The organism is Alkalihalobacillus sp. R86527 (assembly GCF_042466185.1).
GTDB lineage: Bacteria > Bacillota > Bacilli > Bacillales > Guptibacillaceae > Guptibacillus.
Map to the genome: position 1 here is coordinate 2,244,745 of NZ_JAXHBW010000001.1, position 230,110 is coordinate 2,474,854.

General features: G+C 40.6%; 248 protein-coding genes, 1 tRNA gene, 4 pseudogenes, 1 riboswitch and 2 other annotated features (2 of these 256 running past the window's edge). Of the genes and pseudogenes, 73 read left to right on the forward strand and 180 right to left on the reverse strand.

Annotated features, from left to right (window positions below; translation table 11 throughout):
- Positions 1-171, forward strand: the 3' portion of a protein-coding gene (locus SJY16_RS11445) for an Rqc2 family fibronectin-binding protein (protein ID WP_377889297.1). 1,530 nt of this gene lie to the left of the window's left edge; only the last 171 of its 1,701 coding nucleotides appear in the window; the start codon falls outside the window, past its left edge; it ends in the stop codon at positions 169-171.
- 462 nt (positions 172-633) lie between these two features.
- Here SJY16_RS11445 and SJY16_RS11450 read toward each other — a convergent pair whose 3' ends face one another.
- The 47 genes and pseudogenes from SJY16_RS11450 to SJY16_RS11680 all read right to left on the reverse strand — a co-directional run bounded on the left by SJY16_RS11450 (position 634) and on the right by SJY16_RS11680 (position 52,425).
- A complete protein-coding gene (locus tag SJY16_RS11450) occupies positions 634-1,290 on the reverse strand; it encodes a class I SAM-dependent methyltransferase (protein WP_377889298.1) in 657 nt (218 codons plus the stop codon).
- A gap of 12 nt (positions 1,291-1,302) precedes the next feature.
- A complete protein-coding gene (pyrE, locus tag SJY16_RS11455; RefSeq protein WP_377889299.1) occupies positions 1,303-1,953 on the reverse strand; it encodes an orotate phosphoribosyltransferase in 651 nt (216 codons plus the stop codon).
- On the reverse strand, positions 1,937-2,662 hold the full coding sequence (pyrF, locus tag SJY16_RS11460; protein WP_377889301.1) for an orotidine-5'-phosphate decarboxylase: 726 nt from the start codon (positions 2,660-2,662) through the stop codon (positions 1,937-1,939). Before pyrF ends, pyrE begins: the two co-directional genes overlap by 17 nt.
- Positions 2,635-3,576 carry a dihydroorotate dehydrogenase gene (locus tag SJY16_RS11465; protein WP_377889303.1) on the reverse strand — a complete coding sequence of 314 codons (942 nt, stop codon included), beginning with the start codon at positions 3,574-3,576 and terminating at the stop codon, positions 2,635-2,637. Before SJY16_RS11465 ends, pyrF begins: the two co-directional genes overlap by 28 nt.
- On the reverse strand, positions 3,573-4,340 hold the full coding sequence (locus SJY16_RS11470; RefSeq protein ID WP_377889305.1) for a dihydroorotate dehydrogenase electron transfer subunit: 768 nt from the start codon (positions 4,338-4,340) through the stop codon (positions 3,573-3,575). Before SJY16_RS11470 ends, SJY16_RS11465 begins: the two co-directional genes overlap by 4 nt.
- Entirely contained in the window at positions 4,337-7,546 is a 3,210-nt protein-coding gene (gene carB / locus SJY16_RS11475; RefSeq protein ID WP_377889307.1) for a carbamoyl-phosphate synthase large subunit, read from the reverse strand. The genes SJY16_RS11470 and carB overlap by 4 nt, the downstream gene beginning before the upstream one ends.
- Entirely contained in the window at positions 7,539-8,627 is a 1,089-nt protein-coding gene (locus SJY16_RS11480; RefSeq protein WP_377889309.1) for a carbamoyl phosphate synthase small subunit, read from the reverse strand. Before SJY16_RS11480 ends, carB begins: the two co-directional genes overlap by 8 nt.
- Positions 8,624-9,907 (reverse strand): dihydroorotase, encoded by a 1,284-nt coding sequence (locus SJY16_RS11485; RefSeq protein WP_377889311.1) that lies wholly within the window; start codon positions 9,905-9,907, stop codon positions 8,624-8,626. Before SJY16_RS11485 ends, SJY16_RS11480 begins: the two co-directional genes overlap by 4 nt.
- Positions 9,907-10,806, reverse strand: a complete 900-nt coding sequence (locus SJY16_RS11490) for an aspartate carbamoyltransferase catalytic subunit (RefSeq protein WP_377889312.1) — start codon at positions 10,804-10,806, stop codon at positions 9,907-9,909. Before SJY16_RS11490 ends, SJY16_RS11485 begins: the two co-directional genes overlap by 1 nt.
- A 148-nt stretch (positions 10,807-10,954) precedes the next feature.
- Complete coding sequence (locus SJY16_RS11495; RefSeq protein ID WP_377889314.1) at positions 10,955-12,268, reverse strand: solute carrier family 23 protein; 1,314 nt, start codon at positions 12,266-12,268, stop codon at positions 10,955-10,957.
- A 159-nt stretch (positions 12,269-12,427) separates the two neighbouring features.
- On the reverse strand, positions 12,428-12,970 hold the full coding sequence (pyrR, locus tag SJY16_RS11500; RefSeq protein ID WP_377889316.1) for a bifunctional pyr operon transcriptional regulator/uracil phosphoribosyltransferase PyrR: 543 nt from the start codon (positions 12,968-12,970) through the stop codon (positions 12,428-12,430).
- A 223-nt stretch (positions 12,971-13,193) separates the two neighbouring features.
- Positions 13,194-14,109: pseudogene (locus tag SJY16_RS11505) on the reverse strand (RluA family pseudouridine synthase).
- Positions 14,106-14,567 (reverse strand): signal peptidase II, encoded by a 462-nt coding sequence (gene lspA, locus SJY16_RS11510; protein ID WP_377889317.1) that lies wholly within the window; start codon positions 14,565-14,567, stop codon positions 14,106-14,108. The pseudogene SJY16_RS11505 and the gene lspA overlap by 4 nt, the downstream one beginning before the upstream one ends.
- Before the next feature lie 118 nt (positions 14,568-14,685).
- Entirely contained in the window at positions 14,686-17,442 is a 2,757-nt protein-coding gene (gene ileS, locus SJY16_RS11515; protein WP_377889319.1) for an isoleucine--tRNA ligase, read from the reverse strand.
- A gap of 71 nt (positions 17,443-17,513) precedes the next feature.
- Positions 17,514-17,728 (reverse strand) — a binding site (T-box leader).
- 170 nt (positions 17,729-17,898) lie between these two features.
- Positions 17,899-18,399 carry a DivIVA domain-containing protein gene (locus SJY16_RS11520; RefSeq protein ID WP_377889321.1) on the reverse strand — a complete coding sequence of 167 codons (501 nt, stop codon included), beginning with the start codon at positions 18,397-18,399 and terminating at the stop codon, positions 17,899-17,901.
- A gap of 84 nt (positions 18,400-18,483) precedes the next feature.
- A complete protein-coding gene (locus tag SJY16_RS11525; protein ID WP_377889322.1) occupies positions 18,484-19,257 on the reverse strand; it encodes a YlmH family RNA-binding protein in 774 nt (257 codons plus the stop codon).
- A 4-nt stretch (positions 19,258-19,261) separates the two neighbouring features.
- On the reverse strand, positions 19,262-19,525 hold the full coding sequence (locus SJY16_RS11530) for a YggT family protein (RefSeq protein WP_377889324.1): 264 nt from the start codon (positions 19,523-19,525) through the stop codon (positions 19,262-19,264).
- A 21-nt stretch (positions 19,526-19,546) separates the two neighbouring features.
- A complete protein-coding gene (locus SJY16_RS11535) occupies positions 19,547-19,999 on the reverse strand; it encodes a cell division protein SepF (RefSeq protein WP_377889326.1) in 453 nt (150 codons plus the stop codon).
- A gap of 29 nt (positions 20,000-20,028) precedes the next feature.
- Entirely contained in the window at positions 20,029-20,697 is a 669-nt protein-coding gene (locus tag SJY16_RS11540; protein ID WP_377889328.1) for a YggS family pyridoxal phosphate-dependent enzyme, read from the reverse strand.
- A gap of 7 nt (positions 20,698-20,704) precedes the next feature.
- Complete coding sequence (gene pgeF, locus SJY16_RS11545; RefSeq protein ID WP_377889329.1) at positions 20,705-21,532, reverse strand: peptidoglycan editing factor PgeF; 828 nt, start codon at positions 21,530-21,532, stop codon at positions 20,705-20,707.
- 91 nt (positions 21,533-21,623) lie between these two features.
- Complete coding sequence (locus SJY16_RS11550) at positions 21,624-21,893, reverse strand: YlmC/YmxH family sporulation protein (protein WP_377889331.1); 270 nt, start codon at positions 21,891-21,893, stop codon at positions 21,624-21,626.
- Positions 21,894-21,964: 71 nt separating this feature from the next.
- Positions 21,965-22,744 carry an RNA polymerase sporulation sigma factor SigG gene (sigG, locus tag SJY16_RS11555; protein ID WP_377889333.1) on the reverse strand — a complete coding sequence of 260 codons (780 nt, stop codon included), beginning with the start codon at positions 22,742-22,744 and terminating at the stop codon, positions 21,965-21,967.
- 83 nt (positions 22,745-22,827) lie between these two features.
- The gene (gene sigE / locus SJY16_RS11560; protein ID WP_224881924.1) at positions 22,828-23,547 is read right to left on the reverse strand and encodes an RNA polymerase sporulation sigma factor SigE; all 720 of its coding nucleotides are present in this window, start codon (positions 23,545-23,547) and stop codon (positions 22,828-22,830) included.
- A 36-nt stretch (positions 23,548-23,583) separates the two neighbouring features.
- Positions 23,584-24,498 (reverse strand): sigma-E processing peptidase SpoIIGA, encoded by a 915-nt coding sequence (spoIIGA, locus tag SJY16_RS11565; RefSeq protein WP_377889335.1) that lies wholly within the window; start codon positions 24,496-24,498, stop codon positions 23,584-23,586.
- Positions 24,499-24,673: 175 nt separating this feature from the next.
- On the reverse strand, positions 24,674-25,579 hold the full coding sequence (thrB, locus tag SJY16_RS11570) for a homoserine kinase (protein WP_377889336.1): 906 nt from the start codon (positions 25,577-25,579) through the stop codon (positions 24,674-24,676).
- A complete protein-coding gene (thrC, locus tag SJY16_RS11575) occupies positions 25,576-26,634 on the reverse strand; it encodes a threonine synthase (RefSeq protein WP_377889338.1) in 1,059 nt (352 codons plus the stop codon). The genes thrB and thrC overlap by 4 nt, the downstream gene beginning before the upstream one ends.
- Positions 26,634-27,926, reverse strand: a complete 1,293-nt coding sequence (locus SJY16_RS11580) for a homoserine dehydrogenase (protein WP_377889340.1) — start codon at positions 27,924-27,926, stop codon at positions 26,634-26,636. The genes thrC and SJY16_RS11580 overlap by 1 nt, the downstream gene beginning before the upstream one ends.
- 730 nt (positions 27,927-28,656) lie before the next feature.
- The gene (gene ftsZ, locus SJY16_RS11585) at positions 28,657-29,799 is read right to left on the reverse strand and encodes a cell division protein FtsZ (protein ID WP_377889341.1); all 1,143 of its coding nucleotides are present in this window, start codon (positions 29,797-29,799) and stop codon (positions 28,657-28,659) included.
- 29 nt (positions 29,800-29,828) lie between these two features.
- Positions 29,829-31,106: a cell division protein FtsA gene (gene ftsA / locus SJY16_RS11590; RefSeq protein WP_270181791.1), complete on the reverse strand. Its 1,278-nt coding sequence runs from the start codon at positions 31,104-31,106 to the stop codon at positions 29,829-29,831.
- 464 nt (positions 31,107-31,570) lie between these two features.
- Positions 31,571-32,344, reverse strand: a complete 774-nt coding sequence (locus SJY16_RS11595) for a cell division protein FtsQ/DivIB (protein ID WP_377889342.1) — start codon at positions 32,342-32,344, stop codon at positions 31,571-31,573.
- Positions 32,345-32,574: 230 nt separating this feature from the next.
- The gene (gene murB / locus SJY16_RS11600) at positions 32,575-33,486 is read right to left on the reverse strand and encodes a UDP-N-acetylmuramate dehydrogenase (protein WP_377889344.1); all 912 of its coding nucleotides are present in this window, start codon (positions 33,484-33,486) and stop codon (positions 32,575-32,577) included.
- A 79-nt stretch (positions 33,487-33,565) separates the two neighbouring features.
- Positions 33,566-34,666, reverse strand: a complete 1,101-nt coding sequence (spoVE, locus tag SJY16_RS11605; RefSeq protein ID WP_377889346.1) for a stage V sporulation protein E — start codon at positions 34,664-34,666, stop codon at positions 33,566-33,568.
- A 66-nt stretch (positions 34,667-34,732) separates the two neighbouring features.
- The gene (gene murD, locus SJY16_RS11610) at positions 34,733-36,076 is read right to left on the reverse strand and encodes a UDP-N-acetylmuramoyl-L-alanine--D-glutamate ligase (protein ID WP_377889347.1); all 1,344 of its coding nucleotides are present in this window, start codon (positions 36,074-36,076) and stop codon (positions 34,733-34,735) included.
- Positions 36,076-37,050: a phospho-N-acetylmuramoyl-pentapeptide-transferase gene (gene mraY, locus SJY16_RS11615; RefSeq protein ID WP_377889348.1), complete on the reverse strand. Its 975-nt coding sequence runs from the start codon at positions 37,048-37,050 to the stop codon at positions 36,076-36,078. The genes murD and mraY overlap by 1 nt, the downstream gene beginning before the upstream one ends.
- A 19-nt stretch (positions 37,051-37,069) precedes the next feature.
- Positions 37,070-38,422 (reverse strand): UDP-N-acetylmuramoyl-tripeptide--D-alanyl-D-alanine ligase, encoded by a 1,353-nt coding sequence (locus SJY16_RS11620; RefSeq protein WP_377889350.1) that lies wholly within the window; start codon positions 38,420-38,422, stop codon positions 37,070-37,072.
- Positions 38,419-39,882 (reverse strand): UDP-N-acetylmuramoyl-L-alanyl-D-glutamate--2,6-diaminopimelate ligase, encoded by a 1,464-nt coding sequence (locus SJY16_RS11625; protein WP_377889352.1) that lies wholly within the window; start codon positions 39,880-39,882, stop codon positions 38,419-38,421. The genes SJY16_RS11620 and SJY16_RS11625 overlap by 4 nt, the downstream gene beginning before the upstream one ends.
- A gap of 95 nt (positions 39,883-39,977) precedes the next feature.
- Positions 39,978-41,897, reverse strand: coding sequence for a stage V sporulation protein D (locus SJY16_RS11630; protein WP_377889353.1), 1,920 nt, complete (start codon positions 41,895-41,897; stop codon positions 39,978-39,980).
- 62 nt (positions 41,898-41,959) lie between these two features.
- Complete coding sequence (locus SJY16_RS11635; protein ID WP_377889355.1) at positions 41,960-44,170, reverse strand: penicillin-binding protein; 2,211 nt, start codon at positions 44,168-44,170, stop codon at positions 41,960-41,962.
- A 20-nt stretch (positions 44,171-44,190) separates the two neighbouring features.
- Positions 44,191-44,559, reverse strand: coding sequence for a cell division protein FtsL (gene ftsL / locus SJY16_RS11640; protein ID WP_377889357.1), 369 nt, complete (start codon positions 44,557-44,559; stop codon positions 44,191-44,193).
- Between the two features lie 57 nt (positions 44,560-44,616).
- Positions 44,617-45,546: a 16S rRNA (cytosine(1402)-N(4))-methyltransferase RsmH gene (rsmH, locus tag SJY16_RS11645; protein WP_377889358.1), complete on the reverse strand. Its 930-nt coding sequence runs from the start codon at positions 45,544-45,546 to the stop codon at positions 44,617-44,619.
- Positions 45,547-45,580: 34 nt separating this feature from the next.
- Positions 45,581-46,012 carry a division/cell wall cluster transcriptional repressor MraZ gene (gene mraZ / locus SJY16_RS11650; RefSeq protein ID WP_377889360.1) on the reverse strand — a complete coding sequence of 144 codons (432 nt, stop codon included), beginning with the start codon at positions 46,010-46,012 and terminating at the stop codon, positions 45,581-45,583.
- Positions 46,013-46,150: 138 nt separating this feature from the next.
- Entirely contained in the window at positions 46,151-47,770 is a 1,620-nt protein-coding gene (bshC, locus tag SJY16_RS11655) for a bacillithiol biosynthesis cysteine-adding enzyme BshC (protein WP_377889362.1), read from the reverse strand.
- A 102-nt stretch (positions 47,771-47,872) separates the two neighbouring features.
- Complete coding sequence (locus tag SJY16_RS11660) at positions 47,873-48,256, reverse strand: DUF3397 domain-containing protein (protein WP_377889364.1); 384 nt, start codon at positions 48,254-48,256, stop codon at positions 47,873-47,875.
- The gene (locus SJY16_RS11665) at positions 48,256-49,143 is read right to left on the reverse strand and encodes a 2-dehydropantoate 2-reductase (RefSeq protein ID WP_377889366.1); all 888 of its coding nucleotides are present in this window, start codon (positions 49,141-49,143) and stop codon (positions 48,256-48,258) included. The genes SJY16_RS11660 and SJY16_RS11665 overlap by 1 nt, the downstream gene beginning before the upstream one ends.
- A gap of 123 nt (positions 49,144-49,266) precedes the next feature.
- A complete protein-coding gene (locus tag SJY16_RS11670) occupies positions 49,267-50,799 on the reverse strand; it encodes an acyl-CoA carboxylase subunit beta (RefSeq protein WP_377889368.1) in 1,533 nt (510 codons plus the stop codon).
- Between the two features lie 50 nt (positions 50,800-50,849).
- On the reverse strand, positions 50,850-51,062 hold the full coding sequence (locus SJY16_RS11675) for a biotin/lipoyl-binding carrier protein (protein WP_377889369.1): 213 nt from the start codon (positions 51,060-51,062) through the stop codon (positions 50,850-50,852).
- Positions 51,063-51,084: 22 nt separating this feature from the next.
- Positions 51,085-52,425 (reverse strand): acetyl-CoA carboxylase biotin carboxylase subunit, encoded by a 1,341-nt coding sequence (locus SJY16_RS11680; protein ID WP_377889371.1) that lies wholly within the window; start codon positions 52,423-52,425, stop codon positions 51,085-51,087.
- A 219-nt stretch (positions 52,426-52,644) separates the two neighbouring features.
- On the opposite strand from SJY16_RS11680, the gene SJY16_RS11685 reads away from it, so the two are divergent.
- Positions 52,645-53,121, forward strand: a complete 477-nt coding sequence (locus SJY16_RS11685) for an N-acetyltransferase (RefSeq protein WP_377892200.1) — start codon at positions 52,645-52,647, stop codon at positions 53,119-53,121.
- A gap of 29 nt (positions 53,122-53,150) precedes the next feature.
- Here SJY16_RS11685 and SJY16_RS11690 read toward each other — a convergent pair whose 3' ends face one another.
- The 4 genes from SJY16_RS11690 to SJY16_RS11705 all read right to left on the reverse strand — a co-directional run bounded on the left by SJY16_RS11690 (position 53,151) and on the right by SJY16_RS11705 (position 55,421).
- On the reverse strand, positions 53,151-53,726 hold the full coding sequence (locus SJY16_RS11690) for an RsfA family transcriptional regulator (RefSeq protein ID WP_377889373.1): 576 nt from the start codon (positions 53,724-53,726) through the stop codon (positions 53,151-53,153).
- A gap of 106 nt (positions 53,727-53,832) precedes the next feature.
- On the reverse strand, positions 53,833-54,591 hold the full coding sequence (locus SJY16_RS11695; RefSeq protein ID WP_377889374.1) for an enoyl-CoA hydratase/isomerase family protein: 759 nt from the start codon (positions 54,589-54,591) through the stop codon (positions 53,833-53,835).
- A 73-nt stretch (positions 54,592-54,664) separates the two neighbouring features.
- Entirely contained in the window at positions 54,665-54,838 is a 174-nt protein-coding gene (rpmF, locus tag SJY16_RS11700; protein WP_048309912.1) for a 50S ribosomal protein L32, read from the reverse strand.
- Between the two features lie 49 nt (positions 54,839-54,887).
- Positions 54,888-55,421 (reverse strand): YceD family protein, encoded by a 534-nt coding sequence (locus SJY16_RS11705; protein WP_377889376.1) that lies wholly within the window; start codon positions 55,419-55,421, stop codon positions 54,888-54,890.
- Positions 55,422-55,607: 186 nt separating this feature from the next.
- On the opposite strand from SJY16_RS11705, the gene SJY16_RS11710 reads away from it, so the two are divergent.
- A complete protein-coding gene (locus SJY16_RS11710) occupies positions 55,608-56,819 on the forward strand; it encodes a nucleotidyltransferase (protein WP_377889378.1) in 1,212 nt (403 codons plus the stop codon).
- 110 nt (positions 56,820-56,929) lie between these two features.
- Here SJY16_RS11710 and SJY16_RS11715 read toward each other — a convergent pair whose 3' ends face one another.
- Both SJY16_RS11715 and SJY16_RS11720 read right to left on the reverse strand, forming a co-directional pair.
- A complete protein-coding gene (locus tag SJY16_RS11715) occupies positions 56,930-57,958 on the reverse strand; it encodes a SepM family pheromone-processing serine protease (protein WP_377889380.1) in 1,029 nt (342 codons plus the stop codon).
- On the reverse strand, positions 57,955-58,743 hold the full coding sequence (locus tag SJY16_RS11720; protein ID WP_377892202.1) for a patatin-like phospholipase family protein: 789 nt from the start codon (positions 58,741-58,743) through the stop codon (positions 57,955-57,957). Before SJY16_RS11720 ends, SJY16_RS11715 begins: the two co-directional genes overlap by 4 nt.
- Positions 58,744-58,887: 144 nt before the next feature.
- Here SJY16_RS11720 and ylbJ point away from each other — a divergent pair, with 144 nt between their 5' ends.
- Positions 58,888-60,105, forward strand: a complete 1,218-nt coding sequence (ylbJ, locus tag SJY16_RS11725; protein WP_377889381.1) for a sporulation integral membrane protein YlbJ — start codon at positions 58,888-58,890, stop codon at positions 60,103-60,105.
- 12 nt (positions 60,106-60,117) lie between these two features.
- Here ylbJ and coaD read toward each other — a convergent pair whose 3' ends face one another.
- The 3 genes from coaD to SJY16_RS11740 form a co-directional block, all read right to left on the reverse strand.
- On the reverse strand, positions 60,118-60,612 hold the full coding sequence (gene coaD, locus SJY16_RS11730) for a pantetheine-phosphate adenylyltransferase (protein ID WP_377889383.1): 495 nt from the start codon (positions 60,610-60,612) through the stop codon (positions 60,118-60,120).
- A gap of 2 nt (positions 60,613-60,614) precedes the next feature.
- Complete coding sequence (gene rsmD / locus SJY16_RS11735) at positions 60,615-61,193, reverse strand: 16S rRNA (guanine(966)-N(2))-methyltransferase RsmD (protein WP_377889385.1); 579 nt, start codon at positions 61,191-61,193, stop codon at positions 60,615-60,617.
- 259 nt (positions 61,194-61,452) lie between these two features.
- The gene (locus SJY16_RS11740; RefSeq protein ID WP_377889387.1) at positions 61,453-61,773 is read right to left on the reverse strand and encodes a hypothetical protein; all 321 of its coding nucleotides are present in this window, start codon (positions 61,771-61,773) and stop codon (positions 61,453-61,455) included.
- Between the two features lie 111 nt (positions 61,774-61,884).
- On the opposite strand from SJY16_RS11740, the gene SJY16_RS11745 reads away from it, so the two are divergent.
- A complete protein-coding gene (locus SJY16_RS11745) occupies positions 61,885-62,271 on the forward strand; it encodes a DUF7147 family protein (RefSeq protein ID WP_377889388.1) in 387 nt (128 codons plus the stop codon).
- 481 nt (positions 62,272-62,752) lie between these two features.
- Here SJY16_RS11745 and SJY16_RS11750 read toward each other — a convergent pair whose 3' ends face one another.
- The gene (locus SJY16_RS11750) at positions 62,753-64,057 is read right to left on the reverse strand and encodes an MFS transporter (RefSeq protein WP_377889389.1); all 1,305 of its coding nucleotides are present in this window, start codon (positions 64,055-64,057) and stop codon (positions 62,753-62,755) included.
- A 30-nt stretch (positions 64,058-64,087) separates the two neighbouring features.
- Positions 64,088-64,363 (reverse strand): YlbG family protein, encoded by a 276-nt coding sequence (locus SJY16_RS11755; RefSeq protein WP_224881816.1) that lies wholly within the window; start codon positions 64,361-64,363, stop codon positions 64,088-64,090.
- 122 nt (positions 64,364-64,485) lie between these two features.
- Here SJY16_RS11755 and SJY16_RS11760 point away from each other — a divergent pair, with 122 nt between their 5' ends.
- The gene (locus tag SJY16_RS11760) at positions 64,486-64,806 is read left to right on the forward strand and encodes a hypothetical protein (protein ID WP_377889390.1); all 321 of its coding nucleotides are present in this window, start codon (positions 64,486-64,488) and stop codon (positions 64,804-64,806) included.
- A gap of 22 nt (positions 64,807-64,828) precedes the next feature.
- On the opposite strand, the gene SJY16_RS11765 is transcribed toward SJY16_RS11760, so the two are convergent.
- Positions 64,829-65,269, reverse strand: a complete 441-nt coding sequence (locus tag SJY16_RS11765; RefSeq protein WP_377889391.1) for a YlbF/YmcA family competence regulator — start codon at positions 65,267-65,269, stop codon at positions 64,829-64,831.
- A 167-nt stretch (positions 65,270-65,436) separates the two neighbouring features.
- On the opposite strand from SJY16_RS11765, the gene SJY16_RS11770 reads away from it, so the two are divergent.
- Positions 65,437-66,240, forward strand: a complete 804-nt coding sequence (locus SJY16_RS11770) for an ATP-grasp domain-containing protein (protein WP_377889392.1) — start codon at positions 65,437-65,439, stop codon at positions 66,238-66,240.
- A gap of 122 nt (positions 66,241-66,362) precedes the next feature.
- Here the strand turns inward: SJY16_RS11770 and SJY16_RS11775 are convergent, their stop codons facing one another.
- The 3 genes from SJY16_RS11775 to ylbD form a co-directional block, all read right to left on the reverse strand.
- The gene (locus tag SJY16_RS11775; RefSeq protein ID WP_377889393.1) at positions 66,363-66,758 is read right to left on the reverse strand and encodes a hypothetical protein; all 396 of its coding nucleotides are present in this window, start codon (positions 66,756-66,758) and stop codon (positions 66,363-66,365) included.
- A 64-nt stretch (positions 66,759-66,822) separates the two neighbouring features.
- Positions 66,823-67,056, reverse strand: coding sequence for a YlbE-like family protein (locus tag SJY16_RS11780; RefSeq protein ID WP_377889395.1), 234 nt, complete (start codon positions 67,054-67,056; stop codon positions 66,823-66,825).
- Between the two features lie 11 nt (positions 67,057-67,067).
- Complete coding sequence (gene ylbD, locus SJY16_RS11785) at positions 67,068-67,481, reverse strand: spore coat protein YlbD (protein ID WP_377889397.1); 414 nt, start codon at positions 67,479-67,481, stop codon at positions 67,068-67,070.
- A 142-nt stretch (positions 67,482-67,623) separates the two neighbouring features.
- Between ylbD and SJY16_RS11790 the strand changes: the two genes are divergently transcribed.
- A complete protein-coding gene (locus SJY16_RS11790) occupies positions 67,624-68,121 on the forward strand; it encodes a PaaI family thioesterase (protein WP_377889398.1) in 498 nt (165 codons plus the stop codon).
- Here SJY16_RS11790 and SJY16_RS11795 read toward each other — a convergent pair.
- The 3 genes and pseudogenes from SJY16_RS11795 to SJY16_RS11805 form a co-directional block, all read right to left on the reverse strand.
- Complete coding sequence (locus SJY16_RS11795; protein WP_377889400.1) at positions 68,108-69,172, reverse strand: CAP domain-containing protein; 1,065 nt, start codon at positions 69,170-69,172, stop codon at positions 68,108-68,110. The genes SJY16_RS11790 and SJY16_RS11795 overlap by 14 nt on opposite strands.
- Before the next feature lie 134 nt (positions 69,173-69,306).
- The gene (locus tag SJY16_RS11800; RefSeq protein ID WP_377892205.1) at positions 69,307-69,678 is read right to left on the reverse strand and encodes a CBS domain-containing protein; all 372 of its coding nucleotides are present in this window, start codon (positions 69,676-69,678) and stop codon (positions 69,307-69,309) included.
- Positions 69,679-69,699: 21 nt separating this feature from the next.
- Positions 69,700-70,041: pseudogene (locus tag SJY16_RS11805) on the reverse strand (YugN family protein); the annotation flags it as partial.
- Between the two features lie 227 nt (positions 70,042-70,268).
- Here SJY16_RS11805 and safA point away from each other — a divergent pair.
- Positions 70,269-70,904 carry a SafA/ExsA family spore coat assembly protein gene (safA, locus tag SJY16_RS11810; protein ID WP_377889402.1) on the forward strand — a complete coding sequence of 212 codons (636 nt, stop codon included), beginning with the start codon at positions 70,269-70,271 and terminating at the stop codon, positions 70,902-70,904.
- Positions 70,905-70,965: 61 nt separating this feature from the next.
- Here safA and SJY16_RS11815 read toward each other — a convergent pair whose 3' ends face one another.
- On the reverse strand, positions 70,966-71,328 hold the full coding sequence (locus tag SJY16_RS11815; protein WP_377889403.1) for an Asp23/Gls24 family envelope stress response protein: 363 nt from the start codon (positions 71,326-71,328) through the stop codon (positions 70,966-70,968).
- Positions 71,329-71,482: 154 nt separating this feature from the next.
- On the opposite strand from SJY16_RS11815, the gene ytvI reads away from it, so the two are divergent.
- Positions 71,483-72,541: a sporulation integral membrane protein YtvI gene (ytvI, locus tag SJY16_RS11820; RefSeq protein ID WP_377889405.1), complete on the forward strand. Its 1,059-nt coding sequence runs from the start codon at positions 71,483-71,485 to the stop codon at positions 72,539-72,541.
- A 583-nt stretch (positions 72,542-73,124) separates the two neighbouring features.
- Here the strand turns inward: ytvI and SJY16_RS11825 are convergent.
- The 5 genes and pseudogenes from SJY16_RS11825 to cyoE form a co-directional block, all read right to left on the reverse strand.
- Positions 73,125-73,469 (reverse strand): cytochrome C oxidase subunit IV family protein, encoded by a 345-nt coding sequence (locus SJY16_RS11825; RefSeq protein WP_377889407.1) that lies wholly within the window; start codon positions 73,467-73,469, stop codon positions 73,125-73,127.
- 4 nt (positions 73,470-73,473) lie between these two features.
- Positions 73,474-74,091 (reverse strand): cytochrome (ubi)quinol oxidase subunit III, encoded by a 618-nt coding sequence (locus SJY16_RS11830; protein ID WP_377889408.1) that lies wholly within the window; start codon positions 74,089-74,091, stop codon positions 73,474-73,476.
- Positions 74,088-75,920 carry a cytochrome c oxidase subunit I gene (gene ctaD, locus SJY16_RS11835; protein WP_377889410.1) on the reverse strand — a complete coding sequence of 611 codons (1,833 nt, stop codon included), beginning with the start codon at positions 75,918-75,920 and terminating at the stop codon, positions 74,088-74,090. Before ctaD ends, SJY16_RS11830 begins: the two co-directional genes overlap by 4 nt.
- A gap of 26 nt (positions 75,921-75,946) precedes the next feature.
- A pseudogene (coxB, locus tag SJY16_RS11840) lies at positions 75,947-76,972 on the reverse strand (cytochrome c oxidase subunit II).
- Between the two features lie 110 nt (positions 76,973-77,082).
- Positions 77,083-78,024: a heme o synthase gene (cyoE, locus tag SJY16_RS11845; RefSeq protein ID WP_377889411.1), complete on the reverse strand. Its 942-nt coding sequence runs from the start codon at positions 78,022-78,024 to the stop codon at positions 77,083-77,085.
- Between the two features lie 385 nt (positions 78,025-78,409).
- Here cyoE and SJY16_RS11850 point away from each other — a divergent pair, with 385 nt between their 5' ends.
- Positions 78,410-79,303: a COX15/CtaA family protein gene (locus SJY16_RS11850; RefSeq protein ID WP_377889412.1), complete on the forward strand. Its 894-nt coding sequence runs from the start codon at positions 78,410-78,412 to the stop codon at positions 79,301-79,303.
- Positions 79,304-79,337: 34 nt separating this feature from the next.
- Here the strand turns inward: SJY16_RS11850 and pyc are convergent, their stop codons facing one another.
- From pyc to glsA, 5 genes are all read right to left on the reverse strand, one after another.
- Positions 79,338-82,829 (reverse strand): pyruvate carboxylase, encoded by a 3,492-nt coding sequence (gene pyc / locus SJY16_RS11855; RefSeq protein WP_377889413.1) that lies wholly within the window; start codon positions 82,827-82,829, stop codon positions 79,338-79,340.
- Positions 82,807-83,961, reverse strand: a complete 1,155-nt coding sequence (ftsW, locus tag SJY16_RS11860; protein ID WP_377889415.1) for a putative lipid II flippase FtsW — start codon at positions 83,959-83,961, stop codon at positions 82,807-82,809. The genes pyc and ftsW overlap by 23 nt, the downstream gene beginning before the upstream one ends.
- A 140-nt stretch (positions 83,962-84,101) precedes the next feature.
- Positions 84,102-84,536 carry a site-2 protease family protein gene (locus tag SJY16_RS11865; protein ID WP_377889416.1) on the reverse strand — a complete coding sequence of 145 codons (435 nt, stop codon included), beginning with the start codon at positions 84,534-84,536 and terminating at the stop codon, positions 84,102-84,104.
- A gap of 118 nt (positions 84,537-84,654) precedes the next feature.
- Positions 84,655-84,963: an Fpa/YlaN family protein gene (locus SJY16_RS11870; RefSeq protein ID WP_377889418.1), complete on the reverse strand. Its 309-nt coding sequence runs from the start codon at positions 84,961-84,963 to the stop codon at positions 84,655-84,657.
- A gap of 60 nt (positions 84,964-85,023) precedes the next feature.
- Positions 85,024-85,953, reverse strand: a complete 930-nt coding sequence (gene glsA / locus SJY16_RS11875) for a glutaminase A (RefSeq protein ID WP_377889420.1) — start codon at positions 85,951-85,953, stop codon at positions 85,024-85,026.
- 120 nt (positions 85,954-86,073) lie between these two features.
- Between glsA and SJY16_RS11880 the strand changes: the two genes are divergently transcribed.
- Entirely contained in the window at positions 86,074-86,568 is a 495-nt protein-coding gene (locus SJY16_RS11880) for a peptidyl-prolyl cis-trans isomerase (RefSeq protein ID WP_377889422.1), read from the forward strand.
- Here the strand turns inward: SJY16_RS11880 and SJY16_RS11885 are convergent.
- Positions 86,565-87,893: a PhoH family protein gene (locus tag SJY16_RS11885; protein WP_377889423.1), complete on the reverse strand. Its 1,329-nt coding sequence runs from the start codon at positions 87,891-87,893 to the stop codon at positions 86,565-86,567. The genes SJY16_RS11880 and SJY16_RS11885 overlap by 4 nt on opposite strands.
- A 171-nt stretch (positions 87,894-88,064) precedes the next feature.
- Between SJY16_RS11885 and SJY16_RS11890 the strand changes: the two genes are divergently transcribed.
- Positions 88,065-88,646, forward strand: a complete 582-nt coding sequence (locus tag SJY16_RS11890; RefSeq protein WP_377889425.1) for a YhcN/YlaJ family sporulation lipoprotein — start codon at positions 88,065-88,067, stop codon at positions 88,644-88,646.
- An 18-nt stretch (positions 88,647-88,664) separates the two neighbouring features.
- Here SJY16_RS11890 and SJY16_RS11895 read toward each other — a convergent pair whose 3' ends face one another.
- Positions 88,665-89,132 (reverse strand): pyridoxamine 5'-phosphate oxidase family protein, encoded by a 468-nt coding sequence (locus tag SJY16_RS11895; RefSeq protein ID WP_377889427.1) that lies wholly within the window; start codon positions 89,130-89,132, stop codon positions 88,665-88,667.
- A gap of 100 nt (positions 89,133-89,232) precedes the next feature.
- On the opposite strand from SJY16_RS11895, the gene SJY16_RS11900 reads away from it, so the two are divergent.
- Together SJY16_RS11900 and SJY16_RS11905 are read left to right on the forward strand one after the other, a co-directional pair.
- The gene (locus SJY16_RS11900) at positions 89,233-89,433 is read left to right on the forward strand and encodes a YlaI family protein (protein WP_377889429.1); all 201 of its coding nucleotides are present in this window, start codon (positions 89,233-89,235) and stop codon (positions 89,431-89,433) included.
- A complete protein-coding gene (locus tag SJY16_RS11905) occupies positions 89,345-89,860 on the forward strand; it encodes a hypothetical protein (protein ID WP_377889430.1) in 516 nt (171 codons plus the stop codon). Before SJY16_RS11900 ends, SJY16_RS11905 begins: the two co-directional genes overlap by 89 nt.
- 40 nt (positions 89,861-89,900) lie before the next feature.
- Here the strand turns inward: SJY16_RS11905 and SJY16_RS11910 are convergent, their stop codons facing one another.
- The 3 genes from SJY16_RS11910 to typA form a co-directional block, all read right to left on the reverse strand.
- Positions 89,901-90,173: a hypothetical protein gene (locus SJY16_RS11910; protein WP_377889431.1), complete on the reverse strand. Its 273-nt coding sequence runs from the start codon at positions 90,171-90,173 to the stop codon at positions 89,901-89,903.
- Between the two features lie 24 nt (positions 90,174-90,197).
- Positions 90,198-90,524, reverse strand: a complete 327-nt coding sequence (locus SJY16_RS11915; RefSeq protein ID WP_377889433.1) for a YlaH-like family protein — start codon at positions 90,522-90,524, stop codon at positions 90,198-90,200.
- Between the two features lie 72 nt (positions 90,525-90,596).
- Positions 90,597-92,429: a translational GTPase TypA gene (typA, locus tag SJY16_RS11920; protein ID WP_377889435.1), complete on the reverse strand. Its 1,833-nt coding sequence runs from the start codon at positions 92,427-92,429 to the stop codon at positions 90,597-90,599.
- Between the two features lie 149 nt (positions 92,430-92,578).
- Between typA and SJY16_RS11925 the strand changes: the two genes are divergently transcribed.
- Complete coding sequence (locus SJY16_RS11925; RefSeq protein WP_377889436.1) at positions 92,579-92,752, forward strand: DUF5325 family protein; 174 nt, start codon at positions 92,579-92,581, stop codon at positions 92,750-92,752.
- Between the two features lie 220 nt (positions 92,753-92,972).
- On the opposite strand, the gene SJY16_RS11930 is transcribed toward SJY16_RS11925, so the two are convergent.
- From SJY16_RS11930 to SJY16_RS11940, 3 genes are all read right to left on the reverse strand, one after another.
- Complete coding sequence (locus SJY16_RS11930; RefSeq protein ID WP_377889438.1) at positions 92,973-93,425, reverse strand: GNAT family N-acetyltransferase; 453 nt, start codon at positions 93,423-93,425, stop codon at positions 92,973-92,975.
- Entirely contained in the window at positions 93,425-94,264 is an 840-nt protein-coding gene (locus SJY16_RS11935) for an inositol monophosphatase family protein (RefSeq protein ID WP_377889440.1), read from the reverse strand. Before SJY16_RS11935 ends, SJY16_RS11930 begins: the two co-directional genes overlap by 1 nt.
- Positions 94,265-94,348: 84 nt before the next feature.
- A complete protein-coding gene (locus SJY16_RS11940) occupies positions 94,349-94,537 on the reverse strand; it encodes a hypothetical protein (RefSeq protein WP_377889442.1) in 189 nt (62 codons plus the stop codon).
- A gap of 264 nt (positions 94,538-94,801) precedes the next feature.
- Between SJY16_RS11940 and SJY16_RS11945 the strand changes: the two genes are divergently transcribed.
- Positions 94,802-95,443, forward strand: coding sequence for a DUF1054 domain-containing protein (locus SJY16_RS11945; RefSeq protein WP_377889444.1), 642 nt, complete (start codon positions 94,802-94,804; stop codon positions 95,441-95,443).
- 11 nt (positions 95,444-95,454) lie between these two features.
- On the opposite strand, the gene SJY16_RS11950 is transcribed toward SJY16_RS11945, so the two are convergent.
- Both SJY16_RS11950 and SJY16_RS11955 read right to left on the reverse strand, forming a co-directional pair.
- Positions 95,455-95,727, reverse strand: a complete 273-nt coding sequence (locus SJY16_RS11950) for a UPF0223 family protein (protein WP_377889446.1) — start codon at positions 95,725-95,727, stop codon at positions 95,455-95,457.
- On the reverse strand, positions 95,724-96,701 hold the full coding sequence (locus tag SJY16_RS11955) for an NAD(P)H-dependent flavin oxidoreductase (protein WP_377889448.1): 978 nt from the start codon (positions 96,699-96,701) through the stop codon (positions 95,724-95,726). Before SJY16_RS11955 ends, SJY16_RS11950 begins: the two co-directional genes overlap by 4 nt.
- Positions 96,702-96,922: 221 nt before the next feature.
- Here SJY16_RS11955 and SJY16_RS11960 point away from each other — a divergent pair, with 221 nt between their 5' ends.
- Positions 96,923-98,398: an aminotransferase class I/II-fold pyridoxal phosphate-dependent enzyme gene (locus SJY16_RS11960; protein ID WP_377889450.1), complete on the forward strand. Its 1,476-nt coding sequence runs from the start codon at positions 96,923-96,925 to the stop codon at positions 98,396-98,398.
- A gap of 43 nt (positions 98,399-98,441) precedes the next feature.
- Here SJY16_RS11960 and SJY16_RS11965 read toward each other — a convergent pair whose 3' ends face one another.
- Entirely contained in the window at positions 98,442-98,555 is a 114-nt protein-coding gene (locus SJY16_RS11965; protein WP_224881701.1) for a GapA-binding peptide SR1P, read from the reverse strand.
- Positions 98,556-98,798: 243 nt separating this feature from the next.
- On the opposite strand from SJY16_RS11965, the gene SJY16_RS11970 reads away from it, so the two are divergent.
- Positions 98,799-99,185: a DUF1885 family protein gene (locus tag SJY16_RS11970; protein WP_377889452.1), complete on the forward strand. Its 387-nt coding sequence runs from the start codon at positions 98,799-98,801 to the stop codon at positions 99,183-99,185.
- A 190-nt stretch (positions 99,186-99,375) separates the two neighbouring features.
- Here SJY16_RS11970 and SJY16_RS11975 read toward each other — a convergent pair whose 3' ends face one another.
- Complete coding sequence (locus tag SJY16_RS11975) at positions 99,376-100,239, reverse strand: polysaccharide deacetylase family protein (RefSeq protein ID WP_377889454.1); 864 nt, start codon at positions 100,237-100,239, stop codon at positions 99,376-99,378.
- A gap of 364 nt (positions 100,240-100,603) precedes the next feature.
- Here SJY16_RS11975 and SJY16_RS11980 point away from each other — a divergent pair, with 364 nt between their 5' ends.
- Entirely contained in the window at positions 100,604-102,109 is a 1,506-nt protein-coding gene (locus SJY16_RS11980) for a glycine betaine uptake BCCT transporter (protein WP_377889456.1), read from the forward strand.
- 435 nt (positions 102,110-102,544) lie between these two features.
- On the opposite strand, the gene SJY16_RS11985 is transcribed toward SJY16_RS11980, so the two are convergent.
- From SJY16_RS11985 to SJY16_RS12010, 6 genes are all read right to left on the reverse strand, one after another.
- Complete coding sequence (locus SJY16_RS11985; protein WP_377889458.1) at positions 102,545-102,784, reverse strand: hypothetical protein; 240 nt, start codon at positions 102,782-102,784, stop codon at positions 102,545-102,547.
- Between the two features lie 105 nt (positions 102,785-102,889).
- A complete protein-coding gene (lpdA, locus tag SJY16_RS11990; protein WP_377889459.1) occupies positions 102,890-104,299 on the reverse strand; it encodes a dihydrolipoyl dehydrogenase in 1,410 nt (469 codons plus the stop codon).
- 4 nt (positions 104,300-104,303) lie between these two features.
- Complete coding sequence (locus SJY16_RS11995; protein ID WP_377889461.1) at positions 104,304-105,614, reverse strand: dihydrolipoamide acetyltransferase family protein; 1,311 nt, start codon at positions 105,612-105,614, stop codon at positions 104,304-104,306.
- A gap of 102 nt (positions 105,615-105,716) precedes the next feature.
- Positions 105,717-106,694 (reverse strand): alpha-ketoacid dehydrogenase subunit beta, encoded by a 978-nt coding sequence (locus SJY16_RS12000; RefSeq protein ID WP_224881688.1) that lies wholly within the window; start codon positions 106,692-106,694, stop codon positions 105,717-105,719.
- A gap of 3 nt (positions 106,695-106,697) precedes the next feature.
- The gene (gene pdhA, locus SJY16_RS12005) at positions 106,698-107,780 is read right to left on the reverse strand and encodes a pyruvate dehydrogenase (acetyl-transferring) E1 component subunit alpha (RefSeq protein WP_377889463.1); all 1,083 of its coding nucleotides are present in this window, start codon (positions 107,778-107,780) and stop codon (positions 106,698-106,700) included.
- Positions 107,781-108,517: 737 nt separating this feature from the next.
- Complete coding sequence (locus SJY16_RS12010; protein WP_377889465.1) at positions 108,518-109,183, reverse strand: YkyA family protein; 666 nt, start codon at positions 109,181-109,183, stop codon at positions 108,518-108,520.
- Positions 109,184-109,478: 295 nt separating this feature from the next.
- Here SJY16_RS12010 and def point away from each other — a divergent pair, with 295 nt between their 5' ends.
- Complete coding sequence (def, locus tag SJY16_RS12015; protein WP_377892208.1) at positions 109,479-110,021, forward strand: peptide deformylase; 543 nt, start codon at positions 109,479-109,481, stop codon at positions 110,019-110,021.
- A gap of 39 nt (positions 110,022-110,060) precedes the next feature.
- Here def and SJY16_RS12020 read toward each other — a convergent pair whose 3' ends face one another.
- The gene (locus SJY16_RS12020) at positions 110,061-110,834 is read right to left on the reverse strand and encodes a Cof-type HAD-IIB family hydrolase (RefSeq protein WP_377892210.1); all 774 of its coding nucleotides are present in this window, start codon (positions 110,832-110,834) and stop codon (positions 110,061-110,063) included.
- Positions 110,835-110,859: 25 nt separating this feature from the next.
- Positions 110,860-111,762, reverse strand: a complete 903-nt coding sequence (locus tag SJY16_RS12025) for a DMT family transporter (protein ID WP_377889467.1) — start codon at positions 111,760-111,762, stop codon at positions 110,860-110,862.
- A 366-nt stretch (positions 111,763-112,128) separates the two neighbouring features.
- Between SJY16_RS12025 and SJY16_RS12030 the strand changes: the two genes are divergently transcribed.
- Both SJY16_RS12030 and rnjA read left to right on the forward strand, forming a co-directional pair.
- Complete coding sequence (locus SJY16_RS12030) at positions 112,129-112,338, forward strand: DNA-dependent RNA polymerase subunit epsilon (protein ID WP_224881676.1); 210 nt, start codon at positions 112,129-112,131, stop codon at positions 112,336-112,338.
- 3 nt (positions 112,339-112,341) lie between these two features.
- Positions 112,342-114,009 carry a ribonuclease J1 gene (gene rnjA, locus SJY16_RS12035; protein WP_377889469.1) on the forward strand — a complete coding sequence of 556 codons (1,668 nt, stop codon included), beginning with the start codon at positions 112,342-112,344 and terminating at the stop codon, positions 114,007-114,009.
- Between the two features lie 330 nt (positions 114,010-114,339).
- Here the strand turns inward: rnjA and SJY16_RS12040 are convergent, their stop codons facing one another.
- The 6 genes from SJY16_RS12040 to SJY16_RS12065 all read right to left on the reverse strand — a co-directional run bounded on the left by SJY16_RS12040 (position 114,340) and on the right by SJY16_RS12065 (position 122,254).
- Positions 114,340-115,005: a potassium channel family protein gene (locus SJY16_RS12040; RefSeq protein ID WP_224881665.1), complete on the reverse strand. Its 666-nt coding sequence runs from the start codon at positions 115,003-115,005 to the stop codon at positions 114,340-114,342.
- 100 nt (positions 115,006-115,105) lie between these two features.
- The gene (locus SJY16_RS12045) at positions 115,106-116,122 is read right to left on the reverse strand and encodes a cytochrome d ubiquinol oxidase subunit II (protein WP_377889470.1); all 1,017 of its coding nucleotides are present in this window, start codon (positions 116,120-116,122) and stop codon (positions 115,106-115,108) included.
- Between the two features lie 25 nt (positions 116,123-116,147).
- Positions 116,148-117,485, reverse strand: coding sequence for a cytochrome ubiquinol oxidase subunit I (locus tag SJY16_RS12050; RefSeq protein ID WP_377889471.1), 1,338 nt, complete (start codon positions 117,483-117,485; stop codon positions 116,148-116,150).
- A gap of 171 nt (positions 117,486-117,656) precedes the next feature.
- Positions 117,657-119,459 (reverse strand): ABC transporter ATP-binding protein, encoded by a 1,803-nt coding sequence (locus tag SJY16_RS12055; protein ID WP_377889472.1) that lies wholly within the window; start codon positions 119,457-119,459, stop codon positions 117,657-117,659.
- A 19-nt stretch (positions 119,460-119,478) separates the two neighbouring features.
- Positions 119,479-121,233: an ABC transporter ATP-binding protein gene (locus SJY16_RS12060; protein ID WP_377889473.1), complete on the reverse strand. Its 1,755-nt coding sequence runs from the start codon at positions 121,231-121,233 to the stop codon at positions 119,479-119,481.
- Between the two features lie 472 nt (positions 121,234-121,705).
- Entirely contained in the window at positions 121,706-122,254 is a 549-nt protein-coding gene (locus tag SJY16_RS12065) for a peroxiredoxin (RefSeq protein WP_377889474.1), read from the reverse strand.
- Positions 122,255-122,536: 282 nt separating this feature from the next.
- Here SJY16_RS12065 and SJY16_RS12070 point away from each other — a divergent pair, with 282 nt between their 5' ends.
- The gene (locus SJY16_RS12070; RefSeq protein WP_377889476.1) at positions 122,537-123,373 is read left to right on the forward strand and encodes a mechanosensitive ion channel family protein; all 837 of its coding nucleotides are present in this window, start codon (positions 122,537-122,539) and stop codon (positions 123,371-123,373) included.
- 61 nt (positions 123,374-123,434) lie between these two features.
- Positions 123,435-123,638: a ChaB family protein gene (locus SJY16_RS12075; protein ID WP_377889478.1), complete on the forward strand. Its 204-nt coding sequence runs from the start codon at positions 123,435-123,437 to the stop codon at positions 123,636-123,638.
- Between the two features lie 55 nt (positions 123,639-123,693).
- Here the strand turns inward: SJY16_RS12075 and SJY16_RS12080 are convergent, their stop codons facing one another.
- From SJY16_RS12080 to SJY16_RS12095, 4 genes are all read right to left on the reverse strand, one after another.
- Positions 123,694-123,948 carry a YkuS family protein gene (locus SJY16_RS12080; RefSeq protein ID WP_377889480.1) on the reverse strand — a complete coding sequence of 85 codons (255 nt, stop codon included), beginning with the start codon at positions 123,946-123,948 and terminating at the stop codon, positions 123,694-123,696.
- 111 nt (positions 123,949-124,059) lie between these two features.
- The gene (locus SJY16_RS12085) at positions 124,060-125,175 is read right to left on the reverse strand and encodes an N-acetyldiaminopimelate deacetylase (RefSeq protein WP_377889482.1); all 1,116 of its coding nucleotides are present in this window, start codon (positions 125,173-125,175) and stop codon (positions 124,060-124,062) included.
- A 7-nt stretch (positions 125,176-125,182) separates the two neighbouring features.
- Positions 125,183-125,902, reverse strand: coding sequence for a 2,3,4,5-tetrahydropyridine-2,6-dicarboxylate N-acetyltransferase (gene dapD, locus SJY16_RS12090; protein WP_377889484.1), 720 nt, complete (start codon positions 125,900-125,902; stop codon positions 125,183-125,185).
- 101 nt (positions 125,903-126,003) lie between these two features.
- Positions 126,004-126,861: a transcriptional regulator CcpC gene (locus tag SJY16_RS12095; RefSeq protein ID WP_377889486.1), complete on the reverse strand. Its 858-nt coding sequence runs from the start codon at positions 126,859-126,861 to the stop codon at positions 126,004-126,006.
- 174 nt (positions 126,862-127,035) lie between these two features.
- Between SJY16_RS12095 and SJY16_RS12100 the strand changes: the two genes are divergently transcribed.
- Positions 127,036-127,776 carry a sulfite exporter TauE/SafE family protein gene (locus tag SJY16_RS12100; RefSeq protein WP_377889488.1) on the forward strand — a complete coding sequence of 247 codons (741 nt, stop codon included), beginning with the start codon at positions 127,036-127,038 and terminating at the stop codon, positions 127,774-127,776.
- 12 nt (positions 127,777-127,788) lie between these two features.
- On the forward strand, positions 127,789-128,163 hold the full coding sequence (locus tag SJY16_RS12105) for a VOC family protein (RefSeq protein ID WP_377889489.1): 375 nt from the start codon (positions 127,789-127,791) through the stop codon (positions 128,161-128,163).
- On the opposite strand, the gene SJY16_RS12110 is transcribed toward SJY16_RS12105, so the two are convergent.
- From SJY16_RS12110 to SJY16_RS12130, 5 genes are all read right to left on the reverse strand, one after another.
- A complete protein-coding gene (locus SJY16_RS12110; RefSeq protein ID WP_377889491.1) occupies positions 128,158-129,678 on the reverse strand; it encodes an MDR family MFS transporter in 1,521 nt (506 codons plus the stop codon). The genes SJY16_RS12105 and SJY16_RS12110 overlap by 6 nt on opposite strands.
- Positions 129,679-129,788: 110 nt before the next feature.
- Positions 129,789-130,244: a cyclic-di-AMP-binding protein CbpB gene (gene cbpB, locus SJY16_RS12115; RefSeq protein ID WP_377889492.1), complete on the reverse strand. Its 456-nt coding sequence runs from the start codon at positions 130,242-130,244 to the stop codon at positions 129,789-129,791.
- 100 nt (positions 130,245-130,344) lie between these two features.
- Positions 130,345-131,076: an SDR family oxidoreductase gene (locus SJY16_RS12120; protein WP_377889493.1), complete on the reverse strand. Its 732-nt coding sequence runs from the start codon at positions 131,074-131,076 to the stop codon at positions 130,345-130,347.
- 12 nt (positions 131,077-131,088) lie between these two features.
- A complete protein-coding gene (gene corA, locus SJY16_RS12125) occupies positions 131,089-132,174 on the reverse strand; it encodes a magnesium/cobalt transporter CorA (RefSeq protein WP_377889494.1) in 1,086 nt (361 codons plus the stop codon).
- 176 nt (positions 132,175-132,350) lie between these two features.
- Positions 132,351-132,509 carry a hypothetical protein gene (locus tag SJY16_RS12130; RefSeq protein ID WP_377889495.1) on the reverse strand — a complete coding sequence of 53 codons (159 nt, stop codon included), beginning with the start codon at positions 132,507-132,509 and terminating at the stop codon, positions 132,351-132,353.
- 137 nt (positions 132,510-132,646) lie between these two features.
- Here SJY16_RS12130 and SJY16_RS12135 point away from each other — a divergent pair, with 137 nt between their 5' ends.
- Positions 132,647-132,793, forward strand: a complete 147-nt coding sequence (locus SJY16_RS12135; protein ID WP_377889497.1) for a hypothetical protein — start codon at positions 132,647-132,649, stop codon at positions 132,791-132,793.
- Positions 132,794-132,861: 68 nt separating this feature from the next.
- Here SJY16_RS12135 and SJY16_RS12140 read toward each other — a convergent pair whose 3' ends face one another.
- Positions 132,862-133,242: a VOC family protein gene (locus tag SJY16_RS12140; protein WP_377889499.1), complete on the reverse strand. Its 381-nt coding sequence runs from the start codon at positions 133,240-133,242 to the stop codon at positions 132,862-132,864.
- The gene (locus tag SJY16_RS12145) at positions 133,239-135,119 is read right to left on the reverse strand and encodes a PAS domain S-box protein (protein ID WP_377889500.1); all 1,881 of its coding nucleotides are present in this window, start codon (positions 135,117-135,119) and stop codon (positions 133,239-133,241) included. The genes SJY16_RS12140 and SJY16_RS12145 overlap by 4 nt, the downstream gene beginning before the upstream one ends.
- 130 nt (positions 135,120-135,249) lie before the next feature.
- On the opposite strand from SJY16_RS12145, the gene SJY16_RS12150 reads away from it, so the two are divergent.
- Both SJY16_RS12150 and SJY16_RS12155 read left to right on the forward strand, forming a co-directional pair.
- Positions 135,250-136,068, forward strand: a complete 819-nt coding sequence (locus SJY16_RS12150; protein WP_377889502.1) for a hypothetical protein — start codon at positions 135,250-135,252, stop codon at positions 136,066-136,068.
- A gap of 16 nt (positions 136,069-136,084) precedes the next feature.
- Complete coding sequence (locus SJY16_RS12155; RefSeq protein ID WP_377889503.1) at positions 136,085-136,369, forward strand: DUF3892 domain-containing protein; 285 nt, start codon at positions 136,085-136,087, stop codon at positions 136,367-136,369.
- Positions 136,370-136,416: 47 nt separating this feature from the next.
- Here SJY16_RS12155 and SJY16_RS12160 read toward each other — a convergent pair.
- Positions 136,417-136,491, reverse strand: a tRNA-Val gene (locus tag SJY16_RS12160).
- Positions 136,492-136,597: 106 nt separating this feature from the next.
- On the reverse strand, positions 136,598-137,152 hold the full coding sequence (locus tag SJY16_RS12165; RefSeq protein ID WP_377889504.1) for a phosphatidylglycerophosphatase A family protein: 555 nt from the start codon (positions 137,150-137,152) through the stop codon (positions 136,598-136,600).
- 114 nt (positions 137,153-137,266) lie between these two features.
- On the opposite strand from SJY16_RS12165, the gene SJY16_RS12170 reads away from it, so the two are divergent.
- The 4 genes from SJY16_RS12170 to SJY16_RS12185 all read left to right on the forward strand — a co-directional run bounded on the left by SJY16_RS12170 (position 137,267) and on the right by SJY16_RS12185 (position 139,845).
- Positions 137,267-137,989, forward strand: coding sequence for an alpha/beta hydrolase (locus SJY16_RS12170; RefSeq protein ID WP_377889506.1), 723 nt, complete (start codon positions 137,267-137,269; stop codon positions 137,987-137,989).
- Positions 137,990-138,098: 109 nt separating this feature from the next.
- Positions 138,099-138,614, forward strand: coding sequence for a YjcG family protein (locus SJY16_RS12175; RefSeq protein ID WP_377889508.1), 516 nt, complete (start codon positions 138,099-138,101; stop codon positions 138,612-138,614).
- The gene (locus SJY16_RS12180; protein WP_377889510.1) at positions 138,614-139,036 is read left to right on the forward strand and encodes a GNAT family N-acetyltransferase; all 423 of its coding nucleotides are present in this window, start codon (positions 138,614-138,616) and stop codon (positions 139,034-139,036) included. The genes SJY16_RS12175 and SJY16_RS12180 overlap by 1 nt, the downstream gene beginning before the upstream one ends.
- Positions 139,037-139,143: 107 nt before the next feature.
- Complete coding sequence (locus SJY16_RS12185; protein WP_377889512.1) at positions 139,144-139,845, forward strand: DUF421 domain-containing protein; 702 nt, start codon at positions 139,144-139,146, stop codon at positions 139,843-139,845.
- Positions 139,846-139,880: 35 nt separating this feature from the next.
- Here SJY16_RS12185 and SJY16_RS12190 read toward each other — a convergent pair whose 3' ends face one another.
- The 3 genes from SJY16_RS12190 to SJY16_RS12200 all read right to left on the reverse strand — a co-directional run bounded on the left by SJY16_RS12190 (position 139,881) and on the right by SJY16_RS12200 (position 142,499).
- The gene (locus SJY16_RS12190) at positions 139,881-140,135 is read right to left on the reverse strand and encodes a hypothetical protein (protein ID WP_377889514.1); all 255 of its coding nucleotides are present in this window, start codon (positions 140,133-140,135) and stop codon (positions 139,881-139,883) included.
- 88 nt (positions 140,136-140,223) lie between these two features.
- Entirely contained in the window at positions 140,224-141,225 is a 1,002-nt protein-coding gene (locus tag SJY16_RS12195; protein ID WP_377889516.1) for a hypothetical protein, read from the reverse strand.
- Positions 141,226-141,320: 95 nt separating this feature from the next.
- Positions 141,321-142,499 carry a BMQ_0737 family morphogenetic spore coat protein gene (locus tag SJY16_RS12200; RefSeq protein ID WP_377889517.1) on the reverse strand — a complete coding sequence of 393 codons (1,179 nt, stop codon included), beginning with the start codon at positions 142,497-142,499 and terminating at the stop codon, positions 141,321-141,323.
- 152 nt (positions 142,500-142,651) lie between these two features.
- Here SJY16_RS12200 and SJY16_RS12205 point away from each other — a divergent pair, with 152 nt between their 5' ends.
- Positions 142,652-143,482 carry a hypothetical protein gene (locus SJY16_RS12205; protein ID WP_377889518.1) on the forward strand — a complete coding sequence of 277 codons (831 nt, stop codon included), beginning with the start codon at positions 142,652-142,654 and terminating at the stop codon, positions 143,480-143,482.
- 74 nt (positions 143,483-143,556) lie between these two features.
- A complete protein-coding gene (locus SJY16_RS12210) occupies positions 143,557-143,688 on the forward strand; it encodes a hypothetical protein (protein ID WP_377889520.1) in 132 nt (43 codons plus the stop codon).
- A gap of 39 nt (positions 143,689-143,727) precedes the next feature.
- Here SJY16_RS12210 and SJY16_RS12215 read toward each other — a convergent pair whose 3' ends face one another.
- Complete coding sequence (locus SJY16_RS12215) at positions 143,728-145,023, reverse strand: SLC13 family permease (RefSeq protein WP_377889522.1); 1,296 nt, start codon at positions 145,021-145,023, stop codon at positions 143,728-143,730.
- Between the two features lie 9 nt (positions 145,024-145,032).
- Positions 145,033-145,758, reverse strand: coding sequence for a glycosyltransferase (locus tag SJY16_RS12220; RefSeq protein WP_377889524.1), 726 nt, complete (start codon positions 145,756-145,758; stop codon positions 145,033-145,035).
- A gap of 193 nt (positions 145,759-145,951) precedes the next feature.
- On the opposite strand from SJY16_RS12220, the gene SJY16_RS12225 reads away from it, so the two are divergent.
- Positions 145,952-146,704 carry a sulfotransferase domain-containing protein gene (locus SJY16_RS12225; RefSeq protein ID WP_377889526.1) on the forward strand — a complete coding sequence of 251 codons (753 nt, stop codon included), beginning with the start codon at positions 145,952-145,954 and terminating at the stop codon, positions 146,702-146,704.
- 33 nt (positions 146,705-146,737) lie between these two features.
- On the opposite strand, the gene SJY16_RS12230 is transcribed toward SJY16_RS12225, so the two are convergent.
- From SJY16_RS12230 to wecB, 8 genes are all read right to left on the reverse strand, one after another.
- The gene (locus tag SJY16_RS12230) at positions 146,738-147,715 is read right to left on the reverse strand and encodes a glycosyltransferase family 4 protein (protein WP_377889527.1); all 978 of its coding nucleotides are present in this window, start codon (positions 147,713-147,715) and stop codon (positions 146,738-146,740) included.
- Between the two features lie 79 nt (positions 147,716-147,794).
- Positions 147,795-149,009 carry a glycosyltransferase family 2 protein gene (locus SJY16_RS12235; RefSeq protein WP_377889529.1) on the reverse strand — a complete coding sequence of 405 codons (1,215 nt, stop codon included), beginning with the start codon at positions 149,007-149,009 and terminating at the stop codon, positions 147,795-147,797.
- Positions 149,010-149,031: 22 nt separating this feature from the next.
- Positions 149,032-149,769 (reverse strand): glycosyltransferase, encoded by a 738-nt coding sequence (locus SJY16_RS12240; RefSeq protein WP_377889531.1) that lies wholly within the window; start codon positions 149,767-149,769, stop codon positions 149,032-149,034.
- A 158-nt stretch (positions 149,770-149,927) separates the two neighbouring features.
- Positions 149,928-150,701: a sulfotransferase domain-containing protein gene (locus tag SJY16_RS12245; RefSeq protein ID WP_377889533.1), complete on the reverse strand. Its 774-nt coding sequence runs from the start codon at positions 150,699-150,701 to the stop codon at positions 149,928-149,930.
- 42 nt (positions 150,702-150,743) lie between these two features.
- Complete coding sequence (locus tag SJY16_RS12250) at positions 150,744-151,646, reverse strand: NAD-dependent epimerase/dehydratase family protein (RefSeq protein WP_377889535.1); 903 nt, start codon at positions 151,644-151,646, stop codon at positions 150,744-150,746.
- Positions 151,643-152,467 (reverse strand): dTDP-4-dehydrorhamnose reductase family protein, encoded by an 825-nt coding sequence (locus tag SJY16_RS12255; protein ID WP_377889537.1) that lies wholly within the window; start codon positions 152,465-152,467, stop codon positions 151,643-151,645. Before SJY16_RS12255 ends, SJY16_RS12250 begins: the two co-directional genes overlap by 4 nt.
- Positions 152,464-153,453 (reverse strand): polysaccharide biosynthesis protein, encoded by a 990-nt coding sequence (locus tag SJY16_RS12260; RefSeq protein ID WP_377892212.1) that lies wholly within the window; start codon positions 153,451-153,453, stop codon positions 152,464-152,466. Before SJY16_RS12260 ends, SJY16_RS12255 begins: the two co-directional genes overlap by 4 nt.
- Positions 153,440-154,537: a non-hydrolyzing UDP-N-acetylglucosamine 2-epimerase gene (wecB, locus tag SJY16_RS12265; protein WP_377889539.1), complete on the reverse strand. Its 1,098-nt coding sequence runs from the start codon at positions 154,535-154,537 to the stop codon at positions 153,440-153,442. Before wecB ends, SJY16_RS12260 begins: the two co-directional genes overlap by 14 nt.
- A 208-nt stretch (positions 154,538-154,745) precedes the next feature.
- Between wecB and SJY16_RS12270 the strand changes: the two genes are divergently transcribed.
- Positions 154,746-155,168, forward strand: coding sequence for a hypothetical protein (locus SJY16_RS12270; RefSeq protein WP_377889541.1), 423 nt, complete (start codon positions 154,746-154,748; stop codon positions 155,166-155,168).
- A 29-nt stretch (positions 155,169-155,197) separates the two neighbouring features.
- Here the strand turns inward: SJY16_RS12270 and SJY16_RS12275 are convergent, their stop codons facing one another.
- Together SJY16_RS12275 and SJY16_RS12280 are read right to left on the reverse strand one after the other, a co-directional pair.
- Positions 155,198-156,136, reverse strand: a complete 939-nt coding sequence (locus tag SJY16_RS12275; RefSeq protein WP_377889543.1) for a glycosyltransferase family protein — start codon at positions 156,134-156,136, stop codon at positions 155,198-155,200.
- 70 nt (positions 156,137-156,206) lie between these two features.
- Entirely contained in the window at positions 156,207-156,431 is a 225-nt protein-coding gene (locus SJY16_RS12280; RefSeq protein ID WP_377889545.1) for a hypothetical protein, read from the reverse strand.
- Positions 156,432-156,683: 252 nt separating this feature from the next.
- Between SJY16_RS12280 and SJY16_RS12285 the strand changes: the two genes are divergently transcribed.
- Positions 156,684-157,025, forward strand: a complete 342-nt coding sequence (locus SJY16_RS12285) for a hypothetical protein (protein ID WP_377889547.1) — start codon at positions 156,684-156,686, stop codon at positions 157,023-157,025.
- Positions 157,026-157,117: 92 nt separating this feature from the next.
- Here SJY16_RS12285 and SJY16_RS12290 read toward each other — a convergent pair whose 3' ends face one another.
- A complete protein-coding gene (locus tag SJY16_RS12290; RefSeq protein WP_377889549.1) occupies positions 157,118-157,915 on the reverse strand; it encodes a UTP--glucose-1-phosphate uridylyltransferase in 798 nt (265 codons plus the stop codon).
- 199 nt (positions 157,916-158,114) lie between these two features.
- Between SJY16_RS12290 and SJY16_RS12295 the strand changes: the two genes are divergently transcribed.
- From SJY16_RS12295 to SJY16_RS12305, 3 genes are read left to right on the forward strand one after another with little or no spacing between them, the layout of a single operon-like run.
- Positions 158,115-159,395 carry a UDP-glucose dehydrogenase family protein gene (locus SJY16_RS12295; protein ID WP_377889550.1) on the forward strand — a complete coding sequence of 427 codons (1,281 nt, stop codon included), beginning with the start codon at positions 158,115-158,117 and terminating at the stop codon, positions 159,393-159,395.
- Entirely contained in the window at positions 159,392-160,339 is a 948-nt protein-coding gene (locus tag SJY16_RS12300) for an NAD-dependent epimerase/dehydratase family protein (RefSeq protein ID WP_377889552.1), read from the forward strand. Before SJY16_RS12295 ends, SJY16_RS12300 begins: the two co-directional genes overlap by 4 nt.
- A 5-nt stretch (positions 160,340-160,344) precedes the next feature.
- Positions 160,345-161,649: a glycosyltransferase family 4 protein gene (locus tag SJY16_RS12305; RefSeq protein ID WP_377889554.1), complete on the forward strand. Its 1,305-nt coding sequence runs from the start codon at positions 160,345-160,347 to the stop codon at positions 161,647-161,649.
- A 31-nt stretch (positions 161,650-161,680) separates the two neighbouring features.
- Here SJY16_RS12305 and SJY16_RS12310 read toward each other — a convergent pair whose 3' ends face one another.
- The 4 genes from SJY16_RS12310 to SJY16_RS12325 form a co-directional block, all read right to left on the reverse strand.
- The gene (locus SJY16_RS12310; protein WP_377889556.1) at positions 161,681-161,929 is read right to left on the reverse strand and encodes a hypothetical protein; all 249 of its coding nucleotides are present in this window, start codon (positions 161,927-161,929) and stop codon (positions 161,681-161,683) included.
- Positions 161,930-162,047: 118 nt separating this feature from the next.
- Positions 162,048-162,788, reverse strand: coding sequence for a hypothetical protein (locus SJY16_RS12315; protein WP_377889558.1), 741 nt, complete (start codon positions 162,786-162,788; stop codon positions 162,048-162,050).
- Positions 162,754-163,872: a CotS family spore coat protein gene (locus SJY16_RS12320; protein ID WP_377892214.1), complete on the reverse strand. Its 1,119-nt coding sequence runs from the start codon at positions 163,870-163,872 to the stop codon at positions 162,754-162,756. The genes SJY16_RS12315 and SJY16_RS12320 overlap by 35 nt, the downstream gene beginning before the upstream one ends.
- Before the next feature lie 137 nt (positions 163,873-164,009).
- Entirely contained in the window at positions 164,010-165,149 is a 1,140-nt protein-coding gene (locus tag SJY16_RS12325; RefSeq protein ID WP_377889560.1) for a glycosyltransferase family 4 protein, read from the reverse strand.
- A gap of 490 nt (positions 165,150-165,639) precedes the next feature.
- Here SJY16_RS12325 and SJY16_RS12330 point away from each other — a divergent pair, with 490 nt between their 5' ends.
- Positions 165,640-166,635 carry a spore coat kinase CotI gene (locus SJY16_RS12330; RefSeq protein ID WP_377892216.1) on the forward strand — a complete coding sequence of 332 codons (996 nt, stop codon included), beginning with the start codon at positions 165,640-165,642 and terminating at the stop codon, positions 166,633-166,635.
- A gap of 35 nt (positions 166,636-166,670) precedes the next feature.
- On the opposite strand, the gene fabI is transcribed toward SJY16_RS12330, so the two are convergent.
- From fabI to mgtE, 4 genes are all read right to left on the reverse strand, one after another.
- Positions 166,671-167,447, reverse strand: coding sequence for an enoyl-ACP reductase FabI (gene fabI, locus SJY16_RS12335; RefSeq protein WP_377889561.1), 777 nt, complete (start codon positions 167,445-167,447; stop codon positions 166,671-166,673).
- Between the two features lie 92 nt (positions 167,448-167,539).
- Positions 167,540-167,695, reverse strand: coding sequence for a hypothetical protein (locus SJY16_RS12340; RefSeq protein ID WP_377889562.1), 156 nt, complete (start codon positions 167,693-167,695; stop codon positions 167,540-167,542).
- An 84-nt stretch (positions 167,696-167,779) separates the two neighbouring features.
- A complete protein-coding gene (locus tag SJY16_RS12345) occupies positions 167,780-169,627 on the reverse strand; it encodes a monovalent cation:proton antiporter family protein (protein ID WP_377889563.1) in 1,848 nt (615 codons plus the stop codon).
- A gap of 34 nt (positions 169,628-169,661) precedes the next feature.
- Positions 169,662-171,023 carry a magnesium transporter gene (gene mgtE / locus SJY16_RS12350; protein ID WP_377889565.1) on the reverse strand — a complete coding sequence of 454 codons (1,362 nt, stop codon included), beginning with the start codon at positions 171,021-171,023 and terminating at the stop codon, positions 169,662-169,664.
- 275 nt (positions 171,024-171,298) lie between these two features.
- Between mgtE and SJY16_RS12355 the strand changes: the two genes are divergently transcribed.
- Together SJY16_RS12355 and prpE are read left to right on the forward strand one after the other, a co-directional pair.
- A complete protein-coding gene (locus SJY16_RS12355) occupies positions 171,299-172,483 on the forward strand; it encodes an FtsW/RodA/SpoVE family cell cycle protein (protein ID WP_377889566.1) in 1,185 nt (394 codons plus the stop codon).
- A gap of 89 nt (positions 172,484-172,572) precedes the next feature.
- The gene (gene prpE / locus SJY16_RS12360) at positions 172,573-173,307 is read left to right on the forward strand and encodes a bis(5'-nucleosyl)-tetraphosphatase PrpE (protein ID WP_377889568.1); all 735 of its coding nucleotides are present in this window, start codon (positions 172,573-172,575) and stop codon (positions 173,305-173,307) included.
- Here prpE and SJY16_RS12365 read toward each other — a convergent pair.
- The 4 genes from SJY16_RS12365 to SJY16_RS12380 form a co-directional block, all read right to left on the reverse strand.
- Positions 173,291-174,184, reverse strand: a complete 894-nt coding sequence (locus SJY16_RS12365; RefSeq protein WP_377889570.1) for an RluA family pseudouridine synthase — start codon at positions 174,182-174,184, stop codon at positions 173,291-173,293. The genes prpE and SJY16_RS12365 overlap by 17 nt on opposite strands.
- Before the next feature lie 71 nt (positions 174,185-174,255).
- On the reverse strand, positions 174,256-175,053 hold the full coding sequence (locus SJY16_RS12370) for an NAD kinase (protein ID WP_224881553.1): 798 nt from the start codon (positions 175,051-175,053) through the stop codon (positions 174,256-174,258).
- 19 nt (positions 175,054-175,072) lie between these two features.
- Complete coding sequence (gene yjbM / locus SJY16_RS12375; protein WP_377889572.1) at positions 175,073-175,711, reverse strand: GTP diphosphokinase; 639 nt, start codon at positions 175,709-175,711, stop codon at positions 175,073-175,075.
- Between the two features lie 23 nt (positions 175,712-175,734).
- Positions 175,735-176,118, reverse strand: coding sequence for a UPF0738 family protein (locus SJY16_RS12380; protein WP_377889573.1), 384 nt, complete (start codon positions 176,116-176,118; stop codon positions 175,735-175,737).
- Between the two features lie 149 nt (positions 176,119-176,267).
- Here SJY16_RS12380 and SJY16_RS12385 point away from each other — a divergent pair, with 149 nt between their 5' ends.
- From SJY16_RS12385 to SJY16_RS12400, 4 genes are all read left to right on the forward strand, one after another.
- On the forward strand, positions 176,268-176,846 hold the full coding sequence (locus tag SJY16_RS12385) for a CYTH domain-containing protein (protein WP_377889575.1): 579 nt from the start codon (positions 176,268-176,270) through the stop codon (positions 176,844-176,846).
- Positions 176,847-176,958: 112 nt separating this feature from the next.
- Positions 176,959-177,354, forward strand: a complete 396-nt coding sequence (locus SJY16_RS12390; protein ID WP_377889577.1) for a globin domain-containing protein — start codon at positions 176,959-176,961, stop codon at positions 177,352-177,354.
- Between the two features lie 92 nt (positions 177,355-177,446).
- Positions 177,447-178,274, forward strand: coding sequence for a ClpXP adapter SpxH family protein (locus SJY16_RS12395; protein ID WP_377892218.1), 828 nt, complete (start codon positions 177,447-177,449; stop codon positions 178,272-178,274).
- Positions 178,275-178,360: 86 nt separating this feature from the next.
- Positions 178,361-178,534, forward strand: a complete 174-nt coding sequence (locus SJY16_RS12400; protein WP_377889579.1) for a hypothetical protein — start codon at positions 178,361-178,363, stop codon at positions 178,532-178,534.
- Between the two features lie 36 nt (positions 178,535-178,570).
- Here SJY16_RS12400 and pepF read toward each other — a convergent pair whose 3' ends face one another.
- From pepF to mecA, 3 genes are all read right to left on the reverse strand, one after another.
- The gene (gene pepF, locus SJY16_RS12405; RefSeq protein WP_377889580.1) at positions 178,571-180,385 is read right to left on the reverse strand and encodes an oligoendopeptidase F; all 1,815 of its coding nucleotides are present in this window, start codon (positions 180,383-180,385) and stop codon (positions 178,571-178,573) included.
- A gap of 95 nt (positions 180,386-180,480) precedes the next feature.
- Positions 180,481-181,653, reverse strand: a complete 1,173-nt coding sequence (locus tag SJY16_RS12410) for a competence protein CoiA (RefSeq protein WP_377889582.1) — start codon at positions 181,651-181,653, stop codon at positions 180,481-180,483.
- A gap of 126 nt (positions 181,654-181,779) precedes the next feature.
- The gene (mecA, locus tag SJY16_RS12415; protein WP_377889583.1) at positions 181,780-182,460 is read right to left on the reverse strand and encodes an adaptor protein MecA; all 681 of its coding nucleotides are present in this window, start codon (positions 182,458-182,460) and stop codon (positions 181,780-181,782) included.
- Positions 182,461-182,728: 268 nt separating this feature from the next.
- On the opposite strand from mecA, the gene SJY16_RS12420 reads away from it, so the two are divergent.
- Entirely contained in the window at positions 182,729-183,406 is a 678-nt protein-coding gene (locus SJY16_RS12420; protein WP_377889585.1) for a TerC family protein, read from the forward strand.
- A 36-nt stretch (positions 183,407-183,442) separates the two neighbouring features.
- On the opposite strand, the gene spxA is transcribed toward SJY16_RS12420, so the two are convergent.
- Complete coding sequence (gene spxA / locus SJY16_RS12425) at positions 183,443-183,841, reverse strand: transcriptional regulator SpxA (protein ID WP_377889587.1); 399 nt, start codon at positions 183,839-183,841, stop codon at positions 183,443-183,445.
- A gap of 284 nt (positions 183,842-184,125) precedes the next feature.
- Between spxA and SJY16_RS12430 the strand changes: the two genes are divergently transcribed.
- Together SJY16_RS12430 and SJY16_RS12435 are read left to right on the forward strand one after the other, a co-directional pair.
- Positions 184,126-185,328, forward strand: a complete 1,203-nt coding sequence (locus SJY16_RS12430; protein ID WP_377889589.1) for an efflux RND transporter periplasmic adaptor subunit — start codon at positions 184,126-184,128, stop codon at positions 185,326-185,328.
- An 11-nt stretch (positions 185,329-185,339) separates the two neighbouring features.
- Complete coding sequence (locus SJY16_RS12435; protein WP_377889590.1) at positions 185,340-188,411, forward strand: efflux RND transporter permease subunit; 3,072 nt, start codon at positions 185,340-185,342, stop codon at positions 188,409-188,411.
- Positions 188,412-188,442: 31 nt separating this feature from the next.
- On the opposite strand, the gene SJY16_RS12440 is transcribed toward SJY16_RS12435, so the two are convergent.
- Together SJY16_RS12440 and SJY16_RS12445 are read right to left on the reverse strand one after the other, a co-directional pair.
- A complete protein-coding gene (locus tag SJY16_RS12440; protein ID WP_263622911.1) occupies positions 188,443-188,571 on the reverse strand; it encodes a hypothetical protein in 129 nt (42 codons plus the stop codon).
- Between the two features lie 32 nt (positions 188,572-188,603).
- Positions 188,604-189,167 carry a GNAT family N-acetyltransferase gene (locus SJY16_RS12445; protein WP_377889592.1) on the reverse strand — a complete coding sequence of 188 codons (564 nt, stop codon included), beginning with the start codon at positions 189,165-189,167 and terminating at the stop codon, positions 188,604-188,606.
- Positions 189,168-189,322: 155 nt separating this feature from the next.
- Here SJY16_RS12445 and SJY16_RS12450 point away from each other — a divergent pair, with 155 nt between their 5' ends.
- Complete coding sequence (locus SJY16_RS12450) at positions 189,323-189,496, forward strand: hypothetical protein (protein ID WP_377889593.1); 174 nt, start codon at positions 189,323-189,325, stop codon at positions 189,494-189,496.
- Between the two features lie 36 nt (positions 189,497-189,532).
- On the opposite strand, the gene SJY16_RS12455 is transcribed toward SJY16_RS12450, so the two are convergent.
- The gene (locus tag SJY16_RS12455; RefSeq protein ID WP_377892221.1) at positions 189,533-190,684 is read right to left on the reverse strand and encodes a putative glycoside hydrolase; all 1,152 of its coding nucleotides are present in this window, start codon (positions 190,682-190,684) and stop codon (positions 189,533-189,535) included.
- Between the two features lie 247 nt (positions 190,685-190,931).
- On the opposite strand from SJY16_RS12455, the gene SJY16_RS12460 reads away from it, so the two are divergent.
- Positions 190,932-191,468: an HD domain-containing protein gene (locus SJY16_RS12460; RefSeq protein ID WP_377889594.1), complete on the forward strand. Its 537-nt coding sequence runs from the start codon at positions 190,932-190,934 to the stop codon at positions 191,466-191,468.
- Positions 191,469-191,470: 2 nt separating this feature from the next.
- Here SJY16_RS12460 and SJY16_RS12465 read toward each other — a convergent pair whose 3' ends face one another.
- Complete coding sequence (locus SJY16_RS12465; protein ID WP_377889595.1) at positions 191,471-191,869, reverse strand: hypothetical protein; 399 nt, start codon at positions 191,867-191,869, stop codon at positions 191,471-191,473.
- A 42-nt stretch (positions 191,870-191,911) separates the two neighbouring features.
- Between SJY16_RS12465 and SJY16_RS12470 the strand changes: the two genes are divergently transcribed.
- On the forward strand, positions 191,912-192,085 hold the full coding sequence (locus SJY16_RS12470) for a hypothetical protein (protein WP_377889597.1): 174 nt from the start codon (positions 191,912-191,914) through the stop codon (positions 192,083-192,085).
- Positions 192,086-192,128: 43 nt separating this feature from the next.
- Here SJY16_RS12470 and SJY16_RS12475 read toward each other — a convergent pair whose 3' ends face one another.
- The 5 genes from SJY16_RS12475 to SJY16_RS12495 all read right to left on the reverse strand — a co-directional run bounded on the left by SJY16_RS12475 (position 192,129) and on the right by SJY16_RS12495 (position 197,968).
- Positions 192,129-193,067 carry an ABC transporter ATP-binding protein gene (locus SJY16_RS12475; protein WP_377889599.1) on the reverse strand — a complete coding sequence of 313 codons (939 nt, stop codon included), beginning with the start codon at positions 193,065-193,067 and terminating at the stop codon, positions 192,129-192,131.
- A complete protein-coding gene (locus SJY16_RS12480; RefSeq protein ID WP_377892224.1) occupies positions 193,060-194,130 on the reverse strand; it encodes an ABC transporter ATP-binding protein in 1,071 nt (356 codons plus the stop codon). Before SJY16_RS12480 ends, SJY16_RS12475 begins: the two co-directional genes overlap by 8 nt.
- An 11-nt stretch (positions 194,131-194,141) precedes the next feature.
- Positions 194,142-195,164: an oligopeptide ABC transporter permease gene (gene opp3C / locus SJY16_RS12485; RefSeq protein ID WP_377892226.1), complete on the reverse strand. Its 1,023-nt coding sequence runs from the start codon at positions 195,162-195,164 to the stop codon at positions 194,142-194,144.
- A gap of 5 nt (positions 195,165-195,169) precedes the next feature.
- Positions 195,170-196,099 (reverse strand): oligopeptide ABC transporter permease, encoded by a 930-nt coding sequence (gene opp3b / locus SJY16_RS12490; RefSeq protein ID WP_377889601.1) that lies wholly within the window; start codon positions 196,097-196,099, stop codon positions 195,170-195,172.
- Between the two features lie 177 nt (positions 196,100-196,276).
- The gene (locus SJY16_RS12495; protein WP_377889602.1) at positions 196,277-197,968 is read right to left on the reverse strand and encodes a peptide ABC transporter substrate-binding protein; all 1,692 of its coding nucleotides are present in this window, start codon (positions 197,966-197,968) and stop codon (positions 196,277-196,279) included.
- Between the two features lie 434 nt (positions 197,969-198,402).
- Between SJY16_RS12495 and SJY16_RS12500 the strand changes: the two genes are divergently transcribed.
- Positions 198,403-198,774, forward strand: coding sequence for a DUF3899 domain-containing protein (locus tag SJY16_RS12500; RefSeq protein ID WP_377889603.1), 372 nt, complete (start codon positions 198,403-198,405; stop codon positions 198,772-198,774).
- A 55-nt stretch (positions 198,775-198,829) separates the two neighbouring features.
- Positions 198,830-199,057, forward strand: a binding site (T-box leader).
- Positions 199,058-199,120: 63 nt separating this feature from the next.
- Entirely contained in the window at positions 199,121-200,110 is a 990-nt protein-coding gene (trpS, locus tag SJY16_RS12505) for a tryptophan--tRNA ligase (RefSeq protein ID WP_377889604.1), read from the forward strand.
- A 295-nt stretch (positions 200,111-200,405) separates the two neighbouring features.
- On the opposite strand, the gene SJY16_RS12510 is transcribed toward trpS, so the two are convergent.
- The 3 genes from SJY16_RS12510 to SJY16_RS12520 all read right to left on the reverse strand — a co-directional run bounded on the left by SJY16_RS12510 (position 200,406) and on the right by SJY16_RS12520 (position 203,509).
- Positions 200,406-201,152 carry a YjbA family protein gene (locus SJY16_RS12510; RefSeq protein ID WP_377889605.1) on the reverse strand — a complete coding sequence of 249 codons (747 nt, stop codon included), beginning with the start codon at positions 201,150-201,152 and terminating at the stop codon, positions 200,406-200,408.
- Between the two features lie 137 nt (positions 201,153-201,289).
- Complete coding sequence (gene fabF, locus SJY16_RS12515) at positions 201,290-202,528, reverse strand: beta-ketoacyl-ACP synthase II (RefSeq protein ID WP_377889606.1); 1,239 nt, start codon at positions 202,526-202,528, stop codon at positions 201,290-201,292.
- Between the two features lie 42 nt (positions 202,529-202,570).
- Positions 202,571-203,509 carry a beta-ketoacyl-ACP synthase III gene (locus SJY16_RS12520; RefSeq protein ID WP_377889608.1) on the reverse strand — a complete coding sequence of 313 codons (939 nt, stop codon included), beginning with the start codon at positions 203,507-203,509 and terminating at the stop codon, positions 202,571-202,573.
- 176 nt (positions 203,510-203,685) lie between these two features.
- Here SJY16_RS12520 and SJY16_RS12525 point away from each other — a divergent pair, with 176 nt between their 5' ends.
- Positions 203,686-204,156, forward strand: a complete 471-nt coding sequence (locus SJY16_RS12525; protein WP_377889610.1) for a YppG family protein — start codon at positions 203,686-203,688, stop codon at positions 204,154-204,156.
- A 33-nt stretch (positions 204,157-204,189) separates the two neighbouring features.
- On the opposite strand, the gene SJY16_RS12530 is transcribed toward SJY16_RS12525, so the two are convergent.
- The 4 genes from SJY16_RS12530 to SJY16_RS12545 are packed head-to-tail and all read right to left on the reverse strand — an operon-like array spanning position 204,190 to position 206,066.
- Entirely contained in the window at positions 204,190-204,333 is a 144-nt protein-coding gene (locus SJY16_RS12530) for a hypothetical protein (RefSeq protein WP_377889611.1), read from the reverse strand.
- 13 nt (positions 204,334-204,346) lie between these two features.
- Positions 204,347-204,511: a ComZ family protein gene (locus SJY16_RS12535; RefSeq protein ID WP_377892228.1), complete on the reverse strand. Its 165-nt coding sequence runs from the start codon at positions 204,509-204,511 to the stop codon at positions 204,347-204,349.
- A 57-nt stretch (positions 204,512-204,568) separates the two neighbouring features.
- Positions 204,569-205,123 (reverse strand): DinB family protein, encoded by a 555-nt coding sequence (locus tag SJY16_RS12540; protein ID WP_377889613.1) that lies wholly within the window; start codon positions 205,121-205,123, stop codon positions 204,569-204,571.
- 19 nt (positions 205,124-205,142) lie between these two features.
- Positions 205,143-206,066 (reverse strand): NAD-dependent epimerase/dehydratase family protein, encoded by a 924-nt coding sequence (locus SJY16_RS12545; RefSeq protein ID WP_377889614.1) that lies wholly within the window; start codon positions 206,064-206,066, stop codon positions 205,143-205,145.
- 84 nt (positions 206,067-206,150) lie between these two features.
- Between SJY16_RS12545 and SJY16_RS12550 the strand changes: the two genes are divergently transcribed.
- Entirely contained in the window at positions 206,151-207,338 is a 1,188-nt protein-coding gene (locus SJY16_RS12550) for an NAD(P)/FAD-dependent oxidoreductase (RefSeq protein ID WP_377889615.1), read from the forward strand.
- Positions 207,339-207,341: 3 nt separating this feature from the next.
- Here SJY16_RS12550 and SJY16_RS12555 read toward each other — a convergent pair whose 3' ends face one another.
- Positions 207,342-208,067, reverse strand: coding sequence for a hypothetical protein (locus tag SJY16_RS12555; RefSeq protein WP_377889617.1), 726 nt, complete (start codon positions 208,065-208,067; stop codon positions 207,342-207,344).
- A 400-nt stretch (positions 208,068-208,467) separates the two neighbouring features.
- Between SJY16_RS12555 and SJY16_RS12560 the strand changes: the two genes are divergently transcribed.
- Positions 208,468-208,647 carry a YjzD family protein gene (locus SJY16_RS12560; protein ID WP_377889619.1) on the forward strand — a complete coding sequence of 60 codons (180 nt, stop codon included), beginning with the start codon at positions 208,468-208,470 and terminating at the stop codon, positions 208,645-208,647.
- Between the two features lie 29 nt (positions 208,648-208,676).
- Here SJY16_RS12560 and SJY16_RS12565 read toward each other — a convergent pair whose 3' ends face one another.
- Entirely contained in the window at positions 208,677-208,865 is a 189-nt protein-coding gene (locus tag SJY16_RS12565) for a YjzC family protein (RefSeq protein WP_377889621.1), read from the reverse strand.
- Between the two features lie 165 nt (positions 208,866-209,030).
- Here SJY16_RS12565 and SJY16_RS12570 point away from each other — a divergent pair, with 165 nt between their 5' ends.
- Positions 209,031-209,843, forward strand: a complete 813-nt coding sequence (locus SJY16_RS12570; protein ID WP_377889623.1) for an undecaprenyl-diphosphate phosphatase — start codon at positions 209,031-209,033, stop codon at positions 209,841-209,843.
- A gap of 331 nt (positions 209,844-210,174) precedes the next feature.
- Here SJY16_RS12570 and moaD read toward each other — a convergent pair whose 3' ends face one another.
- From moaD to SJY16_RS12590, 4 genes are read right to left on the reverse strand one after another with little or no spacing between them, the layout of a single operon-like run.
- Positions 210,175-210,411: a molybdopterin converting factor subunit 1 gene (moaD, locus tag SJY16_RS12575; protein WP_377889624.1), complete on the reverse strand. Its 237-nt coding sequence runs from the start codon at positions 210,409-210,411 to the stop codon at positions 210,175-210,177.
- Positions 210,411-210,869 carry a molybdenum cofactor biosynthesis protein MoaE gene (locus SJY16_RS12580; RefSeq protein WP_377889626.1) on the reverse strand — a complete coding sequence of 153 codons (459 nt, stop codon included), beginning with the start codon at positions 210,867-210,869 and terminating at the stop codon, positions 210,411-210,413. Before SJY16_RS12580 ends, moaD begins: the two co-directional genes overlap by 1 nt.
- Positions 210,856-211,362, reverse strand: a complete 507-nt coding sequence (gene mobB / locus SJY16_RS12585; protein WP_377889627.1) for a molybdopterin-guanine dinucleotide biosynthesis protein B — start codon at positions 211,360-211,362, stop codon at positions 210,856-210,858. Before mobB ends, SJY16_RS12580 begins: the two co-directional genes overlap by 14 nt.
- Positions 211,359-212,618, reverse strand: coding sequence for a molybdopterin molybdotransferase MoeA (locus tag SJY16_RS12590; RefSeq protein WP_377892230.1), 1,260 nt, complete (start codon positions 212,616-212,618; stop codon positions 211,359-211,361). The genes mobB and SJY16_RS12590 overlap by 4 nt, the downstream gene beginning before the upstream one ends.
- 146 nt (positions 212,619-212,764) lie before the next feature.
- Between SJY16_RS12590 and SJY16_RS12595 the strand changes: the two genes are divergently transcribed.
- A complete protein-coding gene (locus SJY16_RS12595; protein WP_377889629.1) occupies positions 212,765-214,438 on the forward strand; it encodes a LysM peptidoglycan-binding domain-containing protein in 1,674 nt (557 codons plus the stop codon).
- 40 nt (positions 214,439-214,478) lie between these two features.
- Here the strand turns inward: SJY16_RS12595 and SJY16_RS12600 are convergent.
- The 3 genes and pseudogenes from SJY16_RS12600 to SJY16_RS12610 form a co-directional block, all read right to left on the reverse strand.
- Positions 214,479-214,792: pseudogene (locus SJY16_RS12600) on the reverse strand (metal-sulfur cluster assembly factor).
- 78 nt (positions 214,793-214,870) lie between these two features.
- Positions 214,871-215,638 carry a prolyl oligopeptidase family serine peptidase gene (locus tag SJY16_RS12605; RefSeq protein ID WP_377889630.1) on the reverse strand — a complete coding sequence of 256 codons (768 nt, stop codon included), beginning with the start codon at positions 215,636-215,638 and terminating at the stop codon, positions 214,871-214,873.
- Between the two features lie 123 nt (positions 215,639-215,761).
- Positions 215,762-216,082: a hypothetical protein gene (locus SJY16_RS12610; protein ID WP_377889632.1), complete on the reverse strand. Its 321-nt coding sequence runs from the start codon at positions 216,080-216,082 to the stop codon at positions 215,762-215,764.
- 188 nt (positions 216,083-216,270) lie between these two features.
- Between SJY16_RS12610 and SJY16_RS12615 the strand changes: the two genes are divergently transcribed.
- The 3 genes from SJY16_RS12615 to SJY16_RS12625 all read left to right on the forward strand — a co-directional run bounded on the left by SJY16_RS12615 (position 216,271) and on the right by SJY16_RS12625 (position 217,564).
- Positions 216,271-217,110 carry a Cof-type HAD-IIB family hydrolase gene (locus SJY16_RS12615; RefSeq protein WP_377889634.1) on the forward strand — a complete coding sequence of 280 codons (840 nt, stop codon included), beginning with the start codon at positions 216,271-216,273 and terminating at the stop codon, positions 217,108-217,110.
- Between the two features lie 88 nt (positions 217,111-217,198).
- A complete protein-coding gene (locus tag SJY16_RS12620) occupies positions 217,199-217,345 on the forward strand; it encodes a hypothetical protein (RefSeq protein ID WP_377889636.1) in 147 nt (48 codons plus the stop codon).
- A complete protein-coding gene (locus SJY16_RS12625) occupies positions 217,346-217,564 on the forward strand; it encodes a DUF3813 domain-containing protein (RefSeq protein ID WP_377889638.1) in 219 nt (72 codons plus the stop codon).
- 40 nt (positions 217,565-217,604) lie between these two features.
- Here the strand turns inward: SJY16_RS12625 and SJY16_RS12630 are convergent, their stop codons facing one another.
- Together SJY16_RS12630 and SJY16_RS12635 are read right to left on the reverse strand one after the other, a co-directional pair.
- Positions 217,605-218,186, reverse strand: a complete 582-nt coding sequence (locus tag SJY16_RS12630) for an SGNH/GDSL hydrolase family protein (RefSeq protein ID WP_377889639.1) — start codon at positions 218,184-218,186, stop codon at positions 217,605-217,607.
- Positions 218,187-218,228: 42 nt separating this feature from the next.
- Positions 218,229-218,885 (reverse strand): Dph6-related ATP pyrophosphatase, encoded by a 657-nt coding sequence (locus SJY16_RS12635; RefSeq protein ID WP_377889641.1) that lies wholly within the window; start codon positions 218,883-218,885, stop codon positions 218,229-218,231.
- A 144-nt stretch (positions 218,886-219,029) separates the two neighbouring features.
- Between SJY16_RS12635 and SJY16_RS12640 the strand changes: the two genes are divergently transcribed.
- Both SJY16_RS12640 and SJY16_RS12645 read left to right on the forward strand, forming a co-directional pair.
- Positions 219,030-219,488 (forward strand): GNAT family N-acetyltransferase, encoded by a 459-nt coding sequence (locus SJY16_RS12640; protein ID WP_377889643.1) that lies wholly within the window; start codon positions 219,030-219,032, stop codon positions 219,486-219,488.
- 61 nt (positions 219,489-219,549) lie between these two features.
- Positions 219,550-219,810, forward strand: a complete 261-nt coding sequence (locus tag SJY16_RS12645; protein WP_224881461.1) for a NifU N-terminal domain-containing protein — start codon at positions 219,550-219,552, stop codon at positions 219,808-219,810.
- A 35-nt stretch (positions 219,811-219,845) separates the two neighbouring features.
- Here the strand turns inward: SJY16_RS12645 and SJY16_RS12650 are convergent, their stop codons facing one another.
- Positions 219,846-220,685 (reverse strand): YitT family protein, encoded by an 840-nt coding sequence (locus SJY16_RS12650; RefSeq protein ID WP_377889645.1) that lies wholly within the window; start codon positions 220,683-220,685, stop codon positions 219,846-219,848.
- Positions 220,686-220,936: 251 nt separating this feature from the next.
- On the opposite strand from SJY16_RS12650, the gene SJY16_RS12655 reads away from it, so the two are divergent.
- Entirely contained in the window at positions 220,937-221,791 is an 855-nt protein-coding gene (locus tag SJY16_RS12655) for a DegV family protein (RefSeq protein WP_377889646.1), read from the forward strand.
- A 79-nt stretch (positions 221,792-221,870) separates the two neighbouring features.
- Complete coding sequence (locus SJY16_RS12660) at positions 221,871-222,002, forward strand: DUF3941 domain-containing protein (RefSeq protein ID WP_377889648.1); 132 nt, start codon at positions 221,871-221,873, stop codon at positions 222,000-222,002.
- A gap of 135 nt (positions 222,003-222,137) precedes the next feature.
- Here SJY16_RS12660 and SJY16_RS12665 read toward each other — a convergent pair whose 3' ends face one another.
- From SJY16_RS12665 to SJY16_RS12685, 5 genes are all read right to left on the reverse strand, one after another.
- The gene (locus SJY16_RS12665) at positions 222,138-222,932 is read right to left on the reverse strand and encodes an energy-coupling factor transporter transmembrane component T family protein (RefSeq protein ID WP_377889650.1); all 795 of its coding nucleotides are present in this window, start codon (positions 222,930-222,932) and stop codon (positions 222,138-222,140) included.
- Positions 222,916-224,349 carry an ABC transporter ATP-binding protein gene (locus tag SJY16_RS12670; RefSeq protein WP_377889651.1) on the reverse strand — a complete coding sequence of 478 codons (1,434 nt, stop codon included), beginning with the start codon at positions 224,347-224,349 and terminating at the stop codon, positions 222,916-222,918. The genes SJY16_RS12665 and SJY16_RS12670 overlap by 17 nt, the downstream gene beginning before the upstream one ends.
- Positions 224,350-224,360: 11 nt before the next feature.
- The gene (locus SJY16_RS12675) at positions 224,361-224,939 is read right to left on the reverse strand and encodes an ECF transporter S component (protein WP_377889653.1); all 579 of its coding nucleotides are present in this window, start codon (positions 224,937-224,939) and stop codon (positions 224,361-224,363) included.
- The gene (tenA, locus tag SJY16_RS12680) at positions 224,936-225,628 is read right to left on the reverse strand and encodes a thiaminase II (protein WP_377889655.1); all 693 of its coding nucleotides are present in this window, start codon (positions 225,626-225,628) and stop codon (positions 224,936-224,938) included. Before tenA ends, SJY16_RS12675 begins: the two co-directional genes overlap by 4 nt.
- Before the next feature lie 118 nt (positions 225,629-225,746).
- Positions 225,747-225,851, reverse strand: a riboswitch (TPP riboswitch).
- A 49-nt stretch (positions 225,852-225,900) separates the two neighbouring features.
- Entirely contained in the window at positions 225,901-227,034 is a 1,134-nt protein-coding gene (locus SJY16_RS12685; protein ID WP_377889657.1) for a histidine kinase N-terminal domain-containing protein, read from the reverse strand.
- 142 nt (positions 227,035-227,176) lie between these two features.
- On the opposite strand from SJY16_RS12685, the gene SJY16_RS12690 reads away from it, so the two are divergent.
- From SJY16_RS12690 to SJY16_RS12705, 4 genes are all read left to right on the forward strand, one after another.
- The gene (locus SJY16_RS12690) at positions 227,177-228,046 is read left to right on the forward strand and encodes an SDR family oxidoreductase (protein ID WP_377889659.1); all 870 of its coding nucleotides are present in this window, start codon (positions 227,177-227,179) and stop codon (positions 228,044-228,046) included.
- Positions 228,047-228,259: 213 nt separating this feature from the next.
- Entirely contained in the window at positions 228,260-229,102 is an 843-nt protein-coding gene (gene ku / locus SJY16_RS12695) for a non-homologous end joining protein Ku (protein ID WP_377889661.1), read from the forward strand.
- Positions 229,103-229,150: 48 nt separating this feature from the next.
- Positions 229,151-229,444 (forward strand): hypothetical protein, encoded by a 294-nt coding sequence (locus SJY16_RS12700; protein ID WP_377889662.1) that lies wholly within the window; start codon positions 229,151-229,153, stop codon positions 229,442-229,444.
- A 28-nt stretch (positions 229,445-229,472) separates the two neighbouring features.
- Positions 229,473-230,110: the 5' portion of an ATP-dependent DNA ligase gene (locus tag SJY16_RS12705; RefSeq protein ID WP_377889664.1), read on the forward strand. 304 nt of this gene lie beyond the right edge of the window; 638 of the gene's 942 nt are visible here — the first part of the coding sequence; it begins with the start codon at positions 229,473-229,475; its stop codon lies off the right edge, out of view.

A 230,110-nucleotide genomic window follows, 5' to 3' on the forward strand; every position in this document is an offset into this window, starting at 1 on the left:
GCAGCTTACTATAGTAAAGCAAGAGAGTCTGGATCTGTTCCTGTCGATTATACTGAGGTACGGAACGTGAAGAAGCCGAATGGAGCGAAACCCGGCTTCGTGACGTACGATCATCAGAATACGCTATACGTTACACCAGATGAAGATCTTATTTATAAGATGAAGAAATAAACAAAGCGTCACGCCCATATTGGCGTGACGCTTTCAATTTGTAGAGTGACTCTAACTATTTCGCTCCCTATACCGCAGGAGAACACCGCTTGCTTTCATGTGGAAGAACACCCGTTTTCCACGGGAGGCAAGCGGTATTCACTCCTACTAGGTTGCAATCAATCGCAGCAAACTTTCCGTCAGATTATTATCTAAGTAGGCATCTGCTTTCATTCTCTATCCGTTGTTTTAAAAAGCTTTGTTTTTTGTGGTAATCATACATGTAATGTAGATTGGAGCGGAAGGATGCTCGACTCCAGCGGGATGTGCGGGACAGGTGAGACCCCGGAGGCGCAACGGTTTTGTGCGCTGAGAAGGCTCACCGCCCGCCCCGCGGAAAGCGAGCATCCTGGAGCGGAAATCGCCACTATAACCGTGGCAGATAGTCCTGAGCAGCTTAACTAAGCTGTTTTTACCATCATTTTATAATTGTGCAACAGTAATAATTGCAAGACCATCTAATACTTCTATATGGTTTACTTCATTTGCTCCAAGCGTCTTTAACTTCTCACTTAACTCCTCTGATGTATAACGATGTCTCTTCGTAGAAACATTCGACCACTTTAGAAGTGATGTTTGTTCAAACCCACTCATTCCGTGTTTTTTTGCATACGAAAAAGCAGCTGACTGATCCATTCGAAGTGAAGGATTCAGCATTACCATTTTTCCTTCGGGCCTCGTAACACGAATCATTTCTTTCATACCTTCTTCTGGCTCTGGTAAAAGGAACATTACACAGGTAGATAATGAAATATCAAAAACATTACTTTCGAAAGATAAGTTACAAGCATCTTCTACTGAAAAATGAGTTTTCTCTAACCGATTTAGAAAGAAAAAGTTCTGCTTGCTTGCTTTCAGCATTTCAGTGGATAGATCGACTCCCGTTAGCATAGATGCTTCTTCGACACCTCTTAGTAATAATCTTCCTGTACCACACCCTACATCGAGAACAGCTTTCCCTTCCCAAGATCCCGAAGCAAGTTTCAATTCATCATGTATACCACCAAGCCATTTTGTCCGTGCCATATCATCAAAGAATGAAACGAGTGAATCAAATTCTTCACCTTGCATTTTTCTCATAAGAACCCTCCATTATTTAACGGAGAGATTTTTTAACTGCTTTACCCATTCTTCTGAAGACGGGTTGGCGCGCCAGTTCAGCAGTGATTGAACCTCTCTTTCCTTAATCATACCGGTTTCTGTCGCGCATGTTAACAATTCATCAAAATTCGTTAACGTGTGCGATTCAATGCTGTGTTCGGAAAAATTCTCCGTCCCCTTCTCCAGGCCGTATGTAAATATCGCGACAACCCCTAATACTTCAGCACCTGCACTTCTTAATTGAAGAGCGGCATCGATCGCACTTCCACCAGTAGAAATAAGATCCTCAATCACAACAACTTTCTGACCCTCGATTATTTTCCCTTCAATAACGTTACCTTTCCCATGTCCCTTCGCACTGCTTCTTACGTAGATCATTGGAAGATCCAGCTTTTCACTCACCCATGCAGCATGAGGTATACCTGCAGTTGCAGTCCCAGCAACCACATCAACATTGGGATAATGAGTTTGAATCTTGCTCGCAAGACCTTCCGCGATTTCCCTTCGAACCGCAGGATAAGAAAGGGTCAGCCTGTTATCACAATAAATTGGAGATAGTAGACCTGATGACCAAGTAAATGGATCATTTGGTTTTAAGGTGACAGCTTGTATATCCAAAAGTGCACTAGCGATTGATTTCATGTAAAGTCCCCCATTCTGATTTCAATTTCTCATACGCGCTAACTGGGTTCATAGAAGCAGTAATACTGCGCCCAACCACAATATAGTCACTTCCTAATTTTCTAGCTTTTGATGGTGTGCACACACGGTTTTGATCTCCCGCAAGATCACCTTCTAGTCGAATTCCAGGTGTTACAGTTAAGAAATCATTTCCACAAGATTCTTTTATTAGAGGTACCTCTAGAGCTGAACTAACCACGCCATCTAGACCGCTATCTTTTGAAAGTCTTGCTAGAGAAACGACACTCTCCTTCATGTTAAGAGCAATGTTCAGTTCTTTCTTAATCATTTCTTCTGATGAGCTTGTTAATTGTGTCACTCCGATACATAATGGACGATTTTTCCCAAGTGGGGTACCAGCTTCCAAACCTTCCAACGCTGCATGCATCATTCGTCTACCACCACTTGCATGTACATTGATGAGATCTACTTCTAGTGAAGCAAGACCTTTCATCGCTTTACCGACAGTGTTTGGAATATCATGTAACTTTAAATCTAGAAAAACACGGTGCCCTTGTTCTTTTAATCGTTCGATCAATCCTGGACCGTATTGAAAATAAGCTTCCATTCCTATTTTCACAAAGAGCCTTTCTTGCTTTAACCGATCTAACAAGTGATCTAATTCTTCTTTGTTCGAGTAGTCTAACGCGATGATGATTGAAGTGTCCACTCTGTTTTCCAGCTCCTTCCTATTAATTCATTAATATGATATACGCCGAGTTCATCTAATAGTGAAGGAAGATTCTCAATGATCGTAGGACAACAATATGGATCTACGAAATTTGCGGTTCCAACCGCTACAGCGCTTGCACCAGCTAAGAAGTACTCAACTACATCCTCAGCAGTCTGAACGCCACCCATGCCGATGATTGGAATGGAAACTTGTTGACTAACCTGATGAATCATTCGAATCGCTACGGGTTTGATCGCTGGCCCGGATAACCCTCCAGCTCCGTTTGCCAATATAGGTTTACTTGTTTTCAAGTCAATTCTCATTCCTAAGAGCGTATTGATCATCGTAAGCCCGTCAGCTCCCGCTTTCTCAACCGACTTTGCTATCTCTACAACATCCGTAACATTGGGAGAAAGTTTCACATACACAGGAACGTTCGATACGTTCTTTACTGCTTTTGTGACGTCAAACGCAGTTTCAGGTACAGTACCGAATGCTAAGCCACCTTCTTTAACATTTGGGCACGAAATATTCAGTTCGATCGCATGGACATTTGGGGCTTTAGTGATTTCCTTCGACACGGCTACATAGTCCTCTATCGTTGAGCCCGCAACATTTGCGATTATAGGGACATCAAATTGAGAAAGCCATGGCAGTTCGGAATGAAGTACTTCGTCTAGCCCAGGGTTTTGCAACCCGATCGCATTCAACATGCCTGATGATGTTTCAGCAACACGAGGTGTTGAATTCCCAAACCTTGGTTCAGCGGTAGTCGCTTTCACCATAATAGCTCCTAGTTTCTCTAGGTTATAGAACTTGCTGTATTCACGCCCAAACCCAAAGCAGCCAGAAGCAGGCATGATTGGGTTTTTCAAAGATAAACCAGGTAACTCGATTTGCAAACGACTCATAATACGACCTCCCCTGCTTCAAATACTGGTCCATCGCTACAAACCTTTCGATATTTCAGTGCAGTCGTATCTCCTTGAACATGACACACACATGCGAGACACGCGCCAATTCCGCAACCCATTCTTTGTTCTAGAGATAAAAAAACTTTTCCTTTTGATCGATATGCTTCAAGTGCTCGTAACATCGGCGATGGTCCGCATGCAAAAAGATAATCGAAAGACAGATTGAGCTGGCTCGTCACAAATCCACTTTCACCGTAACTCCCATCTACCGTGGTGATTGTGACAGGACCAAACTGTTTGAACTCATCCTCATAAAAAACACTTTCTTTTGATTGAAATCCATTCACATGATGAACGTGAACGCCTCTTTCCTTTAAACTCTCTGACAAGTAGTACAGTGGGGGAACGCCAATTCCTCCCCCAACGAGCACTGCTGTCTCTCCCTCACTTAGTTCATCGACTGGAAAACCATTACCAAGAGGGCCGAGAATATCAATTATTGCTCCAGAAACTTCATTTTTTAAAAGGTTTGTTCCTTTGCCTTCTGCACGATAAATCATGGTGAGGAGATGCTTTTCAGGTTCAACGTGACAAATGCTGATCGGTCTTCTTAACAATGGATCAGATCCTCCTCCGGCTTTCACGTGAACAAATTGACCTGGCTTAAACGATTCGTCGATGGATTCATGGTAAATAATCGCTTCATATATTGACTCAGCAATCTGTCTTTGTGAAACAAGTTCAGTCTTCAACTGGTTCATGTATGAATCACTTCTTTTTGGTGAAATTTCGGCATGCTATTGCTCGAAAACGTCATCGTTTCAAGAACGCTAAGCAGCGCTTTCGCTGTATCTAATGATGTGAAACATACGACACCGTTCTCAACTGATTCGCGACGAATGCGGAAGCCGTCTCTCGCTGGCTGTTTGCCGCGCGTTAATGTGTTGATGACAAACTGAGCCTGACCTTCACGAATCACGTGCAAGAGATTTGGTTTTTCAGCCCCAATCTTATTTACTGTTGTGACCGGTATTCCTATATCTCGAATTACCTCTGCCGTACCTTCAGTCGCCAAGATATGATAGCCTATTGAATGGAATCTCTTCACAAGATCCACTCCCTCTTCTTTGTCTTTATCTGCAATCGTGAAAAGCACGGATCCATGAGTTGGAATGTTCATCCCTGAAGCGACTAATCCCTTATATAGAGCTTTTTCAAGAGTACAATCTCTTCCCATTACTTCTCCAGTTGACTTCATTTCCGGCCCGAGTGTAATATCCACTCTTCTTAGCTTCGCGAATGAGAATACTGGAACCTTCACAAACACTTCCTCTCTTTCTTCTCCGTAGCCGGTTTCGTAACCAAGTTGCGTTAGTTTCTGACCAAGAATGACCTTCGTTGCCAAGTTAGCCATCGGAACGCCAGTAATTTTACTTAAGAACGGTACAGTCCTACTTGACCTAGGATTCACTTCAAGTACGTAGACATTGTTCTGCTGGATAACGAACTGGATGTTGAGAAGTCCAACGATATTTAGTCCTCTTGCAAGTTTAATCGTTTGATCTATAAGCGTTTCCTTCACTTCTTCTGTAAGACTTTGAGGAGGGTACACAGCGATCGAATCTCCTGAGTGGATACCCGCTCGTTCGATGTGTTCCATAATACCTGGAATATAGACTGTTTCTCCGTCAGATATCGCATCTACTTCGATTTCTTTCCCCATCAAATAGCGATCGATCAACACGGGGTGCTGAGGATTTACCTTCACCGCATTTTTCATATAATGGAGAAGCTCACTTTCTTTGTAGACAATCTCCATCGCTCTTCCACCTAGTACATAAGATGGGCGAACTAATACTGGATACCCTATTCTAGTGGCTACTGAGACTGCTTCCTCAACAGAAGTTGCCGTTTTTCCATCAGGTTGAGGTATATCTAATGCTTTCATGGTTATTTCGAATTTATCACGATCTTCTGCTTTATCCATGTCCTCTAGCTTTGTTCCTAGTATTTTCACACCTCTTGCTGCAAGTTCGTCTGCAAGATTGATCGCTGTTTGTCCTCCAAACTGAACGATGACGCCAGTCGGTTTTTCGAGTTCGATCACGTGCATAACATCTTCTACTGTTAACGGTTCGAAGTAAAGTTTGTCTGAAATACTAAAGTCAGTAGATACTGTTTCAGGATTGTTATTAATGATGATTGCTTCGTACCCAGCTTCACGAATTGCCCATACACTGTGAACGGTCGCATAATCAAATTCGATACCTTGACCAATCCGAATCGGTCCAGAACCAAGTACTAATACGCTTTCCTTCGGAGTCCTAGTCGACTCATTCTCTTCTTCATAGGTAGAATAATAGTAAGGCGTTTCTGATTCAAACTCTCCTGCACATGTATCTACCATTTTAAAAACTGGAACGATTCCTTCTTCCATACGAAGAGCGTAGATGTTCCGCTCGTCATCACCCCATAATTGAGCGATAAACTGATCTGTAAACCCTTTTTCCTTTGCTTCTCTTAATTGTTCAAGATCGCCTTTGTTCGTTCTCAACGTTTCTTCAAGTTGAATGATTCCTTCTAACTTAACGAGAAAATAGTAATCGATCGCACTCCACTCGTGAATATCTTGAATCGTTCTCCCTCTTCGTAACGCCTCCGCTATTACGAAGATTCGCTCATCATCTGCAAATTTGATGCGCTCTTCGATTTCATTGTCACTCAACTCATTCATATCGGGGATTAAGAGGTGTTCAACATTTGATTCGAGTGAGCGGACCGCTTTCAAAAGCGATTCTTCAATCGTTCGACCAATCGCCATCACTTCCCCAGTAGCTTTCATCTGTGTGCCGAGACGACGATTGGCACTTTCAAACTTATCGAAAGGCCACCTTGGAATTTTTGTTACTACATAATCAAGGGCTGGTTCAAAACTTGAATACGTCTTCCCAGTAACTGGATTTTCCATTTCTGAGAGCGATAAGCCTACTGCAATTTTTGCTGCTAGCTTTGCGATTGGGTATCCAGTTGCTTTTGATGCTAGAGCAGAAGAACGGCTAACGCGCGGATTCACTTCTATGATGTAATATTGAAAGCTATATGGATCAAGAGCAAGTTGAATGTTGCATCCCCCTTCAATCTCTAAAGCTCGTATCACTTTTAACGCAACATTCCGAAGCATTTGATAGTCTCGGTCAGAAAGCGTTTGACTTGGGGCAACTACGATCGAATCCCCCGTGTGAATCCCGACAGGATCAATATTCTCCATATTACACACGACGATTGCCTGATCCTGACCATCTCTCATTACTTCATATTCGATCTCTTTGAACCCTGCGATGCTTTTTTCTAACAAACACTGTGTTACAGGGCTATACTTCAATCCACTCGATACGATTTCTTCTAGTTCTTCATCACAATGGACGATCCCCCCACCTGTACCGCCAAGCGTATACGCCGGACGAACGATGACAGGATACCCGATCCGTTTAACGAATCTGTAAGCTTCCTCTAAGTTGTGGATAATATCGCTTTCTGGAACAGGTTCGTTCAACTTTCTCATCAACTCTCTAAAGAGGTCGCGATCTTCAGCTTGTTGAATCGCATCAAGGCTTGTTCCGAGTAGCTCAACATTGTATTCGTTCAGCACTCCCGCTTCCGATAACTCCATAGCAAGATTTAAGCCAGTTTGTCCACCAAGCGTTGCAAGAAGGGCATCTGGTCGCTCTTTTCTAATGATTTTACTAACGAATTCTAGGGTGAGAGGTTCGATGTACACTTCGTCTGCAATCGTTGCATCTGTCATAATCGTAGCCGGATTGGAGTTTACTAGAATCACTTCATAACCTTCTTCTTTTAGTGCCTGACAGGCTTGTGTTCCCGCATAGTCAAATTCAGCTGCCTGACCGATCACGATTGGACCTGAACCAATCACGAGAATTTTTTGGATATCTGTACGTTTAGGCATAAGTTTTCTCCCCCTTAGTTGCAGTTATCATTGCAATGAACTCATCGAATAACTCATTTGAATCTTCAGGTCCAGGTGAGGCTTCTGGGTGATATTGGACGCTGAACGCAGCATGCTTCTTGTGCTTCACACCTTCAATCGTTTCATCATTGATCGCTTTGTGAGTAATCTCTAATTCGGTGTTCATTAATGTTGCTTCTGAAACGGTATACCCATGGTTTTGAGACGTTATCGCCACTTTACCTGTGCTGATTTCCATAACTGGATGATTCGAACCTCTATGTCCAAATTTCATTTTTTCAGTATTTGCTCCACAAGCGAGAGCAAACAGCTGATGACCGAGACAAATTCCGAACAATGGTATCTTACCGAGCACCCCTTTAATCATGTCGATCGCTTCAGGAACATCCTTTGGATCTCCAGGGCCGTTACTCAACATGATGCCGTCCGGATTCAGCCTAACTATTTCTTCTGCGGAGGTGTGGGAAGGTACTACGACGACATCACATTTTCGTTTCGTAAGTTCACGAAGGATGCCGTGCTTCATACCAAAGTCAACTAGAACAATTCGATACCCTCTGCCAGGACTTGCATACGGTGCTTTAATGGAAACTTGTTCAACCTGATTTCGTTTAAGAGGTGTATCTCTTAAATTTTCTATAATTTTGTTCGTATCAACTTCCATATTACAAAGTTTTCCTTTGAGAGTACCATTCGCACGAATGAGTTTGGTTAATTTCCTTGTATCGATGCCTTCTAGACCTGGGATTCCTTTTATTCTTAACAACTCATCGATCGTCATCTCATTTCTCCAATAGCTTGGAGCTTTTGTCGCTTCTTTTACGATCAAGCCGTGTACAGATGGGTTGATCGACTCAAAATCATCTCGATTGATTCCGTAGTTCCCGATAAGAGGATAGGTGAGTGTCACAATTTGAGCACAGTACGACGGGTCTGATAAAATTTCCTGATAACCTGTCATTCCGGTGTTAAAAACAACTTCACCGCTTTTCTCCAAATCACTTCCAAATGCTTTTCCAATAAAAATCGAACCGTCTTCAAGTATCAGCTGTCTTTTCATTCGTGATCGCTCCCTTTCTCATAAACCTTTTTTCCATTCACATACGTGACCGTTGGCCATCCTTTGCAATTCCATCCTTTAAAAGGAGTGTTCTTACCTTTCGATACAAATGTATCTGGGTCGATCTGTTCTTCCCTATCTAAATCTACTAGTGTTAAATCTGCCTCCACACCTACTTGAAGTGTTCCGTGAGATAACCCAAATGCTTGGGCAGGCTTTGCTGTTAGCCAATCAACTAGCTGTTTCAGTGTGAACGTTCCTTTTTCTACAAAGTTTGTGTAAAGTAGTGGGAATGCCGTCTCAAGTCCTACGATTCCAAATGGTGCTTTTTCCATCGATGTTGCCTTCTCTTCTAATGAGTGTGGCGCGTGGTCTGTTGCAATGAAATCGATCGTCCCATCAAGTAGCCCTTCGATGAGTGCCTCCTGGTCCTCCTTAGAACGTAATGGAGGATTCATTTTGTAATTAGTATCAAGACCTGGTATATCCTCTTCAGAAAGAAGGAGATGATGAGGCGTTACTTCTGCAGTCACATTGATGCCCGCTCGCTTTGCGTCGCGGACAGTTCGCACGGACTCTTTTGTGCTAATATGGCATACGTGGTAATGTGCTCCTGCTGCTTCAGCAAGAAGGACATCTCGAGCTATATGTACAGATTCACAAGTGGAAGGTATTCCATTTAAATCATGTTGTTCTGAAAAACGCCCCTCATGAACGCTACCTTTATTAATTAACGTATTCTCTTCACAATGTGCGACGATTGAGACACCAGCGGATGCGGCACGCTTCATTGCTTCTAACATCATTCCAGCGTTTTGAACGCCTACACCGTCGTCAGTAAGAGCGAACGCGCCAGATGAACGAAGATCTTCAAAGTTTGTTAATTCCTCCCCTAGCTCTCTAACTGTTATCGATCCATACGGCAGGACACGGACGTGAGCAGTCTCTTCTATTCTCTTCATCAAGTCTGACATGGTGACGCGATGATCTGGTACAGGCCTTGTGTTTGGCATTGCAGCAATCGTGGTAAACCCACCTTTTGCCGCTGCTTTCGTTCCCGTTTCAATCGTCTCTTTGTGTTCGCCTCCTGGCTCTCTTAGATGGACGTGTAGATCCACAAGACCCGGGATAAGGAGCATTTTTTTCGCATCGAATACTTCATGCTTATCAGATTCGATTGACGTGGATATTCTTTCGATCTTTCCATCTTTAGAAATAAGAACATCGAAGTTTTCTAGGTTACCAGATTCATTTAAAAGCTGAGCATTTTTGATAATCATTACACATACATCCCTTTCTCTTTGGATTGAAGTACATGGTTCAAGACAGCCATGCGCACGTAAACGCCATTTTCCATCTGTTTGAATATGCGTGAGCGTTCACATTCTACTAATGATGAATCGATTTCAACACCTCTGTTTACAGGAGCAGGATGCATAATGATGCTGTTTGTATTCATTCTTTTCTCACGATCGACAGTAAGACCATATGCGGTTAAATATGACGATGGCTCTACACTCTTCCTTTCATGTCGTTCATTCTGTATTCGGAGTAGCATCAATACGTCTGCTTCTTCTACTGCTTCATCCATCGTGATGTAAGGAAAACCTCCGATCGACTCGTCTCGCCAGGCTTCTGGACCTGAGAAGGACACTTCTGCACCGAGTTTTGTTAGGACACGCGCATTCGACCTTGCGACTCGACTATGTTTGATGTCACCCGCAATAACTACATTTAAACCTCTGAACGTATTAAACTCCTGCTTGATTGTGAGTAAGTCTAAAAGTGATTGTGTCGGATGATGGCCACACCCATCTCCAGCGTTAATGATCGATAATGACGTATTTTCTACTAATGACTCGAAGTACTTTTCTTCCGGATGTCGGATTACAACTACGTTTGCCCCGATTGCTTCTAACGTTTTTATCGTGTCATAGAGGCTCTCACCTTTTTGGACACTTGAGCCTGCTGCTTCAAAATTCAATGTATGGCAACCTAACCGCTGTTCAGCGACTTCAAAGCTAAATCTTGTTCTTGTTGAAGGTTCAAAAAACAAATTTGCTACCACGGCTAAAGGGTACGCTATCTTCTCATCACCTAAGCGGAGTTGTTCAGCTTTCTGAAGGATCGTTTCTATTTCTTTTTGTTCCATCGACAACAAATCGAGTAAATGCTTCATTTCACCACTCCTTCAATTTTTTCACCTTAAACCCTGGCATAAAAAAACACCCTGAGCAGTCTCAGGGTGTAGAAAAGTTGACGCGATGGTATTCTCGCGCCTGTTTCTCACCCTTTTAGGTCTCTCTGTACCTTTTTAAAGGATGTTACTATGCAGCTGTATGATCTTCATTACTCTCTTCAAACATACTTTCAATCGATTCCTTCGTGTTTCCTCCAGGAAGGACGAGGTTCAAGATGATTCCAATAATCGTAGCAAGCGCCATGCCAGCGATTTGAAGCTCCTCAGTCACCTGAATAAAAGCCCCACCAACACCTATTACTAAAATGACGGATGAAATGATTAGGTTTCTTTTCTCACCTAAATCAATTTTGTTATCGATTAACATTCGTAGTCCAGAGGAAGCGATGATTCCGAAAAGGAGGATAGATACACCGCCCATAACTGCTGTTGGAATCGTGGAAATGAGTGCAGACACTTTACCTATAAACCCGAAGATAAGCGCTAGTACCGCTGCACCTCCGATAACAAACACACTGAACACTCTTGTAATTGCAAGAACTCCAATATTTTCACCGTACGTCGTATTCGGGGGTCCGCCTAGAAACGATGCAATCATTGTTGCTACACCATCTCCTAGGATCGATCTGTGTAGCCCTGGTGTTTTCAAGAAATTTCGACCAGCCACTTTACTTAACACCATTTGATCTCCGATATGTTCTGCGATTGTTACCAATGCAATCGGCACCATCACGAACAGAATTTCCCAGGAAAACACTTGTGCTGGATTGTAGTCTGCAAATGGTATGATGAAATCAGGCACCTCGAAAAATGATGCATCTCGAACTGGAGTAAAATCGACGAGTCCTACAAAATATGCGGACGTATAGCCAGAAACGATTCCGATTAAAATCGGGATGAGGCTTAAAAACCCTCTTAAGAATATGGAAGCCGCAATCGTAACACCTAGCGTTACGAGCGCTACTGTAAAGTGAAGACCGCTATAAGCTTCAGTTTCAGGGTTGTTCATCGCCATGCTGATGGCAGTGCCTGCTAGGCCAAGACCAATCACCATAATCACCGGCCCAACCACGATTGGCGGTAAGAGTCTCAATAACCAATTTAGCCCTGCTGCCCGGATGGCGATGGCGACAACACCGTAGATGATTCCAGCGAAGAACGTTCCGATCATTGCCCCTTCAGGTCCACCGAGTGATACAGCTGAAATAATCGGAGCGATAAAAGCAAATGATGAGCCAAGATATGCTGGAATTTTCCCTCTTGTAATTAGTAAGTATGCAAGTGTTCCAAGGCCGCTTGAAGCAAGTGCGACCGCTGGATCAAGCCCTACCAAGAACGGTACGAGAATAGTTGCCCCGAACATAGCGAAAAGATGCTGGAGACTTAATGTAACCCATGTTGTAGCTTTTGGTACTTCACGGATGCCTAATGCTTGTTTCATAGTCTTTTCCTCCTTGAATGTGCGTCCCGACTAAGCTTAAGGTATAAAAAAACTCCTTGCTTAGCCGCAAGGAGGTACACGCGTGTCCTGATTGAACAGCGTCTCCTCCCTTGGCTGTCTCTCTGGACTACCTTAAAGGGAGCACGTTATTATGTTTTATTATGAATGTTTAATGCTAACTTGATCGAATTCATCAACCTCTGTTAAAGCTACTTCGATAATTTCTTCTTTCGATGTTGGAACATTTTTACCAACATAATCTGGGCGAATTGGGAGCTCTCTATGCCCTCTATCGACGAGTACTGCTAGCTGAATTTGTGAAGGTCTGCCAAGGTCCATCAACGCATCCATAGCAGCTCGAACGGTGCGTCCAGTGAACAGAACATCATCTACAAGAATGACTTTTTGATCTGTAACATCGTTTTCAATGCTAGTCCCTTTGATTTTCGGGTCCTGATCTTCATGCTTTAGAGATAGATCATCTCGATACATCGTGATGTCAACTTCTCCCACTGGAATCGTCGAACCTTCGATTTGCTCAATTCGTTCGGCAAGGCGCTCTGCTAAGTAGATCCCTCTTGTTTTAATTCCAACAAGCATCGTATTTTGAATACCTTTATTTCTTTCTAAAATTTCATGTGCGATTCTCGTTAATGCTCTCCGGATCGCTTGATCATCAAGTAATACTCTCTTATCTTCCATATGTCTCTTCCTTTCAACTGGACGGCTTTGCACTTCGATAAGCACGGGTCCTAAGTCAATAAAAAACCCTCTTGCCATGAGAGCAAAAGGGTTTTAGGCATACGAAACGTACGTTCAGTACATAGCCTTTGTTCCTTTGCAGTCTCACGGGACCATCGTTAAAGGATTTGCTATATTGTCTACATGTAGTATGGCAGAGCTCTGAAGCCCTGTCAACCGCTTATTATCGTCTTAATCGCTTTAAAAGCTGTTCCATGTCTTCCGGAACTTCACGAGAAAACTCTAAGCCATTCACCAGTCACTGGATGTTCAAAGCCCAATACTCCGGCATGTAATGCTTGTCCATCGATCGGTAAAGATTTCTTTCTTGGACCATACTTTGGATCAGCCGCAACAGGATGATCAATGTATTTCATATGAACGCGAATTTGATGCGTTCGTCCTGTTTCTAGCTGACACTCCACATACGTGTAGTGATCATATCGTTCTAGCACTTTAAAGTGAGTGACTGCATCTCGGCTTTGCTCATCCGTAACCGTCATTTTCTGACGCTCCTGTTTGTCACGACCAATCGGTGCGTCGATCGTACCAACATCGTGTTGAATGTTTCCGTGTACGATCGCCTTATAACGGCGATTCACCGTTTTTGCTTGAAGTTGCTTTACAAGCGATTCATGAGCGTTGTCATTTTTCGCAACCATCAATAAGCCAGAAGTATCTTTATCGATTCGATGAACGATTCCCGGGCGGATTACACCATTAATCCCGCTAAGATCCTTGACCTGATGCATCAATCCATTCACAAGTGTTCCGTTCGGGTGTCCTGGTGCTGGATGTACAACCATCCCTCTCGGTTTATAGACCACTAGTACATCTTGATCTTCATAGACGATGTCTAAATTAAGATCTTCCGGAACAACTTCAAGTGTTTCTGGTTCAGGTACCATCACAATGATTTCGTCGTTCTCAGAAACTTTGTAGTTTCCTTTGACGGATTCACCATTCACTTGAATGTGCTCATCTTTAATCCAGGTTTGAACCTGGCTTCGAGACCACTCTTGATCAAATGTTGGAATCAACTTGTCAATACGCTGACCTTTATTCTCTGTGCTTACTGTAAATGTGAACTTTTCCATTATTTATCCCCTTCAGCTTGCTTGCTTTCAAAAATAGTTCCGATAAAAATGAGGATGACCCCTATAACGAGCGAAGCATCCGCTACATTGAAAATCGGAAAATCGTACGAGAAGATGAATGTGTTAACAAAATCCACAACTTCTCCTCTAAAAATACGGTCAATGAAATTCCCAACTGCCCCGCCTAAGATCAAGGCAAGAGTAACACTGACGAAACGGCTATGTTTATATTGCTTCATATAATATAAAACTGCGACGATCACAACAACCGTTATAAGGTAAAAGAAAATCATCTGACCTTGAAGAATCCCAAATGCAGCTCCTCGGTTTCGATGTGAGGTCAGATAAAGAAAGTCGTTGATAAGTTTTATTGTCTCTCCATACTCCATGTTTTTAACAACAAGCCATTTGGTCCATTGATCAAATAAAATAATGCCAATGGCTATTAAATATTTCCACACGTGCGCTCCCCCGATCAAATGATACTTCCTATGAAAGTTTAGCACAGGATTCATTCCTGTACAATGTGAACGTCAACCGTATAAAAAGCGCTTTGCATTTTGCAAAGCGCTTTCTATCTTAATAATGGTTTTTTACAGTTTCAGCACAGTCTACGCATAGGGTAGGATATGTTTCATCTTGTCCAACTGTCTGCGTTACTCTCCAACAACGTTCACATGTTTCGCCTTCTGCAGGTGAAACCATGATCGATAGTTCGTCGTAATTCTTCGCTTCTGTTGGAGCTTCAGATTTACTACCTACAACAGATGCAGCAGATACGATTAGAAGCTTATCAAGGTTATTGATGCTTTCTAGAAGCTGTTTCGCTTCACCGTCTGCATAGATATGAAGCTGAGCTGTTAAGGACTTACCAATTTTCTTTTCGTTTCGAGCTTCTTCAAGAGCTTTTAGAACTTCATCTCGAAGGTCCATGACATGATCCCATTTGCTTTCAAGGTCAGAAGTTCCTTCGAAGTTCTTCACTTCAGGCATATCAGAAAGCTGAACGTACTCTTCTTTTTCACCAGGTACAAACTGCCATACTTCTTCAGCAGTATGTGGAATGATTGGTGAAAGAAGTTTCGTTAACGCTACAGCCGTTTGATATAGAACCGTTTGAATCGCTCGACGTTTAGGATGATCTTCATGCTCAATATAAAGCGTATCTTTTGCGATATCAAGATAGAATGAGCTCATCTCTGTTGTAAAGAAATTATGAATCGTATTGTAAACAGTTAAGAACTGATACTCATCATAAGCTTTCTTCACTTTCGTTACCACGTTATTTAACTTCACAAGCATGTATTGATCGAGCTCACTTAGATTCTCATAAGAAACGCTGTTCGTAGCTGGGTCGAAACCTTCTAAGTTTCCTAGCATAAACCTGAACGTGTTACGAATCTTTCTGTACACTTCCGCTACTTGCTTAAGAATCTCATTCGACACACGTACATCAGCCTGGTAATCAGCAGAAGAAACCCAAAGTCTCAAGATATCGGCACCGAGCTGCTTCATAACATCGTTTGGTACCATCACGTTACCTAATGACTTACTCATCTTCTTCCCTTCTCCGTCAAGTACGAACCCATGACTGAGCACTGCCTTGTATGGTGCTTTTCCTGTAACTGCTACAGAAGTCGAAAGAGATGAGTTAAACCAACCGCGGTATTGGTCAGATCCTTCAAGGTACAAGTCTGCAGGGCGCGCAAGGTCGCTACGCTCTTCAAGTACCGCTTGATGAGATGAACCAGAATCGAACCAAACGTCCATGATATCCATTTCTTTACGGAAAGTACCGTTAGGACTATGTTCTGAAGTGAATCCTTCTGGCAACAGATCTTTCGCATCCCACTCAAACCAGATGTTTGAGCCATGCTGTCTGAATAGCTCTGACACATGGTCGATTGTTTCATCCGTTAGGATTGGTTCATCATTCTCACCGTAGAAAACTGGAATCGGAACGCCCCATGCACGCTGACGTGAAATACACCAATCTTCTCGGTCTTTTACCATGTTGTGAAGGCGAATTTCTCCCCAAGTTGGGAACCACTCTACGTCCGCAACTGCTTGTAACAATTCAGGGCGGAATTGCTTGATTGAAGCGAACCACTGTTCAGTCGCACGGAAGATGATTGGCTTCTTAGTACGCCAGTCATGCGGATAGGAGTGCGTAAAGAATGAAAGCTTGACTAGCGCATCAGCTTCTTCAAGCTTCTCAGTGATTGGTTTGTTTGCTTTATCATAGAACAAGCCTTCGAATCCTGGAGCTTCGTTCGTGAAGACACCTTTCTCATCTACAGGGCAAAGGATTTCAAGATTGTACTTTCTTCCGATTGTATAATCGTCTTCACCGTGACCCGGAGCGGTATGAACGCAACCAGTACCAGCATCTAGCGTTACATGATCACCTAGAATAACTAGTGATTCACGATCGTAAAGAGGGTGTTGTGCGGTAACATATTCTAGTTCGCTTCCTTTTAGGCGCTTCATTTCTTTGACGCTATTCCATTCAAATTCTTCTTTAAGTTGATCGAGTAGTTCTGAAGCGACGACGAATTTGTTTCCATCTGCTTCGACCACGCTATATTCAAACGACGCATTCAATGCGATCGCAAGGTTTGATGGAATCGTCCATGGAGTTGTTGTCCAGATGATGAACTTCTCTTCTCCATCCAATACACCTTTTCCATCCTTTACTTGGAACGCCACATAAATCGAAGGTGAGCGTTTATCCTGATATTCGATTTCAGCTTCGGCTAGAGCTGATTCTGAAGTTGGAGACCAGTAAACGGTTTTTTTATCTTTGTAGATATAGCCACGTTTCGCCATCTCTCCAAATACTTTAATCTGCTGAGCTTCATACCCTTTATTAAGAGTGATATATGGATTATCCCAATCTCCTCGAACACCAAGACGTTTAAACTGTTCACGCTGGCGATCAACTTGCTTAAGTGCATATTCTTCACACTTCTTACGGAATTCCGCTACCGTTAATTTCTTACGATCAACGCCTTTTTTCGTTAGGGCCTGTTCGATCGGTAAACCGTGAGTATCCCAACCAGGGACGTACGGTGCATTGAAGCCATTCATGGATTTATAGCGCACGATCATGTCTTTCAGTACTTTGTTTTCAGCATGACCGATATGAATATCCCCGTTAGCATATGGAGGGCCATCGTGCAATACGAAAAGAGGACGATCTTTCGTTCTTTCCTGTACTTTCTCATATAGATTTTTTTCTTCCCATTCTTTTTGCATATTAGGCTCTTTGTTTGGCAAATTGCCGCGCATTGGGAACTTTGTTTTTGGCATCAGTAGTGTTTCTTTAAAGCTCATGTCCCTTCCTCCTTCAAAATCGAACTCCGCTTTCTGTCTCCGTGAACATAAAAAAACCTCCTCATCCCTAACATAGGGACGAGAAGGTTTTCCCGTGGTACCACCCAACTTAAGCACAGTGCTGTGCTCACTTTGCATTCGTAACGTGAATGATACGCCGGGGCTTACTTATTGTTCAGCTCGGGACTCAGGGATGATCTTCACTGATTGCTTAACACCGGGCTCACACCAACCCCAGCTCGCTTTGTTAAGGTGAAACAGTTACTCTTCCCATCGCAGTCGTTCTTTATCACTTATTTGTAAGAAACAGTATCGTCCATTTCTTAATCACTTATGCTTTTGAAATGCAATGTTCATTCTTCTTAAGAAACTAACATTCTTTAATGTATATCAAAAGTATAGTGTATTCATTTTTGATAAGTCAAGAAAATGCGAAAGAAATGTTAAAAGATTGCGTTATGCTTTTTCTTGAATTTGCTCTTCTTCTTCATCAAAACGTGCAGCGAGCCCGTCCCAATCTTCATTTGTTAACATTTCTAGTTGAGCTTCAACAAGCATGCGGAAACGTGTACGGTAAACAGAAGCTTGTTTTTTCAACTCTTCGTTTTCCATCGATATCTTTCTCGCTTTAGCTAGAGAATCGTTAATGATGCGGTCTGCATTCTTCTCTGCTTCCTTTAGGATCAAACGAGATTCTTTCGTTGCACTCTGCTTTACTTCTTCTGCAGTTTCTTGCGCCACAAGAATCGACTTGTTCAATGTTTCTTCAAGGTTTGAGAAATGTCCTAGTCTTTCTTCAAGAATCTTAACTCTCTCATTAAGCTCCTTTTTTTCCCTAATAACAGTTTCATAATCTTTAATGACTTGATCTAGAAACTCATTTACTTCGTCTTCATCATAACCGCGGAATCCGCGAGTAAACTCTTTGTTATGAATGTCTAATGGTGTTAAAGGCAATTCAGCCACCTCCGGTTTGCTCTCTTTTATGTCCCAACTCGTAATTCGACAATCCTTTTGGACAATCCTTCTAATTTTGACAAATTATTTTCTTATACTATAGATAATTCGCCATTTATCTTTCTTTGTTTTTCCTTCAATCGTATTGATTTTGCTTCTACCTGAACCTCTAAGGGATAAGTAATCACCCGCTTTTACTTCGGTAGAAGGCTGATCAACGACTTTCCAATTTAGTTTGGCACGCTCATGCTCAATCATCGGAGTTACTTTAGACCGAGAGAAGTTGTATACTTCAGCTAAAACAGCATCGAGTCGTAGACTACTTACAGTACCAGTTTGTTCTTCCCACCTAGTCGGTGGAACATTCAATTGTGAAAGAGGAATCTCCTCAGGAGATATCGACGCTTTCCCAGCCTGGTTTAAGTTCATCTTAATATAATCCGATACTTCCTCTGCAACGATTAGCTGCGCGTGACCATCCAACACATAAATATCACCGAATTTTTCCCGTTTCAATCCTAGTCCCATCAATGCACCAAGAAGATCTGGATGCGACAATGAAACGAATTTAGAAGGATATGTAATTTCTAGAGCAACTACTGCATAATCTTCTTCGGTTGCTGTTAGATAAGGGGGTAGAAGCAGTGCACGCTGCCGTTCAGCTCCATCCACTGCGCCTGAGAAAGACACTGTCACATCCGGATGATTTCCTATAATTTGTGTTACGATATCCTGCTCTCTTGGATCCAGAAAATCCGTCAATTTTGGAGTGTATCTTTCTTCTACTTCACTTTGCCATTGCAATACTCGATCAACAAACGTGCGTTCTTCAGGACGATAGTGTTCGTAAATTGACATAGAATTACAGAATCATTCTGAAGAGAGCAACGATTCCATACTGTGCGAACTGAAGTGCAAAAATAGCAACAATAGGAGAAATATCTAGCATTCCACCGATCGGCGGTATAATTTTGCGGAAAGGAGCAAGATATGGTTCTGCAACTCTTGCAATCATTTGTCCGATTGAGGACTCTCTAGCATTTGGAATCCAGGACATAAAGATATAAATAATTAATACCCAGGAGTAAATCTGTATAGCTTGTGCTAATAAATAAGCAATTTCCAAATTTTTCACCTTCCTTAGAGGCTAATCTTCAAATATTTCATCGGTAATGTTACCAGAGATTTCAACATTATCCGGAGTACACATGAATGTGTCAGGACCGAGCTTCTGAATATCTCCGCCAAGAGCATACACTGTGCCACTTAGGAAATCAACGATTCTCTTTGCTTGGTCATGTGGAATCTGCTGTAAGTTCATAACTACAGACTTTCGATTTTTAATATGATCGGCGATATCCTGAGCTTCAGCATACACTCTAGGTTCAACAAGTACAACTCTCGAGTTCTTGTGAATACTTTGCAGACTTACTACATTCTGATTCGATTGATTAGAATTTTTTTGCTTGTTCTGGTTACGGTTAACTCTAGAATTCTCCAATTCATCATCCTCAGCATACGGTGTTTGAACATCGTCCTCGAACTCTATTGGTTCATCATCGAGTTCAAAGAACTGCTTAAACTTTGTCTTAATTCCCATTCCCTGCACCTCCGGGAGTTGTTATTTTCTTAACCAACAAGAGACGATCCGATACGAACAAACGTAGCACCTTCTTCAACAGCAATCTCAAAATCATTAGACATTCCCATAGAAAGTTCTTTACATGGTGCGTGTTCAAACGATTGCTTTTGTACAAGCGTTTGAAGTTCTCTCAATTGTTGAAAGACTGCTCTGATCTCATCTGCATCCTTAATATGAGGAGCCATGGTCATCAAACCAACAACTTCAATATTTGGGTAGTTTTTTAGGGATTCAACAAATGGCATCACTTGTTCAGGAGTCAGTCCATGTTTCGATTCTTCTCCTGAAACATTAATTTGCACAAAACATTTCATCTTTTTCGTCGCTCTCTTATTGATTTCTTTAGCAAGAGATCGACGATCCAACGAGTGAATATAATCCACGTGGGCAATGATTTCCTTTACCTTACGAGATTGTAACGTTCCGATAAAATGCCATACTGGCTGTTCTTCAAACGCTTCGACCTTCTCGATCAAGCCTTCTTGTCGATTTTCTCCAAGATGCGATAACCCTGCACCAACAGCTTCCTTTGCACGATCGATACTAACATATTTCGTTACTGCGATAATGTTTACATCTTCAGGGTTTCGATTCGAGCGATGTGCAGCAGATTCGATCTTCGAAACGATTTTCTCTAAATTTGTTCTTACTTCCACTTCCCTGTTAAACCTCCTCAAGTCCAATGTAACCCATCATTCTTCCAGTCTTACCATTTTCACTTCTATGAGAGAAAAACAGGTTACTGCAGCTTGTACAATAGTCACTAACAAAAATATTATCCTCCAGTACGCCTGCTTTTAGGAATAAGTGTTTATTCACAGCTTTTAAATCGAGCTGATAAGTATGATTGTTGTTTGGTGTGAAGAATTGTTTAGATTCAAATGCAACTTGAATGACACTCGCTATCACCCTATCGTCAACTTCATAGCAACAACTTCCAATCGAAGGTCCTATTGCTATCAAAATGTCCTTAGGGTCAATCCCATCTTCTTGCCACTTACGAATCATCTCTCCAGCAATATCCTTCGTGGTTCCTTTCCAGCCTGCGTGGGCAATTCCAACCCTTTCGCTGGATGGTGAGTAAAAAAAGAGCGGAACACAATCAGCATAAAGCGCAGCTAACATGATTCCCCTTTCATCCGTATACAAACCATCTTTATTCGGTATGGCCGTATCATGATCGGTAGCACCACGCCCTATATCATTTGAACCGATACGTGCAATTTCATTTCCATGAATTTGCTCTCCAACTACCCAATCTTCTAGGTGTGTGCCTATCGATTTGCTTAGAATTTTTCTATTAGTTAGAACATCTAATGGGTGATCTGGCACATGGAAACCGAGGTTCAGACTAGCATAAGGATCCTTGCTGACACCGTTATATCGAGTCGAAAAACCCGCTTTAAGTTTACTTGTAGAACTAGCAACGTCTCTGAAATGAAGTGCTAGTGAAGTATTGTCAATCGTATCTTGAAACAGTTCTTTTCTCACAGCTATATCCCTTCATTTCTATTCAAGTTTACACTCTATTTTATCATATTATGTTGAGAAGAAGGGATATAGATTGTGAGATATTGGCTATTCATGACTCTTTATGAAAAGATTCTGAATCTGATGAATCATAATGTTTCACTAAAATTACATCTGACCCAATCTTCACGATATTACGCCATGGGATTACGAGGTCACTTTCCCGTGCAAAAAAACCCATCATCTTTCCTTGCCCTGGGATGACGATCGCTTCAATTTTTCCAGTCGTCAAGTTTATTTCAAGGTCCGCTATATGTCCAAGTTTTTTACCATTAGAAACATTCACAACATCCTTAACCTGAAATTCAGAGATTTTTATCATCACACCCCCACCTTTCCATTTTATTATATGAAAAGTGGGCAATAGAAAAGACCTGTTTAACAGGTCTTGTTCTAACTTTGTATATTTTTGTTCATTTGCTGGATTGCTGCTTTTTCAAGACGTGAGACTTGCGCTTGAGAAATACCAATTTCATCAGCTACTTCCATTTGCGTCTTTCCTTGAAAGAATCGCATTTGAAGAATCATATTCTCCCTTTGGTTCAGCCTCGTCATCGCTTCTTTCAATGCAATGTCCTCTAGCCAATGAAAATCTTTTTGCTTATCATCACTAATTTGATCCATTACGAAGATTGGATCTCCACCATCATTGTATATTGGTTCAAACAATGAAACAGGGTCCTGGATGGCGTCGAGCGCGAATACAACTTCTTCTTTCGTTACACCAAGTTCCTTAGCAATTTCTGTTGGATTCGGCTCTTTAGAGTTTTTCGTCATCAATTTGTCCCTGATCTGGAGGGATTTATAGGCAATATCTCGAAGCGATCTAGAAACTCTTATCGGGTTATTATCCCGGAGATACCGTCTAATTTCACCGATTATCATCGGTACTGCATAAGTTGAGAATTTCACGTTTTGCGATAAATCGAAGTTATCAATGGATTTCATTAATCCAATACATCCGACCTGAAAAAGATCATCAACGTATTCACCACGATTATTAAATCGCTGAATAACGCTTAAAACGAGTCGTAAATTTCCATTCACTAGCTCTTCCCTAGCAGAAATATCCCCTGCCTGCATCTGTTTGAAGAGCACTCTCATTTTCTCATTCTTCAGTACCGGAAGTTTGGAGGTATCTACTCCACAAATCTCGACTTTGTTTCGTGTCAACTCTTTCCCTCCTCATCGGAGATGCTGTCAAAGTAAAGTATCTCCGAGAGTGGGAAAATTATGCATTTATCATTTCAAGAAACTTAGACCATCTTGTTAAATTCTTTGCGGAGCCTTTTGATGATGCGCTTTTCTAGCCTAGAAATATAGGATTGAGAAATTCCGAGAAGATCAGCAACATCCTTTTGTGTTTTTTCTTCATCTCCAGCAAGACCAAACCTTAATTCCATAATTTGCTTTTCTCTTGGGTTCAGGGTTTCGAGAGCTTTCACAAGCAACTTTCGATCTACGCGAGCATCGATTCCCTTTGTGATGATATCTTCATCAGTCCCGAGCACATCAGATAAGAGTAACTCGTTTCCATCCCAATCCACGTTAAGAGGCTCATCGAAGGAAACCTCGGAACGAATTTTGTTATTTCGACGGAGAAACATGAGAATCTCATTTTCAATACATCGAGAAGCATAAGTTGCTAGCTTTATTTTCTTCTCTGGGTTGAATGTATTTACAGCTTTAATTAAACCAATCGTCCCTATACTGATCAAATCTTCAATATTGATTCCCGTGTTTTCAAATTTCCTTGCGATATAGACAACGAGTCGCAAATTTCTTTCGATTAAGATCGAACGAGCAGCCTTGTCACCTCCAGGCAATTTGATTAAAAGATGGGCTTCTTCTTCTTTTGTTAAAGGAGGTGGGAGTGCTTCGCTTCCTCCTATGTAATAAATTTCGTCAGGCTTTATGCCGAGTTTCATAAGAATACGTTGCCACCAGAGTACAACTTTTATCTTTAATTTCCCCATGCATGTTACCTCCCCAATCTGTTTTATTACTTCTTATTAAGAAGCATTCGCCTTTTCAGCCAGCATTTTTGGATGAAGGATACAACTGTACTCTTTCTCCCCCGACAAAGATTGGAAACTAAGGCCCACGAGAACCTTTTTCACAACGAGGGTTTCTTCTTTCGTTGTTATCTCTACCTCATCAGGCTTTAGTGCACATAAAAATTGATGATCTTGGCCGACGGCTCGAAATGGAACGATTCTAAGTCTATGCTCCCACCTGTCCACCTCTCCCTCACTTTGAAAATCAGTTACATTCTTTGCTTTTTCAAGAAATTGATCTGAGAACTGTTCTGAATGGATGGTCATGTCGAGAATCATTACGGGTGCACCGGATAAAGGGTCTCGAAGCTGGTTTCCACTGTCGATCAGGGCGGCTGCCGTTACAATAACATCATCAATCGTAATCTTTACGGTGGCAATTTGATCATAATGAATTTTCTTCGCCTCGATTTCACTTAATCTTTTCTTTGAGAACAGCCATATGACCGGAAAGCCAACGAGAACAAATCCCCAGCTGACTGGATCACCAAAACCAGTGCCTTGTGTGGCGATCGCCCCGTTATAGACACCTACATCCTGTTTGAAGAAATAATGTGCTCCTAGCATTCCTCCACCGATCATAAACGTAACGAAATAGAACAACAGCCAACTTTGCAAGAAACTTCGAAACCTAGTAAATCCAAATGTCATGCTCACAATGATTAAAGAATAAAATAATTTCACTAGAGGGTTAACCATGAATTCCATTCCAGGAATGAAAAGAAAAATGACATAAAGGGAAGCAACAAGAGCGCCAGCAGCAAGTCGTCTTTTACGAACATGACGCTTTAGCAGCAAACTGGTAAGCATCAATAGCATGTAGTCAAAACAGATGTTCAACAGCCATATTACATCCAGATATACAGCCACCCGCTGGCTCCTCCCTAACGAATTTGACCTTTAGTATAGACTAGTTTGAATTGAAAGACTGTCAAATCATGCCGTTAATACCAAGGTTATTTTGGATAATTACCACTATTTTTGTCAGTATGCTATAAAGCAAAAATAATAGCCGTCCATAAATGGACGGCTATTATTTAATTGATTACCGTTGTACCACATCGTTCAAAACTCTCTCGACTCCTCGATTGGTAGGTAGAAGTTCGAGACACTCATATTCCAGAAAATTTTTCTCCATTACGGCTTTTAATTTTCCAGCTGTACCGGGAGGCGTAAATAGAAGCAAGGTTGGACCCGCTCCACTAAGTGCTGCCCCATAAGCCCCCCATTCTATCGCAAGAGATTGAACGCGTTCAAGATCTGGAACGAGATGCTTTCGATATGGTTGATGGAACAAATCCTCTTTCATCAACTCTCCAGCCAGCTGCCAATTGTTCATAACTGCTGCTGCAGTTAAAACATTTGCGATACTACTCGCCTTCACTGCATCTTGATAAGAAAGATTCACTGGAAGTACGGAACGTGAATCAGTCGTTTTTAATTTCCTCTCAGGAATCAATGCAACCATCTCAAGATTTTCAACTTCTTGGACGATGGTGTCAATTTCTCCTAATCCTGATGCGATAACAAGGCCGCCATAGATCGAGGCAGCAACGTTATCAGCATGGCCTTCAAATTTAGAAGCAAACATTACCTTTTGTTTTGAAGTTAAATGAAGATTCATAATACGATCTGCGATTTCTACTCCAGCAACAATTGCAGCTGCGCTGCTACCAAGTCCCCGCTCTAAAGGTAATTCGCTTGTCATTGTAATAGCCTGTGGTTCTGGAGTTTGTAACATCTCATCTGCAATGGATTCAATAACTTTATAGATAAGATTATCTTTACCAGAAGGAAACTTTTCTTGAAAATCAATATAGTGAAATTTCCATTCAGTGGAAGGTTCAAACTTAACGTAAAGGTAACGGTTGACTGCTAACCCAATCGAATCGAACCCTGGTCCTAGGTTTGAAGTACTTCCTGGTATTTTCAAAGAGACATGTTGTTTCAATGACTTACACATCCCTTAAGCTCTTCTAAAAACTTCCCTTTATCTGCAGCAACGACGCGCGGTTTCACAAGCACAGTCTCCATTGCCGTTGATGGGTCTTTCAAACCATTTCCAGTCAATACTGCTACAATCGTGCTACCTTGCGCAATTTCTTTAGAAGCCACTTGTTTTAACACGCCTGCGATTGAAGCACAAGAAGCAGGTTCTGCAAATACTCCTTCTTTTTTTGCAAGTAGCTGATAGGCATTCAAAATTTCTTCATCCGTAACACTATCAATCTTCCCATCTGATTCAACTACTGCTTCTTCAGCAAGTTGCCAACTAGCGGGGTTACCAATTCTGATAGCTGTAGCGATCGTTTCTGGATTTTGGATGATCTTTTTCTTTACGATCGCTGCTGATCCTTCCGCTTCGAACCCTCTCATCTCGGGTTTTCGCTCATCAGAAAGGTATTCCTTAAATCCTTTCCAGTAAGCTGAAATATTCCCTGCATTCCCTACAGGGATCGCAAGAACATCCGGCGCTTTACCAAGCTGATCACAAACTTCGAAAGCGGCCGTTTTCTGACCTTCTAAACGATACGGGTTAACTGAATTCACAAGTGTAATAGGCTCTGTTTCAGCGATCGATCGTACCATTCGGAGTGCTTCATCAAAGTTTCCATCGATCTCAAAGATTTCAGCACCGTAGATCATGGCTTGCGCAAGCTTTCCTAACGCGACCTTGCCTTTTGGAATAACGATGATGCAACGTAATCCAGCTCTTGCACCATACGCCGCTGCTGCCGCTGCTGTGTTTCCAGTCGAAGCACAAATAATCGCATTGCTTCCTTCTTCTTTTGCCTTCGCTACTGCCATCACCATGCCTCTGTCTTTAAAGGAGCCAGTAGGATTGGCTCCTTCAATTTTCACATGTAATGAAACGCCTAGTTCCTCAGAAAGCGTGTTTAATTTTAATAAAGGTGTATTCCCCTCATTTAAAGTCAGTGAGGGAGTTTCTTCAGTAACCGGCAAATAATCCGCATAATGCTTTAACAATCCATTCCAGACAGACATTACATTCCCTCCACTCGATACCTGCTTTTCACCTCCACCACCACATCCAAATCATTTAATTGACTATGAACGTCCTCGAACGCTTGTTGATTCGTTTCATGTGTGATGATAACAAGCTCAGCAGTTCCATTATTAATAACTGGCTCCTGGATCAACTTCTCAAGACTAATTCCGTGATCCTTAAACAAATGAGAAATCTTTGAAAATGCACCGGCTTCATCTTTTACAAAGAGTCTGATAAAGTACTTGCTCTTAATTTCCTCTTCCTTCTTCAGCTTACGTTCATGTTGAGGAAGGATGACACTCTTACCATTTACACCCAAACGCATGTTTTTAATGACCGCGACAAGGTCAGAGACAACAGCAGTAGCTGTAGGAAGTTGTCCTGCTCCTGGACCGTAGAACATTGTTTCACCCACAGCTTCACCGTAAACATAGACAGCATTGTATTCGTCATTTACTGAAGCGAGAGGATGACGGGATGGCAACAAGGTAGGCTGTACAGAAAGTTCGATCGAGCCATTTTCTGAGCTCGCGATCGATAGAAGTTTAATTGTATACCCTAGCTTCTTACTGTATGAAATATCCTCTGCATCAACCTGAGTGATTCCTTTGATCTTGACATCATCCAGTCCTACTTTCATTGAAAATCCTAATGTACCAAGGATGACGATTTTACGAGCTGCATCAAGTCCGTCAACATCAGCAGTTGGATCAGCTTCAGCAAAACCAAGTTCTTGTGCCTCTTTCAAAACGCTCTCATAAGGCACGTTATCCTTAGTCATCTTTGTAAGAATATAATTCGTCGTACCGTTCACGATTCCCATCAATTTAGTGATTCTATCAGAAGATAGACCTTCTACTAAACTACGAAGAATAGGAATACCACCAGCCACACTAGCTTCATAAAAGAGATCACAATCATTGTCCACTGCAGCCGTTAATAACTCTCTTCCATGCAAAGCCATCAAATCCTTGTTTGCAGTTACAACATGTTTTCTATTTTTTAACGAAGCGAGGATATATTCTTTCGCTTGATCGATTCCTCCCATCACTTCGATAACAACATCCACATCAGGATTATGAATCACCTCATTAGGATCTTGTGTTAACAAATCTTCGTTAACAGCCACACCTCGGTTTTTTTCGATATCTCTTACAAGCACCTTACCTACCTTCACAACACAACCAACTCGCTGTTGAAGCTCCTCTTGGTGCGACTCGATCATATGTACCACACCACTACCAACAGTCCCAAGCCCCAACAGTCCAATCGATACGCTATCCTTCATAATCTCCACTCCCTTATGTCCTTCTATCAAGGACTTTTGTTTTTATATAATGGACATTATACGTGTCACACTTCACAAACACAACAGTGTTTAGAGAAAAATTTGAATAATTTAATAATAAAGGCGGAAGTGGGCGTTTAGGCTCGACAAGCGCTGGAGCCTTTTCGATTGAACACGTTCTTTGTGTTCTGTCGAAAAGGTGAAGCGATCGAGAGCCTGCCCACTGGAGCTAGATATCAATAAAGGCGGAAGTGGGCGTTTAGGCTCGACAAGCGCTGGAGCCTTTTCGATTGAACACGTTCTTTGTGTTCTGTCGAAAAGGTGAAGCGATCGAGAGCCTGCCCACTGGAGCTAGATATCAATAAAGGCGGAAGTGGGCGTTTAGGCTCGACAAGCGCTGGAGCCTTTTCGATTGAACACGTTCTTTGTGTTCTGTCGAAAAGGTGAAGCGATCGAGAGCCTGCCCACTGGAGCTAGATATCAATAAAGGCGGAAGTGGGCGTTTAGGCTCGACAAGCGCTGGAGCCTTTTCGATTGAACACGTTCTTTGTGTTCTGTCGAAAAGGTGAAGCGATCGAGAGCCTGCCCACTGGAGCTAGATATCAATAAAGGCGGAAGTGGGCGTTTAGGCTCGACAAGCGCTGGAACCAAGAAACTCACTTATGATCCCTCCTAAAAAAGATATTAAAAACAAAAAAACCAGCTCATCTTTGAGCTGGTTTTTAAAGTATTATCTTCTGCGCTTACGATTACGAAGGAAAGTAGGAATATCGAGTGTTTCATTGGATTCCTCAACGCGAGAACCAAACTTAGAAGGTTCTGGCTGTTGTGTTTCTTCCTCTTCATGCTTTGGTTGCTGGATTGGAGCACCCTGCTTAGATTGAGAAGAAGGACGAGGAACAGATTTTTTCTTGTTTTCATTCTCGTCAAATCCAGTTGCAATCACAGTCACAAGAATTTCATCTTTTAGTTCTTCATTGATAACAGAACCAAAGATCATGTTGACATTTTCATCAGAAGCTGAAGATACGATATCTGCTGCTTCATTCACTTCATAAAGGCTTAAGTTAGATCCGCCTGTAATGTTCATAAGAACGCCTTTTGCTCCGTCGATCGACGTTTCAAGCAATGGGCTGGAAATCGCCTTTTTGGCTGCTTCTGAAGCACGGTTCTCGCCTGTAGCGATACCGATTCCCATCAATGCAGATCCTCTTTCAGTCATAATGGTTTTAACGTCTGCAAAGTCAAGGTTAATAAGACCAGGAACCGCAATTAGGTCTGATATACCTTGTACACCTTGACGTAAAACGTTATCCGCTTCACGGAATGCTTCTAGCATAGGAGTGTTCTTGTCAACGATTTCAAGTAGACGGTCGTTAGGAATAACGATCAACGTATCAACTTTTTCTTTCAACATCGCGATACCAGATACCGCTTGAGTTGAACGCTTTCTACCTTCAAACGTAAATGGACGAGTAACAACACCAACTGTAAGTGCGCCTAGTTCTTTTGCAATCTCAGCAATAACGGGAGCAGCACCAGTACCAGTTCCGCCTCCCATACCTGCAGTTACGAATACCATATCAGCGCCACGAAGTGCTTCTTCGATCTGCTCTTTGCTCTCTTCAGCAGCTTTCTTTCCGATCTCCGGATTCGCGCCTGCACCAAGACCTCTTGTTAACTTGCCACCAATTTGCATCTTTACTTCTGCTTTCGCAAGGTTCAATGCCTGTGCATCTGTATTTACAGCAATAAATTCTACACCTTGAACTCCGTTTTCAATCATTCGGTTAACAGCATTGCTTCCGCCACCGCCGACACCGATTACTTTTATTTGTGCTAATTGTTCCATATTCATATCAAACTCTAACATCTCAGGTCCTCCTAATCTTGTAATGCCCTTTATTCTACAAATAAATTAAAGAAATTCTTAACTTTTTCTTTCATACCTGGAGAAGATTTCTCTCCCGACTGAGGTTCAGGTTTGCTTTTACGCTTGGGCTTCACTTCATCCTCAGGGTTTAAGGAAGCAGCCACTTCTTTCCCCTGAATTTTTACGTTCTTGTACGTAAATTGGATTAGACCAATGCCAGTAGTATATTGGGGTTCACGAACTCCAATATAATCAGGAACTGCAACGCGCACATTATGTTGGAGTACGTCCCTTGCAAGTTCGAGGATACCATCCATACCTACCATTCCTCCAGTAAGTACAAATCCACCTGGCAATTCGCGTATACCCAAACGCCTAATCTCGTCTTCTATCAATTCTAACATCTCTTCGATACGAGGTTCTATAATATGAGCCAATTCGAACTGATTAAATTCTTGTTCAGCTGAACTACCTATCGTAGACACAGTAAATGCTTCTTCTTCAGATGCAAGGTCTACAAATGCATTACCATGCTTTATCTTAATACGTTCAGCTTCTTCAGTAGTCGTTCTTAGACCTATAGAAATGTCTTTCGTGACGTTATCTCCCCCGATAGGAAGAACTGAAGTCGCCTTGAGAGAACCTTCTTCGAATATAGAAATTGTCGTCGAACCTGCTCCCATGTTCACAAGTGCCACTCCAAGATTTTTCTCATCCTTCGAGAGAGCCATTGCGCCACATGCTAGCGGCTGTAGACAAATATCAGCAATTTCAAGGCCTGCTTTCTCAACACATCTCAATAGATTATGTAATACGGTTTTTGAACCAGTAATGATGGTGCCTTCCATTTCAAGACGTACACCAATCATGCCCCTTGGGTCTGTAATGCCATCTAATCCATCTACTACGAATTGACCTGGGATTACATCAATAATTTCACGCTCAGGAGGGATAGAAACAACCTGTGCTGCATCAATTACTCTCGCAACGTCTTCATCATGAATTTCGCGGTCCTCACTAGAAACAGCCACTACACCGTGACAAGGCTGAAGCTGAACGTGATTCCCGTTAATTCCAACAATGACGGAACGAATCGATAATCCTACCATTCTTTCTGCATTTTCTACTGCCTGTTTAATTGAACGAACAGTTTCATCTATATCCACAATCGATCCTTTACGAATTCCATCGGACGGCGCACTGCCTACCCCGAGGATATTCAATGAATCGTTTGTCATCTGGCCAATGATTACTTTCACATTGGATGTACCGATGTCTAGACTCACATAAACTTCGTTGCTGTTCATTCTCCTGGCACCTCCTTCGAATTGCTACCTATTTCAGGTATTTGTATATTCTCTATAATAGGGTCGAATAAACCTCCAACACCTTTATATTCACAACATTTTCTGTTAGTAAACTTCATTTTAACAGAAAAGTACTGATCGCTATAAGAATGCGATATAAGGACACTATTCCACAAATCCGTTAATTTCCCTTCTTTTGACCAATATTTTATAAGTTTTTTTAGTTGTTTGACTCAAAAATTTGATTCAATAGATTATAAGTCTTTCGTAATAGATAGAAAGAACATACGTATAAGTCTACACCATGAAGAACATGGAGAAAAGACAATGATTGATTCATACGAAAAAAGCTTAATATCGTTCCATATTCGGAAAGAGAAGTGTCATACTCCCTGAATCATAAATGTTCGTATAAAAAAACTCATCCTTGTCCATTAGGAACATACTCATAGGTAATTTCTCGCTTATGATTCCTTTTTCTCTTCTACCACTTTTTCATACGGTTCGAGCCAGCTACCTTCATTCAAATATAGAATACCTTTTGGCTTATCTTGTAGTTCCTTAACAATTAACGGATATGCATTTATTCTTTTTGCAAAACTACTAATGCTTGTCCGTACTTCATAGCCATCACTCATGAATAAAGTTAGATTAAACGCGTTATCTTCTTTCGGTTCGTAGTGAATTTCAGAAATACGATTAATCACACTCATCTTAACTTTCCTTAACTCTCCTGCCATTTCAGACAGTTCTGTGCTCTCGTCCCATTGCAGAAGAATCGGTGCATTGACTGGTGTCTCACCTTTCTTCAAGGCATCCAGTATCGTTCCTGTTTGAAGTATTGGGAAAAACTTACTTCCCTTCTTCAGATAGGCTACTCGCTCATTTTCAGTAACTGCAATATTCACCGTCGCAGGAAACTGTCGAGTAACGTTTGCGCTAGATATTTCTTTAGAGCTTTCGATTTGAGATACTACTTCTTTTTTATTAATGTTCCAAAAGCTTACACTTTGATCAAGACCACTCATCTTTTCAATTTCATCCGTAGCAATATAATGATTGCCTGAAATAGTGATAGTCCGAATGTGGCTCAAAGAAGATTGGAAGTAAATAATCAACAAAATTAAAAAGAAGAAGATTGATAAATAGACGATCAGTCTTCTATTTGCGCGCTGTTTACGTTGCGCTTTTAGTGTCGGAATCCGATCTTCTATCGTTACTACTTTGCGATCTTCCATCCTTTTGCCCCCGTCTTGAAATAATAATTCTTCAAAGTGCTCTATTTCATATCATGGCAACCGAACGGCATGATAAAGAAATGCTGCTTATTTTCACCATTATAGCATATTTTTAGGGCTTTTTATCCAGACAAGAAAAATGTTTTCTTAGTCAAATATCGACTAAATTAGCCTTTTGTTTGAATTAAAAAGAATATCAATATAAAAAACGCTCCAGCAATTGGAGCGTTTTATCTGTCAACTATTTCTACTTCAGTGTGAAGGTCAATTCCGTACCTACTTTTCACGGTGTATTTCACAAGAGCAATCAGTTCCTCAACATCTTTTGCTGTAGCTCCACCTACATTTACGATGAAGTTACCATGGAGAGTTGATATTTCAGCTCCACCTACTCGATGCCCTTTTAATCCTGAAGCTTCAATCAATTGGCCAGCATGATCTGGCAAAGGGTTCCGAAAAACACTACCACAGCAAGGCTCTTTCCATGGTTGCGTGTCAGAACGGTAGTCTTTGTTTTTTTCCATGTGAGCAACGATTGACTTCTGGTCTCCCTTTTGCAATTCGAAAACGGCCTCGACAACAATCCCCGGTTTCTCTTGCAAAATAGAAGTTCGATAAGAAAACCTCATCTCATCCCTTGTAAGCCACCTTAGTTCTCCTCTTCGAAAGAGAACCAGCACTTTCGTTAGTACAGTTGATATATCAGACCCATGCGCGCCAGCGTTCATGTATATAGCTCCACCTACAGAGCCGGGTATACCGCCAGCAAACTCGAGACCAGTTAACCCTTTTCTGGAAATGAGGGTCACTAATTTGATTAAAGAATATCCCCCACCAACTCGCAGTTCGTTATCGTGTAAAACGAAATCATCCATACCTTTAGAAAGTTTGATCACGACACCGGCTATTCCATTATCATTCACTAACAAATTTGACCCTCTGCCAATCACACGCCACTTAACATCGTTTTTGTTAATAATGGCAAGGATTTTTCTTAGGCTTTCAATCGAGTTCGGTTCAACCAGGATGGCTGCAGGGCCACCAATCCGAATCGTGGTATGCTTCGACAGCGGCTCATTCACGCGAACTCTACCAACATCTGCTCTAATTAATGCATCTTCAACTTGCTTTAGCTTGTTCATATCATCCTCCTGACTTCCTCCACTACTATCCTATTGGGAAGAGGTCGCTACCATGTGACGGAAGAAGAGTATCTGAGAGCTAAAATTTGGCATATCGACTAATGTTTAGCAATACCCCCATCGCTACTAACATGAGCGTTAACGAGGAACCTCCATAACTTAAGAACGGAAGTGTGATACCTGTAACAGGCATTAGCCCTGTAACAACACCAATATTGATCATCACTTGAATCGCGACCATCCCAATAATGCCAACAGCGAGTAAACTACCAAATAAATCTGGCGCGCGTAGCGCAATTCTGATTCCTCTCCAAAGGAGAAGTGCAAATAACAGAATCACGAAGCTACCACCTATAAATCCAAGTTCCTCAGATAAAATAGCAAAAATAAAATCAGTTTGAGGTTCAGGTAAGTAATAAAACTTTTGCCTACTTTGCCCTAGGCCAAGACCCATCAATCCTCCTGGTCCAATTGCATACAGGGACTGAATAATTTGAAAGCCACTGCCAAGTGGGTCACTCCAAGGATCGAGGTAAGATGTAATTCTTGCGATTCGGTAAGGTGCAGATAAAATTAATCCTACAAAGCCTGCAATACCAAGCAACCCTAACCATGCGAAATGCGAAATTTTTGCACCTGAAATAAAAATCATTACAACACATGTTCCAACCATAACCGCTCCTGTACCAAGATCCGGCTGGAGCATGATCATTGCAAATGCTACTAAAACGAGACCGAGCGATGGAACAAGTCCCTTTTTAAACGAAGTGATACGCTTTTGGTTTTCTGATAGGTATTTAGCCAGAAAAGCGATCATCGCTAATTTTGTAAATTCAGAAGGTTGGATCGAAAACGCCCCAACACCTAACCAACTTCTCGCTCCTCCTCTAACTAATCCGACCCCAGGGATTAAGACTAGTATTAGAAAGATAAAGCAAATCAGAATTCCTAACTTAGACCATGTCCTCCATGTCCAGTATTCCACGTTCATTACGAAGAACATTGCAACGACCCCGACTCCCGCAAATAGAAGCTGTCTTTTTGCAAAGAAGAAGGCGTCATCGAATTTATAAGAAGCCCATACTGCACTAGCACTATAGACCATCACTAATCCGATTGCTAGTAGAGCAAGTGTCACAGTTAAAAAGACCAGGTCTGGCGTTGATTTTGTTTTCGGCAATGAATCCACACCCCGTTATCGTCGATTTACTTATCCATTAAATCGGATAAGCATGACAACCTTTCATTAGAGTTTATGCATTGCGTCAATAAAAATGTCACCGCGCTGTTCAAACGTTTTATATTGATCCCAACTTGCACATGCAGGTGATAATAGGATAACGTCACCCTCATTTGAAAGATTGAAAGCTGTTGGTACAGCTTTTTCTACATTATCGACAATTGTAACGTTCTTCAATCCTGCTTTGTTTGAAGTATTCTGAAGTTTAGGTGCAGTTTCTCCAAATGTAATCAAATGTTTCACTTTCTCTTGAAAATATGGAATGAGATCATCAAAATCATTCCCTCTGTCCAAACCTCCTGCTAATAGGATAACGGGATGATCGAATGAGTCGAGAGCCTTCTTAGTTGCGATAGAGTTGGTTGCTTTTGAATCGTTAAAGAACTTTCGTTCCTTTACTTCTCCAACAAATTGCAATCGATGTTTCACTCCATGAAAATTCGTAAGCTCTTCATAAATCTTTTCATTCGTAACACCAGATAACTTAGCAACTGCAATAGCAGCAAGCGTATTTTCTATATTCTGCTTCATTGAAAGATCGGCGATTTCGATCACTTTTTCACCTTGATATGTGATGACACCACCCACTATACAAACGCCAGCTTCTACCTGCTTTGTAGCAGAAAACGGAATGAGAGTTGCGCTTGATGCCCGTGCGAACTCCGATACTATCGCATCATCCGCATTGTAGACGGCATAATCTTCAGATGTCTGATTTGCAAAGATTCGAGCTTTCGCCTTCGCATAAGCTTCTTTTGAGCCATGATAATCAAGATGAGCTTCATAAATGTTAAGGAGAACAGATATGTGCGGGTGAAACTCCTCCGTACCCTGAAGTTGAAAACTAGATAGCTCCGTAACAAGCGTTTGATCTGGAGTTGCCTTAGCAGCAACTTCACATACGACTGTTCCAATGTTACCAGCTACGACAGGGTTCGAGCTCGTCCCACTTAGTAGCTCTCCAATTAGAGTCGTTGTAGTTGTTTTCCCATTCGAACCAGTAATCGCGATGAACGGCGCTTCAGAAATCTTTCCAGCAACCTCTACTTCAGTAATAATAGGAATTCCCTGTGCTTCTGCCTCTTTTAAAAGGGGATTGTGGTATGGAATCCCTGGGTTTTTCACGATTAAATCAATACCCTCAAGTAGTGAGAGCGGGTGCCCTCCTCCTACTACAGTAAAACCATCCTCACGTAGCTCCATCGCTTGTGGGTTGTTTGAAACCTCTTCACGATCATTCACGACTACGTTAGCACCAAGAGAGCGGAGTAGCTTTGCAGCTGCATAGCCACTCTTTGCAATGCCCATCACTAACACTGAACGTTGTTTGTAAACATCTTGATTCTTCATTACAACCACACCTCAAGATAAATTCCTAATGCCGCACAAATCAATCCCACTGTCCAAAATGTCGCTACAACACGCCATTCCGTCCATCCAGACAATTCATAATGGTGATGGAGTGGGCTCATTTTAAACACACGGTTACCTGTTGTTTTAAATGAAGCTACTTGGATGATAACGGATAACGTTTCGATAACAAATACGCCACCGATCACAACTAACAGTAATTCGAGCTTCGTCATAATTGCGACTGCCGCTAAAGCTCCACCCAAAGCCAGGGAGCCTGTGTCACCCATGAATACTTTTGCAGGATGTGCATTAAATACAAGAAAACCAAGCACTGCTCCTACAACACTGACAGAAAATATTGCTACATCGTACATGTATGCAGCCGCTGCTAGAATTGCAAATGCACCAAATGCAATCGCGGCTGTACCTGCCACGAGTCCGTCGAGACCATCTGTTAAGTTGACTGCATTAGAAGCACCAACAAGCATGATGAAAAGCAAAACAACATAGCCAATACCAAGATCAAAACTAAAATCAGTACCTGGGACATGAATGGCAGTATCAAAACCAATCGTCCTTAGTCCGAAATACACAAGAATAGCGATAAATACCTGACCAAGTAGTTTTTGTTTGGACGTTAATCCAAGGTTGCGTTTTTTCACAACCTTAATAAAGTCATCAAGAAAACCAATTAACCCATACCCAATCGTTACAAAGAGCAACAGCCAGATTTCCATAGAAATTTCATCGTATTTTAAAGCAATTGCTACTGTACCAATTATAATAGCAAGTATGATAATAAGTCCGCCCATCGTCGGGGTACCTGATTTCTTCTGGTGCGACTTGGGTCCTTCATCTCGTATACTTTGACCGAATTTCAATCTCCTTAAGAAAGGGATGAATACGGGTGAAACCAATACTGCAATAATAAATGATGCTAATAAACTAAAGATTAATAAACGTTCAATCAATGTCCTGCCTCCTTAAAAATTAATTCCCTATTGCCTTTATGATCGTTTCAAGCCCGAGGCCTCTCGAAGCTTTTAATAGAACTGCTGTCTCTTTATCAAGGCGGTCCTTTAGATATGATGAAGCCTCTTCTTTCGTGGCAAAGGAAACAGCAGGAACACCAACTGCTTCATTCTTTTTCATCTCATCGTAGATCCATTTACTTTTCTCCCCAACAGTAACAACCTCTGTTATTGGATTCCTTATTGATTCAGCAATTTCACGGTGCAGCTGTTCTTCTTTATCACCAAGCTCATACATGTCACCTAATACTGCGATCTTCTTCTTATAACCTTCAAGCTCACTTAATGTATCAATCGCTGCCTTCATAGAAGTTGGGCTTGCGTTATATGCATCATTGATGATCAACGCCCCATTATTACTCTTAAACTGTTCAAGCCGCATCCCTGTCAATTTCAAAGAAGAAAGTGAAGCCCTGATTGCACCTTCTTCAATACCGAGCTTTCTACCTGCTGCGATACTAAAGAGCGCGTTCTTAACATTATGCTTCCCTAACAAGTGTATTTCGAACGGCTTTTCTTCATTAGCAAGCGTAAATGTAAAACCCTTCTCGAGTTGGGAAACTTCACTGATTTGAATATCGTTCTCTCCTTGATAGCCACACGAGATTGCACGACTCTTAACCGGGGATAATAACGGTTCATCTCCATCAATAATAAGTGAGCCACTTTTTTTCAACCCATCTACGATTTCCATCTTCGCTTTTGCAATATTTTCTTTACTGCCAAGCTGAAGAAGATGTGACTCACCAATGTTTGTGATGACTGCCACATCTGGCTTTGCGATCGATGAAAGAAGTGAGATTTCCCCCTGGGAGCTCATGCCCATTTCTAATATAAGCAGATCCGTATCTTCAGGCATCCCAAGGATTGTCATCGGTAAACCCCAGTGATTATTTAAATTCCCTTGAGTTTTATATGTTTTATATTTCGTACTAAGAACCGCTTCCAACATATCCTTTACAGTGGTTTTACCGTTACTACCTGTAACACCAACAACGTAAGGCTTATGCTTATCTAGAACGGCTTTCGCAAGGTTTTGTAAACCTTCTGTCGTGTCTTTCACATAGTAAACTGCAATTCTGCCATCAAGGTCTTTCGGGAACGGCTTCGATTCATCCCAAAGCGTCCCAGTCGCACCACTTTCTATTGCCTTATCAATAAAGCGATGGCCGTCATACACTTCACCTACGATCGGTACAAACAATTGGTTTGTACAATCTTTTCGAGTATCCGTTGCAATGCCATCAAAGATGACATCAGTCTTCATTGAAACTTTCGAAAAGTTGTCTAGTAACGTTGAATGAAACTTCATGCTTTCTTCCCCTTTATTGCCTGACGTGCTACGTTACGATCGTCAAATTCATGAACGTTTTCTCCAATGATTTGGTACGTTTCATGACCTTTACCAGCAATTAAAACAACATCACCTTCGCTTGCTTCATTAATTGCATGAGTGATCGCTTGTGCTCGATCAGTTATTCGAACGTAGTGCCCATCTGCACCCTCTACCATATCGTCTAAAATTCTTTCTGGGTCTTCACTTCTTGGGTTATCAGAAGTGATGACTGTTGTATCTGCAATCTTTGTTGCAATCTTTGCCATAAGAGGGCGCTTTGTACGATCGCGATCTCCTCCACAACCAACAACTGCAAATACGTTTCCTTTCGCCATATCCTTCACGGTAGTTAGAACATTTTCGAGACTATCGGGCGTATGTGCATAATCAACGATAACGGGGAAGTTCTGTCCCTCGTCGACCAATTCAAAGCGTCCTGGAACGCCCTGAATTCCTTCTAGGCTTTTCAGGATATCATGTAAAGGTATGCCCGCAGCCTTACAAGCAGAGATGGCAGCAAGAGCATTGTATACACTAAATTTGCCTGTAAGCTTGAGCTTAACGTCTTCTTCTCTTTCAGGCATGATTAGTCTAAATCTTGTCCCATTAGCTGAGAATGAGATATTATCAGCTTTAACATCTGCTTCATTATCAATCCCGTATGTGAAAATATGCGCAGAAGTCATCTTTTCGTAATCAGCACTAGCAGGATCATCGGCATTTAATACAGCGATCTTCTTACGGGCTGGATCATATGTATTGCCTAATTGAGAGAATAAAAGACCCTTAGCCTGACGATACTCTTCCATTGTGCCATGATAGTCTAAATGATCCTGAGTTAAGTTCGTGAATACCGCGATATCATAATCACAGCCCCGCACTCTTCCGAGCGTTAATGCATGAGAAGAAACTTCCATCACAGCCGTTTCAACGCTTTTCTCTTTCATGTTCGCGAATTGCTTCTGCAATAAAAGCGGTTCAGGAGTAGTGTTTTTTGTTTCAAACTCTTCTTCTCCAATTTTGATATTAATCGTTCCGATCAATCCTGTTTTTTGATTTTGATCACGGTGAACTTTCTCGATCAGATGGGAAACGGTTGTTTTACCGTTCGTACCTGTTACTCCGATCAGAGTAAATGCTTCAGTCGGATTTTGATAGAAATGATTCGCTATTTCCGCTAACGAACGATGCGTATCTTTTACAACGATAACAGGTACATCAAGATCAAGTTCTTTTTGAGCGATAATTGCAACCGCTCCTTTATGAACTGCATCCTCCGCAAAATCATGCCCATCTACCGTATAACCAGGAATGCAAACAAACAAGCTCCCTTCGGTTACATTACGATTGTCGCTTTCAACTGACGCAATTTCTGGATTACCACGTCCAAACTTCTTATATGTAAATAATGCATGAAGTAGATCATCTAATCTCATCTTTGATCACCTTTCTAGTTTGCTGACTTTTTTCAGAAAACAAGCCAAGAGCATATGCCTTGGCTTGTTTCATACTTATTGTACTCACAGAGTGCCTATTTGTCACCCATATAAAGTCTGATTTCAGAGCCTGCAGGTAATTTTACACCCGGATCAGGTGCTTGTGCAATAACTGTATCACCATCACCGCTTGCTTCAATTTTCAAATTGTACATTGCCTGCCTAATTTCTTTAGAGGTCATCCCCACAAGATTTGGCATTTCGATCGTCTCTTCATCTAACCAGGTTTTCTCTTTCTCAATTTGATTTTGCCTCTTTGGGACATCCATAACCGTCAAACTATCATTAATTATATTTCCAACTATTGGAGCGGCTACAACGCCACCAAACTGCAACGTGTCTTTCGGATTATCAATCGCTGTATAAACTACAATTTGCGGGTCATCAGCCGGAGCAATACCAATAAATGAGACGATGTGATTATTCTTTAAATAAGCACCATCTTTTGCCTTCTGAGCTGTCCCTGTTTTACCACCGACCCTATACCCTTCTACAAATGCATTCTTCCCAGTACCAAGTGCTACCACTGTTTCTAGCGCATGCCTTACTTCTTTTGAGGTTTCTTCAGAGATAACCTGTCGCTTCACTTGTGGTGTATTCTTACTAATTACCGCACCAGTATCTGGATCGATCCACTCTTTCGCAATATATGGTTCGTATAAGGTTCCACCGTTAACAGCAGCTGAGACGGCAGTTACTTGTTGGATTGGCGTGACAGAGACGCCTTGACCAAATGCAGTAGTAGCAAGTTCTAAAGGACCAACGTTCTTAACATCGAAAAGGATACCACTTGCTTCACCTTGTAAGTCGATTCCTGTCTTTTCTCCAAATCCAAATTTGTGAATATATGAAAAGAGCTTTTCTTTTCCTAGTCTTTCACCGAGCATAACAAATCCGGGGTTACATGAGTTCTGGACACCTTCCAAAAATGTTTGGCTTCCATGTCCGCCACTCTTCCAACATTTCAGCTTACGTCCAGCTACCTCTATACTACCTGGATCATGGAAATGATCTTTTTCAAGGTCGACCTTTCCTTCTTGTAATGCAGCAGCAAGCGTGATGATTTTGAACGTTGAGCCCGGCTCATATGTGCTCCAGACCGGCTTGTTTTGATTCCAAATATCTGGAGAGAAATCTTGAAAATGTTCTGGGTTGAAATCTGGACGGGAAGCCATACCGAGGATTTCTCCCGTATTCGGGTTCATTGCAATTGCTACAGCACCATCAGGATTATATGTAGCTTCTGCGATATCAAGTTCTCGTTCGATAATCGTTTGAACCTTAGAATCGATGGTCAAGCGCAAATCCAGGCCATCGATCGGTTTTGTATAGTCATCAGCAAGAGAAGGCATCCTTTTCCCTTTTGCATCAGCATAATATTCTACTTGACCTTGTTCACCGCTTAATTCTTCATCATAATATAGCTCGATACCCGTTAAACCCTGGTTATCGATACCACTAAACCCAAGAACGTGCGAGAGGAAAGACCCATTCGGATAATGCCTTTTGTTGTCTTCAGCAATATAGACACCAGGAAGGTTCATCTTACGAATTTCATTCGCTTTCTCGTTCGTCATCTTCTTACCTTCAGGACGTATCCAAACCATAGATTGCTTCTGGGTTATCGTTTCATAGACTTTCTCTTTACTCGTATTCAATGATGCTGCGATGGATTCCGCTGTTGTAGCAGGATTCTGCACCTGTCTAGGTACAATCAAAACGGACGGAGCACTAATATTCGTAGCCAATGGAACACCATTACGATCAAGTATTTCTCCTCTATTCGGTTCGAATGGAATGTTTCTGCTCCAAGAGTCTTTCGCTTTTTCACTAAGCCAATTCCCCATCACCAGTTGAACGTAACCAAGTCGTGTTACGATCACTGCGAATATAAACAAGCCTACAAGTAGTGCAATAACAAGTCTTCTCCTAACAGTGACATTGGAAACGCGCATAAGCTCATCCTCTCTGATTATGCTCGTTTCACTATATGTCACTTTCCTATCTAATAGACCTGCTAGTCCGTGATCGGTTCTTCTGCTGTTTCTTCATTTTCTTTGTTTTCATCGGTAGGTTCCGGAGTCGGTTTTTTCAGCTCAGCTACGAGATAATCTCCTTCTTTAACAGAGGCACCTTTGGCAATACCTTGCTTCGTCACATAGCCAGCACCCATGATGTTCGGTTTCAATTCCATTAATTCAACAAGCTTCATCACATCAGTAAGAGACCAGCCTGTAATATCAGGCATCGATACGTCACCATTCGTTCGTAATAGAATGCGTTCCCCTTCAAGAACTTCTGATTCTGGATGAGGAGATTGTTTGACCACCTCTCCTGAACCTCCTAGTACAGTAACGTTAAAGTCGTCTTCTTTGAGCTCTTTCTCTACTTTCTTGATATCCTGCCCAGAAAAGTCTTCTATTTTCTTAACATTTTCGTTTGCACCTTCAGACTTTCCTTTCGTTTCTTCTTGTAATGGATCAATGTTTAAATACTGTAAACTATTTTTCATAACCGTGTTAAATATAGAAGCAACAGGATCGCTTCCTAATTCAGGGTATTCTAGATCTGGGCGATCTACTGCAACGTAAACAAGTAATTCAGGATCTTCAGCTGGTGCCATCCCAATAAATGAGAAGATGTTGTTGCCGTATCCGCTCATGTACCCTTTTGCACCTTGTGATATTTGAGCTGTACCTGTTTTACCAGCAATCGAGTACCCTTCGATATCATAAGGTGTACCGGTACCATCCGTTACAACCGTCCGTAGAATATCTCTTGTTTGCTTTGCGGTTTCACTTGATATTGGTTCGCCAGCCACTTCCGGCTCATGATTAAGCTTAACGTCTTTTGAGTCAGGATCAACGATTTTCTCGATCACATAAGGCTTCATCATTTTCCCGCCATTTGCAACCGCAGTCGCAGCTTGAATCTGTTGAATCGGAGTAATGGTAGAACCCTGACCAAAACCTGTTGATATTCGTTCAAGGTCTCCACCGTAAATAATTCTTGAAGATCCTTCACCAGGAAGATCAATTCCGGTTTTCTTATCAAAAGCAAATTTAGAAAGATAATCTCTATACGTGTCATAACCTAGTTTTTCTTTTACTAGAATTGACATCGCAACGTTGGAAGACTTTCGTACACCTTCATCAAAACTAATCATTCCCCACCCTTTACCATAGTTATGGTCGGGAACCGTACCTCCTGGAACGGCGTATCTACCAGATTGATAGCGTTCATCACCGTTATATACTCCTTCTTCAATTGCCGCTGCAACTGTGAACACCTTCATCGTAGAGCCTGGTTCATATGGTGAAATAGCCATATTCGTGTAATCTTTGATGTTTTTTTTGTTTGGATCAAAGGTAGGTCTCGTACCTAGCGCTAGAATCTTACCAGTGTCTGGATCTGCTACGATCGCAGTCATTCGTTCTGGGTTATATTTCTCCTGCGCCTGATCCATCGCTCGCTCAACAAACAACTGTATCTTCTCGTCAATCGTTAAGTACACATCGTTCCCTCTTTTGGAGGGTGAAATGTTGTCATTACCGTAGGGGAGCTTGTACCCCTTTCGATCTGTCTGATACGTTTCTTTTCCTTCTTGAGGTAGAAGGTACTTGTTCAATTGTTTTTCAAGGCCAAGTAAACCTTCTTGCACACCATCATCGTTTTCATTTGTAAAACCTAATACATGAGAGGCAAACTCATCATTTGGATACAACCTCGTTTTTGATGGTATGAATCCAATACCGGGGAGATCGAGCTTTTCTATCTTTTCTTTCTGAGTTAAGCTTAAATCTTTACCTTCAGCCCCGAATTCAACCTGGAAAAGACCTTCTCTTGATAAGCGTTCTTTAATTTCTTTCTCACTCATATCTAGGATGTTAGCAAGCTCACTCGCAGTCTTATCTACATCTTCAACATGTTCCTCATATCCTTCGCTTAGAATGGCTCTTAGAGTAAAAGAAGGAATATCCATTGCGAGCGCTTTGTCTCCAGTACGGTCGTAAATCGTCCCTCGATCTGCATGTAAAATCTTGCTTTTTGTCCACTTTTCTTTTCCTAGTTCCGTTAAATCTACTTTTTCACCATCTTCTCCTGAAACAGCCTGTGTCCATTCGATATAGAAAAAACGTCCAATAAAAGCAAAAAAGAGCAGGACGAAAAGTGCCATCAGTATCCCTGCTCCTCGATTAATATGTGGGTTCTTATTTGTTTCCTTCATTTCAGTGCAAACCTCCGAATTTATGATCCTCTGTTGATCACTTCTACGTTTTGATCATTCAGCTGCATGCCAAGTTTTTCTTCAGCAATATCAATAATTCGATCTGGTGCACTTAATTCTGTCACTTTCACCTGAAGCTCTTCGTTTTGTTTCATCTGAGCCTGCTGCTTCACTTCAACCTGTTGAATACTCGTATTGATGTTATAGATCGATGCATAATTAGAAATCATTATGATTGAAGCTGCTACAACTGCAATACTAAGCATCATCCAGAGCAGTTTTTCCCCTTTCGTGATTCTTCCACGTTGAACATAAACTGCTTTTTTCTGTGCTTCAACTTGTTGCTTCTCTGAATGCTGCTGTTGATACTTATACGCCAGGTTACTCATTCTTTTCCCCCTAACACTTTCTTAAAGTTTTTATTTATCTTTTTATAGTTATCTTTTTTATATCTTCTCCGCAATGCGTAGCTTAGCTGAGCGTGCCCGACGGTTTCCTTCTTGTTCTTCTTCAGAAGGAAGGATGGGTTTTCTTGTAACCAATTTCATTTCCGGTTGATACGCATCCGGTATAATCGGCATGCCTGGCGGTAATTCTGGTCCTGATGCTGCTTCCTTCATCGTTGTCTTGCAGATTCTGTCTTCAAGCGAGTGGAATGTGATCACGCTGATCCGTCCACCTGGGTTTAAAATTGACATTCCATCAATTAACGCTTGCTCAAACACCTTAAGCTCATCATTCACTGCAATTCTTATTGCCTGGAATATTCGCTTAGCAGGGTGTCCCCCTTTCCTTCTCGCTGGAGCAGGAATGGCATCCTTAATGATTTCTACAAGTTCAAAAGTGGTTTCAATCGGCTGTTGTTCTCGTGCTTTTTCAATTTTGCGAGCGATTTGCTTCGAGAATTTCTCTTCACCAAACTTGAAAAAGATTGATACGAGACGTTCGTATTCCCATTCGTTCACTACCTCATAAGCTGTCAATTCAGATGATTGATCCATACGCATATCGAGCTTTGCATCGAACTGGTAGCTGAACCCGCGTTCTCCTTTATCAAGCTGTGGAGATGAGACACCAAGATCGAACAGAATTCCGTCTACTTTTTCTACTCCAAGATCTGAAAGGGCTTCTTTAATATAGCTAAAATTACGTTCTACAACAGTAAGCTTGTCTTCATAACCGGCTAACACTGTTTTCGCATTATCGATCGCCCACTGATCTTGGTCAAATGCATAAAGGTGCCCTGTACTCAATCGATCGAGTATCGCTTTAGAATGACCTCCTCCACCGAGTGTACAATCTACGTAAATGCCATCTTCTTTAATGTTGAGTGCATCGACTGCTTCTTCTTTTAAAACTGTAATATGTTCAAACATGTTTACACCTTAACCTTCACTGCATATTAACCTTCTACATGTCAAAATCCATCATGCTTTCTGCAATCTCAGAGAATGATTCTTCTGAGGCATTGAAGTAGTCTTCCCAAACCGGCTTACTCCAAATCTCTAACCTGTTTGAAACACCAATCACAACGCATTCTTTCTCGAGCTCAGCATATTGTCTAAGCGTCCCAGCAATATTCACTCTGCCTTGCTTGTCCAACTGACATTCTGTAGCACCTGAGAAAAAGAATCTGGTAAAAGCACGTGCATCTTTCTTTGTAAAAGGGAGTGTTTTCATTTTTTCTTCAAGGGCTTCCCATTCTTCCATAGGATAACCAAAAATACATTTATCAAGCCCACGAGTAAGGACAAATGTGTCGCCAAGTTCATCACGAAACTTTGCGGGAATAATCATTCTACCTTTTTCATCAACAGTATGCTGATATTCCCCCATGAACATTGGCTTTCCCCACCTTCCCCACTTTCTACCTTTAAGTTACCACAACTCCCCACTTTTCACCACTAGAAAATGTATTCGTGCACCAAAAGAAAAATCCTGCTGTGTTCAGCAGGATTTTTTGAGAAAATTTTATTATTTTTACAAATAAACAACTTTGTGATTTTCGTTCAAGGACAAGTCTAACTTCATTACGCGATCGATGAAATCAGGACCGTACCAGTTCAAGTAATACACAACGTTCCATTTTCTTTCCTGTGGAGCACCATTTGGTTTTAACGCAAGTCCGATTTCATCAAACTTCCGCAACGTATGATCGTGTCGCTCTAAAATCGTGTTTTGCAATTTTTCTTGAAGAAGTTCAAGCTGTCTATGGATAAACGCTCCATTTTTGTTTGAATACCTCTCTAACCCTTTGTCGACCTTACTCGTTAACTGCCGTAGATCTTCATGAATACTTTCGATTTTCTCTCCAGCACTAGAGAAAGCTTCTTCAAGGCCATAGTGATCAAGGTTTTGAACATACAGCTTTCGATCATGAAATACGCCGTTCTTTACAATATTCTCGACATTCAATGATAGCTCGGAAGCATTTTTTTGAATATGACGTTCGACAAACGTAAATGACATTCTCGGAACAATAACAGGCATCTTAAAATCGATGGTTCGAAAAGCTGGCTTCAACAATGCCCAATAAGCAAGTTCTCCCGGTCCACCGATAAAGGCAAGTACAGGAAACATCGCATCCTGCATTATCGGCCTTGTGACAACATTATTACTTAACTTCTCAGGTTCTTCTTCTGCTAGTTGAAGCATTTCTTCCTTTGTGTACGCTACTTCCCCGGCTTTTCCTCTGAACATTGAGCCTTTACGTTCTAGTAGAACTCTTTCACCATTTACTTTCACAAATAAATGAGCCTGGTTTTCCTCAAGGTCAACCTCTACTGGATAGTCAAGCTCGTGCAATGATGCAGCTTGCTCGAGGACGCCTTGGTTAATGGCTTCATTGTCATTGATGATTTTCTTGAATACGTTTGTTTGATGCGCTCGGAACGCTTCATTACCGGAATCAACGAGAACAAGACCATATTTCGAAAACAATTTCGTTATTATATGACAAAAGTGGTCGACAAACGTTTCAGAGTTGTCTGAAATGCTTTCTAGCCACTCTCGAATGTCACTTGTATACGTTGTTTCACCAAATTCGTGAAGGATTTGGTCTGTCCATTCTTTCATGTCTGCCTGATCAAGTTCAATATCCGATAGCGCTTGTTTGCGATATTGTTTTTGAGGTACTGCTGCTTTGTTTTCTTTTTCACTGAACGTATACACATGGTTTATTTCATGAAAATCATGATCCTCACCTGCTATCCAAAATACAGGGATAACTGGAACTCCTAGTTCATTTTCTTTTTCTTCAGCAAGTTTTATAACAGATATTGCTTTATTGATCGTATAAAGTGGTCCAGTCAATACACCAGCTTGTTGGCCACCAACAACAGTTACAGCGTCTTCACTTTTTAATCTTTCAATATTCTTCAATGCTTTCTCATCAGGATTATAAACGCGATTGAACGCCTCTAGATGATCTGCTAATTTTGCACGGTTAAAATCACGCCCCATCAACTCCTGGTAGCGCTCTTCGTATGACTCGAACGTTTGATATGTATAGTCAAAAAAAGCTGAGATGCTTTTTTTCCTCTCAATGTAATCTGTAGCAATTACATTTGTTCCCGGAAGGAAAGTTTCGGTGAGTTTCATTGCTATTTCTTCCTTTCTCGACACAAATACGATATTCCACCTGCATAATCCTTAGTTAGTATATCAAACTGTTCCCACTGCTACCAAAAAAAAGCTTATGAGTTACACCGTAGCAATACGGTGCGCTAACCCAATAAGCAGTAATAAAACATATCCTGTTGAAAAGACAAGAAAATTAAAGCGCCAGGCACCTTTCATCACTTTTCTAATACTGATATCTTCCTTCGTCTTCCAATGAAGAACAGTGAAAGCTACTGCAATAACAAGCATAAGGATGAAGATAATCCATAGATACGAACGTTGAAATAACTCTACGCATATGAAATGGACGCTTAGTATAAAGAATAACGTTGATAAATCAGTTGCAAGCCTGACCGAATACTTCTTTTTCTTCGTAACTTTAACAGTAATAATATAGACGATGTACCAGGCTAGAAGCGGTGCTGTTACAGCTGTCGCAACAATGCCAACTAAGACATCTCCCATTACATCCTCTCCTCCATCATTAATTCCAAACCTTTAATCGCATCGAACACAAATCGGGTAAATGGTACATCGACACCTTTGAAAGAAGCTTCTTTCAAAACAAAGCCTGATATTGCATCGATTTCGGTTCTTCGGCCCGCACTAACATCTGCCAACATTGAGGAAGTATTCGCTGCTGTAAGCTTACATACCTGTTGAACCCGGTTCCATGACTCTTCAAATTCAAGATCCAGCACTTTACTGGACTCTTTTATTAATTCTCTCAAAAGTCCGAAAAACCTCGGGTTCGTTAGCAATTCCCCATTTGAAATTTGAAAAAGAGCTGTTAAAGGGTTAATCCCACAGTTTATGATCAGCTTCTCTGCCAATAATTTGTACCAGTTATCTTTAAATTCAATCGACAAACTATCTTTAAGTGCTTCTATAAATGGAGACCGCCCTGAGTAACTGCTAACCTTCAGGCTCCCCTCTCCTGTGTGGAGGACCGAAATATCATTTCGCTTTTTCGCCCCATGCTCGACAGTTCCAACAGAAACTGGTTGAACCAATGAAGTAAGGTAGCGGACATGCTCCATTCCATTTTGAATGAATAATAGTTCAGGTGTCATTCTAGCTGTATATGTATGTGTGATAGAAGAGATAACTTCTCGAACGGCGTGTGCTTTCACTGCAACGATTACAAGATCAGTCTGTGCTGATAGTGATGTAGATGCGTTTACCTCGTAAGTCTCTTCTTTGTTACCACTCCTATACCGAATACCTTTTTGTTGAAGTTCATATGCTTGGTCTTCTCGACGTGTAACCATCGTGATCGTATGTCCAGATGAAGATAATTTAGCTCCCATGAGAAGGCCGATCGCGCCCGCTCCAATGATCGTGATATTCAACAAAATACACCTCTCAGCCCTAATAGGTCAAATGCACTACTAACATTGCTAGTTTAGCACAATTTTCATTTTTCTGATCAAAAAAATCCCTTAACAGTTATGTTAAGGGATTTTCCACTTCTATTAAACCGGATAAACAGGATGTTTCTTATCCGGTGCTCTCATTTCTTTGGACTCATAATAAGACAGACGATCAACAAGCACTTCACGTAGTTCACTACCCGGCACAATATCATCAACAATTAATTCTGAAGCAAGTCTATAAATGTCGATATGCTCTTTATATTCTTTATGCTTCTCTTTTACATATTCGATGCGTTCTTTCGGGTCTTCTATTGCGTTGATTTTGTTCGCGTAAACTGCATTAACGGCAGCCTCAGGTCCCATTACTGCGATTTGTGCAGTCGGTAATGCGATACAACAGTCCGGCTCAAACGCAGGTCCCGCCATTGCATAGAGGCCAGCTCCGTATGCTTTTCGAACAACTACAGATATTTTTGGTACTGTTGCTGAACTCATTGCTGCGATCAGCTTTGCACCGTGCCTAATGATACCTGCACTTTCAACTTTTGTTCCGATCATGAATCCAGGAACATCCGCAAGGAATACAAGTGGGATATGATAAGCATCACAAAGCTGTATAAACTTAGCTCCTTTATCAGCTGAATCAACGAATAAAACTCCACCTTTAACCTTCGGCTGGTTGGCAATCAGTCCAACAACCTTACCGTCGATTCGTGCAAATCCAGTGATTAATTCAGGTGCGAATAGTTTCTTCATTTCAAAGAAGCTCTCACCATCTACTAATGCATCGATCAAGTCATACATATTGAATGGCGCATTCTGATTTTCAGGTGCGATATCAGTAATAGATTTTTCTAATGAAGGAAGTTTCCCTTCTAAATCAGGCGTTCTTTTGTGAAAGTTACCTGGAAAATAGCTTAAGTAATTACGACCAAGTTGGATAGCATGCTCTTCATTTTCAGCGAGAACATCGCCGCAACCGCTCGTGCTACAATGCATTTTCGCACCGCCCATTTCCTCGAGCGACACCTTTTCTCCAATAACCTTCTCTGCCATACGCGGAGATCCAAGGTACATTGAGGCATTCCCATCTACCATGACCACGATATCACAGAAAGCTGGTATGTAAGCTCCTCCTGCTGCCGATGGACCAAACAATAAACAAATTTGTGGGACCATACCTGACATCTTCACCTGATTGTGAAAGATTTTACCTGCTCCCCTACGATTTGGGAACATTTCTAGTTGGTCAGTGATTCTTGCACCAGCGGAGTCAACAAGATACAAGATCGGAACTTTAAGGTTCATTGCTGTTTCTTGAATGCGAATGATTTTCTCCACTGTTCTTGCTCCCCAAGAGCCGGCTTTCACAGTAGAATCATTCGCCATCACACATACTTTCTCACCGTTCACTTTACCTACCGCGGTAACAACACCATCAGCAGGCAAGTCATTCGCAAGGTTATTTGCGAATTTACCGTCTTCGGTATACTGACCATTATCAAATAATAGATTCAAACGGTCACGCACAAACATTTTATTCGTTTCTTTAAGCTTCTGATGATATTTTTCTGCACCACCAGATTCAATTTCTTTGGATTTGTTTTCTAGAAACTCTTCAAGATGATTCATAAGGAACCTCCTTTAGTTCTTTAGATTGAGCGCTCGTTCAGCGAATGTACTTACTTGACCGTTACGAGAACATCGCCTTCATTTACAAAATCACCGATTGTTACTTTTACTTCTGCTACTGTTCCATCTTCAGTTCCTTCTACAGGAATTTCCATTTTCATTGATTCAAGCATCACAAGCTCTTGTCCAGACTTAACGGAGTCTCCTTCTGATACCATTACGTTCAATACTGTTCCTGCCATAGATGATTTGATTTCGTTCATTGCTGCCATACCCCTTTGTTAGTTATTTTTTGTGAGCAAGTTTCTTTGTTAAGTATGCGGTTGTGTAGTTACCATTCTGAAAATCAGGTTCTTGTAACAGGTCCTCGAACAAGGGTCCGTTATGTTTTATACCTTTTAATTGAAATTTACTAAAAAACTCTCTTGCGATCTCTAACGACTCATCACGGCTTGTGCCTGTTGCAATGATCTTCGCAATCATTGGATCGTAGAACGGCGAAACCGTAGAACCACTTTCATAGCCACCATCAATCCTGATGCCATCTACTTCTGGAAATTCAAGAGACTCAATCTTCCCTGGGGAAGGCATGAACGTATTCGGATCTTCGGCATATAAACGGAACTCAATACTATGTCCCCTAGGAGAAATCTCCTCTTGTGTAAGCGGAAGATCTCTGCCATCAGCAATTAATAATTGCCATTCAACAAGATCTACCCCGTTCGTCTCTTCAGTAATTGGATGTTCAACTTGAAGTCTTGTATTCATTTCAAGAAAATAAAAGTTCTCTTCTTCGTCCATAACGAACTCAACTGTACCTGCATTCGTATAGTCGACGTGTTTAGCAGCTTTTGTTGCTGCTTCACCAATCAAATTGCGCGTTTTAGCAGAAATGAATGGAGATGGCGTTTCTTCGACGACTTTCTGGTTTCTTCGTTGAATAGAGCAATCTCTTTCATACAAATGAACGATATTGCCATGGTGATCACCGATAATTTGCACTTCGATATGACGAGCATTATCAATAAACTTCTCTACAAACATCGCACCATTTCCGAAATAGGCCTTCGCACGGTTTTGACTTGATGAGAATGCTTTTTCTAAATCACTATCATTCTCACACCGTTGCATACCGATTCCACCACCACCTGCAGCAGCTTTTAGCATAACGGGGTAACCTACTTCATTCGCATAGACAATCGCCTTTTCTACATCTTCAATTTCAGTGCTTCCTGGTACTACAGGGACACCAGCTTCTATCATCGTTTTCCTAGCAGTGATTTTATCTCCCATCGCTTCTACAACGTCTGCCGATGGACCGATAAACGTGAGGCCCTTTTCTGCTATTCTTCTCGCAAATGGGGCATTCTCGGATAAGAAACCATATCCCGGATGAACTGCATCTACATTCTCTTCTAGTGCAACTCGTATAATTTCATCTTGATTCAAATATGATTTTGCTGCCGGAGGATCTCCTAATCCATGCGCTTGTGTAGCCAATCTTACATATGGCATATCTTTATCAGCACTGGAGTACACAGCGACCGTTTCGATTCCAAGTCTGCTGCATGTTCTTATAATTCGTTCTGCAATTTCACCGCGATTCGCTATCAATACTTTCTTCACAATACCTCTCCCTTCCCAGCACAATATACAGGTTGAAAACCCTTACATTAATCATATCATTAATTCACCGTCACGTTTCAACAAATATTCAAATAATTCCTTTTATATTTTGTTTTTTGAAATGAAGAAAAGTTTTGTGTTTTCGGTTATAATTAGGAAAAGAACCTTTTCTTTTAGAAAAAAGAGAGGAATTTGTCACGATGACGGAGGGGAACAATGATGGTAGATTTAACAGTACGACCACTTGTGATCAATTACAAAACTCTAGAAGAGTTTAAGAAATTTAAAGAGTATGGGGTCCAAGAGCTTTCTATGATGGAAGACTTGCAGGATAACATCATTGAAAATGATAGTGAATCACCTTTCTATGGTATCTATTTTGGTGACAAGCTCATTGCTAGAATGAGTTTGTATCGGATCGATGAGAAATATGATCGCTATTTCGATCCACCTCAAGATTACCTGGAGCTTTGGAAGCTAGAGGTTTTACCTCAGTATCATGACCGCGATTATGGTTCAACGCTTGTGAACTTCGCGAAAACATTTAACTTACCAGTGAAAACAAATGCAAGACAGGGATCTAGTCAATTTTGGGAGAAGATGGGCTTCGAGGCAGTCACATACAACCCAGAGCGTGACCGCGGAGAAAACCCATATGTTTGGTACCCTGAAGGAGTTACTGAACAAGATGTATAAAAAATAGGAACAGCCCTAGTTGGCTGTTCCTATTTTTTTACTTTTTCGAGATTTCCATTTGAATCCATTTGAAAACGTATATTGCTCTGATCTTCATCTTTGAACACAACCATTTTTCTTGCCCGTTCCATGATTTCCAATAGAGATTGGTAATCTTCTTGTACCATGACGTATTCTTTTTCGATCTGCAAAAGCTGTTGCTTCAATTGTTCATTTTCCAATAGAATCTCTTTATACGACTCTTCTAATTCACTCACATTCGAAATACAAGACTTCGTTTGAACAAGGATTCTTATCGCTTCATCGATCATCGCGATGTTGTCTTGGTCATCCGTCTCATAAGTCTCTCTTACTCTTTCATTGTAAAAACCACTTCTCTTCTGTTCTTTCCGATGCTTCTTGGCAAGAACGATCGCAGACTCATATTGCTTTCGTATAAGTGAGTTCCATCTGAATCCACAAGCAGCAGGAGTCCTCGATAATTTCTTCCCTACCTCTTCAAACGCAGCAAGCTGTGTACTTGCTTCTCGAATATGTCTTAAAACAACTTCAGCAAGTAGAACATCTTCATCCTTCGACCATGCATCTTGACGAATGGGTACCAAACGCAATCCCCCCTAAAATAAACTTTTTACAGTCATCTTATGCGTCTGATAGATATAGTAGAATTTTAGAAGCTATAATTTTTTTTGATTTCTTAGTCAGGTGCTATCATTTGTTTAAGAATCTTTCTACTGCGCTATGGTATTCCTCAGACTCCCAGAGTTCAGAACATGACGTTATCTCTCTCTCAATCCGTTCTGTAATCAACGATCGATCGAGTGAATCCAACCAATGTTTCTTATATGTCTGTAAGATAGTGGAGGAATGTGGTAGAAGGGTTTGAGTGACTTTCTCAGCATCCTCTTCCCACCGATCTTCTTGTACTATGTATGTTAGAAACCCAAGTCCTGACGCTTCTTCAGGAGTATATCGTTTGCCACTCATCAACATTTCCATGGCCTTAGTTGAACCCAGCCTTTCCATTGCATAAACAGTTCCACCCCATCCGGTAGTAATCCCAATCGATCCTTGAATAAAGCCCATTGTAATACCACTCCGCGCAATCCGATAATCACACGCAACGGCTAGTTCACATCCACCACCGACAGCATGCCCGTTCAACAACGCAACAGTAGGCTTCTTACAAAAAAACACCTGTTCAAGAACATCCCCCATTTTTCTTAGCATCGGATACGCATCTTCTTTTGTTCGAAGATGATGAAAAGAGGCAAGGTCCCCTCCTCCACAGAACGCTTGTTCTCCGGTTCCCGTTATAATAATATAAGAAATTGACTGATCTTCTTCAGCAGCTTTAATCGCATGACTGAACTCATCCATGACGTCGTAATTTATTGCATTTCTTTGCTTCGGTCGGTTGATCGTTAAAATTGCAGCACCGTTTCTCTTTTCATAAAGAAGACTCTTCATTGCTCTCCACTCCTAAATTAAGGTATAAAAAAAACAGAGAGATTTCTCTCTCTGTTCCAAGCGTGTTGAAAGCTTACTTGCTTACAACGTTTTCACCTTTATAATTCCCACACTCTTTACATACACGGTGAGAAAGTTTGAATTCGCCACAGTTAGGGCATTTCACCATTCCTGGTACTTCAAGTTTATAATGAGTACGACGCTTGTTTTTACGTGTTTTAGAAGTTCTTCTAGCTGGTACTGCCATCGTTTCCACCTCCTTAAAAAATTAAATCGTGCTTTGAAAGTTGTCCGGTCTATTTATCGTTCTTTTCATTAAAAAGATCAGCTAAACCGGCCAGACGAGGATCAATCTTTTCTTCCGTTTCCTCGTGTGTGACAACTTCCCATCCTTTGCCGGATTTGTTTTGCATTTCATCGGATTCCGAACTGTGTTTAACAACACGGATAGGAATCTCCAAAAGTATATTTTCCTTAATATACGGAACTAAGTCAACCGTATTTGAAGAAACTTGATGAATTTCTTCATCTTCTTCTTCAAAATCGACCCCAGATGTGTTCGGTTCGAGCACAAATGTTTCCAATGGATGAAGTACGAAAGGGAAATCAACATCTTCGAGCGTATTCGCACACGGAAGGATCATCTTGCCTTTCAGGGTAAGATGAAAGGTAACTTTATTACCGTGAAAAGAGGTTTCACCGGTAACGTGTACGGGTGTAATTTCTCGAATCTGTGTTTCTTCGTTCTTTAGTTCCTCTACATTAACTAACTCGTCAATTGTAAGCCCCTTCTGTTTGAAGGACTTCAACTGATCTACTGACCATTTCATCTGTCTATCACCTCAAGGCAACAAAAGTATTATAGCTACAAAATACATAAATGTCAATATTTTTTCTTTACACCACTTTGTATGAATCTCAATAATGGTATAATGTTAATCATACCAGAGAAAAAAGCTTAAATTCAACTCATACAACTATGATCATTTTTTATAACTGATGAAAGGAGCTTTATCATGAAAACAGCAGGTGTAGTTGTCGAGTACAACCCCTTCCATAACGGACATCTGTACCATTTAGAAGAAACTAAGAAAACAACCGGTGCAGAGATTGTCGTTGCGGTTATGAGTGGATCTTTTCTACAGAGAGGAGAACCTGCTCTTGTTGATAAGTGGAGTAGAACCACGATGGCGCTTCAAAACGGCATCGATATCGTAATCGAACTTCCATACGTATACTCTACCCAAAAAGCAGAAGTTTTCGCAAAAGGTGCAGTATCCTTATTAACCGCAATTGGAGTGGATGAACTTTGCTTCGGCAGTGAAGCGGGCCGTATAGAAGATTTTCATAAGACTCTTTCTTTTATCAAAGAAAACGAGAAAGAATACAATGAAAATATTCAACTCTACATGAGCGAAGGAAATAGCTATCCAAAATCTGCATCGCTCGCTTTTCAATCCCTTCAGGACCATGAGAACGTTCTTGATTTATCATTACCGAATAACATTCTTGGCTATCAATATGTAAAAGCAATTGATGATCAGGCATCGCCCATGCACGCAGAAACCATTTTAAGAACAAAAGCCGGTTACCACGATGATACGTTTCAAGACAAAAAGATTGCGAGTGCTACTGCGATTCGAAAAGAGCTCATGAATCTAGATCCTAAAAGCGTTCATTCATTTGTTCCAGAGCCTTCGTTTCAAGAATTAGAACGTTTTTATAAGAATCATCGTAAGTTCCATGGCTGGCAAAGTATGTATCCCTATTTACGTTACAAACTATTAACTAGTTCACCAAAGGACTTAAAAACGATTTATGAAGCTGAAGAAGGACTTGAAAACCGTCTCGTTTCAGCAGCTAAAAAGTCACCTGATTTCACTTCTTTCATGGAAGCGATTAAGACAAAACGTTACACTTGGACTCGCTTACAGCGATTCGCTCTACATATTTTAACAAACACACCGAAAGACGATATGAAACCAGCTCTAGAACGTTCTGAAGTTCCATATCTTAGATTGCTTGGTATGTCTAGTGCGGGGAGAAAATATTTAAATCACATAAAATCCTCCTTAACTGTTCCCCTTGTTGCAAACGTCAACCAGTTTGATCACCCCTTCCTCACAATCGAAAAAAGAGTAAGCGAAGTATACGCTTTAGGGTTTGAAGGAGAAGCAAAAGAAGAATTCCTCAAAAAAGAATATCAGTCATCTCCCATTATTTTGTGATCGATGATCAGATAAACGCTAAAACAACCTGTCGAGACGTCTCGACAGGTTGTTTTGAATCGTGGAACTAGCTAGAAGCAATACTTATGATAGACGGCCAATAAAAGCCACTATTTTTTTTCAAGTTGTTTTAAAAAGTCTGATGCGTCCTTAAAGGTTTCGACAGGGACGACTTTCATCTTTGTCTTAATGTCTTCTGCTGCCTCCAAAGCATCTTCATAGTTTGAATGAGCTACAGGTGCGAAGAAAATGTCGGCACCAGACCCATCTGCTGCCACAACTTTCTGTTTGATTCCACCAATAGGGCCTACTTCCCCGTCCTCTGTAATGGTACCAGTTCCTGCAATCTTATATCCTTTTGTCCAATCTTCTTCTGTGAGTTGATTGTATATTTCAAGAGAGAACATCAGTCCCGCTGAGGGTCCGCCGATTTGATCGGTATTAATATCGATTGAAGGCTCCGTTTTGATCGTCTTCGCCGTTACTGGACCTGTGATACCAATGCCTACTTTTCCGTCCTCGGTATTAAAACGCTCAGGAAACGCTGAAAATCCTAGTTCGATTTCTTGCTCTTTCTTATTTCGTTTAAACGTAATGACTACTTTATCTGATTTGCTATACTCACCAAGTACGTCAAGCAACTCTTTCGTCTTCTCGATGGATTCCCCATCTACTCCGGTAATCAGGTCGCCTGCCTGGAGTTTCCCTTCTGCAGGCATACCTTCTACGATTCCTGTAACGAGCACACCCTTATGATTGATTGTAATTGACCGCTCTGCTGCCTGATACGCTACGATCGTTGCGTCCGTCTGTGAGCCTGCCATTACCTCTAGTTGACGTTCATGGTACTCTTTATCTGACTCGCCTTCACGCTTAATCATATCTTCAGAAATCAGTTCATGATATTGATTAAACTGCGCCCAAACATATTGTATGATGTTTGCTTCTCCTACCCTTACAGTTGTGAGCATGAACTCCCCTTTGTCAGGCGAGCCTCCATCAACTTTGATCACATCATCAAGCTCTCTTGCTTCCCCAGGCGTTGTCACATAGTACGGCAAATCGATAAACGTAAATGCTGCAACTAATGTAATGATTACAGCCCATACAATTGTAAATCTCTTGGTAGTCCGGTTCATTTATTTTTCTCCTTCCACTCTTCCACCGCTGCATGAATCTCATCGAGGTGGCGAAAAGCTTCTTCCTCCCCAATTTTGATAATGTCCTGTATATTCGTGAACGAACGTGAATGAAACGTTTCGAGACGAGGTTTGATCATCACATCGGCATTGATTTCGTGAAGACGAACCATCTCATTCTGCATGATATCGATACTCTGCATAATTACATCAAAGATCGATGTTACATCCGACTCCTTTTTCACCTCAGAAACATCGACTGCGATCACAAGGTCAGCCCCCATTTCTCTTGCGACTGAAACAGGAACACGGTCAATCACGCCCCCATCGACAAGCAATCGATCACCGATCTTTTCTGGTGTGAAAATTCCAGGAATCGCAATACTTGCACGTACGGCTTCAGCAATCGGTCCAGATCGATATACGACTTTTTCGCCTTTAATCAAATCAGTTGTCACCACTGCCAGAGGAGGCTGTAAGTCTTCAAGTTGTTTTCCATGTGTTAATGTTCGTATGAGATTCTTCACTTTGTTGCCAGTTATGAAACCCATTTTTGGCACTGTAAAATCAAGATAGTACTTCCTTTTAAAAAGAGACGCCATCTTCTCCATCGTCTCTACTTTATGTCCCGATCCGTAAATAGCCCCAACGAGTGAGCCCATACTACTTCCTGCTATATAATCGATCGGAATCCCTTGCTCAACTAGTACTTTGATAACTCCAAGATGCGCAAAACCTCTTGCTCCCCCTGAACCAAGAGCCAATCCAACTTTAGGACGGTTCATCATGAGATCCTCCCGTCTATTCCTGCTTAATCATATGGTCTAATTGTTCCACAAATACGTATATTTTAACTAGCGGACAGGTTTTATTGCACATTCTTACATATACGACTCGGTACGATGGTCATTACTTGGGGGGATGCTTTAGTGAACATACAAGTTCTTAAAACAATATTTCTAGCTTCTTCAATGACTATCATCGCGTTGTCGATCATTTTGCTACCCGAACATACACTCGACGCTTCTAAAAGCGGTCTTTCCATGTGGTGGAACATAGTCTTTCCTTCATTATTACCCTTTTTTATCATCTCTGAACTATTAATAGGTATTGGCGTTGTTCGCTTTATTGGTGTTCTCCTTGAGCCGCTTATGCGTCCTCTTTTTCGTGTGCCAGGTTCTGGTGCTTTTGTTTGGGCTATGGGCATCGCTTCGGGTTTTCCTGCAGGTGCAAAATATACAGCGCATCTCAGACAAAATAATGATATTACTGCGATTGAGGGAGAACGACTCGTTTCATTTACGAACTGTTCGAACCCACTGTTTATTTTCGCTGCAGTAGCTGTTGGATTTTTTCATAACCCTTCACTTGGCATTATTCTTGCAGCTGCGCACTATATAGGTAATATTCTTGTTGGGCTCGTTATGCGTTTTCATCGTTCTGAAGACCGCTTTACGAGAAACTATGAACGTTCACCGTTAGGAAGGCTCCCACGAGCATTTAAAGCCTTGCATGAAACCCGTCTATACGATGATCGACCTTTTGGAAAAATGATGGGAGACGCTGTCCACTCTTCCATCAAAACGTTATTAATGGTTGGAGGATTTATCATATTGTTCTCTGTTCTTAACGAGCTACTAAGCGTAATTGGTTTTACTGGAATGGTAGCAAACATTGTGAATGTGATTTTGATTGCCCTACACATTTCTCCAACGTTAGCTACTCCGCTTTTGTCAGGATTGTTTGAAATCACTCTTGGTAGCAGGTTGATCAGTGAAAGTAGTGCTCAATTAATGCAGCAAGCTATGATTGCGAGTTTTGTACTTGCATTCAATGGCTTTTCAGTACAAGCACAGGTCGCAAGTATTCTTGCAGACACGGATATACGTTTTAAACCTTTTTTCTTCGCAAGGTTATTACACGGCGTCTTCGCAATGGGCTTAACCCTTATCCTATGGAAACCACTATACGTAGAGTGGTTATCGTCAGGCACAAAGACATTACCGGTCTTTCACACGGAAAACTCTACTTCCATCGTCGACCTGTTATATGGTTTTTTTGAACAAACAGGACCCTGGCTTACCTTAATTGCTCTTATTGTATTCGTCATTCTCTCCATACGCCGTATGCGCATTCAACTTCAGTAGAAAAAAGCCCCGTTACTCTAACGGGGATCCTGCATACTTTTCTCTTAGTGCTTCTTGCACAATTTCCGGAACAAGATCTGAAACAGGTGCATGGTATTTTGCAATTTCTTTCACGATGCTTGAACTTAGGAATGAATACTGATTATTAGTCATCATAAAGAACGTTTCAATTTCATCTTCAAGCTTACGATTAATCGAAGCAATCTTCATTTCATATTCAAAATCAGATACAGCGCGAAGCCCACGGAGAATAGTAGAGGCACCAACTTGTTTAGCATAATCGATCAATAAACCTTGATACGAATCAACAGTGACGTTCTCCATATCCTTCGTTGCTTCCTTTATTAATTCAACACGCTCTTCTACTGAAAATAATGTAGATTTACTCTGATTATTAAGAACCACGATTTTAATATTATCGAATACTCGGGCTCCTCGCTTAATAATATCAAGGTGGCCAAACGTTACAGGATCAAAGCTACCTGGACATACTGCAATCTTTCCCATGACTATTCCTCCCTCTCACCATCCGACTGGGTATATGTATATATTGAAATAGTTGTTTTTCCACTGTATGTTTCTCTTCTCGTACATGTTAAGTTCGCAAGCTCATCGGGCAGGTCTACGTCTTTAAGATGCTCAACGACAATGGTTGCGTTCTCTGTAAGCAGTCCATAAGACGATATTTTTTCAAGATCATCAACGATTTTCTCCTTATGGTAAGGGGGATCGAGCAATACGAGGGAGAATGTTAACTCTCTCTTTAAGAGGGCTTTCAAGGCTCTTTTTGAATCGTTGCGAAACACTTCGCTTGAGTCTGTGAATCCTGTTTGCTCAAGATTCCACTTGATGGTTTCAATTGCTTTATTGTCACGGTCAACAAAAATACACGTTTCTACTCCTCGGCTTAACGCTTCAATACCTAGAGCACCACTACCACCATATAAGTCTAGCGCACGTCCACCTTCAAAAAAAGGACCCACCATATTATAGATGGCTTCTCTAACTTTATCTGTTGTTGGTCTAGTAGACATGCCTGGAACAGGCTTTATATGCCTACCTTTACACGTTCCTGCTATAATTCTCATCTCGTTCACAACCTTATCCTTTCCATATTCCTAACTATCCTACCATAAAAAAAGTGAAAGCTAAAATTAATGTATAAACGAATAGTGGATGGCGATACTAACTATAACAGCATCTTACCAGGTTAATGATGCTGTCAACCGCGGAGAAGACTTACGTTTCCCCATAAGTTCTTCCTCCGGTTTCTCCTCTCCCATTTGCCTTAACCATTTGGTTTAAGGCACCCGCAGGAAGTATCTTCCTGCGGGTATTTTTATGCCCTCAACCTGGATCTAAATCAAGTGGTATATCGATTGCCTGAATGCCATCCCAGTCATGATGGATCCACTCTCCAAATTCATCTGTTGTTAATGTTGAGTTCGTAAGCACATAATCTTCTACTTCCGATAAAGAAGAATTAGATAAAAAATCAGCTTCTGCACTCGTTATCACACCATGAATGACCAGTGCTGCTAGAATATCAGCAATGATGATTCCTTGGATGAGGTTTTTATCGATGGTTTCCTCTTCAGCATTTCTACCTTTCCAGTATAAATAGAGCAATACCCCTATTACGATCGCAAAGAGCAGAATAGACCCCATGGAAAAACCTCCTTTCTTCTCATTTTAATGGAAACGCTTCATCCTTTCCATCATTTAAATTTCATGCTACATTATGAGAGGATTTCTAAGACAAGGAAAGGAGTAACAATCATGATCCAACGTTTCATAGAACTTGGGGAAGGCTATTCTGATATTTATGAGTTAGTCGAACTTGCAAGAACAAATTCACATCGCATTCACCGTCTTTTGTTATTACATACAACGAAAAACGAGCTCCCTGTCGTCTCACCTGTTGTCGTATTAAAGACTGCTGGCGAAGGAAACCTTCAGCCTCTTTATGTGTGTAGAGAAGGAATACCGGATAAAGAGCCTTCAGTAAAGCGACTTCAATTATTTGAAAAAGTTAGTGAAGAATTATCTCTTCCGATTATCCCTCTTGAAGTAAAGCCCTCAAGTGACTTTAACGAAGTTGAGCTTTACTATAACCACATCATTGGCATCCTACGTCTAAACCACCTTATTCCACCGATGCAATAATAAAAAGCAGAAACCTGAAGAGGTTTCTGCTTTTTATGTAAAGTGACCTTGTGCTCCCTATACCGTAGGAGTTTTAATTCCTCTTGATTTCCTGGGGGCGAGTCTGCTAGCAAAAAACGTTTGCTACAGGAGCACGATTGCCCGGCTTCCGCTGGAGTCAAACGACATTCACTCCTATTAAAACAGAACGTTCAGTCTTAACGAATTATACTTTACAAAGATAGTAATACGTTGATTTGTTTTCAAATCTTTAGTTGATGGTGTATTAAATAAATCTTTTACACAATTACGTAGATTGGAGCGGAAGGATGGTCGACTCCTGCGGGAGGTACGAGACAGGTGAGACCCCACAGGAGCGTTTTTCAGCGACGAGGAGGCTCACCGACCGCCCCGCGGAAAGCGAGCATCCTGGAGTGGAAATCACCACCACATTGGTGAAAGCTACTGTTCAAAAACAGCTTAGGTAACATTTCTGCTTTTTTTATGATGGTATTTCCTTCGTTTGATAAATGTGATGTTTTCGATTTAAAATAGGCAACACTCTTCGCTTCACGTAGACCACACTTACTAATAAAATGAATCCTGCAAATAAGAAAAGTCCTCTAGTACCAAATCCTGCGACGATCCACCCACCTGTAATTGGACCAAGAAGGTTTCCAAGGTAGATGGCACTATTTGAAAAGCTGTACGTTCGGCTCTCCATTCCAACGGGTGATAATCCTTTGACGAGGGAATTAACAGATGGCAATAAACCGCCAATACAAAGACCTAAAAGGAACCTTAGCGCGATCAATTGCCATAACTCTTGTACAAACGCTTGTGGAATCGAGAAGATTGCTGCACCGATCAAGGAATAGTACAACACATGTTGAGATCCTTTCACATCACCCATCTTTCCAAGTTTCGGTGATGCAACCATATTCGCAATTCCCATCACAGATGTTGCGATTCCAGCGAATAAAGCAACGTTTTCACCTGAAGTAAGCTTTTGTACAAACAGCGGAATTAACGGATTCATACCTAACAAGGCAAATTGCACGAGAAAGCCCACGATGAATAACGACATCATCGGTGAATGTTTCGTAACCCTTTTAAAATCTTTAATGGCGTTACTTCTTTCCACTTTGGCTTCCGAACCTGGTTTGGTCTCCTCTTTCACAAGGAACAATACAACTACAGCCGCTAACAAGATACAAAGTCCAGTTATATTGAAAATCATTCGGAAACCAAACGCTTCCGCCATAAGTCCTCCAAAAAGAGGTCCGCAAATAGCACCTGCTACCGCCCCTGAGTTAAGGGTGCCAAGCGCATAGCCAACATGTTGTTTTGGAGTATTCGTAGCAACGAGTGCAATGGACGCAGGGATAAACCCAGAGACTACTCCATTTAGTAGTCTGAGTCCAAGAAGTTCAAAGGGACCTGTGGCAAATCCGGTCAAAATGATGACAACTGCCATACCGAATCCTGAACGAAGCACCATAAGCTTTCGTCCATGTCGATCTGCCACACGTCCCCAGAAAGGAGAAAATAAAAAAGCAGTTAAAAAGTTTGCACCAAAGATGATGCCGGACCATATACTAATTTGCTTTTCACCTTCCACACCGAGTTCTTGAAGGTAGAGCGGCAGGAAGGGCATAATCATTGTCATAGCACCTAGGACTAGGAATTGACAAATAAACAAAATCCAAACATTCCGCTTCCAATTATTCATGCTTACACATCCTTTAACTTGACCATTATAAACTTCGGCATCCGAAACAATCAACACATATGCTCTTTTACGCATACAAAAAGCCATCCACTGAGGGATGACTTTTTATAAACCCATTTTATAATCGTATTGTTTTGCTTTATCAGGCTTAGCATTTTGGTATTCAGTGCGTACTTCAGGCCGCTTAGAAGGTTCTACACGCTTGACGAAATGAAGTGACTGCAACCGTTCTTTCGTGCTCTCGAGCTGATCATAGTTTATGTATAGCACGACATATTTTTGTTTAGAGGAAACATAGTGAACATTTCCAAACCTTCTTAATTGCTTCGCATGCTTTAGCGATTGAATATAAACTGCTAAGCCAACTCGTTCTACAAACATAACGTGCTTCCCCTTTGCTTTTAAATTCTTGTATCAAATCTAGCACGGATAACGAACATCCGCAAGATTGGACAATATGAAGCTCATTTGGATATTCTAACAATAAGAAAGGATGCGATCGTGTGAATCTTACAGAAACATGGGAATCATTTTTAGATTTATTATCAAACGAAGAAGCTATCAATTTTGTATATAAGCAGTCAATCACAGGCATTCCTTTTCTATATATTACAACAAACCCAACTGAGAGCAAAGGAACGATAGAAGCATCAATCAAATTATTAGCAGCTAAAGTGATGCGTGGAAAGCGACTCCAGATGGAATACTCTTTCGTCCGCAATGACGGAAACTTACTTGTATACCGTGTTCGCTTTCTCGTTCCTCAAGAAAAAATGTTTTGTTGTGGGAACTTATGTCCTGACTGCATTCGTTTTCGAAATTGAAAAACCAGAGCATATGCTCTGGTTAACCACATCCGCAGCTACCGCCTGAACCGCAGCCGCCGCCACAAGATTGATTGTCGAAGAACGGATTCCCTGAAGGAACTTTAATGGAAGGAGAAACTTCACCAGCAAGAAGCGTACACACTTCAACGAGGAGGTCCTCAAGGTTTCGTTCTGCTTTCTTAAACTCAGAAACGGTTTCATGAAGATCCATATCTCGCTTCGCTTCTCTTACCTTAACAGTAATCGACATATAGTCTGGATGATACCTTCCGAAACGCTGAACTTCATCGTAAAGGTCTTTCATCTCAGAAAAATGCTTGATCAACCGCTGAGCATCTCTATCTTTTTGAAGCGCTCTACGGGCTTCATTATACTCGTGAGCAACTTCGGAATCTTTTATCGATAAACCAAGGTCTTCAGCCTGGTCTAAAATCATTACACTATCAAGAGTAGCAATCATCGTTACACCTCCGCTTTCATTCTACCACCTATGGGAAGGGCATGACCAGTGCTCTATTACAAATCCCTTCTATATTTCCTTAAATTAGGTATTGACTAAAAGTGGTTATAAATCTATAATTTTCTAGATTTATGTTTTTTCAACTTAGAAAGGAAGAAAAAGAACAAGTGAAACTTTTAACATTTAATCCTTTTCGAACACTCGGCATGCCAGGCATTTCTTATATTAAACCAGATCATATGTTTAAAAGAATCGATGACATTCGAGCTGCTGATATCTTGTTATTCCCGGAAAACTGGCAAGTGAATTCGCTCGTCTATGGCTTACAAAAAAATATTTTCCCTTCCATACAATCCATTCAACTTGGCTATGACAAAATCGAAATGACTAGAGCATTTTGGTCACTAGCTCCAGATCTCACCCCCTATACAGAGATCAGAGGGCGATCAAAAGACTCAATCGAATATATATTAGACACGTTTCCTTTCCCATTTGTCGCGAAGGAAGCTCGAAGCTCTATGGGAAAAGGTGTGTTTTTAATACAAAACGAAAAAGACTTTCTCTCCTATTGTGAAAAAAATGAGGTTTTGTATGTACAGGAATATATCCCCATCGAAAAGGACTTACGCGTTGTGTTTGTAGGAGATTCAATCGTATCTGCATATTGGCGTATAGGAGAAAATTCATTCCATAATAATGTTGCTCAAGGTGGTAAACTCGCATTTCATGGCATTCCAATTGAAGCACTTCAACTTGTTGAAAAAACAGCTAGAGCGCTCGGAGTCAACCATGCCGGATTTGATTTAGTTCAAGCTAATGGGAAGTTTTACTTCTTGGAATTCAACTGTTTATTTGGCAATCAAGCACTCAACCAGCAAGGGATACGTATAGAAAGCATCATCTACGATTATTTGAAGGATCAATTCACACCTGTTATTCCACCGACTAACCCATTCAAACAAATATCATAGGGTTCATTCTCGACAGTCTTAAGAACCATCTGCCACGCTAAGTAGGTGACTTACGCTTCAAGATGCTCACTTCCGCGTACCTAGCGGGTTTCTCTATGCACTGTAAGCCTCTTTTAAGAGGCTTATTTAATTTCCACCCTTAGTTCCTCTAAAGTTAAATAACGTCCTCCATCTGGTCTCATAATATCAAACCTTATAACATGTCTTCCTTCCGATAAATCTTGTACGATAAAGGCTGCCTTGTGCTCGGTTTGATGCTTCTTTCCGTCTACATATACATCTATATAGCCTTTATGCTCGGTAGTCTCTTTCCGGTCATCGAAAGTAAAGTTTGGAATTAAACACTCAATAAAGACGCTCGAACCTTTTACTTTATGATGAACGACTACAGTTTCTGAGTCTTTATGATTTTGAGCCGGTTGTTGATACGATTGGCCAAATCCTACGACTGGTATACAGCAAAGAACCATAAACAATATGAAAAGTGCATGTCTTCCATAGTGAACTACATACTTCAATCGAAACACACTCCTTTGGTTAAAGTGTGCCCAACTTAAGTGATTTCATGATAAAAAAAAGACCCTACTGATTTCGCTGGGTCATCAAAGCTAACATCGTGTTCACCATATTCAACTGATTTTGAAACCGGTCTACTTTTTGCGGAAAAGTTTGCCCAAAGAATTGTTTTGAGGCGATCTCACATTCTTTCAAAGCATAAGGCTCTCTGCTTAACCTTCTATACCAAACTGGTTGATTGCGAATAAAAAAGAGTAAATCCTGTCTTGTTGAAAGATATGCTTGCACTTCTTCACGCATATACGTACCTCCTAATCATGTCGGAATGGAAACGGAGATTGATGATGAATGTACGGAGGTTGCTTCGGTTTCGATTGAAACTGTGAAAGAACTTCTTGTATTGAATACACAGCACCGCTGAATTGCTCGATGTTCCTTTGGACCTCATCGAATTTTAACCCTTTGATCATGTTCAGTACATTTCCGATTGTACCTTCAGATTTTGCAGTTGTTTTTTCTTCTGAATCCGTTTTTTCATCACCATCAGAATCAGACTCGGAATCCAACCACATCTCATCGTCTTCACCGAACAATGCCCATTCCTCAAAAAGATCCTGTAATGTTTTATCACCACTTTTAACCTTCTTTAATACGTGAGGATGCGCTTTGACGAATGTTTTGAATTCCTGAACCTTTTGGTTAGGCTTATTCTTTGCTTCAGGCATATTCGTCCCCTCCCTTTCTTACACGGCCTTACTACATCATAATTAGACTTTTCATAAATGTGCGCCTATTTTATTGGTCTGTTTCATCATTATTGATAAGATGGGTAAGTACCTTAGTTAAAGGAAAAGAAAGGGATGTCAGATGGACAAATTGAATGAACAACTTCACTCAAAACTAAACGCAATCTTACAACATAGCACTGAATCGAAACAAGAATTGCTCTCCTTATTAGAGGGAGTTGAGCTGAAACATAAAGGGCATTACAAAACATATCTCGCTGCTTTAATGGGCATCAGCAGTCGGTTGATCGATGAAAATACATATGAGAGTATCATTCCGAACCGAGAACTTGTACACAACCCTCTCAGGATCACGCACGGGGGAATTACTGCCTCTCTTATGGATATTGCCATGGGATCATTGGTTCATCAGTTCCTCCCCCAACAACAAGCTGCTGTCACTTCCGAAATGAAAATTCATTTCCTCTCTAGCGGAACAGGAAATGAACTTAAGTGTCTGGCTACCGCCATATTTAAAAGTGATACAAGGTGGGTCGTACAGGCGAATGTTTATAGAGACGACAAGAAGTTAGTTGCTACAGCAACTGGTACGTTTATGATTATTACTAAAAGGGCTTGATGAAGTTTTGGGTGTAATATTCTCTGAACACTCCGACGCCAATCTCTGTAAACTCTTTATTTAATAGCGCTTCTCGATGTCCTTTGCTATTTAGCCAACCGATCATAGCAGCGCCTGCATCAGGATATCTTGCTGCGATATTTTCGCCAGCATAGCTATAGAGAACGTCGCCCTTTTTCAAACGGTCTGATAATTCACCTTTCGTTGGCGATGTATGTGAAAAATACTCATTGTCGTGCATATCCTTACTGTGTTTCAGAGCGACTTCAGAAACAGCATCATTGTAGCCAAGTGGCTCTATTTCAAACTGATAACGAAGGACATTTGTCATAGCATAAACCTGTTTTTCTCTTGCTAGTTGAACTGCTTGCCACTGTTCCTCAGACAAACTTTCTGTTTCTAGTAACTCTCCTCGGTAGGAAACAGCATAGGGTCGCTGTGTAGCAAGAACTTCAGGATTTGCTAGTCTAACCGCTACAAGTTTGCCATTGAATTTATCAAAATAATATTGAGCAAAGAGGTCATCACTTATCTTAACAAGTGGCTTCAGTGATTTTTCTTCCTTCGTTAATTGAAACCGATACACGCTTCCCTTTGCATTTAACGAGACTTCATCTGTAGGTGAGCGATCTTGAAATACTGTTTCTTCTTGTTCACCTATAGGATATTGTTCTCCCGCCTTACTATCACCCATAAAGAACACAGAAACAACCTTCTCATCCTGTACACCTACTTGAAGGTATGCTGAACTCGACTGTTCATAAATCCACCAATCATATCCATAGGGACTAGGGTCTACTCGATCTGGTTCTCCTAACTCACCTGTAATGGAGGTTGCGTTCTCTCCCATCCATGTTTCTACGCCAGTAAGTTCGATAGGTTCCTCATTCACGTCCTTCTCAGGGACTGTTTCTTCAAGCACAAATTTCTCTTCCGTAATAAACCGATCAACTTTCGGGAGCACACGATCCCAATCTATCTTGTTATAAGCATCGACCGTGATCACGACTATGACGATCAATAATACGATGCGAATACCATTTTTCATCATACCGCCTCCAATTTATTGTACTTATTATGCATCAAATGGCGTCTATTTCGCAATATTATTGCTTTCTTCCTTTAATCCTCGCTATAATCCACGCTAATTAAAAAGAAGAGCCCTCTCAGGCTCTTCCTACATACTTATGCGTTAATGTATTCTTTAAGATTAAAGTAGGATACGATTCCAATGAATTTCTCACCTTCAACAACTGGTAGTTCAGTTAAACGATGATCATTCATGATTTTCGCAGCTTCCTCTGGTTTCATTTCTGGAGTGAGCGTCATTGGAGGGTTTTCCATTACATCTTCAATCTTAGATGAACCCGCCTCTTTATCAGCAATACCACTCACTGCAATTGCACGGTCTGTCACGATTCCAATAAGTCGACTGCTTTCATCTAACACTGGTACGATCGTAACGTGCTCATTCTTCATGATCGACGCTGCTTCATTCATGTTATCATCACGCTTACATGCTGTAACATGCTTTGCAACCTCTGCAACAGATACCATGCTTTTCTGGAGAGCAGAACCTAGCTCATCACGTAGCAAATCAAGTTTCTTGTAGCATGTGTTCAAAATGTTTTTAGGGAATTCTTCGTCATACTCTACGCCATGAGGATAATAGTGCTTGCCAAGATAAGGCTTGCCTAGCTTAATGATCGCATGAGCAGATTCTACTTCGCCTTCAACAGCTACTCCAGGCACTCTCAGATAATAAACGTCTCCGTTTGTCATATCTTCAAATTTATAATCGTATGTAACTCGTTCATAATCCCACTGTCCCGCAAGGACTAAACTATTTTCATGCATGATGTGGTCTAAAATAGAAAACTGAACGATAGTGGACTCAAGTCCTGTGTTATCGAATTTCATGATATATTTGCCTCCTTTAATAGTTCGCAACCCTTCCACACTCTAATAATAGTATAACGGACTGTGTCGGTGCAACGTTTACTTAGCTCTAAGCATTATACCAGATTCTTTATTAGTCTCTCCATATAATTTGTATATTTAATATTTTTTTCGAAAAGTTGATAACAATCCATGGTATTATTCCTAATTTTGGTCACACTACCTATTGAAAGGAGATGACACTCATTATGAAACGATATGTATCAGTAGCAGTGTTCCTCGTACTCTTCCTAGCTGCTGGGATCTTTTTACCGGATACTGCCTTTGGGCAAACTACATACACGGTTAAATCCGGTGATACGCTTTGGAAGATCTCTGTACGCTACAAAATAGGTTTGAGTGAAATTATTAGTGCTAACCCTCACTTTGAAAATCCTGACCTTATTTACCCTGGTGACAGAGTAAATATTCCAACCGGAAATCCGTCGATTAACGAATCGAAAGATGTTGGCCAGCAAGTGATGGACTTGACGAATCAGGAACGTTCTAAGCATGGCTTAGCACCTCTGAAATGGGATTGGGAAGTCGCACGTGTTGCTAGATATAAATCAGCAGATATGCGAGATAAAAACTACTTCTCACATACGTCACCGACTTACGGCTCACCATTTCAAATGTTAAAGAACTTCGGTGTTTCATATCGTAGTGCAGGTGAAAATATAGCCGCTGGTCAATCAACTCCACAAGAAGTTGTTACAGCCTGGATGAACAGTGAAGGTCACCGTAAAAACATCTTAAATCAAGGATACACCCACATCGGTGTAGGATATGTTTCAGGCGGCTCTTATGGTCACTATTGGACGCAGATGTTTATTTCAAAATAAAAAATAAAGCCCCCCTCATCAGATACTAGCTCCCTAAGCTTAGTATTTATGAGGGGGGTTTTTATATAACTTCTTTTTCTTCTTCCATAATGAGAGTCGACACAACGATATTAATTTCATTCACTTGAAAACCAGTCATCATTTCGACTTGTTGCTTAATTTTCTCCTGTAGCGTATAGCAAAGCACTGGTATACACTCACCGAACTTAATTCCTATTTCAACACTGAGTGATAATCCTTCATCTTCTTCAAACGTTTCATCTGAGTACATTGATTTCCGTTTACCAACGATTCGTTTCAACGTGCGCTTTACATTTGATTGAATTTGTTCAACTCCTTCAGTTTCAGAGACCACAACATCAAGGATGAAGTCGAACACTGTTTCTGAAATAGAGAGGGTTCCGTATAAACTGGGTTTCTTCATGATGAAAACTTCCCCCTTTTTATTATTCTCTACTTATTTATATGTGGACTACAAAACAAAATATGCACTATGAAAATTCACACCTCTTACTGGTAAAGGGAACCCTTCCGTACTATAATAAAGTAAGATGGTAGGTCTAGAAAGGAGAACAAGATTGCCAAAGTTCCTCTCAAAACGCTTCTTATTAATTTTATTATTTATTGCAATCGCTGCTTTATTTACGTTCTGGATCTTGCCAGTATCGATTCCTTTACTACTAGCATTCTTTACTGCCCTTGCTTTAGATCCAGCTGTTCGCTTAATTAAGCAACGAACAAAATTTAAAAGGTATCTCCCTGTTACGATTGTTTTCACTCTTTTCGTGATTATGATTTCGCTCATCAGTTACTTCCTTGTAACAAAGGTAGTGACAGAAGGCATCGACATCGTTGAAAACTCCCCTATGTACATACAAAACATCAATCACATGTGGGAGAGCGTCGAAGCAAACATGTATAGCGTATCAAAAAGTTTCCCGCCAGAATTTGTTCAGGAATTCACTTATCAAATTGAGCAATTTCTCGAAAACTTAAAAGTGAAAATAAGCAGTATCGATTACCTTAAAATCATTACGATCTTCGTAACTGAAATACCTAACTATCTCGTAAGTATCCTAGTTTATCTCATTGCATTGTTTTTATTTTTAATGGAACTACCAAGACTAAAAAGACAAGCTTATTCATATCTCTCTGAGCAAACTGCCGAAAAAGTTCAATTTATGACAGGCCGTTTGTCTTATGTGATTTTTGGCTTTTTTAAAGCCCAATTTTTAGTGAGTATTATTATTTTTGTAGTAAGTTTAATCGGTCTTTTGATGATTGCACCAAAAGTTGCTCTACTGATGGCATTTATCATCTGGCTAATCGATTTCATCCCTATTATCGGATCAATTGTCATCCTAGGTCCTTGGGCTTTGTACTACTTTATTACGGGTGATATTTCAATGGGTACGCAATTAGCTATCCTTGCCGTCATTCTTCTTGTAATACGCCGTACAGTTGAACCTAAGGTGATGGGACAACACATTGGTCTGTCTCCCCTATCTACTCTTATTTCGATGTATATAGGTCTCAAGCTTCTTGGAATCATGGGCTTTATCATTGGGCCAATCATTCTCATCGCATTTAACTCTGCACGAGAAGCTGGTCTCATCAAAATCAATTTCAAATTATAAAAACGCGGGTTTACCCGCGTCAGTTTGTAGAGCAACCTTAACCTGTGCTCCCGAGGCCGTAGGAGTTTGAATACCGCTTGCTTTCCTGCGGACGAACGCCCGAGCCTCCGCGCGAAAAAAACGTCGCTGTGGGGTCTCGGTCGCTCGTTCTTCCGCGGGAGTCAAGCGGTATTCACTCCTACTAGATGGCGATGAAGCTAAGCATAACGACCAGTTCTATTGAATCCAATTAAATAAGAAAAATCTTTCTTTCCATTTTTATCAAGTTAATTATTAAAGATTCTTGATTTGATGAAAAATGATTTAATTTATCTCACAATAACGTAGATTGGAGCGGAAGGATGCTCGACTCCTGGGGGATTAGCGGGACAGGTGAGACCCCACAGGAGCGTAAGCGACGAGGAGGCTCACCGCCCGCCCCCCGGAAAGCGAGCATCCTGGAGCGGAAATCCCTCTTACTTATTGCTAAAGGTATACAGAAAAGCTGCCGAGATTTTCTCGACAGCTTGACGCGGGTTTACCCGCGTTTTTATATTATGTAAAAAAAAGAAGCTGCTCATTACGAGCAGCTTCTTATCTTTGTTTACCAGATCATTCCCATAAGCGCTACAACTGCTGTACCTGCTACGAATACTCCGAAGAATATTCCCCAAGCAGGGTACTGATGCCCTTTGTGGCTTAAGTGCATGAACATATAAAGTTGGAATACTAATTGGATTCCAGCGAGAATCATAATGAAAATAATTGTAAATCCATCTGAAATCGCGTCACTTGCTACAGCAACGAACGCAAGCATCGTGATGAAAATCATCATGACAAATGATACGATTTGTTGCTTAAATTCCTTTTCATGAGCAATCTTATGGTGAATATCAAGGTGACTCTGATCATGTTCTGAAACGTGTTCAGTGCTTTCATGAGTACTCATTGACTTAACCCACCTTTCCCATTAAGTAAACGACTGTGAAGATAAAGATCCACACAACGTCGATAAAGTGCCAATACAGAGCAAATAAGTAAAACTTAGGTGCTGTGTATAGATCCATACCACGACGCATGTTACGGAAGATCAATAGAGCTATCCATATAATACCAGCAGTTACGTGGGCACCGTGAGTTCCAACTAGTGTATAGAACGCTGATCCCCAAGCACTACTTTGTATAGTATGTCCATATTCGTGTACATAGTGGTTAAATTCATAAATCTCAAGTCCAAGGAATGCTAGGCCAAGAATAGCCGTTACAACAAACCAACCAATCATTCGCTTAAAATGATTTGTCTTAAGTGCCATCGTTGCGAACACGGACGTTAAACTACTTGTAAGTAGAAGCATTGTGGCAATAAATACGAGTGGAAGTTCAAACAATTCATTTGAGGTTACTCCACCGTTTGTAGCGTTTCTTAGTCCTAAATATACCCCAAAAAGCGAGGCGAAAAGTACTGTTTCGCCTCCAAGGAAGAACCAGAAGCCTAGAAATTTATTTTTACCATCAAGTGTCGCCCGTTCTGGATTGGCAGGCAATTTGCTCATTGTTTCTTTAGCACTCATTTGCCTTTCCCCCCTTCAGCAGGCAGATCTTCTTTGTGAATGTGATACCCATGGTAGTCAATGACAGATCTTAGCACCATACCTACAACTGTAAGTAAAAGTCCACCGATCGCTATAAACCACATTGAATAGATTGCAGATAAACCAGCGATAAATAGCCCTAGTGACATGACCAACGGAAGAATGGATGCGTCAGGCATATGAATATCATCCAATGGCTCTGCAGGAACCATTTCTTTATTACCAGCACGCTTTTCAAGCCACCAAGCATCAAGACCACGTATTAATGGCGTTTGTGCAAAGTTGTATTCAGGAGCTGGAGAAGAGATTGCCCATTCAAGCGTTCTTCCATCCCATGGATCGTTTCCTGCTTTTTTACCTTTAACTGCAGTTTGAATAATGTTCCAAACCATTACAATCGTTGCGAGTCCCATCAAAAATGCACCTATGGTTGCCGCAAAGTTTGCTTCATCAAGACTTTGCCCTGATAGATATGTGTAAACTCGACGTGGCATTCCCATTAGTCCTAAGAAGTGCATTGGGAAGAATGTTAAATGGAATCCAATAAAGAATAACCAGAAATGAAGCTTTCCTAGGAATTCATTTAATACAGTACCGAAAATTTTCGGCCACCAGTAATAGAATCCTGCGAAAAGACCAAAGATTACCCCACCTACGATAACGTAGTGGAAGTGAGCAACTACGAAGTAGCTGTCATGGTACTGATAGTCTGCAGGTGGAACACTAAGCATTACCCCAGTCATACCACCGAGTACAAATGAAGGAATAAATCCAACTGCAAATAGGTTTGCTGTTGGGAAACTTACTTTTCCTCCCCACATCGTGAACAACCAGTTAAAGATTTTAACACCAGTTGGAACGGCAATAAGCATCGTTGCAACGGCGAAGATTGAGTTTGCAATAGGTCCAAGTCCAACCGTAAACATGTGGTGAACCCATACCATGAATCCTAAAAATCCGATTAGTGCTGTCGCAAATACCATTGCAGAATAACCAAACAGTCGCTTGCGAGCAAATGTAGCAATGATTTCAGAGAACATACCGAATGCCGGTAGTACTAGAATATAAACTTCCGGGTGCCCGAAGATCCAGAAAAGATGTTCATAAATAATCGGGTTACCGCCTGCTTCAGCTGCGAAGAACTGAGTACCAAACAAACGATCGAACATAAGTAGTGCAAGACCGATTGTAAGTGCAGGGAAAGCAAATAAAATAAGACCAGATGTAATAAAGCTTGACCACGTAAATAGTGGCATGCGCATAAATGTCATTCCTGGTGCACGCATATTGATGATGGTAACAAGGAAGTTAATACCACCGATCAGCGTACCGATACCAGAAATCTGTAGTCCTAATACATAAAAGTCTACCCCGTTACCAGGACTAGTTGTTGATAATGGTGCATAACCTGTCCAACCCGCATCAGGAGCACCACCCATAAACCAACCAAGATTTAGTAGGATACCTCCGGCAGTAAACAGCCAGAAACCAAGTGAGTTTACAAATGGAAAGGCAACATCCCTTGCTCCGATTTGGAGTGGAATAATCGCATTCATAAACCCGAAGATCAGCGGCATTGCCGCCAAGAAAATCATTGTTGTACCGTGCATCGTAAGCAACTGATTAAATGTTGCTGCGCCTACGAAATCAAATTCAGGATAAAGCAACTGCACCCGTAGTAGGATTGCTTCTAGACCACCGAGGAGAAAGAAGAAAGCCCCGGAAACGAGATATAGAATCCCGATTTTTTTGTGGTCAACGGTAGTTAGCCAATCCCAGACAGGATTTTTCTTTTTATAATCTGACACGAATTAAACCTCCTTATTTCCGTTGACTATTCTTCAACCTTAAGACCATTGAGATATTCAACAAGAGCGTCAAGCTCTTCATCATTTAGCTGTTTGCCAAATGCTGGCATGTTGTTACCAGACTTGTACTCACCAGGATTAGAAATCCAGGCCTTGATGTTCTCATCTGTATGTTCAAGAATACCCGCAACCATTTCACGATCGCCAAAGTTTGTTAAGTTAGGACCAGTGTTTCCGCCTTCACCACCGACAGCATGACAGCCGATACAGCTTTTTGCGAAAAGCTCTTCCCCTTTTTGTGCCTGATCTGTTGCAGCTTAAGAGGATGCGTTCTTCATCTTCTCAGCCCAAGCATCGAAGTCTTCTTTTTCTTGAGCAATAACTTTAAAGTCCATCAAGGCATGGGATGGTCCACATAGCTCAGCACACTTTCCAAAATATGTACCTGGTTCATTAGCGTTGAGCCACATTTTGTTCACAGTTCCTGTGTTCGTATCCATTTTACCTCCGAGTGCAGGGACCCAGAATGAATGGAGAACGTCCTTAGAAGCAAGTTCAAAATAAACTCTTTCACCAGTTGGCATATACAAATCCTGAGATGTTTTGATATCAAGATCTGGATACTCAAACTCCCACCAATACTGATGTGCTGTAACCTTGATCACTAGTGCATCTTCAGGAGGATTATCCGTCCCTTCATCCAATGCAAACGTAGTCATAACTGTTGGAACAGCTAGGATCAGAAGTAAAATAATAGGAACAACAGTCCATAAAATCTCTAGAACTACGTTACCTTCTGTTTGCTCAGGAATTTCATTGTCATCTTCACCACGTCTTCTGAAGCGAACAAGCACAATCGTATAAATAAGTGCTACTACAACGAAAACTCCAATCATGATGTATAGACTTAACATCATGAGATTAAATTGCATTTCCGCCCCTTCCCCTTTAGGGAGCATAGCAGTCAACTGCTCATTACCGCAACCAGTAAGCGTTAACGCAATTACCGATAGAAGTGGTAAAAAACGCCAAACATTTTTCCAACGTTTCATTTGCACCTTAAACCTCACTTTCTTAATAGCTTTTAATCAATTTGAATTATAGGAAGACGAGGCGAGAAATTACTTTCTCGCTTCGTCTGACCATACTTTTTTAGTATCCCTTATCTGTTAATATTCACTGCAATCATAACAATAAACAGGATTGTAATATAATTTAGTGAGTATACGAACATAATTCGTGCCCACTTTATATCATCTTTCATGAAAAATCCTGCTACACCAATAGCCAACCATCCAAAACCAAGGATTGATGCGACTGTGATGTAAACTGGTCCGAAACTATAAAGTAATAGCGAGACCGGTACAAGCGCAGCAGTGTACAATACGATTTGACGCTTAGTCATTTTGAATCCTGCAACAACAGGAAGCATTGGAATTCCAGCGTCGCGATAATCATCAACCCGCTTCATAGCAAGCGCCAAGAAGTGCGGCGGCTGCCAGATGAACATGATGAGGAACATTCCCCATGCTACTGGACTTAAATTCGGATCAATGGCTGCCCAACCAATAAGTGGTGGCAATGCACCAGAAAACGATCCTACAACCGTATTTAGAGAGGTTGTCCTTTTCGTCCACATAGTATAAAGCACTACGTAGATCACGAGCCCGAGCAGTCCGAGTAAAGCTGCCATCGGTTCTACAATAAGAAGCATAATCGAACCTGATATCGATAATCCAAGTCCAACGAATAAAACCTGATTAGCAGGGATTTTCCCCGTGACAGATGGACGAGTATTTGTTCGAGCCATTACCTGATCGATATCGCGGTCAATATAATTATTTAAAGATGTTCCTCCGGCAACAACAAACGCGGTACCTAACATCGTTAAAATCAATACTAATGGGTTCGCGAAGAGATCAAAACCTGAAGCAACAGAAGCAACCCATAACCCCGTAAATGCGGTAATTAAGTTATCAAATACAATTCCAAGCTTCGTGAGCGTTAAAAAATCTTTCCAAGTCCCAGAAGGATTAGCTTCTGAAAGAGGGCCTGGCTCCATCACTCGGCTTGATGCCTCGTAAGCAGTTCTAGTCTTACTCATACGATACACCTCCTTTTCGTTCGGCTAATTGAATAGCCAGTGCATCATTCATGTTAAACAACCTCAAATTGAGATTGTATAATCTCTTTGTGTAAGCAATCATTAGGTATACTCCCCCAGGATTCTTACCTGCTACTAAAAAGTGTTATGCAATTTTCACAAGTTATCATGATAACACTGTCACAGCTATGGTAAGATAATGTTGGTTTTGTGAGAGGGTGCAGTATCCGCAATCCTTATCCATTATAAACGAATCTACTAGTTTTGTATACGTTGTTTAAAATTAGCTAAATTTGCTTTATTTTGTAGAAAGATAGGTGCTCTCTGCTCTTCTCACATTTATTGTACTATGTTTTAGAGCCAATTTGATAAGAAGGTGGTATTTGTGAATAAATTGTTGAAATTATTCGGAATCATAACGTCACTTGGTATGCTTCTCGTGCTTTTGATGGGCGCAGTCGTCACCAAAACCGGTTCTGGCGACGGATGTGGTAATTCATGGCCATTGTGCTACGGAAAAGTTTTACCAGAAGCACCAGAACTTGAAACGATTATAGAATTAAGTCATCGAGTCGTTTCGGCCGCTCTTGGCTTACTCGTTATAATTTTGGCTATATGGTGTTGGCGTAAAATCGGACATATGAGAGAAACAAAAATTCTAGCTATTGCTTCGGTGTTTTTGATTGTATTTCAAGGTCTTCTTGGAGCAGCTGCAGTGGTATGGGGACAATCAGATATCATCCTCGCCTCTCACTTTGGATTTTCACTTGCCAGCTTTGCGAGTGTGGTTCTTCTAACCGTTCTTGTATTTGAAGCCTCAGGAACGTTACGAAAACCAATTGTTCCTAAGAAAATAAGAATTCATCTCTATGCGGTTACGATTTATTCTTATATCGTGGTTTATACTGGTGCTCTCGTAAGGCATACAGGCTCAAGTATGGCATGCAGTAACGTACCATTTTGTAATGACGGGCAGCTTCTTGCCTTTTCAGGACAGCCAGGTATTCAAATGCTACATCGCACAGCTGCCATATTGATTTTCGTTTGGATCCTCTACATCATGATAAGGGGACTTAGAGAGATGAAGGAAGAAAAAACGATGAGAAGAGGGCTTATCCTTTCATTTATTTTCGTTTCTTTCCAAGCACTTAGCGGAATTCTTGTAGTTGTTACAAAACTAAATCTTTTTCTTGCACTATTTCACGGACTATTTATTTCAGGATTGTTTACCGTCCTCCTCTATCTCGTCATGCTTTCACTTAGAGGAGCAAGACATTAGAAAGAAGCTGCGCATATCCGCGCAGCTTCTTTTATTATTCCTGTAATTCAATTAATAAGTCTCCTGGCTCGATTCCTTCGCCATTAGATACATGGATATGTTTGATCACACCACTTCTTGGTGCTTGCACCGTTGTTTCCATCTTCATTGCTTCTGTAATCATCAGATGGTCACCTTTGTTGACCTTTTCGCCATTTTCAATAAGTACCTTGATGACTGTTCCAGGCATAGTAGCGCCAATATGATTTGGATTGTTTTTATCTACTTTCGGTTTTGCAGCAACAGATGTTTTAACGTTCTCGTCCTTAATCACAACCTCACGAGGTTGACCGTTCAACTCGAAGTAAAGGGTTCGCTTTCCTTCGATGTTCGGTTCTCCGATCGAGACAAGTTTCACGATGAGTGTCTTACCTTGTTCAATTTCGACTTCAACTGATTCTCCTAACCTCATCCCATAAAGGAATGTTGGTGTATCTAATACGGATACATCCCCGAACATGTCCTTAACATCTTCGTATTCTAGAAATACTTTAGGATACAGTGCGTATGAAATTAAATCATGACTTGTGACTTGTCTGTTTAATTTATGATAGAGCGTTTCTTTGAGATCTGTAAAGTTAACAGGTTCTAATAGTTCACCTGGACGAGTTGTAACAGGCTCTCTACCCTTCAAGATGATTTGCTGAAGCTCTTTCGGGAATCCTTGATATGGCTGCCCGAGATATCCCTGGAATAATTCAACTACTGAGTCCGGAAAATCAAGTGACTCGCCTCGTTCATAAATGTCATCTTCATTCAAATCATTTTGAACCATATAAAGAGCCATATCGCCTACAACTTTCGACGAAGGTGTTACTTTCACAAGATCACCAAATAATTCATTGACTCTACTATACATTTGTTTCACTTCATCCCAGCGTTCTCCTAGGCCAACCCCTTTTGCCTGCTGCTGGAGGTTACTGTACTGTCCACCAGGCATTTCATGCTGATACACTTCTGTGTGAGGAGCAGACATGCCACTTTCAAAGCCACTGTAGTATTTTCTTGTATCCTCCCAATAATTCGAGAGTTCTTCTAGCGCTTCAATATTGATGTCAGGCTTACGGTCAGAACCTTCCAACGCATAGTAGAGAGAGTTCGCACTAGGCTGTGAGGTTAAACCAGCCATTGAACTAACGGCAACGTCTACAATGTCGACGCCTGCTTCAATCGCTTTAGCGTATGTATACACACCGTTTCCACTTGTATCATGAGTATGAAGGTGAATTGGGATAGAAACGGTCTCTTTCAAAGTAGAAATCAAATCATAGGCTGCTTGAGGTTTCAAAAGCCCAGCCATATCTTTGATCCCTAGTATATGTGCACCCGCACCTTCTAACTCTTTCGCTAACCGTTGATAATACGCTAAGTCGTATTTCGTTTTCGAAGGATCTAGAATATCTCCTGTGTAACAGATGGAAGCTTCAGCAATTTTATTCGTTCTACGAACTGCTTCAATCGCTTTTGTCATACCTTCTACCCAGTTCAAACTATCGAAAATTCGAAACACATCAATCCCGGCTTCTGCTGACTTTTCTACAAACTCATTGATCAAGTTATCCGGATAGTTCTTGTAACCAACTGCGTTTGAAGCACGGAGAAGCATCTGGAACATCACGTTCGGAACTTTCTCTCTGAGTTTAATCAGGCGATCCCACGGGTCTTCTTTAAGGAAACGAAGTGAAACATCGAAGGTCGCTCCGCCCCACATCTCCATTGAGAACAATTCAGGTAACATTTTAGAAGTAGGCTCAGCGATGTGCGTAAGATCGGTCGTACGTACGCGCGTTGCTAATAAGGATTGATGTCCGTCTCGAAATGTTGTATCTGTGAGCAACGTCTTGTTTTGATTCTTCACCCAATTCACAAGTCCATCTGGTCCTTGTTCATCAAGAATTTGTTTCGTTCCTTTGGGAGTTTCTTCACTATATGTTAAGTGAGGAACCCTACGTTTAGGGAAGGCTGGTTTTTTCTTTTTGTCGAGACCAGGAAAACCATTTACTGTGATGGTTCCAATATAAGAAAGCATTTTCGTACCCCTGTCTTTTCGTTTAGGGAAAACAAAAAGTTCAGGCGTCGAATCAATAAAGGATGTATCATATACACCGGTTTTGAAGCTTTCATGTTTGATTACATTCTCAAGAAACGCAATGTTTGTTTTAATTCCTCTGATTCTGAATTCTTTTAAGTTTCGCACCATTTTTGATGCTGCTTGCTCAAAGGTTAAAGCCCATGTAGAAAGTTTAACTAACAACGAATCATAATAAGGTGTAATAACCGCTCCCTGATACCCGTTACCTGCATCTAAGCGAACGCCAAATCCTCCACCTGAACGGTATGCCATCAGTTTTCCTGTATCTGGCATAAAATTATTCTCAGGATCTTCAGTCGTTACTCGACATTGAATGGCAAATCCATGACAATCGATCTTCTCTTGAACCGGTAAACCAAGGCGACTACCGTGAAGCTTCTCACCTTGTGCAATCATGATTTGAGATTGTACGATATCGATTCCTGTAATCATCTCAGTAATCGTATGCTCAACCTGTACTCTTGGGTTTACTTCGATGAAATAGAACTTCCCTTGCTGATCCACAAGAAATTCTACTGTACCAGCATTCACATACTGTACATTCTCCATCAATCGAACTGCTGCCTCACAAATTTCTTCTCTTGTTTTCTCATCAAGTGAAACGCTCGGTGCAACTTCAACTACTTTTTGGTGACGTCTTTGTACGGAGCAATCGCGTTCATAAAGGTGAATCGTGTTCCCGTGTTTATCACTTAAAATCTGTACTTCAATATGTTTAGGGTTTTCCACAAATTTTTCTACGTATATTTCATCACGACCAAAGGCAGCTTTCGCCTCAGACTTGGCTCTATCGTATGAGTCAGCAAGAGCCTGTTCGCTCCTTACAATTCGCATTCCTCGACCACCGCCACCAAGTGCAGCTTTGATCATTAAGGGGTATCCATGTTCTTCAGCGAATTGTTTTACTTCACTTAAGTCTTCTACTGGGCCATCAGATCCGGGTATTACTGGAAGATCAGCTAACACTGCTTGTTTCCTAGCCTCTACCTTATCTCCAAACATTCCGAGATGTTCTAATTCAGGACCAATAAAGGTGATGTCTTCCTCTTGACAGCGTTTTGCAAAGTGTGTGTTCTCAGAAAGAAAACCGTACCCTGGATGGATGGCATCTATGTTATTGGTTTTAGCAATTTCGATGATTCCTTCAATATCGAGATAGGCATCGATTGGTTTTTTGTCCTCACCTACAAGATACGCTTCATCAGCTTTGTACCTATGGTAAGCACCACTGTCTTCTTTTGAATAAATCGCAACAGTACGAATATCCAGTTCAGTACATGCGCGAAAGATCCGAATTGCAATTTCGCCTCTGTTTGCGACGAGTATTTTTTGAATGGCTTTCAAGTTAGTTCCTCCTCTTACTAAGTCAGAATTACATTGAAACGGTATTTTCATTTCGGACATAATCTATTTTTTTTGCTTTTCGAATATTTACGAATGCTGATATATTGATTAAGATCCCCACTGACATCATCAGTAGAACCAATGAAGAGCCACCATAACTAATAAAAGGTAGTGGGACCCCCGTTACTGGTAACCATCCTGTTATAGCACCAAGGTTTACGGCAGTTTGGACACCGATCATACCTGAAATTCCAATTGCTAGTAAGCTACCAAATGTATCTTTGCATCGAATGCCGGTGACAAACCCTTTGAATACGATGTAACCAAGCAGCCCAACCACAAATACGACACCAAAGAGACCTAATTCTTCTGCAACGATCGCCATGATAAAATCAGTGTGTGGTTCTGGTAAGAAGCCATACTTTTGGATACTCTGTCCAAATCCTTGTCCAGTGATTCCACCTGAAGCGATAGCAATATACGAGTTAATTAAATGAAACCCGCTATCAGTTGGATCCGAAAATGGATGGTAGGCACCAGTAAACCGTGATAATTGCTCTGCTGATAACGTTAACCACGCTCCAGCGAAAAGGAGTACCCCCACCGCTATCAAACTCAATAGATGTTGCCATTTCATTCCGGAGCATACGATTACGATTCCTGAAGTTAATGCTATGATCATCGCAGTTCCAAGATCTGGCTGGGAAGCTACGAGAGCAAAAATCACTCCGATGACCATGATAGGAGGTAAAGCCCCTCTTAAAAAGTTAGAAATATAGGCTTGTTTTTTAGAGTAAATAGCAGCAAGATAAATAATTAAACCCAACTTAACAAATTCAGACGGTTGGAAACCGATTGGACCAATATAAATCCAGCTCTGAGCATTGTTTGTAGTAGAACCAATTATTTTTACGAGGAGCAACCCAATTACCGATCCTCCCAATATCGGTATAATGAATTTTCGATATGCTTTGTAAGGAAACATCATCGTTCCTAACAAGACACAAAAAGAAACCACTAACCAGATTATTTGCCTATTAAAGAAATAAGCGCTATTGGTTTCATGTCTCATCACTGCCCATACCATGCTAGCGCTGTAGACCATCACAAGGCCGAAACCGCACAAAAGTAGCACACTAATGATGAGTGAATAATCGTAATGCTTAAATAATTTTTTAATCATAGACGTCATCCTACCTATTTATTTACTCTGGATTGAAGAACGGCACCGATCGATTACGTTCAACACCGATGATTGTAATGCGTTTGAAGTATGTATAGCATTCGATGAGTTTTCACCGAAACCTGCCTGTCCTAGATAAATTAAGACTTTTCACGAATTACTTTTAGAATTGTCCAGCCGTCAGACTCTTTTCCTTTCCATTTAAAAGGAATCAAGTTCGTAATACAAAGCCAGAGATTGAAAAAGATTGTCAAGGCAACGATGTGAAGGGGTAACGGAAGTAGCAGTGCGAGAAGTGCAGCACTCAAATTGAAGAGTGGTCCGCTCAACGCTATGATCACTTTCCCGAATGCATTATCAGGCTGACTACTAATCGTCATACCGCCCGCAAAATAGAAGGCGTTAATCGCTAGTTCTCCTCTTGCATGTTTCCAGGTAAATAATCTCGGCCCTACACCAAGGTGAAGCTTTACACTTGAAGACGTTAAAACGTTCGCTGCAAGAGTATGACCTGCTTCATGTAATAGTAAACTGAGAGGGGAAATAACAAGAATCACCATGAGCAAATCATACATTCTTATCTACTCCTACTATCTATACTAGCCTTACACTCGTATTCTATCATATTTTCTTCCTAGCTTCGTAAAGCAAAACAAAAAGCTCAAACTATCTAAAAATAGTTTGAGCTCGTTATTATTTCTTAATGCTAGCTTCATGAAGTGCTGAGAGCTGACGTTCGAGAGACTCAAGCAATTCTTTGCCATCGTCTTCGTTCACTAGTCCCAATCGAACAGCGAAGTCTATTTCACGTGATAAACCAAACATTTGAGTATCAAGAACCTCTTCATAAAGAGGACATTGAGGCATTGTTAAATTCTCCATTTGAACTTCAATGAGTTTTAGGATCTTGTGCGCATCGGCCTTCAACAGCTCGTATGCTTTTTCACGATGTCCTGTTGCCATCCCAGTTGACAAAACTGATCCCTCCGTTCCCTTTCCCATTCCTCCTATAATCATAAAAGCTAACCCGATAAATTGCAAGAAAAACCAGTATATTTCGCTCTAGAAAATGCTTAATTCATATTGAGAAGAAAAGTTCTCGAGGAGCTTAATGCCAGCGATACTATTTCCTTTAGGATCTAGTGGCGGGCTATATACTCCGATTCCCATCTGATTAGGTACGAGGCTTAAAATACCACCTGAAACACCACTCTTCGCTGGTATAGCCACATTGATCGCAAATTCGCCTGACGCATTATACATGCCACAGGTTACCATGAACGTTTTGACAATCCGAGCAATGTACCTTGGAATGATCTTTCGTTCTGTTTCCGGATCGCGACCTTCATTCGCAAGCACCATTCCAATCCTTGCGAGATCCTTACAGTTCACTTCGATGGAACATTGTTTTGTGTAAGCTTCAAGAAGCATTTCTACATCATTATCGATCAAACCATGTTGCTTCATAAAATAACATAGAGCACGGTTTAAATGGGCTGATTCAAATTCTGAGTCAGCTACTTCATAATTAATCCCTATGCTAGAGTTATTCGTCATATCATGGATCAGTTGTAAAATACGGCCGACCTTTTCATCTGAAGTCACTCCGTGGATCAAGTCTGTAACGACAAGAGCACCTGCGTTAATCATTGGATTTAACGGTTTTGAAGGAACTTGTGACTCAAGCTTCGCTATGGAATTAAAAGGATCGCCTGTCGGCTCCTTTCCAACTCGCGAAAACACTTGATCCTCTCCCGCATCCATAATTGCTAATGCGAGCGTAAGTATTTTTGAAATACTCTGTAGAGTGAACGTTTCTCCTACATCTCCAGCAGATAAACAACCACCTTCTTTCGAATAAATGGCAATGGCTAGTTTATCTGGGTCTGACTTATGAAGGGCAGGGATGTAATCAGCTACCTTCCCATCCTTAGTAAATGGCTTGCTGCGCCTCACTAGTTCGACTAGTTCCTGTTCTGTGGTACATTTCATGTTTCCGTCACCCACCTCTGAAGAATAAATTATGTCACCATACTATTCCCCAAATGTGACAAAAGCAAGCATAACCGGTATACTTGTTTTGCAAAAGATTTAGATTGCGGGGTGCAAGGTATGGAAACAATTATTCCAATTAAAGGGAAGGTCACGTATCCTATCACGCTGGACGCGAGCGTATGGATATTTGACGACAGAAAGATTGAGCTTGATGAATTTCTGAAATTCAATAACACTTCTGAAGAAAATGAGAACGATTACATCAAGGCTCAATCAGAACGCTTTGAACAAGAACGCACAGGTATTAAACCACCTATTAATCAAAGTATAAAGCGCTTTGAAAAAGAAAAAATTCTAAAAGGTAGCTACGTTATACCTCTAGAACCGTTTATTTCAAATTCTGAGCCTTTAGTGGAAGGCAATCAAGTTCAGTTAGAGACGAATAACGGCGAACATGTTGTTCTTTCCATTGAAGAAGCTTTGAACGGCTTTCTAGGGTTTGCCCTTAACGGAAAGCCGCTCAAGGATGATGGACCAGTACATTTTTATTATGGTGATGGTTCAAATGCTTCATCACCATATAAAAACATTTCAGCAATCACCATCATTTAAAGAAGATCTGCCGCAAGTCGGGCCAACTGAGAACGTTCACCTTTCTCAAGTTTTACATGTCCACTTAGCGGCTGGTCTTTAAACTTCTCTACAACATATGTGAGCCCGTTTGTATATTCATCCAAATACGGGTGGTCAATTTGTTGTGGATCTCCGAGAAGAACGATCTTACTACCCTCACCGACCCTGGTAAGTATTGTTTTCACTTCGTGCTTCGTAAGATTCTGCGCTTCGTCGATAATAATGTACTGATCCGGCAAACTTCTTCCACGAATATACGTGAGTGCCTCTACTTGTATTGATCCTATACCTGCTAATATCTTTTCTAGTTCACCAGTCTTCTTAACGTTAAATAAATATTCAAGATTATCATAAATCGGTTGCATCCACGGCTTTAGTTTTTCATCTTTTTCACCAGGTAGATATCCGATATCTTTACCAACAGGCACAATTGGCCTAGCGATGAAAAGCTTTTTATATTGATTCAAATCCTCCGTTTGCATTAACCCAGCAGCTATCGTAAGGAGCGTTTTCCCTGTCCCGGCCTTTCCAACTAGTGTAACGAGCGGGATATCTTTTCTAACGAGTAAGTCAAGCGCCATCCGTTGTTGAACATTCCTCGGTCCAATTCCCCACATATATTCTGTTTCCATTGCAGTCTTTTCGATCCGCTTCCCTTTCTTATCAACCTTACCGATTCCAGATGAAGAAGGATGTGCAGGATCTTTCAAAATCACATATTGATTCGGATAGAGCTGCTTTCCTTTTAAGGCTTTCTGATCGATATAGTGATGTTCAAAAAAGCTATTCAACAGCTCACTCTCAACATAACATTCTTCATATCCTGTGTAGATCTGATTGAATTCAACTACCCGATCACTTAAGAAATCTTCGGCTTGAATGCCTAGCGCATCAGCCTTTACTCTCACCAATGCATCTTTGCTAACAAGAATGACCGTTCGACCAGATTTCTGCTTGCCTTCCTCCAAAAACAGGTTCAATGCTACAGCCAATATACGGTTATCATTCGTTTTCTCAACAAACTTATCTTGAAAATATTGAAACGACCGATGATTGAGCTCGATTCTGAGCGTCCCCCCATTTTCTAAAGGAATCGAAGAATGAAGTTTCCCTCGCTCCCTGAATCCATCGATCATGCGTGAAATGTGTCTTGCATTCCTCCCAATTTCGTCCATATATCGCTTCTTAGAATCAACCTCTTCTAATACAACAGCAGGAATAACGATTTCATTCGTATCAAACGAATAAATGGCATTTGGATCCTGTAATAAGACGTTTGTATCCAGGACGTAAACCTTATCCAACGTTTCGCCTCCCGAGTGATTATAGTTGGTGTGACTGGTAGCAAATGACAGTTGGGACTATCTACGTTTGTATAATCTATGAACTCTTGCATAAAGTTAGACGGTTATTCAGAAAATAAATAACAAAAGAATTGAATGAAAGAATCGATCACATACCTCGGAGGAATTAATATGAGAAGTAGTAAATGGTTGTTGTTAGGCTTCATCCTGCTTGCAGCCTGTCAATCTAATGATGAACCAGTTGCAGAGAAGCAAGAAAAAGTTGAATATGTGAAGCAATCTGTCCGAACGCCTGAGAATGAGAAACGTTCTGCGACCCAAATTGCCAAACACCTTGTAACTCTGGCTAAACAAGTGCCAGATGTGAATGATGCTACCGCAGTCGTTACTGGAAAGTACGCAGTGATCGGCATCGATGTAAACGAAAAGCTTGATCGATCCCGCGTAAGTTCGATCAAGTACACTGTTGCTGAAGCCCTCCAAAAAGATCCATACGGTGCGAATGCGATCGTGACAGCTGATGCGGACACGATTTATCGTTTGAAGAGAATGGCGACAGAAATTAAAAGAGGTCATCCTGTAGGTGGAATAATGGAAGAATTGGCTGATATAGTTGGTCGACTTGTACCTGAAGTTCCTGGAGACATCAATAAATCAGAACGTGAACCAACAAGAGCAAATGACAAACACCTTCCGTCAAATGAGAAACAACAACTTAAAGAACAACAAGAAAAACAGGATTTAGACAAGTAAAACCGGCTCATGCCGGTTTTATCTTGTTACTCCTGTTTTCTTTAATTCAGCCATGACAGAGCGATCTAATTTTGCAGCTGCCTCCGGATCATATGTTTTCTCATAAGCAGGTTCAACTGACATCTTAGCGCCATAAAACATAATGTCGCGCACTTCATTGATCGACAAAGTAACTTTTGCAAGCTTTAATGGTACACTATTCATCGGTTCTTCATCGATTTTAGTAACTCCTGAGATCGAATACGTACTTTCATTTCCAATTAATGTGATGGATACTTGATTGTTATCTTTAATATTCTTTACAATTCTCGATTTAAGATCTACCGCAAAGACTACTGTGCGATTATCAACTGCATAAAGCCACGATATCGCACTCACGTTGGGTCCTTTTGTCTCATGATCAATCGTTGAAAGAAGAACATACTGCTCTTTTTTCAAAATCGAGAGTAGGTCATTCGAAAGCGTATTCTCTACCTTATTTGGCATACTTGTCCCTCCAGTTATTAAAAAGTTCTATATGCAATAGACTGCAAAACCTATCCTCTTTCATGCTATACTAGCTACATGAAATGAGAGGTGTTAGAACGTGCGTGTAAAATGTGTTTTATGTGACAAAATTGAAAAAATTGATAGTGGTAGCCCACTAGCTAAAAAACTTCGAAACAGACCGATTCATACCTATATGTGCGACACATGCCATGAACGGATTGAAGCTCGCACAAATGAAAGAAAAGAAAGCGGAGATTTTAAACTTTATCACCAAGAAGAAACCGATGACGAATGGTAAGATTAAGCTAGGGCTGATTGCTGGTACGATTTCTGGTATCGTCCTAGGCTTCCTTTTGAAAATAATCGAAGCCTGTACAGGTGTCCTTGTGTATACGTTGCTATTAAATATAGACTTCATTCCAGTGATCGGTAGCTATAAATGGCCTGAATTTATGGAATTCACCTTCCATGTTATCATCTCGCTCATCATAGGAGTTGTATACAGCATCATTAGTTATAGATACTTGCATAAACGAAAGGTAGCGCAATTGATTTTCTCTTATCTACTAACGCTTCCAACCGTATTTCTATACTTTCCTCTAACTTATTTAGCTGAGAAACCCACTCCTCCTTTGATGGATCTTGTGGCAATTGCATATTGGACGCTGGGACATATCGTCTATGCTACTGTGCTATTCGGTGTTTATACAATTAATGAAAAGTAACTTTTAAGAAAGACGTGCTGTGAGCACGTCTTTTGTTATGTTATTGATTGTATTTCGGCTCATTTTGAATGGATGTTAACAGAGCATCGATCAATTCAATCGGGAACTTCATATTTTTGGAATCATTCCCTTTCATGTAATGAACGATATAATAAGGATTTTCCACCTCAATATCTATTTCAGATACCCCGTGGTCTTCGATCAATATTTCCTCAAAAAAAGCTCTCGTATCTTGGGCAGCATCGTCACTTTCTCTCTCATCGGCTACTTTTTTTATACTTAGCCAATTATACATCGCATCCTGAAGGTTCACTGCTTCCCCCCGCATGTTTTGACGTTAGCCCGCCTCGTTCTGGTTTTTCTTAGATTGTTTCAGACGAACCTTATATATAATTAATACGACAGCAGCAGCTACTAATCCTTCCGCAACAGGAAGCCCAATCCCAAAAAAGGTAAGTGGTAAACAGCCAATGATCAACGTTATGTAAATCACAGCATTTTTAAGTATTGGTAACTTCTTTGCAAATCCTAGTCGATAAACAACAATAGAAAGAATTACAATTATGGCATAAAGCAAATAAAAGCCTAGTACCGTATTCTCTTCAATTCCAACTAGCCTTGCGAAAAATGATAAATCACCTGATGGAACAACTTCATTGTTCACGTTGACACCTCCAAAAATCTACATAAAAAAGCGATTCAAAAGGATGCCCCTTTTGAATCGCCATAGACACCCTTACTGGGCTAGCTTGTTCTTTTTCGCTTGCTTTTCACGTTCGTTCTTATCAAGGATCTTCTTACGAAGACGGATAGATTCTGGCGTGATTTCACAATACTCATCGTCATTCAAGTACTCAAGTGCTTCTTCTAGAGTAAGAACGCGAGGTTTCTTCATTGAAACCGTTTGGTCTTTGTTTGCTGAACGCATGTTTGTCATCTGCTTAACTTTCACGATGTTAACAGTGATGTCGTTCTCGCGAGTGTGCTCTCCAACAATCATACCTTCATAAACTTCAGTACCAGGTTCAACGAAAATCGTACCACGATCTTCTACACCCATGATTCCGTATTCAGAAGCTTTACCTTTTTCCATCGATACAAGTACACCTTGACGGCGTCCACCAACGCGTCCGCTGATTAATGGCATATACGTTTCAAACGTGTGGTTCAAAATTCCGTAACCGCGAGTTTGCGTTAGGAATTCTGTTGTATAACCGATTAGACCACGTGCAGGTACCATGAACTCTAGGCGAACTTGACCTGAACCGTTGTTAACCATGTTAACCATTTCACCTTTACGCTCACCAAGTGATTCCATTACTGAACCTGTGTAATCATCAGGAACGTCGATTTGAACGCGTTCAACCGGCTCACTTGCAACGCCATCAATTTCGCGTACGATAACTTCTGGCTTAGATACCTGAAGCTCGAATCCTTCACGGCGCATGTTCTCGATTAGGATAGAAAGGTGAAGTTCACCACGTCCTGATACGATCCATTCGTCTGGAGAATTTGTATTTTCAACGCGAAGACTTACGTCTGTTTCAAGCTGTGCTCTTAGACGTTCTTCAATCTTACGGCTTGTGATATATTTACCTTCTTTACCTGCAAATGGACTGTTATTCACTAGGAATGTCATTTGAAGGGTTGGCTCATCGATACGAAGGATCGGAAGCTGATCTTGGTGATCGTAAGGACAAACTGTTTCACCTACGTTGATTTCTTCCATTCCTGATACAGCAACAAGATCTCCAGCTTTTGCTTCTTCGATCTCTACGCGTTTCAAGCCGATAAAGCCAAATAGCTTCGTTACTCTAAATTGTTTGACTGATCCATCAACCTTCATTAGAGCAACCTGTTGTCCTACCTTCATTCTTCCTCTAAAGATACGACCAATACCGATACGTCCTAGGTAATCGTTGTAATCAAGAAGCGTGATTTGGAACTGAAGTGGCTCCTCACTATTGTCGATAGGTCCAGGAATATTATCAATGATCGTATCCATTAGTACCTTCATGTTGTCATCTTGCTTTTCAGGATCAACGCTTGCAGTACCGTTAATTGCTGAAGCATAAACAACTGGGAAGTCCAGCTGATCTTCATCAGCGCCAAGATCGATAAATAGATCGATGACTTCATCAACAACTTCTGCTGGTCTTGCAGCTGGGCGGTCGATTTTGTTCAATACTACGATTGGTGTAAGCTTTTGCTCTAGCGCTTTCTTAAGAACAAAGCGTGTTTGTGGCATACAACCTTCATATGCATCAACAACAAGTAGAACACCGTCTACCATTTTCATGATTCGTTCTACTTCACCACCGAAGTCTGCGTGTCCAGGTGTGTCCATGATGTTGATTCGCTTGTCTTCATAATTAATTGCAGTATTTTTAGCAAGGATCGTAATCCCGCGTTCTCTTTCAAGGTCATTCGAGTCCATCGCACGCTCATTTACTTGCTCGTTATCACGGAATGTACCTGATTGGTGTAACATCTGATCAACTAGTGTCGTTTTACCGTGGTCAACGTGAGCGATAATCGCTATGTTACGAATATCTTCTCTAATTTGCATTAAACTCTCTCCTCGTATTCTCGTCCTATCCATGACGATAATCTCAATAACTAGTCCATTATAACACAGTTATCCCAATAGGAGAAATATATGTCCTTTCAGGATTATAATCTTTATTGTACACTATAGGTAGACAAGGGGGCTTTCGAATGAACAAGCATAATTTCCTTTTACTTTTAATGGCCATATTGGCAGTCACTAGCATGTGCGCAATTGGCGTTTCGATAGCTGAACAGAGCTGGATCGGTACATTGCTTTCTTTTGTTGGTGTAGGATTCTTCATGGGTATGGGCTTTCGAATCAAACGAAAAGCAGAACAGTAGTAAAAAGAGTTGTCTTTGAGACAACTCTTTTTTAAATAGTTGAGAGAGTCTCAACATTTGTATTTCTGGGAGTTAATCTCCGCTCCAACCGATCTTGTTATGTGAAGATCTAGATACAAATCATAAAAAGAAAATCAAAAAAGATTTAGAGAAATCAATTTAGAAAAGTATACTTGTGTAATTAATTTAATGGACGAAGCCTTCTTTGATCTTGTGATCGTTACGTTGGACATACCATGATCAGATATTCTTTTCCCTCATCTTCTTCTATTCCGTATTGTTCAAACCCGCATTTTCCTAGAAAGATACTCCAGTTGATGCACTCATATGGAAGACCAGCAAACAATACGTTATCCATCGTTTGAAGGTGTCTAGCGATAACGGCTTTTCCGATTCCTCTTCTTCTCAATTTCGGGTTTACCACAACCGTACCAAGCCATGGCTTCTTATTGGATGGGGCACTTGGATGCACACAGCTCACTGCAACTGGTTCACCTTCTTGCATCCATTTCGTCCATTTACATCCGAAACCATCATACGTTTGAATATAGGAAATCAATTCAGATTTCGTCGGTTGCCTACCTAACTCTTTTACGTACCATGCTTCATCACTTTCCGTCCATTGGAACAGCAACTCAGCTTGTTCATTTCCGAACGGTTCCTCTTTCAACATTACGATGATGGTTTCTTCAGATAGAAATTTTGATCGATCGCAGGCTGTATATAATTCTTTTGTACATGCGTGTGAAATGATTCGTTACCAACGAATATTGTGTTTTTCTTAAGAATATCGATCGGCTTATTATCTACAGTTGTGCAAATACCGCCAACTTCTTCGATAAGGATTTTACCCGCTGCAAAATCCCAGGGAGCGAGTCTTAATGAAACATAACCATCTAATCTTCCTGCTGCTACATATGCCATTTCAATCGCTGCGCTTCCATAGGACCTGGTCCCTCTGATTTTCTTTAAGAGGGGTGAAAATGTTCGAGGATCAATTCTGTGATTCTCTGTTACCCATGTCGCGTTGATGGCAAGTAAAGTCTCAGATAGTTCTACTGGATTTAAAGCTGCTTGTTTCTCATCGTTTATGAAAAGGCCTTCACCTTTTATACAATGGTAGAGCTCGTCCTTCGTAACATCATAGATAAGAGCTACTTTGCCGATTCCATCTTCATATATTCCGATCGATATTGCAAAGTTTGTTTGTTGATGAACAAAATTCATCGTCCCATCGATCGGATCGAGGAACCAAATAATTCCGCTTGTATCCTCAACTTGATCACCAAAACCTTCTTCACCCATGATTCGATGATTTGGGTAGTGGTTATTTATTTTTTCAATGAAGAATTTCTCAGTTTGTTTATCAATATCCGTCACAAGGTCGTTTGGATTGCTTTTTGTATCGATGCTGTAGGAAGTTTTAAACGAGGCAATAATATCTTTACCGGCCTCACGAATCCAGCGCTTCGCATCTTGATAAATGTTTTCCATATTCGTTTGCTTTGTCATGATTCGAACTCCTTTTAGCTTTGTCTATCTCTTATTATGACAGGAAAAAAAGAAAAAACGAACCTTTTTGCAAGGTTCGTACAATCAAGCTTCCAGTCGAATCATTTCCTGCCTTAGTTCTTCTAGCTTATCTTTGCACTTAACCATTCCATCCTTGTCGCTTGCAATCATCGCATCGTGTAGTGTTGCCAACTCATAATCAATTTCCATCTTCAAAACCGGAATACGCTTCTCTGCTTCATTTCTCTGCAAAGATTGAATCACCTGTTTCATGGTAACCTACACCCCTCTCAAAGTTTTCGTCAAAGCAGTAGCCTGTGACTGTCAAGGTACAAGACTGAATATTCTGACTTTTCTGCTTTTGCTTACTTTATCTTATGCCTCAAAGGCAAAGTATGCAACCTCTTTATTTAGTACTATTTTTCCTCTTTCACCTATCTTTCAAACCTTAAAGTGCGCACAGTTCGTCATCTTTCATACACTTTGTCGTTTTATGGTACACTATTTTCATAAAATCTTGGCTTATTGGAGGAAATTATGTCATTTAAAGGTTTTTCAACAGAGGATTTTGAGACGTTTGATATAGATGGTCTCCAACCACGGATGGAAGCCATCCAAACTCGCATCCAGCCTAAGTTCGAAGAAATAAGCAATGAACTAAAGAGTGACCTTGAAGTTCTTGTAGGAAATGAAATGCACCTTCATATCGCGAGACATTTGAGGAGAACCAAAAACCCACCAGCTGATACATGGATGGCCTTCTCTCACAACAACCGTGGGTACAAAAAGCATCCACATTTTCAAATCGGACTTTTCGATGATCATGTATTTGTGTGGTTAGCTTATATTTATGAGCTTCCTGGCAAAAAAGACATGGCATCTATGTTGCTTTCAAATATCGATCAATTGAAAGAAACGATTCCTACTTCCTATATGGTTTCAACTGATCACACAAAGAAATCAGCAAGCAAACCTATTCACGATGTGAATCTTGAAGATGCGTTAACACGATTTAGAGACGTAAAAAAAGGGGAGTTTCTAATAGGAAGACATTTCCGAAGTGATGACCCTCTATTAAAGGATGGAGAAAAATTCATTCAAACCATCAAAAATACATTTGAAACACTAGTGCCGATCTACCACATGTCAATGAAGGAAGAAATAACAAAGGAGGGGTGAAAACCCCTCCTTTACTTATTCATCAAGACCTTTTCCCGCTCTGTTTCTCTTGCTTCCTTCACAGTATGATATGTTGAAAAGCCTGTATCTTTATCAAACTGCTTAAACATTTGCTTCTCTTCTGACTTAGAAGGAACAACCTGTTTAAAGTCTGAATAAGTATTGAGCACCTCCCCTTTACTCACACCATTATCGTATGCTTTCTCTACCGTCTGAAAGAATTGAACTACCTTGATTACTTCCTCTTTGCTCCAGTCGATCGATATCGGATATTGCACGTTCATGTTTTGACCCCTTTCTGCTCACTCCATTTTTCAACTACCTTACTTGCCTCATTATCAAACCGTTCAAATAGCTCACCTACTGTTGGAACATCGTGAATCGAGCCAATCACTTGACCTGCCCAGGCAAAACCATCTTCTTCCTTACCATCATAAATAAAACGTTTGTTGGCTTCACCGCTTATGTATTCTTTAAGACTCTCATAACCCTCTGCCCTCGACTCTATCTCTTGTATACGATCAGAAAATTGGTTTCGAATCACTCTTGCCGGGGCACCGAGACTTCTTTTAATAATAACAGTATCTGTTTCTTTACTAGTAATAATTCGATTCTTATAAGACTCATGGGCATGCGTACATTCCTTCGTTGCTATAAATCTAGTCCCCATCTCTACTCCTTCTGCTCCTAGAGCAAGTGCAGCCATCAGCCCTCTTCCATCTCCAATACCGCCGGAAGCTATAACTGGGATGCTTACTGCATTTACAACCTGTGGCACAAGCACCATCGTACTCGTGTCATCTTTGCCTAGGTGACCTCCACCTTCTTGCCCAACGACCATAACGGCGTCAGCCCCAAGTTCTTCCGCTTTAACAGCTTGTCTTTTCCCGGCAGTCAAAACGAGCACTTTCGTATTCGTTCCCTTCACCATATCGAATACAGGCTTAGGGTTTCCTCCTGTAACAGAGATGATGTCAATTCCTTCATCAAGTGCGGCTTCTACCATCATCTCAAATGGCCTGCCGTGCTGACCAATCGCAAAATTCACGCCAAATGGGTTTGAGGTTTTGCTTTTTGTAAGCCTTATTTCTTCCTTTAATAATTCAGGTGAGCCCATGGACATCGCCGTTAGCTGTCCAAGTCCGCCTGCATTACTTACTGCAGAAGCAAGTTCATGATAAGCTAAATACGCTAGACCCCCTTGAACAATCGGTCTTTCAATACCAAGTAGTCTTGTTAAACGAGTATTCCAATTCACTAGCCATCTCCTCCTTTTCTAACAATGTTCTAGAATTTATTTAAAATCCCTTTCACAAAAGGATAGGAGATAGGTACTCAAAATAAAACTTGCAAATAATGAGTTATGTGATTATACTCAGTTTGTTTATGGTATTTATTGTTTTTTTCGTAAGAATTCCTTGTTTGTATCTTTCATCAAGGAACCCTTCGGTACAGAGTATAGATAAAGAGGTGCTTGATTTGCAACAAAACGAAACACCATTATTCTCAGGATTATTAAAACACGCTAACAAAAACCCAATTCAATTTCACATACCTGGACATAAAAAAGGAACCGGAATGGATCCTGATTTCCGGGCTTTTATTGGTGATAACGCTCTTTCGATCGACTTGATCAATATCGGTCCTTTGGATGACCTCCACCACCCACACGGAATGATCAAAGAAGCCCAAGACCTGGCGGCTGAAGCATTTGGTGCTGATGCTACATTCTTTTCAGTTCAAGGAACGAGCGGTGCAATCATGACGATGGTGATGGCCGTTTGTTCACCTGGAGATAAAATCATCGTTCCTAGAAATGTTCATAAATCAGTTATGTCAGCTATTATTTTCTCAGGTGCCACACCTGTCTTCATCCATCCGGAAATCGATCCGAAGTTGGGCATTTCCCACGGTATCACTCCTGAAGCTGTTAGCAAAGCGTTAGCACAGCATCCAGATGCTAAAGGCGTTCTTGTTATCAACCCAACATACTTTGGTATTTCTGCAAACCTTGAAGAAATCGTGACCATCGCACATAACTATGAAGTGCCAGTACTCGTGGATGAAGCACACGGCGTTCACATTCATTTCCATGACCGTCTCCCGCTTTCAGCTATGCAAGCTGGTGCTGATATGGCAGCAACGAGTGTGCATAAGCTAGGAGGATCGATGACCCAAAGTTCCGTACTCAACGTAAAGGAAGGTCTAGTCTCTGCAAAACGAGTACAAACGATTATCAGTATGCTTACGACAACATCAACTTCTTATCTTTTACTTGCTTCACTAGACGTAGCACGAAAACGGCTAGCAACTGAAGGTTACGAGCTCGTCGAACAGGCTGTGCGTCTTGCTGAAAGCACACGTGATCAAATCAATGAAATTTCACCTCTATACTGTGTAGGTGATGAAATAATAGGTACAAATGCAACATTTGATTATGACCCCACAAAGCTAATTATTTCTGTACACGACCTTGGTATTACAGGCTATGAAGCAGAAATTTGGTTACGTAAAGAAGCGAATCTTGAGGTTGAGCTTTCTGATTTATACAACATTCTATGTATTGTCACTCCTGGAGACAATGAAGAAACGACTTCAGCACTCGTTCATGCTCTAAAAGACATGGTCGAAGCCTTTAGAGAGGCTGTTGGGTCCAATCCAAAAGTATTCGCAGTCCATGTCCCTGACATTCCAGTGTTAGCCGTATCACCAAGAGATGCCTTCTACGCTGACACAGAAATCGTTCCGATTGAGGAATCAGCAGGTAGAGTAATCGCTGAATTTATAATGGTATATCCTCCGGGTATTCCAATCTATATTCCTGGTGAAATTATAACGGATGAAAACTTAAAGTATATCGAAGAAAACATCGAGGCTGGGTTACCTGTTCAAGGTCCAGAAGATGATGAATTAAAATCATTACGTGTCATTAAAGAATACAAAGCAATTAAATAAGGAAGAGGTGGCGGTTGCCACCTCTTCCTTTTCGATTAAACGCTTATTTTCGATCCTTCTTATTGCACTCTGGACATCTGCTATACAAAGTACTCACTTTGTCTTCAAGTACATGATCAATCGTTTTTTCGCACGTCTGGCATATGATGATTCCCATCTCTAACACCCCTCAAAGTATGTTTTGAAAACGCTTCCGTTTTGCTTATCTCCATAATAGTGTGTCACAATTGATTTGTCAATACTATATTGTATATCACATTAATAAGGTTTGTTCCAATTTTTAGTGATATTAGGCGTTCAAAAAAAATAGGCTATACTTATTATGAGAAATCAGTCCAAACCAATTGTCAGAAAACTAATACAAAGGTAAACTATACCTATTAGAGAGGGGGAATCAAGCTTGCCACAAAGTGCCTATATTGCTCCTGAATCTCACGATGACCTAGATTTAGATACAATAAAAACATTTCTCACCTATTATATGGAAATAACTAAAAAAACAGGAGAACAGCTTTCTTGGGATTATGGCGCTTCTGCATTTCCGTATAACATAATGGATCAAACAACTGAAGAATCAGATAGCTGGTTTTACTTAAAAGGAACAACAGAGGAATATCGAGGAATGGTGATTGGATTAACTACTGATGCTATTCAAATCGTCTTACCGGATTATTCAACACATGGAGACAAATCGAAAGCAAACGAGATCTGTAAATTTCTTGCGAACAAACTAAATGGTGACCTAACATTATTTAATGGAAGAACGATGTATCATACAAAAAAGTAACCAGCCATGTATGACTGGTTACTTTTTTATTTTAATTAAAATAGTTTACCTGGCTAAGCAGGTAAATTGAACACCTGTCCATGTCGGCGAGCTCCCCATTACGATTAACGCTTTCAGCCTACGAAAGCGTTAGTTCAGCGTTCATCTGACGGAAAGCGATACAGCTAGTTTTCAATGATTTTATATCCTGCTATTTCAACTCTGTATCGATTGTCTCTGGATCAATCATGCTATATCCTTTGTCTCTTAAACCTTTCACAATATCTGAAAGTCCAGCAGCAGTCCAGTCTCGATCATGCATTAATAAGTTTGCACCGTCTTGAAGCAGCGGTGAATTCACCATGATATCTGTAATTGCAGCTTTGTTTTGGTATTCTTTGTTCCAATCATACCCGTAAGTCCAGTTCATCAAAAGCATGCCTTCCTCTTTTACTAACGCTTTTGAAAAGTCGGTATTAGAACCGAAAGGAGCTCTGAAAAATGTCGGGCGCTCCCCGATGACTTCCTCGATCATATCATTTAACTTTACGATTTCCTCGCGCTGTTTCTCTTCAGACAGGGATTTCAAGTCTGAGTGGGTCATCGTATGATTTCCGATTTCAAACCCCATATCATGAATCTCTTTAACCTTCGCTTTTTCTTCTTCAGTATCCATAAAGTGACCATTCACAAAGAATATAGCAGGTGCATCTAATTCTTTTAGCGTTTTTGCCATTTCAACCGCGTGCTCATCTGGAGCATCATCAATGGTAAGAAGTACAGCATCTGACTTAGCTTCGCCGATCGGTTCAAAACCCCAGAAAGCTGGATTTAGCGTATATTTCTTTTCTACCTTTTCCTTAGCTTCAGGCTCTTCTTCTATATTTTCATCTTCTTTATTATTCTCTTCCTTATTATCCTCTTTGTCACCTTCTGAGCTCTCAGTTTCTTCGTTTGCTGTAACTTCTTTCTCTTTATTGCTTGTGCTTTCCTCCGCGTTCGAATTTGCATCAGTTGAACATGCAGCAAGCAACATGATTACGATGACTGTTAACATTTGAAATGATTTCTTCATTCTCTCCCTCTCCCCTACATCTAGTCTTTTCTAATCATAAACGAATGGTTAGAAAGTAGAAAGAGAAGAATGTCACATTTAACCAATTATATTTTTGTAAATTCCGGCATTATTCTGACTAATCTTCTGCCATGCCAAAATACTTTACAAGCTATTTCTCAACCCATATACTAGAGAACGTGCCTTTTTTCGTACTGTATAGTGGCGAGGTAGAATTAGGGATCGTGTTTATCGTTCGCATATTTTCCTGAACCCGGGGGCAACATTTAGTACACATAGTTTTTATTTATCTCTTACATTACCCGGCAGATTCACGATGGTTGAATAACAATTTAAAAGTATTTATTGAAAGGTGTGATTTACAATGAATAAGCTTACGAGAGTATTTATGATCTCTGCTGCATTGACCCTCATCTTCATTATTTGGGGTACAATCGCTCCAGAGTCTCTAGATTCGTCCACCTCCTCTCTTCAAACGTTTTTACAAGTGAAGTTTGGGTGGTTCTATTTATTAGCAGCTTCTGCATTTCTTATTTTCGCGATCTACCTTATCTTTTCTAAGTTCGGTAGAATCCGTCTAGGTAAAGATTCTGACCGTCCAGAGTACAGCACGATTACCTGGTTCGCCATGTTATTCTCAGCAGGAATGGGAATCGGTCTTGTCTTCTGGGGTGTAGCTGAACCAATGTTTCACTACTATACACCACCAGCAGGGGCTTCTCCGGAATCCGATGAAGCTGCAAGGCTTGCATTCCGCTATAGTTTCTTCCACTGGGGCTTGCACCCATGGGGCATTTATACAGTAGTTGCACTTGCTCTTGCCTACTTTAAATTTAGAAGAGGGGCTCCTGGTGTTGTGAGCGCTGTGTTCCAACCATTACTTGGTGACCGAGTATACGGTCCGATCGGTAAACTAATCGATGTGATCGCTGTTTTCGCTACAGTATTTGGCGTTGCAACGTCACTAGGGTTTGGGGCATCTCAAATCGGTGGCGGAATTTCTTATTTAACTGATATAGAGAACTCATTTACCACACAACTCGTGATCATTTTAGTTGTAACAGTTCTTTACATGATTTCTGCCACAACTGGTATTTCTCGAGGGATTAAATATTTAAGTAACACAAATATTGTCCTCGCCATTTTGCTTATGTTCTTCTTGCTATTTGCAGGACCTACAAACTTTATTATGGATTTATTCACTTCAACACTAGGTTCTTACATTCAAAACCTACCAAGCATGAGCTTACGCATGCGTCCATTCGAAGGTTCATCTTGGATTCAAAGTTGGACAATCTTCTACTGGGCTTGGTGGATTGCATGGGCTCCATTTGTTGGTACCTTTATCGCCCGCGTTTCAAAAGGTAGAACGATTCGCGAATTCGTACTGGGTGTACTACTCGTACCTACAATCTTCGGAGCACTTTGGTTCTCAGTTTTCGGCGGTTCTGCGATTTCGCTAGATATGGCTGGAACAGGCGTTTACGACATTATTAGTAACCAGGGAATGGAAGTTGCATTGTTCGCTGTTCTTGAACAGTTCCCACTCGGTACATTCATGTCAGTGATTGCTATTTTGCTTATCAGTACGTTCTTCATTACATCTGCAGACTCTGCTACGTTTGTTCTTGGAATGCAGACGACCAACGGAAGCTTGAACCCATCAACTGGTGTTAAGCTAACTTGGGGCGTCATTCAGTCTTCTGCAGCTGCAGTACTGCTATGGTCTGGTGGACTCGGTGCCCTTCAAACGGCTTCCATTATAGCTGCCTTCCCATTTGCAATTATTATAATCGGTATGGTCTTCTCATTACTGAAAGCATTAAAGGAAGAAAAGCTTCCATCTCGACCACCAAAAAAAGATGAATAAAGACATTAAATCCCTCACCAATTCCGGTGAGGGATTTTTAGTGTTTCGAGAACGTCATAAAAACCATCTGCCACGGTGAGGTGGTTATTTCCACTCCAGGATGCTCGCTTTCCGCTGGGCGGGCGATGAGCCTTCTCAGAGCAAAAAAACGTTGCGCCTCCGGGGTCTCACCTGTCCCGCACATCCCGCTGGAGTCGAGCATCCTTCCGCTCCAATCTACATTAAATGTAGGATTTCGAGAAAAACAAAGCCACTAAAACAACGGATAGAGAATGAAGTAGCTGCCTTCTTAATCAGGATCGATCGGATCGTTTGCTGTGATTGATTGCTACCCAGTAGGAGTCAAACAATATTCACTCTTACAGTAGAGGGAGCACAATAACCAGAGTGTCTCTGAACACTATAAATCCCTCACCAATTTCGGTGAGGGATTTTTTATATGATATGGCATAACGTTTGGATAAGGATAAAAGCAAGTGTTGAAGCGCCTGTAACGAAAGCCACTGTTTTCATTTTTGGTATAACTCTAATTGAAGACGCAACGATTACATATAAAAACATGACGACCATGATGGCCTTAAAGAAAAGTCGATCATGAGATGAAAGTTGTAAGACTACGACTAATGTACTCCATGCCGCAATGTGAAAAAGTAGAACGATTGCCATTCTAGCCAAGCCCTATCACCCCCACTTTACCTATATGCTCTACAAGCAATGGGTATGCTCTTCTAATCATACAAAAAAGCCCTGGTTCGATGACCAGGGCTTTCCTTTGATTACTTATGCAATGTGGATTGGTGTTCCAATTGCTACTTCTGCAGCTTCCATAGTGATCTCACCTAGAGTTGGGTGAGCATGGATTGTAAGGGCGATATCTTCAGCTGTCATACCAGCTTCAATTGCAAGACCTAGTTCTGCAATCATATCAGATGCATTAGGACCAGCAATTTGAGCACCGATTACAAGACCATCTTCCTTACGAGTGATGAGCTTCATGAACCCTTCGCTGTCGTTTAGAGATAGCGCACGGCCATTTGCACCGAATGGGAACTTAGATGCTTTCACATCGAAGCCTTCATCTTTCGCTTCTTGCTCTGTATAACCAACTGAAGCAAGTTCAGGTTCAGAGAATACAACAGCAGGAATAGCAAGATAATCGATTTCAGCAGCTTCACCGCTGATTGCTTCAGCAGCAACTTTACCTTCGTAAGAAGCTTTGTGTGCAAGTGCTGGACCTTCAACAATATCACCAATAGCGTAGATGTTATCGAAGTTTGTACGGCACTGCTTGTCGATCTTAACAAGACCTTTGTCAGTCATTTCAACTCCAAGTTCTTCAAGACCAATTTCTTCTGTGTTTGGCTTACGGCCAACAGTAACGAGTACATAATCAGCATCAAACGTCTTCGTTTCACCTTTGATTTCAGCTGTAACGGTAACGCCTTCGTCTGTTTCTTCAACGCCTTTAGCCATTGCTTCAGTAATGATTTCAACATTACCTTTCTTCTTAAGACGACGAGAAACAAGCGTGCTCATTTGTTTTTCGAATCCAGGAAGGATCGTCTTCGTACCTTCAAGGATCGTTACTTCAGTACCAAAGTTAGCATATACAGAACCAAGTTCGATTCCGATGTAACCTCCGCCGATTACAACCATCTTCTTAGGAACCTCATCTAGCGCTAGAGCTCCTGTTGAAGAAATCACGCGCTTGCTCCATTTAAAGCTTGGAAGTTCGATTGGACGAGAACCTGTTGCAATGATGCAGTTGTTAAATGTATACGTTTGAGAGTTCTTGTCATCCATAATACGAACAGTGTTCTTATCTACAAAGTAAACTTCACCGCTGATCACGTCTACTTTGTTAGCTTTCATAAGACCTTCTACACCACCAGTAAGCTTGTTAACAACGGAAGATTTCCATTCTTGTACTTTCTTCATGTCTACTGATACGTTTTCAGAAGTGATTCCGATGTCTTCGGAATGCTTAGCGTCTTCGTATTTGTGTGAAGCATTGATTAGAGCTTTTGAAGGAATACATCCAACGTTTAGGCAAACGCCACCAAGAGTTCCTTTGTCTGCGATTGCAACTTTTTGACCAAGCTGTGCAGCACGAATAGCTGCTACATAACCACCAGGTCCTGCTCCTACTACAAGTGTGTCTAGTTCGATTGGAAAATCTCCTACTACCATAATTTTACGCCTCCATCATTAAGAGTTGTGGATCGTTCAACAGACGTTTGATGTGATTAAGTGCCAATTGAGCAGTTACTCCATCGATTAGTCTGTGGTCGTAACTGATTGATAGAGCAAGTACTGGAGCTGCAACGATTTCACCATCGATAACAACTGGCTTCTCTTCAATACGACCGATTCCAAGAATAGCAGCGTCCGGGTTGTTAATGATAGGCGTGAACCATTGTCCGCCTGCAGAACCCAGGTTAGAAATTGTGCACGTGCTACCTTTCATGTCGTCCCCTGATAGTTTACCATCGCGAGCTTTTTTAGCCAACTCATTAATTTCAGAAGAAACATTAAGAAGTGGCTTACGATCTGCATCTTTCACAACAGGTACAACTAGTCCAGCGTCTGTGTTTGCAGCGATTCCGATGTTGTAATAATGCTTGTGTACGATCTCATCAGTTGAATCGTCGATAGAAGCATTAAGCATTGGGAATTCACGAAGTGCAGACACAAGAGCTTTCACTACGTATGGGAGATAAGTTAACTTAACGTCTTTATCAGCCGCATATTGCTTGAACTTCTTACGATGAGCAACAAGATCTGTAACAACAATTTCATCCATGTGAGTTACGTGAGGTGCAGTATGCTTGGAGTTTACCATCGCTTTAGCGATTGCCTTACGCATACCTTTCATCTTCTCACGAGTTTCAGGTTGTGCTGATGCCGCAGGAGCTGAAGTTGCTGATGCTGCTTCTTGCTCTTGACCTTTAGCTTCTGTTTTCTCTTCTTCAGCTGGCGCTGCTGCTTCTTGGCCACCGCCATTGATGTGAGTATCGATATCCTCTTTAAGAACACGACCGTTCTTTCCAGAACCAGATACTTTAGAGATCTTCACACCATTTTCGCGTGCATATTTACGTACTGCAGGCATAGCGATAACGCGCTTAGTCGGATCTGCATCTTCCTCGTCATCTTCTGCAGGTGTTGATTCAGCACTTTCACTCTTAGGAGCTTCTTCTTTCGGCTCTTCTTTTTCTTCAGCCTTTGGCTCTTCTGCAGATTCTTCTTCAGAACCGTCATCATAACCTTCAGCGTCGAATGTGATGACTACATCTCCAACTACGACTGTAGCTCCTTCTTCAGCGTGAACGTCTTTAACCGTGCCGTCTACTGGAGAAGGGATTTCTACAACAGCCTTGTCGTTTTGTACTTCAGCAAGGATGTCATCCTCTTTTACTTCGTCACCCTTTTTAACGAACCATTTTACGATTTCACCTTCATGGATACCTTCACCGATATCCGGCATTTTGAATTCATATGCCACAGGACTTCGCCTCCTATTTGTAAAAAAAATTAGCTTTTATAATGTCTGAAGCGAAGCGCAAATGCACTTCACTTCATTATTTTTTATTCTTGTTAACTTTAATTAAAAGTTAACGACTGTTTTTGCTTTTTCGATAATATCAGTATGATCCGGAAGCCAAACATCCTCTGCAGCAGAGAAAGCAAACACTGTATCAGGTGCCGTAACACGTAGTACAGGAGCTTCTAGGCTAAGGATCGCGCGGTCATTGATTTCAGCAACGACACTTGCAGCAATACCTGCTTGTTTTTGTGCTTCTTGTACAACGATCGCACGGTTTGTTTTCTCAACAGAAGCGATAATTGTATCGATATCTAGTGGGCTAACTGTACGAAGGTCGATAACTTCAGCATTAATGCCCTCTTTTTCAAGCTCTTCTGCAGCTTTTAGAGAAGCCTGAACCATCGCACCGTACGTTACGATTGTAACGTCTGATCCTTCACGTTTCACATCAGCTTTACCAATTTCAATTGTATATTCTTCCTCAGGTACTTCTTGACGGAAAGAACGGTACAATTTCATATGCTCAAGGAAAATAACTGGATCATTATCACGAATCGCAGAAATTAGAAGTCCTTTTGCATCATAAGGGTTTGAAGGGATAACGACTTTAAGACCAGGCTGTTGAGCCATAAGTCCTTCAAGGCTATCAGCATGAAGTTCTGGTGTTTTAACACCGCCACCAAATGGAGAACGAACCGTGATTGGCGCGTTGAAAGAGCCGCCAGAACGGTAGCGTAAACGTGCCATTTGTCCGGAGATTGCATCCATAACTTCGTAAACGAAGCCAAAGAACTGAATCTCTGGTACCGGTCTAAAGCCAGTTAGTGCAAGACCGATAGACATACCGCCAATTCCAGATTCTGCTAGCGGCGTGTCGAATACACGATCCTCACCAAATTCTTTTTGAAGTCCTTCTGTCGCACGGAAAACGCCGCCGTTTTGTCCTACATCTTCACCAAATACGAGTACGTTCTCGTCATTCTTTAACTCGATACGCATCGCATCAGTGATTGCTTGAATCATTGTCATTTGCGCCATAGCTTACTTCGACTCCTTTGCACTATATTCTTCGTATTGCTCGCGAAGGTTCTGAGGAAGCTCTTCATACATGAGACCCATTAGATCTGTTACTTTTTGCTTCGGAGTTTTGTCTGCTTGTTTAATGGCAGCTTTGATTTCTTCCTTCGCCTTTTCAACTACTTCATTCTCTTTATCTTCAGACCAAAGGTCCTTGCTTTCAAGATACTTACGGAAACGAACGATTGGGTCTTTCTTCTCCCATTCGCTGTCCAAGTCTTCTGAACGGTAACGAGTTGGATCATCACCAGCCATTGTATGTGGACCATAACGGTAAGTCATCGTCTCGATAAGAGTCGGACCTTCACCGTTGATTGCACGCTCACGAGCATCCGTAACTGCTTTATAAACAGCTAATACGTCCATTCCATCTACCTGAACGCCATAAATTCCAACACCCACTGCTTTTTGAGCAATCGTCTTAGCAGCAGATTGCTTTTCAACAGGTACTGAAATCGCAAAGCGGTTGTTTTGAACAACAAAGATAGCAGGAGCAGCATAAGCACCAGCAAAGTTCATTCCTTCGTAGAAATCACCTTGTGACGCACCGCCATCACCAGTGTAAGTGATTGCAACGTTTTTCTTACCTTTTTTCTTAAGTCCAAGTGCAACACCAGCAGTCTGAGTAATTTGAGCTCCGATAATGATTTGTGGGCTCAACATGTTAAGTCCGTCAGCCTGGTTTCCTACAAAGTGTCCACGAGAGAATAAAAACGCTTTATATAGAGGAAGTCCGTGCCAAATTAGCTGTGGTACATCACGGTAACCTGGAAGAATCCAGTCTTCTTTATCAAGTGCAAATTGGCTTCCTAGCTGAGAAGCTTCTTGTCCTGCAGTTGGAGCATAGAATCCTAGACGTCCTTGACGGTTCAAAGAGATTGAACGTTGATCAAGAATACGTGTATAAACCATGCGGCGCATAAGTTCTTGAAGTTGCTCGTCAGTTAGTTCTGGCATAGCCTCTTCATTAATAATTTCGCCGTTTTCATTTAGAATCTGAAACATTTCGAATTGGCCTTCAATGTTTTCAAGGGTTTTTGTCCCCATACCTTTCACCTCATCCTTTCATTCATAAAGAGATAAATTATTAAATTGCATAGTGCAATTATGAGTGGGTCGTTCAGTTTTCTGACATATCTAGCATGTCCATTTAGCCTTTATTAAATGACAGTTTGTTTCAATAAATTTGTGCCACTAAAGACAACACTCAATTTCATACCCTTATTTCTGAAGAAATAACCCCTAGTACTATGTACTACTGCGTTTTTATAACTGTATCAGTAAATATAAGGGAGTGTTTCTCTTCATGAGTAAGTTCGTTTTTTAGTTTACAATACAGTATCTATATAGTCAATTATTAGCTTTTAAAAATACCCTTTTAAGAAACACACAAAACTGTTATAACCTAAAAAGTGAAACTGTATCAGTACAATCAATTGTGTTTTATAACGATACATAGAAAAAACAGCTAAACTATTTGGACTGTTTTCAGAGTGTCGACAAAGTCTTAAGGACGATCTGCCATTGTTATGGTGGAGATTTCCTCTCCAGGATGCTCGCTTTCCGCGGGACGTGCGGTGAGCATCCTCCCGCTCCTATCTAGATTTTGTGTGATGCCGATACAAAAGCAATTGAAAACGGATAGATTGAAAGCAGACGCCTACTTAATCATAACCACATGCACCACAGTCTGAGTCAAGGTGTGTTCTCCTACGGAATTACGGCCAACTAATCAAGGTTTCCAAACAAGCCGAAAGCCGCTCAATTATTTGAGCGGCTTTGTTTTATTCACCATAATTAACGTTTAAGTCTGCAGCTTTATAAAAAGCTTTTTTTGCTTCGTTGAATTCAGTTGTATACTTATTGAACTCTTCTTTTTGTTTTGAGACTTTTGTATATTGTTCGTTTACTTTCTTGATTTGCTCTTGTAGTTGCTCAAGCGTTAATTCTTTATCTTGCAGCATCGTATATAGCTTCTTATCTAATTCAATCGCTGCTTTGTATTCTTTATAAAGACTTTGGTACGCGTTGTAACGCTTATCCATCTTCTCGATAAGTGACTTAGCACTTTCTTGAACCTTTTCACCTTCAAGGTCATCACGTAAGTCTTTCGTATCTTTAAACTCTTCGTATGCCTTGTCAATGCTTTCCTTTTCATTGTTCAAGTATTCCAGTCTCTTCTTAGTGAGAGCTTCAGCTTCAGTTGAAAGAGATTTGATCTTATCAAACTCATCCATGCTCAGTGCAACGATCTCATCATAAAGGGCCTGTTCTTTCTTTTCAGCTTTCGCTAGTGGTGATTGCTGTTCTCTAAATTGGTCCTCTAGAGCTACAGCTTCTTCTAAATGGTTATACATCTTTTCCTCAGTACTCTCACCGAACTGACAACCTACCAGGATGAGAAAACAGAAAAAAAGAGAAATGATTCCTACTCGGTTAACTCTCGACAACAATAGTCCCCCCACATCTCCAATTAATACCAATGATTTCATATCTTTGATTACTATACCATATTCTATCAGCCAATAGAACAGTCGTTTTATCACAAATTCATCGTATTAACATATCCACTGAGACTGATTATTCATCAATTTCTAGCACACTGATCGCGTTAGGAAATATGTTATCATGGTAAGTCGTATGCTAAACTAATAGTTAGAAGGTAGATGTTGTTTGTACACACATCTAAGTGAATTCAGTATACTTAAATTGTGAGAGTCCGTGATGATAGGAGTGAACATGAATATGTTAACAATGAAAGATATACGTAGAGAAGGAGATCCCATTCTTACTCAAGTTGCACAAGAAGTTGAACTCCCTGCTTCAGAGGAAGAAAAGCAGATACTTAGTGATATGCTTCAATTTCTAATCAACAGCCAGGATCCTGAGACTGCTTTAGAGTATGAGCTACGATCAGGTATCGGCATCGCCGCACCACAAATCGGAATTGGCAAAAGAATGTTTGCCGTTCATGTGACAGATCATAGAGGAAACCTTTATAGTTATGGAATCATGAACCCTAAGATTATCAGCCATTCGGTGGAAAAAACATACTTAGAAGGTGGCGAAGGTTGTCTTTCTGTGGATCGAGAAGTGCCTGGAGCTGTACCTCGTTATGCGAGAATTACAGTAAAAGGATTTGATATAGAAGGAAACCCGCTTAAATTAAGACTAAAAGGTCTACCATCAATCGTTGTACAGCATGAAATCGACCATTTAGATGGCGTCATGTTTTATGACAGAATTAATGAAGATGAGGCAAAAGAAATCTCTCCTCTTCAACGATAGCAGCAAAAAAAGAATCGCGCCTAGGCGCGATTCTTTTTTTTACAACAATCCTGCTTTTATCAAACCATTCCGAATCCCATCTTCATCTACTGGGTCCGTAACAAAATCCGCTGCATCTTTTGCTTCTTGATAGGCGTTCCCCATTGCGACACCAGTTCCTGCATACTTAAGCATCTCAATATCGTTTAGGGCATCTCCAAATGCGTACGTGTTTTCTCGTTTAAAACCAAGGTGAGAAATCATCGCTTCAATCCCTCGTGCTTTCGAGCCTCCGGGAGGGATAACATCCATCGAGAAGTCATGCCAACGAATGAAATCAAAATTACCGTATGCATCTCGATAATTCGACTCTTCTTCACTTTGACAGAACAATAATGCTTGATAGATTTCACGGTCATGGTAGTAGGTAGGATTAAACCCTGGATAATGCATCTTCAGGTCATCCATGCTTTTCATAATATGAGGGTGCTTGTCGTGATTGCTCATCATTGCTTCATGGTCAAGAAACACCATAGGATGTCCGTTTTCCTTAGCTGCTTCTTCAAGCGAAATAATTTCTTCTCTGCTAAGAGGGTTCGTTTGTACAATGTCTTCTTTATGCTTAACATACTGTCCATTAAAACTAATGAAGGCATCGACCGCTAACTCCTCTCTTAGGTCTTTGAACATAAACGGAGCTCTTCCTGTCGCTATCGCTACAGTTACACCTTTGTTCGTTAACTCTTTAAGAGCCTCTCTTGTAGAAACTGGAATTTTTTTGTCGTGATCTAATAATGTACCATCTATATCGAAGAAAACAATTTTATCATTCATCATCTCTCTCACCTATCTTTTCTATTTATGCTGTCTTTCTTAGATGATTCCGTTCCGTCTTTGTCTTCCGGCCTGATAAATATACCCCGGTAAAAATAAATAACAATCCAACAATCATAGGGAGCGTCACAGCCTCACCAAGGAGAGCACTTCCCCAGAACAATGCGGTCACAGGAACAAGGTATGTTACTAGCGTAGCGAACTCTGCAGTTCCTTTTTGAATCATATAAAAGAAGAGAAGATAACCTATACCAGACCCAAACACTCCTAGCCCTATTAGCGATAATAGGATATCACGTTCGATGATTGGAGTAAATGAAGGAGCATCTCCTGTAATAAGCATCATGATCGCTCCTCCTACAGCACCGACTGTTAGCGTCATGATCGCCATGATATCCACCGGGACGTTTGCTAGGTTCTTCTTCGCGAATTGTGAGGCATAGCCATAGCATGCAGTGGCAACTAGCATCGGGACTATTCCAACCCAGTCCTCTTGAAAGAAAGAGCCCACATCAAACTCAATAAGAAATAGAATGCCAATAAAGCCGATAATAACACCTGACCACTGCCTCGCCTTCAGGACTCGTGAAAAGAATAGTGCTCCTAGGATTCCTGTAAATAAAGGAGTCGTAGCATTTAACGCTGCTGCTAGACTGCTCGAAATTCTCTCTTCACTAAAAGCGATTAACCCCCATGGTATAAGTGCATTCAACATTCCAACTAGAATCAAGCTGCCCCATGGGAGCTTTTTAAATAAGTTGCTGACCCGCCCTTTAGCAATGAGATAAACCAATATTGCTATTGCACCGAACAAACAACGATAGAATACTACGCCCATCGGCCCTACAGCTGGAACGAGTATTTTGATAAACATAAAAGACATTCCCCATATCAAGCTTAGTGATAACAGGGCGAGAAACAGCCTCATTCATTCTCCTCCTCGTTCGTTTTGTACCATTCCATCTTACATGAATAGGGTACTCTTGTCTCTTCATTCATTTCCATCTGTTTCCTAACTATTTTTTTGGTTCAATACGAATAATAAAACCACTAGACCATCAGGAAAGGAATGAAGAGAATGTACTCAAAAATGAAGAAAAAAATTAAAAAATCGCTAAAAAACATCTTTTTTCCTCAATCACCGATCGTATCAGAATAAGAATTTTTCCTTTCATGACGCGGTAAATCTCTATTTTTATTATGGAAAATCTATTTGAAACATGAAAAAGAAACCAATTTCCTATATAATAAATGGAGATGCACACAAATTGTCTTGGTTAAGGAGAGATTTAGAATGATTTATAAGGTTTACTATCAAGAAACAAAAAAGGAGGTTCCTGTAAGAGAGCGAACAAAGAGCCTGTACGTTGAGGCTAATTCTGAACGGGAAGTTCGCTATAAATTAAAGGAACGAAACTACAATATCGAATTCATTCAAACAGTAGAAGATGAATTTCTAGAATTCGAGCAAAAATCAGAGCACTTTGAATTGGAGAATGTATAAACTATGAAATTTGTAAAAAATCATCAAACAGCCGTTTTTGCACTCGGTGGACTAGGAGAAATCGGCAAAAACACGTACGGTATTCAATTCCAGGATGAAATTATCCTGGTTGACGCAGGAATAAAATTTCCTGAAGAAGAGTTACTAGGAATCGACTACGTTATTCCTGACTACTCTTATCTTGTGAAAAATCAGGATAAGATTAAAGGACTCTTTATTACACATGGTCACGAAGACCATATCGGCGGTATTCCATACTTACTTCGTGAACTTAACGTTCCGATTTTCGGTGGTAAGCTTGCATTAGGATTTATTCGCAACAAACTTGAAGAACACGGTCTACTAAGAGGGGCTTCCCTTAACGAAATCACAGAAGACGACATTATTAAATTCAGAAAAACGTCAGTTGCGTTCTTCAGAACAACACACAGTATTCCAGATTCATTCGGTGTTGTTGTCAAAACACCACCAGGTAACATCGTACACACAGGAGATTTCAAATTTGACTTTACTCCAGTAGGTGAACCAGCAAACCTTACGAAAATGGCTGAGATCGGTAAAGAAGGCGTTCTTGCTCTCCTTTCTGACTCAACAAACAGTGAAGTCCCTGGCTTTACAATGTCTGAAAGCCGCGTTGGTGAAACAATTCAAGATATCTTTAGAAAAGTTGATGGTCGTGTAATCTTCGCGACGTTCGCATCTAACATTCATCGACTTCAACAAGTTGTAGAAGCTGCGGTAGCGAACGGACGTAAGGTAGCTGTATTCGGACGTAGTATGGAAGCAAATATCACGATTGGACAAGAACTCGGTTATATTCGTGCGCCTAAGGATACATTTATTGACGCACACCAAATTAATCGCCTTCCAGAAAACCAGGTAACAATCCTATGTACTGGAAGCCAGGGTGAACCGATGGCAGCTCTTTCTAGAATTGCTAACGCTACTCACCGTCAAATTCAAATCATCCCTGGTGACACGGTGGTCTTCTCTTCCTCACCTATCCCTGGGAATCAGGTGAGCGTATCGAGAATCATCAACCAACTTTCTCGTGCTGGAGCTGACGTGATTCATCACAAACTTAGTGATATTCACACTTCTGGACACGGTGGTCAGGATGAGCAGAAATTAATGCTTCGTCTCATTAAGCCGAAATTCTTTATGCCTATTCACGGTGAATATAGAATGCTTAAAATGCATACGAAGCTTGCGCAAGACTGTGGCATTCCACAAGATAACTCTTTCATCATGGATAACGGTGAAGTCCTTGCTCTTAGCGAAAATGAAGCTTCAATCAGTGGTAAGATTCCATCTGGTTCTGTTTATGTAGATGGTAAAGGTATCGGTGATATTGGTAACATCGTGCTACGTGACCGTAAGATTCTTTCTGAAGAAGGTCTTGTTATCGTAGTTGTCAGCATCAACATGAAAGAATTCAAAATCCTTTCAGGTCCTGACATCATCTCTCGTGGCTTCGTATACATGAGAGAATCAGGCGATCTAATCAATGACGCTCAAGATCTTCTATCGAAGCATCTTAATGGCGTAATGGAAAAGCGTACAAGTCAGTGGTCTGAGATCAAAAACGAAATCACAGATACTCTTGCACCATTCTTATATGAGAAAACAAAACGTCGTCCAATGATCCTACCGATCATCATGGAGATCTAATAAACGAGAATGCCCACCTGTCATCTGACAAGTGGGCATTTTTTTGTTTTTAGATATGTAGTATGTATGGTGCTTCCCATGCCGTAGGAGCTTGAACACCCCTTGCTTTCCTGTGGACGAACGCCCGAGCCTCAAAGCGGATAACACCATTCCGCTCCGAGTCTCGAACGCCCGTTGGACCACGGGAGTCAAGGGGTGTTCACTCCTACTGGAAACATTTAATACGAAATTAAACTTTCCGTACTATTAGGTTGACTACTATTAATTCACTTCTCGGATAAATAAAGGCCCACCTGTAGCTTAACAGCTTAACAGGCGGGCCTTTCTGATCTAATCTCTATTAAGTAACTGACGCTCTAAACGGTTGATATCTTGATCTGAACCGATCACGATCAAAATATCCCCTTTGTAGATCTTCTGATCTGCTTGAGGTGAAACGATGATATCATCACCATTCTTAATCGCGACGATATTAGCACCGTATTTGGCACGAATATCTAATTCAATAATTGTTTTATTGTCCATTCTTGAGTTTGCAATCAGTTCGACGATACTGTGCTCATCAGAAAGCTCTAAATAATCAAGTACGCTATTTGAGATGATATTATGAGCAATTCTCATCCCCATATCTCGTTCTGGATGGACGATTTTATCAGCACCGATTTTGTTCAATACTTTTTCGTGGTAATCATTTTGAGCTTTTACAGTGATATTACTAACGCCTAGCTCTTTCAGAATCAATGTTGTCAAAATACTTGATTGAATATTATCTCCGATCGCCACAATTACGTGATCGAAATTTCGAATACCTAAGTTTTTAAGTACGCTCTCATCCGTTGAATCTGCGATAACAGCGTGCGTTGCTACGGAGGAAAATTCATTAACTTTGTCCTCATCCATATCAATTGCGAGAACTTCCATCCCCTGTTGACTCAATGATTTGCATATACTACCACCAAAACGGCCTAATCCAATAACTGCAAATTGTTTTTTCAACGTACACTCCTCCTACTTATCTCGGAAAGAAACGTGCCAGCTGTACGCTGCCACGTAATTCTATCCTATCACGATGTACACCCGTGTCAATAAGATCTCTTTATGACTTATTTCCTTTTACATATTCTGCATCAAAGAGGAACAACCTCATCAATAGAAAGAGTGAAGGAACAAGCAAACATAATCCTGCTACGAATGCGATGACAAGGTAAACCCCCATCGTCTCGTTCGTATAACCGGAATAAATTGTAATATAATCATATAGAATCCACGGAAGGTGTGAAACTCCATAGCCAAAGAAGGCAAAAAAGAACTGTAGCATTACGAATATAAAAGCTGTTCCGTACCTTTTCTTATGAAAAATAAGGTATGTTGCAGCTAAAAAGCAAAACAGCGATGCAATAAAGAGCCACGCGTAGTCGAGAGTACTCGCGAAATGCTCAGGATTATGTTGTTGTAGAGCAACGAATACCATAATACTAGCAAGAATCGTAGGCGCGCTCCAAAACAGAGCATACTTTCTTAAAAGCTCGAGTGCTGGTGTATCATTTGCTCTACTCGCATAGAACGTTAGAAATGCAGCACTAATGAATAATACAGAAACGATAGCCAGTATAACTACAGACCAAGAATAAAAGCTTGAGAAAAGCTCACCGGCAAGGAACCTGACGTTCCCATCCACTTCCTCAATAAAGCCACCTTCAGATAAGGTAAGTGCCGTTGAGAGCGAAGCGGGAATCAATAGCCCTGTTACACCATACAGAAACGTATACACTTTACTTTTCTTCGCACCATAGTTTCCAAACGCATAGAATGATCCTCGTATTGCTAACAGTATAATTGCTATACTTCCAGGCACGAGCAATGCTGTACCGAAATAATAGGCCGTATCTGGAAAGAACCCAATTAAGCCAACAAAAAAGAAAACGAAAAATACGTTTGTGACTTCCCATACGGGAGATAAATACCTGCTAATGATTCGATTAATAATGTGCTCCCTTCCAGTAAGCTCACCATAATAGGCGAAAAAACCAGCACCGAAATCGATTGACGCAGTTATCAAATAGCCATATAGAAAAATCCACAAAACCGTGATTCCTAGTAATTGAATATCCATTCTATCACCCCTCTTTCCCTTTCACTTATCTAGCTTTTGCTATTTCTTCAAGTTCGTTTTCAGCTGGATTTGAATGAAACATTTTTCGAAGAACAGTGACACAAAGCGTTCCGAGTACGATATATAATAATAGGAACAGAATCAGCATCAGGCCTACATGATCTGATGTTGTTGCTGCATGACCCGTACGGAGGATATCCCATAGTATCCAAGGCTGACGTCCAACTTCAGAGAAAATCCACCCAAATTCAATCGCAAGCACTGAAAGGGGGCCTGCAAGAACGATGAGCCACAGAAGCCACCTATTATTAGGATTGAATCGCTTGAATCGTAAAGCAATCATGAAGAAAAACGTCAATGCTGCTAAGAACATTCCGATTCCAACCATTCCATCAAACAGATAATGAATAAAGAGTGGTGGTGTTTCATCCTCTGGCACTTGATCTAAGCCCATTACTTCTGCATTCGGGTTACCATGCGCCAGAATACTCAAGAAATTAGGTAGTACAAGACCATACTTCACCTCTTCATTTTCTTCGTCCAGTATTCCTCCAACAATTAAACCAGCATTGCCACTGGTCTCAAAATGCCACTCAGCTGCTGCAAGCTTTTCAGGCTGGTACTCTGCAAGAAACTTACCAGCGAAATCTCCGACCATTGCTGTTCCGATCGCAAAAATAAAACCTGCCGTCATTGTAAGCTTGAGTGCTTTCTTGTAATACGTACCATTCTTCCCTTTCAATATCTTGAAAGCTGTAATGGCTGCAAGCACGATCGCTGAAGTAAGGTATGCTGACATCACGACGTGACCTACCTTTGTCGGTGTTGCAGGGTTAAACATCGCAACGAGTGGTTCGATATCTGTTAATACACCATCGACCATCGTGAACCCTTGTGGTGCATTCATAAACGCATTCACTGTCGAGATGAAGACCGCTGACATTGTTGAACCAATTACGACTGGAATTGAAATCAACCAGTGGTAGATCGGCTTTTTAAAGCGATCCCATGTATATAAATAAATCCCTAGAAAGATTGCTTCAAAGAAAAAAGCAAACGTTTCTAAAAATAATGGCAAACTAATAACTTGACCTGCAAGCTGCATGAAATTCGGCCATAGAAGTGAAAGTTGTAATCCGATAGCTGTTCCTGTTACGACTCCTACGGCAACCGTAACAACAAAGCCTCTTGACCAACGCCTTGCTAGTAACGTGTAGTAAGGATCATTGCGTTTAATTCCAATCCATTCGGCTAAACTGATAAGCAAAGGTACTCCGACACCGAGGGTTGCAAATATAATATGAAACCCTAGTGTTAGGCTTGTTAAAAGCCTGCTTAGCATCACTGAATCCATTTCCACCATCTTCATCCCCTTTAATCACTCAAAATCTTGTTACTATTCTTCCCTTATCACCTTGATCAAAAACAAACAAACGTATGAAGTGTTCTACACTTCTATTATGACTCAACCGAGACTTTGTGACAAGTATCACAAACTATCAATAAAATAAGAAGCCCATAATGGGCTTCTCTATTATCCTACATCCATCATATTAAATTGCGACTTTACTAATTCGTAATAAGTTCCGCCTTTACTCATCAGTTCGTTATGGTTACCTTGTTCTAGAATTCTACCATGATCTAGAACAATAATATTGTCCGCCCCACGGATTGTCGATAATCGATGAGCAATCATGATAGCTGTTCTACCTTCAAGTACAACATTAAGCGCGTTTTGAATCTTCAATTCTGTCTCTGTATCGATACTTGCTGTTGCTTCATCAAGAATAAGGATTCTCGGATCTGCTAAGAGCGCTCGTGCGAAGGATAATAATTGTCGCTCACCTACCGAAAGAACGTTCCCTCTCTCTTCGACCTCTGTTTCGAATCCGTTACTCAGGCGCTTAATAAATTGATCAGCTCCAACCGCTTTTGCCGATTCAATAACCTCATCGTCAGTAGCATCCGGCCTTCCGAAGCGTATGTTTTCCATAATCGTTCCTGAGAAGATGAAAGTATCCTGAAGCACTACACTAACTTGCTGGCGTAGACTATCTAATTTGACGTCTCTTAAGTCGACCCCATCGATCTTAACCGAACCTTTCGTTGGGTCATAGAATCTACTGATTAGATTGGCGATCGTTGATTTACCCGATCCAGTATGCCCAACAAGTGCAACGGTTTCTCCTGCATTCATCTTCAAACTCATTTGATGAAGAGCTTTTCGCTTCTCATCATATGAAAACTCTACGTCCTCAAACGTTATTTCACCTTTTATCTCTTTAAACTCAAGCGCATTCTTTTTCTCTGGTACATTTGGTTTTTCATCAAGGAATTCAAATATTCTCTCGGATGAAGCCATCGCTACTAGAAGCTGATTGTATACTTGCCCTAATCTTGAGATTGGTTCCCAGAACATCCCTAGATAAAAAGCAAACGTAACAAACACACCATAATCAAGACCATTCTGAATTAAATAGACGCCGAACCATATTAATATTGCTGTTCCAATCGCATTTGACATCTCAACGAACGGACGGAACATTGCACTTTTCTTCGTTGCGTCCTTCCAGCTCGAATACGTCTCATGGTTTACACCTTCAAAAAAGTCCATGTTTTCTTTTTCTTGTGTGTAAGACTGCGTGACTCGAACACCTTGAATGCTCTCATTTAAATGAGAGTTTAATTTCGCTTGTTTAATTCTAACTTGTTGCCATGACCTTCTAATTCTTCTCCGTAGTCTTGTTGAAATCAAGAACATGAGTGGAAGAATAATCATGATTGCAAGCGTTAATTGTGGACTTAAAATAAACATGATAACAAGGATACCAAGCAAGAGTACGATATCCATCAAGAGATTAATGACACCATTCGTAAAGAGCTCTTGCATAGAGTTAACATCATTTATTATCCTTACTAGAATCGACCCGGCAGAACGTTTATCAAAAAAGCCGTGTGAGAGCTTCTGAATGTGTTTAAAAAGCCCTTGCCTGATGTCATAGATGATGTATTGTCCAAGCTGATTCGTCCATTTGATACGGTACGTGTTCGAAACCCATGAAATTAAATACAGCACTCCTATTCCGATGATCAACTGTATTAATAGGTTTTCATCTTTATTTTTGATCGCATGATCAAAAAGTAATACCCCGATAAAAATCGGCACGATCAATCGGACTGCTGTTGAGATAAGCATTGTAATGATTGCTTTTGGAAGTAGGCTCTTCTTGTATGGTTCCATGTATCCGAGAAGCCTCGTCATTTGCTTCCAATTAAACTGCTTTTCTATTGCTGAATCCTGAGAATAATGAAATCGTTGTCTACGATTTTGTTTCATTACGCTTCTTCCCCTCCTTTCAAACCGTCTGTCTCTCCATGATTTCTTTTTGATCTTGATATTGAATATCATAGATACCTCGATAGTAGCCTTGCTTTTTGATTAACTCATTATGATTCCCACGCTCAACTATTTCTCCTTTATTCAATACGAGAATTTCATCAGCATGCTTTAAGGAAGAGATTCTGTGCGCGATGATGAACGTTGTTCTACCCTTCATGACTTCCTCAAAAGCTTTTTGGATCTTAACCTCAGTTTGCATGTCAACTGCGCTTGTTGCATCATCAAGAATCAAAATGCTCGGGTTCGTCAAAATAGCCCTAGCGATTGCGATTCTTTGCTTTTGACCTCCTGAAAGCCCCATTCCTCGTTCGCCTAGCACCGTGTCATACCCTTCAGGTAACTCCATGATAAATTCATGTGCTTGTGCGCGCTTCGCTGCATCCTCAATCTTTTCAAATGAAACATCCGGGTCTCCATAAGCAATGTTATCTCTTATCGTTGAGGAAAATAGGAATGTTTCCTGTAGAACAACCCCAATATTCCTTCTGAGAGACTTGAAGGTGTAGTGATCAATCTTCTTTCCATCTATTAGGATTTCTCCACTATCTGGCTCATAAAAACGTGCGATCAGCTGAGTCACAGTCGTTTTACCTGAACCGGTTGCTCCAAGTAAGCCAATCGTCGTACCTTTTGGTGCATCAAACGTAATGTTTTTTAACGCTTCGTCATCTTCAGAAGCGTATTTATGAGTTACCTGGTTGAACTGTACGTGACCTTCTAAGCGATCAACATCGACCGCATGTTCTTTGTCATAAATATCTTCTTTTTCATCAAGGATTTCAAGGAGACGTTCACCTGAAGCCTTTGATTGTGAAAAAGTGTTAATTACGAAACCGAGGTTCATAATTGGCCAAATAATGTACCAGACAAGACTAAAGAAAGCTACGAGTTCACCTGGCTGAAGTTGATTTTGAAAGACAAGATAACCACCGTAAGATAGTAAGAACACAACACAGAGGTTTCCGATAAACTCCATCATTGGGAAGAACTTTGCCCAAATATTCGAAGTAGTTAAATAATTATCGCGATAGTCAGTGTTACTATTTACGAATTTCCCAATTTCGAAATCTTCTCTTGATAATGATTTAACTGTATTGATCCCGCTTATATTTTCCTGAACCTTCGTATTCAGTCTAGCCATCGATTTTCTGATACCCCTGAATGCTGGGTGGACGTTTTTATCAAATCGATAGACTGCAATACTAAGGAATGGAAGCATACCAAGCGTTACAAGTGCGAGTGGAATGGAATAGTTAAACATAACTGCTAAACTAAACGAAATGAGTAGCAAGAAGTTAATAACTTGTGCGAATCCAAAAGAAAGGAAAAAGCGAAAACCTTCAACATCAGCTGTTAAGCGTGACATTAAATCTCCGGTCTTCGCATTATCATAGTATCTAAAAGGCAAATACTGAAGCTTTTTGTAAAGCTCTTCTCTTAGTCTATAAACTGCTGTTACTCCAAAGAGATCTCCTAAGTACTGATGAAAGAATGTAGCAATTCCTTTAAATACCATGATTGCGATAAACCCAAATGCTAGATATGGAACCCACCGATACTCCTGTTTGAGAATAACTTCGTCAATCGTAAACTGAAGAACCATCGGGTATACCACCGTAATTCCGGTTACAAAAAACAATGAGAACACAGACAGTAAGAACATTTTCTTATACGGCCAATAAAATTCTTTTAATCTCTTAAACGTATCCAACGCGACACCACCTTTGACTTTAAATAAATTGTAAAATTAGTGACAATATACATAATATATCGGATTTCGAAATAAATAACCACCAATTACAACTATTTAACAAAAAAACTCTTGGATTAGTTTCCAGAAGAGATTACTCACTGCTTCATACACTGCAGGCGATACAACTTACTGGCTTTCTGCGGACGCCCCCTCAAGCTTCCACATAAAAACTATTCCGGGTTCTTGCTCCTCCGTTTTTCCACAGGGGTCAAGCGATTTTCTCGCCTACTAAGGTAGTAATAATACATAAATTTTGCAGTCGCATTAAGGTTTCCTACCATTGTTCAGGCAAAATCTTAAGGGAATTCATTGATGTAATATTTTATTCACCCAATAAAATATGCTGAATACGCTTCTTGCTGGATTTTTTAAACAACTAAAAAACCCCCAGGATTTCTCCTGGAGGTTTTGTCATAAGCGTTTCGCTTTATTATACGTTTAGTGTTTCTTGACCTGGCTTCCAGTTTGCTGGGCAAAGTCCACCAGTTTGAAGTGCTTGAAGCACGCGAAGTGTTTCATCAACATCACGGCCAATGTTGTTGTGGTTAACAACAGCGTACTGAAGTTCACCTTCAGGGCTGATGATGAATAGTCCACGAAGTGCTACACCTTCATCTTCAATAAACACGCCATATTCTTTAGATACTTTGTGGTTCGTATCTGCAGCTAGTGGATAGTTAAGCTCACCTAGACCATTTTCATTGCGGTCAGTGTTAATCCACGCTAAGTGTGTATGGATTGTATCAGTTGATACTCCGATTACTTCTGCATCTAGATCGTCAAACTCTTCATAACGGTCGCTTAGTGCAGTGATTTCAGTTGGGCACACGAAAGTGAAGTCCATTGGATAGAAGAAAAGCACTGTCCATTTATCGTTCTTCATGTTTTCTTCAAGACTTACCTTACCGAATTCTTTGTTACTCATAACCGCTTCCATATCGAAGCGAGGTGCTTGTTTGCCTACCATGCGTTCTGCCATGTGTAAATCCCTCCTAGAAAATATCCTGCGGCTTTCGCCCACGTTTGTCATTATAGTACAACCATTATTAATAGTCAATATTAAGTAATAATGAATTTAATGTAATGGAATATGACGTACTTACTTATATTGCCCGTGTATTCCCTTCGTTAAACAATGTCACGATAAGTATACCGAAAACTTTTTCTTACGTCTTCTATAACACTTCACTTGAACCTCACCGACATTTTTCGCTATACTTTGTCAGTAAGGTACATCTTGTATTGGTGAAGGAGGAAAAAAATGAATTTTATTGAAAATATCGGCTGGGCTGGATTGCTCGTTGATACCGGACTTCTAATTTTACAATTGATTGCAATTTTTATCGTTTATGCGATTGTGAAATCATTAGGTAATCGATTTATTGAAAGATCATTTAGTGAAGTTAGTACGAAACAAAATATGAGCCAAAGCAGAGCAGACACGCTTAAGAACTTAACTATGAGCGTTTTCGCTTATGTGCTAATCTTCATCGTAGTAGCTGTTGTGTTTGATACGTTTGGATTTGATATTAAAGCATTAATTGCTGGTGCTGGTATTATCGGTCTTGCAGTAGGTTTTGGTGCTCAAGGACTCGTGAGCGATGTTGTCACAGGATTCTTCATTCTACTTGAGAAACAAATGGATGTTGGTGACTATGTAACGGCTGCTGGGTTCGGCGGAATCGTTGAAGATGTTGGTCTTCGTACGACTCATATCCGTTCATTTGATGGCACACTGAATTACGTTCCAAACCGTGAGATCAGTTCACTAAGCAATCATTCTAGGGGCAATATGCGTGCACTTGTAGACATCGGTATTTCATATGATGATAATATTGATGAAGCAATAAGAGTGCTTCAAGATGTTTGTGAGAAAGTGGCAGAAACAAACGAAGCAATCGTCGACGGACCAAATGTTCTTGGTGTTCAAAACCTTGGCGATTCTGATGTTGTCATCCGTGTTCTCTGTCAAACTAAGAATATGGAACAATGGGGCGTAGAGCGTCAGTTGCGTAAAGAAATTAAAGAAGCGTTTGATGCGAATGGTATCGAAATCCCATTCCCACATCAAGTTTACGTAGAAAAGAAAGAGCAGTAATCGTTTAAAGAAAATTACCACTGGGTAAAGTAATGGCAAAGCGTTAAAGGAGAGTGACGTCATGCCTTACGATTCAAGAAATGATCTCCCAGACCAGGTTAAAGATAATCTTCCGGCACACGCTCAGGATATCTTTAAAGAAGCTTTTAACTCTGCTTCGGAGCAATATGACAATGAGAAAACAGCTTTTAAAGTAGCTTGGAGCGCAGTGGAACAAAAGTATAAGAAAAACAATAATGACAACTGGGTTAAAAAAGACGATTAAATTAAAAACAGGTGCCACCAAAAGTTAGACTTTTGGTGGCACCTGTTTTTGTATGTTATTGCTGATACCTGCTATCTACTTGCTCACAAACCTGATCTGCAGTCATGCCATCAGCGTTGATGACACTACCTTGCGTTGTTGCATCTTGCATTCCCATAACATTCTGATCTTGACCAGACACAACACAGCAATCACAGCCATCCCCATCACTTTCTTGCTGAAGGGAAACAACTTCATACCCTTTTGCTTTAAGCTCTTGAGCTACATCTGAAAGCGTATCTTCTACAGCGATTCTTCTCATGCTTTTCACTCCTTCCCCACTATGTATGTATTGGCACTACTTGAGTTAGGGTAACCATCTTTTCCAAAAGTATACGGCACCTAAATATAAAAGCCCCGAGCTTTCGCTCGGGACTTTACCTTAAACTGTAATAGTATCTATATAGTTTGTTAGCACGTCGAATGCAACGTCGATCGCAGCTTCATCTGGCTTCAATGTAGAAGAATGTAGACCAGATTCTGAGTTAACCCCTAGCCAGAACATAAACCCTGGTACATCTCGTAAGAAGTACCCAAAGTCTTCACCGGTCATCGCTTCTCGACATTCGACCAAAGATATGTCCGTAAGCTCTCCAGTCACTTCCATAAATCTTCCAACGAGTTCAGCATCATTGAACACCTGGTAATAGTTGGAACCATAATCAATAGATGCTTCACATTCAAATGAAGTTTCAATCCCTTTAACGATTGCTTCGATGCGATCTTTCACAAGAGTCATGGACTCTGCAGAGAGAGATCTGATCGTGCCTTCTAACCGGGCCGTTTCAGCAATAATGTTTTGCTTCGTACCACCCTCTATTTTCCCTATCGTGACGACTGCAGAATCAAGAGGGTCGATATTCCTCGCAACGATCGACTGAAACTGTGTAACAAGATGGCTTCCCGCTACAACCATATCACATGTTTTGTGAGGGTAAGCGGCGTGTCCACCTTTACCAACCAAGTCGATAAAAAGCTCTGAAGTATTTGCAAATAATAGACCTGGCTTCGTTGCGACTGTGCCTACAGGATACTCTGGCGCGACGTGAAGAGCAACCATCTCATCAGGCTTCCAGGTTTTAAATTCTTCTGATGCTAACATCGGAAGAGCTCCACCTGGTCCTTCTTCTGCCGGTTGGAAAATAAAAAGTAGATTGTCCTTCACTCGGCTACCGGAGTAGTGTTCAAGTAGTGATAGAGCAATCGTCATATGAACGTCATGTCCGCAAGCGTGCATGTATCCTTCATGTTCAGATTGAAACAAATAGTCTGTTTGCTCCTGAATGGGAAGCCCATCTATATCTGTACGATACCCTACCGTTTTTGAAGGGTTGCTCCCTTTTACAAGAACGAGAATCCCGGTTTTCCATGTCTTCACTTCTAAATGCTCTTGAGAAAGCTGCTCAATAAACTGAAGTAAATACTGCTGTGTTTTATATTCCTGAAACCCAGCTTCTGGGATACGATGTAAGTCTCTTCTTACTGCTCTTCTGTCCATTTGTGAATCAGTCGGCTTTTAGCTGACGAAGCTCTTTTTTGATTTCAGTCTTAGAGCGCGTTTGATCATCGATTTCTTTCAGTACTCGTGCTGGCGTACCGCCGACTAGAGTAAATTCAGGAACATCTTCTGTTACAATCGATCCAGCTGCGATTACTGCACCTTTCCCAACTTTAACCCCTTCAAGAACAACAGCATTTGCTCCGATTACAACGTCATCTTCGATAATAACTGGAGATGCAGATGGTGGCTCAATAACACCAGCAAGAACAGCGCCTGCACCGATGTGACAGTTTTTACCTACAGTAGCGCGTCCACCAAGAACAACGTTCATGTCGATCATCGTACCTTCACCAACAACAGAACCGATGTTGATCATTGCACCCATCATGATGACAGCATTGTTGCCGATTTCAACTTGATCTCGAATAACCGCACCTGGCTCAATACGTGCTTGAATACCTTTAAGGTCAAGCATTGGAATAGCAGAGTTACGACGATCATTTTCAACAACATAATCTTCGATACTAGAAGCTTCATTTTCAAGAACATGCTTAATCTCTTTCCATTCACCAAATAGAACACCAGTATCACCAGTAATAAACGTCTTCGTGTTACTACCGAAATCAATACCGTCTAGGTTCCCTTTAATATGTACTTTAACAGGAGTTGATTTCTCACTGTTTTGAATAAAGCTAATAATTTCGTTTGCATCCATCTGTTTCATGAATATTCTTCCTCCTTAGTTACATCCAAATAGCTACACGGCTTAGCCGCATGCTTTTCATTTTATCGTACATGATATTTTTCGTGAAGTCTAATGATTTACTAGGTATCAAGTAGTTCTAAGAATTTCTTAACCTGCTTCAATTGTAATGCCGTATCATTTGTCAAAAGCCAGGTATCTCGTTTCAATGCTTTCCCCTCTTTGTCCAATAGCGGTATTCGATGGTATTCACTCACATCTTCTGTAATACTAATCGATGGAAGAATCGCATAACCTATCCCATTTAACGCCATCTGTTTACACGTTTCAATTTGATCGACGACGATCGTTTTCTTTGGTGGTGAAAATGATTGTGTTTGCCACCATTCTTGAATTTCCTGATAATAAGTCGAATCACTTTTAAACTGTATAAAAGGTTTCTCTGTTTGTTGAAGCTCTTCGATCGATCGAATAGTTGTATCCACTAAATAGAGCTCATCTGAGAGAAGATAGTGACTTCTCCCTCTCCAATCAGGCTTACCTCTAATAATCCCTACATGGATATCATCTTCATATAAATACTTTAGAATTTCACTACTCCACCCAGTTACGAGAGAGATTTTTACGCTAGGATAATTCTCTACAAACCTCTTCAGAATGGAAGGGAGCCAGTACTGCCCTATTATGGATGCTACTGCAAGCTTTAACGTTCCATGAACTTCAGAGCTTAGTGATGTTAAAGCTTCATAGACCTTTTCTTCTCTTTTCAGAGTATCGTTCGCAAAAGCGATGATTCGCTCTCCTGCAGGCGTTACGGTTAAACCTTTTTGTGACCTAAGGAAGATTGGAACCCCCCATGCTTTTTCAATCGATTGCAGACGTTGACTTAAAGCAGGTTGAGAAACGTATAAGCGCTCTGCAGCTCTTCGCATATTTTTTTCTTCTGCAAGGATCGAAATCACCTTATATTCAGTACTCATTACATCACTCTCCATCGTTCGATCTATCCATTCTTCATCATTATACCAGCACTATAAGTTTTTCTTATGTCTTATAATCATTATTATCTAATTTCATTATCACCCATTCGATAATATACTAAGGAAAGAGATTCCAACAAATAAGAGTAAATGATGAATTAAAGGGTGATTGAAATGGAATGGCTATGGCTATTTGGAATCGGACTTATCGCAACATTCATAGGAACATTATCAGGTAGCGGTGGATTAATAAATGTACCTGCTATGATTCTCCTTGGTTTACCGATCCACTCAATTATTTCTGCTAACAAATTTTCTAACATGCTGAGTTCTTTTTCAAGCTTTTTAGTATTGTTAAGAAGAAAAGAGCTTGTGATGAAGGAGGCATTTAAAACAGGACCCATCGCATTAGTTGGCGGTATACTTGGTGGTTTATTCGCCTCATCACTATCTGAACAGGCTCTTCAACTATTTGCCGGTTCCCTTTTGATTGCAGCTCTCGGGTTATCGTTTTTCAAAAAACGACAATCTACAACTACTTTAAAAAAAGTCCCTACAAAAGCACTTCCTTTCTTAGGAGTAATCGGCTGGTATGATGGCTCATTTGGCCCAGGACAAGCAACGCTTCAAATGCACTTATTTAGACAAAGTGGGCTTTCATATCTTTTCTCCATAGGCTTAACACGTTTCAATACCTTTTTGAGCTGTACGGGAGCCGTCTCCGTTTACTTCATGAGTGGACATTTGAATATGACGATTGCAGTGCCACTTGCAATTGGCTCGATCACAGGAGCACAGATTTCAGTTCGGATCGCCGATAAGCTATCACTTTCACAAGTTAATTGGCTCTTGAGAACAATGACGATTCTGTTGATCTTACAGGTTTGCTACAGTATTTTCACTAGTAATTTCTAAGGAGGGCTTGAGGTGAAAATTGATTATCGTAGAATACATCACATACAGATTTGTATACCCGTAGGAATGGAAAATCAAGCAAGGACATTTTACAAAGATATACTTGGTTTCATAGAAATTGAGAAACCCGAGGCATTAAAGAAAAATGGAGGGTTTTGGCTCAGGGGAGCTGGCATTGAAATTCATATTGGCACTGAAACTAATATTCACCCCGGCAAACGACACCCCGCTTTTGAAGTAGGGAATATTAACGAGGCTCGAGCTAGATTAAAAGATTATGAGGTACTTATACAGGAAGAAACTCAAATCAAAGGATACGAAAGATTTACGTTCTTTGATCCGTTCAGAAATAGAATTGAATTCATTCAACCGAAATCCGACTCATGATTGAGACGGATTTCTTTTCTTTGAACCCTTAGGCATGAAGAGCACGACAACAAAACTAATGAGTGCAAGGATAACGATACCGAGAAATACCCAATTGAGGGAAACGGTTAATCCATTTTGTAAGATTGCTAGAGTTGATGTCTCAAGGGAATTCCGTTTCTCTTCGTTTAGGAGCATATTAGCTGAATTAATACCCAAGTCTGCTTCATTACGATCAAGATATTGCTTTAACCTACTATTCAATATGCCGCCTAAAAGTGCTGCACCTACTGCACTTCCTAGCGTTCTCATAAATACATTTGAGGCTGTTGCGATGCCCCTCTGTTCCCAGGCAACTGAGCTTTGAATAGCAACAATAAAGGTTGTGGATGTTAACCCCATTCCAACACCAATAAAGAAAGAACCTGTTCCTGCGAAAAGTGGTCCGAGAGCAGGCGTCATCAAGATGTAGATTGACGAACCTATAAGAAGAGAGATTCCCCCAAGGACAGATGTTGTCCGAAACCCTATTTTAATGACGAGCTTCCCTGCAATAGTAGAAGCAATCGGCCATCCGATGGACATCGTAGTCAGAGTAAACCCAGCTACGATCGGTGATCTTTCCATAACACCTTGCACGAATGTTGGTAGAAAGCTCGACACGCCAATTAAAATGATTCCCGTTGTAAATGTAACTGAGTTTGCAAGTGATATGACTGGATCTCTCCAAATTCCAAGAGGCATTATTGGTTCTTTAGCACGTGTCTCAATAAAAAAAAACGAACAGATCCCTACGATTGTAAAAATAATGAGTGCAATGATTGGTCCGGAGAACCACTCCCAGACTGTACCTCCTTGAATAAGGATAACCATAAGAGCACTAACTGAAAGTAATAAAATAAGAGCTCCTGGGTAATCAATAGGTTTCTTCTCTTTATCAACATTTTCATGAAGTAACATAAGAACCCCAATGAGAGAAAAAATACCGAGTGGTACATTCATCCAGAAAACCCATGCCCAATCGATATATGTAACGAAGAGACCACCGAGAGCAGGACCAGCAATAGCTGAAATCCCCCAAACACTCGCCAAATAGCCTTGTATCTTTGCCCTTTCTTCCATCGAATACATATCTCCTACTATTGTTAGTGCAATAGGCTGGACCGCTCCAGCCCCAACTCCTTGTATCAAACGAAAGAGGACGAGTGCTTCCATCGTTTCTGCAAAACCACACAATATTGAACCGATTAAAAAAACGATGACTCCAAAAGCATATATGGGCTTTCTTCCAAATAAGTCTGATAGCTTCCCAAAAAGAAGCACTGTAATTGCCGACATCAGTAAGTAGGATGAAAAAACCCAGCTGAATTTCGTAAAGCCACCGAGATCCGACACAATACCAGGCATAGCTGTTGAAACGATTGTTCCTTCTATCGCAGCCATGAACATACCGATCACTATTGCTGTAAGGACGAGAGGGCGGTTTGTTTCTTTATTTCTCACGCTTATTAAAACACTTTTTGCTAAACCCTTCATTAAGACATCTCCAATGATCAACGACTTCACTACCATTTTACATTTTTTTCATTTAGATGCATACAGAAAAGCCCGGTACCTTTATACCGGGTTCTTTGAGTTTATTATGATTATGATCGTTTGAACGAAGATTCATGAAGGTACCTGTTAACAAACTTCAAAAGTGCTCTTCGTGTTAAAATTCCTTTGAAAATATTTTCGTTATCCACTACACACAAAAAAGGATGGTCGATTGAAAGCTTCAGACCTTTGAAAAAACCTTCATTTTCATTAATACATGGAATGTCAGTATTCATAACATCTTCAACAACATAGTCACTTAATTTCTCAAACTCAATTCTTTCAATTCCTAGAATGGAATCCAAAATAAGTGGTTGACTGATCAATCCCTTAAGCCTGAACTGTGTATCAAGGACAGGTATAGAAGAATAACCAGACTTAATGAGAATAAGCATGGCGTGTTCGAGCGGATTGGTTAATTGAACATGAGCCACTTTCTCTGCAGAGATAATCAAATCTTGTATTCCTGTTTCGTACAAATTAGGCAATTCCATATGCTTAGCCATATACAACTTCCCCTCAAGCATGATTCACCCTGTTAATCTTCTTTTCTAATGAAGGGTCTTTATTTATAGTAACATGAAACGTGAATTAACCGAAAACGCTTTAGTGTTCATAAATCATTTTGCGTGTCATTCCACCATCGATTACAAGATTCTCGCCTGTCACAAAATCGTTATCAGGGTGCGATAAGTATAGGCATGCTCTTGCAATATCTGATGGCTTCCCGACTCTTCCGGAAGGATGCTGGAAATGATCTACGTTTCTAAGCCCTTCATAATCTGATACTTCGATCCAGCCTGGGCTGATACTATTTACTGTGATGTGGTCCTTTGAAAGAGAAATCGCCAGGGCATGCGTAAGCGCAACGATTCCTCCCTTACTAGCAGCATATGCTTCACTACCTGATTCAGACATAGACGCTCTTGTCGATGCCATATTAATAATTGAACCTCTTCTGTACTTCCTCATAATTTTGGCAGCTGCCTGAGAACAAAGAAAAACACTTCGTAAATTCGTATTTATAACAGTATCCCATTCGCTCACGCTGAGTTCATCCATTGGTTTAAATGAGGCAACACCTGCATTATTGATTAAAACATCGATCTTGCCGTAAGATTGATCCACTTGTTCCATTAATGCTTCAATAGAATTAGGATCGCTTACATCGGTTTTAATTATTTCTCCTGTTTCTCCCTTCATCATTCGTAACGTCTCTTTACAGTTTTCTACGTTCTTATCTGCCAAAATGACGTAGCTTCCTTTTTCAGCATATGTAATCGCGATACCACGCCCGATTCCATGCCCTGCTCCTGTTATGACAACAACTTCTTCCATATTTTCCACCTCTTAAAACCAATTTTTCTTTTTAAAGTACATCACCATAATCCCGGTAATAATAATCATGACGATCCAAACTGCCGGATAGCCCCAAGATAGGCTAAGCTCTGGCATGTGCGCAAAGTTCATTCCATAGATTCCAGCAATAAACGTTAACGGAATAAAAATCGTCGATACAATTGTCAGGACTTTCATAATTTCGTTCATCTTCATACTAAGTGTGGAATAATACACGTCTAACAATCCATATAACTGTCCACGGGACGTTTCGACCATGTCGTTCGCTTGGACAATGTGATCATGAATATCCTGCAAATAGAATGAAATCGATTCACTGATATACGGTACTTTTCGATTGATGAGTTTATTCACAACTTCTCGAACTGGCCAAACCGTTTTCTTTAATTGCAAGATCGTGTTTTTATATTCATTAATATCTTGTAACGAATGATTATCAGGGTCCTCCATAATATCTCCTTCTAATGTAGCGATTCGATCGTCCATATCATCCATAATGATCAAATATTGGTCAAATATGACATCCATCAATGAATAAAATAAAAAATCAGGACCCGATTTTCTTATTTTTCCTTTGTCTTCTTTTAACATCAATCTAACTGGATCAAATAAATCGCCTTTCTTTTCCTGAAACGTAACAACAGTATTGTTCAACAAAATGAAGCTAACTTGTTCGATATCAAGTTCACTATCATCATGTTCTAGGTTAATCATCTTCACAATAGCAAGTAGATGATTTTCGAAGAAATCAATCTTTGGCCGATGTTCCGTATTTAAAATATCTTCTGTTGTTAACGGATGAAGACCGACCATCTTGCTAATGGCATCAACAACCTTTACATTATGTACACCGTTCACATTGATCCAAGTAATCTTCTCAGATTCGATCATAGGTTTAAGGTCGTCCAGTGAAGCATTTTGCTTTTCTTCCACTTCATGTTCATTAAATTCAATTGTAGATATCGTCACTTCTTCTTTATGTTCATCACCTACGTAAACAAGAGAGCCAGGCGGCATTCCTCTTTTCTGTGTTCTATTTTTTATACGCGGTCGTTTGATTCTTCTTCTTAATCCCAATGTACTCACCTCATTTCTATACTAAATTACCCAAAACGAGATTATCAAAAACCAGCTTCCTCCTATCAGACCGTTTCCACTCAAAATAAAAACCCGCAATGCGGGTTATGTGTACCAGTATTTCACAAATGATTTTCGCTTCATCTCACGGTGTATTTAAAAAATGTCAGTTACGCCTATAAGGCTTTCTCTTTTTCTATAATCTCTGTATAGTTCTCCCACAAAAACTCAAGGTCATGTTTTGCTGAGTCTACAATGATACCCCTCCAAATAACGGCCATAAATAACCCTAACCCTAAAAACATTGCGATTAATCCGAGCATTACTTCAACCATCTAATCATCCCCTCTCCTGTTATCTACGTTATGCTTGTCCTGTAGGTAAAATGTCAGAAAAGGCTGTAAATTGCTTGATTCTTACTGAAATGTAGGGTATGGTACGGGAAAGGTATTTATAGAGGAGGAAATCCATTTTGGATCGTTCGAATGAAGAAATAAGACAGATCGAAGAAAAAGCCAAAGAAGAACAACGCCGTGCTGAAGAAGCAAAAAAAGTTGTAAAAGAGGCCCAAAAAGCCGCTAATCCTCAACGAGAGCATAACGAATTTCAAAACAAATAAAGAAATAAAAAAGAGCCCTCCTATGAGCGGAAGCAGATATTTGCTCCATTCTTAGGAAGGGCTCTCTTCTATTGCTCCGTATTTAATTCGACCAAGTTCCCATCAGGATCTGCTACAAATATTTGTGCGAATCCACTTCTACTCGTTCGATTCTCATAGAACTCTACCTCTTTTTTTGATAACCATTTCACGCATTCATCATAATCCTTAACACGAATTGCAAAGTGGCCTACTTTTGAATCTAATTCGCTCGTATTTCTAAGAGAACTTGATGAAGGGTATTCGATTAGATGAAGCTGTTGGTTTCCAACTTGATACCATGCTCCTTTAAAACCAAAATCAGGACGCTCAATTTCTTTAAGGCAGATGATGTTGCTGTAGAACGCTTTTGCATTAGCCAAATTAGTTACTGACAAACTAACGTGATGAATATTTTCTGCTTCAATCATTTTTTCTCACCTTCTTCCGACCCTCTCGCGTTACTTCGCTGTATTTCTATGGCTGAACGGTTACAGTCTAATGGTAATCCAATAATAAATCGTGTCCCAATGTTATCTTTACTCGTTACGGTAATCGATCCACCGTGCTCTTCAATCACCTTATAACTCACCATCAAACCAAGCCCTGTTCCTTTATCAGATGTATGGTAATAGGGTTCACCCAACTTGTGAATGATTTGATGAGGGATCCCCGACCCTTCATCAGCAACTTCTATCATGGTCGTCTTCTCGTCATTGACCGTGATGGAAATCGCCAATGTTCCTCCATCTAGCATAGATTCTATCCCATTTTCAATAATGTTAAATAACGCTTGTCTAATGTGAGAACGGATACATATACAGTTCACATCTGTATCGCTTTTCGTAATGATGTCAACGTTGTGTTCGGCTGCTTTATCTGAAAGGCTTGAAGTAATATGGGTAAGTAGCTCTGTTAAATTCACCTGATCATACGAAACCACTTCACGCTTAGAGAGTAGAAGAAACTCATTAACGAATTCTTCAACTTCTTTCATTTCAGTTCCAACCACCTCAAGAAGGTCTTGATTCACGGAATCATTCCCTTTCAATAGCTGCAAAAAAGCCTTTATCGATGAAAGTGGGTTTCGAATTTCATGTGCAACACCTGCCGCAAGCTCAGACAATACATTACTTGTCTCTGTCTTTCTTGCAATCTCTTCGGATTCTTTAATTTTTGAAACATCGCGAACAATCACTAGATGATGATTCGGATAAATGTTATAACTCAACGTAAAGCTATACGTATGCACACTTCCAGTTTCTAGATTTCTACGCTTTCCTTCTCCACTTCTCCCATTAGGTGAATGAAGATCCCAGGTGATGTCACAACCGCCTTTAATGGCGTTATAGTGAGTGCCAACCAAGTATTCCTTATCATAATTCACCATCTTAACAAAAGCGTGATTAACATCTTTAATTAATCCGTTCTCATGAACGATCGCGATTCCATCTAACGCTCCTTCGAAGAGCTTTCGAAAGCGTTCTTCGCTTTCTTTTATTTCAGCAATCATTGCTTTTGTTTCTGTAATATCTCTGTAGATGGTCATGTAGAGATCGCCATGTATACTCTTCTTTGAAGTAAATTCCAAGAACTTCTTCTCTCCACCTGCCATCGTAAACTCTAAATCAGCTCTAATTTCTCCCTTTTCTTCCAGCTGGTTCTGAAACAATTTTCCTGTCGAAACACTGTTGCCTTCTAGAAAATCGAATAGATTATAGGTTTTTATTTCTTCTGACGTTAAGTTAAATAATTGACATGCAGCTGGGTTCGCGTCAACAATCATCCGCTCATTATTCCAAATCAATATGCCGTCTAAAGCATGTTCAAAAATGCTATTGAATTTTTCTTTGTTTTCCATTAATTCTTCAAGTAATGCACGTTCAGAGGTAATGTCCCTAATAATCGATAAATTTAAATCTTTGTATGCATTCGAAGTAATCGATAACTCAATAACCTTTTGCTTACCATTTGCTAATTGAATTGGAAGCTGTCCTCGCACATATCCAACTTCTTTACGTTGGCTCATCATTTCTTCAAACTGTTCTCTAGCCTCAGGTTGGATATGATGACCTATTTTCTTGTGAAGAATCTCTTCTTTCGTTATCTCAAATATGTCACAGCAAGCTTGATTTATTTCTACCAAGTCATTGTTTTGATCAAATAACGTGATTCCATCTTTTGAAGAACTAAAAATATGAAAAAGTTTTTTGCTTTTTTCAACTAACTCATGACGAAGATCGCTTTCTTTTTGAAACGAGTTTTTTTCTGTATTTAAAAAAAACAAATCATTTTCCCATCGGTTCATAAGCGTTCTCCTTTTTAGTATCTTTGCAACAATTATAGCATGCTGACAGTAGGAGTCCTATATTTATAGGAATACTCCATCAAGCAATGTGCAAAATAATGGAGATTCTAGTTAAACAAGGGGTATGAAGATGAAGTTCCTTATTAAGATAATGGTTATTTTCTGTTGCCTCTATCCTTTAGAGACAAGTGCACACACACACGCGACCCCTCCCATCGATCATAAAGTGCAGCTCATCTCCTGGAAAGAAGTAGAGAAAATCATTCCTAGAGATGCCATCTTTTCAATTAGAGATGTGGAGACAAGTAAGTCATTTAACGTACAGCGCAGAGCAGGAAGTGATCATGCGGATGTACAACCATTAACGAATAAAGATACGAAAATCATGAAGTCGATTTATCGAAAATGGAGCTGGAAACGTCGGGCAGTCATCGTTTCCATCGATGGACAGTTTATCGCTGCCTCGATGAACGGGATGCCTCATGGTGCGGGAGCATTGCAGAACGGGTTTAACGGTCATTTTTGCTTACACTTCTTAAATAGTTCAACTCACCGCTCATCTGAACCTGACCCCGCGCACCATCTCATGGTATTAAAAGCTGCAGGTAAAATTGATGATTATTTAGGAAAGAAAACGCCTGAAGAAATCGTAGATGTTGTGATGATTGCAATAAACAATACGGATCAAACGATGTTAGAAAAAGTAGTTACAAATGACTCACAAAAAAGCATGAATAAACTTTCTAAGATGTACGTGACTAATTGGAAAATACAATCCTCAGAAAAAGATGAGAAAAACCCGTTTGTTCGTCATATCCAAACGAAACTAGAGATCTACATTTCAGAAGCTGGAACCATCACAACCGTTCAATCGCTCGAAGCAAAAAGAGATCCTCTCACGAGTAAGTGGAAGATCGATACAAAACCATTACTCAAGATCATTGATTAGAAAGGAGCATGCGAAAATGGATCGTTATGAAAAAGCATATGAAATTTATCGGCAAGAACGGTTAAATGAAAGTTCGCACCCTGAGACATATATTTCAGCAGTAAGGAAAAATGAAGACGGTGACCTTATTGCCTTTAAGACAAACACTGGTGAAGAATTAGACTATCTCCAAGCATTAGAAGCAGCTAAAAACGGAAAGTTAAGTGGCGTCGATATCTTTCAAAAGTATGGACGAGACATTATAAGAAGCGAGCCTGATGGTATAAAGGAAAACAACTTTGACCACCTGCCAGAATTTTAGAGGAAAAAAGCGCGACCTTTGTAAGGTCGCGCTTGGTCGTTTATGTATGGTGATCCGTACTGGATTTGAACCAGTGACCCCTTGCCTGTCAAGCAAGTGCTCTCCCGCTGAGCTAACGGATCAATTCGTAATGGAACATTTAATAATATACATGAATGATTAAAGAACTGTCAATACTTTCCGCGGAAAGTGTTTAGGAGTCTCATGCCACATGAGACTCCTACCTTATTAACCGATTCGTTCCTCTTTATCTCTTTTCTCACGTTCTTCTTCATCTAATGCTTCTTCACGGTCACGCAGTCTATGAGCCAAACGACTTGATGCATTCGATGCGATGCTCGCAATGAGATCATCTAGAAACGTATGAACGCCATTTCCGGATTTCGTATCAAGCTTCTCGATGATCCCAATCTTTTGTTTATCGAGATGACCATACGTTGTAACAGCTATGCTTCCGTAACCAAATACGGCTCCAAGTGCAATCGTTTCGTCTACTCCAAACAATCCTTCATCCATTTCAACAATTGACTGTAATGGCTCTGAAAGCTTACCCTGTTCAGCTAGCTTATCGAGCTCGATTCCAACTAGAACAGCATGCTGGATTTCACGTTTCGTGAGAACGGCCTCTACACTTTCTGTACAATCCTCCATCGATAGATCATCGACATAAGGAGATTGCATCTGAAAAACAATATCAGCAATGTCCTGAATCGTTACACCACGTTCTTTTATTAATGCTCTTGTTGCCGCTTCTACTTCTCGACTATGTATCCTTTTCTTCATGTTAGTTCTCCTCTCTATGACCCCAAAAAGCAAGTATGTTAGAATCATTATATCACTTTGAAAAATTGGAATGTCAACTAAACGAACTTTCCCAACTACACAGGAGGCTTTGAAATGAATAGAGGCACATACCAGGACACTTCACTTTATAGCGAATATTTGCAAGAAGAGATTCCACTTCAAATTTATTTGCCATACAATTATTCTCCGCTTTATAAATATTCGTTTTTAATTGCGAATGATGGTAGCGATTACTTCAAGCTAGGACGTCTAGGACGTACGGCTGATGAACTAATTGAAAACGACGAGATCGAAGAGTTGATCATTGTAGGAATTCCTTACAAAAGCGTCGAAGACAGAAGAAGGAAATACCATCCCGAGGGAGAACAAAGCGAGGCTTATTTACGCTTTCTCGTTAATGAACTCGTTCCATTTCTCGATGAAGAATACGCAACGTTCCATTTAGGTTATGGTCGTGCGTTAATTGGAGACTCACTCGCTGCTACGGTTGCGCTTCGTGCAGGCCTTGAGTATCCGAGAACGTTTGGAAAAGCCATTCTGCACTCTCCATATGTAGATGATGACTTGAAGGAGAAAGTACAGAGTTTCAAAGAACCTGAACTTCTTTCGATCTACCATGTTATTGGTACCGAAGAAACAGAAGTACCTACAACAGATGGTCAAACAAAGAACTTCATTAACCCAAACAGAGATTTAAGCAACATTATCAAAGAAAGAGACTTCGATTATTTTTATGATGAATTCGAAGGTGGACACCTTTGGAAACACTGGCAACCAGACATGAAGAGAGCTCTTCTTCATATGTTTAAGCTATAAAGCATATTACCATTTCTTATTTTTGAATTTTTGGTATAATTAAGAGTGGAAATGAATAAGTCACGTCCATGTAAGCCAATGGAGTAAATTTAATGGGAGGGATTATAACATGAAATACGGCATTGCAATATTCCCGTCAAAGAAACTACAAGACATCGCTAACTCCTACAGAAAACGTTACGATCCACACTACGCTCTTATCCCGCCACATCTGACGATCAGAGAGGCATTTGATGCGACTGAGGAAGAAATCAAGGAGATTACACCTGAGCTTCACAGAATTTCTGACGAATCAAAACCTTTTACGATGAACGTTTATAAAATTGGATCGTTTCATCCAGTGAATAACGTGATCTATATGAAGGTGAAAGAAAATGAAGTACTAAATGATTTATATCGTCAGCTTAACCCTGAGGAAGTAAGGACTGACCGTGACTACAAATTCGTTCCTCATATTACCATCGCTCAAAAGCTATCTGACGATGAACATTCAGACGTATACGGCAGTCTTCGTATGATGGATGTCGATGCAGAAGAAATGATCGACCGCTTTCAACTTCTCTATCAACTTGAGAATGGCTCGTGGACTGTTTTTGAAACATTCCACCTTGGTAAAGTCCGCTAATGTTGATTAAAGCAGTTGAAACACAGAACGAAATGGAAGATGCGTTAAAAGTAAGACATCGGGTCTTCGTCCAAGAGCAACAGGTTCCTGAAGACCTCGAGATCGATCAACATGAGGACGAAGCGATTCATTTCGTAGCATATGATCACCATACACCTATAGCAGCAGGCCGATATAGAATGGTCGAAGCCTTTGCTAAAGTTGAGCGAATTTGCGTTCTTAAGGAACGCCGTGGATCAGGAATCGGTAGACTCTTAATGAATGAAATCGAAAAACAAGTGAGCAAGAAAGAAATAGGCGGATTAAAGCTTAACTCGCAAGTTTCAGCAATCGATTTTTATAAATCTTTAGGATATGACATTACATCAGAAGAATTTATGGATGCTGGAATTCCTCACGTAACAATGATCAAAACACTTTGACACAGGTCTTTGACCAGTGTCTTTTTTTTGCGCATTTTTCTAGATAGAATCCGTCGTGAAGGGTATTTTGATAGCCAATCGCACATGATAAGAAGGATGTCACGTGAATGGAGGTAAATGAAGAAATGGAATATGGGTCAATTTTCATTGAGCTGATCGTTGGATTTCTCGCACTGCTCGTACTAACAAAAATGCTTGGTAAGACACAAATTACTCAGATCACACCATTTGACTTTATTTCCTCCCTCGTCCTTGGAGAATTAGTTGGTAACGCGATTTATGATAAAGACATTACTTACATCACAATCATTTATACTGTCGTTCTATGGGGGATGCTCATATACGTTATCGAATGGATCACTCAAAAATTCAGAGGAACGAGAAAGCTCTTAGAAGGTAGCCCCTCAATCGTCATCCATCACGGCAAAATCAATCGTGCCAACCTAAAGAAAAATAAATTAGACCTTGATCAGCTACAAAATCTCATTAGACAAAAAGGAGTATTTTCACTACGAGAAATAGAATTCGCGATTCTTGAAACGAACGGGAGCATAAGCGTCCTTCAGAAATCAGAGTATTCACAACCCACTAGAGAAGATTTTAACCTTCGGCCATTTAAAGAACAACTTTCAACTACCATTATTTCTGATGGCAAAGTAGATTGGGGTAATTTAAAAGAAGCAGGTTTTAATGATGTATGGCTTCATAAGGTGCTTAAGGAGCATCATATCGACCATCCTGAAGAAGTCCTCATACTTGAATGGAAACAGGATGAAGGTGTTTTCCTCCATCCGATGGATAATAGATAGCGATGCATAAGAAAAGAGCAGATGATGATCTGCTCTTAAAACCATGAAAAGCCTCCTTGTGAATCATCACGATTCTCTTCAGAATCGTCATGCTGCTTTTCCTTATCCTCACGATCATCGTTGTCTACTTGATCCTTAGATGGTTCACTTCCGAAGAATCCCCATGGATCTCTTCTATCCGAATCATGGTCTTTATGCTTCTTGCCATGATCTTCAATGATGACCTCATCAGCTTTAATGATTACTTGTTTCACATGAATCACTTGTGGCTTTCTTTTTTTCTTAGACATAACTTGCCCCCTCTTCTACTCGATATCGCTATACACTGCTATCGTATGCAACAACGAGATAGTGAGAGTGGGCGAAAACTCGATCGCTTTAATAACTGATGGCGATTTGATTCGATGTTTTGATTTTGTAATCTTGTTCATAAAAATAAATGAATCCTTCCACGACAAACGGTTCATGTATCTCGGATTTGAACGGAATTTGAAAATTATCGATTCCGATTTGACCTCCAGGTTGAATCGACACATCGCCAAGCGGCGAGACCCATATCTCACCTCGATCTCTCGCTTTCGACATCCAGTCGCTGTCCATGAACGTCCATTGTGTTCCGCTCGTTGCCCCTCTCGTCTCCGCTTGCTCAACAGTTAGGATTTGACCCTTGATAATTGCTGTCTCAGCAGGACGAAAACGGAAACACACAACAGGATTCTTCAACGTCATACTTCCACTGTTCGCGATCTGAAGGTCTCCTCTAACAATGAACGATTTCTTATCTTGTACGATGATGGAGTAGTTGAAATACGCTAACGATTTGAGTTTCTCAATGGTTTCGGTCGATTGTGTATTATTTACCTCATTGCCCTCTGTTCGATATTTCATTCGTCTTTCGTAATCTTTCACCTTCGTTTTGAACTGTTGAATTTGTACTTCCTTTTCATTTATGTCATTTTGCATTGTTGTGAGAAGCTGTTCGTAATTTTTGATTCGCCCTTCTGAAACTGCTCCCTGGTATTTCTTTTCGAGAGCTTCAAGCTTCACCTTTAGATCGTTGGAAGTCTTCTGTTTAACGCCGATCTCCTTTTGGGCTTTTTCAAGGTCAACTGTTAGACGAGTACGTTCCTCATCTAACGTCTTGATTTTTTGATGTGCATCATTTAATTCTTTCTCTAATTCTTGCATCCTTCCTTGCGCTGCTTCAAAAGACTCTCCTTTCGCATCATTTTCGTATTGTAATTCCTCCATTTTCGTTTCGACCAACTGGAGATGATCTCTTACAAATATCAGTTCCTTTTCAAGCTCTAGTGATTTTTCTTGAAAGTATTTTGTTCTGGTAATCAATCTAGAGTAGCTTAACTTTTCATCCTGTTTCACTTAGCTCCCTCCCCTCCCTATTATATGTATGAACTTATGACCCCTGTTCATAACAAAAAGGGCGAGATCTCTCTCACCCTTCTTATTGTTCTATCTTAGTGATGCTTCTTGTACTTTATGTCATCGAAATTAATACAGTTGTCGATTGTTAAAGCGCCAGTTTCTGCTTCAACTACACCAGAGTTGAATACAGTGTCGCCTCTACGGTCGTACAAGTGTACTTCGAAATCGTTTCCTTCTTCTGTATCGACAACAGCTAGCTTGAACTCACATCTGATACCATTCTTCATTCTTCCTGAACCGTTGATCATGAATTTCACACCATCATCCCCACATGGTACGCAAACTAGGGAATCTTGATCAAATGACTCTGCTGTAAATGAAAAGTCCATCGTACCATCTTCCATGTTTGAATCATTGAATGTAAATGACATATTGCTTCCTGTCATACTGCAATCAGGGCAAATATTCAGCTTCATTGAGATGTTTCCTTCATATTCTGGGTTACCCGTTGATCCGCTAGCTTCACCTGCTACAGTACAGTCGCAGCTTGGTCTTGGGAAAATATCTGGACACTGCTCAGGGAACGTTACTGGTGGACACCATTCGTCAACATCCTCAGGAGCAATTAAGTCGTTATCTCGTGGTGAGCAGAATTTAGCAAGTACTTCAAGCTTAACTTCTGCTTCAACTTGAATATCTACACAGAAAATGACTTCTAGATCAAATGATTGAGGTACAGGACAATTCAACAAAATTGTTCCAGATGGAATGCGAGCAATGATTTTTGTGATTCTGCAGTAAAGGTCTGTTCCGTCCGGATAACATAGAACGAAAGATTCTAATACAGAAGCGTTACAGTTAACTTCTGTAACAGTCTGACCATGACGGTCAACGACCTTTACTTTCACGTCGGAAGTGAAGAGTAAATCGACGAGCTGAGCATCAGCATAACCTCCACCAGGTAATACGACGTTCACATCTCGTTTCTCTCCAACCTGTTCGCAAAGAAACTCCTCACAGTGGTCGCTATCAGATAGCGGAAATAATGGTGGCGCCTCGGGTGTTTGTGCAACGATCCTAAGTGGACGTCGACTAGGATCTTCCATTGCACACTCTATCTGTTCTAACTGATCGTCAGAGAATTCAATATTCTTTGACACCATCAGTTGGTCCGTTACCCAGTCGTAAACTTTTTGAACGCGAATACATTCATCTTGCAAACTGTTTGTTGCAGTTGGAATGGATCGGTTCGGATTAGGCTTGTGACCCATATAGTTCATTCCTTTCTTCACATTATAGGTTGATTCACTACATATTATGGAATTAGGAGAGAAATGCAACAGTAAAGGCTGCCCAAATTTCTTTTCACTGGCAATCTTGAACGTAAGCTTTGAATCCAAATCCGTAGAAGGAGTGTATTCATATGGAACAACTCTATTGGGAAGAGAGAGCGATCGCGACACTAACAAAAGAAGAAAGCAGGCACCTTAAGACTCTCTTGCCGTACTTTGGACTTTCGGTAGATCCAACTTCAAGAATAGTATCAGGTGCATTTGAGCGTATGGTGGTTAACATCATTGGGGCGAAGGATGATTTATTTCAAACACTGAAGAGGAACCTTACTCATACTGGGGTGCTTCTAAAACGAAATACGAACGAGGTGTGTGATTTAACTATCTCCGTTGAGAACCAAGACGGTGGTCCTCATCCGATCACACTAAGAGTCAACAATATGAACTACTACCTTAAACCACTCCAAATGATGACGACTCACGTTCAAGACCAACTCCACAAACGATTCTGGCTGCCTACCGTAAGCTACTCATTAGCATTTCGGTTTCAATCTTATGTATCGCATAACGTAGCTGAATGGCTAAGCTATGCGATCATTCAATCGTTTCATAGAGAAGAACTACAACCTACCTCAAATGTAAGCTTTCAAGAATATCAAACGATCGTAAAAAAAGTCCTTCTTCCTATTAACAAGTCTTTTGCACAGTTTCAGTTACAGGAGTCAGAATCTGACTGGCCGGATCTGCCACCAGAACTTTCTTCCTCTAATCAAACGAAACCTGCTCCGGCTAAGAATCAGAAAAAGAAGGGTCTCCTTCAGGAACAACCCGTTTTAAGCCATCAGATCGAACCATTTAAAAACTCAAAAACGAATCAGCATACACAAACTTTTAATCCATTTAAATTCCAGAACAGGGAAAATCGGCGCTCCATTATAAATCCCTTTCAAAAAAAGCGTTAAATGCCTATACCCAGTCCTTCTATTTTGAATAAACTAGATCAAAACATCGATCGCGTTTTAATAGGAGGATTACTATGTTAAAGAAAGATATACAGGATTTATATAATAAAGCAAAACGCCGCCCTCGCGGAAAAGCTCACCCTTCAGCACCAAAGAAATCTGGCTGTAAATCGTGTGGGAAAGTAACATGGAAACCGAATAAATAGCTAATAAAAGCCACCTACCAATATTTTGGGAGGTGGCTTTTATATGAGCGGCCAGAAGATCGGGATCAAGTACAGTGTTGTACACATGACGATGAGCTTTACTGGTAACCCTGCTCTCACAAAGTCGAAAAACCGATACTGGCCTGCTTCGTATACGATTAAATTCGTTTGATAACCGAAAGGGGTTAAGAAGCTCGCTGATGCGGCAATGGCGATTGCAATCGCGTACGGCTCAACGTTGAATCCTAGTTGTTCCGTCATATACAGCGCGATAGGAAAGACGAGGGCTGCTGCTGCGTTGTTTGTAATCAATTCCGTAATGACAGAGGCTACGATATAAATTGCGATTAGAAGAGGGAAAGGACCGAATTCACTTAAAGGCAGGATAAACGTATTTGTCATCATATGAGCTGCACCTGATTGCTCAAGTGCTACAGCGATTCCAAGAGCAGAGCCGATGATAGCAAGCAGTGACCATGGTATTGAGCGGAAAGCTTCCTTGACCGAGACAACTCTGAGTAAGAGAAAGATGAGGCACGTAATAAGAGCTCCGTTCGCCATTGAAATCCATTGCAAACTAACACATAACAACATAATGAAAAATGAAAAGTATATAAAGGATTCTCTTTTTGAAACAGTTAATTTCTCAATTGGCCGAGGAGGAGAATCGATCTCTTCATATGGAATTTCAGGTAAAACTTTATAGCCATACACACTCATATAAATGATAACTGCAATCGTGCTTGGTACACCTACAAGCGCAAGTTCAAACATAGTAAATCCGCTATAACCATTCTGCACGAGCATAGAATGAACCAAAAGATTTGTTGACGTTCCAATCAATGTACACATCCCGCCTAAGATAGCAGCATAAGATACGGGAATTAAGTATTTCGATGGATAAAACTTATTTGCAATCGCCCATTTCCTTACAATTGGTCCGAGTAGAAGAACAAGTGGGATATTGTTCAGGAAACCAGACATGGCTGATACAATTGCCATAAGCTTCATATTGTTATTTGATCCTTTATTCGTTGATCTAGAAATCTTACTTGTAATATAAGTTATAATGCTAGTCCTCTGAATGGCCGTAATAACTACAAATAATGCACCTACCGTTATCACGCTCTGATTAAGGAATCCTGATAAGGCCTCTAATGGAGAAATTACGCCAATTAGGAGAAGGATGATGACGGCTGAGATAAATGCTACATGTGCTCTTACCCACTCGCGCATCAATACGATAAACATAATAATAATGATGCTAACCGTGATGAATCCATACATGGTCATGATGACAACTTCCCCACTCTCCTGTTCTATCTTTTTTTGCAAGACGCCTTTCTACCGGCGCCTATTTGATTTAATTTCATTAATAATTTTGCGGTTCATATTACGAAGGTGTCTCCGTCGAACGATTTGGATTTCTTTTCTAATTGCAGCCTCATTTTTTTTCGTTCCCATTTCCTCATGGACCCGATAGCGTACGAGAGGTTGATTTAGAAAATAGAAATCATGCTTTTGCACGATTCTTAACCACAAATCATAATCATGCGTGAAGGGAAGCGATTCATCGAATTGTCCTAGCTCGCTAAACAGAGACATTTTCATCATGATGGTGCATCCATTAATCGGACAATTGACTTTAATCTTTCGGTAAAACAATAGCCGATTTTGGAAATGAACCCCGATCTGATCACTCACGACTGTACTATTATGATTCATGAGAACGTAAGATGAATAGCTGATAGCCGCACCTGTTTGTTTCATGAACGCCATTTGTTTCTGAACTTTATCAGTTTCATAACTATCATCTGAGCTTAACCAACAGAAGTATGTGCCTGTGGCTCTTTTGATTCCTGCGTTCAAAGCGGTCGCCGTTCCTCCATTTTCTTTTTCTATATAAGTGATCGATTGTAAGTATGGAGTAACTTTTTCTTTGTGTTTAGTAGACCCATCGTTTACAACAATGATTTCAATATTTTGATAGGTTTGATTTAGAGCACTTTGAATAGCCTCACCAACGTAAGCGCAATTGTAAAACGGAATGATGATCGAAACCTTTTCCACCGGTCTCCCCCCTGGATGTTCTTATTCTTAATAAAATATGCAATGAGTGACATTTTGTATTGGACATTCCTCTATCTCAAGCAATTTGTGCAAAACACTATGTATGAACCGCTTATTAGTGAGACCAACTCATTACAAACGCATAAAGTAATAATAAGAGACTCCTAGAAACCATGCAGAGAGGATTTTTACGTTGACGAACAGCAAGATTAAACCTTTTTTTGCAAACTCAATTGCTAAGAGCGGAACGCATTTAATGAAACAACTCTTGGAAGGTCACCCCTCACTTAACCACAGAGCTTTCATCTATCCCGGACATTTAGATCAGCTACAAGATCATAAAAAGACGTTATCCTCATTAACACAAAATTCATTTGCTAATGGCCACCTCTTCCACTCCAAGGAGTATGTAGCGCTTTTTAAAGAATTACAGCTGAAACAACTCTTCTTATACCGAGATCCGAGAGACATCATTGTCTCGTATTGCTACTTCTTCATGAGATTCCCAGACCACCCTTATCGTCGGTATTTCTTAGAAAACAATCTTTCAATCAAAGACAGATGTCTGCTATTCATTAATGGAATCGATTCAGATACAATCAGAAGGCCAAATATAGCAGCTTGGTACACCAAGTTCCTCGGTTGGAAGAATGAATCCAATGTTCTACCCGTTTCCTATGAATCCCTAGTGGAGTCAGAGGAATCACAGCAACAGCAGTTAGAGAAAATAGTAAACTTTTTTCAGCTGGAATCGAATCCAAGGGCAATAAAAACACGTGTAAAACAAATGCAGGCAAATGTAGATACGAAAAAGTCGATTACGTTTCGAAAAGGTCAGGCAGGAAATTGGAAGCAAGAGTTTGATAAAGAGGTAAAAGATGCTTTTAAAGCGGTTGGAGGAGACCTTATTATCCAATTAGGTTACGAAAAAAATAACAATTGGTAAAAGTGGAAGAGGGGACCCCCCTCTTTCACTCATTTACTTTTTAAAGGAAGTAAGTGCTTGTTCAAATTGATTCACACTTCGATTCCATGTCCATTTTGCAGCTTCCTTTCCTCCTTCTACCCTGAGCTTGTTTCGAAGGTTCGGTTGCTGAATCAAAGTCGATACATCTCGAAAAAGTTTATTTTCATGACGGTAGGATAATAAGCAGTTCTCTCCATTTCGGCAATAATCCATATTGCCCCCAGAGTACACTGTTGCAAGAGCTGCCCCACACTTCATTGCTTCAAGCCCCGGCAATGAAGCTGTATCGTACGTAGACGAGCTCACAAAAATATCCGACCGATTTAAAAACATATTAAGTTGCTGATCATTTAGCGGTGTTAACGATTGGAACAATCGGTTTCCATGAACTTGTTTAAGCCACCTTGAAGATTTCAGTTCGGAAGGTGGAGTGATTAAATTAATCTTAATAGCGGGATAGGTTTGCTTCAGCTTTGTGAATACGCTGATTAAATATTCCTGCTCTCGATGCCACGAGTATCCTCCTTCTGTAATTCGAACGATCCCGCTAACCTCAATTTGTTTATTGTCTTTTCGGATATTCATATTTTTGAACACATCACTGACCCCAACAGGTACGATTTTTCCTTCGATACCGTGATTCAGTTTGATGAGTTGTTGCTGCCAGCTTGAGAGTACGATTAGATTTTTACTAACGTGATAGCTCTTGAAGGATGCTTCATGATCATCTAGAAAAACCGGTTCATAACACAGACTGATACGTACATGAACGCCTTTTCCCGCTAGACTAGCCTGCTCACATACATTTGTTAATGTATAAAAGTTCGATACGATTATATCGCTCACCGGGAAGTCTTCTGCTTTGATCTCCGCTCTCGGAGTACGGATAACCTGTACTTTATTCGGGTATTCAATAACCCCTCCAGGAGGCATAACGAAAGTCACATGATGCCCTTTGTGTGCTAAACCATTCGCTAGTTCAACTAACATCCTTTGTGCCCCGCCCTTACAGAGAGTTATTGCAGCAAACGTGATTTTCATAGCATTGTTCCTTTCAACTTATTTTTGTTTACAGCTTCTCTAATCGATCAAAACATTCTAGAAACTTCGTAAACTCTTTCTTCTGTCGAATTATTTCAAGCTCTTTCTTCAGTTTATTCATTTGTTCCATAGTCAAATATGTTGGAATCAAGCTCTTCAAAGCTTCTTTATTTGAGCATTTCTTTCCGATATCGCGTAACATCTCACGAAAAACTTTTTTTGTTAACATGAAATCATTCGGATGTGTTTCGCATAGCTTTTGATAATTTATCAATATTAGATTGACCTCATGTAGATTGAATGGGACAGGTAAGAAGGTAAGGCTAATAATCATGCAGTCAACTGATCGATATGTTTCTTGGAAACGATAATAATTTTTTTTCGACTCGTCTGTATTGTGAGTTGCTACAGGGTGTTCCTGGTGATAGCTGATTAACCTTGGGTCAGTAAGGTATTGCGCCCCATTCTTATACAAACGGTAGCCCATTTCACAGTCGTCCCATCCATATCCTGGATACTCCGAGAACAATCCCACTCGATGCATCGTTTCTTTTGAAACTGAGACATGTCCAGTCCCAAAGAGCTGCCAAGGGATACGGTAATTTTTTAACTTATAGCCATAGTTATCTAGGAGAATGCGTTGATAAAATACTTCGTAATGGGTAGGTAATGTAAGAGTTTCGTAGGTTTGATTATAAATGTCCGCTCGATTGATCAATGGTTTTCTGCCTTGTGCTAGTTGGAAATCCTTCACTTTGGCTTTCAAATCTGGGCACGCGTTTGTTAATTCATAGCACTCCTCGAGCTGATAATCTGAGAAGTCTTTAAACAAGACAGAGTAAAGTCGTTTAATAAACATGATACCTGTGACAACAACGTTTTTATTCTGCCTATGATAGTTGTAATGAATCATTAAGAAATTAGGTCTAACCATGATCTCTGCATCAAGAAAGATTAGTACTTTCCCTTTCGCTTCCTTCACACCTCTATTTCTCGCTGCTGCTCTCCCAATATTTCTTCCACAATCGATATACTTCAGATCAAATGAGAAAGAATGATGATTCATTATTTCCCGCGTTTCGTCCGTCGAACCATCATCGATTAAGAGGACTTCTACTTTTGACAAATCAAAGCTTTGGTTCTGTAATGAAATAAGTGTGAATAAATTTTGAGGAAATTTATTGTAAGTGGGGATGATGATACTAATCTCAAACTCTTTGTCAGTCTTTTTACTTTCAACCATGAACTCACCTCGCTCTTTCACATCATTCAATGATGCTTCTTTTTTGTTCCTCTACAATTAATTCATCGATCACACTTTTGTAACGGTTCTTCAAGGTCTCAATTTCAATCATCTGTTCACCACTATAGAGTTCAGAGCCCATTTTGCCATGCTTTCGATAGTATAGTAGGGTTTCATCGTCCATACTTTTTATACGAGCATGTTTTGCGATGCGAATCCACATATCATAGTCCTGGGTGTATTTTAACTTTGGATTAAATAATCCTGCTTTCTTGAATATCTCCTTCTTCACCATTACAGTACTTCCGTTGATCGGACAGCTATTTCGCAAATGATTGAGAAAAGCAATCGTAGTCTTAAGCCTTGTTCCTACACTTTCTCTAAACACTACGTTATTTTCATCGATTAAACTAAAGTTGGAATATACTAAATCTGCACCCGTACGCTTCATATACGAGACTTGTTTTGCTATTTTCTTAGGTAAAAAAAGATCATCGGAACTTAACCATGCGATCAACTCACCTGTCGCTAGACCGATACCACGGTTAAGCGCAGTTGCGGTTCCACCGTTCTTCTTGTACACATATTTAACCTGTGATAAATATGGGAGAATGAGTTGTTTGTGCATCGTTGATCCGTCATCTACGACAATGACTTCTATATTTGTGTAAGTCTGATTCAACGCACTTTCAATCGCCTGATTCACGTAAGCACAGTTATAAAATGGAATGATAATACTTACTTTTGGACTTTCGTTCACTGTCTCCAAGCCTCTTCTCACGTTAAATTATCTTATAAAGTACCTACAACCTTAACTATCATTATTCTATGTTTCGTTTGTTTGTCCGACTAGACACAAACCCATGATTTTCCATAAACAAACAAAAAAACGGCACTTGTCTACAAGGCCGTTTTCGATTACCAATTTGAATTTATTTCATATCCCAGTGATGCCAAGAGATTGCCGCTCTCTTTCTTGAACAGCTTTTTTAATTCGTGATCGAACTCTTCTTGCCAGCCACCTATCGTTCCTTTTCTAAATGTGGGTGATGTAGCAGGATCAATGTTGTTAATCATGTTACCAACCATCCACGCACGAGATTTCGGTACTCCGTTTTCTCCCCAAAGGAACTTTACTAAATGATGAAGAACAAGGTTTCTACTTTTTTCTGAAGAAATGAGGTCTTCGAACCGAATGGTGAATACATCTGGACGATTTTTCCATTCTGAGAAACTTTTATACCATTCCTCTACATTCGGCTGATATGGCTTCTTCGGCGTGATCGGCTGACCACCCTCTATCAAGAATTTGATTCGATCTCGATGCGTGAATCCCTTTTGTGTGAACGTTTCATACAAAGGATGAATTGGTAAGGTTGGAATAAAATACGCATAAGAAACAACAACGTCACGTGGGTCTCTCATCACAAATATCTTTTTCATATTTAACTTTGTAAAAAACGCATCCCAATCATCCGAACAGAACACATGTCCATTCACAAATTCGTTCTTTTCTAGACTTTCAGTTCTTGAGAGCTGAAGCTTGGGTTGATTGTTAAAGTGGCCAAACATCCCTTTATCAGGATAATGTTTCATCCCAGGAATTCCAAGCAAAATCTGCTTTAACAAATGTGTGCCACTCTTTGGAATTGAAATCATAACGAAGGGATCTAACTCTATTGATTTAGACAATGTCGTTCCTCTCTTTCTTGTATTAGTAGTACCAATGGCACTTTAGCAATTTTGACTCCGAAAATACGCTAAGGTATCTGTTAGGCTTTGGTGAAGGGAGTAACTCGGCATCCAGCCAAGATTTCTCATGTGTGAAACATCCGTAGGTTTCACTACCTCTACTTCGCTAACTTTCTTATCGATTACGAAATTGGGTACATTTGTCAATGACTGAAGTTCACCAACTACCTCTCGAATCGTCACAAGCTTTCCTGTAGCTATATCGTATGTGCGGCTTCTTTCACCAAACAAAAATAATTTCTCATACGCTCCTACTGCATCCCTAACATCCAAAAAATCTCTTTTTGCAGCGAGGTTCATGATGTGAAATCCATCTATTTTCTTCTCTCGTTCCATCTGTACGATATGATTCGTGATCAATGCACATATACCAGACGATGGTCCAGGACCTATTAAATTCGTTGGTTTAGCAAGTACAATGTCCAGGTTAAATAAGTCTCCCCAATGGATAGCGACCTGTATTTGCACTGTTTTACTAAGTGCATAAGGATGATGAGGCTTCTCCTTGAGCTCAGGGTTATATTGAAGAGCTGAGCCAACCAATACTATTTTTGTCGAAGGTGATGATGTTCGTACAGCCTCTAACAGATAAATCGTCGACAATAGATTCGCTTCCATCGTCTTTACTGGATTTTCCCAAGATGACTGAACAGAGTTCGATCCTGCAAGGTGAAGAATATAGGTTGGTTCCTCAACTCTTATTAAACAATCGACTGCTTTCTTATCCGTTAAATCACATTGGATGACATGAATTCCTTCGCAAACAAAACTGGTTTCTCGAACAACCGCTGTAACGTTCCAACCCTTTTGCTGAAAGTGTCTACATGCTTGCTGTCCAGTAAAGCCAGCAGCTCCAGTAATGAGAATGGAAACGTCATCACTCATCTTTCCATCCAATCCTTAAGTTCTTTCATCATCGTTTTATAATGAGGCGGTGTATATTTGAAATCTTTCCGCGTATTTACGATTGTCCGATCTAACACCACAGCTTCATCTGGAATAATCTCAACATCCTTCTTATGAAACGTTTCCTTAAACAACTGAAGCAGTTCATATTTAGATATCTTTTCATCGACACACAGGTGGTAAAGGCCCGTCACGTCATTCTCAAGCAAACGGTCGACCGCCTTCGCAAGTTCCAGTGTTGTAACGCCGTTCCACATCATATTCTTAAACCCTTTTATTTCTCCTTTTTGTTTCATAAACCATAGCAATAGACCGATGCCATCCTTCTTCAGCTCTGGTCCAACGATAGAAGTACGAATCGTTAATGAACTGTCATCATTCACTTCTCCCATTGCTTTTGTCTTTGCATACACAGACGTTCCATCTTTCGAATCAACCTCTGTATAGTCACCTTTTTCTCCAGAAAAGACACAGTCTGTACTAATATGAACAAGCTTTCCTCCATACCTCTTCGTTAACTTAGCAAGCTGATGAGGTAACAAACTATTCACTTGAAACGCTTCTGTTTTGTTTATCTCAGCATGTTGATTCAAAATACCAATCGCATTGATCACAATGTCAGGTTTATGGTGATCGATTAACTCTTCTACCTGACTCGGTATCAACACATCTAAATAAATTCCTCCATCACTATTGCTGTCCCGGCAAGTATAGGAAACATCCCATCCATCTTTTTGCCGGAAATAATCTACGATCATATGTCCGGCCATTCCTTTTCCACCTAAGACAAGTAATTTCATGAAATGAATCCACCTTTTTGGAGCAGTTTCTTCAATTCATCTTTCGACATTAAGTTTTCACTAGAATTATAGTTTTCTAACTCAACTTGTTCGAAATTAGCGTAATATTCCTGAAGCCCGTCTACCGTAATGGATGGAAGAATGACAAAATACTCTTTGTCATAGTAAACGGTACTTTGACTCTCATATTCTGAGAATAAGAGCTCGTGCAACTTTTCTCCGGGTCGAATACCTAACACTTCAACACCTACGTTCGATTTACCTGATGCTTCAATCAATACGTCGGCAAGATCAACGATTTTACAAGTAGGCATCTTCATAACGAAAATTTCTCCGCCCCTGCTTTCATATGTCGCTTTGAAAAGCAGCTTGATCGCATCTTCAAGAGTTAAGAAAAATCGAGTCATCCGTATATCAGTAATTCCGATTTTCCCACGTTCTTCAATCTGATTCTTAAACACATGGATAACGCTCCCATTCGTACCTAGAACGTTCCCACCTCTCACGCACACAAATGTCGTATTAGACTTCAGCACGTTTGCGTGAATGATCAACCTTTCACCCATTGCTTTCGTGAATCCGTAGAAATTCGAAGGATTTGCTGCTTTATCCGTTGAAATATAGATTACTTTCTCAACGTTATTGAGGATTGCAGCATCGATCACATTTTGAGTACCGATGACATTCGTCTTCATCGCTTCTAAAGGCTGATCTTCACAAACAGGCACGTGCTTAAGTGCAGCAAGATGAAAAACAAAGTCTACACCTTTCGTGGCCTCGATCAATCCGTCTTTCTCTTTAATATCGCCAATAATAAACTTCAACTTTTTTTCTTGATGAAATGCTCGTTTCATCGCGACTTGACTGGACTCATTTCTCGAGAAAACCCTTATTTCACTCGGCTGTTTTTCAAGCAGCTGTTTAACAAGTTCATTTCCCCATGATCCAGTTCCCCCAGTTACCAATATCGTTTTATTGTGGAACAACATGTAGCCCTCCCATTAAAAATTTCACCACTTTATCTGAAACTGCAACGTCTCCATACCCTTCAGGAAGATCCCATTCAGAAGGTTGACTCACCATCACGTTTACCGCGCGCAAAATATTTGTTGCATCTAAGCCCGACACAATGTTACTTCCACACGCAATCGTTTCTGGTCGTTCCGTCGTTTTACGAATCGTAACGGTAGGAACATGAAACAAACAACATTCTTCCTGGACCGTACCACTATCCGTCAACACACATATTGCGTTTTGTTCAAGCTTTACGAAATCAAAGAACCCGAACGGCTCATGAAATTCGATGAGTGGATGTAGCTCGATCCCTTTCAGATGGGCTAAACGCGACTTTGTGCGTGGGTGAACACTGCAGATCATTCGTTTGCCATGTGTTTTTGCAACATGGTTGATTCCTTGCAAGATTTCCTTTAGATTTTCATCATTATCCACGTTTTCCGCTCGATGAGCAGTTATGAGAAAATAATCCTTTTCCTTCAGCTGAAGATCCTTGAGAATCGTACTTTCAGTGATTTTTTGGCGATTATGTCTCAAAACTTCATTTATTGGATTTCCAGAAACATACACTCGGTTTGTCGCTATACCTTCACGAAGAAGGTTTTCTTTGCTCTGAGGCGTGTACGGAAGATTAAAGCTAGAGATCGCATCGATCACACGACGGTTTTTCTCTTCAGGTACAGACCAATCAAAGCAGCGATTTCCAGCTTCCATATGCACAACTGGAATCCCCATGCGCTCTGCTAAAATAGCGCTTAACGCACTATTTGTATCTCCTAACACCAAAACCTTATCAGGCATTTCTTTTTTGAATATGATTTCAAGCTCTCGATACATCGTCGCGAGCTGTTCTCCTAGCGATTGTTGCTGATTGAATAACATATAATCAGGATCTCGTATACCGAGCTCCTTAAAGAAGATGCTGCTGAGGGTGTTAGTGAAATTTTGCCCTGTATGGATAAGTATGTGCTTATCTGCCAGTTGATCGAGCTTGTTTATAATCAAACTCAACCGTATGATTTCAGGCCTTGTACCTAAAACTGTAATAATTTTCATCGTTCATTCCCCCTCCTGCTAGAATTCTAGGACAGCTTACTGATAGGTTATGTAAGTTATTAACAGTTTGATATGGTTAGCACACTATATTTGTAAAAAAACAGCATTCAGCTTTCCTATTTATTTCTTATTAATAATTAGAGACTTGTCCATTCAAATATCTTTTCGTTGAATACACTATGAGTAAGTAAGGAAAGTAGGTGATACCATGATTAAACAAACAATTTATGATTTTAAAGCGAGTGTCCCAACCTCAGGGAGTGAAACATTAAATCGAAACATTCCAACATCTCCTTCGTCTATCAAACTTGCTCAGTTCGGACTTTATGTTCCTGCGCAAGCAGATTTTGTTCAGCTTCATGCAACTGTGGGTGTAAGAGCAACCGCACTAAATCCAACCGTTTTATTTAAAGTTTTCAGAGATACAGGCGTAATATTTTCAACTAGACATTCATTAGACCTGGACCTTTTTGACCTCCAAACAGTTTCATTTCAAGTGATTGATGATAATCCTCCCGCAGGTGCATATTCGTACTACATTACTGCAGAACTAGATGAATCTATTTTTCTAGATAGCGCATCTGTCGTCGGACCAATTACGTTTACTGGCTATTCGATCGGCAAGGTTTAATACACAAAAAAGACGTAAGGGAAGCACTATCACCCTCGCGTCTTTTTGCTATCTGCAATTACTTTCTCGATGTGTTGCATCAGCTCTTCTGCCCTTTTGGATGTTGAATGGTTCGCTTGAACCATCTCATGGCCTGCTCTCGCAATCCTTATCCGTTCTTCCTCGTGCTGGAGATAATATGCTGCTTTTTGAACTACATTATGTTCGTTGACTGAAACAAACGTTTTCCCATCAATAAACCCAAGGTCCGTTAATTCTTTTGAAGATGATGCCAATAGGAGAGTATTACAAGCTGGGGCTTCAAAATATTTTAGAACAGGATAGTGATAGATCGAGTCACAAGTAAGGAATATCTTCGCGCGGTTTAATTCCTTCGCATAAGCTTCACCTGCTAAATGACCTTTCGCAATTTGTTTATAGCCAGGATGTTGATGGTATTTAAAATTCGAAGCAGACTTCAATTGGTTATACATACTCGCTCGTAGTGGATAAAAGTTTGGAAACAAAGCCCCCATCATCAAATAATCGATACTCTTTCCTATCTGGTAATCTTTAAAGATCGTTGTTTCTACATGATGAGGAAGCCATACGAAACGATTATGAAATTCCGGATACGACTCCATGAACGCTTCACGATAGTAGCCAAAAACCACCGAGACATTGCCCTTTTCAACAAATCGTTTTCGCCTCAGTTTATGATAATGAAGATCATGCATGAAGATACCCACAGGAATCGTTGTTGACTCAACCCCTCTTATATATGGACAGTAAGTAGGATGTAAATCGTTCAATAATATAAAATCAGGTAAGCTTGAGATTTGTCGTATGATGTCCGATAAGTTCCCATGCTCGTGCCAAGTGATGACGTTCGCTCTTTTTTGCAACTCTCTTACCAAGTAAAAGCTGCTTCTTTCTACATGCTTAGACAGGTCCTTTGTTATAAATAATATCGTTCTCTTTTTTTGCATAGTCCGCACCTTCCTTTCTAGCAGAATATAAAAAAGGTTTCACATATGTGAAACCTTCCTGAGAACACTATTACATTTCGATGGATACTATCTGAGCTGTACAAACAAGCAATTCATCAGCCTGTCCTGAAGTTCCAACTGGAGTGAATATTACATAGTCTGCACCTATTTCTTTAATTGTCACACCTGCAAGATCTGGTGTTCCATCCCCATTTTGAGAACCTTCCACATAAACCATCGCAATGATCGCATTTGAATTTTTAATCTGGTATAGTTTCGAAATCAATGTTCGCATACCATATCTCCTCTCACTATATATTCTAGGTTTGTTCAACCTACTTTAATATAAGTATGTATCCAAAAAATGGTTGTTTGGACAAATATCCTTTTTTCTGAAAATAATTTCTAAAAGCTATGAATTTGAACAGTTAGATAACTATTTTGTTAAAAAATGGTTATATTGCTCATACACTTTGTACCGGCTTCTAATACATTATGGTAAGCCTGAAAAAAAGTCAGGTTGATCTTTGTAGAAGGAGGAATAAATATGAGAAGTCTTTTTGACGATTCATGTTGTGGTAGAGTAAGACCAGCATCAACTTGTAAAGGCTGTGTATGTAGCGTGTTGAACCGCCTTGCAAACAGCAATAACTGTGACGTGCTGGCTGACACAAGAACAGTAGTGAACCTATTACCAAAAGGCCAAGCTGGGTATTTATTTATGGATGGAGCATTTGATCCAACGCCATTTACCTTTTTGGGCTTTGAACAAAACAGCTGCTGTGCACGATTCAGTTACGAACCAGCAGATGGAGCTACAGGAACTAGAATGGTTATCATCGACTGCAATACACTTGCAGGAATCTCTCGCGTTCCACAAGTACAATAGATTTTCTTCATCGATGAAGGTTGCTGAAAAGCAGCCTTTTTTTTGAAAAGTAAAAAAGCCTCAAAGTGCTAGAAGCTTTTCATTCGTTTTGTTTATGCTTGATTAATCGATTGAATCAACTTGATATACTCCTCTTCTTTCCCAATATCAAATCGCTCTCCAGACGAAATTCTCGCGAGACACTTCTCACTCCCCAAAACATCACGGATCGCGTCGGTTAATTGAATCTCCCCTCCTGTTCCAGGATGTAGGTCATTTAACTTCCGATAAATGCTGCTCGTAAAAATGTATCGCCCTGTCACAGCCAGATTAGAAGGAGGATTTGAGACAGGCTTTTCAACGATATCTGAAATATCATACACACCGTCTACTGTAAGCCTTCCTTTAATAACTCCGTAATCTTTGAGATGTTCAGCCGCTACTTCTTTCACGGCAATCACATTCGAATGATGTTTCTCATGTACCTCCATCAACTCAGATAGTGCTGGCGTCCCTAAGAAAATGTCATCTGGAAGAAGTACTGCAAACGCTTCGTCTCCTGTGAACGGTTTTGCGAGTGAAATTGCATCACCTAACCCCTTCGCATGAGATTGTCGTACATATTGGATATGGACGTTAGGAACCTTTGTTTTCTTTAACAAGTGTGTTTTGTTCACTCGTTCGAGGAATGCTTCAAGCTCTAACGAATGATCGAAGTAATCCATGATAAGGTTTTTTGTTCGTGAGATGACGATCAGAATTTCCTCTATACCTGAAGCAACAGCCTCTTCTACAACATAATGAATGGCAGGCTTTCCACAGATTGGGAACATCTCTTTTGGTATCACTTTTGTGATGGGTAGGCTCCTTGTACCATACCCGGCTGCAGGAATCACTGCTTTCTTTATCATACGTGCTCCCCTTCCCCTAATGATCTATTTAATACCTTATTCAATATAAAAATCACAGTAACTTGTCTACGGAAAAACAGGCGAAGAGCAGATAGGATGAATGCCTATTTATGACCAACTCACGCATTTTCATCACACCAACCCCTTCAAGCCTAATACGATATAAAGTAATGTGATTGCTATTGGAGGGAACACTCGCATGGATATATGTATCGTTGGTGCTGGCTATGTTGGTCTAACGACAGCAGCATTGCTTGCTGATCTTGGACATAACGTCCATTGCATCGATAAAGATATAAATAAAATCGAGAAACTAAATCAAGGAATTTGCCCTATTCACGAACCTGGGCTCGAGGAGCTGTTACAAAAGAACACCCAAAACGGACGCTTGATTTTCTCTGATGATCGTGAAGCATGTATGCTTCATTCTCCTATCATTCTCGTTGCGGTAGGGACGCCACCGAAACCGAACGGGGATACAGATTTAACAGCGTATAAGAAGGTCTTTCAACATATTTCTCAAAAGATCACCTCACATAAAACCATTATCACAAAAAGCACTGTTCCTCCTGGTACGAATGAGTGGGCACATACCTTTTTAGTTGATAAAGGAATCGATGACAAGCTGTTCGATATTGCATCAAACCCCGAATTTTTACGTGAGGGTTCAGCTGTTTACGATTCTTTTCATCCAGATAAGATCGTCGTCGGTGCAAAGTCTTCAAAAGCAATAAATATAGTGAAGGAACTCTATAACGAGCTGTCAGCTCCAGTGATTGAAACGACTCTGACAGGAGCAGAATTGATGAAATATGCATCTAATGCGTTTCTCGCTACTAAGATTTCGTTTATAAACGAATTTGCTAGAGTTTGTGATCAATACCAGGTCGACGTCACGGACGTTGCTACATCTCTCGGAGTTGATCCGAGAATCGGCCCACACTTTTTGCAATCAGGTCTAGGATATGGGGGCTCGTGCTTTCCGAAAGATCTTGATGCACTCGGTCATGCAGCACGGAAGAAACGCCTTTCCACTCATCTCTTAACTGCCGTTAAACAAGTGAACAACCAGCAGGTCGATTATTATCTCAAGAAATTAGAGAAGAAGCTAAAAGGTCTTCAAGGCAAAAGGATATCTGTTTGGGGGCTTTCCTTTAAACCGAACACAGATGATATAAGGGATTCACCATCGATAAAGCTTTGTCAGAGACTAATACAGAGTGGTTGTTCTGTCTTCGCATTTGATCCAAAAGCAAACGCCGAGAACTTATTCATACACGAAACAACTAACATGTATGATGCGTTATCTGGTTCTGATGCATTGATTGTTGCCACCGACTGGCCTATGTTCAAGTCACCTGATTGGGAGAGAGTTCGGAATGAAATGAAAGGAAGAATTGTAGTGGACGGTCGAAACTTTCTTAACCCTGAAGACATCAAGAATGCTGACTTAACTTATCTTGGGGTTGGGCGATCATGACGATTCTCGTTACTGGTGCTGCTGGATTCGTCGGTTCTCATTTGTGCGAACAGCTCCTGAAAACATCAGAAACCAACGTGCTCGGAATCGATCTCAACATAGAAGGCAATCAAACAAAAATGAGAAACGTGAAAAACCTGCTCAAACACCCAAATTTCAAACTATATGACATCGACCTTTTGAAAGAAGACCTTTCAGCGTTCATGAAGAACGTAGGTGTAATCTATCACCTTGCAGGAATTCCTGGAGTAAGGTCGAGTTTTGGTAGTGATTTTGAAACGTACATCCTTAACAATGGGTTAGTCACACAAAGACTTCTAGAAGCATCTCGTCATTACAATATAGACAAATTCATCTATATCTCCACATCGTCCGTCTATGGTGAGAAAGCTGGAATAGTCTCTGAAAACCTATCAACAGTTCCTCTTTCTCCATATGGCGTTACAAAACTCACCGGTGAGCAGCTTTGTCACATCTATCATCTTTACTTTCAAGTACCGACCGTAGTTCTACGATACTTCACGGTGTACGGACCAAGGCAACGTCCAGATATGGCGTTTCATCGATTTATCAAGCAGATGCTAGAAGATAATCCTATTACAGTCTATGGAGACGGTTTGCAATCAAGAGACTTCACATATATCGATGACTGTGTGCAAGCGACGGCGGCCGTCAAAGATGCTGAATGCGTTATTGGAGAGACGATAAATATTGGTGGAAAAGAGCGAGCAACCGTACTAGAAGTCATCTCGATTATTGAAGAGCTACTCGGTCGAAAGGCTAAGATTGATTTTGTTACAAAAGCAACCGGCGAACCTATGCATACCTGGGCAGATATTTCGAAAGCACAAAAACTTTTAAACTATCGTCCAAGCGTTGGATTGAGGGAAGGCTTAATGAACGAAATCATTGACTTGACTGATCTATATGATAGAAAGGAATGAACATATTGAATATCGCCTACGTTTGCACAGAGAAGCTTCCATCTCCCGCTGTAAAAGGTGGCGCGATTCAGATGATGATCGATGGTGTCATGCCCTTTATAAAAGAAAACCATTCGATGACCGTTTTCTCTGTTCAGGATCCAGAACTCCCTGACTATGAAGAAGTAGAATCCGTCACCTATATTCGAGTTCCTCGCGAAAACTACAGTCAAAACGTCGCAGAAGAATTAACGGATATGGATCCCTTTGACCTCATCCATGTTTTTAATAGACCTAAAGCAGTAATCCTCTATAAAAATGTGATGCCAGAAAGTGAGATTGTTTTAAGTCTTCATAATGACATGTTTACTGAGCGAAAGCTTAGTGATGAAGAAGGGTTAAAAGCCATTCAAAGCGCTTCACAGATTATGACAGTAAGTAACTATATAAAAGGGACCATCTTGAACCGCTTTCCTGAAGCTGATGACAAAATTCAAATCGTCTATTCCGGTGTCGATCTTACTCAATATCATCCATCATGGACGGAAGAAGGAAAAAAGATCAAACAAAGATTGAAGCATAAATATCGTCTATCGAATCGAAAAGTCATCCTTTTCATAGGCAGACTCAGTAAAACAAAAGGGCCGCATCTCCTGATCAAAGCGATGCCTGCCATTCTTAAAGAACATCCTGATGCGGTTCTAGTGATATGCGGTGGGAAGTGGTTCAGTGATAATCGTATGAATGAATACGTATCCTATCTTTACAAGTTAGCTGAGCCTTTAGGAGATCACGTTAAGTTCACGAAGTATATTCCTCATGAAGAGATTCCCAAAGCCTTTTTGCTCGGCGACGTTTTTGTTTGTAGTTCCCAATGGCAGGAACCTCTTGCACGCGTTCATTATGAAGCTATGGCTGCTGGCGTTCCACTTATAACCACGAAACGCGGGGGAAATGCTGAAGTTGTGACACACTTGCATAACGGTCTTGTTGTTGGAGCTTATCGACGTCCTTCTTCCTTCGCTAGAGCTATTTGCGACTTGCTAAACCACCCTGAGAGAGCCACTGAGATGAGTTTAAACGGACGTAAAGTGGTCGAAGCAAACCATTCGTTTCATCATGTAGCAGATCGGTTAGAAAACGTTTATCAAAAAGCCTTTCGCAAAGATGAGCCTCAGCTAATACTAGACGAAGAGCATGTTTCTCCAATGTATTCACCTGAGGATGCTGAGGTTGTGCCGATTGATCCTACAGGAGCGAATAAGAAGGAACCTGAGAAAGTAGAACCACTATGGATCTTCGATAGAAGTTACAGAAATAAAAAAAGATAGAACCGGTCAATAACCGGTTCTATCTCTTTTTTTATTCGTCTTCCTCTTCGTCCTCTTCACTCAATTCATCTTCTTCATCATCTGCAAGAATCTGAGTTTCAGCTATTGCTTCTTCTTCAGCTTCTTCTTCCTCTTCGTCATCATCGAGGTCAAATTCAAATGAGAATTCTTCCCCATTCACCATCTCAAACGATAGTTCAACCTCTTCCACTTCTCCTCCTTCTAGCATTTCTTGCAGCTTTTTCAATATTTCATCGTGCTTCTCATGATGCGCCATCATTATTCCCCTTTGTTTTTTTACTTGTATTCTCGTTAAAGAATTCTTTATAGATTATGAGATTCAGAAGATCTTGTATAGGACAAATGAATCTATTTCATCTAGAAAGTTAAACCTATTTTTAAGCCGGGACCCATAGAGATGATCGTTTCATAGGAATATCGATGATTCGAACCTTTCCATCCCAATCTAGCTCATCTTCGTCTTCGTCCTCGTCGTCATCATCTTCACAGTCAACTTCTTCATCATTATCTTCAATATCCAGCTCTGGCGCATCTTCGTCTTCACATATGACGATCACTTCTTCTTCAGTTTCTTCCATTTCACCTTCTTCAGCAACTTCCATCAAAATAGGTTGCTCACACCCACAATTTTCATTGAAGAAGTTATCCTGATTTAATACTGCACAGCGGAACCTGCTTTTCCCTAAGTTTCGAGGACGCCCTATTTCCTTCACGATAAGTGAATATTCCTCGTTTCTACCACCCATCTCTAACTCAACGCCCTCAACGCTCGTTTCCTTCGCATCCACGCTCGGTTTATTTACAAATTCTTCAACTTCAACCAATTCACTTGCGCCTTCTAAATGCTCACCAGGAACAGGGTTTGGCTCTTCCACTCCTACTGTTACGTTAGGAATGTCGATGATCGTTCCATCTCCATGGGGCAATTCTTTAAGGGTTGTGCTTGGGATCGGAGGTGAAGTGAGTGAAGAGTTTGTATCCACTTCTAACGCTTGTTGCCCACTATCGATAATTTTCTCGTATTCTGCATAGCTCCACCCCATAGAACCAGGAGGAGAAAATCGGAATTCTTCCAGTTCTAATTTAGGAATCGCTTTCTGCTCTGAAACTTGTTTCATCGTTTATGACACCTCCTTTGATCGCTTTGAAAATCCCATCAAAATTCATAAGAAACTCTTCTTTCGAATTCTCAACGGCTATAATATTTCGAATATGCATCAAGTATTTTTCATCCGACCATGAACGCTTCTGGCTAAGATAATATTTATGAGCGATTGCACAGAAAAGGTGAGGAAACTTCAAATCTGTCCACAAAATCCGATACTGCCCTTCTGTTAATGGATGGATTTGATCATAGTGAACGAGCATTTCTTCAGCAAGCTCATGGTCCCAGACAGCAAGCTTCTTCATTACCTTATTCATCAATATACGAATATCTCGAGACGGCAAATCAGCATTAACTGAATGAAGGTCTCTCATATACGCTGCACCATCTTTCTCGATCAAACGCGCCATAGTGAAGTCCTGCTGACAGAACATCTTCGACTCGAACACTTCGTTCGTCCATTTAGAAAACTCCGGATTGTCAAGTTCAGCTAAGGCTTCTTTCGCACGTTCTAGCATCAGATCCACCTGCTGAAGAAATAAGATCGAGAATTGATCCGTCGTATAGTCTTGAGCAAGTTTCTTATACCCTTCTAATTCTTGAATTTTCCATCTGTATAACTTATGCCACTTGTCTATCCTGCTTCGCTTTTTACTTCCTTCAGGCTGGACATACCCTTTTGACGCATTGTGAAATTGACCAATAAACGCCATCGTCTTCTTCGTTTGTTCCTTATCATAGTAAAGCATCGTTTCGCCTTCTATATCCTCATACAATACGTAAGCGTGATCTTCACCAGCAAGGATCAATCCATTATTTCGAGTTCGTATTAACTTTGCAATCGGCATTCCTTTTTCTTGGAGATGCCAATGTGCACCAGCAATATACAACATTCTGTCAGGTCGAATAAACTCCTGACGCAGCATCATCGTCCCTTGCTTCGTTTGCACGCGCCACTTCGTTCGCCCTTGTCTACTGAATATCAAATGAACGCTAATTGGTTCAACTGGATAGTAACGAAGGATTTGCTTCAGTTCTTCTAAGTTAGCCGTTTCATGCGCAAGAGAAAAATCACCATCGTCAGCTAAGTCTTCCATGTCTTCGTTTAAGTCATCGATCTCCTCAGCATCATCAGTGTCCTCAGTTACATCTTCTGCTTCTTCATCAACTTCCATGTCTTCTAGCTCCTGATCAAGATTCCATTCTTCTTCCACAATCATTTCCCTCTCTTCCTCTACCGTCTAGCAGCATGTTCATAAACGGATTTTAAGTTAGATGCGACTCGATTCCACCCGAACTTTTCTTCCACAAAACTGCGACCAAATTTACCATAACGATCGCGCGTTCCTTCGCTTGAAAGAAATGTATGGATCATCGTTGCATATGCATTCGGTTCATCAAATTGATGAATCACATTTCCATTTTTCCCCTCAACGATCACCTCAGGATTTCCTCCACGGTCACTCGTTAATACAGGTAACCCTGCAGCCATCGCTTCATAATGAACACGAGCAAGTGGCTCTTGCCATTGAGAACAACAAACAAATACATCCGCCATTGAATAGAGCTTAGGTATATCTTTTGGCTCTACGAATTTAATGAACGTAATGTTGTCTGGGTACATGGCTCCAAGGGTATAGAGGTGCTTCACATAGTTATTCACATCGTTCTCACCGAACCACTTTGAACCGATAAACACCATATGCGCATCTGGGTGTTGTTCAATAATCTTTGGTAAGGCATGGAGTAAGATATGAGGACCTTTAACTTTGCTCAATCTCCCAACAAAGAGAATGACTTTTTTGTTTTCAATATTGAGCTGAGACTTGATTGAATTTCTTAACTCCCTCCCCTTTGAGGTCCATCTCGGGTGATAAGCATTTAAGTCCACACCTGAATAAACTGTTTGCACTTTCCCACGTGCTGAAGGAAAGCGATCTGTGATCGTTCGCCCGATATAGTCACTTACGGTTACGATTTTAGAAACAAGTGAGATACACGTTTCTCCTTCTTCGTCTTCCATTTTCCCTTGTGCAAACATCTCATTATGGACACTTAGGATAAATTTGCTAGTAGGTGATGCTTTCTTTAATCGTTCAATCCATGTCGGGCGATTACAAACATGGATCACATCAAATTTTTGCTCACTAAGCTCTTGAATAAGCCCCTCTAAATAATCCTCCTGACTGATTCGAATGTAATGGACACCGTTACTTCTTTCCCTTGATTCCAAATTAACGTCATCGATCGAAATCACTGTTACATCATGATGGTTTGCTAGAAGCTTTGAAACAGCTTCTAAATAGATCTGGATCGCTCCACCTCTAATAGCTGGAACTGGCAACTTTTCTGTTGCAACTAAGGCTATTTTCATGTTCACCCTCCTTTATATCTTTTAAAAAATACCGTATTCGAACGCCGCATGACGTCTAGCTATTGAACGATAAGCGGAAAAAGACACGATTTAAAATGCTGTTTATAAGCATGATACGAAGGAACAGAAAGGTTGTGCGAAATCCAAATCGTAAAACATAAAAAGGGCTTTGCCACCTCCTTTATCCACCTATTTTTTCAATAGAATAGATGAAAATGGTGACGTGGCTATCCCTATCTCCATACCGTATTAGGAACAGATATGATAGGTAGGTGAACTTATGGAAACTTGGCACAATAAAGTGGGACCTTCACAAGAAGAATTTCGAGGACCGAATCAGGTTGTATTTCGTTCGGGGAAGGAAACGGAAAACGTTGATAAACCAACTATCAGCATTGATACAAATGCTCATGATTCTTTTCAAAGAATCGAATTAGCTAATGTTGTGGATGAAGAAAAGGAGGAAGAAGGAACTGCGCTCACACCTGAAATGCAGGAAAAGTTAACAAAGCTCGCAGAACTTCTACTCCCAAATTGGGAATTTAATGTACAGAGTGTCGAAGTGATACAAGGCGGTCAGATGGCTCTTGTGTGGAAATTTATGACAGACGAGGGACCGAAGTGTTTGAAACGAATCCACCGTCCTGAAAAGAAAGCATTATTCTCGATTCATGCACAGGACTATTTAGCAAAAAAGGGCATGCGTGTGCCAGCTATTATCCCAAATAAAGATGGCAGCCTTTATACGAAGCATGGGCCGTTCTTATTTGTTGTGTATGAATGGATCGAAGGAAGACCGTTCAACTTAACCGTTCCAGAAGATTTGCAGTGGATGATGAGAGGTCTCGGATATTATCATACTGAGTCAGTGGGTTACGTCCCTCCTCCAGCGACACCAATCTTCTCGAAACTAGGAAAGTGGCCGAAACACTACATTAAGCGATGTCAGCAGATGGAAACATGGAAGCTGATCGCAAAGCGTTTTCCAGATGACCCTTTTTGCCAACTTTATTTAGCAGAAATTGATCAGTTTATTGCAAAGGGTAGAGAAATCCTAGAAAAGCTTCGAGCTTCTCATTATCCAGATTGGGTAGCAGCTTGTAAGAAGAAACCGAATCTATGTCACCAGGACTATGGAACTGGAAACACGCTTCTTTCAGAAGATCAGATCTGGATCATTGACTTAGATACGACGACTTTCGACTTGCCGATTAGAGACTTGCGTAAAGTGATCATTCCACTGATGGGAGATACAGGAGTCTGGGATCATCAGCTGTTTGAACTGATGTTAGCCGCTTATGAAGAAGTTGCACCGCTAACAGCAGAACAAAAGAACGTCATGTATATCGATATGCTTTTCCCTTACGAACTTTATGAAACGGTTAGCGAACGGTTTGGAAGAAAGAACGACATTATGCCAGAAGAATTAATGGCTGCTTTTGAATATGAAAAAAGGAAAACAGAACAGCTTTCAGAGCTACTATAAAAAAACGCCCCGGAATGAAGTCCGGGGCGTTTCACTTATGTTGCAATAATGTTGAAGCCGCTGTCTACATGAATCATCTCACCAGTAATTCCACCAGAAAGATCACTCATCAAGAACAATGCAGTATTTCCTACATCTTCTTTCGTCACAGTACGACGAAGTGGTGCTTTTTCTTCAATCTCTTTAAGAACAGAGTTAAAGTCACCAATGCCTTTTGCTGCAAGCGTACGAATTGGTCCAGCGGAAATCGCATTTACGCGAATGCCATCTTTTCCAAGGTCGTTCGCAAGGTATTTCATACTTGCGTCAAGTGATGCTTTTGCAACACCCATGACATTGTAGTTATTCACGACGCGCTCTCCACCAAGATAAGTCATCGTGAGGATGCTTCCACCTTCCGTCATCAGTGGACGAGCAGCTTTTGCAACAGCTGTTAACGAGTAAGAACTGATGTTATGTGCCAACATAAATCCTTCTCTCGTCGTTTCGAGATACTCTCCCTTAAGTTCATCCGTTTTCGCGAATGCGATGCAGTGAGCTAGACCGTGAATCACACCGACTTCTTCCTTTATCTTTGCAAAAGTCGATTCGATTTCGTTATCATCCGTAATATCACAAGGTAAAATAACAGAATCATCACGATCAAGCGTTGCTGCAAGATCGCGAACATTTTTCTCCAGGCGATCTCCGGCGTATGTAAAAACTAGTCTCGCTCCTGCATTACTTAGTGCTTGAGCAATCCCCCAAGCGATGCTGCGTTTGTTCGCAACACCCATTACAACGTATGTACGATTTTCAAGAGACAGGTTCATATCCATGCTCCTCCTCGATTATTTATTATTAGTTATTAGCACCACGTGCTAATTATAACATGCTTTATGGAACCTGTACCATCTTGAATTCACTAGCCTTTGCTCGTTTCAATATTTCTTTTCTCATACCCGCAATAAGGGCAAGCAAATATAATGTTTTGATTTGATTGAGCGGTGACGGTGTTTTCCAATTCGCTTCTCTTTTGACAAGATGGACAAACAACTATCGGTCCCGAAGAATAATTCATATTCATAACCTCCTGCTCGTAGTATCACCTCGAAGGTCTATTTCATTCTAAAAAAAGCTCCCGGCACCTAGCCGGAAGCTTTTTCTAATAGCTTAACAATGTTCTTACTTCTTCTACACTCTCACTACTTCCTGTAACGATTAGTCGATCGCCAATCCGAAGCTCGGTGTCACCGTGAGGAACGATCGAGTCCTTCCCACGGAATATACGAACGATGATCGTGTCACCGAGATAAGGGAAATTACGAAGAGCAACACCGTTGTACTCCACGTTGTTCATGTTGATTTGGTAAAGCGCATTTTCTTCTCTCGTAAAGATATTGACGACTCCAGGTGATTCGATCAATGCTTTGAGTAACGCTTTAGTAGAAAAGAATACGGAGAATACGTCGATATTCAAATCACGTAACTGATCAGCAATTTCAGTTAGTTCAATTCTTGCGATCACTCGTTCCGTCCCATACTCTCTAGCGAAAACGGCTATATCTGAGTTTGTTTCATCATCACCGGTTGAGATCAATAAGATATCTGCCTCAAATACTTCACTGTTTCTAAGAGTATCGATGCTATAATCCGCAAGCTCAATCACGCTAAAGTGACTACTTTGCTTTTCTGAATCAACTTTTTCTTGTTTCGTATGATAAATCGATGTTTCATAATTAGCAGGATTAAGCTCCAGAGAAATCGGTAGTGTAATTTGGTTTGCGCCAATAATCGCGAGTTTTTTGGCATCTACCCGCTCTTCTGGTTTAGGCATGACTTTTCTAAATACAATTGGTGCAACGATACAGCTTATCACTGCAACAAGAATTAAAGCAGATGATAATTGTTCATCGATGATATCGATACGCTCACCGATTTCTGCAGCTGCAATCACAAGAGATAGCGTTGAAGTCAAGAGAATGCCTGAACCGAGCACGGTTTTGATGTCATACCAGCGTTTTAAGACGATGACAGGTACGAGCTTTGAGATAAACAATGCGATGACAAGTAATGGAATCAGCACAAGTACCTTTGGATCCTGAAATAGGGACCAAACATCTAGCTCTACCCCTACCATCACAAAGAAAATCGGAATCAAGAAGCCATAACCGAACGAATCGAGCTTCTGTACGAGCTCCGTATTTGGTGAAAGGAGCGAGACAAGAGCTCCTGCCAAGAATGCTCCAAGAATATTCTCTGCACCTACGGTCTCTGATAATCCTACCAGTACGATAATTAACGTAAACACTGCTCTCGTTCCAATTTGGATCGTACCTTTTGACATCGTTTCAATAAAGGAAAGGTGTCTGAAATAGGCTCCCATGAAATAAAGGAGAATCCCTGCTCCAAACAAAATTAACAGTAGCCACATGTTCCCTTCTCCACCAGAATTCAGAGAAACGAAGATTGCTAACAAAATCATAGTAGCAAGGTCGGCTATTACTGCTATCAATAAAATCGTCTGACCAATGCTTGTTTTGAGTACATTTGCATCTTTTAAAGTTGGAACAACAACTCCAAGGGAGATTGTTGAGATAATTAATGTCATGAAAAAGGCATTATCCGTATACCCAAGTAAAACAAATAATAGTGATAATCCATAAGACACAATAAATACAAAGACAAAGACTATAAATGAAACAAGAACACGGTTCGGTTCGATTTTTCCGCTTGGAAGCGTCACTTTTTTCTTTTTACTTGCAAAGACAGAGAAATCAATCTCAAGTCCACTTAGAAACATTAAGAATATAAAACCTAATGTTGAAAGTGTGTCTAGCCAAGTGTCAGCTTCTACTAAATTGAAGCCACTCTGTCCGATAATAATACCGGCAATGATTTCAGCTACTACCACAGGAAGAATGTTCAATCTAAAGCGGTGTAGAATAAATGGAATTAGAAATGCGATAACTACTACTATTACTAAGGATGATACTGATGCGCCGTGTTCCATGTTCTTCCTCCTTCAAAACGAACACAATATTCTACTAGATCAAATAGCTCATAAACGCTGTAGCCATTCCAAAGTAGATGAGAATACTGATAATGTCGTTGATCGTCGTAATAAACGGGCCAGAGGCCACTGCAGGGTCAATATTTAATTTATGCATAAGTAATGGTACAAGCGCACCTGCAAGCGTTGCGACTATCAGAGTACATAATAGCGAAAAACCAACTAAAATTCCAAGAAAAAAGGTTCCTTGCCACAAAAAGATAATAATCGTCACAAGAATCCCGCATGTTGACCCTGTTATTAACCCTGTTCCTGCTTCCCTTAAAATTAAGTTCCATTTACTATGTTCTTCAAAATCTCCTGTTGCAATCCCACGTACAACAACTGCAAGCGCCTGTGTACCTGTATTCCCTGCCATTCCTGCAATCAACGGAATAAATACAGCAAGTAGCGCAACTTTGTCGAGAGTTTCTTCAAATTGTCCGATCAAACTTGCTGTCATCATTCCTAGGAATAAGAGGATAACTAACCATGGCAACCGTTTTCGCGCAGATGAAAAAGGATTGCGATCTAGCGTACCGTTGTCTGATATCGCAGCAAGCTTAGAATAGTCTTCTGATGCTTCTTCTTCAATAACGTCAACAATATCATCGTGCGTAATAATTCCGAGTAAGTGTTGTTGAAAATCGAGTACAGGTAGAGCAAGAAAGTCATAATCTCTCATTAACCTTGCTGCTTCTTCTTGATCTTCGCCTACCGATATTGAAACGACACGTTCATTCATTATATCTTCAATCAAGACATCTTCTTCTGCAATAATCAAATCTCTTAAAGATATGACACCTACCAGCCTTTTTTGTTGATCAACCACGAATACATAGTAGATGGTCTCTGCTTCAGGTGCTTCTCGCCTAAGAATTTGCATGGCGCGTTTTACCGTTTGGTGTGCCCGTATTGCAACAAATTCTGTCGTCATGATACTTCCAGCTGTTTTCTCTTCATAATGCAACAGCTCTTTGATCTCGTCAGCTGCATCATCATCCATGATCGTGAGATAGCTTGCGATCTGTTCAGGATTAAGCTCATTCAAGACATCGACGGCATCATCCGCATACATTTCTGCAAGCATTTCGGCAGCATATGGAGGCTCCATCTCAGAAATAAATTCTTCTTGTTCTTCTATTTCGAAGTTCTGGAATATTTCCGCCATTTCACTCGGCGATAAATACGTGTACACCAGCAATCGAACATCTTCTTCAACCGTAAGGAAGAATTTTGCCTGGTCATAAGGATGTATATCGAGAAACAGGTCGCGAAATGCCTCTATTTTTTCTTCAGCTAAGTATTGGATAAGTGCATCATAGATAAGTTGGATCTCTTGTTCTGAATGTGCCACCAAGCACCCCTCCTTACTACTATTTTCTATGTGTCCAGAAGGATTTCGTAATAAAATGGACATAAATTACATGGGAAGTCTTGTTTAATTCTTTAAGTAGCGTACAATCTCATTTATACTATAATAAGTAAAATTACCTTCCTATCTTAGTCGGAACGCAGTTATTTTGTCAAAACAAATTCCGTTTTCAGATTTGCAAAAAGGTTTTTTTTAGATAAGATAGGTGATGTGCTTAGAACACGTCTCCAACGCTTTTCTTTAGAAAGGATTATATCATGAACAATGACAATCAAACACCTTGGCAGCAGATAGATTATACGCTACTGTTCTTTATATTTCTTCTTATGTGTGTCAGTACAGTTGCCATCTATTCTGCTCAAGCTTCACTTCCCGGAGAATTAAAAAACGTAAACTTCGCTGGAAAGCAGCTGACGTGGTATTTCATTGGAGCATTCGTCTTATCGCTAACGATGGTAATCGATTTTGATCGCTTCAAACAGCTCTCTTGGTACCTTTTCGGATTCGGTATTTTCCTTTTGCTATTGCTTCAAATCATGCCAGAGTACATAGGGAGCTACCAGATTGCTCCGATACGTAATGGAGCAAAAAGTTGGTTTGTTTTGCCTGGGCTTGGAAGCGTGCAACCTTCAGAATTCATGAAGATTTTCTTGATCATTACCATTAGTTCTACGGTAGTGAAACACCATGAAACCCATGGAGAGAAAACAATTCGAACTGATTTAATCTTGCTTGGTAAAATCTTTGGCATATCCGCTATTCCGCTTGCAGTCGTTATGAAACAGCCCGATCTTGGAACCGCGATGGTATTCACAGCAATCGTAGTGAGCATCACTCTCGTATCTGGAGTCCGCTGGCGTCTGCTAGCATTGCTCACGTTGACGGGCATAGCAGGTATTTCTGCTGTTGTGTTTACCTTTTTCAAATTCCCTACCTTTTTTAAGGAGTACATTCTTGATGAATACCAGCTTGCCCGTTTTTACGGATGGTTGGCTCCTGAAGAATACACCGACGCAGGGTATCAAGCAACGAAAGCGATTCTTGCTATCGGCTCAGGTAAGCTTGAAGGGAAAGGCTACTCTGACGGTACCGTCTATTTCCCTGAAGCTCACACAGACTTCATCTTTGCAGTAATCGGAGAAGAGTTTGGATTTATCGGTGCAAGCATCACCATTTCAATTTTCTTCTTGCTGATTTATCGTATGATTCATACAGCATTAGAAAGCAATGAATCGTTTGGAAGCTACTTATGCGCAGGTGTCATCGGTATGTTAACGTTCCAAGTGTTCCAGAATATCGGAATGACAGTTCGCCTACTACCGATTACAGGAATTCCTCTTCCCTTCGTAAGTTATGGTGGGAGTGCGCTCCTGACGTATATGATTGCAGTAGGATTAGTTCTCAATGTAAGATCTCGTACAAAAACATATATGTTTGAATAACCTGCCGCTCTGGCAGGTTATTTTACATCGATAGAAGAATTCCCTTAATGAAAATAGGGAATGGATAATTGCATAAAGGAGGAAGGTTATTGTTTGATATTATCGGAGATATCCACGGTTGTTATGATGAATTTGTGAAACTAACTAAAAAGCTAGGATACGAGTGGGTGAACGATATCCCTATCCACCCTAAGGAGAGAAAAATCGTTTTCCTCGGAGACCTCACCGACAGAGGCCCTCATTCATTAAAAGTGATCAACGTCGTCACAAGACTTGTAGAAGAAAACCAAGCCTACTATTGCCCTGGAAATCATTGCAATAAGCTATATCGTTATATGATTGGAAGAAACGTTCAACAGAAGCATGGCTTAGAAACCACAGTTGAGGAACTTTCGCAGTTATCAGACGATAAAAGAAATGCGATCATAAGTAGGTTCACTACTCTCTATGAGAAATCACCACTTTATTTAACGTTAGATAATGGAAAACTAATTGTCGCTCATGCTGGAATACCTTCAAAATACATTGGTCAATCTGGAAAAAAGGTAAAGACCTTTGTTTTATATGGAGATGTGACGGGTGAAACGCATCCGAACGGCATGCCAGTAAGAAAAGATTGGGCAGCTACCTATTCTGCACCTCCCCTCGTTGTCTATGGACACACTCCTGTACATGAACCACGGTGGATTAACAGAACTGTAAATATCGATACAGGTTGCGTATTTGGAGGCAAATTGACGTCCGTAAAATATCCTGAACTTACCACAGTTTCTGTACCGTCCTCTCTTCCTTTCGTTAAAGAAAAGTTCAATTCGTTTGAATAACATCCAACATATCTTGTTCTAATTCAATAGAGAAAGTTAACGTTTTTTCAAGAAAGGGGTGATAGAATTCAAGGCTTTTACTATGAAGTGCCTGACGATTTATCCCTTCCTTTCTCCCTCCATAAAGATCATCTCCAAGTAGAGGGTGGCCAACAGAAGACATGTGAACACGTATTTGATGCGTCCTACCGGTCAGAAGCTCAATTTCAAGAAGACTATTGGCGCCACACTTTTGTATCGTTCGATAGTGTGTAACTGCACCCTGACCATCTCCCCTAACTGTCCTCTCGATAATACTGCCTTCTTTTCGTCCTATTGGCCGATCGATGACGCCTTCTTCTTTATCTAAAGTGCCATGTACAATGGCATAGTATGATCGTTTCATCGTTTTATTTTGTTGTTGCTTGGAAAGGAGATCGTGTGCAAAACGATGTTTTGCAAATAGGACAAGGCCAGAAGTGTCACGATCCAGACGGTTCACTGCGTGAATCGTACGATTTAACTTGTTCTCTTTATAGTAAGCGAGAACTCCTTGAGCAAGAGAACTTTCTGAGTGTCTTGAAGGAATCGTTGGCACGTTTGATGTTTTGTTGATCAGTAAATAGTGGTCATCCTCATATATGATTCTAAGGGGCATCGTGATCGGTGACATACTCTCACTTACTTCTTCAACCGGAAACAGGACTTCCACTATGTCCCCTTTCTGTAACGTCGTACGAACATTCTTCACTTCTCCATTGACTCTGAGCTCTCCGCCCTTGAACTTGATATCTGTCAACATGCTTCTAGACAGCGTCTTTTCTCTTAAAAGAAACTCTCTCATCAGCATTCCATCCTGGAGGTCTCCTACCTCCCAGGTAAACCTTACATCACTCATCCCTACAAGCCTCCACTTCTAGAATTAGATAGAAAAACAGCCCAGCTCTTGAAATGAACTGGACTGCTTCTTTACTCATCGTCTACGAACGATTCCTTAACTCGCTTCCAAAATGGAAACGGGCGGAACCTAGCAAATCTAATCTTTTCTTCAGCCACTCGATATTGAATGGATTTCACGTCTTTTTGAAGTAAGAAAAGGTGATCGATCGTAATCTGAAAATCAACATCATTAACGGGTCTCAACAAACATGTATGATGCTGTGGTAAAACGAGCGGAGAACCAACCGTTCGAAATACACGATTGTTAATCGATGCCATCTCAGAAAGCTGAATCGAAGGTAGAGCGGGATGAATAATAGCGCCACCGAGCGCCTTGTTGTACGCAGTACTACCTGAAGGAGTAGAAATGCAAAGTCCATCACCCCTGAAGGTTTCAAAAAGGTCTCCTTTTATATCCACGTTCATCACAAGAGATCCTTCTACACTTTTGACAGTACATTCGTTTAATGCAAGGTACCTGTTTTCTTTCGTGCTATCGAGATAGCGAACAGTCACTTCAAGAAGAGGATATTCAACAATTTGAAATGGCGTCCTAGCAATGTGAATAACTAGCTTCTCCACTTCCTCAGGCACCCAATCTGCATAAAACCCAAGGTGTCCAGTATGTACGCCTACAAAAGCCGTTTCATCTAATCGATCTTGATAATGATGAAACGCATGAAGCAACGTTCCATCTCCACCAACAGAGATAACGATGTCTGGCTCTGCTTCATCGTACTCAAGATCAAAATCGCGCAAGTAGTTCTTTATACGTTGCTGAAGCTGGTTTGACGTTTGATCCCCTTTCGACTTTATAGCAAATTTCACTTTTGGCACCTCATCTACTTTAATTTTCTGCGTTTTTCTTTTCGTTTTCCTTCTTCTGCATAAACACTTTTTGGGCTTCTTTTATTTCTACCCTAATCTCAGACATTTCATCATCCAGCTTCGATGCAGCTTCAGCTGCTCGCTGGAGTCGTCTTTGGATGTTGCTTGGAATCTTTTTGTTATATTTGTAATTAAGAGAGTGCTCGATCGTTGCCCAAAAATTCATCGCGAGAGTGCGAATCTGAATCTCTACGAGCAGCATTTGTTCACCACTAATCGTTTGCACTGGGTAACGAACAACCACATGATAAGAGCGGTATCCGCTCTCTTTTCGATTCGTTACATAATCTCGCTCTTCAACGATTTCAAAGTCACGCCTGTTACGTAGATGTTGAATCACACGATTAATGTCTTCTACAAACTGACACATCACACGTAATCCCGCAATATCATGCATTTCCTCCCGAAGCTTATCGGTGGGAATATCTTTGCGTTTTGCTTTATCAAGTATACTTGGAATCGGCTTTACCCTTCCTGTAACAAATTCTACAGGTGTATGATCATCAGACTTTTCAAACTGATCTCGTATACCTTTCAGTTTCACCTTAAGCTCATTCACAGCTTGCTTATACGGCGCCAAAAACTCTTCCCAACTCATCCTACCACCACCAACGACGATATCTATGAAGTTGCTGTTAGAAATACGCTTTCTACAGCTTGATTCATTTCTTTACCATAATTCGAATTCCCTTTAATGTTCTCTACTAAATAAGCGAGCTCTTCTTTTATTTCGACAAGCTCTAGCTTTTCACCTGTCTCATCAACAAGCATAACTGGTAAATCTTTATCAAGAACTTCTTTCAAAGAAGACCAAATGTCTTCATTAAATCGAATATATGTATATCCTTCATCTCCATCTAATAAATAAACGAATGAGAGGTTGTCCGAATCAACAAGCATATTTCCTGTTGCTGAATAGCTTGCTAAATTAGCTTTCTCATCAATATGGAAGGTTGTAGACTCCTCTGTAAACTCTCCTCTTGTTACCGGGTATTGTAATGCCACAAATACCTCTCCTTTCCTCATCAATGCTATATGTACCACCATATAGTTTATCATAACGTATGGGGTAATTTCATTTCTGTTGTTCTAAACACCTACATATGGCATAATTCACGATATATACAGACTTTTCCTTAATGGAGGCTTAACCAATGGCTCAAGAAATCGAAATCGAATTTAAAAATATGATTACTGTTAATGAATATCATTCATTATTAGCTTCTTATCAACAATCATCTAACAATATCAAAACACAAACAAATGATTATTTTGATTCCGCACAATTTGCACTTCGTGACAAAGGTGCTGCCCTACGTGTTAGAAAAAAGAAAGACGGTCTTGTACTAACTTTGAAAGAGCCCGCACAAAAAGGGTTATTAGAAACGCATCAGGTTATAACTGAAGAAACATTCCATTCCATTAGAGAAACTGGAGTGTTACCAGAAGGCGACGTTTCAAAACAAGTGGTGAATCTTGGTCTTACGGACAACCTTCTCCATTTAGGCTCATTGACAACTCATCGTGCAGAAGTGAAACTAACTTCTGGCCTCCTCGTTCTTGATCATAGTGAGTATCTGGGGCACGAAGACTATGAATTAGAATTTGAAGTAACTGATTATGAACAGGGCGAGCGAGCATTCCATCATCTCCTGAGGGAACATGGGATTGAGATTAAAAAAGCGAAGAACAAAATCCAGCGGTTTTTCATAGCAAAACAGAAGCAAATTTAGAGCTTCTGTTTTTTTATGAGAATCGTGACGAACCAGATTATTTGCTGTTACATATAGAGGTTGCTAAAATAAAACTGTAATAAGGTTCTAATTTCCGAAGGGGAAGAGCAATATGAAACAAAACATGTATGAATTAATTGGACGTTCACAGTTAGACGAACTTGTGAATGCATTTTATAGCCGTGTTTCACAACACCCAAAACTTAAACCGATATTTCCAGCTGACTTAGATGAAACAGCTCGGAAACAAAAACAATTTTTGACACAATTTCTCGGAGGCCCTCCTCTATATTCTGAGGAACATGGGCATCCTATGTTAAGAGCAAGACATTTACCATTTGAAATAACTCCTGAGCGAGCATCAGCATGGCTTTCTTGTATGGAAGAAGCGATGGACGAAGTCGAGTTAGACATCGAGCTCAAAGAACATCTATTGAATAGACTTACATTCACTGCCCATCATATGGTAAACACGGGTAATCCGGAAGAGAAAGGAGAATCGAATTGACACCGAATGTAACAGGTTCCTTTTGCGATTCTTACAATCCAAACGGAGATACCGATACTACCTGTTCAACTCTCTCGCAGAAGAGCAAACCGATCGAGATCTATTCTTTCATCGATCCGTTATGTCCTGACTGCTGGGGGCTTGAACCTGTCATAAAGAAACTACAATTAGAGTATGGACACACATTCAGAATAAGACACCTTGTTGGCGGAAATGTAGAAACGTTTAATTCCTTCAAAAGGAAAACAGAAGGTATCAAAACCCACGCAGACGTTGCAAAACGTTGGGAACGCACTGCCACTCGTTCTGGCATGTCATGCGATGGTGACCTCTGGTTTGAAGATCCAATCGACACACCCTATATCGCATCGATCGCTATTAAAGCTGCAGAGCTTCAGGGAAAGTTACAAGGACTTCGTTTTCTTCGTAAAATGAGAGAACTCCTGTTTATTGAGAAGCAGAACATGACGAAACAAGAGAACCTTGTGAACGCTGCAAAAGATACTGGTCTCGATGTGGAAGAATTCAAAAAAGATCTTCAGTCTCAAGCATCCATCAGAGCCTTTCAATGTGATTTAAAGATTTCAGCTGAAATGGAAGTAAACGAGCTTCCCACACTTGTTTTCTTCAATGAAAACATCGAAGAAGAAGGATTGAAAATCACGGGACTTTACGATTATGAAGTGTACGTTAGCATTTTACATGAAATGCTAAAAGAAGAACCAATACCCAAGCCACTACCTTCGATCGAACACTTCTTACAACGTTATCAGTTCGTTGCAACGAAAGAAGTGGCAGTGGTATATGACATGAGTTTAGAAGAAGCAGATGCTGAAATGAAGAAACTAGCACTTAAACAAAAAGCCGCTCAAGTACCGGTGAAACACGGATGCTTCTGGCGCTCAACTGCTCAATCATAAGGAACAGGGAGAAATTCATCCCGTTCCTTTTTTTACGGTCTAAAATCGAAAATGTTTCATATTAATTTTATTGAGGAGGAGTAAGTATGTCTTATTCTGTGATAATCGGATTGATTCTAATAGCAATGAGTTTCGGGGTATTTCTTATGGGGCTATTGAAATTCATCCCTTCTATCGTTGGAATTCTTCTATTGTTCCTGTCAATTCTCTTTACAGTAAGCATGTTTAATAAACGAAATCAGTTTAGAGGTTTCCATTAAGAACCCGCCTTCTGGGAAGAAGGCGGGTTCGTTAGTTTATGAGAAGAGCAAGCTCTCCATCTCATCAAGAATTGATTCAAATACATCCAAAGCATCGCTGATTGGTTTAGAAGACGTCATGTCTACGCCAGCCTTCTTCAAGACCTCGATTGGATAATCCGAGCTTCCCGCTTTTAAGAAATCGATATAGCGTGAAACTGCTGGCTCTCCTTCGTCGAGGATTTGTTTAGATAAAGAAGCAGCTGCACTAAAGCCTGTAGCATATTGGAAAACATAATAGTTGTAATAGAAGTGAGGAATTCTTGCCCATTCAAGTGCAATATCCTCATCGATCACAAGGTTTTCACCGAAATACTTTTTGTTCAATTCATAATACAGGTCCGAAAGTAAGTCTGGAGTCAACGGCTCTCCGTCCTGAGCTTTCTTATGAATCGCGTGCTCGAATTCAGCAAACATGGTTTGACGGAAAACAGTACCTCTGAATCCTTCTAGATAATGATTCAACAAGTAGAGCTTCTCTTGTTTGTCGCTCGTGTTTTTTAATAAATAATCATTCAAAAGAGACTCATTTGTAGTTGAAGCAACTTCTGCTACAAAGATCGAGTAGTTCGCATATGGATAAGGCTGGTTCTCTCTTGTGTAATAAGAATGAACTGAATGCCCAAATTCATGTGCAAGTGTAAATAAATTGTTCACATTATCCTGCCAGTTCATCAAGATATATGGGCGGGTTCCATAAGTACCAGATGAATAAGCACCGCTTCGTTTCCCGACGTTTTCTTGAACATCTACCCAACGATTTTCGAATCCGTCTTTAAGGATTGACTCGTATTCGTCACCTAATGGGGTTAAACCTTTTAGAATATAGTCTTTTGCTTCATCATATGTGACTTCCATCTTCACATCTGGTACAAGAGGTGTATAGAGATCATACATATGAAGTTCGTCTAGTCCAAGCGCCTTCTTGCGAATATCAACATAACGATGAAGCAAGTCTAGACGGCTGTTGACTGTTTCAACAAGATTATCATAAACCTCTTCAGGAATATTGTTGTTATCGAGAGCTGCTTGACGTGCAGAATCATAATTTCTGACTGAAGCATTATAGTTATCGCGTTTAACTGTTCCGCTTAACGTACTCGCAAACGTATTCTTAAATTTACCATACGTGTCATAAACTGCCTTAAATGCGTCTTTCCTTACACGGCGGTCACTACTTTCTAGAAAACGAATCAACCTGCCGTGAGTAACTTCCACCTCTTCCCCATTCTCATCCTGAATGGTCGGGAACTTCATATCAGCATTATTCAACATTCCGAACGTGTTGCTCGAACTATTCGTCACATCGCTAATTCCAGCGAGGATCGCCTCTTCTTCTTTTGAAAGAACGTGTGGGCGTTGACGGTTGATTTCATCAAGAGCTTGGGCGTATAGCTTGAGATCCTTATTTTCTTTCAAATAGGATTCGATTTCCTTCTCAGGAATACTCAAGATTTCAGGAACAACAAATGCGAGAGCGCTGCTTACTTGTGTTGCAAGATTAGACGCTCTGTCATTCAATCCTTGGTAAGTTGAGTTCGTTGTATCTTGATCGTAGCGCATGTGTGCATATGTAAACAACTTTCCAAGTTTCTTTGTAATCTCATCCTGCTGGTGAAGACCTGCATACAAAGTCTCTGCAGATTCACTTAGTTTGCCTTTGTATTTCTCCATCTCTGGAATAAGCGCTTTGATTTCTTTGAATTCTTCTTCCCATTTCTGATCATTTTCATAAATCGCTTCTAAATCCCAAGTATCTTCTACGGGAATATCTTCACGTTTCGGTAAAGCGTTCTTCGTCTTATTTTCCATCTATCTGACACCTCCATCTAATAGTCACATTACACTATTTATCCTACCATATTTCTCTTATTATTCTTACTTTTTCGCTCGACAATACTTGCATGCTATAAGAGATCTAAAATAATTTTTTTGTCCATAACAAGAGCTGTTTCCAAACGGTTATTCATCAAAGGTTGATGAACCTTTTCATACCGATCTCCTCTCTCTTTAATGACGTTTAACCGTTTAAGCTGCTCTAGATAAGCATGAAGAGCCATGTTAACACCCATTTCGAATGAATTCATCCGCAATTTGAAAATTCCTCGCGAAATAAGTTCTTTAAATGAAGAAGTTAATTGAGTAAAGGTAAATGTCATGTGGGGGTGTAGCTTAGGAAGAAAAACTAATACGATCCATGCTTGCCATAAATACGAGGGAGTTTCGATCCAATAATTTGAGGTGGATGGGATTCCTACTTCAGAGGGAAAGAGCCTGATTGCTTCCCCCTTTTCATAAAGGAGTTTCCTTATATAATAATACGCATAACTTTTTTCACCATGAGGATTTGTTCGCCAAATTTGCTTTTGTTTAAGCCAGATCGAATTGCGTATAGGGTGGGATAACGCTGTTAAAGGGGTTTTTAAAATGAAGGCTAATGAAGTTTTATCCGGAGCGATAGCAGTGGTGGTACAAATGATTTTCGTTGAAGTTAAACTATACTGAGGAATGACGATGTAAAAGAGGGTTTCAAGAGGACAATAATAAAACAATACAGGAGTTTGATTCACTATTCTTGTGCTGGCCCACTCCATGGAACTGATGGAATGAATAAATCGGTATTTGCTTTTCAAACGGCTTTTACCCAGGATCCACCATACATCAACACCACTTTCGAAATAACTGTCTGTACGGTGCTGTAAGAGGTTTTCTTCGATAGGGGAGCATTGATACTCAATAGCGAGGTTTCTTGCTTGTAGAAAGAGGTCTGGACGCTTCTTCGGCTGCTGTAAGTAGGTTTCGACTTCTACATCGCGATGTTCTTTCCTTAACCAATTGTAAAGCTGCTCTTTTCCTGAAAGGTGATAACTAGATTCGGCTTCCCAAGCATCCACACATGGTGCGTGTGAATGATGAGCAAAGTGCCACACTTTCTTCTGACCAAGCCTCATAACGACTGAGCTATTGCAACTCGGACAATAGAAATCTGTTGTTTTCCGAAGTTCCTTAAGAGCTACTAAATCCTCTAGATGATCAGCGAAATTCAAAACAGTTCCATTTCGCGATACAGCTTTCAACATCTTACCACCTCAATTTCATTTAGATGAAATAGTATTCTTCTAGGCGGCACAAATTCCCTTTAATTTATTACAATAATGCTCTGCCTAAAATAAAAAAGCCGATTTCCTATTGAAATCGGCAATGGTTTATAAGAGTGGGAAGTGTACACGGAGCTGCTCAAGAGCCTGTTCAGAGAGAATCTCCTTACCGTATTCCTGCATTCTGTGAACCGTTAGATCTGATTCATAACCGTACTCTAATAACTGGCTCAAACGGTTATCCTGATCATCTTCGCTCAATGCTTCGTCAAAAACAACATGAAGGTAATATCTGTCTTCAAAGTTGTACAGACCGTTAACAACTCCATCTGCATCAAATCCGTGAGCTAAAGAGATAACGTCCTCGAAATCTTTAAATCCAATAGTAAAGGTAAGTTCTTCCTCTTCAAGTTGCTCTGCTTCCTCTGTCTCCTGGCTATTCTGAATCGTAAATTTGTCATCAAGAATTTTATCAATATTCTCATCGATTGGAAGATCCAATTGTTTATCTTCAGAAATAGGTAATTCAAGTTTAGAGCCGTCGTTGGACATCTGCGCGCGAGTAACAATGATTTCCAAACCTTTTTCTAGGGCCTGTACTTGTATCCAGAGCGGACCTTCCAGCGAAAATTGTTCTCGCTGGTGCGCTTCATCCATCATTTCCCAGAATAACTCTTCTCCTCTTTCTCGATCGTACCAAATTTCTTCTCGATCAAATCCTCTATTTTCAATGTCCCTATACGTGATAAAGAATTTTAATGTATTTGCGTTGACTCGTTCAATTTCCATCCGTTTTCTCTCCCTCCTGTTTGTTTAACCGGAAGGCTATTCCCTCTGGGATACTCCTTATTGTTTCATTCCCTTAAGCGATTAAACCAAACCGCTTTTCTCTTGTAATACCATTCTATGATAAAACATCAAAGAATGGAAATAAAAAAACGTTTGTTTTTCACTCATATTAAAGCATATACACGATATAAATATTTATGTGTATAGCTTGCCCCTGTATGCTCCTGTCATGATTGTAAAATTTAACTAATTCCGGGAGTTGGCGCCTTTGTTTGAAACAGAAATCATCACATCAATTTTGTTCATTATTGGGATCGATATCGTTCTTGGAGGTGATAATGCCGTCGTTATTGCACTAGCTTGTCGAAATTTACCTAATTCCCATAAAGGTAAAGCGATCATCATCGGCACAGCACTCGCTGTAGGATTAAGGATAGCACTAACCATTGTTGCCGTCTATTTATTAACACTACCTTATTTATTAATCATTGGTAGCTTATTTTTACTACTCATATCATTGAAACTTGTGAGGGAGGATGATAGCCCAGAAACGATTGATTCCAAATATTCTTTCTGGGGAGCAATAAGAACGATTGTAGTTGCAGACCTTATCATGGGTCTAGATAACGTGCTCGCTATTGCTGGTGCTGCCAACGGACAACTCTATCTCGTCGTCTTCGGATTACTCATTTCCATCCCGATCATCGTATGGGGGAGCAGAATGATTCTTCATGCCTTAAACCGATTCCCCGTATTAATTTATGTAGGTGCTGGCATTCTCGCTTTAACTGCAGGGAAAATGTTCACGAACGCCCCTGAGCTTAAAACGTTTTACTACACGTATCCCTCATTGGAGATACCTACTCATTGGCTCTTCTTATTCATAATTATTGTCGGAGGTTGGTATTATAAAAGGAACGCTTACAAAACACATGGTGCTAACTAAAAAAACTTCTACAGGGTGCCCCTGTAGAAGTTTTTATTAATTTACAAGACGCTGAGTTGCTTCTTGAAGTTGAAATGTACGAACTTTACGCGGAAGGAAACGACGAATTTCGTCTTCATTGTAACCTACTTGTAAGCGCTTCTCATCTAAGATAATCGGACGACGAAGCAATCCAGGGTATTCACTAATTAACTCAAATAATTCTTGTAAAGAAACAGTATCTAAGTTCAAGCCCAATTCCTGGAATGTTTTTGAGCGAGTTGATATAATTTCATCTGTTCCGTCCTCAGTCATACGAAGAATTTCTTTAACCTCTTCAATAGTGAGTGGTTCAGCAAAAATGTTACGTTCCGTAAATGGAATATCGTGCTCCTGTAGCCATGCTTTTGCTTTTCGACAAGATGTACAGCTTGGAGATGTATAGAGTGTTACCATAAGGATTGGCTCCTTTCTATAAATAAACATTATTCTTTATTTAGAAACATTATCTTCTCACAATTTATATTATACTACAGTGCGTATAAAATAACTAGGGTGATGACAAAAGTTGTAATTAAGTTATACAATTAGTGTACAACAGTTCCGTCTTCTATCTTCTACTTCCCCCATCATTACCCTTCTAAACATAAATTGTTTCAAAATGTTTTATTTTAATTCAGCAACATACTTTTCCACATGATAGTATTCGTAAAAGAGACACTACTTTTGAGGTGAACATAATGAAGAAAGCGATTTATTTAGCAGGCTTACTTGTCTTGACCACAGCCTGCAGTACGCCAGAAATTACTAGTAAAGAAACGAACGACCAACCCATCCCTGTAGAGGTTGCTGACGTAAAGAAAATCGAGCTCTCCGATGAACTCGAACTAACAGGACAAGCTATTCCAGGTACGACTATTCCTCTCATCGCTCCTTCCCCACTCGAAATTAAAGAGCTAAATGTTAAAGTAGGGAGCACAGTTGAAAAGGGAGATTTAATCGCATCCTTAGATGATACGGCTGCAAGACGCAATGTCGCAAACCTATCGAACGCTGTCGATGAGTTAGAAAAAGCAGTAACTCAAGCAAAACAGCTTTCGAGTGAAGCTGAAAAAAACGCGCAGGAACTAAAAGCAATGCAAGAAGAGTTAAATTCCTCATTACAACGTTCTCAAACGTTGCTGAAGCAAATTGATACTGAAGACGTAAGCACTTCTGATGTACTGAAAGAAAGTCTAGAAGTCGCAATTAAGCAAGCAGAGCTATCACAGGCCGCAGCCTCTATGCCATCAATGTCAGCTGGAAACGTAACTCAGCTAGAATCACAGCTCGCAGAAACGAAAGCAAGTCTGAATCAAGCGCGAGATGTTCTAAATGCAACAACGATAGAAGCTCCAATCACCGGAGTGATCTCTCAAATTAATGCTGAAGAAAATTCTACAGCTGTTCCTAACTCTCCAATTGCAGTTGTCGTAAATATGGACCCTGTCGTAGCATCCTTTCAAGTAAACAGCTTTCAAATAAGCAAGCTTTCAAAAGGCCAAAAAGTAAAAATCTCATTTGACGGAATCGACGGAATGTTCTCTGGTGAACTTAGTGAAATTCCACCAACAGCAAATGAACAAACGGGCTCTTTTGTTATCGACATCGAACTTGAAAATAAAGAAAATAAAATCAAGGGTGGAATGAAAGCGACCGCTCGTATCAAAACCGACGTAATCAAAGATGCGATCGTTGTACCGAAAGAATCGATCGTATATGGCGAAAAGGAAACATACGTCTTTGTTTCTCAAGGAAAGAAAGTAAAAAAAGTACCAGTAAAAGTAGGAGCAGAATCCAATGAAACCATCCAAATAACAGATGGATTAACGACAAAAGATGATGTGGTTACAAATGGTAAAGATCGTCTATCTGAAACATCTGAAATACAGGTACAGAATTGAGTTGAAATCACATGAATATTGCTAAGCTTTCTGTTTTCCGCCCGATCGCAATGGGAATGGTCATTGTTTTCATCCTTATCATCGGGACGGTTTCATTACGAAACATGCCTGTAGACCTTTTCCCAGATTTAACATTCCCCGTTGCTGCCGTAACGGTTACATATGAAGGTGCAGGACCTGAAGAAGTTGAAAACTTACTCGCTTCTCCTTTAGAAAACGTAATGGGTACGTTGCCTAACGTAGAAAGCATCTCTTCCATTTCACGGAACGGGGGAGCATTGATTCTGATCTCCTTCGAATGGGGGACAGACATGGATTTTGCCACCCTCAACATGAGAGAACAAATTGATGCTGTAAGAGACTCTCTCCCTTCGGATGTTCCGATGCCGAAAGTGTTACGTTTCAATCCAAGTGACATTCCAATTATGCAGCTCGGTGTTTCAGGCTCTGAAGAAGAATTAACTGAGATTAAGCAAACCATCGAAGATCAGATCAAACCTGCTCTAGACTCAGTTCCAGGAGTTGCAGCTGTAACCATCGAAGGTCAGCTCGAAAAAGAAATTCGATTAACAGCGGACCCCGATCGACTAAGCCAATATGGAGTAACCTTAACAAATCTCCAGCAGCTCATTGGTTCTGAAAACCTCAATATTCCGAGTGGTTCAATCGAAACTGAAAACAAGAATCTCCCCCTTCGTGTAACAGGAGAATTTGAGTCTGTTGAGGATTTGAAAAACCTTTCCGTACCAACGGAAAGTGGCCCGATAAAATTGAATCAACTCGTAACAATAGAAGAATTGATGAAGCCTTCTGCACAAGAAAGCTATTTAAACGGAGAACCTGCAATCGGCTTCTCCATCCAAAAGCAGTCTGGATCGAATACTGTGAAGGTCGTTAGTCAGATTAACGATAAATTAGAAGAAATACAGCCTTCACTCCCTTCAGATATGGAGATCAAAACCGTATTTGATCAGGCAAAGTTTATAAACCAATCGATCCGCGCCGTTGTATGGAATATTATAATCGGTAGTATACTTGCAGCTGCTGTTCTTTATCTCTTCTTAAGAAACATCCGAAGTACTTTGATTATTGGCCTTTCGATACCGATTTCAATCGTCGGTGCCTTCATCTTAATGTACTTCTCAGGTCAAACGATTAACCTCCTCACTCTCGGTGGTTTAGCCCTCGGGGTTGGGATGATGGTGGATAACTCCATCGTCATACTCGAAAATATTTATCGTTTGAGACAAGAAGGAAAATCGCTTAAGGATGCGGCAGTAGAAGGAACAAAAGAAGTAGGCAGTGCGATCATCGCTTCGACTATGACGACTGTCGTCGTGTTTCTACCGATCGTTTTCGTAACTGGATTAGCAGCACAGTTATTTAAGCCACTTGCATTAGCAATTACGTTCTCTTTACTCGCATCTTTATTTACAGCGTTGATAATCGTACCGTTGCTTTCGTCTCTATTAATGAACCGGAATGCTTCGAAATCGACGTTCCAATTACGTTTCGAGAGATTGAACGGCTGGTACAAACGTCTATTGGATAAATCGCTTCGACATCCTAAGAAAACATTTGGATTTACGATTGCCCTATTGGTCGTATCAGCTGCCGGAACGCCTTTCATCGGTACAGAATTTCTACCGGCTCAGGACCAGAGTTTTGTGAATATATCTGCTCAATTACCAGCAGGTAGTTCGCTCGAAGCGACAACGAATGTGACTGAGGAAATCGATACTGCATTAGAGGATATTAAAGAAGTGAAACTCTCGTATCTAACTGCTGGAGGAACCGATAATTTCAGTGTTGGGGCAGGTAGTCAGACCAACCGAGCTACCTATAGTGTATTACTCGTTCCAATTGGTGAACGAAGCAAATCTGACCTTGAAGTAGCTGAAGACATCAGATCAAAACTAAAAAACATCCCTAATGCCAATATTATGGTTTCGGCAAGTGATTCAGGATTTAACGCCGATCCGATCGCGATAAATATTATTGGACCGGATCTTGAAATTTTGAAACAACTATCAGATGATGTCATCGAAAGTATTTCAGAAGTTGAAGGCGTCAGAGAACCCACGTCTAGTATTGAATCGAATAACCCTGAGGTACAGATTTTGATTGACAGAGAAAAAGCGGCAAGCTATGGCGTTGGAAGTACACAGATTTCAACCGCAGTATCGAACGCCACGAATGGGCTTGTCGCAAGCAACCTTGCTAGGGACGGAAAGCAGCTCGATATCAGACTAACAGTTGAGGAAAAGTATACAGACTCTCTCAATTCTTTATCGACCTTATTAATCGAAACGCAAACTGGCCAAAAGATCCCTCTTTCGTCTGTAGCTGAAATCAAAAGAGGACTCGGTCCTTCAGAAATTACTAGAACGGATCGTTTGCGTCAGGTTGAAATCACTGCAAGTTTGTTGAATCGAGATCTTGGTACAGTAACGGACGAAATCCGCGAAAAGCTTGTTAAGGACGTTCCACTTCCAAGTAATGCATACAAAATTACTTTTGGAGGACAGGACGAACAGATGAACGATGCCTTCTTCAAGCTCTCTGGTGCTCTTGCGCTAGCAATTTTACTCGTATACATGGTTATGGCAGGTCAGTTTGAGTCCTTCCTATACCCGTTTATTATCATGTTCTCCGTTCCGTTAACTGCGATCGGAATCATAGTCGGTTTACTCGTGACGTTCCAACCTCTCGGGGTTGGCTCACTCGTAGGTATGCTGATATTGACCGGAATCGTCGTTAACAACGCGATCGTGCTCGTTGATTACATTAACCAGCTTCGATCTACAGGCATGGATACTCGCTCTGCGATCTTAGAAGCAGGCCCTGTACGATTACGTCCAATTCTAATGACGGCTCTCACAACCATCCTTGGCCTTGTACCACTGTCTCTTGGATTTGGTGAAGGTACTGAAATTCAGCAGCCGATGGCAATCGTAATTGTGTTTGGACTAACCGTAGCAACATTTATTACACTCATTTTCATTCCGGTCGTTTATTATCTGATCGATCTGAGAAGACAAAAACGTCTCGATAAGAAACGAGAAAAACTCGAAGAAGCATAAACAAAAGGAAAGCCAATTGGCTTTCCTTTTGTTATGCAGACGTTTTTGTATTAGAGGCAGGTGACTTTGCAGGACGTGGATTCCATTTTTTTATGCGCTTTTTCAACATATCTTTCAGCATCTCACGCTTCTTTTTCTTCTTCTTATCCCGGTTTTTCATAGAAGCTTCCTCCTCGTTGAAAAACAGTCTTCTTATTCCTCTACAAGTTCCTTGTCAGCTTTCAAACTTAGTACTTCATCAACAGGCATGTATGATTCACCGTATAATTGCTTGTCTTTATAAGTATGAATTTCTTGATACGTATGCTTCATCGCTTCATATATTTCTTTTTCACCAGCTTCTTCAGGTGACCAGTACAAAATTTCCATTTCGTTGATTTCGTTTGTTGCAAGTGAACGTCTCCGGTAACCGATTGACTTCGCGTGCTTGAAACCTTCTCTCAAGTAGAAGCGTTGTCTTTTTTCTGTATCAGTATCTTCGTAATCGACAGGTTCAACTTCCAAAATAATCGGTTTGTTTTTTTCTTTAAGACCATTGATCAGCTTTTTGCCAAGCCCCTGACCTCTGGCATCACCGGAAACAAAGATATAATCCACAAAGATGAAATCTGGTAGGTTGGCATACATTAATACATGATTCGGTCCCTCATCCTTGATGTAAATGTCACTTTTCTCTTCAAGCAACAAGTCCATGTGTTCCTTTGATTTCATTTCTTCAATAGGAAAATATTGCTTCAATTTCTCATACCAGTTCATTGATCTACTCCTTTTAGTAAATTAATCACTATTAGTATAACATATTTATACAGTACGTAAGATACATGGTAAGGCTTGCAAGCAATAATATTCCCTCTTTTCAAAAAACTAAACATTCGGTAAACTGATAAAAAACAACGACTGGAGTGATTTGAATGCCTCTTTTCCTTGAGTTTACGTTCTTCGCCATATTTATTATTGGTTTGACAGCATTCTTGGCGATGATCATGCATGAATTTGGGACTGGGCTTTCTAAACAAAGTAAATCTTTCACTCAGCACCTCACTGCAAATAAACAAAACTGGAGAGGAATCAAACGCGACCATTAAAAAAACAAGACCGCTTGTAATTGGCGGTCTTGTTTTTTATGGTGTGTAGTCTACATTGTTCGTATACTTGTTTCCTGCATTCCACAATAAATATTCATTGATGTTATTCTTCTTAAGTGCTTTAATTTGAGCCTCTACTTCAGCTTTTCCATAGTTCAGGTAGTTTCCGCCACCAAGATAGCTTGCGGTGAAATCTTGAATCCAAGGTCTGCTTGTAGGCGGCGTATCTAACGCTTGCAGCACTTTGTTCTCGACTTGTGCATATTCGTTGATGATGTTATAAGGCTCAAGATCCGGCTTAGAGATGCCGAAATATGGACCCCAATGACTTGGATAGATCATTGATGAAATAACGTCAACATTTTCAGAGATCTTAGAGAAGTTTTGACCGATTCCTGGTGCTTCTGGAATCGTTGCAGAATAGCCAAAGATATCAACAGAAACATCAACACCATAAGGTTCGAGTTTCGAGTTTGCATATGCTACGAAATCTGTTACTGCAGATACTCGCTTCTGTACGTTTTCCATCTCTAGGTCTTTGTAATCACCCATTGTGTACGTAAGTGATGTATCTCGTTTCTCAAATCCTTCTGGGAAACGCACATAATCAAACTGAATTTCCTTAAAGCCCATTTTTGCTGCTTCGATCGCAATTTCCACATTGTAATCCCATACTTCTTTACTGAAAGGATTTACAAAGGCTTCTCCTCTTCCGTTCTTCCAAAGTGAGTTACCATCTTTATAAGAGAGCTCTGGTCGTGCTTCTGCTAAAACGGTATCCTTAAAAACTACCACTCTAGCAATTGGATAAATCTCATTCTTCTCAAGCTCTTCAAGAACCTTCCGTGGTTCTTTGATATAAGGCTTGCCGATATCGAATTGAGCTAGTGGAGAATCTTCTGTTGGTTCATATGTAAGATTACCAAAATCATCTTTAATATCGATGACCATCGAATTCAATTCAGTGGAATTCACAAAATCGATAAGTTTATCAAATTTTGCTCCACCTGCTGAATGCCCTGTTAGGTAAATTCCTCTTACTGCGTCCGGATATTTAAAATCTAAACCAGAATCGTAAACGAAACGAGGAAGCTTATCAGGCAGCTTCAATTCTTTTTCTTCAACTTTAACTCCATCATGATCTTTAGCTTCTAGAGATGATTCTTCTGCAAGAGCAGGTTGTCCCATTACAGAAAAAAGCAAAACAGTTGCCACCAGGTTTCTCAACCCAACTTTGAAAATACGCACAGCTTCTCTCTCCTTTATTAATATGCCTACTCTATTATAAGACGTTTTTTACCACTTTGAAAGAACTTCCAGTAAATTTCATACTGACTTTTTATGTCTTTTTAGTGAACGATATAAGTTGATTTCATTTTGAAGACATGGTATGATTTCTAGAAAAACATTTAGGATAGCGAGGAGGCAGTTAACCATGAGAAACGTTACACTTACTGATATTTTTCAATTACCTTTTGCTAGAAAGTATTTGAAACGAGCTGGACTTGCACATGCAGTAACAGTTACTCAAAAAGCATACGACCTTGCATGCAAGGAGGCAGTTAATACGGATCTAGCGACAAAAGCAGCTCTTCTTCACGATATCGGTCATTATACATGGTACAGAGATGGCGAATGGGACTTTGATCTCTATAAACAAAATGACATCCATGCGATTAAGGGTGCAGAACGGGCGCACAAGATGCTCATCAGACTCGGGGAAAATCCTGAAGCTGCGAAAGAAATTGCTGTAGCCATTCTCTTTCATACCGACTCCTATTTTCAAGGAACTGTTCAAAGAACTTCACTCCAGGAAGTGGTGGCTCAAGCTGATGAAGCCGATGAAGAACCAAATGGTAATCACCATTATAAAGTGATCTCAGAATCAGAAGCAGCAGAGATGCTTGCGGATTTAGATGATATGATCGAAAAGCAATGTCACTCAAATACCCATCTACAGCAAAGCGTCTAACTTCACGAACGATGGTTGATTTGGAAAGGAATCTTCACAATGCTCTCTTCTATCTTCCTTTCCCTTACCTTCCCTCCCCATTTTTCAATAAATTCTTCTTGCCTTCCTCCACTCGGTACCTTCATAATTAAACTTGTCTTACCTTGTTTTTTTGATGTTTTTACAACGAAATCATAAAGCCCCCATTTCTTAGTATCATTTCCCACAAAATAAAATTCAGCCAGCTCAACATGATTAGTCATCAGCTCAATCCAGATGTAGCCGATTGTAGTATCGTTTGATTCTAGTAAATAAATAATCGATTCTTTTGTCGGTTCTTGTGAACGAAGCTCAGGATTAAGATTTCGTAAGTTATCTAATGATTGCTTATCGAATTCAGGGTTATACGAATAAAAAATCATACTCTTCCCCCTTTTATAATTTATAGATAAGGAGTCTCCACCATGAAAACAAAAATAGTGCTACTTGCTTCGACATTACTTTTAATAATAACGATTTTACTAGACTATTCTACTTCTATGAACTTATCCCTTTTTATTAAAGGCATCCTTTTCATAACGATTGTAATCTATATTGTATACATAGCGCTTAAATACAAGAAAAAGAACGAAGAATAAAGAAGAGGCTGCATTTCAATTGAAATGCAGCCTCTTTTCCTTGTTATACAGTAACGCTGTTCTTAAGTTTGTTGTACTCTTCTTCTGTACAAGCTACCCAATGGCCTTCTGTTACTTCGCGAAGCTGTCTTTCTTCACCATTCTCAGGCTTATGCTTCTCAGGATCATAGACCATACGCTTTCTTGAACGCTCATACTCAGGATCCGGTAGAGGAATCGCTGAAAGCAACGATTGCGTATACGAATGAAGAGGATTACGATAAAGTTCTTCACTTTCTGCTAACTCAACGATTTGTCCGCGGTACATAACACCAATTCGATCACTGATGTATTTAACCATAGAAAGATCGTGCGCGATAAACAGATAAGTTAATCCTTTTTCGCGCTGAAGTTTCTTCATCAAGTTAACAACCTGTGCTTGAATTGAAACATCCAGAGCTGAAATAGGTTCATCGGCAATGATGAATTCAGGATCAACAGCAAGTGCACGAGCAATTCCGATACGCTGTCTTTGTCCACCACTAAATTCGTGAGGGTAACGGTTCGCGTGCTCTTTGTTAAGTCCTACAGTTTCTAGTAAGTCATGAACTTTATCCATTCTAGCTTTCTTAGAATCTGCAAGTCCGTGGATATCGATGCCTTCTGCAATGATATCAGCAACAGTCATTCTCGGGTTAAGTGACGCATAAGGATCCTGGAAAATCATCTGCATTTTACGATTGAATTTCTTCAATTCTTTTGCGGATTTCTTTCCGTGAACGTCTTCCCCCTTAAAAATAACTTCACCATCTGTTGCATCGTATAAACGAATGATCGTACGGCCTGTGGTTGACTTACCACAGCCCGATTCTCCTACAAGACCAAACGTTTCACCTTGATAAATATCGAATGTTAAACCATCAACTGCTTTAACAGTACCTTTACCAACTTTAAAATGCTGTTTTAGGTTTTTGATTTCAACTAGTTTTTCTTGGTTAGACATTTTTTTCACCATCTTTCGTGGCAATGATCGGCTCATCGGGAGCCATGCCGCGCAAGCGTTTCTTGATAGCTTCTGGCGGTTCTACTTTCGGTGCTTTTTCGTGCAACAACCATGTTGCAGCATAATGAGTATCAGATACTTTGAAAAGAGGTGGCTCCATCTCAGTATCGATCTTCATCGCATATGGATTCCGTGGAGCGAAAGCATCGCCTTTCGGAGGATCCAATAAATCTGGAGGTGAACCAGGAATTGCGATCAAGTCTTCTTCAGATGCTTCTAGACTTGGCATGGAACCAAGAAGCCCCCAAGTATATGGATGTTGTGGATTATAGAAGATTTCATCTACAGTACCCGTCTCAACAATTTTACCAGCATACATTACTGCAACACGGTCAGCGATGTTAGCTACAACGCCAAGGTCGTGCGTGATGAAGATGATTGAAGTACCCATCTTTTCTTGAAGATCTTTCAATAGCTCCAGGATTTGTGCTTGAATCGTTACATCTAGTGCAGTCGTTGGCTCATCTGCGATCAGAACTCTTGGGTTACAAGCAAGTGCGATCGCGATTACAACACGTTGACGCATTCCACCAGAGAATTGGTGAGGATATTGCGTTACTCGACCTTCAGAATCAGGAATTCCTACTAGTTTTAATAGTTCGATCGCACGTTCTTTTGCTTCAGACTTGTTCATGTTCTGGTGTTTGATCAACCCTTCCATGATCTGCTTACCAACTGTCATTGTTGGATTAAGAGAAGTCATAGGATCCTGGAAGATCATCGAAATTTCAGAGCCGCGAAGCTTTTGCATTTCTTTCTCGGAAAGCTTAGAAAGGTCACGGTCTCCAAACTTGATTTCACCTTGCTTAATGCGTCCAGGAGGATCAGGAATCAAGCGCATTACTGCTTTTGATGTAACGGACTTACCAGAACCTGATTCTCCTACAATTGCTAATGTTTCACCTTTATTTAAATGGAAGTTTACTCCGCGAACTGCTTTGACTTCTCCAGCAAACGTATCAAAGGAGACATGCAGATCGTTTACGTCTAGAATTCTTTCCATCATAATCCCCCCTATTTACGTAGCTTTGGATCAAATGCATCTCGTAGCCCATCACCAACAAGGTTGAAGGCAATCATGATCAAGGAAATAATGATCGATGGCCATAAAACAAGATGCGGATAGATTTGAAGGCTTGAGAAGCCATTGTTAATGATTGAACCTAGTGAAGCTTCCGGTGGTCTAATTCCCAGACCGATAAAGCTTAAGAATGCTTCGAAGAAAATTGCTCCAGGAATCGTAAACATCGTCGTAATGATGATCTGCCCTAGTACGTTAGGTATCAAGTGCTTCCCGATTACACGGCCACTTGTAGCTCCAAGTGTACGTGAAGCGAGTACGAACTCCTGAGTTTTCAATTTCAATACTTGTCCACGTACGATACGTGACATTCCGACCCAACCGGTTATAGAGAGTGCCACAATAATCGAGAATATTCCTGGTTCAAATATTAAAATCGCCAGAATAATCAAGATCAAGTTTGGAATACCAACAAGAACTTCAATGATACGTTGAAGCACATTATCCACTCGTCCACCGTAATAAGCTGAGATACCACCATATGCAACACCGATTACGAAGTCGATGAACGCTGCTGCTGCTGCAATGAATAGTGAAATTCGCGTACCTTGCCATACTCGTGTCCATTGGTCACGGCCAAATTCATCTGTACCAAACCAGTAGTACTCATTTTCGTAGCCTTTTGCTTCATATTGATCAACGCCACGAATGTCTACACCGTTTAGTCCAAGGAATCCAACGTTTTCTAATACAGGTACCTTAGCAGGCAATTTCGCTCTAGTTAATTCCTGCGTTCGATAGTCATGTTCATTCATATATGGCCCAAAAATAGCCAGGAAAGTTATTAAGATGATAATGATCAGCCCGATAATCGCACCAGGGTTTTTCTTAAGACGTCTCCATGCGTCTTTCCAAAAGCCAGTACTTTCACCGGCAATAATCTCACTTTCAGAATCATCAATGTTAGCGGGGTGAAACATATCATCTGTAAGGTCATGTAGTTTCTCTTGTTTCATACTCATTACTCTTTCCCTCCCGCTAAACGAATTCGAGGGTCAACAATTCCGTATAAGATGTCAACCAATAATATTACAAAAATAAATAGTAAACTAAAGAATAACGTCGTACCCATAATGATTGGGAAATCGTTTGTCAAAATGGAGTTAACGAATTTTTCCCCAAGACCTGGAATCACGAAAATTCTCTCAATAACTAGAGTACCTGTCATTAGACCTACAACCAGTGGTCCCATTATTGTAATGATAGGTATAGAAGCATTACGGATTGTATGTCTAATAACAACCGCTGTACTGCTCAAGCCTTTTGCTTTCGCTGTTACGATGTAATCTTGTCCAAGAACTTCAAGCATTTCTGTTCTCATAAATCGAGCGATTGTCGCAACAACAATTGAAGCAATCGCAATTGTTGGCATTATGGTATAAGCGAATCCATCCCAGTACGCAACTGGAAGCAGCTGCCATTTCACACCAAACCAATACTGCATTAGGCCAGCGATTACAAAGCTTGGTATTGAGATACCTAGTACGGCAATAACCATTGTTCCATAGTCCCAAAACGAATTATGTCTTAATGCTGCAATAATTCCTAAAAACAATCCAAGTATTGTACCTACAACAAGTGATTGGAATCCTAAGTATGCCGAAGGTCCAATACGCTCACCTATAATAGTAGATACTTGACGGCCATCCTGCTGGAAGGATACACCAAGATCCCCTGATAATAAGTTTGTCATGTAAGTAAAGTATTGTACGGCTACTGGATCATTAAGACCATACTTTTCATTTAGCTGTACAATTTGTGCATCACTTAGCTTTTCCTGGTTATTAAAAGGTGTACCAGGGAGAAGCTTCATTAGGAAAAACGTTAGTGAAGCAATAATAAGGAAGGTAATTACCATTGAAACTACCCTTCCACCGATATAACGTCCCACTACAACCAACCTCCTCGAGAAATACCTGCCTCTTTTAATTATAAGTCGAAAAAAAGGGAATAACCAGTTAATATTTTGTCTATTCTGATTATTAAGCTATATTTCGACATATTTTTTCTTTACAGGTAAAAAGAGAGTATATGTCAGGATGACATATACTCTCCTGAAAAGCTTAAATTATTTACCTTCGATCTTAATCCACTTGTAAGATGCATCAGCACCGAATGGGTGTACATAGTAGTTCTGAACATAATCCTGTTGAAGGATAGCCAGACCGCGTTGGTAAGTAGGAACAATCGCGATGTCCTCTTCCATTAGTACCTTTTCAGCTTCTTGCATCATTTCCCAACGCTTAGCATCGTCAGATTCTGTCTTAGCATTTGAAACTAGCTCGTCATACTTCTCACTTGAGTAACCCATGCGGTTGTATGCTCCATCAGTCTCAAACATGTAAAGGAATGTCATTGGATCTGGATAGTCAGGTCCCCAACCACCAGTTGAGATATCAAAGTCTCCGCCATCTTCAAGCTCAAGGAACTGCTTCCAAGGCTGCTTGTTGATTGTTAGAGTAAGTCCATCTAGCTTAGACTCATACTGCTCTTTTGCATACTCTGCAATTTTAGAAGCAAGCTCAGTGTCAGTAGTTAGGAACTCAAGCTCTACAGAGTCTTTTCCTAGCTCTTCAAGTCCAGCTTTCCAAGCTTCTTTAGCTTCTTCTTCGCCCATGTCAGCGTGGAAGCCTTCTGGAGCGAATTTACGGAAGTCGTCACCATTTGGTCCAGAAACGAAATCAGATGGTACAAAGTATTTTGCTGCGATTGAACCGTTGTTAAGAAGAACATTTACTAGTCCATCACGGTCATACGCAAGGAATAGAGCTTTACGTACGTTCTTGTTAGCAAGAGCTTCGTTCTCCTGGTTCATACGAAGGAAGAACATTGTAGGCTCAAGAATTGTATTGAAATCTTCTCTATCTTTGAACTGATCTACGAAGTCTGAATCAAGTGTAGCGCGATCGATTTTACCAGTTTCGTAAAGGTTTACTCTTGTTGCTACATCTTGTACTACTTTAACTGAGATGTTTTCAAGACTTACTACATCAGCATCCCAATATTCTGTATTCTTTTCAAAGCTCCAACCTTCACCATGGTTCCATTCAGAGAATACGAATGGTCCGTTGTAAAGCATAGTGTCTGCTTCAAGAGCATACTTGTCAGCTTTCTCTTCAGCAAATCCTTTTGGCTGTGGATAGAAAGTAGCGAAAGTTAGTAGAGACTTGAAATAAGGAGTCTTGTTTTCAACTGTAATTTCAAGTGTCTTTTCGTCTACTGCTTTAGCGCCTAGTTCTTCAACCTTACCGTACATAGGATCGCCTTCAGTAACGATTGCGTTACCGTTCTTGATTCCTGCAGTTCCAAACATGGAAGCGTAAGGAGAAAGTGTATCTGGGTGTAGTGCTTTGTGCCAAGCGTAGATGAAGTCTTCTGCAGTTACTTGAGAACCGTCAGACCACTTAGCATCATCGCGAATTGTAAACGTATAAACAGTTTCACCGTCTTTTTCTTCTTCTTTCGGCTCTTCAGCCGCAACACCTAGTGTTGGTTCATTGTTTTTGTCAAGGCGATAAAGACCTTCAAAAACTTGGTTCATTGCGTTGAATGAAGTAGAGTCAGTTGCCTGCGTAGTATCCATTGAAGGAATCTCTGCAGATGCAGTTAGGTTCAGTTCTTGTTTAGCTGAATCAGAACCACCATCGTCTCCCCCACTATTTCCATTACCACCGTTTGAGCCTCCACCACCGCAAGCGGATAGGAACATGCTCAATACAAGCACAAGAGATAGGACAAGAGTCCATCTTGATTTCTTCATGCTGTGTGACCTCCCTTAAATTATGTAGCTATTAAGCCATATACTTGCGAAACGAAATTCATCAAATTATCTAAAAATTTGACTCGTTCCTTCCCACAACTCGTATTATACAAGTTTTCGAACTATTTTGCATATGAATTTTTTACGGGAATTTACAAAAACCGCGTCATCATTACGTTTGAGTAACAAAAGATAGGCACAAAGACCTAGTATGTAATATGGGTTTTTGGGTATAAGTTTGTACTTTTGCACGTATTTGCATGAAAATCTAACTAGTCCTATGTATCTAAAAGTATGTAGTGCTTTAAAGTGTATAGAATATGCATGAAACATAATTTTCAAATAAATTACTTTCAGATATTTGAACATCTGTTATTGTTCTTATCGTTTACAAATTTTATACTTAATAATGACAAACTATGACGGGGGTTCACATGAAATCATTATTGATACGTTCTGGAGTACTCATTGTACTCTCCTTTATTGCCGCGATCATTTCCTCTATCCTATCCGATAGCGGATTTTCGATCCAAAGTGCCTCTGATATTCTCTTTATGATTGCACTCGCTATGCTTTTGATTGGTGCTGCGCTCCATGTCATACAGACTGGTTTCTTCGATGGTATCGTCTATTCCTTTAAGAGATTTTTAAGAAATTCGACAAAGCATCAGATGATCGAAGAAGATAAGTCAGAGCTTTCTTACAAGCTTGAATATGATAATCCAGTTACTTATCCTATCCTAATTGCTGGTGCCTTTTGGACAGTCATTACGATCATTATTGCACTGATTATTACAAATAGTTGATTTGTTGCATCATGGGGGATTTGTAAGATATAATTACGTTACTAATAGGATACGGAAAATCGCTATGACGAAGAGGAGTACAATCAGCTGTGTTTTAAGAGAGCCTGTGGGTGGTGAAAACAGGTATCACACTGTTTGGAATGGACTTTCGAGCACCTTTGCTGAACAGATTAGTAGGTAAAGGCGTGAGCATTCACGTTATCACCAGGTTTACTAGCTAAACCACAAAGTGATCCATTTTTTTGGATAAGCAGGGTGGCACCACGGTCCATTCGTCCCTAGCAATAAGGGATGAATGGACCTTTTTTGTATTCTATTGATAAAGAACTTTTGGAGGGTGAAAAGAATGAGCGTTATTTTTTCAGGTATACAACCGAGCGGCACATTAACAATTGGAAATTACCTCGGTGCAATGAAGCATTTTACAGAGTTACAAGAGGAGAATGAGTGTTACTTTTGTGTCGTCAACCAGCATGCGATTACCGTTCCACAGGAAAAGAAAGCTTTAAAAACCAACACAAAGAGCCTTGCAGCGCTTTACTTAGCATCAGGAATCGACCCAGAAAAGTCTACGCTTTTCATTCAATCTGAAGTGGCAGCACATGCTCAGTTAGGGTGGATGTTGCAGTGCGTCTCTTATATAGGAGAACTAGAGAGAATGACACAATTTAAGGATAAATCGTCTGGAAAAGAAGCTGTTAGCGCTGGTCTACTAACATACCCTCCACTTATGGCAGCAGATATCCTGCTTTACGGTACAGAAATCGTACCTGTTGGAGATGATCAAAAGCAACACATCGAGCTAACACGTAACCTTGCAGAGCGTTTCAACCGCAAGTATAACGACATTTTCGTAATGCCCGAACCTCGTATTCCTAAGGTTGGAGCACGTATTATGTCCCTTCAAGACCCTACTAGAAAAATGAGTAAATCTGATGAAAACAAAAACGCGTTTATCTCGATGCTAGATGAGCCAAATACGATTATTAAGAAAATTAAGCGAGCTGTGACTGATTCTGATGGAATCGTCCGATTCGATAAAGAAAACAAACCAGCTCTCTCCAATCTACTTACGATCTACTCACTTTGCTCTGGGAAATCAATCGAAGAAATCGAGGGTATGTATGAAGGCAAAGGATACGGAGACTTCAAAGCTGAACTTGGAGAAGTAGTCGCAGAAACACTACGCCCAATCCAAGAACGCTACAACAACTTGATCAACTCAGAAGAACTAGATAACATCCTCGACCACGGAGCTGAAAAAGCAAACCGCAGAGCCAATAAAATGCTCGCAAAAGCCGAAAGAGCCATGGGACTAGAAAGAAGGAAAAGGTAAATAGAAAAGCGAAGGCAAGCGTTTAGAAACGGCGATATTGGAACTCTTGAAATGGAACACGCTTTTTGTGTTCGGTTGAAAGAGTGATAAAGAGCCCTCCCCAAATCTGGGGAAGGGCTCTTTTATTGTCCGAAATTTCTTTATGAGCTAAAATCAAGATTTATTGTCCAAAACGGCTACTTTAGTAGCCAAATTCCAATTTTACTGTCTAATTGTACGTATTCTAATTTTCACGGACGAAACACCACCACGAAACCAAAAAAGGTCGCCATTCCGGCGACCTTCTGTATTCTATTTAATTCACATGTGTTCCCTTTTCTAACTCCCATATCTTCTCAAAGTAAGGTTGACCCTTGATGATGCGTTCGCAGATTTGTTCGTGCTTATGTGACCAGCCTGCTTTCACTTCATGATAGAGCCCTTCCCACGCCTCGTCCATTTCCATGTTTTGAATCGTCATGTATTTCTTTGGTTGGCACTCCGTTAACCAGTATCTGATCTCTGCCGAGTTACCACTTGAGTAGAGTTGATCGAGCGCCATGAATAATAGCTGTTTAAGCTGCCGCTCTTTTCTTGTTAGTCCTCTCATCACGTCAGGTCCTGGTGAAAGAATGTGATGCTCTTTCACTGGGTTTTCTTCTGTAAACGGGTAGATTGTTGCTTCAACGTCTGCCACCATTTCATAAACGGCCTTTTCCTGCCTAGGGATGACTCTACTCTTCCGAATAGGGATTTTGTATCCAAGGGTATCAATGATGATCACGCCTCTACCGTCAGTTGCAAGGAAACAATATTCTAATGGAGATCGCTCGTTATTTTTACGAATGTAGCTTTTCTGAAAAATATCACTCAATAAACTTTCAGGAAGCTCTGCTAGGTCGTTCTCGATGTAGTGATATAGAAGTGACTCTACTTTTATGACTGGTACTTGATCTAACAATTCAATAAAGTCGTCTTTTCTCCATTCGTGAAAATCACAAACGTTATATCCGTTCTCTTCACCTTCAAACCAATTCACCCATACATCTCGCAAATATAACATTCGGTTACCCCTCACTTCGCTACTGTTTGTAAAAACAGTATAGTCAGGAGTAAGTTAAAATATTCCATGATCAGCATATTCTTCAGAAAAGAGTTTTATGACAAAGAAATACCTCCGGTTTGCCGGAGGTATCTTGATTATTTTACATATTTCTTGAAGATCAGTGTTGCATTATGTCCACCAAATCCAAGTGAGTTATTTAAGATAGCTTGTACATCGGATTTACGCGCTTTATTTGGCACATAATCAAGGTCACAATCAGGGTCTGGTGTTTCATAGTTAATTGTAGGAGGCAAGATGCCTTCTTCAATTGCTTTCGCACAGAAGATACTTTCTACTGCTCCTGCAGCACCTAGTAAGTGACCCGTCATAGACTTCGTTGAGCTAACCGCTAGCTTATAAGCATGGTCGCCAAATACTGATTTAATCGCAGCCGTTTCATACTTATCATTGTATTCTGTACTCGTTCCGTGAGCGTTGATGTAATCGATATTCTCTGGAGAAAGTCCTGCATCATCAATCGCTTGCTTCATAGACCTAGCACCGCCTTCACCTTCTGGAGCTGGCTGTGTGACATGGTAAGCATCACCTGTTGAACCATATCCTACGATTTCACCGTAGATTTTCGCACCACGTGCTTCAGCAGATTCTAGACTTTCAATAACAAGAATTCCAGCTCCTTCACCGATTACAAAACCATTTCGATCAGCATCGAACGGTCTGCTTGCTGTTGATGGATCTGGATTCGTTGACAATGCTTTCATTGAACTAAATCCTGCTACGCTCATGTTCGTGATCGGCGCTTCAGAACCACCTGTGATCATAGCGTCCGCATCTCCACGCTGAATGACTTTGAATGCATCACCAATCGAATTTGTTCCTGACGCACATGCCGTAACAGTACAAGAATTGATGCCCTTTGCACCTAGCATGATTGAAACTTGGCCAGAAGCCATATCAGGAATCATCATTGGGACAAAGAATGGGCTGACGCGGCGAGCGCCTTTGCTTAAAAACGTACGGAATTGAGATTCATACGTCTCCATTCCACCGATACCAGACCCAATCCATACGCCGACGCGCTCTGCATTGTCATCCGTAATTTTAAAGTTAGCATCATCTACCGCCATTTGAGCAGCTGCAACAGCAAACTGTGTAAAGCGGTCCATCTTTCTTGCATCCTTTTTATCCATGAACTGTTCAGGATCGAATTCGAGTGCCTCAGCTGAAACTTTCGCTGGAAACTCATTTACGTCCAAACGTTGTAGAGGGTTCACACCTGAAACACCGTTTAAAACGTTATTCCACGTTTCTGAAACAGAATTTCCTAGAGGTGAAATCGCACCTAAGCCAGTAATTACAACTCTTCTATTCATTTCAAACAACTCTCCTTTTTCAAAACTACATGTTCAATAAGCTTATTTTCCTAATTTAAGTGCTACAGCACCCCAGGTCAATCCACCGCCAAATCCTACTAATACAACAACATCATCATCTTTCACTCGTCCTTCACGGACCGCTTCAGATAGGGCGATTGGAATTGTTGAAGAGGATGTATTACCGTATTTCTTCACAGTCGTTGCCATGTTTTCCACAGGTAATTCAAGCTTTTGTCGCGCCGCTTCCATGATTCGGATATTCGCTTGGTGAGGAACTAAGTAATCGACATCAGCCTTTGTAAGTCCGGCTTTATCAATCACGTTAACTGCAGATTGCCCCATCTGCCTTACAGCAAACTTAAACACTTCTCTGCCGTTCATTTCCATAAACCCTTGAGGTTCTTGATAAAGGTGTTTTGAGCCTGAACCATCTGAACCGAGTTCAAATGACAGGATGCCTCTTCCTTCCGAAACAGGTCCGATAACGGCAGCTCCCGCTCCATCCCCGAATAGTACCGCTGTATTACGGTCATCCCAGTTCGTGATTTTAGAGAGCTTTTCAACACCTACAACCAAGATATTTTTATATGTGTCATTATTAATAAATTGCGACGCTGTAATCATACCATACATAAACCCAGCACACGCAGCACTCACATCCATTGCTGCAGCCTTAGTTGCTCCTAGTTTATCTTGCAATAGACAACCTACGGATGGGAAGGGAAAGTCTGGTGTTACGGTAGCGACCAGAATAAGATCAAGGTCTTCTGCTTTTATATTTGCATCTTCTAGAGCTTTAATAGATGCTTCATAAGCCATGTCCGATGTATTCGTATTATCATCAGCAATTCTTCGCTCTTCAATACCTGTTCTTGTGCGAATCCATTCATCTGATGTATCAACCATCTTTTCTAAGTCATGGTTTGTCAAAATACGTTCCGGTACATAATGGCCAATACCCATTAAACCTGCATTCATATTAATTGCTCCTTTGTAGGAAATTTTCTATCTTCAGTTACCACCAATCTTTAGTAGCTGGTACTAATTTTAATTGAAACAGAATGATTTGTCTACACTCTTGCTCGATGTATCCAACACCATTCATGAGTAATTACATAAAATAAACATAACGAATGAGTGAAGGAGGTCTATGGATGTATAATCCGTACCAACAGCCCCATCCCCCTCAATACTATACACAACAGCAAGTTCCCTATCAGTCGTTCCAGCAACCACAACAACCAATGGCTCCAGGATATCAGCCATACTATCCCCAGCAGTCTCCTGCCCCTCAACACTATTCTGGTTATCCTGGAGTATCTGGATATCAGGGAGGTTCAGGTTATCCTGGAGGCTCTGCGTATTCCAGTCAACCTGGCTACCACAATCAATTTGGCTATCAAGGACAGCCTGGGTACCCTGGACAGCCCGGATATCCTGCAGGGCATCCTTACCCCGGATATCCTGCAGGGCCAGGAGGATTTATGAATAAGTACAAAAAGCCAAATGGAAATTATGATATGCCTAAGATGATCAATTCCGCTAACCAGGTGATGAATACATTTAAACAAGTCAGTCCGATGGTAAAACAAATGGGATCACTAATGAATTTATTCATTAAATAATTGAAAAGACGTGAATCATCACGTCTTTTCACGTTATTTAGAGTACAACAAAAGACTACCCACAGTTACTAATAATAGGACACCGGAAATGACCATAAGACCAAAACTTCCTATTAAAATTCCTAATAATAGTCCAATTAGCGGGATAAACCAGATCCAGTATGCTTTCTTGGTCATTGCTCTCTCTCCCTTATTCCTCGGCGTCCTGCTTTCCAAGTTCATAAGCATCTTCCATCGCTTTTAAGAATAGTTCGAGTAGCGGTTGCATGTTATCAAGATCTAACTCGATATCCTGCTCGCTAAGAGACTGTTTCGCCTCTGGAAAATACTTCATCGCAATTTGCATAAATCTCATATTTTGTTCCAATACATTCACCCCTATTATTCTTTCGCCAATTTAGGCTCGGTTCTATTATAACGACAAATAGGGTGTATTGAAATGCTCCCATTGTTCTCTTTGACCGGAAACCATCTTAAGTACCATCGCTGCCTGTCCTCTATGATATGCTTCGTGATCGATTAGATGACTGATCACCCACTCTGGCGAGTAGGCATGGACCTCACCATTAATTTCTACTTCAGGGCCAGGCTTACGATAATCAACGTCTGACAGGTTATTATAGAATTTCCTGCACATTTCTCTTACTTCAGCAAGTCTAGCGAGAAACCAGGACAAGTCCTTTTCCTCAGGTGCAGAGATCACTTGCTCTTCCTTAAAGAAAAATCGCTCTTTCTCATCCTCAGTAACTTGCTCACCCATGAGCGCATTTTTTACCCACCATAGCTCGATTTGTGCGATATGAAGCAAGTAACCAGCAACTGTTGGGAATTTGGAATAATGATAGTGAAGCTCCTGGTCTTCTATTTTACTAACCATGTAAAGTAGCTTTTCTCTTGTTTCTTTTAGAGCCTTCATCCCGTGTGAAGAATCATGAACATCGTAATTTCCTAGTGTCTTTTCCAACATAATGATCGTCCCTTCCTACTCATTCAAGTTGTTGTGGATAAAAATCAGGATAAAGTTGTGTTAATTTCTTTAGATGATTACGCTGCTCTTCTAGCCCTTTTTCGATTGGAGTAAGGTTATTAAATGAGAGCTTCTTGACACATTCCTTATTCGACACTGTACACGTCATACTTGAGTTTTTTCGAATTTCTACTTTATCTCTTATTAACCATTCGACTCCTTTTTGCCATTCTCCTTCTCTGCCACTAGACAGATTGAAGGTTTCAGAGCTTTCCTTTCGTTCAGCAGCTCTCACCAAGCCTTCACACACATCTTTCACATAGAGCGCATCAAAGTGGCACCTTTCACCTTCTAACAAAAAATTCTTCGAAAGTTTACCTGTTTGCAAAACATGTTGAAAAACATGATCATCACGTTGCCATGGACCATAAACAAGTGGCAAACGAACCTTCTTTACGATTGTTTTGCTGTCTGAGCAATCGAGAACTACTTCTTCTGCGGCTTTTAGTTTCCCTAGAAGAGTAGAAGGGTTTAAAGGCGTTCGTTCCGTTATTCTTCCATATCTTCTCCCGAAAATTTCAAAAGATGAAGTGTACACAAGGCGTTTTCCAGAACAAGCAGATAGAATTTTCTTTGTAATTAAAGTGCCCTCTTCAACCAAACGACCAGATCGTTGTCCATCGATTTGAGGAGGTACACTCAAATGAAAAACTACATCGCAATCGCTCACAAGCGAGTCTATGGAAGTTTCACTCAGCAACGCATCTACATAGCTATAGTTAGAATTTCTAGCAAAAAGCAGTTCTTTCTCAGAGTATTCAATCTTCCGACTTCCATCCACTTTCCCATCGAGAGCAACAACTTCGATACCTTCATCAAGAAGAAACTCACTCAAATGAAACCCAATAAAACCAAGCGCACCAGTCACAAGCACTTTCCTCATATTGCTCCTCCTCCAAACTTGAATAATCACCCGAATGTGAGCGCAGTCTAAGAAAATAACTTTATTACGGAAGGGAAATTGGACATGGACCTCCATTACGGCAAACCATTCTGGCCAACATTACATCAAGATCAAACAGGTTTCCCAAAGCTCACAACCTCCATTTCATGCGATGTATTGATCATTGGTGGCGGCTTTGCAGGTACGATGATGGCTCGCATGCTTTCAGACTATCAATTAAAAACCGTCTTGCTTGAAAAAGACGAGATCGGTTCTGGAAGTACTGCTGCTAATACTGGTTTATTGCAATTCTCTAACGATGAATTCCTTATCGATCTTATAGAGAAAATCGGTGTAGAGAAAGCTGTCTATTTTTATAAACTTTGTTTAAAAGCTCTCGACGAACTAGATAAATACCATTCTTACTTACCAACACCCGCTGACTTTCAGCGAGTGGACAGCTTCTACTTCGCAAGTTCCGATCGCCATGCTAAGAAACTTAAGAATGAATTTGAAGCGCTCCGTAAATACGGATTTTCTGCTGATTGGTTGGATCAACGAGCGATAGAAGGTCTTTACTCCTTTAGTGCTCCATGTGGAATTTATACGAAAAATGAAGCTCAAGTAGACCCATATCAATTCGCGCGATCTCTTGCGATGAATTCACAGGAACTTGGAGCTGATCTCTATGAACACACGGAAGTCCTCTCTCATAGGTTCACAGATGACATGCTTCATTTTGAAACAGAGCATGGGGAAATCACGGCAAAACATGTAATCTATGCAACAGGCTATGCGACTCAAGAGTTTGCAAAAACAAAAGGCGCTCTACTTGAGCGCACTTATACAATTGCTACTGAACCTGTCGAAAACTTCGATGGGTGGCACAATCGTTCTTTAATCTGGGAAACAAATCGTCCATATTTCTATTTAAGGACCACCGCTGATCATAGAATCCTGATCGGAGGTCTCGATAAGGCATTAACTAAAGAAGACTTGCTTCCATCTTATAGTAAGAAATTGTTAGAGAAACTTCATTCCATGTTTCCAACTATCCAAACATCTTCTGCATATGAATGGAGCTCCGTCTTTGCTTCAAGTAAGGATGGTTTACCGTTCATCGGTCAGCATCCAAAATACAATGGTGTCTATTTCATGCTAGGGTACGGTGGCAATGGAACTGTTTATAATATGGTTGCCGCTGAAATGTTAAAGGATCTCATTCTTTACCGGTACCACCCTGCAATGGCGATTACATCCTTGAAACGATAAATGTTAAAGACTGCTCTCTTCAGATTGAAAGAAGCGCACGATTTTTTTTCCTAAAGATTGATAACTGTCACTTAAGAGTGTTAATTCAATCGGTGAACCCGCTTTTTCCTGCAGCTGTTCGTATTCCCTGATCTTCTCGAGGGAATATGGACTATTTATCGAATGATGCCAGATCTTAATAGGGCATCGAGCGATTTCGATTTCTTTCAATTCCAGTGTTTCTAATACGTTCTCACGATCGATTCCATAAGCGAGACCGATCTCTTTCATTAATCGTTTATAAAACAGCTTATGCTTTTGTTCTCTCAGAATTAGATCTTTCACATTCATACAAGGATTCAAGTAAGCAGCTGATCGAATTCTGCTGCTCTTATTATGTTGAAAAGAATTAGCAGCGAGAACCCCCATCCCTTCAGCTAGAATATGAATCTTATCATTTAAAATTTCCTGTTTATGAACGAGTTTATAGATCCGTTCTGCTAATCTGACTGCCCCTTCAGAACCCCAGTGACGTCCATATAAATTGCTCGTATAAACGGTATAGCCTGCATGAAGGAGTTCCCCAATAATGCTCGCACGCGTGTGGTTTTGTAGCCAAAAACTAGTATCGGCATCCACAAAGTGTGAGACGTCTCCGAAAATGAACACGCCGAAACCGTTAGGCTTTTCAGGGACAAGAACGATCGTCCACTCCCCGTCTAATCGATAGACTCGTTTACGAATACACATACTCTCCCCTCGCCCTTTTTCCATCTTTCTGTATACACTATGCAGGATAAGCTTAGAAGAAAGGGAGATGTGCCTATTTTATAGTCTTTTTATATGGAGTGAATCATTATTTTTCAAACGTAGCCCCCTTACTTCATGTTATGCCATTCCTATTCCATTCATGATATGGCTTCTTATTCGCTCATTGCTTTTATCTGTTACGACGCTTGCTTTACTTTTCCTCACATGCCCACAACAGAAGCTTTGGGGGTGGCTACTCGTTCTTCATTTCTTATGGACGAGCTTTACAACGTATCTTTCATAGGTTTTATGTCATGAATCGCTAAAAATGTAGGTGTCGAAAATCCGTGTTTATGGTATGATGTTCGGTAGAATACGTTTACAAATGGGGTGAAATACTGTGCGCTATATTTGGGCAATTATCTGGGGATTCCTGCTTAGCAACATGATCTTCTATGTACTTGCATCTATGCAGGGAGGCCATTTCAATTTTCCGGCTGCAATTATTTTTGGGGTTATCATCTCAGGAGCTGCAATCGTCTTAGGTGATGGAGTCATCACTGATTCAGCCGAGCAATAGAGACAAGCGCCTGACTGGCGCTTGTTTTTTTAGTGGTGGGGTTTAGGCTCACGTGCCCACTTTCGATTCTGATTGGAGCATTGAGGAAAAGCCTCACCAGCTTTGAGCTTAACCTGCTGAGGATCTTTCACCATCGTGCCGGTCTCACCAATTTCAATATACATGCCATTGTTCGGAGCTTTTTGCCCTGGTGTATAATGACGATTTTCTCCGCCCATCTGACAGCCTCCTTCCTCTTATGAATACCGCCCCCTTTAACAGCATTCAACACCGAATAGTATTTTATGTAGAAACAAGGTCTTTACAAAACTGGAAACCCTGGTGTTTAATGGATACATGTGTCAAACAGATAGTGAACGTTTAATTATTGGAGGAAAGAAATCATGGAACTGTGGGTACTTCTAAAGTACGCATTACTTGGACTGCTTCAGGGGTTTACAGAACCCATCCCTATTTCATCGAGCGGTCACTTAGTTATTGCAAAAGAATATTTCAACTTAGAAACAAAGGGCTTAAGCTTTGAAGTTCTCATGAACTTCGCTTCACTTATCGCTGTGCTGATCATCTACCGACGTGATCTGTTACGCTTAACAACGAATGGCTTAAGTTTCATAACAACAAAGAACAAAAGTGCTAAAGACGATTTTATGTTCATCGTATACTTAGTAATCGGTACGGTTCCTGCCGCGGTGCTTGGCATCCTTTTCGGCGATTTAATTGGCGAGAAACTCAGCCATTACAAAACTGTTGGAATCACACTCATTATTACGGGAATCGCGCTTTGGTTAATTCGCAACCTCCGTGGAGGAAAAAGCGATCAAGACCTTAATCTAAAAGATGCCCTTATCGTAGGCTTTGCTCAAGCAATCGCATTGATCCCTGGGATCAGCCGCTCCGGAGCAACGATCGTTGCTGCTATGGGCGTTGGAATGAAGCAAGAAACTGCACTAAGGTTCTCCTTTTTACTGTTTATCCCTGTAAGTGTAGGTACGATGGTGTTCGGAATCGGAGACATACTAGCCGATCAACGCTTACGTTTAGATGATCTTCTTATTCCTTATATCGTAGCTTTCTTACTATCATTGATTGCTTCTTACTTTTCACTAAAGTGGTTCATGAACATCATGGCAAAAGGAAACCTAATTTATTTTGCAATTTATTGCTTTATTGCAGGCGCACTTGTTCTTATTTTCTAAACCAGTTAAAAAAAACACCCGTGTTGGGTGTTTTTAGTTTGTCGAGAAAGTCTTTAGAACCATCTGTCACAGACTAGTGGTGATTTCCGCTCCAGGACGCTCCAATCTACATTAAATGTGTAATTCGAAAACAAGACGAAAGAAAAGCTGATAATATCGACTTGAGAAATAAAGCAGATGTTCACTTAATGTTAACTGATCGGAAAGTTTGATGTAACTAACTGCAAGCTAACAGGAGTGAATACCGCTTGAATAACACCTACAGCATCGAGAACGAAAAAATCAGGGTTTCGCAACAAGCTAAAAAACACCCCCGTTGGGTGTTTTTTCTTTATCCTCCACTCACTGGTGGAATAAAAGCGATAACGTCATTTGCTTTTACAGTGCGGTTCTCTTCCTCTTCATATTCCTCATTGATTGCAGTCATCGTTTGATGAAGCTTGAGAGAAGGATACTCCGAAAGTAAGTATTCTTTCACGTTTTGAACAGTCATCCCTTCACCTTCAAACTCCAACTCCTCTTTCCCAACTTTCTCTCGTTGATCAGCGAAAAATAATATCTTCACCATTATGATTCCTCCTCTGGTCGACCTGTTGGATAGGATGTTTGTTCTAGCTGATCGCCAATCCACTCTTCTCCATCGACCCAGTATTCCTTTTTCCAAATCGGAACGATTTCTTTAATACGTTCGATTGCATATCGACTTGCTTCGTAACTCTCAGCCCTATGTGGTGAAGCGACAGCGATGACGACGGCAATGTCACTTATCGCTAACTTTCCTGTTCGATGGACGATCGATGTTTTCACACCGGGCCAACGATTATTGATTTCAGAACCAATCCGTTGAAGTTGCTTTTCTGCCATTGAAGGATAGGCTTCATATTGCAATGAAACCGTCTGTTTATGTCCTGTAAATTCACGAACAGTTCCAATAAATGTATTCACAGCACCTGCTTCGGGGTGAACAACGCTCGAAACAACGTCATTTACGTCAATTTCTTCCGATGTGATTTTATAATACTCCATTTGTAAAATCCTCCAGTAACTGATTGATGCATTCATCGATATTCTTTGCTTGATAACTTGGTTCAACGTTTGGAAGGTATGAATCTTGTGTAATAACGGCTTTGACCATCGAATCCATTAGCAATCCTTTATCTTGGTGATCTCTTACCATGATGACACGTGGATAATGGTAATCCTTATACCCCTCAATCAAAATGATATCAAGATCAAACGAAGAATAGAGGGTCATAAGGTGTGGAAGCTCCCAATCCTTTTCATTAGTAGCATGGATTGAAAGAAGGCCATCCCCACTTACTCCCGTGACGATAGCGCCAGCTTTACGATGACGTCCTGTATCCTTCTCATCATCATAAACCTCTGGTTTCCCATGGCCATGATGCTTAATCACGCCTACCTTCAGTCCTTCTTCTGCTGCACGACTCACAAATTTCTCAACAAAAAAGGTCTTACCGCTGTTCTGGTAACCAATGACTTGTAGGATAGCTGGCATCATGGCTGAATGGAACCTTCTTCTCTTAAGTGTAGAATATCTACTACGTCTCCTGCTTTGAAGCCCCTCGTTCCTCCTGGAAGAACAGTTAGTGCATTCGCATCAGCTAATGATGTCACACTTCCAGATTTGTCTAATCCAGTTGGAATTACTTGAATATGTCCATCTACTTCTTCTGTTTTACTACGAACAAATCTTGTAAAAGGATTCGGTTTTGGAAAGTCTTTCTGAAGAACCGCCTTACTCTTCAATCGATGAGGAGTTTTTGAGAAAAGAGCTCGTTTTAGAATAGGTCTCACGAAAAGTTCAAATCCAACAAAACAGGCAGACGGATTTCCTGATAATCCGAATAAAATCTTTCCATTCCATTCAGCAACGGTCGTCACACTACCTGGCCTCATGCCAATTTTATTAAATAAGACAGTTGCCCCTAACTTCTCGTAAATCGCAGGCAAATAATCATAGTCTCCGACTGATACGCCACCAGTAGTAATGAGGATATCAACGTGTTCAAGCGCTTCTTTCACTGTAGAGTAACACTTCTCAAAGTCATCTTCGAGAACACCATAATACGTTGGTGATCCTCCTGCTGCTTTGATCTGTCCTTCGATCATTGGTGAATTACTGTTACGAATCTTTCCAGGTTCTAAAGCGTCACTTGGATCTAGAAGTTCGGTTCCTGTAGCAAAAAGGCCTACTTCAGGTTTCTTTACTACTGGTACCAAGCCATATCCAAACGTGGCTAGAAGGGCTTTTACGCCAGGCGTAATCATTGCGCCACGCTCGACGAGCACTTTCCCTTTTGGAGCATCTTCACCTTGCTTTGAAATGTTGTCTCCTTCTTTAACCTTCCGCTTTATGTATATATAAGACGAGTCTTGGCTGCTTTCTTCACGAACAAGTTCAAACATTATGACGGCAGTTGCCCCATTTGGTATCGGTGCGCCTGTCATGATTCGAATCGCCTCTTTGCGCTTGAGTGTTTTCTTGGCCACTGTTCCTGCACCTATTTCTTCAATCACTTTCAATCGAACTGGATTCTCTTGATTCGACTCATAAGTATCTTCAGCACGAATTGCAAAACCATCGTATGGTGATCGATCAAAGGGTGGTACATCATGATCAGATTTAAGATCTACTCCAAGATATCTACCGTCACTTTCTGCGAGCGGTAGCATTTCGATTTGGCTCTCGTAGGATAACTGCATGACTTTTTTTATCGCATCTTGGACCGGTAGTGGTTTTCTTCTCTCAACCATCTTCATCTCCACTCCTTCTTCTTTATCTGTTTTCATTGTAACAAAGAACTCACAGAATCATGAAAATAAACGTTGAATGATTGCCCATTGCTCTGAATAGATTGATAGTGATGCAACTTATATGTGAATGGAAAGGAGTGATGAATATGCCTGAGAACCACTATATGGTTAAGCCCGGTGATACGTTGTTATCAATTGCAGATTCCTACAACCGTTCTGTTAGCGACATCAAAGATAATAACGCATTGCCTTCGAACATCATTTATGTTGGACAGATGCTTCGAATCCCCTCTGATTCCACGGCTTATGAAGTACAAAGAGGAGATACGCTATTAACAATCGCTGAAAGATTTCAGATTCCCGTTGAAGAAATCAAGCATGAGAATCAGCTCAGAACGAATATCATCTATGTTGGTCAGCAGCTCGATATCCCGAATACATCCAATCGTTCTTACCGTGTTGAGTATACGGTAAAAGCGGGCGACAGTCTTTATCAAATTGCGAACCAATACAATACAACGGTAAAAAGTCTACTCACACTGAATGAACTTGAAGCTGATTCATTAGCAATCGGTCAAACGCTAAAGATCCCTAGTTATACGGAAGTCGTCACACGAACCGACCGTGCAAATATAAGAACGGGACCTGGGAAAGGGTATAACATCATTACTCAGATGCGAGCCGGTGCAAGACTTGCAGTCAAAGGCATACGTGACAGCTGGTACAAAGTAGAGCTTTATGATGGAACGGAAGGATGGGTTTCTGATAGTATTGTCGAATTCAAAGTATATGGAGATGAGAAGCCTGTATCTCGAATTATCGGCTATTATACGCTTGAAGAAGGTCCACAGCTTCCTTCTTCTTATCAATCTTTTGTTCAACACCGCCCTTCTTTATCTCAACTTGCGCTGTTTTTGTTTCGGATTAGTCAGGCGAATCCAACTAAGATCGAAAAGTTTGGGAAATTTACCGATAAAGAGATCGCGAAACTCGTCCAGCTCGCTCATGAACAAAACATCAAAATCATCCCTGTCGTTCATAACCTTTTATATAAAAAGGGAGATACTGAACCAAGCAAGAAGGTTGTTCAAACCCTTGTATCAAGCGAAGAAAACAGAAGAGCTTTTGCTTTGAACCTTGTGAAGCTTATCGAAAAATACAATTTTGATGGTGTCGATATTGACATCGAGGATGTGTATATTGAGGATTCAGAAAAGCTATCGCTTCTTTACAAAACCATCGGTGAAGAAATGAACAAAAAAGGATACTTCTTTTCAGCAAGCGTCCCTTCACGCGCTTCTGATGAGCCAGTTAATCCTTTCTCAGATCCATTCGACTATGCTGCAATTGGGGGCGCTGTTGATCAATTTATCGTCATGCTCTATAACGAGTTCGGTTGGCCAGGAAGTCCAGCTGGACCAGCGGTAACGGCAGGTTGGATGGATAAAGTCATGAAGTATGCGAAAACAAGAATCCCTCCAGAGAAACTCGTAGCAGCAGTCTCTGTCTTTGGATTTGACTTTAATCTAGATAAAGATAAAAGCACGTATGTAACATATGATATGGCAATGAAATTAAAGAAAAAATACAAAGCAGAAGTTAAATTTGACGAAGAACGTAAAACGCCTTATTTCACTTATACAGACGAGGAAGGCAGCAAACACGAGGTCTGGTTTGAAAACGAAGAAAGCATTCGGGCAAAGGTTAACCTTGCGGACCAGCTCGGAATACAAGGTGTGGCACTTTGGAGACTCGGCATGGAGGACCCTGCCATGTGGACGATGATCTCTGATGAAGTCGTTGTCGAAAGAACAGAATAAAAAAAAGGAAGAGGTTGCCCCTCTTCCTTTTTTCGTATGATCAAGTGATGCCTAGTGCAATTTTTGCATAACGAGACATCTTGTCTTTTGTCCAAGGTGGATTCCATACGATATCTACCTCAGCGTCATTTACTTCTTCTACGTCTGATAGACAACGTTTCACATCGTTAACGATTGTTCCTGCTAGTGGGCATCCCATTGCAGTTAGCGTCATCGTAACATCAGCTTTACCAGTTTCATCTAAGTCTACGTCATAGACAAGGCCTAGATTTACAATATCGATACCTAACTCAGGATCGATTACGTTCTAAGAGCTTCCATCAATTTATCTTTCGTTGCTTGATCTGCAGCCATGTTCATTCTCCTTTCATTCTACTTCCACATTCTATTATAACAAACTGAGTTTCAACTTAAACCGAAAAGCACTGATTGCTACAAATGAGTCTTAAACCATTCCACAAGTTCGAGAACTGCTTCGCGAGAAACTTTGTGACCAGACGTCTCATCTTTAACAAATTTTAAGTTCTGTTCGTTCCCTTCATAGCGGGCTTTAATTTGATGATAGAAATCATAAGTAAGAGTATACGGAACCACTTTGTCCACCGTACTATGCCACATTAGGAGCGGACGGGCGTTCAATGTTTCTTCTTTTAGTGAAAGATCATATTCCTGTAATCCTTCAATCTGCCTTTTCATTTCCTCTTCTGAAATAGGAAGACTAAACCCTTCTTCTTTCAAGTAATGGATTTGAGCATTAGCAAGTTTAAAGTATGACGGCGACCCCATTAATGATACAGCCGCTTTGATCCAAGGGTATTGGGTTAACGATCCAAATGTAAGGATTCCCCCCATTGACGTGCCTGACATGCCAATTCGATTTTCTTGTACAAGGTTTCGACTGATTAAATGCTGCCTTATATAATCAAGTTCATTCAAGCTTTGAATGACAATATCCCAAAACACATATTGTCGCTTTTCCTCGGAGAGGTTCTTTTCACGCTCACCATGATGGACGGCATCCGGTAACACAACTCGGAATCCCTCCTCAGCAAGTAAGTACGCAATATGAAGGTTATGTTCTTTTGCACTAGTAAACCCATGCTGAAACATAACCAGTGGGAGTTTTTCTTTAGAAAGATTTTCATCCACTACATGTAGCACTGGAATGTTTTCCATCAACTCATTTTCTATCGTAATCATGTGCATGGCCCCTTTTACATTCATCTACCATAATCGTACCATTCTAAGAAAGTATTAGTAAATTTAGAGCACCTCATATTCATAAAAAAACATGCAGGCTGGTTTAAGCCTGCATGTTTATCTTTATTTATTTACTTGCGTTTCGTTGCTCTTTTCAACCGATTTCATGTTTTCTAACTTGTTATAGTACTGTGTCGGAAATTGAGAACCTTCATAAACCATCTTGCTATCTCCACTATCGTTTGATTTATCAGGAGGTGTTGGATTTCCTGCCTTTTCTACAGGAAGGCCATCACTGAATTTCTTTGAGACTTGGTGGCGAATGTCGTTTGCTTTTGTTTTCAACTTCTCTCTCTTCTCTGGGTCTTTCAATAAATAAGAAGAAATGCCGATTGTGCTAGCGGCTGCAATGCTTGAAATGAGTACCGTTTGTTTTTTGGTCATAATCGACTGCACCTCCAATAGAATGTTAATAATGGTTTACCCTGGTTATTCTATTCTCAAACGGGCAGAACCTTCTTTTTAATTTTTTGTAAATTTTGTAATATAATTAGACACGTGTTTTGGAGCATTGTACAATAATCAGTATAGCCATAATGGCTTAAACTAATGACAATTTCAAAGGAGCTTCTATGACAACAAAACCGCATCTTATCGCCATTGATCTTGATGGAACGTTGTTAAACGGAGAAAAAAATATTTCTGAACGCTCAAAGGCGGCCATCCATGAAGCACGTAAACAAGGACATCATGTTGCGATCGCAACGGGCAGACCGTTTCGAGCTAGCGCCCGCTATTATGACGAGCTATCCCTCGATAGCCCAATGATTAACTTTAATGGCGCATTTGTTCATCACCCACTCGATCGATCATTCGGTACTTATCATACACCGCTTGATTTAAAAACAGCGCATTCGATCGTTACTTCCTGTAATGAAATTAAAGTAAAGAACATCATGGCTGAAGTAATCGATGATGTTTACCTACATGAACATGATGATCAAATCGTCCAAAATATGATAATGAAGGAATCATCCATTATAACTGGAGAAATCCTTAAGAACCTGAATCACGATCCAACATCACTTTTAATTCTTCCTCACGATGAACAGTTAAAAGAGCTAAGAGACACGTTACACAAACACCATGCCGAAACAATCGAGCACCGTGTGTGGGCTGCACCGTGGAATATCATCGAAATCGTGAAGATTGGATTGAACAAAGCTGTTGGCCTCCGTCGCCTTGCCGAACACTTTAATGTACCTCAAGAGCGAGTTATTGCCTTCGGAGACGAAGATAACGACCTCGAAATGATCGAATATGCAGGTACAGGTGTCGCGATGGGGAATGCCATTGAACCATTGAAAAATATTGCGAATGAGATCACCGTTTCTAATGATGAGGACGGAATTGCAGTATACCTTGAAGAACGACTTAACTTATCCGTACAACGAACAGGACAGCTATCATAAGCTGTCTTTTTTTGTATATTTAAGTAATTAACCACTGCATAATAACAACCTAAGGGACTCATCCTAGTATCAAAGGGAGGGATTTCTTTTGGGTAAGAACAGTAAACAAAAACAGCGAATGGCAAGAGAAGGAGCAGATCGTGCTGTCTCACAGATGGATCAACGTGATTTGACGAGTATGACTAGTCAAGAACGCAAAAAGGTAGAACAAGAACGTCTATCGGGTGGTGAGTAAATGGGAAATCGATACTTTCAGCTTGCGAGAGAGGCTATTGAAAATGCCGAACAATTGGCATCAACTGGTCAACATGGCCTCCAGCAACAAATTGAAGTAGCGAAGAACAACTTATCAGCTGCCTTCCATCAATCATCTTCAGCAGAAAAAGAACAGCTTACTGCGTACCAACAAACCATTCAAGAACTTAGTCAAGAATCTTCCAACAAACCCTTTTAAATCTCAACAAAAAAACCCGGCGCCTGCCGGGTTTTCTGCATTAGAATAATTTCAGTGCTCGTCTAAAAGAAGATTTCACACCCAATGCTTTGAACAGTTCTTTTGTGATGAGCTTGTAACCTTTTTGACTTAGCTGAACACCATCCTTCTCATAGAGAGACTCTTGCGATTTGTGCTCTTTAATAATAGACCAAAGGTCGATGTGTTTCGTACCGAATTTTTGTGAGAGGCGTTTCACACGGCCAGCATACCCTTCGATCTTATGATTGGTAAGGGACGTATTTTCTTCGTCTCTAATTGGAGACGGTGAAATCAAAATAACCCGTTCTTGTGGTAGGTTATTTAGCATGTAACCAATGTTCTTCTCGAATTCCGAAAGATTGTCTTCCTGATTTATGCATGCTTCCTGGGTTCCAAATAGAATCGTTACAAAATCAGGTTGATAACTTAGAACATCCGTTTGAAATCGTGAAACACCCTCCCTCGAAGTTGGCGAGGATCCCGCGTTGATTACGATCCACTCTTCCAATTCATTTCTAATCAGAGAAGTTAATCGTTCATTTCCCTTTTCATCAACTTCTTTTGCTGTTAAACAGTCTCCAAAACACACGAGTACTGGCAATGATAACGCCCCTTTCTATACTGAATTTCAATATAATTTCTTCTATTTGAGTAATGCAGTTATGTATGGGTACATTTCTTCGGTTCCCTCTATTGTGAAAGACACAGCTTCGTTGAAAATTGGTCCATCATATACAAACGTATGAAATTCCCCATTTTCGCCACAAGGATCCACTTTATCATTGAGGCTATTTAGAAAATGTTGATCAAACTCTCGCCCCAACCAACAAGGGTCAATTTTTGTTTCATCGACTGTAGTAATAACTGCTTTGAATCCGTTATCAATAAACCGTTCTGCCGTATCGATGGTTGAATTTCGCCATAACGGGAACACACCCTTTAGACCACTTTTCTTTAGATGCTGTTCGCGATACTCACGTATCTCTTCTACATATAAGTCCGCAAAAGCAATGCCTTCGATTCCGTCGTCAATAAATTTCTGATAAGACTCTCTCATCACCAATTCATACTGGTTGTTTGAACAGTTATCTGGTAGATTTGTTATCGTTAGCGGAATTTGTAACGCTTCAGCTTGCTTCTTAAGTAGACTTACACTTACACCATGAAACGAAATACGATCGTGAGGAACTGTAATAGTTGTCCAAAGGCCCGCTAAGTCGATATCGTTGTTTGCAAGTAAGTCCTGAAGAGCCAGAGCGCTATCCTTTCCTGAGCTCCAAGAAAAAAGAAGATTCATCATTTCATTCTCCTCTCTCCTTTATAGACGAATGAGAATGCCATAATGTTTCAATTATTTAGAATTTGTTTGTAATAATATTAATTTTTTTAAAAAAGGGTTCGATAAGGAATTAGTCGAAACAATTATCACGGAGGTGGATCGGGAATGAACGTATATCAGTTGTCTAGCCAGGTCGAGGATGATGTGATCGATAAAGTCGCAAAATTACTAATGAAGCAGATCACACATGCTGATCGTGAAGGAAGCTATGAGAAATTAATCGCAGGAGCAAAACTTGCTACAAGTGAAGAGACCGCTTCAAGAATTGTAGTCGCTGAAGATGATGGCGACATCCTTGGTGTTGCGTTCTTTAATATTGGAGTGAGCGTCGCGAATGGCGGCCCTTATATATGGTTGAACGAATTGTTCGTTGACCCTGATGCAAGAAATAAAGGAATTGGTAGAAAGCTTTTGTTACATGTTATTTATTGGGCTGAGAGAGAAGGTATCACAGGAATTGAGCTTGAAACCGGAATAAACAACGCTGTTACGAAACATCTCTATAATTCACTTGGCTTCCACGATATTATTTCTAAACGTTACGGTTTCACTTTCTCTTCTTAATTGATTTATGCCTAGAGAGAATTTTGGTACACTAGTAGGAGTTAAGAAAGGAGGCTTCAATATGCAACTACGAGTAGATCACACACCTAACCCAAATGCGATAAAGATTACAGCTGACAAGAATCTTTTTGAAGGTTCATCCAGCCATTCTTTCAAAAAAAATGATACCCCTGATCATGCAGTAGCAGCTGAACTACTGAAATTAGAAGGTGTCGACAATGTATTTGGCTATCAGGATTTCATTACTATTAACAAAATGCCTGAAGCAGAATGGGACAGCTTGCTCCCAGAAGTTAAAGAAATCATTACAAATAACGCATAAAGAAATTCCCCGGGGATATCCCCGGGGAATTTTGTTTAGTCATCTTTTCGGAAAAAGCCGAAGATGCCTGCAGTATTGACGATGTTCGTAAAGGCGTGTGGATCGATTTCATTGATGATATGCTCAAGATCATAAAGCTCATAACGTGTCACAACCATCATGAGCATCTCCTTGTCCTCTCCTCGGTAAGCACCCTTTGCAGGTAGCTTCGTCATTCCGCGAACAAGTCGGTCATGAATCGCTTTTTGAAGATCATTTCCTTTTGATGTGACAATCATCGCTGTTAGTTTCTCATGACGTGTATGAATAACATCGATCACACGAGAAGAAACATACAGTGTCACAAGTGTGTACAGTGCTTTTTCCCAGCCGTAGAGCATTCCTGCAGTTAGGATAATCAATGCGTTCAAACTGAAAAAGTACGTCCCGATTGGGCGATCCTTCATCCTTGAGAGAATCATTGCCACAATATCCATACCCCCAGTGGAAGCACCCCACTTAAGTGTAAATCCTATTCCAATCGCAGCAAGCGCCCCTCCAAACACAGCGTTTAGGAGGATATCTTCAGATAGAGCCTGAACCGGAATGATTTCAAGAAAGAATGTGGTAAGACCAACACTGATCAAACTGTAAAGAGTGAAGGCTTTCCCTACCTTCTTCCAACCAAGAATGCCAACAGGAATATTTAATAAGAAAAGCAAGATACCAGTTGATATATGAATTGGCGTATAATCATTCAATACACTTGAGAGTAGCTGCGCCATACCGGTAAAACCGCTAGCGTAGACGTTTGCTGGGATGAGAAATAAATTTAGTGAAACAGCTCCTAGGATGGCTCCTAATAAAATAATAATGATTTTTTTGAATTCTTCCATGATAACACCCTTTTCTTTTAAAGCCTCTTCTTGATGAAAAAGGACGATGTATTTTTAAATTAGTTAGCAAGAACTTTATTGTAAGGCTTTCGGCACAGTTCGACAACCTCAAATTTTCGCATGAAAAATTTCTTATATAGAAAAAAGTCTTCGTGCCCTACCTTTACGATATAATCATTGATTTTAGGCAATTGTAGGGATAAACTTTAAGAAACTAGCCTGCATTATAATGAAGAAAGGACGGTTTGTTCATGAGAGTACAAATTATAACCGACAGTGCCTCTGATCTCTCTGAGGATTTATCACAAAAACATCAGCTTGAGGTCATGCCTCTCATCGTTATTCTTGAAGAGAAAGAATATTACGATCGAGAAGAAATCGACTCCAAATCCTTATACACTGCTTTACGAGAAGGAAAATTAGCGAAAACCTCGCAAATCCCTCCAGCTCGTATTAAAGAAACGTTTACAAAGTTTGCAAAAGAAGGACAGCCCTTCATCTACATTGGTCTTTCCTCTGAAATATCCGGGACATACCAATCAGCTGCCGTCATCAAAAATGAAGTTCAAGAAGAATTCCCTGATGTACAGATGGAGGTCGTTGACTCAAGAGGTGCATCACTCGGTTACGGATTAATGGCGATCCACGCTTCAAAACTTGCTGAGCAAGGGAAAAGCATTGAAGAGATACTCGAGAGCCTTAAGAGTTCCTACATCGAACATATGGAACACATCTTCACTGTTGACGACCTCGATTTCTTACAAAGAGGTGGACGGGTCAGTAAAGCTTCAGCATTCTTTGGTGGAATGCTGAAAATCAAGCCAATTCTCCATGTTGAAGATGGGAAACTTGTACCGATCGAAAAAGTCCGCGGGAAAAACAAAGTATATAAGCGTATGGTTGAAATTATGGAAGAACGCGGGGTAAATCTTCAATCACAGCTAATCGGAATTTCCCATGGTGATGACCTCGAAAGCGCAGAAAAACTCAAAGAAGCCATTCAAGATAAGTACGGTGGACAAGATTTCGTCATTACTGAAGTTGGAGCTACGATTGGTTCTCACTCTGGTCCTGGTACACTTGCATTATTTTTCCTAAATAAGTAAATAGTATGCTACATAGTATCTCCTTCAACTGTGTACCCTAAAAGTAGTGAATTAAACTATGGGTACAGGGAGGTCTTTTATGTCTAACACAAAAGACAATAACAAGAAGCCAGTGGATCATAATGCAAAGCGTATGCTGAAAAATAATCAGAAAGAAAAGAACCGTGAACAAGGGAAACATGACTATTCAAAAAGCAGTGATCATCTCTAATATAAAGGAAGGCTGGAAATCCAGTCTTCTTTTTTGTAGGAAAAGTTCTTCTCTCAACAGGAGATAACAATTGTAAGTACCGCTCCAAAACAAAATAAAACTGCCGATATGCTTCTCGGCAGTTAACCTCTTCTTTTACTTTCGGACATCCGTAACCGCATAGGTTGGAAACTCTAGTCCCAGCCATATTGTTACGCCTACTCCAACAATCACATACATCACAAACAGCAGATCAAACTTTGATAGGCGGGTTTCGTAATAATACGTACGCTTTCCATTATGGAACTGTTTGGATTCCATCGCTACCGCTATCCTGTGCGCTCTCCGAATACTTTGCGACAGTAAAGGCACGGCGTACAACTTTATGGACTGCGTTATTCTCTTAAACCCTTTTTCTTTCTTCACGCCTCGAATAAGGAGAGCTGTTTTGAGCTGTTGAAACTCTTCGACCATCATCGGTAGGATTCGTACAGCTGCCATAAAGCTATATGCGAACCTTGGAGGTACTTTAAGCTGCTGAGTGAGAGAATAAAACAACAAGACTGGTCTGGTAGTAAGTGCGAAAATCAAGCCGAGCAAGGCAAAGTTCAATGCTCTGAACCCGACGTGAAGACCTCTATAAAAGCTTTCTTCCGTAATGTGAATAAGTCCCCATTTCCACCACGTTGTTGATCCCTGTCCAAAGAAGATCATGCTTGAAGCACTAGAAAAAAACAATAGCAGAAATGGAATCATTAAGATACCTAACAGTTTCTTTTTATGTCCTGTATAAAACGCTACAAGGACAAGCGGAATCATTGTAATATAGGTAATCACGTTGGGATTATGAATAAACAACAGTCCTAGAAACAGCACGAGGAAAAAGACGAGCTTGAATGCAGGGTTCATTCGATGCAACCACGTTTCGTGATAATTAAGAGTCCACTGCATGAAAGATAGCCTCCTCTCTACTGTTCAAGCTGCGATCACAAATCAATTTCCCTTCTGAAACAACCCATTCTCTCATAGCGTACGTTTCAACGATATGACGATCATGAGTGACCATCAGAATGATCGTACCTTTTGATCTTATTTCTTCAAAGTACTGTAAGAGTTTAAAGGTATTCTTCGCATCTTGACCAAACGTTGGTTCATCTAACAACAACACCCTTTGGTCACCAAACAACGCTGTGCCGACACTAAGCTTTCTTTTCTGACCCGTCGAAAGTTGGTAAGGATGCTGATGTTGAAGCTCTAATAAATCATACTCTGTTAGCCAATTCGTTACCTTTTCATGAACATCATTCGAAATGGAATAAGCTAACTCATCGTAAACCGAATTTGTAACAAACTGAAATTCTGGATTTTGAAACACAAAAGCAAGCTCTTTCCTAGCTTCTTTAATAGAATGCAACTCTTCTCCATCCACACACACGAGACCTGTTGTTTTCAACACTCTCATCAAGCTAAGGAGCAAAGAGCTTTTCCCCGCGCCATTCTCACCCGTTACGACGATCCACTCGCCTTCATGTATCGCTAATCCAGGAATGTCGATCAGACAGTTCTTCCCTCTATATCCTTTTAGATTCTCTACTGTTACTAACGGTGTCGTTTGGTTAGTACTTCTTTTCAAAGTAAGTGCTTGTTTGTGTTCATCCCACACTCCCGGATACCAAATTCCATATTCCTTCATCTTATCCTTATAAAATGAAAGGATGGACTCAGGATCAGCATCTGCTAGGATGTTCCCATCGTGGTCAAAAAGAACGACACGGTCGACAAAGTCGATGACATTATCAACTTTATGTTCCACAATGACCATTGTTTGGTTTTCATCAATACGTTTAATTGTTTCCCAAACGTCATCTGTTCCCTCAGGATCTAGAAGTGCAGTCGGTTCATCAAGGTAAAGCACATCTGGCTCTAAAGAAAGAACAGAAGCGATTGCAAGTCTCTGCTTCATCCCTTGAGAAAGAGACGAAATTTCAACATGCGGGTTTTCAAAGTTCAGTCCTACTTTACGAAGGTTCTTTCGTATTAATTCGTCCATGTGACCTCGTGAAACGCCACGGTTCTCAAGTACAAATGCCATCTCTTCATCAACATAGGGCATACAAAATTGAGCATCAGGATCTTGAAATACGTACCCAGCCGACTCCGCGATTACCTTTTCTTCTACTTTCATTGGAACTGGTACTGCAGCAGGGATAAGTCCTGATAGTACTTGGAGTAGCGTTGATTTACCGCAGCCACTCGGACCTAGTAACAGTACTTTTTCACCTTTTTGGATATGAAGAGAAAGGTCTTTAAAGAGCAACTCAGAAGAACCTGAATATTTCACTCTTAAATTTGTCACTCCGACTTTCATAAAACTCCTCCTTACTTATCGAGTGCGTTGAAGTCCTCGTCACTTGCTGGTCTTACAAGGCTCGTCACTCCTGTTTTTTCGAGAGCCTCAACAAGGAAATAAGCAAAGATCCCAGCGATGAGCAACCCACCAAGTACCCTCGCAGAAATCAGTAAGATCAGATTCCATAGAGCGAGATCCAAAATATACCCGTAAGCGACATCCATGATCAGCGAGCCCGCTGCTGCAGCAATTCCACTTACTGCTGCTACAAATGCTGTATAACGCTTGTAGCCAAACAACATAAACACTAACTCTGTCCCAAGACCTTGCACAATTCCATATAACAAAACAGACAACCCGTACTCTGAACCTACAAGGAATTCACCTGATGCTGCAGCTGTTTCTGCAAGTAAAGCAACTCCTGGCTTTCTAAGAATAAGCATTGCTACCGTTCCAGCAATAAACCACATGCCATAAGCAACATCACCGATATGAAGTCCGAATGGTTTGACTAAACTATAAACCGGTCCCCAAAGCTTATAAATAATCCCAAAAACAAGGGCGATTACAATCGTAATAAGAATATCTGAAAGTTTTAAACGATTCATATCCGCTCACTCTCCATCATTGGAACTGGCCATTGCTCGATCGTATAGGCCATCTCCCAAAATCCATACTCAAGCTGACAGCTTCGAATATAGTAATCTCTCATCCGTTGAAGTTCAGATTCAGTGGCTGTTTTTGCTCGCTCGTCTACGATCACCCTTAATTTTTCTGTAACGGACGCCATCTCTTTTTCGCCATAAAACGTGATCCATTCATAAAATGGATGATCGCTATTTGGGGCAATGTCTTCCATAAGGCGCTGGCCGATTTCTTGATACGTCCATGGACAAGGAAGCAATGCTGCCGCGATATCGCCCAATGAACCAGTATGAGCCGCATCTAGCATATGCCTCGTATAATGGTGTGCAGTGGGAGCGAGCGGAAACCCTTGTAACTCCTCGTATGTCACGCCTGCTGCATTACAAAAATTCGTATGTGGGTGTACTTCGCTAGTTAAAACAAATGAAATTTGTTCATTAAAGAACTCCATCTCTTCTCTCTCTCCACACTTCGAAAGGGCGATTCCATAAATACGCGCGAACGTATTTAAATACTCGAAATCTTGTTTCACATAATGAATGAGCTGTTCTTTTCCTAGATGACCTGTCGCGATGCCCCTAACGAATGGATGCTTGTAAATCGCCTCAAAGATAGGGTCTGCTTCTCTTCTAATTTGATCTGTAAATGACATATAAAAAAACTCCTTCCCGCTTATCATCCACCTGATAATGAGGAAAGGAGCCCACATGCACGAACATCTACATTTCTGAAGCATACTAAAAACCGCTCCAAAAATGGAGCGGTTGCGTTTGCATCCGTCTCCACTTTCCTACGCTGGCGCTAACCAGATCAGGTTCAAAGGGTCCAGGTATACCTGTCTCAGTCATGGTCACATGACTCCCCTAGTGGACTTATAAGCATTTCATATGATTATCCTTAAACTACTATTCCTTTACTATTCTGTCAACTAGTATGTGGAAGTTTAATAATGAAAGTCGTTTCATCTTCATCCGAATGAACGGTTATCGTTCCATTGTGCTTCTCGATAATTTGTTTACATACTGAAAGTCCAAGGCCTGTTCCAAGCTCTTTTGTGCTAATAAATGGTTCGAAAATACTTTCTACAAGATGAGACGGAATTGGCTTTCCATTATTAGAGATGTATGTAATAACGAAATCATTATCAACCATTCCCACCACTTTAATTGTTCTAGGCTCTTGCTCCTTCTCGTTTAACTCCTCTATTGCGTTGATCACGATATTTAGGAAGACTTGCTTTAGCTGTTCCTCTACTCCACAGACGCTTAAATCGGAAGAAATATCTGTTGAAACCTCAATATTCGCCTCCAGAAGCCTTGGATACAACACTTGAACAGAATAATGTAGCAAACCGCTCATGTTCAACTTTGTTGGTTTATCATCGATTCCACGCATCTTTGATAAAAATAGGAACTGTCGAACTTTTTCTTCAAGGTTATTCATTTCTTCATTAATAATTTCAAAATAATGCTTTCTAAGTGCTTCTTCGTAATCAGGCTGATCTTCTAAAAGTTTGAGAAAACCTTTAATTGATGTAAGTGGATTTCGAAACTCATGTGCAAAGCTCGCACCTAATTGGCCAAGTATTGTTAGTCTGTCGCTATGCATCTCTTTAATAAATAAATTCTTATCTTGTATGATGCTATCCTTTAGTTTCGTATATTCCGTTACAGAATGATAAAGGTAGGAATTAAAATAATTATTAATGATATCCAGCGCTCTTGAAAGATCGCTTCTGTTAAAGTGTGATTCATTCAAAACTGAGATGACGACGGATCGACCCGAGTTAATATTCGCAACGAACTCTCCAATGTTTACATTCGCTTGAATCCGTTCAGTTGCAATCTTTTTCGTCAACGTAACGATCCAGCTTTCATCCTCAGTCAAAATATAGTGTGATATTAACTCTACCGTTCGTTTGCCATTGTTAATGATTTCTTCATAGTATGGGTCTTCTTTAGAAAGCTTCGCAATCGTAAGCCACTTTTGAACAATGTTAGGCTGACTTTCTTTTAAGAATGTTGCTAACCGTTGTTCAAACTGTTTATCATTTTCCATCGCGTTTCCCTCACTGACTACTTATACTTTTTCTAGTTTATCATGAATTTCCATTTCCTACATCGCTGAATAAAGGTTTGAAAATGAAACAGAATGGTAATCACTACCATAGAGAAAATTTCATTGAAAGGATGATCTGATTATGCGCTCTGATAATAAACAAACAAATGGACAACCAGCTCAACACCAAAACCATCAGCCAGGTTCACAAGAAGAAATGAATCCAAAGCCATTGATCAATGACTCGGAATACAAAGGATCAGGAAAACTCACCGATAAAGTAGCTCTCATCACGGGTGGCGATAGTGGAATCGGTGAAGCTGCAGCTCTTGCATATGCGAAAGAAGGCGCAAAGCTTGCCATTGTCTACTTGGATGAAGAAGAAGATGCACACAACACGAAGAAGCTCATCGAAGGAGAAGGCGCGGAATGCCTCCTCCTCGCTGGAGATATTGGGGATGAGGCATTTTGCCAAAGCGTTATCAATCAGGTGATCGAAGCTTACGGCAAGCTCGATATTCTCATTAACAACGCTGCAGAACAACACCCACAACAAGGACTTGAAGACATTACAGCTGAACAACTTGAGAAAACGTACCGTACGAACGTCTTCTCAATGTTCCATCTTACAAAAGCAGCTCTTCCTCACTTGAAGAAAGGGAGTGCCATCATCAACACTTCTTCCATAACGGCATACGAAGGAAACGAGCAGCTAATCGACTATTCTAGTACGAAAGGCGCGATCACGGCATTCACTAGAAGCATGGCAAAATCCCTTGTCGGTAAAGGGATTCGCGTGAATAGCGTCGCTCCAGGTCCCATTTGGACACCTCTTATTCCTTCCACTTTCTCAAGCGATAAAGTAAAAGATTTCGGGACAAACACACCGATGGGACGTCCTGGTCAACCTGAGGAACTCGCATCAGCGTATGTACTCCTCGGAAGTGACGATTCTTCTTATATGACTGGTCAAACGATTCATATTAATGGCGGACAGTTTATGTCGTCTTAATGAATGAGAGACGCCTCCCTTTTCGGGGAGGTTTTTTTCGTTTCAGAAGCATCTGTGAAGTTTGGACAATAAACACTCCTCAAACCAGCGCCATCCCCCCTCGTGTTCCCTTCCGGCGCACTCCCTCTCCACCCTTTTCTACACCAGCCTGCATGCTTTACTGTTCGTGAGACATTCTAACAGTATAGATACCCTGAAAGGATGGAAAGAATCATGCATACGATGTGGAAAGGCTCGATTAGTTTTGGGTTGGTCAACATCCCAATAAAGCTTTATTCAGCAACAGAAAACAAGGATATTAAGATGCGCTATCTCCATGAGAAATGTCATACACCGATCAACTATGAAAAGACTTGTTCGCACTGTGAAAAAGCGCTTGAATCTGATGAAATTGTTCGTGGTTATGAATATGAAGATGGTAAGTTTGTCATTATCGAAAGAGATGAAATCGAAGCTCTCGCACAGGAAAAAAACAAGTCGGTCGAGATTGTAGATTTCGTGGAATTAGATGACATTGATCCTGTCTTTTTCAATCGTTCCTACTTCATCGGACCAAACGACAACGGCAGTAAACCATACATGCTCCTAAAGAAAGCGATGGAGACTTCCGGCAGGATTGGCATTGCGAAAATCACGATACGTTCAAAAGAACACCTTGCTGCTGTTAGAGTGTACAAACATGGTTTGATGATGGAAACGATGTATTTCCCAGATGAAGTTCGCGAATTGGCTCATGTTCCTGATCTACCTGAAGAAATGGATTTGAGTGACAAAGAATTGAAAATGGCTCAACAATTAATCGAACAGCTCACAACTGAATTTGATCCATCGCAGTACAAAGATGAGCGACGTGAAGCCATTATGGCGCTCATCCAAAGTAAAATCTCTGGTGACGACATAAAAGTAGTTAAAGATAAACCAAAGAAAAATGTTGTGGACTTGATGGATGCTCTACAGGCAAGTCTTGAACCAACCGGAACGAATAAGCCAAAGAAGAAAGAACAAAAGAAGAAAAAAGTGTCTGTGAAAAAGAAGAAAGAAAAGGAAGCGAACTAGAGTCACTTTTATCAACAAAACTTTCTTCAATTAAGGTGGTAAAAGCTTATGGAATTCCCCATTATCCACACAAACTTTTGGGACGCTGTTCTCGCCATTCCTGTCATTATGATCGTGACTGAGATCATCAAACTGATCTTCAAAGTGCCTAAAGCATTTGTACCAACCGTTGCTTTATGTTTAGGTGTGCTGATCTCCGTCTTTTATGCACATCCTAAGGATCTATACGCAGGTCTCTTCATGGGCTTTTTTTATGGATACGGAGCTGTAGGGAATTACTCTGCTCTTAAATATAACGTGATTGCGCTTCGAAGTACGAAAAAGCAAACATACACCGATTGATGTCGTTCTTCTGAAATGAGGAATTTGGATGAAACCAATAAAACCATTTGAACCTGTCAAATCGACGTCCATACCCATTTCGCCACATTCGATTGCACAAGTAAAATGGGATGGTGTTCGTGTCTTAGCCTATTTCGACAAATACCATTTAAAGCTTTTTAATCGATCACTCAATGAAAGGACCGCTACTTACCCAGAACTTCAAGATTTGCCTTCCTTGACTGAGAGTCCATCTTTCATTCTAGATGGTGAGATCGTCTCACTTAACGAAAAAGGCGAGCCCTCTTTTCATGATGTGATGCGTAGAGATCGACTTAAGAAACCTGAACAAATTGCAAAAGGTTTGCAAATAAATCCTATTTTCTATATGGTTTTTGACGTAATTTACTGGGGTGGCGAATGGATTAACAATCGTCCATTGATTGAACGACTTAAATTATTAGAAGAGTGTTTAGATCAAAACCAGACGATTCGTCTTGTTCAAAATCACGAGGATGGAGAACAGCTTTATTCTATTATTAAAGCAAAAGGAATGGAAGGAATCGTTTGCAAAGACCTCCGCAGTCCTTATGTGATTAATGGAAAAAGCGACAACTGGAAGAAGATAAAGAATTATCAAGACATCTTTGCACTCGTATGTGGCGTAACGTTTCGAGGAAATAACAT

What these genes read in the sequence shown, in the direction of transcription:
- SJY16_RS11450 (WP_377889298.1), bottom strand. Translation starts at nt 1,290, where the DNA reads ATGAGAAAAATGCAAGGTGAAGAATTTGATTCACTCGTTTCATTCTTT.
- pyrE (WP_377889299.1), bottom strand. Translation starts at nt 1,953, where the DNA reads ATGAAATCAATCGCTAGTGCACTTTTGGATATACAAGCTGTCACCTTA.
- SJY16_RS11465 (WP_377889303.1), bottom strand. Translation starts at nt 3,576, where the DNA reads ATGAGTCGTTTGCAAATCGAGTTACCTGGTTTATCTTTGAAAAACCCA.
- SJY16_RS11470 (WP_377889305.1), bottom strand. Translation starts at nt 4,340, where the DNA reads ATGAACCAGTTGAAGACTGAACTTGTTTCACAAAGACAGATTGCTGAG.
- carB (WP_377889307.1), bottom strand. Translation starts at nt 7,546, where the DNA reads ATGCCTAAACGTACAGATATCCAAAAAATTCTCGTGATTGGTTCAGGT.
- SJY16_RS11480 (WP_377889309.1), bottom strand. Translation starts at nt 8,627, where the DNA reads ATGAAAAGACAGCTGATACTTGAAGACGGTTCGATTTTTATTGGAAAA.
- SJY16_RS11485 (WP_377889311.1), bottom strand. Translation starts at nt 9,907, where the DNA reads ATGATTATCAAAAATGCTCAGCTTTTAAATGAATCTGGTAACCTAGAA.
- SJY16_RS11490 (WP_377889312.1), bottom strand. Translation starts at nt 10,806, where the DNA reads ATGAAGCATTTACTCGATTTGTTGTCGATGGAACAAAAAGAAATAGAA.
- SJY16_RS11495 (WP_377889314.1), bottom strand. Translation starts at nt 12,268, where the DNA reads ATGAAACAAGCATTAGGCATCCGTGAAGTACCAAAAGCTACAACATGG.
- pyrR (WP_377889316.1), bottom strand. Translation starts at nt 12,970, where the DNA reads ATGGAAGATAAGAGAGTATTACTTGATGATCAAGCGATCCGGAGAGCA.
- ileS (WP_377889319.1), bottom strand. Translation starts at nt 17,442, where the DNA reads ATGAGCTTTAAAGAAACACTACTGATGCCAAAAACAAAGTTCCCAATG.
- SJY16_RS11525 (WP_377889322.1), bottom strand. Translation starts at nt 19,257, where the DNA reads ATGTCAATTTACGAACACTATCGTCCTGAAGAACGCACGTTTGTTGAT.
- SJY16_RS11535 (WP_377889326.1), bottom strand. Translation starts at nt 19,999, where the DNA reads ATGGGAATTAAGACAAAGTTTAAGCAGTTCTTTGAACTCGATGATGAA.
- SJY16_RS11550 (WP_377889331.1), bottom strand. Translation starts at nt 21,893, where the DNA reads ATGATAAAAATCTCTGAATTTCAGGTTAAGGATGTTGTGAATGTTTCT.
- sigE (WP_224881924.1), bottom strand. Translation starts at nt 23,547, where the DNA reads ATGGGGAAATTAAAGATAAAAGTTGTACTCTGGTGGCAACGTATTCTT.
- thrC (WP_377889338.1), bottom strand. Translation starts at nt 26,634, where the DNA reads ATGTCTGTCTGGAATGGATTGTTAAAGCATTATGCGGATTATTTGCCG.
- SJY16_RS11580 (WP_377889340.1), bottom strand. Translation starts at nt 27,926, where the DNA reads ATGAAGGATAGCGTATCGATTGGACTGTTGGGGCTTGGGACTGTTGGT.
- ftsZ (WP_377889341.1), bottom strand. Translation starts at nt 29,799, where the DNA reads ATGTTAGAGTTTGATATGAATATGGAACAATTAGCACAAATAAAAGTA.
- ftsA (WP_270181791.1), bottom strand. Translation starts at nt 31,106, where the DNA reads ATGAACAGCAACGAAGTTTATGTGAGTCTAGACATCGGTACATCCAAT.
- SJY16_RS11595 (WP_377889342.1), bottom strand. Translation starts at nt 32,344, where the DNA reads ATGGAAGATCGCAAAGTAGTAACGATAGAAGATCGGATTCCGACACTA.
- murB (WP_377889344.1), bottom strand. Translation starts at nt 33,486, where the DNA reads ATGAACAAGCTAAAGCAAGTTGAAGATGCATTAATTAGAGCAGATGTT.
- murD (WP_377889347.1), bottom strand. Translation starts at nt 36,076, where the DNA reads ATGAAGAATCAAGATGTTTACAAACAACGTTCAGTGTTAGTGATGGGC.
- SJY16_RS11620 (WP_377889350.1), bottom strand. Translation starts at nt 38,422, where the DNA reads ATGAAGTTTCATTCAACGTTACTAGACAACTTTTCGAAAGTTTCAATG.
- SJY16_RS11625 (WP_377889352.1), bottom strand. Translation starts at nt 39,882, where the DNA reads ATGAGATTAGATGATCTACTTCATGCATTATTTACATATAAGAAGTTT.
- SJY16_RS11630 (WP_377889353.1), bottom strand. Translation starts at nt 41,897, where the DNA reads ATGCGCGTTTCCAATGTCACTGTTAGGAGAAGACTTGTTATTGCACTA.
- SJY16_RS11635 (WP_377889355.1), bottom strand. Translation starts at nt 44,170, where the DNA reads ATGAAGGAAACAAATAAGAACCCACATATTAATCGAGGAGCAGGGATA.
- ftsL (WP_377889357.1), bottom strand. Translation starts at nt 44,559, where the DNA reads ATGAGTAACCTGGCGTATAAGTATCAACAGCAGCATTCAGAGAAGCAA.
- rsmH (WP_377889358.1), bottom strand. Translation starts at nt 45,546, where the DNA reads ATGTTTGAACATATTACAGTTTTAAAAGAAGAAGCAGTCGATGCACTC.
- mraZ (WP_377889360.1), bottom strand. Translation starts at nt 46,012, where the DNA reads ATGTTCATGGGGGAATATCAGCATACTGTTGATGAAAAAGGTAGAATG.
- bshC (WP_377889362.1), bottom strand. Translation starts at nt 47,770, where the DNA reads ATGAAACTCACCGAAACTTTCCTTCCGGGAACAAATGTAATTGCTACA.
- SJY16_RS11660 (WP_377889364.1), bottom strand. Translation starts at nt 48,256, where the DNA reads ATGGGAGATGTCTTAGTTGGCATTGTTGCGACAGCTGTAACAGCACCG.
- SJY16_RS11670 (WP_377889368.1), bottom strand. Translation starts at nt 50,799, where the DNA reads ATGAATCATCTTGAAGAGTTTCTAGAAAACAAATCCAAAGAAATTGAA.
- SJY16_RS11675 (WP_377889369.1), bottom strand. Translation starts at nt 51,062, where the DNA reads ATGAACGAAATCAAATCATCTATGGCAGGAACAGTATTGAACGTAATG.
- SJY16_RS11685 (WP_377892200.1), top strand. Translation starts at nt 52,645, where the DNA reads ATGGTAGATTTAACAGTACGACCACTTGTGATCAATTACAAAACTCTA.
- SJY16_RS11695 (WP_377889374.1), bottom strand. Translation starts at nt 54,591, where the DNA reads ATGAAGAGTCTTCTTTATGAAAAGAGAAACGGTGCTGCAATTTTAACG.
- rpmF (WP_048309912.1), bottom strand. Translation starts at nt 54,838, where the DNA reads ATGGCAGTACCAGCTAGAAGAACTTCTAAAACACGTAAAAACAAGCGT.
- SJY16_RS11705 (WP_377889376.1), bottom strand. Translation starts at nt 55,421, where the DNA reads ATGAAATGGTCAGTAGATCAGTTGAAGTCCTTCAAACAGAAGGGGCTT.
- SJY16_RS11710 (WP_377889378.1), top strand. Translation starts at nt 55,608, where the DNA reads ATGAAAACAGCAGGTGTAGTTGTCGAGTACAACCCCTTCCATAACGGA.
- SJY16_RS11715 (WP_377889380.1), bottom strand. Translation starts at nt 57,958, where the DNA reads ATGAACCGGACTACCAAGAGATTTACAATTGTATGGGCTGTAATCATT.
- SJY16_RS11720 (WP_377892202.1), bottom strand. Translation starts at nt 58,743, where the DNA reads ATGAACCGTCCTAAAGTTGGATTGGCTCTTGGTTCAGGGGGAGCAAGA.
- coaD (WP_377889383.1), bottom strand. Translation starts at nt 60,612, where the DNA reads ATGGGAAAGATTGCAGTATGTCCAGGTAGCTTTGATCCTGTAACGTTT.
- rsmD (WP_377889385.1), bottom strand. Translation starts at nt 61,193, where the DNA reads ATGAGAATTATAGCAGGAACGTGTAAAGGTAGGCATATAAAGCCTGTT.
- SJY16_RS11740 (WP_377889387.1), bottom strand. Translation starts at nt 61,773, where the DNA reads ATGGGGTCTATTCTGCTCTTTGCGATCGTAATAGGGGTATTGCTCTAT.
- SJY16_RS11745 (WP_377889388.1), top strand. Translation starts at nt 61,885, where the DNA reads ATGATCCAACGTTTCATAGAACTTGGGGAAGGCTATTCTGATATTTAT.
- SJY16_RS11750 (WP_377889389.1), bottom strand. Translation starts at nt 64,057, where the DNA reads ATGCGTAAAAGAGCATATGTGTTGATTGTTTCGGATGCCGAAGTTTAT.
- SJY16_RS11755 (WP_224881816.1), bottom strand. Translation starts at nt 64,363, where the DNA reads ATGTTTGTAGAACGAGTTGGCTTAGCAGTTTATATTCAATCGCTAAAG.
- SJY16_RS11765 (WP_377889391.1), bottom strand. Translation starts at nt 65,269, where the DNA reads ATGATTGCTACTCTTGATAGTGTAATGATTTTAGACCAGGCTGAAGAC.
- SJY16_RS11780 (WP_377889395.1), bottom strand. Translation starts at nt 67,056, where the DNA reads ATGCGTGAAGAAGTGCAAGCATATCTTTCAACAAGACAGGATTTACTC.
- ylbD (WP_377889397.1), bottom strand. Translation starts at nt 67,481, where the DNA reads ATGCCTGAAGCAAAGAATAAGCCTAACCAAAAGGTTCAGGAATTCAAA.
- SJY16_RS11790 (WP_377889398.1), top strand. Translation starts at nt 67,624, where the DNA reads ATGGACAAATTGAATGAACAACTTCACTCAAAACTAAACGCAATCTTA.
- SJY16_RS11795 (WP_377889400.1), bottom strand. Translation starts at nt 69,172, where the DNA reads ATGATGAAAAATGGTATTCGCATCGTATTATTGATCGTCATAGTCGTG.
- SJY16_RS11800 (WP_377892205.1), bottom strand. Translation starts at nt 69,678, where the DNA reads ATGGTATCTGTTGCAGAGGTTGCAAAGCATGTTACAGCATGTAAGCGT.
- safA (WP_377889402.1), top strand. Translation starts at nt 70,269, where the DNA reads ATGAAACGATATGTATCAGTAGCAGTGTTCCTCGTACTCTTCCTAGCT.
- SJY16_RS11815 (WP_377889403.1), bottom strand. Translation starts at nt 71,328, where the DNA reads ATGAAGAAACCCAGTTTATACGGAACCCTCTCTATTTCAGAAACAGTG.
- SJY16_RS11825 (WP_377889407.1), bottom strand. Translation starts at nt 73,469, where the DNA reads ATGAGTACTCATGAAAGCACTGAACACGTTTCAGAACATGATCAGAGT.
- SJY16_RS11830 (WP_377889408.1), bottom strand. Translation starts at nt 74,091, where the DNA reads ATGAGTGCTAAAGAAACAATGAGCAAATTGCCTGCCAATCCAGAACGG.
- cyoE (WP_377889411.1), bottom strand. Translation starts at nt 78,024, where the DNA reads ATGAGTAAGACTAGAACTGCTTACGAGGCATCAAGCCGAGTGATGGAG.
- pyc (WP_377889413.1), bottom strand. Translation starts at nt 82,829, where the DNA reads ATGAAAATACCGTTTCAATGTAATTCTGACTTAGTAAGAGGAGGAACT.
- ftsW (WP_377889415.1), bottom strand. Translation starts at nt 83,961, where the DNA reads ATGATTAAAAAATTATTTAAGCATTACGATTATTCACTCATCATTAGT.
- SJY16_RS11865 (WP_377889416.1), bottom strand. Translation starts at nt 84,536, where the DNA reads ATGTATGATTTGCTCATGGTGATTCTTGTTATTTCCCCTCTCAGTTTA.
- SJY16_RS11870 (WP_377889418.1), bottom strand. Translation starts at nt 84,963, where the DNA reads ATGGGAAAGGGAACGGAGGGATCAGTTTTGTCAACTGGGATGGCAACA.
- glsA (WP_377889420.1), bottom strand. Translation starts at nt 85,953, where the DNA reads ATGAAATGTACCACAGAACAGGAACTAGTCGAACTAGTGAGGCGCAGC.
- SJY16_RS11880 (WP_377889422.1), top strand. Translation starts at nt 86,074, where the DNA reads ATGGAAACAATTATTCCAATTAAAGGGAAGGTCACGTATCCTATCACG.
- SJY16_RS11890 (WP_377889425.1), top strand. Translation starts at nt 88,065, where the DNA reads ATGAGAAGTAGTAAATGGTTGTTGTTAGGCTTCATCCTGCTTGCAGCC.
- SJY16_RS11895 (WP_377889427.1), bottom strand. Translation starts at nt 89,132, where the DNA reads ATGCCAAATAAGGTAGAGAATACGCTTTCGAATGACCTACTCTCGATT.
- SJY16_RS11905 (WP_377889430.1), top strand. Translation starts at nt 89,345, where the DNA reads ATGAACGGATTGAAGCTCGCACAAATGAAAGAAAAGAAAGCGGAGATT.
- typA (WP_377889435.1), bottom strand. Translation starts at nt 92,429, where the DNA reads ATGCAAATTAGAGAAGATATTCGTAACATAGCGATTATCGCTCACGTT.
- SJY16_RS11925 (WP_377889436.1), top strand. Translation starts at nt 92,579, where the DNA reads ATGAACAAGCATAATTTCCTTTTACTTTTAATGGCCATATTGGCAGTC.
- SJY16_RS11930 (WP_377889438.1), bottom strand. Translation starts at nt 93,425, where the DNA reads ATGTTGAAAGAGGAACCGTTCGGAAATGAACAAGCTGAGTTGCTGTTC.
- SJY16_RS11935 (WP_377889440.1), bottom strand. Translation starts at nt 94,264, where the DNA reads ATGACAAAGCAAACGAATATGGAAAACATTTATCAAGATGCGAAGCGC.
- SJY16_RS11940 (WP_377889442.1), bottom strand. Translation starts at nt 94,537, where the DNA reads ATGAAACAGGTGATTCAATCTTTGCAGAGAAATGAAGCAGAGAAGCGT.
- SJY16_RS11945 (WP_377889444.1), top strand. Translation starts at nt 94,802, where the DNA reads ATGTCATTTAAAGGTTTTTCAACAGAGGATTTTGAGACGTTTGATATA.
- SJY16_RS11950 (WP_377889446.1), bottom strand. Translation starts at nt 95,727, where the DNA reads ATGAACGTGCAATATCCGATATCGATCGACTGGAGCAAAGAGGAAGTA.
- SJY16_RS11965 (WP_224881701.1), bottom strand. Translation starts at nt 98,555, where the DNA reads ATGGGAATCATCATATGCCAGACGTGCGAAAAAACGATTGATCATGTA.
- SJY16_RS11975 (WP_377889454.1), bottom strand. Translation starts at nt 100,239, where the DNA reads ATGAAGAAATCATTTCAAATGTTAACAGTCATCGTAATCATGTTGCTT.
- SJY16_RS11980 (WP_377889456.1), top strand. Translation starts at nt 100,604, where the DNA reads ATGAATAAGCTTACGAGAGTATTTATGATCTCTGCTGCATTGACCCTC.
- lpdA (WP_377889459.1), bottom strand. Translation starts at nt 104,299, where the DNA reads ATGGTAGTAGGAGATTTTCCAATCGAACTAGACACACTTGTAGTAGGA.
- SJY16_RS12000 (WP_224881688.1), bottom strand. Translation starts at nt 106,694, where the DNA reads ATGGCGCAAATGACAATGATTCAAGCAATCACTGATGCGATGCGTATC.
- pdhA (WP_377889463.1), bottom strand. Translation starts at nt 107,780, where the DNA reads ATGGGGACAAAAACCCTTGAAAACATTGAAGGCCAATTCGAAATGTTT.
- def (WP_377892208.1), top strand. Translation starts at nt 109,479, where the DNA reads ATGTTAACAATGAAAGATATACGTAGAGAAGGAGATCCCATTCTTACT.
- SJY16_RS12020 (WP_377892210.1), bottom strand. Translation starts at nt 110,834, where the DNA reads ATGAATGATAAAATTGTTTTCTTCGATATAGATGGTACATTATTAGAT.
- SJY16_RS12025 (WP_377889467.1), bottom strand. Translation starts at nt 111,762, where the DNA reads ATGAGGCTGTTTCTCGCCCTGTTATCACTAAGCTTGATATGGGGAATG.
- SJY16_RS12030 (WP_224881676.1), top strand. Translation starts at nt 112,129, where the DNA reads ATGATTTATAAGGTTTACTATCAAGAAACAAAAAAGGAGGTTCCTGTA.
- rnjA (WP_377889469.1), top strand. Translation starts at nt 112,342, where the DNA reads ATGAAATTTGTAAAAAATCATCAAACAGCCGTTTTTGCACTCGGTGGA.
- SJY16_RS12045 (WP_377889470.1), bottom strand. Translation starts at nt 116,122, where the DNA reads ATGGATATTCAATTACTAGGAATCACGGTTTTGTGGATTTTTCTATAT.
- SJY16_RS12050 (WP_377889471.1), bottom strand. Translation starts at nt 117,485, where the DNA reads ATGGTGGAAATGGATTCAGTGATGCTAAGCAGGCTTTTAACAAGCCTA.
- SJY16_RS12055 (WP_377889472.1), bottom strand. Translation starts at nt 119,459, where the DNA reads ATGAAACAAAATCGTAGACAACGATTTCATTATTCTCAGGATTCAGCA.
- SJY16_RS12065 (WP_377889474.1), bottom strand. Translation starts at nt 122,254, where the DNA reads ATGGCAGAACGCATGGTAGGCAAACAAGCACCTCGCTTCGATATGGAA.
- SJY16_RS12070 (WP_377889476.1), top strand. Translation starts at nt 122,537, where the DNA reads ATGAATTTTATTGAAAATATCGGCTGGGCTGGATTGCTCGTTGATACC.
- SJY16_RS12075 (WP_377889478.1), top strand. Translation starts at nt 123,435, where the DNA reads ATGCCTTACGATTCAAGAAATGATCTCCCAGACCAGGTTAAAGATAAT.
- SJY16_RS12085 (WP_377889482.1), bottom strand. Translation starts at nt 125,175, where the DNA reads ATGGACAGAAGAGCAGTAAGAAGAGACTTACATCGTATCCCAGAAGCT.
- dapD (WP_377889484.1), bottom strand. Translation starts at nt 125,902, where the DNA reads ATGAAACAGATGGATGCAAACGAAATTATTAGCTTTATTCAAAACAGT.
- SJY16_RS12095 (WP_377889486.1), bottom strand. Translation starts at nt 126,861, where the DNA reads ATGAGTACTGAATATAAGGTGATTTCGATCCTTGCAGAAGAAAAAAAT.
- SJY16_RS12100 (WP_377889488.1), top strand. Translation starts at nt 127,036, where the DNA reads ATGGAATGGCTATGGCTATTTGGAATCGGACTTATCGCAACATTCATA.
- SJY16_RS12110 (WP_377889491.1), bottom strand. Translation starts at nt 129,678, where the DNA reads ATGAAGGGTTTAGCAAAAAGTGTTTTAATAAGCGTGAGAAATAAAGAA.
- cbpB (WP_377889492.1), bottom strand. Translation starts at nt 130,244, where the DNA reads ATGGCTAAGCATATGGAATTGCCTAATTTGTACGAAACAGGAATACAA.
- SJY16_RS12120 (WP_377889493.1), bottom strand. Translation starts at nt 131,076, where the DNA reads ATGGAAGAAGTTGTTGTCATAACAGGAGCAGGGCATGGAATCGGGCGT.
- SJY16_RS12130 (WP_377889495.1), bottom strand. Translation starts at nt 132,509, where the DNA reads ATGGTTGAAGTAATGCTCGGATTAATCGCAATGTTTTTAGGGTTAGGG.
- SJY16_RS12140 (WP_377889499.1), bottom strand. Translation starts at nt 133,242, where the DNA reads ATGATTGAAGCAGAAAATATTCATCACGTTAGTTTGTCAGTAACTAAT.
- SJY16_RS12145 (WP_377889500.1), bottom strand. Translation starts at nt 135,119, where the DNA reads ATGAACCGATGGGAAAATGATTTGTTTTTTTTAAATACAGAAAAAAAC.
- SJY16_RS12150 (WP_377889502.1), top strand. Translation starts at nt 135,250, where the DNA reads ATGAAGTTCCTTATTAAGATAATGGTTATTTTCTGTTGCCTCTATCCT.
- SJY16_RS12155 (WP_377889503.1), top strand. Translation starts at nt 136,085, where the DNA reads ATGGATCGTTATGAAAAAGCATATGAAATTTATCGGCAAGAACGGTTA.
- SJY16_RS12165 (WP_377889504.1), bottom strand. Translation starts at nt 137,152, where the DNA reads ATGAAGAAAAGGATACATAGTCGAGAAGTAGAAGCGGCAACAAGAGCA.
- SJY16_RS12170 (WP_377889506.1), top strand. Translation starts at nt 137,267, where the DNA reads ATGAATAGAGGCACATACCAGGACACTTCACTTTATAGCGAATATTTG.
- SJY16_RS12175 (WP_377889508.1), top strand. Translation starts at nt 138,099, where the DNA reads ATGAAATACGGCATTGCAATATTCCCGTCAAAGAAACTACAAGACATC.
- SJY16_RS12180 (WP_377889510.1), top strand. Translation starts at nt 138,614, where the DNA reads ATGTTGATTAAAGCAGTTGAAACACAGAACGAAATGGAAGATGCGTTA.
- SJY16_RS12185 (WP_377889512.1), top strand. Translation starts at nt 139,144, where the DNA reads ATGGAGGTAAATGAAGAAATGGAATATGGGTCAATTTTCATTGAGCTG.
- SJY16_RS12190 (WP_377889514.1), bottom strand. Translation starts at nt 140,135, where the DNA reads ATGTCTAAGAAAAAAAGAAAGCCACAAGTGATTCATGTGAAACAAGTA.
- SJY16_RS12200 (WP_377889517.1), bottom strand. Translation starts at nt 142,499, where the DNA reads ATGGGTCACAAGCCTAATCCGAACCGATCCATTCCAACTGCAACAAAC.
- SJY16_RS12205 (WP_377889518.1), top strand. Translation starts at nt 142,652, where the DNA reads ATGGAACAACTCTATTGGGAAGAGAGAGCGATCGCGACACTAACAAAA.
- SJY16_RS12210 (WP_377889520.1), top strand. Translation starts at nt 143,557, where the DNA reads ATGTTAAAGAAAGATATACAGGATTTATATAATAAAGCAAAACGCCGC.
- SJY16_RS12230 (WP_377889527.1), bottom strand. Translation starts at nt 147,715, where the DNA reads ATGTTAGTTGAACTAGCGAATGGTTTAGCACACAAAGGGCATCATGTG.
- SJY16_RS12235 (WP_377889529.1), bottom strand. Translation starts at nt 149,009, where the DNA reads ATGGTTGAAAGTAAAAAGACTGACAAAGAGTTTGAGATTAGTATCATC.
- SJY16_RS12250 (WP_377889535.1), bottom strand. Translation starts at nt 151,646, where the DNA reads ATGAGTGATGACGTTTCCATTCTCATTACTGGAGCTGCTGGCTTTACT.
- SJY16_RS12255 (WP_377889537.1), bottom strand. Translation starts at nt 152,467, where the DNA reads ATGAAATTACTTGTCTTAGGTGGAAAAGGAATGGCCGGACATATGATC.
- wecB (WP_377889539.1), bottom strand. Translation starts at nt 154,537, where the DNA reads ATGAAAATTATTACAGTTTTAGGTACAAGGCCTGAAATCATACGGTTG.
- SJY16_RS12270 (WP_377889541.1), top strand. Translation starts at nt 154,746, where the DNA reads ATGATTAAACAAACAATTTATGATTTTAAAGCGAGTGTCCCAACCTCA.
- SJY16_RS12275 (WP_377889543.1), bottom strand. Translation starts at nt 156,136, where the DNA reads ATGCAAAAAAAGAGAACGATATTATTTATAACAAAGGACCTGTCTAAG.
- SJY16_RS12280 (WP_377889545.1), bottom strand. Translation starts at nt 156,431, where the DNA reads ATGCGAACATTGATTTCGAAACTATACCAGATTAAAAATTCAAATGCG.
- SJY16_RS12285 (WP_377889547.1), top strand. Translation starts at nt 156,684, where the DNA reads ATGAGAAGTCTTTTTGACGATTCATGTTGTGGTAGAGTAAGACCAGCA.
- SJY16_RS12290 (WP_377889549.1), bottom strand. Translation starts at nt 157,915, where the DNA reads ATGATAAAGAAAGCAGTGATTCCTGCAGCCGGGTATGGTACAAGGAGC.
- SJY16_RS12295 (WP_377889550.1), top strand. Translation starts at nt 158,115, where the DNA reads ATGGATATATGTATCGTTGGTGCTGGCTATGTTGGTCTAACGACAGCA.
- SJY16_RS12300 (WP_377889552.1), top strand. Translation starts at nt 159,392, where the DNA reads ATGACGATTCTCGTTACTGGTGCTGCTGGATTCGTCGGTTCTCATTTG.
- SJY16_RS12310 (WP_377889556.1), bottom strand. Translation starts at nt 161,929, where the DNA reads ATGATGGCGCATCATGAGAAGCACGATGAAATATTGAAAAAGCTGCAA.
- SJY16_RS12315 (WP_377889558.1), bottom strand. Translation starts at nt 162,788, where the DNA reads ATGAAACAAGTTTCAGAGCAGAAAGCGATTCCTAAATTAGAACTGGAA.
- SJY16_RS12320 (WP_377892214.1), bottom strand. Translation starts at nt 163,872, where the DNA reads ATGGAAGACTTAGCTGACGATGGTGATTTTTCTCTTGCGCATGAAACG.
- SJY16_RS12325 (WP_377889560.1), bottom strand. Translation starts at nt 165,149, where the DNA reads ATGAAAATAGCCTTAGTTGCAACAGAAAAGTTGCCAGTTCCAGCTATT.
- SJY16_RS12330 (WP_377892216.1), top strand. Translation starts at nt 165,640, where the DNA reads ATGCAGGAAAAGTTAACAAAGCTCGCAGAACTTCTACTCCCAAATTGG.
- fabI (WP_377889561.1), bottom strand. Translation starts at nt 167,447, where the DNA reads ATGAACCTGTCTCTTGAAAATCGTACATACGTTGTAATGGGTGTTGCG.
- SJY16_RS12340 (WP_377889562.1), bottom strand. Translation starts at nt 167,695, where the DNA reads ATGAATTATTCTTCGGGACCGATAGTTGTTTGTCCATCTTGTCAAAAG.
- SJY16_RS12345 (WP_377889563.1), bottom strand. Translation starts at nt 169,627, where the DNA reads ATGGAACACGGCGCATCAGTATCATCCTTAGTAATAGTAGTAGTTATC.
- SJY16_RS12355 (WP_377889566.1), top strand. Translation starts at nt 171,299, where the DNA reads ATGAACAATGACAATCAAACACCTTGGCAGCAGATAGATTATACGCTA.
- SJY16_RS12365 (WP_377889570.1), bottom strand. Translation starts at nt 174,184, where the DNA reads ATGAGTGATGTAAGGTTTACCTGGGAGGTAGGAGACCTCCAGGATGGA.
- yjbM (WP_377889572.1), bottom strand. Translation starts at nt 175,711, where the DNA reads ATGAGTTGGGAAGAGTTTTTGGCGCCGTATAAGCAAGCTGTGAATGAG.
- SJY16_RS12385 (WP_377889575.1), top strand. Translation starts at nt 176,268, where the DNA reads ATGGCTCAAGAAATCGAAATCGAATTTAAAAATATGATTACTGTTAAT.
- SJY16_RS12390 (WP_377889577.1), top strand. Translation starts at nt 176,959, where the DNA reads ATGAAACAAAACATGTATGAATTAATTGGACGTTCACAGTTAGACGAA.
- SJY16_RS12400 (WP_377889579.1), top strand. Translation starts at nt 178,361, where the DNA reads ATGTCTTATTCTGTGATAATCGGATTGATTCTAATAGCAATGAGTTTC.
- pepF (WP_377889580.1), bottom strand. Translation starts at nt 180,385, where the DNA reads ATGGAAAATAAGACGAAGAACGCTTTACCGAAACGTGAAGATATTCCC.
- SJY16_RS12410 (WP_377889582.1), bottom strand. Translation starts at nt 181,653, where the DNA reads ATGTTGAAAGCTGTATCGCGAAATGGAACTGTTTTGAATTTCGCTGAT.
- mecA (WP_377889583.1), bottom strand. Translation starts at nt 182,460, where the DNA reads ATGGAAATTGAACGAGTCAACGCAAATACATTAAAATTCTTTATCACG.
- spxA (WP_377889587.1), bottom strand. Translation starts at nt 183,841, where the DNA reads ATGGTAACACTCTATACATCTCCAAGCTGTACATCTTGTCGAAAAGCA.
- SJY16_RS12430 (WP_377889589.1), top strand. Translation starts at nt 184,126, where the DNA reads ATGAAGAAAGCGATTTATTTAGCAGGCTTACTTGTCTTGACCACAGCC.
- SJY16_RS12435 (WP_377889590.1), top strand. Translation starts at nt 185,340, where the DNA reads ATGAATATTGCTAAGCTTTCTGTTTTCCGCCCGATCGCAATGGGAATG.
- SJY16_RS12440 (WP_263622911.1), bottom strand. Translation starts at nt 188,571, where the DNA reads ATGAAAAACCGGGATAAGAAGAAGAAAAAGAAGCGTGAGATGCTGAAA.
- SJY16_RS12445 (WP_377889592.1), bottom strand. Translation starts at nt 189,167, where the DNA reads ATGAACTGGTATGAGAAATTGAAGCAATATTTTCCTATTGAAGAAATG.
- SJY16_RS12450 (WP_377889593.1), top strand. Translation starts at nt 189,323, where the DNA reads ATGCCTCTTTTCCTTGAGTTTACGTTCTTCGCCATATTTATTATTGGT.
- SJY16_RS12455 (WP_377892221.1), bottom strand. Translation starts at nt 190,684, where the DNA reads ATGGGACAACCTGCTCTTGCAGAAGAATCATCTCTAGAAGCTAAAGAT.
- SJY16_RS12460 (WP_377889594.1), top strand. Translation starts at nt 190,932, where the DNA reads ATGAGAAACGTTACACTTACTGATATTTTTCAATTACCTTTTGCTAGA.
- SJY16_RS12465 (WP_377889595.1), bottom strand. Translation starts at nt 191,869, where the DNA reads ATGATTTTTTATTCGTATAACCCTGAATTCGATAAGCAATCATTAGAT.
- SJY16_RS12470 (WP_377889597.1), top strand. Translation starts at nt 191,912, where the DNA reads ATGAAAACAAAAATAGTGCTACTTGCTTCGACATTACTTTTAATAATA.
- SJY16_RS12475 (WP_377889599.1), bottom strand. Translation starts at nt 193,067, where the DNA reads ATGTCTAACCAAGAAAAACTAGTTGAAATCAAAAACCTAAAACAGCAT.
- SJY16_RS12480 (WP_377892224.1), bottom strand. Translation starts at nt 194,130, where the DNA reads ATGGAAAGAATTCTAGACGTAAACGATCTGCATGTCTCCTTTGATACG.
- opp3C (WP_377892226.1), bottom strand. Translation starts at nt 195,164, where the DNA reads ATGAAACAAGAGAAACTACATGACCTTACAGATGATATGTTTCACCCC.
- SJY16_RS12495 (WP_377889602.1), bottom strand. Translation starts at nt 197,968, where the DNA reads ATGAAGAAATCAAGATGGACTCTTGTCCTATCTCTTGTGCTTGTATTG.
- SJY16_RS12500 (WP_377889603.1), top strand. Translation starts at nt 198,403, where the DNA reads ATGAAATCATTATTGATACGTTCTGGAGTACTCATTGTACTCTCCTTT.
- trpS (WP_377889604.1), top strand. Translation starts at nt 199,121, where the DNA reads ATGAGCGTTATTTTTTCAGGTATACAACCGAGCGGCACATTAACAATT.
- SJY16_RS12510 (WP_377889605.1), bottom strand. Translation starts at nt 201,152, where the DNA reads ATGTTATATTTGCGAGATGTATGGGTGAATTGGTTTGAAGGTGAAGAG.
- fabF (WP_377889606.1), bottom strand. Translation starts at nt 202,528, where the DNA reads ATGAATAGAAGAGTTGTAATTACTGGCTTAGGTGCGATTTCACCTCTA.
- SJY16_RS12520 (WP_377889608.1), bottom strand. Translation starts at nt 203,509, where the DNA reads ATGAATGCAGGTTTAATGGGTATTGGCCATTATGTACCGGAACGTATT.
- SJY16_RS12525 (WP_377889610.1), top strand. Translation starts at nt 203,686, where the DNA reads ATGTATAATCCGTACCAACAGCCCCATCCCCCTCAATACTATACACAA.
- SJY16_RS12530 (WP_377889611.1), bottom strand. Translation starts at nt 204,333, where the DNA reads ATGACCAAGAAAGCATACTGGATCTGGTTTATCCCGCTAATTGGACTA.
- SJY16_RS12535 (WP_377892228.1), bottom strand. Translation starts at nt 204,511, where the DNA reads ATGAGATTTATGCAAATTGCGATGAAGTATTTTCCAGAGGCGAAACAG.
- SJY16_RS12540 (WP_377889613.1), bottom strand. Translation starts at nt 205,123, where the DNA reads ATGTTGGAAAAGACACTAGGAAATTACGATGTTCATGATTCTTCACAC.
- SJY16_RS12545 (WP_377889614.1), bottom strand. Translation starts at nt 206,066, where the DNA reads ATGAGGAAAGTGCTTGTGACTGGTGCGCTTGGTTTTATTGGGTTTCAT.
- SJY16_RS12550 (WP_377889615.1), top strand. Translation starts at nt 206,151, where the DNA reads ATGGACCTCCATTACGGCAAACCATTCTGGCCAACATTACATCAAGAT.
- SJY16_RS12555 (WP_377889617.1), bottom strand. Translation starts at nt 208,067, where the DNA reads ATGTGTATTCGTAAACGAGTCTATCGATTAGACGGGGAGTGGACGATC.
- SJY16_RS12565 (WP_377889621.1), bottom strand. Translation starts at nt 208,865, where the DNA reads ATGGGCGGAGAAAATCGTCATTATACACCAGGGCAAAAAGCTCCGAAC.
- SJY16_RS12570 (WP_377889623.1), top strand. Translation starts at nt 209,031, where the DNA reads ATGGAACTGTGGGTACTTCTAAAGTACGCATTACTTGGACTGCTTCAG.
- moaD (WP_377889624.1), bottom strand. Translation starts at nt 210,411, where the DNA reads ATGGTGAAGATATTATTTTTCGCTGATCAACGAGAGAAAGTTGGGAAA.
- SJY16_RS12580 (WP_377889626.1), bottom strand. Translation starts at nt 210,869, where the DNA reads ATGGAGTATTATAAAATCACATCGGAAGAAATTGACGTAAATGACGTT.
- mobB (WP_377889627.1), bottom strand. Translation starts at nt 211,362, where the DNA reads ATGATGCCAGCTATCCTACAAGTCATTGGTTACCAGAACAGCGGTAAG.
- SJY16_RS12590 (WP_377892230.1), bottom strand. Translation starts at nt 212,618, where the DNA reads ATGGTTGAGAGAAGAAAACCACTACCGGTCCAAGATGCGATAAAAAAA.
- SJY16_RS12595 (WP_377889629.1), top strand. Translation starts at nt 212,765, where the DNA reads ATGCCTGAGAACCACTATATGGTTAAGCCCGGTGATACGTTGTTATCA.
- SJY16_RS12605 (WP_377889630.1), bottom strand. Translation starts at nt 215,638, where the DNA reads ATGATTACGATAGAAAATGAGTTGATGGAAAACATTCCAGTGCTACAT.
- SJY16_RS12610 (WP_377889632.1), bottom strand. Translation starts at nt 216,082, where the DNA reads ATGACCAAAAAACAAACGGTACTCATTTCAAGCATTGCAGCCGCTAGC.
- SJY16_RS12615 (WP_377889634.1), top strand. Translation starts at nt 216,271, where the DNA reads ATGACAACAAAACCGCATCTTATCGCCATTGATCTTGATGGAACGTTG.
- SJY16_RS12625 (WP_377889638.1), top strand. Translation starts at nt 217,346, where the DNA reads ATGGGAAATCGATACTTTCAGCTTGCGAGAGAGGCTATTGAAAATGCC.
- SJY16_RS12635 (WP_377889641.1), bottom strand. Translation starts at nt 218,885, where the DNA reads ATGATGAATCTTCTTTTTTCTTGGAGCTCAGGAAAGGATAGCGCTCTG.
- SJY16_RS12640 (WP_377889643.1), top strand. Translation starts at nt 219,030, where the DNA reads ATGAACGTATATCAGTTGTCTAGCCAGGTCGAGGATGATGTGATCGAT.
- SJY16_RS12645 (WP_224881461.1), top strand. Translation starts at nt 219,550, where the DNA reads ATGCAACTACGAGTAGATCACACACCTAACCCAAATGCGATAAAGATT.
- SJY16_RS12650 (WP_377889645.1), bottom strand. Translation starts at nt 220,685, where the DNA reads ATGGAAGAATTCAAAAAAATCATTATTATTTTATTAGGAGCCATCCTA.
- SJY16_RS12655 (WP_377889646.1), top strand. Translation starts at nt 220,937, where the DNA reads ATGAGAGTACAAATTATAACCGACAGTGCCTCTGATCTCTCTGAGGAT.
- SJY16_RS12660 (WP_377889648.1), top strand. Translation starts at nt 221,871, where the DNA reads ATGTCTAACACAAAAGACAATAACAAGAAGCCAGTGGATCATAATGCA.
- SJY16_RS12665 (WP_377889650.1), bottom strand. Translation starts at nt 222,932, where the DNA reads ATGCAGTGGACTCTTAATTATCACGAAACGTGGTTGCATCGAATGAAC.
- SJY16_RS12670 (WP_377889651.1), bottom strand. Translation starts at nt 224,349, where the DNA reads ATGAAAGTCGGAGTGACAAATTTAAGAGTGAAATATTCAGGTTCTTCT.
- SJY16_RS12675 (WP_377889653.1), bottom strand. Translation starts at nt 224,939, where the DNA reads ATGAATCGTTTAAAACTTTCAGATATTCTTATTACGATTGTAATCGCC.
- tenA (WP_377889655.1), bottom strand. Translation starts at nt 225,628, where the DNA reads ATGTCATTTACAGATCAAATTAGAAGAGAAGCAGACCCTATCTTTGAG.
- SJY16_RS12685 (WP_377889657.1), bottom strand. Translation starts at nt 227,034, where the DNA reads ATGGAAAATGATAAACAGTTTGAACAACGGTTAGCAACATTCTTAAAA.
- SJY16_RS12690 (WP_377889659.1), top strand. Translation starts at nt 227,177, where the DNA reads ATGCGCTCTGATAATAAACAAACAAATGGACAACCAGCTCAACACCAA.
- ku (WP_377889661.1), top strand. Translation starts at nt 228,260, where the DNA reads ATGCATACGATGTGGAAAGGCTCGATTAGTTTTGGGTTGGTCAACATC.
- SJY16_RS12700 (WP_377889662.1), top strand. Translation starts at nt 229,151, where the DNA reads ATGGAATTCCCCATTATCCACACAAACTTTTGGGACGCTGTTCTCGCC.